Origin of the sequence: Thalassotalea sp. 273M-4 (assembly GCF_041410465.1) — a bacterium.
Lineage (GTDB): Bacteria > Pseudomonadota > Gammaproteobacteria > Enterobacterales > Alteromonadaceae > Thalassotalea_A > Thalassotalea_A aquiviva.
This window is the reverse complement of sequence record NZ_CP166961.1, coordinates 1,903,160-2,133,845: the sequence shown is the minus strand read 5'-3', so window position 1 is coordinate 2,133,845 and position 230,686 is coordinate 1,903,160. Positions and strand designations below refer to the sequence as shown.

Genomic DNA, 230,686 nt, shown 5'->3' with positions numbered 1-230,686 from the left:
GTTAAGGCAAAATACCGCCATAAAAATTTTAATTTTGTTGCGTTTGATTTGGACCAAAAGCTCGGCCTTTTAAGTTTCTTGGGCCAAATCTTCAAACAATTCCAGTATTTTATCTTACAGAGGAAACTCCATGCTTACACGTGATATGAACATTGCTGATTTTGACCCTGAATTATGGCAAGCAATGACGGATGAAGTGGTTCGTCAAGAAGAGCATATCGAACTTATCGCTTCTGAAAACTACACCAGCCCACGCGTTTTAGAAGCGCAAGGTTCACAGTTAACCAACAAATACGCAGAAGGTTACCCTGGAAAGCGTTATTATGGTGGTTGTGAGTTTGTTGATAAAGCAGAAGCTTTAGCGATTGACCGTGCATGTGAATTATTTGGCGCAACTTATGCTAATGTTCAACCACACGCAGGCTCTCAAGCAAACTCAGCGGTATTTCAAGCATTAGTAACACCAGGGGCAAAAGTATTGGGGATGAGCTTGGCGCATGGTGGTCATTTGACTCACGGCTCACATGTAAACTTCTCTGGTAAGCTTTATGATGCGATTCAATACGGCCTAGACCCTGTAACCGGCGATATCGATTACGCTGAAGTTGAGCGTTTAGCCGTTGAACATAAACCTGAAATGATTGTGGCTGGTTTCTCAGCGTTTTCTGGTATTGTTGACTGGGCTCGTTTTCGCGAAATCGCCGATAAAGTAGGCGCCTACTTAATGGTTGATATGGCACACGTTGCTGGCCTAGTTGCCGCAGGTCTTTACCCGAACCCATTACCACACGCGCACGTTGTCACAACCACAACCCACAAAACATTGGCGGGCCCTCGTGGTGGTCTGATTCTTTCTGCTTGTGAAGATGAAACCATTGAGAAAAAATTAAACTCAGCGGTGTTTCCTGGTGGTCAAGGTGGTCCATTAATGCATGTGATCGCGGCTAAAGCGGTTGCCTTTAAAGAAGCCTTAGAACCAGAGTTTAAAGAGTACCAACAAGCGGTTCTTGATAATGCTAAGACCATGGTGTCTGTACTACAAGAACGTGGTTATAAGGTGGTATCAAACGGTACTGAAAACCACTTGTTATTACTTGATTTAATTGACAAAGATATTACAGGTAAAGATGCCGATGCCGCGCTTGGTCGCGCCCACATTACGGTAAACAAAAACTCAGTGCCAAATGACCCGCGCTCACCGTTTGTGACTTCAGGTCTACGCCTTGGTACACCTGCGATTACCCGTCGCGGTTTTGGTGCAGAAGAAACCACCTTACTGACCGGTTGGATTTGTGATATTTTAGACGATATCAACAACGAAGACGTGATCACTCGTGTACAGTCACAAGTTAAAGAGCTATGTGCTCGTTTCCCTGTGTACGCGTAATTTCGCTTTAATCGGTTTGAACACTTCGCAATGAAGTGAAAAACGTATAAAATGGTCGCACTTGCGGCCATTTTTTTTGCGATGGCTATTTAAACCCTATACCCGGACGATACACTTGGTTATCTACCATTATCTGTTGTCCTAACTGATTAACACTGCAGGAATTTTATGTTTTGTCCTTTTTGCGCAGCGACCGAAACCAAAGTTATTGACTCCAGATTAATTTCTGATGGTCATCAGGTGCGTCGCCGAAGAGAGTGTTTAGATTGTCGAGAACGATTTACCACGTTTGAAACGGCCGAGTTAGTGATGCCAAGGATCATTAAACGCGATGGCTCACGAGAGCCTTTTAATGAAGATAAGCTTCGTGCAGGCATGTTGCGCTCGTTAGAAAAACGACCTGTAGGAATTGATCAGATTGAGCTTTCTATTACTAAGTTAAAATCACAATTACGGGCTACCGGTGAGCGTGAAGTAAGCAGTGAATTCCTTGGTAACATCATCATGGAGCAACTTAAAGCGCTTGATAAAGTCGCTTATATTCGTTTTGCCTCGGTGTATCGTTCATTTGAAGATATACGCGAGTTTGGCGAAGAAATCGCTCGTTTAGGTAGCGATGATCCGTCAAAGAAGTCTTAACAGGACAGGGATTTTTACCGTGACAACACAGCACATTATCGATCAACAATTTATGCAACAAGCTATTGAGCTTGCTAAGCAAGGTGTCTTTACAACCGCAGAAAACCCCAATGTTGGTTGTGTTCTGGTCAATAATGGCAACATTATCGGCAAAGGTTGGCACCAAAAGCCTGGCCAAGGGCATGCTGAAGTTAATGCGTTGGCGAACTGTCGCAACAAAGAGCTGATAGCGGGTTGTACTGCCTATGTGACATTAGAGCCCTGTAGCCACTTTGGCAAAACGCCTCCGTGCGCACAGGCGTTAATTGATGCCAAGGTGGCTCGAGTGGTGATTGGCATGCAAGATCCCAATCCTTTAGTCAGTGGTCGTGGCATTAAGCTGTTAAACGAGGCTGGAATAAAAACCTCTGTCGGGGTTTTACAATCCGATGCGCAAGCCCTAAACCCTGGCTTTATTAAGCGAATGGTGTCGAAAAAACCCTTGGTGCGTTTAAAGATGGCCAGCTCCATCGATGGTAAAACGGCAATGGCATCAGGTGAAAGTAAGTGGATAACAGGGCCTCAAGCACGCAGTGATGTGCAAGTTTATCGCGCAAAGAGCTGTGCGATATTAACAGGGGCAGATACCGTAATCCAAGACGACGCAAGATTAAATGTTCGTTTTCAAGAGCTTAGCTTGCGACAGCCGACATTGGCAGAGTCAGAGTTACGTCAACCTAAACGAGTTATTGTTGATACTCGCAAACGACTGACCTCTGACTTAGCTTTGTTCAATATACCTTCTGACATTATACTTGTGCGTATTGATCAAAATGAAAGTCAAAATTGGCCCAATCACGTTACCCTATTGACCGTAAAAGAACGTGCGGGAAAAGCCGATCTTAATGATCTATTGCTTAAATTAGCCGAACTTGGGGTGAACGATTTATGGGTAGAAACAGGGGCACAATTGGCCGGTGCTTTACTTGAGCAACAATTGGTTGATGAACTGATTTTATACCAAGCCCCCAAAATCATGGCAAATGATGCTCGAGGGTTATTTGATATACCTCAGCTTACGACATTAAAAGATGCCATACCATTAACCATTAAAGACGTTCGAAGAGTCGGCGATGACATTAAGCTTATTGCCAGCATAAACAACAACCAAACATCCTAAAACCAGTTGGGATAGAACGGATAAAGGTAAAAATACATGTTCACAGGAATCGTTGAGGCGGTTGGCCATATAAAGGCTATGTCTCTCAACAGTAATGGGGCTCGCGTTGTCATTGACGGTGGCCAGCTCGACTTTAGTGATGTCAAACTAGGTGACTCAATTGCGACTAATGGCGTTTGTTTGACCGTGGTTGAGTTTAATCACAGCAGCTTTAGTGCCGATGTTTCTTTAGAAACGGTAAAACGAACGGCTTTTGCAACGTATCAAGTTGGCACTAAAGTTAATCTCGAAAAGGCGATGTTACCAACCACGCGCTTTGGTGGGCACATGGTCAGTGGGCATGTCGATGGTGTGAGTAAAGTGCTATCGATAAGCAAGGTGGGTAATGCGTACGAATATTGGCTTTCATTAGAGCCTGCATTAGCCCCTTATGTTGCCGAAAAAGGCTCCATTACCATTGACGGTACCAGTTTAACCGTTAATTCGGTAGAACAAGACAAATTCCGTTTAACCATAGTGCCACACACCAGTGAACAAACCATTATAAGTTCATATCAAAGTGGTCATATTGTTAATATTGAAGTCGATTTAATCGCACGTTATATCGAGCGTTTGCTATTATGCAAGGCCGATAATGTTGAAGAAAAACCATCTAATGGCGTCAGTAAAGATCTCCTAATGCAAAGCGGGTTTATAAAAGGTTAGAAAATGAAACTAAACACACCAGAAGAAATTATTAACGACATCGCTCAAGGCAAAATGGTTATTTTGATGGACGATGAAGACCGTGAAAATGAAGGTGACTTCATTATGGCAGCAGAGCTTGTTACCCCTGAGGCGATAAACTTTATGGCCACACACGGTCGTGGCTTAATTTGTTTGCCGATGTCACGCGAACGCTGTGAACGCCTTAAATTACCCTTAATGGTGGATAAAAATGATGCCCAATTTACCACTAATTTTACCGTATCGATTGAAGCTGCTCGCGGTGTGACTACGGGGATTTCAGCGGCCGATAGAGCGACCACCATTTTAGCCGCCGTTGGCAAAGACTCGGATCATCGCTCTATTGTGCAACCCGGTCATATATTTCCTTTAATTGCCAAAGATGGCGGTGTGCTAAACCGTGCTGGCCATACCGAAGCTGGGGTTGACTTAGCGCGCCTAGCTGGCTTGGAGCCTGCAGCGGTTATTGTTGAAATATTAAATGAAGATGGCACCATGGCAAGACGCCCAGATCTTGAAGTCATCGCGCAAAAGCATGGTGTAAAAATGGGCACCATTGCAGATTTAATTGAATATCGTAATGCCACGGAGACCACCATAAAAAGGGTGAGTGAATGTAAATTACCAACCCAATACGGTGATTTTGATTTAGTGGCTTATACCGATACCATTGATGGTCAGACTCATTTTGCTTTAACCAAAGGTGATATTAAAGACGACAGCGCCACGCTTGTTCGAGTGCACTTAGAAAACACCTTCCGTGATTTATTGTTCTCCACTAGAGACAGCAAAAACACTTGGCCTATTGGTAAAGCCATGGAGCGCATTGGTCGCGAGGGTGGGGTATTGGTATTACTTGGTAAACATGAGTCACCAATGGAGTTGATTAACCAAACTCAAAAGTACCAAATGCAAGATGACGGTGAAGAGGTTACCGAAGTGCAAAAGCATGTCGGTTCGCGCAATGTGGGTGTTGGTTCACAGATTTTAGCCGACTTAGGGGTGCATAAAATGCGCCTACTTACCTCGCAAACAAAATATCATTCATTGTCGGGGTTTGGCCTTGAAATCGTAGAATATATTTCAGAGTAAAAGCGCTTTAATCATTCAATATTAAGGGAGAGAGACGATATTCGTTTCTCTCCTTTTTTTATAGAACCACGGTTCCACTTTAGAACCACAATGTCTTTCTTTGTTGTTTTTTCTTAGCTATTTGAGTTTTACCTAAACGCCTTATTTATCTTCATGATCTGAAATAAGCAAGTTAGCCGCTGCAAAGGCTGCTTGTTTGCGAACTTCCATTGGCACACTTTGATCGACGGTAATGTCATTTAATGTTTTAATCGCACAATGAATGGCTTTGGGAATATAGCCTTGATCGCCACTGCCAATTAAGGCGTATTGCTCACGGACTAATTCGCTGCACTCGTAAATATTCATTTTTCACCTGATTTAATCATACTAACTCATCAAGGCTTGAGTATCGCACATCGCGCTACGCATGTATTGATATGGATAAAAGATGCGGATTATTTGTTAAAAACCTTTTTCGCAAAATGCAAACAGATCAGGGCTATGCTACCAAATATAATGCCTACACCGGCATTAAAAATGGGGGCTGACAACCAATGTATCCAACCACTGCTAAAAGAAATTTCAAAGTCGGTTAACGCATGATGTAATACTGGGATGCCATGAACCAAAATACCACCCCCGACTAAAAACATGGCTGCAGTGCCGACCACCGCTAGGGTTCTCATCAACTTAGGGGCAAAAGCCAATAACGCTTTGCCACAAAATTGTTTTAGATTAAATGATTTCGCTTTGCCCTTAGTGCGCTTTTCAACCACGCTTTTGCGCAGTAAATGCAAGCCGATGTCATCGAGTTTTACAATTAGAGCGACCAAACCATAAACCCCGACCGTGATCAGTAAGGCGATTAACGAAACCACCGCGGTTTGTTCCCAAATGCCTTTGTCTTGAACCGTACCTAGGGCAATAACGATGATTTCTGCGGACAAAATAAAATCGGTTTTAATCGCCCCTTTAATCTTGTCTTTTTCATATTCAACTAAATCAACGCTCGGATCGACGAGTGCCATCAAGTCTTGCTGATGCTCCTGTTGCTTTTGCTGTTTTGAGGTGAAAAAGCTATGACTGATTTTTTCAACCCCTTCAAAACATAAATAAATACCCCCTAGCATCAGTAAGGGGGTGATCAAAATAGGTAAAAATGCGCTCATCAGCAAAGCAGCTGGGACTAAAATAAGCTTATTAACAAAAGAACCTTTGGCGACGGCCCAGACCACGGGTAACTCTCTATCAGCACTTACCCCCTGAACTTGTTGGGCATTTAAGGCTAAGTCGTCGCCTAACACACCGGCCGTTTTTTTCGCCGCCACTTTGGTTAATACCGCAATATCATCCAATGCTACGGCGATTTTATCGATCAGAGCTAAAAGGCTGGTTCCGGCCATGATATGTCCTATTTATAGTTAATTTTTAAACAAAAAAGCCCCGACATAAGGTCAGGGCTTTTATTATTATGGTGTTGGCGTTGACATACTCTGACTGTTGCGCGAGCCGTCAACTTACCCTTTTAAAAATGCATCAATTTGTTTTTGAATGCCATTCGCATCAAGACCAAGTTCCGCATGAATTTCTTCTTGCGTACCGTGTTTAATAAATTGATCTGGTAGACCTATATTAAGTAATGATACCGAACTTTGAATACTTTGCATAAATTCATTCACCGCAGAACCGGCACCACCGGCAATGGCGTTATCTTCAATGGTGACAAAGGTTGTGTGTTGCTGCGCTAGCTCGGTGAGTAGAGCCGTATCAAGCGGTTTCACAAATCGCATGTCAACTAAAGTCGCGCCTAATTGTTCCGCGACTTTACTCGCTTCGGTTAACAAGGTACCAAAACAGAGTAGGGCAATGTCTTTGCCTGGCTTTTTAACCACACCTTTACCAATGTCAATTGTTTGATCAATACCTTGAAGCGGTGCACCGGTACCTGAACCACGCGGGTAGCGTACTGCTGCCGGACCTTGATGCTTGTGACCCGTGTTGAGCATCAATTGACATTCGGCTTCATCTGAAGGTGCCATCACCACCATATTAGGAATACAGCGTAAGAAAGATAAATCAAATGCCCCTTGATGGGTAGGACCGTCAGCACCAACAATACCAGCACGGTCAATAGCAAATAAAACCGGTAGGTTTTGAATTGCGACATCGTGAATTAATTGATCGTATGCGCGTTGCAAGAAACTTGAGTAAATCGCAACCACAGGTTGTAAACCACCAATGGCTAAACCAGCGGCTAAGGTCACTGCGTGCTGCTCTGCGATAGCAACATCATAGTATTTGTCAGGGAATCTTTGACTGAACTCAACCATCCCCGAGCCTTCTCTCATTGCGGGGGTTATCGCAACCAGTTTGTCATCTTGCTCGGCGGTATCGCATAGCCAGTTACCAAATATTTTAGAGTAGGTTGGCAACCCCGGCTTAGACTTAGGCAAACCGATAGAGCTTGGATCAAACTTTGGTACTGCGTGGTAGCCAATAGGATCTTGTTCAGCTTGTTCATAGCCTTTACCTTTGGTGGTAACAACATGCAATATTTGCGGCCCTTTCAGGTTACGCATATTACGTAAGGTATCCACCAAGGAGTTAACATCATGACCATCAATTGGGCCAATGTAGTTAAAACCAAGCTCTTCAAAGAAGGTCGATGGAACCACCATGCCTTTGATGTGTTCTTCGGCCCTGGAGGCCAAATCTTTAATCGGTGGAATAGAGCCTAAAATACGTTTAGAGCCTTCACGAAAACCGGTGTATAGGCTACCCGATAATAATTTAGCTAAATGGTTGTTGAGCGCACCTACGTTTTCAGAAATCGACATATCGTTATCGTTTAACACTATTAACATATCGTTGTGTATGTCGCCAGCATGGTTCATCGCTTCAAAAGCCATTCCTGCTGTCATCGCACCATCACCAATGACCGCAACCGTTTTACGGCCTTTGTTTTCTTTTTCGGCGGCAATAGAAAGACCTAAAGCGGCAGAAATCGACGTACTTGAGTGACCAACACTTAACACATCGTATTCACTTTCTTCGCGCCATGGGAATGGGTGCAATCCGTCTTTTTGACGAATGGTGTGTAACTGATCGCGACGACCCGTTAAAATTTTATGTGGGTATGCTTGATGACCAACATCCCAAATCAGCTGATCAAACGGGGTGTTATAGACATAATGTAATGCTACTGTAAGTTCAATCGCACCTAAGCCAGAGGCAAAATGGCCACTGCTTCGACTAACTGAGTTTAGTAAGTAACTACGTAATTCATCACTAAGCTGTTTAAGCTTATCTTGTGATAATCCTCTTAAATTCTCAGGCTTATCGATGTTCGATAGCAATGGATAGTGAGCCAGATCTATAGTCATAAATGGTAAAACTTAATGTGTACGTTCAATTAAGAACGTAGAAAAATTCGATAAATTCTGTGTATTGTATGGCAAACTGCTTAAAGCGAAAAGAGCTTGTTGAAATAACTCTTGTTCTTTTTCAAGCGCACCGTCTAAACCAAGTAGCGCAGGGTAGGTTGATTTGTTTGCTAATACATCAGAGCCGGCAGGTTTTCCAAGCATTTCTTCACTGCTGGTGATGTCAATAATGTCATCATGTACCTGGTACAATAAGCCTATATTGGCCGAGTATTGTTTTAGGGTTTCAAAGTGCTCTTGAGGTAATGCTAAATTACACATTGCTGGCATTAAAATAGCCGCACTCAATAAAGCGCCTGTTTTTAATCGATGCACTTGTTGCAATTGCTCTAGCGAAATGTGTTTATTGGTTGCTTCAATATCTAACGCTTGCCCCCCACACATACCTAAATAGCCCGCCGATTGAGCCAAAGTTTGCACTAATTTTAGTTGGGTTTTGGGCTTGATGCTGACAAATTTATGATTGGCGAGAATATCAAAGGCTAAACTTTGTAAACTATCACCAGCCAAAATCGCCGTGGCTTCGTCAAATTTAATGTGACAGGTTGGTTTGCCGCGTCTTAAATCGTCATCATCCATAGCGGGTAAGTCGTCATGCAATAGTGAATAAGCATGAATGCACTCTATCGCCGCTGCAATGGGGTCGGCATCTTCTAAGGGTAAACCCAGCATTGAGGCCGTAGAGTAAACCAGATAAGGTCTTAACCGTTTACCCCCAATAAGTAGGCCATAAGTCATCGCATCGTGTAACTTTTTATCGTTTATGGCTAACATGCTCAACTGTAAGTTGAGGTAGTTATCAATGCGTTGTTGGTATTGAGTAAGATTTTCTAACTGAATCACGATTGAGTCAGCTCCGAATCATCAATATCTTGCAGTTCTTGTTCGCCATTTTTAGCCAACAATATTTGAATTTTTTGTTCTGCTTTGTTTAGCTTTTCCTGACTCAAGCTACTTAAAGCAAGTCCGCGTTCAAACAAAGTCATCGATTGTTCTAGGCTTAAATCGCCATGTTCAAGGTCATTAACGATGTTTTCGAGTTCATTAATGGATTCTTCAAACGTTTGATTTTGGTTTTTGTTGCTAGTCATTTTGTCCTCGCATGGTTATCAAACCTAAGTGATCAACCTATTTTATCGCCGGTAAAAACTCTCGCGATTACTGCATGGCATTGCTCTAAAGTATAAATTACATTAAAAACAATACATTACACTTTAACTTGAAGGTTTTTTGATTGTTTTAGTTTTATTTTTCTTCACGTAAATTAGGTTAAGACAGACTAAGGTCGATTCTATAGGCGCAACACTACCTTAGCCAGTGCTTAGGGTCAAATGATTATACCTTTAGCAAGAGCAGGATAATACCAACGAACGACATTTCTTTACGCAATTAACGACATAGTAAGCTTGAGTAACTAAACTTTACTAAATCAACATACTCACTGTGCGGTTATTGGTGTATAATGCGCCGGTTTTTTATTTAATTGGTCTAGATAATGAAATTTATCGTAAAGTTACAATCCGAAATTACCATCAAATCACGTCCTGTTCGTCGACGTTTTACCAAAATTCTTGATTCTAACATTAAGAATGTCATTCGCCGAGTGGATGAGCAAGCACGTACCCGAGTTAACTGGGATAACATTGAGGTGACAACACCGAATGAATCACCTGAAAATCGTCAAGCCTTAATTGATACCATTAAGTGTATTCCAGGTATACCTCAGTTTTTGGAAGTACAACAATTTGAATTTACCGGTTTGCATGATATTTTCGAAAAAACTTTACAGTGTCATAGTCAAACGATTGAAAATAAATCGTTTTGTGTGCGTGCTAAACGCACCGGTATCCATGACTTTAGCTCGTTAGAGTTAGAGCAGTATGTTGGTGGTGGCTTAAATCAAAACGTTGAGTCTGCCCGTGTGCAACTTAAAAAGCCTGATGTGACCATTCGTATCGACGTCAAAGATGACAAACTTTACATCATATCAGAAACTCACAAAGGCTTAGGTGGCTTCCCTATTGCAACGCAAGAAGACGTCTTATCATTGATGTCAGGTGGCTTTGATTCGGGTGTTGCCAGCTATCAAATGATCAAAAAAGGGGCTCGTACGCATTACTGTTTCTTTAATTTAGGTGGCTCTGCGCACGAACTTGGGGTTAAACAAGTCAGTTATTACTTATGGAATAAGTATGGTGCTTCGCATAAAGTCAAATTCTTTGCCGTTGACTTTGAACCAGTTGTCGCTGAAATTTTAGAAAAAATTGAAAACGGCCAAATGGGTGTTGTGTTAAAACGCATGATGATGCGAGCCGCGGCACAAATTGCGGAGCGTATGGGTATTCAAGCGTTAATTACGGGAGAAGCCTTAGGCCAGGTTTCAAGTCAAACCTTGACCAATTTAAATGTTATTGACCGAGTCACCGAAACATTAATTTTGCGTCCTCTTGTGGCTTACGACAAACAAGATATTATCGATATCGCCCGTGTTATCGGTACTGAAGATTTTGCTAAAACTATCCCAGAATACTGCGGCGTTATTTCGCAAAAACCAACCGTAAAAGCGGTGTTGTCAAAGATTGAAGCAGAAGAAGCAAACTTTGATATGTCAATCTTAGACAAAGTAGTGGAAGAAGCGAGAGTACAAGATATTCGAGACATCGCTAAAGAAACTGAAGAAGAAGTCAAGACCGTTGACCATGTTGAAACGGTGGACAGTGCCGGTCACGACAATGTGATAGTAGATATTCGCTCGCCTGAGGAAGAGGATCTCAATCCGCTTGAAATTGACGACGTTGAAGTTATTCATATTCCATTTTACAAATTGGCCACTCAGTTTGGCGATTTAGACCAAGAGAAAAGCTATTTGCTTTACTGTGACCGTGGTGTGATGAGTAAGCTACAAGCACTTTACTTACACGATAATGGTTTTATGAACGTTAAAGTATATCGTCCATAAAACTGTCTCTTAGGTTTATCTGCCATTCCTATTAAATCAAGGTTGGTAGGAAACTTTTAAATAAATTCAAATGCTTAAGGCAATGATGTAGACCAGTATACATCATTGCCTTGTTTGTTTTTATCGTTCTATTTAACAACCAAAAGTGGCAAACGTTGGTCCAACGGCTGAGCACTTTTTAGAAGCGTTTAACAAACAATTTAAATGCTTGATGATTTTAACCCCAATGCGTGTGAAGCCCTTATACGCACAATTTACTTGAGTTTTAAATGCACACGAAACAAGCTGTTACCGTTCCGTTTTATATTTTTATGATGCTGGTGATCTTAAGCCCATTAGCTATTGATGTTTTTTTACCTGCAATTCCGGTGATGGCGCAGGCGCTACAAACCGAACTGGGTAATGTGCAAGCAACGGTGGCTATTTTTCTGGCCGCGATGGGCATAGGTCAAATTTTGGCCGGGCCCTTTGCTGATAAATACGGCCGTCGACCATTGGCGTTATTGGGTATTGGACTTTATGTTATTGGCGGTATTTTTGCCAGTGTTGCCAACAACATTGAAACTCTGTGGTTGTCAAGAGTATTACAAGGTTTAGGCGCATGTGCGGTATCTGTCACAGCGATGTCGGGCATTCGCGACTGTTATGGGCCAGAGCGCTCTTCGACTATGTACAGTTATGTTAATGGGGTGATCTGTGTGATCCCTGCACTTGCACCTATGCTTGGTGGCCTGTTAACGGAGTTTGGTGGTTGGCGTTATAACTTCTACCTGATCACCGTAATAGGGTGTTTGGTCGGCGCTTTAGTGGCCCTAAAGTTACCAGAAACCAGGCCAGAGCAAAGCGCAACACAGGCTAAATTAATTAGCTGGGAGCGATATTGTCGGGTCCTTGAACACCCTGTATTTCGTTTTCATACGGGGCTTATTATGTTGTCGATGGCCATTATTATTGGCTATGTCACGACGTCAACCGAGGTGCTAATGGTGAAAATGCTGCAATCGCCTTTTGCCTTTTCATTGTGGTTTGGCTCCAATGCGGCCATTAACATTTTGGCCGCATTTATTGCGCCTCGTTTTATTCATAAAGTTGGTAAACGTAATGCTTTAAAAGTTGCGGTATTTGCCTGTTTATTCAGTGGCATCGGCTTGGTGTTGTTTAAGCAATCGGTAAATCCATTGGCTTACATGTTACCGGTATATTGTGCCAGTGTCGGATTTTGTATTTTATTTGGCTTAAGCGGTGGCGCTGCGTTAAAGCCCTTTGGCGATAATGCAGGAACGGCTTCAGCCTTAATGGGGTTATTTCAAATGACCGGAGCCTCGGTTTTGGTTGGCCTATTGCAGTTGTTACCAATTTCTGGCAGTGAAATACTGGCCATTTTAATGGCACTGCCTTTGTTTTGGGTGGCGTTTGCCCGTTGGTGTTCACCAAACTTTGAGCAAATTCAGGCGACCTTAAAGTAAAAGAAAAAGCGAGGTTGGTTGTTGCCACTTTGATTCAATTTAGCCACAACAGTGGTATTTATTATTCCAGCTGATAAAATCATTTGATTCTGCGAATAAATAAAACAAAAAATTGGATAAAAAATGAAGAAGTTAATTGCAACCAGCCTAGTCGTTATAGTTATTTTATCTGCCCTGTTTTTACAAACGACCATGTTTAACGAGGCAAACTGTACAACCGCTAATATTCACCAAGGCGGTGATTTATCCAGTGCCCACAAAGTTTTATCACTAGAAAACGATTATATGAATCGCTCTAACTTTGAAAAAGAACTCATTTTCTTTGGTTGTAAAATTAAAGGCACCATCTAACGATTAAGCCTTTAGCCGACTGTCCTAGGAGCAATGCTAAAGTCATCGCATTGCTGTTAGGACGTTCAAACTTGCCTTTCCATCTTTCACAATTGATTTTTTAAGCTGGCTTAACCTTCCTTTCTAATGCCATAACGCTTTATCTTTGCGCGCTTTTGGCCAATTTTTTAAAACTATCTTATCTAAGTCGTGTTTTTGACTAACTATTCGTTTAATTACGTAATTAAAAAGTAACCTTTCAGTAGAGTGATAATAAAAAAGTCATTAAATACAGTTACTTATAAAAATGGCACGGTTACTGCTGTTAATTTGTTGTAAGTGGTGTATTTCGCCATGTTTATTTTATTAACAAGCACATAACAGTAGTCACTATGGATAGAAAAATAGAACGAAAAAATACCCCTTGGGGCAAAATAGGCGTTGCTGCCATTGTCATTATGGCCGTCGCATTTATCGCTAAGATTTATTCTGTACAATCGACAGGGAAATCCTTATCTCTTGCCAGTCAAAACATTACCATTTCTAAAGTTCAATTTGGCACCTTTGAAGATTTTATTCCAATTCGCAGTAAAGTAACCCCTTTGCAAACGGTCTATTTAGATGCCGTAGAAGGTGGTCGAGTAGAGCAAGTGCTCATTGAAGATGGCAGTATTGTCAGACCAGGACAAGCCATCGTTAAACTTTCAAACACCCAATTACAACTTGATGTCATGCGCAATGAAGCGGCCGTTACCGAGCAACTCAATAATATGCGTAGCATTGAATTGTCTCTTGAGCAAAATAAATTAAGTCACAAGCGCAACTTAATTGAAATCGATTACCAAATTAAACGCCTAACTCGGTTAGTTGAAAGGCAGCGAGTGATGTATGCCAATGGCAGTATTTCAGATAATGCACTTAGAGAAAATGAAGATTTACTGGAGTATTACACCAAGCGCAAACAGGTGACTCTAGAGAGCCAAAAAACCGATGCTTTAATGCAACAACAGCAATTGAGTTTCTTACAAGCCACCGGCGCACGGTTAGAAGAAAGTCTGCAGTTTGCAAGGCAAAACATGGAAAACCTGAATATGAAAGCTCCAGTGGCAGGCAAATTGTCTGGCTTTAATATTGAAGTAGGGCAATCAATTCAACGAGGTGAGCGCATTGGTCAAATTGACGATCCAGATAATTTTAAGTTAGAAGCATCGATTGATGAATTTTATCTAGAGCGCATCGACCTTGGTCAAACCGCGACAATCAACAAAAATGGCGATGACTTTGAACTGGCCGTGTCAAAAATATACCCCAACGTAAAAAATGGTCAGTTTCAAGTTGACTTAACCTTTGTTCAAAACCAACCAACGGGTATTCGTCGAGGCCAATCTTTGCAAACTAAATTAACCCTAGGCGATCCTAGTGAAGTACCACTGATCCCCAATGGGGCGTTTTTCCAAGATACCGGCGGTAACTGGCTTTTTGTGGTCAGTGCCGATGGCGAAACGGCCGTGCGCCGAAACGTGCGCTTAGGTCGTCGTAATAATCGTTTCATTGAAGTGCTAGAAGGGTTAGATGAAGGGGAGCAAGTCATTACGTCACCTTACAGCAGCTTTCTTGAAATGAGCACACTCAAATTAACCGACTCTTAATAATATAAAAATAGTAAAAGTAGACAGTAATAAAGGGATAATCTTATGTTAACACTAGAGAATTTAAGCAAACGTTTTCAAACTGAAGACATTGAAACCACGGCCTTAGACCGTATTAATTTAACCATTAACCAAGGCGAGTTTGTGGCCATTATGGGCCCAAGCGGCTGCGGTAAGTCAACCTTGTTAAATACCATTGGCATGCTAGATTCACCGTCAGAGGGTAAATACTTATTTAATGGAGAAAATATTGCAGGTTACTCTGAAAGCCATTTAGCCAAAATTCGTAAACAACATGTTGGTTTTATTTTTCAGAGCTTCAATTTGATTGATGAATTAACCGTTGAAGAAAATGTTGAACTGGCCTTGTTATATCATGATGTATCTAAACAAGAGCGCAAACAACGCGTGGCTAAGGTGCTAAAAAAGGTTGGTATCGATCACCGTGCTAAGCATATGCCAAGTCAACTATCGGGTGGTCAACAACAACGGGTCGCGGTTGCCCGTGCGGTGGTGGGCAACCAAAGTGTGATCCTAGCCGATGAGCCAACCGGTAACTTAGATAGTGAACATGGTCGTGAAGTCATGGAGATGTTGCAACAGCTGAATAACGAAGGAACGACCATTATTATGGTGACTCACTCGCCAAGCCATGCCGAGTACGCTAATCGAGTGGTCAACTTACTCGATGGGCAATTACAAGAGCCTAAGTTAAAAGTCGCGATTTAAAAGGAAGTTATCATGTTATTGTCTAATTATATTACCAGTGGCTGGCGCAACATCTTAAATAATAAGCTTTTTAGTGCCATAAATATTTTTGGTTTAGCCATTGGTTTGGCTGCTGTAGTGATGATCATGTTGTACGTAAAACATGAAACAAGTTACGACCAATTTTGGCAAAAAGCCGACCGCATTCATCGCGCTCATATTACCTTTAAAGTACCAGGGCGTGATGAGATGAACGGGGTGTCTTCTCCTGGCCCTATGATACATGCGTTGAAAAAAGATTTTGCTCAGGTTGAACATGCAACGCGCATCGGAGGATGGGGACCGACCATTACCTACAATGGAGAAAACTTTGTTGAAGACGTGCGTTTGGTCGATAGCGAATTTGTTGACGTATTTGACTTAGAGGTGGTTAAAGGTGATTTAAAAGCGGCCTTAGCTGATAATCACTCAATCGTGCTTAATGAAAGTATGGCGTACAAGTTTTTTGCCGATGAAGAACCATTAGATAAAATCTTAAGCCTCGATTTTAATCACTTTCAGCGTGACTATAAAGTCGCTGCAATCATTAAAGATTTACCTGATAACACGCAGCTCGATTTACCGATGCTGGTATTGATTGACGAGAAAGATTGGGAAACTGAGCAATATATGTTTCATGCTTGGTTTTCAATAAATTCTCAGCTTTATTTTACCACCAAAACAGCGAGTGATTTAGACACCTTAAACAGTGAATTTGACATGTTCACCAATAACAATTTCCCGAAATTACCCTTTGGTGGTGACGACGCTAAAAGTTCGGACTTTATTTCGGTTACCGCAATGAACATCAAAGATTTACATCTAGAAGCAACCGGCTTTGGTGAAATGAGACCACAAGGTAATAAAACCATGGTGGTCACCTTTTCAGCGGTTGCTGCGCTGATATTGTTGATAGCGTGTATCAATTTTATGAACTTGTCGACTGCACAAGCGAGTAAACGAGCCAAAGAAGTGTCTTTGCGTAAAGTATTAGGCGCTTCGCGAACCAATCTTATTGTGCAGTTCTTGGGTGAATCGGTTTTAATGACCTCAATGGCGTTTATTTTAGCCTTTGGTTTAGTCGAGCTGACATTACCAATGTATAACGAAGTATTAAACAAGCAATTAAGCGTCAGTTATACGGCTTCAAATTTAACCGGCTTAGCCGGATTTGCTCTGGTTGTTGGTTTAATTAGCGGATTATATCCGGCGTTTGTGTTGTCACACTTTCGTCCTGCAAAGGTATTAAAAGCCAATAAATCTGCCGAAACCAAAGCCTCTGTTAAACTACGTGCCGCGTTAGTGGTGTTTCAGTTTGCGGTATCTATTGGTTTGTTTGTCTCAACCGCGGTAGTTTATAGTCAAATTCAGTATGCTCTTAATATGGACGCTGGGTATAACAAAGATAATGTGATGGTTATTTTCCGTGTGGGGCAAGAAGAAGCGTCAAACAAACGAGAAACCATCATTGAGGAGCTACGCAAGCTGCCACAGGTGACCAATATCACTTATTCAAATGAAACGCCGGGAAGTAGTAACGAAAATAATACCATGATGCGTACCCCTGAAATGAGCACTGACGATCCGATTCTTATCGGTCAACGTGGGGTCGGCTATGACTTTTTTGAAACTTATCAAATCAACTTAGTGGCGGGGCGAACCTACGACAGAGAGCGTAATGATCAAAGTCCAACTACCGAACAACTTCGAAATGGTGAAGGTTTTGATGGGACTATTGTGATTAACGAGTCGGCACTCAAACGTCTTGGCTTAGGCACTCCACAAGAGGCCATCGGAAAAACCGTTATTACCTCTCGAGGTAACCCAACAGAGAACTTATCGCTTAACTTAACGGTAATTGGTGTGGTGGAAGATATTCACTTCTCAAGCTTACGCTCAACCATTCGTCCCGAGGTTTACCCATTAAGTCATAGCTATGGCAGAAGCATCAGTGTTCGCTTTACCGGCGATCCAGAGTTGATTAAAAACGATGCACAAGCAATATGGCGCCAACAGGTACCAAATATTCCTTTTTCACATGGCTTTGTTGAAGACTCGATTGCCGAGTTGTATCAACAAGAGCAAGGTGAAGCGACTTTATTTGCTGCATTCTCAGGGCTTGCGATCTTTGTTGCTTGTTTAGGGCTTTACGGCTTAGCCAGTTTTAGTGCATACCGTCGCACCAAAGAAATTGGTATTCGTAAAGTGATGGGCGCCAGTGTTATCAAGATTGTCACCATGTTAGTGTTGCAATTTTCGAAACCAGTATTAATCGCGTGTCTAGTGGCATGGCCTGTTGCCTTTTACTTTATGAGTGACTGGCTCCAAACTTTTGTTTACCGTATTGATAGTGTCACCATAATATTAATGTGTGCGTTATCAGGGCTATTTGCTTTAACCATTGCTTGGTTAACCGTAGCAAGTAATTCAATAAAAGTGGCGCGAGCCAACCCAATATCAGCACTGCGTTACGAGTAAATGAAAAAGAGGATAATGCCCTGCATTATCCTCTTTTACTTGCGCTGGTATATTGTCAATTTATCGCTAATTTTTTAAGTCGCTATTAATCGCCGCACGAAGTTTTAATGCCTCTTTGCTGATCTGCTGTTCCAATTGACTAAACAGACCAATCAAAAAACATAACTCTGCGACCAAAAACAAAGGCCCAATCAGTAACTGTTTTAAGTCATCAAAAAACGCCGGTTTGGCTTTTTCAAAAAAATGGCCAATAAACTGAAACAACCAACCAATAACAAACACACCAATGGCCAACAGGTAGGGGCTTTGATGCGCAACAAAGCTTTGGGCATGAAACCAAATAGGGGCGATTAATAAAATGGCAATCAAACCAAGTTTCACATCAAGCAGCAGGTAATAAGTAAAAATAACCACAGCGAGCACTTGCATAACATTAGTGTCTATACCCACTACGGTAAAACTTAAGGTCGCAAATAGCAGTGCTACCGACCATAAAATTAACGGAATACCAATAAAATGTGTGGCAATGTTTTGCTTATTTAAATGCACACTTTTATAGGTACTTAATAAGTGTTCAAGAGACTTCATGGATACGCCTTTTTAATATTTCTCGAGCTAAGATAAATATAATTTAAGCGCTATAACCTTATAATACAATGAGTTTATTGTACGAACGGCTTAGCTAGGGGGGTTGTGTTAATGCCAAGGAAGGGGGGCGACCTTGGCATCAGCTTTATTGAACAGACAACAGCGAAAAGATTTTTTTAGCTATATCGGTATTATCTTGATGACCATAAAATCGCTCTTTGCCAACACCAAGGGCAAATACCGGCACATCGATAGCTGTGTGTCCTGAGGTGGTCCAACCGGTGTTGGTATGCGTGTCAACGATTTGATTTAACGCACCGTACAAGGCTTCAGTGATGTCGGTTTTTGTTTTGTTTTTGCTGGCTTTTTTAATGTCTTGCAAGGTTTGTAACTGACTTTGACTGAGCTTAAATGGCAGCATGGCATCAACGTTTGTTAAGGTGATGTCTAGCTCACTTAATACTTTGGCTATGTTGTAGTTAGACATTGTAAAATGAGTTAAATCTTGTGGCTGCCAATGATACTTGCCATTGGCCGCGATGGTTAAACCGCCGGTGCTGTGATCGGCGGTTAACACCACTAAAGTATCTGGGTTACTGGCGCTGTAGTGTTCTAAAAGTTCCATGGTTTTGGCTAAGTCGTCCATCTCTGCCATGGCCGAGGCGATATCGTTACTGTGTCCAGCCCAGTCTACTTGGCTGGCTTCAATAAGAATAAAAAAACCTTGTGGTCCTTCAAGGTGTTTTAGCGCCACCTTGGTCATCTCACGTAAGCGATGCGGATTGCTGTCATCTAATGCTGGCGGCAGACCTTTGTCGGCAAATAAGCCAATGAGTTTATTACTTTGGGTGGTAAAGTTTAACTGTTCATAACTGTTGATGTAACGAAAACCCGACTGCTCAAATTCTTCAATTAAGTTTCTGTCATTGCGAATAAAGTACTGCCAACCACCACCAAGGTAGACATCGGCCATAATACCATCGTCAATGTAACTGTCGGCAATGTCATTGTAATTGCGACGAGACTCATTGTGAGCAAGGTAAGAGGCTGGGGTCGCGTGGTTTATTTGCGAGGTGACCACCACACCGGTTTTCATGCCTTGTTGTTTGGCCATTTTTAAAACGGAGTCTACGGGTTGTTTATTGGCATCAACACCGATGGCACCATTGTAGCTTTTTATCCCCGCGGCTAATGCCGTTGCCGAGGCAGCAGAGTCAGTGACATAACCGGAGTCGTGATGGGGAAAAGTGGAACTTGAGCCCACATAGTGACGGTCAAACACGGTTTGCTCAACTATCTCTGTATTTGGGTCATCTTTAAAATAACGATAAGCCGTGGTATAGGCCGGCCCCATACCATCAGCAACGACCATAATAATGTTCTTTGGTGTTTGCGCATTCGCCAACGCCAGTGCGGGTAGGGTAATGGCCAAGGTGGTTAAAGATGAAAATACGATGTTTTTTATTTTTGTTTTCATAGACGTTCACGTTGTTAATTAAAATAGCAATGTTTATTGGTTCAGCGTTAGATCAAGCCAAACCAGTCGGTGATCTGATGCGCTTGCTCGGTTTAATACTAAGTGATGAGCTGAGCTGTTTTTAGACGGCCAAAACACGCCACTAGCGTTCACCGTAAAATGTGGTTTTGAGGGTAACACATAATCGGCTCGCATTCTCCAATCGCTGGTATGGTTTTTCGCAAAAGGGTTGTTAGGGCTGTGCGCTTTAGCGCCTAAACTTTCGGGTTTTGAGTCGATAATTTGAGGGTGCGACAATAGCGACTGTATTGAGCCTGTTAAGCCATCGCCCTCATTCGCACAGGCATTTAAATCACCCAATATAACAAAACCATGCTCAGGGGTGATGCCCCCATAATGACCATTGTCATCGTATATATAACCGCATTTGTCTGTACTTATGTAGTCATACCAAAAACGAATTTCGTCATGATTTCGACATGCATTTCTTCTTTCTGGGCCATCAAAAACCGGTGGTGTTGGATGGCTAATCAGCAGTTGAATGGTGCTTTGTCCGATTAAAATAGGGATATCCCAGTGAGATTTGGACGATAAGCGTAATTGTGACCATACCTTGTGTTCATACCAAGGCGTTTGTGTATTGGGATGCATCGGCGCTAAGGCATTAGGCATGTCTGCCCATTTAAACCGTTGAAATGTGCGAATTTGACGCTCTTTTATTGGAAATTTAGACAACAACGCCATGCCATAATGGCCAAGAAAATAGCCAAAGCCATAACCGTCTTGTGGTAATTGGCCCTGACGCCCATTGTGGTTTAGATCAAACGGACTTACCAGACCACTATTTACCGGACCTTGATAACGATAAGGGTAGTGCACGGCTTTTTGCCCTTGCTGGCTTTGATGCAAAAATTGCTCAATAAATATCGATAAATTACCTTGGTTTTGATCAACACGATCGAATTCGTTTAACACAATAATATCTGGGTTAACGCGCTGGATGATTTCGGCGATATTTTTAATTTGAGGGTGCTCGCTTTTTAGCGCTTGGGGTAATTCTTGCCCTGTAGGGTTTGGTGACACACCTTTGTTATAAGGGAGGTAATTAAGTGCCTCCATGCTGACATTAAAAGTGGCTATTCTAAACGTTTTGATGTGGTTGCCCATGCAGTGTAAAAAAGTTATTAAATAGTAAACTTAAATGACAGCCAAGTGCAAATTAGCGCCAATAAAACCTTCAAATGATTGATATCACGCAATTGGCTAATCGCAATATTTAAGGTAATCTCTGCTATCCCGCTTGGGTCGTAGTGTGTCATAGGTAGTTAAAATGAATGTAAAACAATGTGGTCGATATTTGCTTGTTATGTTGAGCTTGGCTTTGGTGGGGTGTGGTGGTTCAAGCAGTTCCACAACGCAGGTTGAGCCTAGCCTTCCTGAAACATCTCAACCGCCAATAATACCAACACCAGATCCTTTATTATCAGATTACAGCACCAGTTTGCATTATATAGAGTATCTAAATGATCCCTTTGACATTAAAGCGGTGGTTTATGTGCCAGCATACCCAGGGTATTTACCCTGGGAGCTAGAGCAACAAAGCCAATTACCAGAGTCTTTACAGACCCGCATAGATATTGATATTGCCAATATAAAAAATATGGGCGCTAATACCATACGCTTTTGGGGGGCACCAGAATATTGCTATCAAGCTCTTAAAAAGCAAGGCGATTTACATTTTATTCAAACCATTTGGATAGACTCACATGCCGATGATTACCAAGACCCAGGTTTTAAACAACAGACCAAAGCCTATATACGAGAAGTGATTGATCGCATTTATGGTGTATACCCTGAGCAAAAACCACCACTGATTGCGTATTTGGTCGGTAATGAATTAAGTGATTTGAGCATTATAAAAACCAATAATAGTCATCCAAATATTAACAGCTATCAAGGGAAATACATTAAAACCACTGGCCAAGTGAGCGCAACCGAAGCGTTTATTGCTGAAATGGCCGATTATGTTAAAACCTACGAAGCTGAGCAATATCACAACATCTCTTTGGTATCTTATGCCAATGACATTCGAACCTTTGACTTGATTGATACACCATTTTTAGATTTTCGCAGTCACAATGCATATTCTTACGCAATACCTTACTATCGCCCCAATACGATGCCAGGGCTTGTTAGCGGTCATTTATTTCAAGGTTGGATTGAAGAAATCAAACAACAACATCCTAATATGCCATTGCTCATTACTGAAACCGGTTTAAGTGTTTCTCCCAATGCGTATCAAGCTGGTCCGCCTAATTTTGGTTATGGTGGTAACAGTGAAGAAGAACAAAGTGTTGGTTTAGTACAAAACTTAAAAGATATTTACACTGCCTCGTTACCTATTGCAGGGGTGACAATTCATGAGTACCTTGATGCGTGGTGGAAGTTTGGTTTAGAAGACTCTTACTCTCAAGACCCAAATGATATTGAAGAATGGTTTGGTTTAACCAAGCTTAAAGCCAAAGAGCAAGGCTATCGCACCGAGTTTCGACCTGCGTATCACGCCATTGCCGATGTGTGGTTAAATCAGTAACAGCTGTAAAGATTAACACAAGGGCATAAAAATCGCTGATAAAGAACAAGATAGGCTAGTATATTGTTGCTAAACTATTTAAAATCCCTGATTTTTTACAAAGGCTTCAAACATGAACGCAGAGATCTATTTTATTTATGACAGTCATTGCCCGTGGAGTTATGCCTCTACGGCGTTGTTGAATCATATTCATCATGCTTATAAAGACATGCCGATTCACTTGTTTCATGTCGTTCATTATGATGGCAGTGATGGCATTGAAGTAAAAACGGCTAAGCAAGTACAAGCGCAAAGCAGTGTGACTTTTTCAGAAAATTATTTACGTTTTATCCAAGACGATAAAGATGGCACCATCAGTGCCAACTTATTAACGTGGGTAAATAAGCGTGAGCCAGCCAAGTCTCTAGCGGTTTTAAATGCCTTGCAAAAAGCCCACTTTCAAGACGGAAATCCATTGCGCCAACAAGACGATTTTAATGACATCATCAAAGAATTTAAATTGTCACCGCCGGCGAAAGTTTTTCGTTCAGTGTTAAGTAAAGATGCAGAGTTTAACTTAGCAGGCATTGCTGAATTACAAGAGTTGATGCAAACCCAAGCTTTTCCAGCGTTATTGTTGGCAAAAGACGATAATTTAATTTTGCTAAACCACAATTTATATTTAACCAAGCCAGAAACGATTGTTGAAGCGGTAGAGCTCGAATTAAAACGATGAAACGCGTGGTTCTTTATAGCATGAGTCGCTGCCCACATTGCGATACAGCAAAACGCTACCTAGACCAACAAGGAATTAAATATCGCCTGTGTAATGTAAGTACCCCAAATGGTCGTAAAGAGTTTAATCAAACTGGCTTTCGCGCTGTACCGGTTATAAAAATTGGCGATAGGTTTTTAAACGGCTTTTCCATAAAGCAATTTAATCAGTTATATAAATAACCAAATCAGTAAATATAAAAAAATAGCCCTTGTAGTGCAGAGAAAAAATAAAGGATCTAACATGTAGATCCTTTTTTGTTTTTAATTCAATGGATTATAATTTTCTGGTGTCATTAAAAGTCATTCACAAAGTCTGGTAAAGAGCAAAGGCATCCCCCCATATTATGGGGTGGCATCTCCCTCGCTGTGAGGTTACTTTGGACGACCATTTTGTGTCTTTGTAGCCATTTTTAATGGTGTCTGAGTGGGCATTTAAAAGAATAAACCTTTAACCACATTCTAAAAAGCAACAATCAAGTCGGTAGTTAATGCCCAGCCGTTGGCGCCCACAGAAAACGGTACTGACGAATACCCCACCGGAGAGTCGTCGAGGTAAAGTCCCTGCACATTGACACGTATTTCCTTGCGCGAAAATGGAAACCAATTGACCCCAACTGACACGTCGTAGGGATTGCCGTAATCACCGTATATTTTTGAATAGCCGAGATAACCTTGTAGTTTTTCTGGCATGATCATCATCGAACCTTGGATTTGAAAGCCGTGATCCGTTATCGACGAAACAGGAATCGTTCCGATAGTTGCAAAGTCATCCATTTGGCGATAATACGCCTCGGCATCAAGTGACCAGCCACGATATTTGAAGCCACCGTTTATCGCCGCCATCTGATAGGTCGCCTTGCGAATATTCGCTCCCGTCATAAACGGATCGTTACTGAAGATTAAGGTGCCATCAGATAATCTCAGTTGTGAATTCTCAAAGCCCTCGGTATCAGATTGACCCTGTGCATCTTCGCGGCTGCGGGTAAAGTGTAGGCCGAACAATGTGGCTAAGTCATCGTGATATTCATAATCTCCTAGCCCCTGACCCGGACCGTATTCCCCTGTGGTCGGCATCCACCAAAGCGCGGCAGAAACGGTGTTTAATCCATCATCAAGCTGCACCGCATTAACCCCCAGTTGACTCAGGTTGTTGCCAAGCATCATACGATACTCAAGGCCATCGGTGATTTTACCATTAGCCCAAATACCGGTTGTGTATGAGCCTCTAAAAAACTCATCGGCAATGGTTCTATGGTCGTTTTTAAGCCAGTTTGGAAAGGTATAATTTGTTGAGCGAGTTGATGGCAGCCCTCCAATACCTGCATACAGGTTGAAGTGTTCGTTAAACTGATAACCTAAATTACCTGCTACGACTACCTGACTGAGATCCCCCTGACTGGTATTGGACGTCCAAGTGTAAAATAGATAGCGAAACTTAGGATCAAAAAGCCAACCTTTAAAGTTCAGGGTTACTTTTTGCATTTGAATATCATTGCGTTTGTCTAACTCCCGCACTCGATCAAACGTATCTGTGTAGGTATTTTCAAAGTTGCCCTGGTTCAGATATCGGGCATAAGAAAACGCCGAAAAGTCGAGTTCGCCCCATTTAGAGCGAGACAGAACAAAGCCTTTACCAGGTTCAAAAGGCTGCCAATTAGGCACTTCAGAGGGGGCCGGTACGGGCGGGGGTTGACGACTCACCGATGCGCCTGAAGCTTCCTGTGGCTCATCAACAATGACAGCCGTGTCGCTATCATCTTCTCCTACCATCTCCTCAAGCGCAGCAATACGCCGTTCAAATTCACGGGTTTGCTCAGCTAATTGGTCCCGCATGCGTTTAAGCTCACGCATTTCTTCAAGGGTTGCCTGACGACTGACTTGTTCAGGCGAAGTTTCTGCAGACGCCGTAAAACCAAGTGCCGTGGCCACACAGATTGCGAGGCTTGCTTTACCTATGTTCATAACATTTTTCCTTTAGAGTAGACCAAAGTCATAATTAATAATGATGCGAAAATCAACAAAGTCGTTACCTCCTAAAGCCTCGTCCTGGTTAACATAGGCTAGGCGAGTCCTTATCCAGAGTCGCTCAGCCCAGCCTTACTGAATTCGGTAATCAACCGTCATGTCGTACTCTGTTTCATCTGCATTGGCACTAATGCTAGCATCAGGCATATTACCTCTAAAAATGCGCGACGCTCTGTATCTTTCACATCGAGCGGTACAATCGTGCTCTGCTGGTTACGTTCATATTCATAGACTTCTTTTTCATAAACCTGTTTGTCAGAAGCTATCGCACTAGCGATAAACGCGAACTGCAACCCAGCAGGCTGGCCCAAAAGGGCAGCTGATGAATTGACATAATATGGTTCCTGCTGAAGTTAGTCCGTTGCCGAGCAAATATTAGGGGCGTTATAATCAAGATCCATCAAACGAAAATAATTTTCCCCTAATGCAATGAGTCTGAACGCGTCATCATTTAGCGCTTTCAACGCACGACTAGTCACATCAAGCTCTTTTGCGTACATAGCAAAGTTTTTAGTACCCGCAGCGACAAAGTCTGTCCCCGGCAGAATGCGGGTTGGATAATTGTTGAAGAATTGCACAAAGACAGGCCCCCAATTATGGTAGGAGTTGTAAAGCACATCCCAAGATATATCCAGCATCAGATTAGGATATTTATCCAGCAAACGTTTCATGATGGAAACATGGGTATACGGGTTCATATTTGATAACTCTTTAGACAGCCCCATATGTGCCCAGACAATTTTGTTGTCCGGATAAGAGGAAAGTATATATTCCATTAAGGGTAAGAATTCTGTTGTATTGTTGTCGTTACCCAGATCAGAATGCAATGTTATGGGGATCCCCCGTTCTTTTAAAATCGCCATAAACGGTGCCCAGCCGTCAATACTCGCTTTAGTCGAAGGCTCATGCATATTGCCAAGTAGGGCCTGTTTCATCACATTAAGCTCACCTGACCAGGAAAACATGCCAGGATATTCTTTATCGTAAAGTGCAATAAGGTCGGTAATATCTTCAGGATTTGCCAGATCCATGAAGGTCATGGATAAGGTCACATGTAGGTTTTCATGAGGATAAGCCTTCACTTCCATACCATTTACGAAGTCGTTTTTAACACTGGGTTTTGCCGCTACCCCCGGGCAGTCAAGATAATAGGTACAGCCAGAATCAAGCTCGAGGACTTGGCCTATACCAAAATAATTCACAAATCGAACGGTAGTCTTGTCAAAATATTGAAAAAGTTCAGCTGGCGAAATTGCAGATCCCCCAAAGGGACGTGGATGGAAATGCGCGTCAACCACAGCTGTGTATGGTTCCTTTTGACGATCGTAACAAGCTTGCGCAGACGCTGGCTTAGCAAAAGAACTTAACGGCCGGGCATCATTACTGACAGAAACCATGGTTGAAGATTCTTCATCTGACATGGTCGAACACGCAGATACTAGCATTACCATAGCCGCGGTCATCAGATGTTTTACCGAGGTCGAACTATCGGCAGGAAACGAAGCGTACGAATTAACTATGTGCTTGATTACATAAGAGTATTTTGCTTTAGTCATTTTTTGCGTCCTGAACATATGCCACACTTAAAATGGTGGGAAATACTTTTGAGTATGGCACATCAGTTAGAAAAACAGACAAAAACTCAACAGCCTGAGGCACCGGGTACAGACTGACAAAGAAAGCAGTTGGAATGAACCTTAAGGGTACATTAGCTAACGCAAAACCAATGAATGCAACGCTTTAGGTGCAGAAATGTCAACTAAATCTCTTTCTTAAAGCTATCACTTAAAACACTAATATAGAATTTGTGTTTGCGCAAAATTTTGCTCATAACGGCACGCTCCTAAAGAGCCTAGTGGGAAAACTGTAGCTGCCGACTAATAATTAGTCGTTGGGTTTAATAAGTATTGTTTTTTATCCATAACTAGGAGCTTTCTCCTGTATAGTTATAAAACGATCCATTGGGTCGATATTAAATTGTTAGGCAATCAATAGGTCTGTTTGAATTTTTTAGGAAAAATAGCATTGAGCAATGAATGGGACGAATATGCTGAGGGGTGGGATGTTGATGCCTCGGTACGAGAATATGCCAATAACGCATTTGACGAACTTACTAATATTACCGAGCTTGATGGGCTGTCTGTCTTTGACTTTGGTTGTGGTACTGGTACGCTTACCCAGCTTCTTAGTCCAAGAGTAAAAGACATCGTTGCTCTTGATGGTTCATCCGAAATGATAAATATCCTGAACAAGAAACATCTAAGTAATGTATCGACTATCTCTGACTTTTTGACTCAAGATTTGATTGATAACCATCCTCGCTTAACCACTCAATTTGACTTAATCGTGGCATCATCAGTGTGTGGCTTTTTATCCGATTACGAAACGAGCCTCGGCTTGTTAAAGTCTCTTTTAAAGAACGGCGGCATATTTATACAGTGGGACTGGTTGTCCAATGATGCCTCATCTGAGCCGGGATTGTCTGAAAGTAGGGTGTTACGTGCGCTCAAAGAAAATGAATTCATTGATATTGAAATCAAAAAGCCATTTAAAATGAATAGTTCAAAAGGCACTATGACAGTGTTAATGGGTGTTGGTAAAAAACCCTAGCAAGGCTGTCGTGCAAAGTGGCCTGGAAACGAGAGATTATCCCATTTAAAAGCTTACACTATCGGCGCTATTTTCTCATTTCATCTATGGCTCAAAATGACACTAAACAGCTATACAAATAAAGGGGATGAATTGATTATTCATCCCCTTTTCCTTTTATATGTGTTTCCAGATTTAGCCTTTTATATTAACGACATAGCGGCCAACTACCTGACCTGCAAAAAATTTGCTCAAGTACTCTGGCACTTGCGCTAAGCTGATTTCCTCTGAAAACTGTTCGAGGTTTGGCAACTTCATATCGGTAGCAACGCGCTGCCAAATGGCTTGTTTGTCACTTAGTGGGATCATCACCGAGTCAACACCTAATAAAGACACGCCTCTTGTGATAAATGGGAACACATTTAATTTAAAAAATGGTGAGGAAGCTAAGCCACACGCAGACACCGCGCCACCGGGCTTAATGCACTTGATCATATTGGCAAGAAAGTCACCGCCAAGGGTGTCAATACCGTGCGCCCATAAGGGTTTGCCCATGGGTTTATCGTTTACTTCATTGATGACATCGCGGTGCAATACTTGTGTTGCCCCTAACGATTTTAAGTGTTGATGTTGCGATTCTTTACCGGAAAAAGCGATCACTTCATAACCTAATTGATGCAAAATAGCGATACTGACGCTACCAACACCACCTGTTGCACCACTAACGGCAACAGGGCCATCGCTTGGCGATGCGCCAAGTTTTTCTAACTTTTGCACACATAAAGCGGCGGTAATACCGCCAGTTCCGTAAATCATCGACTCTTTCAAGGTTAATGTATCAGGGCACTTTACCGCCCAATCAGCCGGTATGCAGATGCGTTCTGCTAAGCCACCAGAGGTGTTCATGCCTAAGTCGTAACCAAATACCACGACTTTATCGCCCTGTGAAAACGTGCCTGATTTGTCACTTATCACCACGCCTGCAGCGTCTATCCCAGGGGTATGAGGGTACTCTTTGGTGATGCCGCGATTACCATTAGCAGACATTGCATCTTTAAAATTTAATGAAGAATAGTGGACATCAATGAGAAGATCATTGTCTGGCAACAAAGACATTGGCTTGGCTGTAATAGACTGAGTAAAGGTATTGTCATTTTGTTCTTCAACCCAAAGGGCTTTGAAGGTGTTTTCAACGTTCATTAAAACTCCAGAAATGTTTGTATCACAGAAGATAAAACCAATATAGGCCACATCAATTAAGGTGCTTTGATACCGTGATTTTTAAAATATAAGCAAAAAAGACAGGGGCCTAGCCTGATTGCGAGTGTTTTTAAATCATAGCAAAGGCTTGAAAAGCTCGCGAACCCGTTTGAGATATTTATGCGCTAGCGCAAACTATTGAAGAGCAACGTGCTTTTCATCCACCGAGTCACGCAGATGACGAGGTATTGTTGATTAAATAAACAAGCAAATATTGATGTTATAGCCAATGGCGTCTAATGACTATTCAAGGTTTGGTTGAGCATAGGTTGTTTACTCATCACCTTGGCTTATGGCACAGTAAGGGTGGTGTAAAATATTTGTTACCAAGGTGTTTTTGTGTCTATGGTTGGTGGTAAATGAAATAAGGTAACCTCTATGCTGAAAAATAAGAACGTGTTGGCACTGATCATTTTTACAATTGGCCTATTACTAGCGATGTTTGTTAATGCTTTTGTTGCAAAAAACTGGCTTGAACAATCTCTGGTGTACCAGGTGTATGAAAATCCTCAAGGTGTATTAAGCTATAAATACAAAGGCAAAGAGTTACCTGTTACTGATGTTATTCCTTATCAGGATTCCAAGCTCAATCAACAAAATTTAAATCGCTTAAACGGTGAACCGCCAAAAGTAGAGCAATGGGTGATAAATAAAGACAATCAATATGTGTTGCTCAAACCGGCTTTTCATTTTGGTTTGTGGTCGTTATTACCCGCCTTTATCACCATCGCGCTGTGTTTACTAACTCGAGAACCTTTAACCTCATTATTGGCAGGGATTGTTGTTGGCGCTTTGATGCTAGCACAGTATGATTTATTAAATACCGTGCTTATTCCAAACCTAGCGCAAGAAGGGACTATCGCTATATTGGTACTTTATCTCTGGCTTTTGGGCGGTTTATTAGGTATTTGGTCTAAAACTGGCGCTGCACAAGCATTTGCTACGTTTATGGCAACCCATTTTGTCAAAGGGCGACGCTCTGCCAAACTTGTTTCTTGGTTTCTCGGGGTGATGTTTTTTCAAGGGGGGACTATGAGCACAGTGCTGGTTGGTACGACAGTAAGACCACTGGCCGATAAGGCTAAAGTCAGCCATGAAGAGATGAGTTATATTGTTGACTCGACCGCATCCCCCATTGCCTCGGTATTAGCTTTTAATGCTTGGCCGGCCTACGTACAAGCCCTGATATTTGTTCCCGGGGTGACCTTTTTAGCGACAGAGGCCGATCGTTTGGCGTTTTTTTTTAGCAGCATCCCTTTTAGTTTTTATGGCATTTTAGCCGTATTAGGGACCTTATTGCTGAGTATGAATATTATGACTTTTTCGGGGCAGCGGATTCGAGCAGCCCATCACCGTACATTGACCACAGGTCAGTTAGATGCCCCCGATGCACAGCCCTTAAGTGCCAAGGAATTACACCATTGCGATCCGCCAAAAGATTATCAACCTCATGTGTTAGAGTTTTTATTGCCTCTGGTAAGCTTAATAGCCATTGCCGTGTTGACCTTTGTTTATATGGGCACCCCCATGGTTAATTGGGCCTTTGGTTTTGCATTACTGCTTTCGGCCGTGATCGCTTTGGCTAAGGGGATGACCTTATTGAATCTAATAGAAGGTTTTAGCAATGGCTTAAAAGGGGTGGTTTTTGCATCGGTGATATTAATGCTGGCGGTGATCATTGGCAGTATCAGTAAAGAAATTGGCGGGGGGCTGTTTCTGGTATCTGCGTTAGGCGAAACTCTGCCGTTTTGGCTCTTACCCATTATATTGCAGTTGATCACCATGATCATTGCGTTTTCCACCGGCACCAGTTGGGGAACCTACGCCATTGCCTTTCCGCTTGCCTTACCTTTAGCTTGGGCAGTCAGTCAAAGCCAAGCTCTCGCGAATCCAGAATTGTATATGATGGTATGTTTTGCCACGGTATTAAATGGCAGTGTATATGGCGATCAATGCTCACCTATATCAGACACCACCATTTTAAGTTCAATGACCACCGGCTGTGATTTAATGGATCATGTAAAATCGCAATTATTTCCAGCAACTTTGGCGGCTTCGCTAGCCGCGGTGTTATGGACAGTAACCGTCATACTGTTTGCCTAAAACCTTAAATATGGTTTTGGTAGTTAACCAAGTAAAAAATACAATCTTGGTTTGCAATCGCTTTAACCTTGGTTGCCATAAAAATATTTAAATTCACTTTGGCGACAATCTGATTACCGCGTAAGCTAAAAAACTGATCAATCAAGTTATTGCCATTTTTATCAACCAGTTGCAAATTATTCAAGCCAAGCTCATCAACCCAACCAATGTGTCTGTTTTGTTTTAGCATAGAAAAATTAAATTGCTCAATTTCATCAATTAGGGTGACGCCGCTTCGCCCAAGATCAGAGTCACTAAAATGTAGGTCACAGCCCGGTTTGAGCTGAAGTCGCAGAGGCTCCAAATACAATTCGACGTTGCGAATAAAATGGCATTGACTGATATCATCATAGTTCGCAAGACAATGTAGCCCCTCAAGAGCGATTAGGTGAGATTCTTTATCATTGGAACCGCCACATTCTATGGTGATGGTTTGACAATTAAAATCTTGCTCCATTAAAGCGCCTAATTTTATTTCAGATAGGATCAAAGATTCACAAAAAAGCGAGGCATAAGACAGCGCCAGTTCGGTTTTTTCGACGGCAACAGCGAAGGGGGGACCCAGACCCGATGTGTTGTGAATATCAAAAACGGCCTCGGGTTTTACGGCCTCAATTGCCGCCTTAATTAAGTTGGCGCGCTGATAATACCCTGTATTATTTGGGCTTGAAAAGCAGCGGTTTAAATCTTTACCATCAGGTAAAAAACGATGGCTAAAGTAAGGCTTGGTGAGTGCGACTTCGGGGGAGCAAACAATAAACCTTAAGTTAGTCACGGGTCGTTGAGACCTTGACATTTGGCTTAAGAATTGATGCATAGCAATGAGACCTGAAGGTTCATTGCCATGGATTAGTGTGGTAATAACTCGGGTTCTACCTTGGTCTTTTCCCGAAATATCAATCACCACAGGGCCACTGATTGACAGTAAAAACTGCAAATGATCTGACTTAAGTTCAAAACTGGTTGGATTTTGTAAATAATTAAGTTCAGAAAAATCTATTGCCATGGTTTTCTCCACTTCGAAACTGGCATTCCGGACATACTATTTGCAAGGTACAGGCTCAACATTTTTTGACAGGCACTGGCTTTATGTAAATGTTGTTCAAATTCGGTTAATGTTTTTTTCTGCCAGATAGCCCCGGTAATTCGCTGCTCTAGGCGACTTTCGATGATGCCAATATATAAATCAATCTCCAGTCGGTTTACCCCCATTTTTTCTAACCCTTGTTTCGCCAAAGGGATAAAGTGAGCGATGACGTCGACGATTGGCGTTGGCTCAGGTTTATATTTATTTAACAATGGCCACAAAATGTTGGCATCAAGACCAAATTGGGCACTGCGGTAAAAATTATATTCGGCAAAACGAAAGGGCATCATGGCCAGATAATCTTCAACATGATCGCTCATACCTTGAGCCAAACCAATGGCAAAAGCGGCATTGGCTAACATATCCACATGGGTAGGACCGGCGGGAATGGCGCGAAACTCTATTCTGACATGCCCTTTACCGTGATGGTCATAAACCGGTCGATGCCAAGGCCACAGGGTACCTATGTGCAAATTTAATGCCTCGAGTTTAGGCAAACCCGTGCCGTTATAAGGTTGACCTAAATCGGCCAAAATGGGTTTGTGAAGCGCGACTGCTTCGGCAAACAATTCCCAAACACTATGTCTTAACCAGCCAAAGCCAAAACTCACCCGAGTTGGTTGAGGTAAATTGGCGTCAAAACGATTACGTATATCTAAAGATTGCTTAAATAACGCGATACGGGTTTCATCCCACAGGCGATTACCAAGTAATATCGGCGAGTTGGCACCAATGGCCGTTACCAAAGGCAAGGTCAGTTGGGCGGCATTAAAGGTATGACAAAATTGCTCAAAAGGCGTCATCATATGGACTTGAAATGACGTATTTGCCCCTTCAGCACAGATATCATTAACCACAAAGTCGACCGGCTCTTCACCGTCGATGTTAATATGAAAACCACTTGGATTATGCTGATATAAATGATTCGCCAAAGAGTGATATCGAGGTAAATCGGTCATACAAGTTTTGCTTAAATGACGGGTATCTAAGGTTGGCAAAATACCAATAGGAATAACATTTACATTTTGCTGATCAGCGGTGTTTCGCAGTTGGGCTATTTTACGGTCCATTTCGGCTTTCAATGCTGAAAAAGGAGCACCCGTTGCTGGAACCGCCGATAAATTTAATTCCAAATTATATTGATTCAATTCGGGTTGAAATTGCGGATCATTGAGGCGCTCAAGCAAAGATTGGTTAGACAAACTCGCCTGACCTTGGTCATTGACTAAATACAACTCCAACTCAGCACCGAGTTTAAGTTCACCTTGGCCAAAAGTAGGCTGTTTTAAAATGGATTTAAACTGTTCCAGTTGAGCATAAAGCGCTTGTTCAAATTTTTTAAAGTCGTCCGCATTATATTCAACTTTACTAACATTTCGGCCCATAAGTTTACCTTAAAGGTCGCATCAAGATGCGACGATTTTTTAATAGAGTCGTTTTAATTTAAGTTGATTAATTGTCATACAGCAATACTGCACCTAAGTTGGCAATCTAGGTTTGATTTGAGTCAATGAGTTGTAAGCAATCTGTTAAGTGATGGCAGGTATGGTAAAGCTTTATTTACGCGTGGTTTACGATTGGGTAAAAAGTGGTTTAAGGGCAACGTTTGCTGGTAATTTTTAGCAACCGTTATGGGAGCCATGTCTTGCTGGTAGAGGAAAAATTCACTCGCTTAAGGTAGGAAGTAAGCACCACAACATCAAGTCGAGGTGCTTAACAATAGAACAGCCAGCAGAATTAAAAATTATATTTTATAAACCGGCAGGTCAAAGCTTTCAAGTTTTAATCCAAGCATCAGCAATTGACCTTGATAAGCACTTTCACCGTCACTGCTAAACTCAACTTGAAATTGACTGCGAAGATGTGGCCCTAATCGCGGGTTAAATCGCAATCGCGTTTTAACCCGAGCAATGGCTATAAATTGTAAATTCAATTGCTCGCAATGCTGTTGTGCTTGTTTTCTGGCATGTTCGGCAATATTACGTAAATGGTATAAATACCAAAGGCCTAAACAGACCCCGAGTAAAATATAAATATCAGATAAAATCATAATTGTTATTTATTGCCTTTTACGTGGCTAAATAATTGACCAATCATCTTGCTGAGTGCTTCTGAGCGTTGCTCATTTCGTAAACATTGCAACAGGGTTGGTCTTACTTGCGGGATGGCGATCATATCTTGAAAAATACCGGCAAAGAGCTCGAAATCATCTGTCGCTGCAATTTTTTCTAAAAATATCATCAGCATGTCGCTGTGGGTGAAAGCTGACCAGCATCGACCGCACAAGGTGATAAATAAGTTTAGGTCATTGAGTTTACTGTTAAGAACAAGGTTAATAAAATCACGGGTTTTTGGGTGATCTGCGTGGCCAGATAAGGCGCGCAAAATATTCGCTAAATAGGCAATGTCTGGCGCCGCTTTTTTGAGCTCTTGTTGGCCTAATTGCAACAGGCGTTCAATGAGAGGATAAGATAACTTATGATTTTCTAAGGCACTGGCTAATGGGGCAAAAACTTGTGGGGGCAATTTGTCTAAGGCGGCAATTAAGTGCGCTTCATTGTCTTTTTGCTCGGTTCGAGCCGCAAAGTCGCTGATCCCTTGAATTGCTACACCTTGCCATGAGTCAAAGCCAATTTTACCCGCAAAATATAATTGCGCGTGCTCATAAAACTGTGAAGCACTTTGCTTTAAATCGCGTTTGATAATGCTGTTTAATGACGCCAATTTATATTGTGATGGGGTAAAGTTATACGGGTTACTTTTTAGCAACTCTTCTTGTTTGGCACTAGGGTCTTGGCTTAAATCGTTGCCTAAAGCTTCCAAAATAATGGCAATAAAATGGTTACGGGCGGCTTGATTTAATAGACCGCGCTCGTCTAAAGGCATTTTTACAAACCAAATATAAGGAGCCAGTGATTGCTTTTGCCAAAACACTACGGCTAACATAGCATGCCCTTGAATGGGAAAGGGGTAGGGCTGCATGGCTTGTTCAATAAGTTTGAACTGCTCTTTAGGTATTTTGCTGACCGTACGGCCCAAATCAAAAATGCGATAAGAAGAATCGGAAAGTTGTAAAAGTTCAGAAATGGTAGCTATAGAATTCATAATCGCCAGTAATTGCCAAGGGGTTGTTGCGAAAGCCTAAGAGACAAAGTCAGCTCAGGACTAAACTTATATGGCGCATTATACTTAATTGAGTAAAATATGCGACTGGGTTTTGGTGCCCAAAACGTGCTAATTCGTTGAGTATGTCATCATTAAATGCTAAGTTTCTTCGCTTTTACATTGTGGCCTAATATTATCGCCATTGAATAGTTACTTTTTTGAATACGATTTAGAGAGTTTTATGCAAAAACCGCAAACGATAATGACCCTATTAAATGCGCTCGAACAAGAGTTGAAAAACTTAGGGTTATGGCAGCAAGAGGGGATCGACGAGGATTTATTACAATCAACGCAACCGTTTTGTATTGATACCTTATCGTTTGAACAGTGGTTGCAATTTGTCTTTTTAACAAAAATGCATCAAATGATTGAGGCAAACCAAGCGCTGCCCAATAATATAGCCATTTGTCCAATGGCTGAAGAAAGCTTTAAGTCATTAGGCCAAAACGCAAGTGATTTAATCAATATCATTGGCGATATTGACCAATGTTTAAGTGGAAAACGAGAGCAGACTCTTTATGTCAGACCAGCAAAATAGCGATTCAGTTAAAGCGCCAGCAGAAGCCGTCGATGATCTTTCTATTGACGAAGCGCAAGAAGGCTATGGGCCGTTAACCATATTGTATCAAGATGAGTACTTAGTCGCGGTTAATAAACCCAGTGGTTTATTTGTCCATCGCTCGTTTATGGATAAACACGAAACTCAGTTTGCTTTGCAAATGGTGCGTGATCAAGTAGGGCAATATGTCTATCCATTGCACCGGCTTGACCGTCCAACGTCTGGGGTCTTATTGTTTGCCCTTGATGCGGATACAGCTCGCCTGATGGGACAAGCGTTTACCGACAAGTTCATCAAAAAAACCTACTTGGCCATTTGCCGGGGACACCTTAGTGGACAAGGCGAAATCGATCATCCATTAAAAGAAAAGCTGGATAAATTGGGCGACAAATACGTTGACCCAAATAAAGAGCCACAACATGCAATCACCGATTATCAGGCGTTGGCTCACGTTACCTTACCATACGCCGTCGGAAAATACCCAAGTGTGCGTTACTCTTTGGTAAAACTGTTTCCTCATACGGGTCGTCGACACCAAATTAGACGTCACTTAGCTCACCTTCGTCACCCGATTATTGGTGATGTGAATTATGGCGATAATAAACAAAACCCATTTTTTGCCGAACATTTTGGTTATCGAAGACTGATGTTGCACGCTTATCAGGTAGGTTTTACTCACCCTCATACCAACCAATTATTATCTATCACTGCGCCATTAGATAATCAATGGCAGGATTTATTTAGCCAGTTTCATTGGTCATTACGGCCTAGTGTTGGTAATTTAATCAGTTAAATAATGCTTGAAAAAACCAATGTATTTATAGGTTTACAAAGGGCTGTATGAAAACTGTACATTTTTTTATTTAAATGCTTGCTATGTGAAAGCAAAAGATATACCCTGACGACAGCTTTACATGCAATACCTTTATATCGATTTTTTTACGTTCCGAAAAACGCACCTACATCTCGACATAATAAGTAAAACATTGAATAAGCTAAGAACCCCAAAAGATCTGGGGGAGCCCACTTTAATTTGTAACAAAATATTTAGGAAAAATTATGTCTGATACACGTAGCGGTCAAGTAAAATGGTTTAACGATGAGAAAGGTTTCGGTTTTATCGAGCAATCTGAAGGTCCTGATGTATTCGTTCACTACCGTGCAATCCAAGGCACAGGTCGTCGTACTTTAACTGACGGTCAACAAGTTGAGTTTGAAGTAGTTCAAGGTCAAAAAGGTCCTCAAGCAGAGAACGTAAAACCGTTATAATTTAACAGTTTTAATAAAAGAGCCGGCTTATAGCCGGCTTTTTTTATGCCAATTTTTAGCGACGTTGAATGTATTCTATCGCTTTCATCTTGTGGTAAGTCACTTGGTGATATGGGATTTGGACAGGATTGGGATCTACAATTTCGATATCTATTTGGTTGTTAACGGCCGTCCTTAAAGCCATTTGTGTGATGTTGACGCTAAATGAGGTGCCCATAAAGATCATTCTATCCGCTTTCATCATCCGTTCCTGAGCTTCACTAATACGGTATAGGTCAGTGTAATACTCATCAAATAACAATACATAAGGTTTATAAGAATGATTGAGCTTAGGTTGATGATTTGCGATTTTGAACATGCTCAATAAAGAATCAGACAGGTTGCCTTCATCGACCTGATCCCAGGGTGTTTGCATCGTGCTAACGGGATCACCTTGATGATGAAATAAGGTCATTTGATCAAGCCGGCCATGAATAGCGATGTAGCTTCGATTTCCCGCTTTACCATCAAGACCATCAATGTTTTGGGTGATCAGGTTTTTGTCAGCAAGCCAGTAGTGCACATCGTTTGGGCCATGATTACGATAGGTGGCAAAACGATGATAATACCAACGCAGGAACTGCTCTGGATTGTTCTCATACATAGAACGAGTAGCCATCTCCATCGGGGTGTAATTTTTTGAACCAATAGTCCAATAACCATCCTCACCGCGAAAAGTTGGGATCCCACTTTCGCTGCTTACTCCTGCACCGGTAATATAAAGCGTATTTTCCATTTAACATCTCAATTTTAAAATCGTTAAGCCCACTATAACCGCGTGAGAAAAGGGTGTAAAATGCCGCCATTGATTAATGACACCCAAAATTTTATGTTTGAATTAAAATATCACACCCCTATTGAATGGGCTCATACTGCTGTTGAAGACTTTGATGCGTTTTTACAAGATCATGCCGCAGCAGAAAAAAAAGCATCAGGAATGGCTATGTCGATGCTTTCACATTACCCAGATCGTAAATCGCTGGTACGCGCAATGACCGACTTGGCCATTGAAGAGTTAATTCACTTTAAGCAAGTATTAAAGTTACTCACAAAGCGTAATGTGACTTTAGGTAATGATCAAAAAGATGAATATATTCAACAGATCAGACAAATGTTTCGTCGAGGCTCGGATGTCTTTTTTCTTGACCGTTTGCTCGTCGCCGGTGTGATAGAAGCACGCGGACATGAACGTTTTAGCTTGATTGCTCAAGTACTGCCAGCAGGCAAAGAAAAAGACTTTTATGTCGCCATTGCAAAATCTGAAGAAAAACACAAAAACCTCTTTGTCGAGTTGGCTCTTGAGTATTTTGACCAACAAACGGTATACAGTCGCCTGGAAGAAATTTTAGATGAAGAAGCGAAGATTTGTGCCGCACTGCCGTTTCGCGCAGCATTACACTAAATCTTTTGGTGCTAGTATTTGCGACTAAGCTTATTTACATAGGCAAGGTAAGATTTAAGCCAACTCGGTGACCTTAGGATAACAAGAAACATGTCAAAGCATTTGGAAAAATACCTGCACACGTATGCCGAAGCAGAAGTGAATGGTCTAAGTGGTTTAACCTTTGCTAAGCGCTATCAACGGGTGTTGGTGATCCCTGCGTTCGATGAAAGCCCAGACTTTTTGCAGCGCTTGTTGTTTTCCAATTTTGAGCATTTGTCGGTGCTGCTTATTTTAGTAAATAATCAGCCCGATGATCACGTAGATTGCAGTAAGCAAAAACAGCTTTATCAATTTTTACTCAATAACAAAAGTAAACATCAGCATCACAAAAATTTGACCCTGTTGTCCTTCCCATTTTGTCAACATGACATATTGCACGTAAATCGATATAACACCCCTATTGAAAAAGAGAAAGGGGTGGGCTTGGCTCGAAAAATTGGTGCAGATTTAGCGTTATCGCTTATTTGCCAATCAATCATTGCTGATCGCTGGATTTATTCCAGTGACGCTGATGCAACGTTACCGGCTAATTATTTCTCAGCTTTGCCACATTTGCCTAATACAGCCGTCGCCGCGTGCTTTGACTTTTATCATCACAGCCCACAACAAGACATTCACCAAGCGAATGCGATATATGAAAAGGCACTGCGCTATTATGTTAAAGGTCTTGAATATGCGGGTAGCCACTATGCCTTTTTTACCATTGGTAGTACCTTAGCCTTTGATCATCAATCTTATGCGATGGCCAGAGGTTTTCCGACTCGCTCGGCTGGTGAAGATTTTTATTTATTAAATAAAGTTGCCAAACTTGGGCAGGTGCATTTTATTGACAGCGTGCAAATTAAAATCGATGCACGTACATCAAATCGAGTACCATTTGGCACCGGTCCGGCGGTAAAAGAGATCATGGACTTACATGCCAATGGCGAGGAATATTGCTATTACCATCCGCAATTATTTGAGCAACTAAAACTGGTGCTTGACCAAAGCGCAACGTTAGCCCATTGTCGCGACGATATAACCGCTTGGCTTACAAGCTTACCTGAAAGTAGCGCCCAGGCATTAACAGATATTGGCTTTATAAAATTCATTGAAAAAAATCGAACATCGAAGCCGACGCAATTTGACAAACAATGGGCGGTTTGGTTTGACGCCTTTAAAACCTTACGCTTTTTGCATCAATTACGTCAATATGAATTTCCTAATGTGCCATTAGCACAAGGCATTAGTATGGCGAGCTTTAACATTTAACCCGGTCTTTTGGGTCAAATCCCTTTAGCTTTGACCCTATTTTCTTTACACTGACAACACATTTGGTTGATGAGTTTATTTATGTCTGCAGTTGCAAAGGCGTTCGCTAATAATGGGGTTTTAGCACAACATATTACTGGGTTTAAACCTCGACAAGCCCAATTAGAGATGGCGCTGGAGGTTGAACAAACCATTGCCAAGCAGCAGCAACTTATTGTTGAAGCCGGTACCGGTACCGGTAAAACATTTGCCTATTTGATCCCCGCGTTACAAAGTGGCAAGAAAGTCATAGTGTCTACCGGAACTAAAAACCTGCAAGAGCAACTGTTCCATAAAGATTTACCCTTGGTCAAAAAAGCCTTAAAAAGTGGCTATACCCTAGCTTTGCTTAAAGGCCGTTCCAATTATTTATGTACCTTTAGGTTAAATGAGAATTTTAATAGCTCGCAGGACAGACGTCATAAAGTTGGGGCGACTTTAGACGCCAATACCTTACAAGATTTAGTGAAGGTCAGGCAATGGGCAAGTAGCACTCAAAGTGGTGATATTGGTGAACTGACCAATGTCGCGGAAGAGTCGCCCATTTTTGCCAAAATAACGTCAACCAGTGATAACTGTTTAGGTCGTAGTTGCCCTGATTACAAGGATTGCTACTTAGTCAAAGCTCGAGAGCGAGCGGTAGAGGCCGATTTAGTGGTGGTTAACCATCATTTGTTTTTTGCTGATATGGCGCTTAAAGATACGGGTTTTGCCGAACTGATTCCCAATGCTGAAGTGGTGATTTTTGATGAAGCCCATCAAATCAGTAACGTTGCCAGTGAATATTTTGGCGATTCTTTTTCCACTCGCCAAATTCTGGATTTAGCCAGTGATGCATTGCAGCAATACCGCCTAACCTTAACCGATGTGAAACAACTTGGGGTGGCAGCCGAAAAATTACAAACCAGTGCTGCCGATTTTAGAATGCTATTTCCTTATGATCCCGAGCGTGGCAATTGGCGACAAAAGCTTGTTAGCGATCATGTACGTTCTGCTTTTGCCCAATTACATGCCAATTTAAAGTTTTTATACGATGTCTTAAAACTGTGTATTTCGCGCAACGAGGTCATTGATAATTGCTTCGAGCGAGCATCGCAATTACTGACCAAATATCAAGTAATGACTAATGTCGAACAACTTGGGGTGAGTTTATGGTATGAAACCACTCGTCGTCATGTGGTGTTGCATCAGACTCCGATTTCTATTGCCGATAAATTTAGCCAACACATCAGTCACAGCGATGCAGCCTGGATTTTTACCTCGGCAACATTAGCGGTCAATGAAAGTTTTGAGCATTATTGTCAAGACTTGGGGTTGCACGATGCCAGCCAATTATTATTGGCAAGTCCATTTGATTATCTCAAACAGTCTAAATTATTGGTGCCTCGCTACTTACCTCAAGCCAATGATTTTAATCGAGCTAAGGCGTTGGTCAATATTGCGATCCCTTTGATTAAAGCAAGTGGTGGTAGTTGTTTTTTATTGTTTACTTCTTATCGGGTGATGAACCAAGTGGCGGAGTTATTAGCCAATGAGGTGGACAATACCTTATTGGTACAGGGGCAAATGGCCAAAAGTGTGTTACTTGATACCTTTGTCAATGAACCCGAGTCGATTCTGCTCGCTACCGCCAGTTTTTGGGAAGGGGTCGATGTTCGTGGCGATAAGCTGACCTGTGTATTGATTGATAAATTGCCGTTTAGCTCGCCAGATGATCCGCTTTTACAAGCGAAAAGCGAAGATATAAAACGCCAAGGAGGCGATCCATTTAGCCAAATTCAATTACCCGATGCGGTTATCGCATTAAAACAAGGGGTCGGACGATTAATTCGAGATGTCAGCGACAAAGGCGTGTTGGCCATTTGTGATTCGCGTTTGGTTAACCGTCCCTACGGACAAGTGTTTTTAACCAGTTTACCTGATATGCAACGCACCCGAGACATAAACAAAGCGGTGAATTTCTTAACCGCCATTAAGCAATCTAACCTCTAAGCTAGGCATTGTTTTAACAGCCAACGACTCGATTAAAAAGCGTTAATCCTGATTTTTCTTTGACGCCAGTACGGCAATTAAAAGAACGATAAATACTACGCCCACACCAGCAATGGTTGCCCAAGTCATGACTTCCCCTTTGTTTGTCTTTTCGCTCATTCTTTGTTAAAAAAAACTGCTATTGTTTTATCTTATTAACTCTGTGTTTTATTGAACTTTTTAATTTTTAAATTATTATTACCAAAGAGCGTCAACAGCTTAGGGTGGGCTATTGACGCTTTGCTTTGATTAAATTTTGATTAGTTGTTCTTTCTCTTCATGAGATAATGAATCAATGGTCGCAATGGTTAAAGTATCAGCAGATTGTTGAGCAATATTTTGATCAAGAGATATATCTACTCTTTCAGGTAAGCTATACATAGCTCCTGTTGCTGGATCTACGATTAGCATACCGATAAGTCCACCGACTAAAATATTACCAAAATACCAGCCATCTACAGTACTTGTTAGAGTATAATTTTTATCAGAATAACCATCTTTTTTAACAATAACGGTATAAGTTTCACCTTTAAAAAAGCCGGCCGAAGATTTTAGTGTTACTGTCGAAGGTGTCACGCCACTTTCTACTTTTTGACCTGAACGGTTAGTAATTACAAAAGCAGACCCCTCAGGGACACTGTTAATTGCAACTGCGTATTCAGATTTACTAACGATACTAGAACATCCAGATAAAATGGTCATTGATAAAGTTAATGCTAAAAGTTTCTTTTTCATTATTTTTTCCTTAAATTTAGATTTAGTCCCATATTGAACTTTCACACACAGAGCTAACTTATTTAGATAAAGTATTTCATAATGCCTAGCATCACTGGTATTGGAAAGTATACTGACTACTCACATCCCATTGCATGCACATAATTAAAGATTCACTTCTTTAAAAACACGTTTGACTTACTTTACTTGTGATCATTATTAATGATCACTAAAGTTGTTATATGCATACTTAAAATATCATAAGTTGATATTTTTCAATAGCTTATTTTTTTAATGATTTTATTTTTCTCTTTCTATGAATTTTCCAACTGCAGCCACCACCATTATTGATCCCTCATGTCAGTTTAAAATTTAAGGTGTGTAAATATTTACGTGTGTCATCGTAAATGTTCCTTGATATAATGTTTTCATAGCGTCAGAAAGTAACCAAGAGGTTGCTTTTGATAATGTTTTAAATAAAGAGAGAATTATTTTGAATTTATTGGCCATAGATGCTTCTACCGAAGCTTGCTCTGTTGCATTGGAATTTAAGGGTAAAACATACACTCGATACGAGTTTAGTCCGCAATCGCACAGTATTTTATTACTTCCTATGGTCGATGAAGTACTCGCCGAAGCTGGGGTTACACTGAATCAATTAGACGGTTTAGTTTACGGTCGTGGCCCAGGTAGTTTTACGGGGGTACGCATTGGTATTGGTGTTGCTCAAGGCCTAGCTTACTCTGCTAATTTACCCGTGGTTGGGGTATCTACATTGCAAGCAATGGCGCAACAAGCTTTAGAGCTACATGGTCATGCGAGTGTGGTGTCGGCTATCGATGCTAGAATGGCTGAAATATACTGTGGCGTGTTTATGGCAGATGCAAACAAAGTGATGCAACCTTTTAAAGCGGAGGCGGTGATAGCGCCAACTAATTTAGATCAATACCTAGCGGCTGATATTACAGATTTGTCGCTATTGCACGGTGTTGGCAGTGCTTGGAAAGCCTATTCCACTGAGCTTGCTAAAGTGTCTAAGATTGATGTTCTAGAAGATATTGAATTTCCGGTGGCAAAAGCGATGTTAAAAATTGCCAAAGCAGAATTTGACCAAGGCAAAGCCGTGTCGGCAGAAAAAGCAGAACCGGTTTATTTACGAGATACCGTGACCTGGAAAAAGTTGCCTGGACGTTAGGCAACATCTGCCGATATTGAGCCATTGCGAGGATAATTTTCACCATCCTTATTTGCCTATGCGCAAGCGGCAAAAAGAGACAATAATAAAAACCACACACAAGGCAAAAGCATGTTAAAACAGGCATTACAAAAGCCAAGGGTACAATTTTTGCTGCTCCTATTTTGTGCATTTTTACTAAAACAAGTGCCATATATAGGTGTTGGTTTGCAATGGCTTGAAACTTTTTTTCATGAAATAAGCCATGGTCTGGCCGCTATTTTTACCGGTGGACGTATTCTCCAAATAGAGCTCTATCCTAACGGTGGTGGCTTATGCACCACCCTCGGTGGCTCAGCGATGATTACCGCTTTTAGCGGCTATGCTGGCGCCGTCGGCTGGGGTTGCTTATTGTTTTTGCTTGCAACAGGCATTGAAAAGTACAGTCATTGGCTAAGTTACGCTTTGCTTTTGCTGTTAGCCATGACATCCATTTTGTGGGTAAGAGATATTTTTACGTTAATGATCTGTTTAGTACTAATGGGGTTGTTTTACAGCACAACATGGCTATCCAGTTCACAGTTTTTACCTGTGGTGTTTAAAATATTTGCCTTAACCGTGTTGTTAAATGCACTTGAAAGCCCCTTAGTTTTGTTTGATGGTCAAGCTATTGGTGATGGCGCCGCATTATCGAGTCTTACTTTTATTCCAGAATTTGTTTGGATTATCATTTGGACGTTATTGGCTTTATTTACCCTGTTTTGGTTATCTGGACTGGGTAAACGTAACAAGGGTGTGGTGAGTAAACACAAAGGCAAGTAGATGCGAGAACTTACTTATCATTTGGGCAGCACAACCATATGTGGTTTAGCCATTGGCGATGAGCGTAAACCCGTCGTGTTATGCTTACACGGCTGGTTAGATAATGCAGCAAGCTTTATCCCATTATTTGAGCAGATAAAAGCGACAACATCCTTGTTAGAGCAATATCAGTTTATTGCCATCGACTGGCCAGGGCATGGTTTGTCGTCGCACCGCAGTGTTGATGCACATTATCATTTTGTCGATTGGTGCTGGGATCTGTTGCAATTACTTGAATCCCAACATTGGCAGCAAGTCTCCTTGATTGGCCACTCAATGGGGGGCATGGTGGCAAGTTTATTTACCTCAGCGTTTAACGACAGAGTGAATAAACTGGTTTTAATCGAGTCCATAGGCTTAATCACCTTAACCGAATCACCAAGTGAGTTGTTGCGTCAAGGGCTACAAAGTCGATTAAAGAGTGGGCAAAAACAGCTCAGAGTGCATACCAGTGTTGAGTCGGCGGTTAGAGCGCGGATGAATGTGTCAGACCTGCCAAATCATTGTGCTCAGTTAATTGTTGAGCGTGGACTGCAAAGCGTTAAACAGGGCTATTGTTGGCGCTCAGATCCAAGATTAAAAGAACTATCGCCTCAGCGTTATCCATTAAAGCAAGCCGTTCAAGTTATGACGAATATCCACCGTCCAGTACACTTAATTTTTGGTGATAACGGCTTTGATATGGTACAGGCTGGTATTAAGCTCTTTTCCCCACTTATCAGTGACTTCCAGCAAACTCGAGTCACTGGCGGCCATCACCCGCAAATGGAAAACCCCGTTGCTTGTACCGACATTATTGCGCGCTTTTTGCTCACTTAGTTTGGCTTACCCGTTTAAAATCTTGCAATTGAGCAAATTTATGAAAAGATAGAGGCAATTTGATTTACATCAATATTGCTTTTAGGTGCTATCGTCTTAATGCTTTTTTAACAAAGAAGGGCGCTAATAGAAAGTGTTTAGACTATCATGCGATGCTTTAAATAGGGTGCAGATACGTTCATTATCCTTGGTAAGTAGTCTCACTATGGTTGTGAGAGCGAATATATTCGCTAAACTCTTTGTTAATCACTTTAAGATTTCCGTCAGCCCCAGATGTTTGTTTGCATTAAATAAACGTTAAAGGGTCACAGCTTTGTCGTACTGTTAAATCAATAACAAGACCTATATCACAGGCAGTTTTAGTGGCCTCTAGCCAAACATCGTAATGCTGCCGACATAACAATAATAATTAATCAACAAGACATCAGTAGAGCACTGACAGCTAAATTGTGGTTGCAGATCAGTAAGCTTACTGTTTTAGGAGACTATCGTGGAAAAAGTGTGGCTTGAAAAAAGTTATCCTCCTGGGGTGCCATTTGAAATCGATCCAAATAAATACTCATCATTAGCTCAGGTATTTGATCGTTATACCCAAAAATACGCCAATAACACCGCCTTTATAAATATGGATGTTAAGCTGTCCTATAAAGAGTTAGAGCAACAGGCGAAAGCGTTTGCCGCCTATTTACAACAGGAATTGGGGTTAAAAAAAGGCGACAAAATCGCCATTATGGTACCCAATTCTCTGCAATACCCTATTGCGTTATTTGCCGGGCTTATCGCTGGTTTAACCGTGGTTAATGTTAATCCGTTATATACTGCGCGTGAGTTAAAACATCAATTGAATGACTCGGGTGCGAGCACCATTGTGATCATCGAAAATTTTGCCAACACCCTTGAGCAAGTGATTAACGACACCCCGATTAAGAATGTGATTCTAACCAAACTAGGTGACAGGTTTGGCGCTATTAAAGGCTTTGTGGTAAATATGGTGGTTCGCCATATTAAAAAGTTGGTTCCTGCTTATAGCCTAAAAGATACGATTGATTTTAATCAGGTGATCTCACAAGGTATGAAACTCACCTTTAATCCGGTAGATATTGATGGTGACGATTTGGCGTTTTTACAATACACCGGAGGCACCACTGGAACGTCGAAAGGGGCCATGCTGAGTCATCGCAATATGGTCGCCAACTTAGAACAGGCCAAAGGCGCATTAAGGCCATTGCTGGTCGAAGGTAATGAGTTGGTTGTTACGGCTTTGCCGCTCTATCATATCTTTGCTTTAACCGCTAATTGCCTGACTTTTTTCACCTTAGGTGGAACGAATCTGTTGATCACCAACCCTCGAGATATGCCTGGGTTTATTAAAGAGTTAAAAAAATACCCGTTTACTACTTTAACAGGGGTTAATACCTTGTTTAACGGTTTATTAAATACCCCAGGCTTTAAAGATGTCGACTTTAGTCATTTAAAAATATCTTTGGGTGGGGGTATGGCGGTGCAACAACCGGTGGCAGAAAAATGGCAACAAGTGACGAAAACTCGAATGCTTGAAGGTTATGGTCTAACCGAATGTGCTCCTTTAGTGACCATGAGCCCATACAACCTTGACGGCTTTGATGGCACCATTGGAGTGCCGGCGCCATCGACGGATATTCGCATTATTGACGAGCACGGAAATGAGTGTGAGGTGAATCAACCGGGCGAAATGTATGTCAAAGGGCCACAAGTGATGGTTGGTTATTATCAACGTGAACAAGAAACCGCTGAGGTCCTTAAAGACGGATGGCTTGCGACCGGCGATATTGCGACGATGAACGAGAATGGCTTCTTTAGCATTGTCGATCGTAAAAAAGATATGATCATAGTCTCTGGTTTTAATGTGTATCCCAATGAAATTGAAGAAGTGCTGGCGACGCATCCTGACATTATCGAATCCGCTGTGGTTGGGGTTGCACATGAGGTGAGTGGTGAAATGGTAAAAGCGTTTGTGGTAACCAATAACGATAAACTCACCGAAAAAGAAGTGATCGCCCATTGCAAAGCCAATTTAACCAACTACAAAGTGCCTAAACGCGTCGAGTTCAAAGACGAATTACCAAAGAGTAATGTCGGTAAGATACTTCGTCGTCAGTTAAAATAAGCGTATACGTTCAGCTTTTATCCAAGACCCGACAAAGGGCGATTAATTTTGCCTTTTGTCGCGGTTAAGCTTGACTGCTATGTCGTAACAGTACAAACTTCGAATCAAAGTGTGCCAACATTTCCCGTTGTTTTTCCTGCTAGAAACCATCAGTTCGTTTGCATGCGCCAATACCATTAACCGCTGGTATGAGATTACTATAGAGAGATATTGTGCAGCATATTTACATTCAAGACTCCAAAACTCTGCTCGAATACTGCCAACAGGCTGCCAAAGCCGAAGTTCTAGCCATTGATACCGAATTTGTTAGAACCCGAACATTGATCCCAAAACTGGGTTTAATCCAAGCTTACGACGGTCATACCTTGGCTTTAATCGATCCGGTGTTAACCGATGACTTAAGCTCTTTTTGGCAATTACTCGCCGATCCGACGTTGTTGAAAATCATCCATTCGTGTTCTGAAGACTTAGAAGTGTTTTTGCACAGTGGTCAATGCAGACCAGCTAATATGCTAGACTCACAAATTGCCATGGCATTTTTAGGCCATGGTTTATCGATGGGCTATGCGGCTATGGTTAAGCACTTTTTAGACATTGATTTAGACAAAAGTGAGTCAAGAACCGATTGGATGAAACGACCTCTTAGTGCCAAACAATTAGAGTATGCAGCGGCAGATGTTTATTACTTGCATCAAATTAGCACGACAGTCATTGAGCTGGTTAAAACAGCGGGTTGGTATGACGCTGTAATGTCAGATACGGACGCCATGGTAGATAAAAAGTTTAGTAAAACCGATCCTATGGCGCTATATCTTGATTTTAAAGGGGCTTGGCGCTTAAAGCCTAGACAACTGTTGCGATTACAATACTTGTTGCAATGGCGCTATGAATTGGCGCAAAAGAAAGACTTACCTTACAGTTTTATTGCCAAAGACCATACGTTACTTATTGTTGCCGAAAACAATCCAAAAAGCGTCGGTGCAATGGCCAGTTATGAAGGCGTTGAAATTCTCGATGTGCGTCACAAAGGCAAAGCCATGTTAAGTGTGTTAAATCAAGTTAACCAAGTGCCTGAGTCCGAAGAACCAAGCGCTATTAAGCGATTAGATAACCATCCCGGGTACAAACAAATCTTTAAAAGATTAAAGAGTTTTGTCCAACAACTGGCCAAAGAACAAGACCTTGATATTCAAGTGGTCGCCGGTAAAAAGCAACTAAACCAATTTTTAGCTTGGTATTGGAAAATCAATCAAGCAGGTAATCAAGATCAAGTCGAACTTTTATCCGGCTGGCGACAGGTTTTATTTGCCGACAAATTAATGGCATTTGCCCATAACGACTTTCAGTTGAAGTCATAACCAATCCAAATTTATTGAAGAACGTGAGTACGATTTCCCATGTTATGTGTTGTTTATAAAAGCCCTAAAAAAGCGCAAACTTATTTGTATGTATTAAAACGAGATGATTTCTCTGCAGTACCAGAGGCATTAATGAAAACGTTTGGTACACCGGAGCTGGTTACTGTGATTAACTTAGCAAAACGGGTGAATATGGGCCAAGCCGATGTGATTAAATTAAAACAGTCATTAACAGAGCAGGGCTTCTACCTACAATTACCACCCCCTGTGGAAGATATGCTAAAAGAGCATAAAAATAAAATGGGCTCTGCCAATAGCTAAGCTTGAGGAAGTAGAGAATGAAAAAGAGATTAACCTTCGCATCTTTTGCCTTGTTTGTGAGCGCTGGGGCAATGGCTTTTGAGCAAAGCAAAATCAGTTTCGCTCAATACGTTGAAAACATAAAGCAAGAAGCGTTAGATAAAGGCTTTTCAAAAGAGCTGGTAGAACAGACTTTTGCTGATGTTAAGTTTCACCAACGAGCGGTTAAAGCCGATAAAAATCAGCCAGAAAAGGTTGAAACCTTAGAAACTTATTTGCCTAAGCGGGTTTCTGATTGGAAGGTTAAAAAAGCTCGCCAAATGATGCAAGAGCATCAGCAAGAATTAACCAAAGTGAGTAAACACTATGGGGTACAGCCCAGATTTATTGTTGCTCTGTGGGGGTTAGAATCAAATTTTGGCAGTTATACTGGTAACTATAATGTGGTAAGTGCGCTTACTACCTTAGCCTATGAAGGTCGCCGCGAAGCGTTTTTTAAACGTGAGTTGTTTAACGCCTTAACGATTTTAAAACAGGGGCATATTAGCAATGCGCAAATGAAGGGCTCTTGGGCTGGCGCAATGGGGCATAGTCAATTTATGCCAAGCTCGTTTTTATCTTATGCTGCCGATGGTGACGGTGATGGGGTCAAAGATATTTGGAATAATCCCGCGGATGTATTCGCCTCTATTGCCAACTATTTAAGCAAAGTCGGTTGGAATGATCAATTGACTTGGGGGCGACAAGTGTCACTCCCCAAAGATTTTGATTACGCTTTGGCGATCCCACAACGCACTGGTGGGCGCACCAATTGGTTAAAGGCTTGGCAACAAACCGAGCGGTCATTGAGTCAATGGCAGGCGGCCGGCGTGCGAAAATACGATGGTAGCGATTTGCCCATCGTTGATGTGAAAGCCGCTTTGGTTTTTCCAGATGGCGAACAAGGTCGCGCCTACCTTGCTTATGACAACTATAAAACCCTAATGCATTGGAATTTGTCTTATTACTTTGTTACCAGTGTCGGCCACTTAGCCGATCGAATTAAATTCGACTAGTATTTATATATTTCCCCTTTTATAAAGTTCAAACCTAAACAGCCTTTATAAAAGGGCTTGAGGTCTACGTGAAAAAGAAACCCAGTAAAACAATCGATAAGTTTTGGGAAACCAAAACGTTATCACAAATGAGCGAATCCGAATGGGAATCGTTATGCGATGGTTGTGGCAAATGTTGTTTGCACAAAATCATCGAAGAAGAGCATGACGATGACGTCGAGTTAGTTGATGAAGGTCTGCAGTTACCCACCGATTATATCGGCGAAGGTGAAGAGATGCTCTACACCAATGTGGTTTGTCACCTACTCAATGATAAAACCTGCAGTTGTACCAAATACGCTCAACGAACGAAATTAGTCCCTGACTGTGTTAAATTAACCCAGGCAAACTTAGACGATATATTCTTTATGCCAAACAGCTGTACCTACCGTCGTTTACATGAAGGACGAGGGATCCCGTCTTGGCATCCTTTATTGCACAAAGGCAAAAAATCTGAAATGCACAAAGCTGGGATGTCGGTTCGTGGCAAAGTGGTCAAAGACGATGACGTTGATATGCAAGACTATGAAGAGCATATCGTTACTTGGCCCCTTGCTGATATCGACTAACCTATGTTGTCGCTTTGAGACTCTAATTTATGCATGCAGTTCATCAATTATACCTTTATCGAAAAAGTTTAAGCACCCGTGAGTTTAAAGGTCGCGGCTGGAAAGTTAAACGCTGTGATACCTGTCGTGTGGCAAGGGATTATTGTATTTGTGACATGGTCCGTCAAAGCCCGTGCAATAGCGCGTTTTTGCTTTTGATGTATGATAACGAAGTTCTAAAGCCAAGTAATACTGGGCGTTTGATTGCTGATGTTATCCCCGACACGCATGCATGTATATGGCAACGCACGGATATGGAGCCAACCTTAAAGGCTTTGCTTGAAAGTGAAAAGTATCAGCCGTATCTGGTGTTTCCTAAAGACTATGCGGGTGAACATCAAACGGTTATTGAACAAAAACCTGAGCCTGTCGATGGTAAAAAGCCCTTGTTTATTTTAATTGATTCAACGTGGCGCCAAGCTAAGAAAATACTGCGAAAAAGTCCGTATTTATTGGATTTGCCTATGTTGTCGATTCCATCATCTGTACTTGCCAACGACTCTGTTGCCGTCGATTGTGATGTTCAGCAACAGTTAAAACATCAAAACTTTGATTCAAAATATCAGGTTCGAAAAGCGCCTAAAGAAGGGCAGTTTGCGACGGCGGAAGTTGCCGCCAAAGTGTTAGCTCTTTGTGAAGAAAAAACCGCAGCCCAACATCTTGATTTGTGGTTTGAAGTATTTGCCTATCGTTACCAAGAAGGGGTTATGCAGGTCAATAAAGGCAACCCAGATGCAATCAATAACTATCTTAACTTTCTAAAGAAAAATAATTTATAATAAAATCAAATAGCTAGATAACCCTGTAAGGAATGTTAAAGTTTCAGAGTTGGTTAAAATACCTTGCATTATTTTCACTGATCAGAGACAGTTGGTGGTTAATAAAAAAAGTAATAAATAGGTGTGTTGATGTTGCAAGTAACTTCTTTTTTTTCTTCTTTAGCGGGTCACTTTACTTTAAGGCGCCGTGTCATTTGGTCACCAAATTTTAATCATTGGGGCCGGCGAGCGCGATTATTGGCGTTAACGACTTGGGTCTATTTGGCAGCTAGTGTGTCGATACAAGCTGAAGATGAAGTATTCTTGGTAACCTTAAAAAGTGACCAAGTGATCGATGTCAGCAACATCAGTCAACGTTTAGGTTATGACAATCAACCACACTTTAGCCCAGATTCAAAATCGTTATTATTTACCTCTATGTTCACCGAGCAAAGTGTTGATGGCAAACAGACCAGTCAGACCGACAGTATGCGTTTAGACCTAGCAACCGGCTCTTTAGTTAACTTATCGCAATCGACAGCCAGTGAATATTCACCAACAGTGACACCAGATAAGAATCATTTCTCAGTTATTCGAGTTGGTGATGATGGGCGTCAATTATTATGGCAATACCCGTTAGAGCAGGTCAGCGCAGCAAAAGCGTTAAACCGCAAAGTGTCATTACTACCAGAGGTTTATGACGTTGGTTATCATGTTTGGCTAAATCAAGCCGAATTACTGTTGTTCATATTAGGCCAACCTATGACCTTAGAGCGCGTAGATATTAAAGACGGTACGCGACAAATCGTTGATACGAATATTGGTCGAACCCTACGCAAGTTGCCAAATCAACCACTATTTAGTTACACCAAAGCGATAGGTGAAAACTGGCAGGTAAACATTTACCACCCCGAAAACCAAGAGAGTATTTCTTCCGTTACTTTACCAAATAACAACATGTATTACGCTTGGCATAATGACGGCGATGTATTATCTGCTAAGCAAGCTAAAATCATGAAGGCTGAGCCAAAGTCGACGGCAAATTGGACCCTATGGCATGACTTTTCTGCCCACTGTTTAGGGGACATCACTCGTTTGGTTATGTCTAACAATAGCCAATATCTCGCTTTCGTCTGTAACACAGCTGACAAAGGCTAGGTAAAAGAGCGTCACAGCATGGTCTGAAACCTTTTAAAACAAAATTCAAAGCCAAGCCATTTTACTATCTCAAGGCTTGGCTTTTTTATTGTGGTTTCAGCTATACCTCTTGGCTACGCTAATGTCAGTATGATCAGCTTCCTTTCGTCGGTGTTGCTCGGTGCCAAGATGGGTTTATAAATTTCTCTAGTTACTTGATAAACCTAATTTTTCACTGCTATATTGAAACTAGGTTGACAATAATAGGAATAACAAATGAACCCCACTTACCATGAAATATTGGAGCGCCGTAAGCATTTTCGCATCGATATGGAAAATGAAACCGTCGAAATGTTTTGGCGAGACAGCGAAGGCCAAGCGCATCAGCTTGAATGTCAATGCATTGATTTTTCGCGCAAAGGCTTAAAAATTGAACACGACTTTGCGATTGAAGTCGACACGCCAGTATCGATAAGATTCCAAACCAATCACCCAAATAGTAAAGACATTAACGCAAAAGTAGTGCGATGTTTGGAAAACGTGGATGGCAAATTTTCAATTGGTTTTGAAATACTTTAGTTATCTTTACCAGAGCCAAGAGCAAAATAAGGACATACAATGATTATTTTAGTTGGTGGTGAAAAAGGGGGGAGCGGAAAAAGTTGTCTTGCTCAAAATCTGGCTGTATTTTTTACTGTGGAACAACAATCGAGCGTGTTATTAGCGGATTGCGATCCGCAACGTACGACATCTGATTGGATCCATGCTCGAAATACTAACACCAAGTTAACCAGTATTAACTGCATTCAGCTCTATGGTAAAATTCGCAATGATCTTCTGAGCTTAAGTCAGCATTATGACTATGTGATTGTCGATTGTGGTGGTCAAGATAATTTGGCCTTGCGTTCAGCGATGTCCGTTGCCGATCATGTTTTGGTGCCATTGCGTCCTAAACGTCGTGACTTTAAGACGGCACCACATATGGAAGATATGCTCAGCACCTGCAAAATGGTTAATCCTAAAATGGCAGCCTCGTTTGTTATCACTCAATGTCCCTCATTACCCAATCAAGCCCCTCGGATTCTTGAAGCGAAAGACGTATGTGCGTCTTATGGGATCAATGTTCTTGACTCGATCACCTATTCACGCAATATCTATGATGACAGTGAAGAGCGTGGTTCATCTGTTTTAGAGGAGGAACCAGATGGTAAGGCTGCAGATGAAATTCGAGCGATTGCCAATGAAATGATGGCGATAGAGCAGGTGGTTAGCTATGAGTTTAGCTGATTTAAAAAGACAGTATAAAGACGCGGAGCAGAGGCCTTTTACGGTCGACGATTTTATTTTAGATGCGCTTAATTACGCCAAGGGTGAAGGCAAATTATTACGTAAGAAAAACGAGAAAGCTTTGCCGCCTTTATTTCATCAGCTTGCCTTAGACATTGAACATATCGATGTTAAACCAATGAAGGAGCCAAACTTTCGTCATTGCACTTTCACCCTCACGGAAGAAATCATCGCTCATTTGAATGAGTTATCTGAACAAACCAATATAGCCAAATCTCGGCTCATCAGAATTCTCATCACGTCCTGCAAAGGCCAAGATAACCTGACCATGCTACAACGTTCTATGGTTGAATAAAGCTGCTGCGCTTGCACTAAATGCGGTTCCCTTAAACAGCCCGCCCGTGGTAAAATCTAAGCCCATTTTCCATTGTTGTTATTCCATCTATGCGTTTAGATAAATACCTATGTCGTTGCACCGAGTATTCTCGCAGTGACGCTAAAAAAGCGTTAAAACAAGGCCGTGTTACCGTTAATGGTGAAGTGGTTAAAGATCCTGGCCACCAAGTTTACCAAGAAACACTGGTGGAACTTGATCAACAGCCACTGTCTTTTCAGGCTGCGCGCTATATTATGTTGCACAAACCTGTGGATTTCATCTGCTCAAATGCGGATGAATTATATCCTTCGGCGCTGCATCTTTTGGATGTTGACCGAGCGTTTGATTTACACATTGCAGGTCGATTAGATGTCGATACAACCGGTTTGGTTTTGGTAACTGATGATGGCCAATGGTCACACAATATAACCTCGCCGAAAAAGGCTTGCCAAAAGCGTTATCGGGTCGAATTATCAAAGCCTATTCGAGACGATGCCGGTGCTTTATTTGCGCACGGTGTGCAGTTACAAAATGAAGATAAGTTGACTCGTCCAGCAAAACTTGAGGTTTTAGCCGAACACGAAGTGCTGTTGACCATCAGCGAAGGTAAATATCATCAAGTTAAACGCATGTTTGCCGCCATTGGCAATAAAGTGGTGGCTTTGCATCGAGAAAAAATAGGCAACATTGAACTAGACCCTGAACTTGCTCCAGGTCAATGGCGCTACTTAACAGATGAAGAAGTAAATAGTATCTAATCGCGGTGCCGGTTAATGACTGCTAAGCCTTATGGTGTTGTTAGAAACACTGCAAGTTGCTGCACAGGAGTTTGGCGCACAGGAATTAAAACCTTAACGTTAGTGCTCAAAAGCCGAACAAAATCCATTTGACAAGCTTATTAGCCTAGATGGGAGTTTAACTTGACAGGTTGTAGGCAGCCCGACATAAATAAGGGCTGCCAATGAGGTAGACATATGTGGTCTGTGGTTTTCAACCGTAAAACCGGTTTGTGAATGAATAAAACCGTGAATTATTTTTTTTCAAGGCCATTAAATTTAGCTAATTGTTCGTCAGTTGCTGGTAGTTGATGCTCATCTTTCCATTGCTGATAAGGCATTTTATAAATATGCTCACGACTTGCATCAAGATCGACCTTAACCCCAAGTTTCTCGCCTTCTTCTACCATCCACTTTGAAAAACAATTTCGGCAAAAGCCCGCTAAAATCATTAAATCAATATTTTGCACATCTTTTCGATTATCAAGATGATTTAACAGTCGACGAAATACCGCCGCTTCAATCTCAGTTTGTTTTTCAATATTCATCGTGTTTCCTTGCTTATGTTGTTGTATTAATCGGGTCGTTGATGACGTCTAATTTGTACAATTAAGCCCACATAAGGGTGATCAAAGTAATGAATTTCGTTACTGATCACACGCCTGTTTTGATTAAATGGGATGAGCAGACCACTTGGCTCACCAGGGGTGGCATTAGGGTTTGGTAAGTGAAAATTTAATTCGCTGTCAATAAATAGGTAGTGATTTAAATGTACTTTAAATAAGCCCTCTACCATCCATGTTTGCAAATCATTTTGTTGTTCACTATTACGTTCTTGAAAGTGGCTTTTAACGGGCGTTAACTTATTGTCTTTTAACTCATTAACCAGTTTTTCTGGGGTGAATTTTTGTGCTTGCACTTGTTCAATAATTTGATTTATATGCAGCTCAAGTTCGTTTGTTTGTGGTTGCTTCGTTGCTGTTGTGAGATCACTCGCATTGTTTTGCGCAAGGCTTGACTCTATTGTGCTGATGTTAGATACCTTAGGTCCTGCCATCAGCTTAACGGGTTTGGCCCATCTCTGGCTGTATACGGGTTGACGCCAAGCCATGTGTAGCAAGGGTCTAAATTCGGCCGAGCGCTTAAGAGAATTAAAAATATGTCTTAGTTGAAAGCTACTACGACTTAGTAAATAAGGCTGTTGAGCGTGTAAATCTTCGCTGCCCGAGATCGTCGTTGGGATCTCTGAATATACCTCATCTAGAGGCATTAACACCTCTTCTAGATCGTTTTTATAGCAATCAAGGCCCAACGGAAGTGACTCCGCTTGGCTTTCTTGGCCGAGTAAGTTGTCGGGTACTAAAGATGGCAGTACAGACAGTGCAGGTTGTTGTAACACAGCCCCCTGTGGTTGAACGTCTATCAGATGGTTGTCACTCTCAACCTCATAACTCACATTCATAATGTTTTGGCTGGAATAAGCAAAAGCTTGCGCATCATCAGTACTAAAGTGTAAGTCTTGTTGTTGATTTACGGGTTGATTTGACGGTGTTGTTGCCGTCTCATCGACATTATCTACCGGCAACATTTTAATGATTTGTTGCCAATGTAATGGTTTATCTAGCTTAATGGTTAACGGGTCATCATCTTTCATACATGCGCCCAACAAATAACGAGAATCACGCGTTTTCTGCATTTGCCCATGAATAAGATTGACGGCCTGGGTATCTTTCATTTTTAGCGCTTGCTCAATGGCAAAATGCTCATCAGAGCGGGATTGATCGCCAAGTTGTTGGATTAAAATGACTTCAATCTCAAACCAACGAGCATCGTCGCTGTTGGCTGCGAGTGCTTGCGCTGATAATAGACTGCTGCTGAGCAATACGCTAGCAGAAGCTAAGCTAACAAATTTTTTGGCAAAGGTTTGAGTCATTGCAGTTTTTCGCTCACAAGTTGGGTTGTTGGCAAGGTTAAAAAAGGCGCAGTTCGACATTTAACTCAGATCCTCAATCATCTTGGTTATTAAATTAAGTCTTTCTTGACTGGAATCTGTTGGGATAGCAAATTTCAGTTTATTGGCTCCATCTAATTTATATACTGATGGCTGTGCTTGAATCAAGCCTATTATCAGCACAGGGTTGATTTTTGTTTCTTGTCTAAATTCAAAAGAACCGCCTTTAGCATTTGCATCGACTCTGGCAATTCCGAGTTTGTCAGCCTTTAGTTTTAATTTGGCTAAATGAAACATATTTTTGGTTGCATCGGGTAATAAACCAAAACGGTTAATTAGCTCTACCTGAAGCTCGTCCAGTTGATTATTCGATTGGCAACTGGCGATGCGTTTATAAAAGGATAAGCGAATACTAACGTCAAATATATAATCTTGTGGTAATAAAGCGGGAATTTGCAGTTCGATTTCAGTTTGCTTGCGGTTTAAATCCTCTAGCGATGGCTGTTTGCCTTCTTTTAACGCGGATACCGCCTGATCCAGCATTTCCATATACAAACTAAAACCGACACTGGCCATTTGCCCCGATTGATCTTCTCCTAAGAGCTCACCAGCCCCTCGAATTTCTAAGTCATGGGTGGCAAGCGCAAAGCCTGCGCCTAAATCTTCTAATTGAGAAATAGCATCAAGTCGTTTGATTGCATCTTTAGTCATCCGTTTTGGATGGGGGGTTAATAAATACGCATACGCCTGATGATGCGAGCGTCCAACTCGGCCCCTAAGCTGGTGTAGCTGAGCCAAGCCAAGGTGATCGGCTCTGTCCATAATAATGGTATTGGCCGTTGGCACATCAATACCGGTTTCAATAATGGTGGTGCACAGTAAAACGTTAAAACGTTGATGGTAAAAGTCGCTCATAATACGTTCTAAATCCCGCTCAGGCATTTGCCCGTGCGCAATAACAATTTTAGCTTCAGGAACCAATTCTTGCAGCTCTATTGCTGTTTTTTCAATGGTTTGAACATTATTATGTAAGAAGTAGACCTGACCACCACGTAAAATTTCACGTAAAATGCTTTCTCGAATTAAACCGTTTTCGCGCTCTCTAACAAAGGTTTTTACCGCCAGTCTTTTCGCTGGCGGGGTTGCAATTATGGATAAGTCACGCATCCCACCCATGGCCATATTAAGGGTCCTTGGGATTGGGGTTGCGGTTAGGGTTAAAATATCAACATTGGCTCTTAAGCGTTTGATTTTCTCTTTTTGTTTTACCCCAAATCGATGCTCTTCATCCACAATCAACAAACCTAAATCATGGTATTTAATGTTGTCATTTAGCAACCTATGAGTACCAATAAGAATATCAATATCACCGCGACCGACTTTCTCAATGATGTCTTTTTGTTGTTTTGGGGTTTTAAATCGAGAAAGGACTTCAATATTTACAGGCCAATTGGCAAAGCGGTCTCTAAAAGTTTCATAGTGTTGTTGAGCCAACAAGGTTGTAGGGACTAGGATCACCACTTGTTTGCTATCATGGGCGGCGATAAATGCGGCGCGCATCGCCACTTCCGTTTTACCAAAGCCAACATCACCACAAACCAAACGATCCATCGAACTGCTGTCGAGCATATCCGCAATCACTTGGGTAATGGCATTTTTTTGGTCATCCGTTTCTTCAAAACCAAAGCTTTGCGCAAAACGTTGATATTCATCTTTATCTCGTTTGAAAGCATAGCCTTTTGAGTTTTGGCGTTTGGCATAGATATCAAGCAGTTGTGCAGCCACATCTTTTACTTTTTCGGCTGCTTTTTGCTTCGCTTTAGCCCAAGCATCGTTGCCCAAGCGGTGCAGTGGGGTCGATTCGCTGTCGCTACCAGAGTAACGTGAAATTAAGTGTAATGAGGTGACCGGTACATATAATTTAGCATCATTGGCATAACTAAGAGTCAAAAACTCGGTGCTGATGCCACCATTTTCTAGCGTTTGTAACCCTTGATAACGACCGATACCATGCTCAATATGAACCACAGGTTGTCCGATACTGAGTTCGGATAGGTTTTTAAAAATCGCTTCGGTGTTGGTTTCGTCATTTTTCTGACGACGGCGACGTTGCTTCACCTGGTCGGTAAATAAATCGTCTTCGCAAACAAAGGCTAATTGTTCAGCGCTAAAACCGTTTTGCTCACCTAAAATAAATCCATGACTCAGCGCATTGACCGTAATGGTAATCGGCATTGAGGAATTTAAAAATTCACTTAAATGACTTACCACCACAGGGGCTATTTGTTCCTTGGCCAATAATTCTAATAACGCTTCACGTCGGCCTTCGCTTTCGGTGATAAACACAATTTTGCCATTAAACTCGTTAATAAAATGGCAAATCTTACTCAGGGGTTTTTTGAGTTGATGGTTTACACTAACATCGGGCAAGGCCTTGGTGTCAAAGCTTAGGTCGGTATTTTTTGTTGCTAAGCTGTTAGGAGTAATGTTTACGCGATCAAGCGTTTTTAAATGACTGTATACGTTTTCTATCGATAAAAAGAGTCTGTCAGGCTCTAAAAGTGGACGCAGTGGATCGTAACGTCGATCTTCATAACGGTACTGAATGTCTTGCCAAAATTGTTTTAATGGTTGTTCAATATCATCGACAATAAAGGTTTGAGTTTGCGCCGGTAAATAATCAAATAAAGTTTCGGTTTGCGCAAAAAACAAAGGTAAATAATATTCAATACCCGCTGGCATTACACCTTGAGATACCTGATAGTAAACCGAAGATTTATCGTTACTGGCTTTTAATAGCTCACGATATTGAGCACGAAACAAACTGATAGCATCTTGATCGGTTGGAAATTCATGCGCCGGCAATAATTCAATTTTATCAACGATTTCTTCGGTTAACTGAGTGTCGACATCGAAGGTGCGGATACTTTCGATTTCATCATCAAAAAAGTCGACACGAAACGGTACTTTTGAGCCCATTGGAAACAAGTCTAATAAAGAACCCCTGGCACAAAATTCACCGTGCTCCATGACTTGTGATACCGCTCGATAGCCACTGGCTTCCAATTCTTGGCGAACTTGATGGATTTCTTTACGATCCGTGTTTTTAAGCAGCAAACTGTTGCTATCAAGATATTGTTTAGGTGCGAGCCGATGAGCCAACGTATGGGCAGGGACAATAACGATGCCCTTATCCATTTTTGACAGCTTATACAAGGTGGTTAAACGCTCAGAAATGATGTCTTGATGTGGAGAGAAGCTGTCGTAAGGCAAGGTCTCCCAGTCAGGAAACAGCAAAATAGCTAAGTTCTGATCATTTATTGAAAGCAATTCGTCATTTAAATGCAACGCACTTGCGGTATCTTTAGCAATAAGCAAGGTTAGGCCACTCGCATTAAGAGCACCATGATATATTGCCAATGAGGTACTGCTACCGGCTAAATTACACCATTGCTTTTTATCTTTATGCTTTGCGTCTAAACTACTTTTGGCAAGTGTCGGGGAAAATATCTGACTGAATTGATTCATCTAAATTGACTTGTTCCTGAAATGCTACTTAATCTTAATTTGTTATGATTGCCGATTTTAGGGCACTAAAAGATTTATTTTAAGGCATTTAAAGTAAAAAAAGGTAACTTTAGATGAAAAAAGCATAATTTCTTTGTTTTTCCTCGCTGTAAACGCCATGAACGCGTCAAGGAAGTGCTATTTTATTGAGCAGTAGGCTGCGTGATTACGTGTTTATTCATTCGTTTTTAACCATCAACTATGTATATTTATCCTTGTATCTGAACGGGCAAGCTTTTATCATGGATTGAATTTTTATAATAAATATTACACTCAATGTTTCAACCGGTTAGCCTGTTTATAGGCCTTCGTTACAGTCGTAGTCAAAATCGAGCAGGTTTTGTTTCTTTTATCACCTTTTTTTCTATTGCAGGTATCTTGCTTGGGGTCGCTTCTCTGATCACCGTTGTTTCGGTGATGAATGGCTTTGAAGGACAATTAAAACAACGCATTTTAGGTCTAGTGCCGCACGTTGTGGTTGAGTCAAAAGATCAACAATTAACGTCCTGGCAACAGCTTAGTCAACAACTAAGCGAGCAAGAACATGTTATTGCCGCGACGCCTTACATTGAAAGTGAATCTTTATTGCAATCAGCCTCGCAATTACGAGGGGTGTTGTTACAAGGTATATTTCCCGAATTTGAACCGGATATATCTTCGATAGCCAATAATATGCAAGTAGGTAGCCTAAACGAATTAAAAGCGGGCGAGTATCAGATCATAATGGGCGTTGGTTTAGCCCATGATCTTGGCCTTCGAATTGGCGATAAAGTGCGTATTGTGCTTCCAACCAAAACGATTTTTACCCCAATGGGGCGGGTGCCTGTACAACGTACCTTTACTTTAATTGGCGCCTTTCAAGTGGGATCGCAAGTAGACGAGCAAATGGTGCTTGTGCATGGTCAAGATGCCGCCAAATTGTTGCGCTTAAAAGGAGATGGGGTTGATAAAATACGGCTGTATCTTGATGATGCTTTTATGGCCTCTAAAACCGTGGCAAATTTAGCGCAAAAAACCGAGTTTGCAGATTTAACCTACAGTACTTGGAGTAAGTCTCAAGGGCAGTTATTTCAAGCCGTGCAAATAGAAAAAAACATGATGTGGTTAATGCTAAGTTTAATTGTTGCGGTCGCGGCCTTTAATATTGTGTCATCACTGGTGATGGTGGTGATCGACAAACAAGGTGAGATTGGTATATTGCAAACCCTTGGCATGAAACCCAAACAAATCCTACAAATTTTTATCACTCAAGGTATGGTGAACGGTCTTTGGGGCACCCTTATTGGCGCGGTTGTTGGCGTTGTCTTTGCCTTAAATATCAACGCTGTGCTGTCGCTCTTTGGGATGAATGTTATGGGCAATGGCTTTGCCATGCAAACCTTGCCCATCGAATTACGTTATCAACAAGTGTTAGTGATTGTCGCATTGGCTTTATTAATGAGTTTTATTGCCACCCTTTATCCCGCCTATCGCGCCTATAAAACACAACCGGCTGAGGTTTTACGCCATGAATAAAGTTTTAGTTTGCCAACAATTGGTGAAAGAATATCAACAAGGACCACAAAAAACTCAGGTTTTAAAGGGGTTAGATTTAACCGTTAATGCTGGCGAATTGGTGGCTGTGGTGGGGAGTTCCGGCTCAGGTAAAAGTACTTTTTTACATTTAGCTGGGGCATTAGATAATCCAACCAGTGGCCAAGTCTTTATTGATGATGTGAATATTTACCAACTTAGCGATGCGCAAAGAGCGAGCTTTAGAAATAAACACCTAGGGTTTATTTATCAGTTTCATCATTTGATGATGGAGTTTAGTGCAGAGGAAAATGTTGCGATGCCGCTTCTTATCCGTAATGAAAAGCCTAAAGTGGCATTGGCCCAAGCCCGTGAAATTTTGACAAAAGTGGGCTTAGGTCATCGTATGCATCATCGCCCGAGTGAGCTTTCTGGTGGCGAGCGTCAACGAGTGGCGATAGCAAGAGCATTAGTCACCAAACCGTCGTTAATCCTAGCCGATGAGCCAACAGGAAACTTGGATGCGGACACAGCTGAACAAATTTTTCAGTTGATTAAAGATTTGAACCGCTCTTCAGGCACGTCTTTTGTGGTGGTAACCCATGACTTGGTATTAGCGGAGCGTATGGATCGACAGTTAAAACTTGATCATGGAAAGCTGGTAAATGTTTAGACCTTTAAGTGTATTTTTGGGCCTAAGGTATGTTCGTTCAAGGCATGGTAAAGGCTTCTCTTCTTTTATTTCTGCCTCATCAACCGTAGGTATTGCGCTCGGGGTGATGGTGCTTATTTTGGTCTTGTCAGCGATGAACGGCTTTGAACGAGAATTAGCCAAACGCTTGTTATCGATTGTCCCCCACGGTGAATTTATTGCGGTATCTGAACCGATAGAACAATGGCAAAAAAAGCTTCCTAGCATAGAACAACACCCAAACGTGTTGGCTTCTGCCCCAGTGATAAAAATAAATGGTTTTTTACAAAAAGGGAATGACATTAAAGGCTTGGAAGTGCGCGCCGTGGATGTTGAACTTGAGGCGAAAGTCTCCGATATCGAGGCGTTTATTGAACATGGACAGTGGCAACAATTATCTGGCTATAGCCTTGTTATTGGCTCAGGAGTGGCGAGGAAGTTAAACCTTAAGTTAGGGGATAAAGTGCAATTGCTTTACCCGCGGGCCAATGCCGAAAATCAAGGTCGGTTTGCCGCCCCTTTAAAGAAAAACATGACCATTGTTGGGATTTTTAACTTTGGCGGTGCCATTGATGAAAGCTTGGCGTATATGCCGTTGAATATTGGCGCTGAGATGTTGCAACTTGGTAATGCTGTCCATGGTATTCGAATCAAAGTGGATGACGAATTTAAAGCCCCTGTTATTGTGCGAGAAATAGGTCAAAGGCTGTCAGATTATGTCTTTATGAATGATTGGACTCGAAGCCAAGGTCACGTTTTTAATGACATTCAATTGGTTCGTACAGTGATGTTTGTGGTTATGCTATTGGTCATAGCTGTCGCCAGTTTTAATATCGTGTCGAGCTTGTTTATGGCGGTGAATGACAAAAAAAGTGATATTGCGATACTAAAAACCATGGGGGCGTCGCCAACAACTCTGATGCTAACATTTGTTTATCAGGGCACCGTAAACGGACTACTTGGTTGCTTCTTTGGTGGCGTTTTTGGGGTGTACTTGTCTTTAAATTTAACCGGTATCGCCTTAGCCATTGAATCGACTCTGGGGATAACGTTTTTATCATCTGATATTTATTTTATTGATTTTTTACCGACTCAATTACAATGGCCCGATGTGATTGTGACCATCGTTGCCGCATTGATATTAAGTTTACTCGCCACTTTATATCCAGCTTGGCGTGCCAGTAAGATAGACCCTGCTAAGGTTTTAGGACAAGGCTAATTTCTCGATTTCGTTTTACCGACTTATTCACTTGGGTTTGCACAAGTAGCTATACTCAGCTGGATTTTTTAGTGCGGACTTACTTGGGTATATTTAAGTCCTTGCTCAAATAAAACATCGAAAGGAATCAGTTAATTAGCCCGTTGATAGCCCTGACAGCAGGGGCTGATAAATGGGGGCATAGCAAAGCATTAATAAAGCGAACGCAAGCTTCGCTTTTTTTAGGTTTAGCCGTCTTTAGGTTTCGTCCTCTTTAGGTTCTATGTAAACACTTTGGCGCCATAGCCCATTTAGCGAACGCAAGCAGTTTGGCCTATCGACAGCCAGGCCGATGTTGAGCTTCGATCTTGAGCTTGTTCTAAGTCTCGGGTGAATATTCATTCACAGCAACACCACGTTGATTAAGGGCAACGGGCTAATTTTTGTTAATAAGAGGTGAGGTTAAGACGACTTAAAACGACGCTTTTTGCGACTTTTCCAGTCGCTTCCGACCTTATATCGCCATAGATAATTGATGCTTACATAGCCAAGCGCCGAGAAAAACATCCCCGCGACCAAACTGCCAAGTAAAAATGGCGCACCGACCGAGGATAAGGTGCTCATTAATCCTTGCCATGAAAGCTCGAAGGCAAACGCTTGCTCGGGCACATTTAACAAAACTGTGCCAAGCTTATAGCAACCGTAAAACAATGGTGGAATGGTAATAGGGTTACTAACCCAAACCAAAGCGATTGATAGCGGTAAGTTAGCGCTAAACCAAATGGCCAACGCAGCAGCGATTATCATTTGAAACGGTACCGGTAAAAACGCGGTGAATAGACCAATCGCAAATGCTTTAGCAGCAGAACGTCGGTTTAAATGCCACAGATTCGGATTATGCAAAACATCACCAAAAATTTGTAGGTTCTTATTGTTTTTAATACTGTGGTGGTCAGGTAACCAACGTTTGATGAGCTTCTTGGGCATAGCGTGATCTAATTACTCTAAACTTTTTTCATACCGAACGGTGATATCGGTAACGTTAAAAAATACCTTTTTGAAATGGAACCAAACACTATGGAACGGTGGTTTGTCGGATTTCTGCTTGGGGCATTTTTGTCTCTGTTCTTACCAACAATACCGACATTTATATATATCGCTATTATGTTGATGTCCTCTGTGTGGCTACACATATTTACTAGGCGTTATACAACAGGGGGCTTTATTCTAGGGGCTTGTTGGGTGTTAATCAATGGGCAGAATGATATTAACTGGGCCCAGATCAATGAAATTTCTGTTTTAGAGCTTCAACAACAGCCAATATGGTTACAAGGAACCATTACCTCGTTGATCCCTGCAACGCCTTGCCAAATCCCTTGTGAGCATACTGCGCGTTTTAACTTTAAGGTTACTCAACTGCAACAGCAGACGCTAGTTAAGCCATTTCACCTGCGTTTAAGCTGGAAGAACCCACCGAACAACTTAAAACAAGGCAGTGTATTAACGCTACAAACAAAGTTAAAAATAGCGCATGGCTTTGCCAACCCAGGTGGATTTGCTTATAAAAACTGGTTGCTTGCTAAGGAATTGGTGGCAACAGGGTATGTAAAAAACTGGCGACCAGAGCTATCAGACCTAAATAATCCAAGTGTTAGGCAACAATTTTATGATCATATTTATGAGCAAATAAAGAGTGAGCACAAGGGGTTAATCCTGGCCTTGGCCTTGGGAGAGAAATCGTCAATCAGCTCGCAGCAATGGCAAGCGTTAAGGCAAACCGGTACGGTGCACCTGATGGCGATTTCAGGCTTGCATCTTGCCATTATTGCCAGTCTCTTTTTGGTTACGACTAAATTATTGATTAAAATATTGCCAACATCGGCGATATTCAATCGCTATCTTTACTATTTGCCTATAGTCCTATCTTTGTTATCTGCTACTGCGTACAGCCAAATGGCTGGTTTTTCTACCCCCACCCTCAGAGCCTTAGTGATGCTGTTATGTTATTGGGCTATACGATTGGCTCAAGGGAAAGTAACGCTTTCACTCTGGGTGCTGTTGGTACTCTTTGTTCTGGTGTTAATTAACCCGCTGATGTTACTTGATACCGGACTCTATTGGTCATTAGGTGCGGTGCTAACCATTTTTTTTATAGTCTGGCGTTTTCGAATCACCCTACAGACCGGCTCAAGGTGGGGGCGTTACTGTCGCTCACTGTTGTTGATTCAAGCCGGGCTCAGCTGTTTTCTTTTACCATTTACCGTGATTTGGCATCAACACTTAGTCTTAGGTAGCTTTTTGGTAAATATTATTGTGGTGCCTTTGATGAGCGTAACGGTGATCCCATTAACGCTAGTGGCAACGTTATTAAGCATCAATATGGGGGCATTAAGTTCGCTACTCTTTTTGTTGGTGGATTTTTGTTTACAGATAAACTGGCAAATAATTGAATTTGTCAGTGACATTGAACCACTTTATCTTGAGTATAATCGCACTATTTTATTGCTTACTGTGACTATCCCATTTGGGTTGTTGCTGTATATGAGTCGACTGCTCACGATAATTCAGCTCATTGGGTTGCAAGTGGGTCTAGTCGTTATCAGTTTTGCCACCTTGTTGGCGTTTCAATTTTGGCAACACCAGAATAACACTTGGTATGTGTATGTGCTCGATGTCGGTCACGGTCTTGCTGTGGTGATTGAAAAAAACGGCCAAGCTTTGTTGTACGATACCGGTTTAGCGTTTCCTTCTGGCTTTAATATAGCCGAAAGTGTGTTGCATCCATTTATCAAAAGTCGTTTTATGAACCAATTTGAACACACCATTATCAGTCATCAAGATAACGATCATGCAGGGGGGCTGGGTTATTTAGTAAAACAGCAATTAACCCGCTCATTGCGTTTTAATTTCATCTCTGAGATTGTAAAAGGTCAGCCTTGTTTGCGTGGTCATAACTTTCATTGGCAAGGTTTGAAGGTTGAAGTGTTATCACCCGTGGTGTACCTAGGCCGACGCAACGACGACTCATGTACGGTAAGAATCAGTGATGGTTTATACTCCGTGTTGTTGCCTGGTGATATTTCGTTGAAAATTGAACAACAACTGGTGTATGCAAAATTACCTAGAGCAAACATATTGATAGCACCGCATCATGGTTCAAAATCGTCATCATCAGAGTCATTTATTAACACCGTGAATCCACAATATGTGGTGTTTAGCAGTGGCTTTATGAACCGTTGGCATATGCCTGTCGCACAGGTACGGCAACGCTATCAACAGCATGGCAGTATGCTTTATAACACGGCGCATGATGGGGCAGTGCGTTTTGTGATTAATCAAACAGGTATTCAAGCTTCAAGTTATCGGCACCAGCATTGGCCATTTTGGCCATGGAACTATGTTGTCGGGCAATAAACCTAGCTAAAGTTATGGGCTGTTATTTGGTAAAAAACATTATATTTGGTATATCAGGCAATTAACGTTAAAATGATGAAATTGTTTGGCAAACAAAGGGCATTTGTTTGTTTTTCACCCTAGAGAGTTCTATGCAACAACAACCTCAAGCCACAACATGGCAAAATTTCAAACGCCTTTACACCTACGCTGATGGTCTTAAGTTATCATTAGTCGCCTCGATAATCGGTATGTTAGGTTATGCGGGTATCGACACTTTGTTTTTCTCTCAATTGCAACCGCTAATTGATGAGGGATTAACTCAAGCCAACCCCAAAATTTTACAATATGCTCCGATATTCGTTCTCGTTGCCTTTGCCTTGCGAGGTGTTTTCCATTTTGTTGCGACTTATTGTTTGGCTTGGATGGGAAATCACGTTGTTATGCGTCTTCGCCAAGAGTTGTTTGAACATATTGTTGCCATGCCCGTGTCCTACCATGATACCGAGTCAACGGGTAATTTGATTTCTAAAATCACCTACGATACGGAACAACTGCTCAAAGCCGTTTCTACTGCGATTATTACCCTGATTCGTGAAGGGGCTTTTGTTATTGGTTTATTAGGCTTGATGTTTTATAACAGCTGGCAACTGTCGCTTATTTTTATCCTGATTATTCCTATTGTGGCCGTCATAGTGGTGGTGGTGTCAAAACGTTTTCGCGCGGTCAGTAAGCACATTCAAAAAATGATGGGCGTCGTTACCAGCGCCACCGAACAAACGTTTAATGGTCATAAAGTGGTGATAACTTTTGGTGGTCAAGAGCGTGAATTTGAACGCTTTGCCAAAATAAATAACCAAAACCGTCAACAACGAATGAAGCTTGTTGCCGCCAAAGCCATTTCAGTACCTGTGATTCAAATTATTGCTTCATTTGCCCTCGCTTTTGTACTCTATGTCGCAAGCTCTGAAGAAATGGCAAGCCAATTAACCCCAGGTATCTTTACCACGGTCGTAACGTCGATGATCATGATGTTAAGACCGTTAAAATTACTGACCACAGTCAACAGTGAGTTTCAACGAGGTATGGCCGCAGCTGCGAGCGCATTTGAAGTGCTTGACCAGCCCATAGAACAAGACACAGGTCACTTACCATTAACCAAAGCTAAGGGCAGTTTAGCATTTGAAGATGTTGATTTTCATTATCAAAATAGCGAACGTCCAGCCTTAACTAAGGTTTCCTTTGACTTAAGCCCTGGCAAAACCCTAGCCCTTGTTGGCCGCTCTGGTAGTGGTAAGTCGACGATAAGTTCGTTATTGCTCCGATTCTATCGGGCCAGTTCAGGTCGTGTATTAATTGATGGCAAAAACATTAATGACTACAAATTAAAAGATTTACGAAAACAATTTGCTTACGTGTCTCAACAGGTCGTATTGTTTAACGATACGCTCGCCAATAATATTGCCTATGGGCGTCCCGATGCCAGCAAAGAGCAAATCATTGAAGCTGCAAAGGCGGCCCATGTTCTTGAGTTTGCAGATAATTTACCTAAAGGTCTTGATACCAATATTGGTGAAAACGGCGCCAGCTTAAGTGGGGGTCAGCGCCAACGCGTAGCGATTGCTCGCGCTTTATTATGCGATGCGCCGTTTTTGATTTTAGATGAGGCGACCAGTGCCCTTGATACAGAGTCTGAACGACATATCCAAGATGCGCTGCAAGTGCTACAACAAAACCGAACCTGTATTGTGATTGCCCATCGTTTATCCACAATTGAAAACGCAGACGCTATTATCGTGATGGATCAAGGTAAATTAATCGAGCAGGGCAATCATCAGCAATTGCTGGAAAAAAATGGCGCTTACGCACAGTTGCATGCGTTTCAGTTTGGCGAATAACTGATGCGATTAATTGAACGAGCTTGGTATCAAAATCATCCGATAAAGTGGTTGTTATTGCTCTTAACACCGATATTTTGGGCCCTTTCTGCATTACGCAGAATGGCGTACCGATGTCATTTATTGAAACAACCCAAATTACCCGTACCCGTCGTGATAGTCGGTAATATTGGGGTTGGCGGTAATGGCAAAACGCCCGTGGTAGTGTATTTGGTTGAGCAGCTAAAAGCCAAAGGCTTTAAGGTTGGGGTTATTAGCCGAGGGTATGGTGGTAGTGTTACCGATACCCCGTTTGTGGTTAGTGCCAACGTCAGTGCCAAAGAAGCAGGCGATGAGCCAGTATTAATATATCAGCGTACTGAGGTGCCGGTTGTTATTGGCTCCGATCGTGTTAAAAGTGTTGAACAGCTTATTTCTCTTGGCTGTAATGTGGTGATAAGCGACGATGGTTTGCAACATTATCGATTAAAACGAGACGTGGAATTGGTTATCATTGACGGGAAGCGTCGATATGGCAATGGTTGGTTATTACCTGCAGGTCCACTTCGAGAAGGCATTTGGCGATTAAATACCGTCGATAGAGTGATTGTCAATGGCGGTTTGGCCGATGTAGATGAACTCGCGATGTCATTATCGGCAAACAAAGTCATTAACATTAATTCTGGGCAACAGCTTAGCCTTGAACAATTTAACGCCTTAATAAAGCCCATAGGGAAAGTGAATGCGATTGCCGGTATTGGTAATCCACAGCGATTTTTTAATACCTTATTGAGGCTAAAACTGCCATTAGCGCAATCACTGGGGTTTGTCGATCATCATCAATTTCAGTCCTCAGATTTTGACCAACTAGATGCTAACATACCTTTACTTATGACCGAAAAAGATGCGGTAAAATGCCAAGGACTGGTCAGTGATAATGCCTGGTATTTGCCTGTAGATGCTCGCTTTGACCAAAAGCAAGGCGAGCAATTAATCGAACTAATAATAACGAGATGTAATAATTATGGCCTTTGATATTAAATTAATTGAAATCCTTGCTTGCCCTGTGTGCAAAGGGAAGCTTGATTTAAATAAAACCACCAACGAATTGATTTGTAAGTTTGATCGTTTAGCCTATCCTATTGAAAAAGATATCCCAGTGTTACTGGAAGTCGAAGCAAGACGTTTAACCGAAGCAGAGCAAAACTAATGAATTTTACCGTTGTTATTCCAGCCCGCTATCAATCGACCCGTTTACCCGGTAAGGTTCTTGCTGATATAGCAGGAAAACCTATGATCCAATGGGTGAGTGAAAAAGCATTAGCATCAGGTGCAAAAAGAGTCATTATTGCGACCGACAACGATCTCGTTGCGAAAACGGTCGAACAATTTGGTGGCGAAGTCTGTCGTACTCGTTCTGATCATCAATCTGGTACTGAGCGCTTAGCCGAAGTGGTTGAGCAGTATCAGTTTGATGATGACGAAATCATTGTGAATGTGCAAGGCGATGAACCTTTTATACCCAGTGAGAATATCGCCCAGGTTGCCACTAATTTGGCCAATGCAACCCAAGCAAGGATGGCAACGTTAGCAGTCAAAATAGACAGTGTAGAAGAAGCCTTTAATCCTAATGCAGTAAAAGTATTGTGCGATAAAAATGGCTACGCATTGTATTTCTCACGAGCCACCATCCCATATCATCGCGATGGTTTTTTAAACCAAAAACCGATCACTCAGATCGGTGACTTTTATTTGCGCCATATTGGTATCTATGCCTACCGCGCTGGTTTTATTAAAGAATATGTGCAGTGGCCAGCCAGTGCGTTAGAGCACATTGAAGCCCTAGAGCAATTAAGGGTACTTTGGCAGGGTGAAAAAATTCATGTTGAAGTTGCGCAAACTCGGTTACCCGTTGAGGGCGTGGATACGCCAGAAGATCTTGAAAAAGCTAGGCAGTTCGCCAATACTTTATAACCTCCTTAAAAGGCCTACTCAGGCCTTTTAAATAGTTTTTTACCGCTCTTGTTACATTTCCTGCCATGAAAATTTAACAATCTCGTAATATTTTTAAATCTGAATTGTGCAATAAATAGCCTGTTGTTAGCTTTTTTGATCCCAAATAGCTTAAAAACCTTTGTTAACTTATTAAATTGTATCCATTTGTATACTCTTTGAACGATCTGCTCGGCTTAAAAATAACCTTTTAATTCAATTGCTTACTGTTTATTAATGTTTTTTTTAGAATATATACTTCACTTTTTACTTACCTGTTTGTAACAAAGCTTGATCTAAACATTTAAATATGTAATTTTATTATTAGCTTTTTGTTAAAAGCTCAAATTATAAAAATATACAATAACAATACTAATCTAATAGGGTAGAAAATGTATAAAAATAGTGAAGGTTTTACTACGACCTTTAAACGTTCGGCCGCTGCTGCTGCAGTTGCTTTATCGTTAGGCGCATCAATGCCTGCAGTTGCGAATAATACAACCGGTTACATTACTGGTAGCTCAATCACTCAAGAGGGTGAAGTATTATCTGCTGTTAGCATTAAAGTGAAAAACGTTGAAACAGGCCTAGAGCGTACCGTAGTGTCAAGTGGCAGTGGTGCTTTCCGTTTCCCACTTCTTCCTCCAGGAAAATACGACATCATTGCTGAAAAAGCTGGTTTCCAAGCTTCAGAATTTAAAAGCGTTGTTGTTGGTCTTGCAGGTAAAGTTAACTTAAACATTGCCATGGTTGCCGATAACGTTGAACGTATTGAAGTTCGTGGTAGCGCCATCTCTATGGTTGATATCACCAGCTCTTCAACGGGTATCGTTGTTGACTCATTAACCCTTGATAAAGTACCTGTATCTCGTGACTTTACCGGTGTTGCTCTACTTGCTCCAGGTACGGCAAAAGGTGATACAGCATTTGGTAACAACCCGACTATCGGTGGTGCATCAGTTGCTGAAAATGCATACTACATCAACGGTCTAAACATCACTAACTTCCGTACCGGTGTTGGCTCATCTCGCCCTCCATTTGAAATGTACGACACATTTGAAGTGAAAACGGGTGGTTACTCAGCAGAGTTCGGTCGTGTAACAGGTGGTGTTATTAACGCCAAAACCAAATCTGGTACCAACGAATTTAAAGCGGGTGTAAACGTATACTGGGAACCAGATGCACTTCGTGCTAACAAGCCTTCAGTAAAACGTGAAGATGGTACTTACTATGTTGATAACACTGCTGATACCAATGATTTCCAAGAAGTTAACGTTTGGGCATCAGGTGCGTTAATCAAAGATACTTTATTCTTTTACGGTCTTTATAGCCCACGCTCAGATGAGTTCGATTATAACGGCGGCGAATCTACACTTGGTGATGGTTCTATCTTCCAACGTGAATACACTCAAGAAATGGATGACGATTTCTGGGCTGCTAAAATCGATTGGTACATCAATGAAAACAACATCATTGAGTTAACTGGTTTCTCTGATAAGCGTACTGTTACAACCACTACATTTGATGCTTATGACGGTGTTAGAGAAGGTGAAGGTAGAGTTGGTTTTGATAAACTAGGTGGTGATAACTACATCGTAAAATACACCTCTGTTTTAACGGATGACTTCTCTGTATCTGCTCAATACGGTATCAACAAATACGACCGTACTTCTGTATCTGCATTGGATTCAAACCCTGCAGTATACAGCTACTACTCGTCAACAGGTTCTTGGGTTCCTGGTGGTGATTGGGCTAACTTTAGCTTTGGTCAAGGTGACGATAAGCGTGAAGCGTACCGTATCGATGCAGACTGGTACCTAGGCGATCACGAAATTCGTTTCGGTGTTGACTTTGAACAGTTAACTGCAAGTGATATTACCCTGAACTCTGGTGGTGCATACTACCTATACGTTTACGAAGAAGACAACGAAACTGTTCGCTACGTTCGTCACCGTACGTACCAAGCAGGTGGTGAGTTTGACTCAGAAAACTTCGCATTTTACGTACAAGATCAATGGCAAGTTACCGATAACTTAGTATTAAACCTAGGTTTACGTAATGATTCATTTGAAAACTTTAACGGTGCTGGTGAGTCATTTGTTAAGTTAGAAAACCAATGGGCACCTCGCTTAGGTATGGTTTGGGATGTGAACGGTGACGGTGAGTCTAAAGTATGGGCTAGTTACGGTCGTTACTTCTTACCAGTTGCTGCAAATACGAACGTACGTCTAGCAGGTGCAGAAACTTACATTCAAGAGTACTACAACTACAATGGTATGAGCTCTGACGGTCTAATGATCCCTAACCTAGATGGTGGTGTTTATCCTGGTCGTCCAACTGATGTTTACTCAGATGGTGATGTGCCAGAAACTGATGCAATCGTTGATTCATCAATCGACCCTATGTACTCAGATGAGTTCATCTTAGGTTACCAATTCCAACTTAACGATTCATGGAGCATGGCAGTTCAAAGTACTTACCGTGAACTTTCAACTACCATCGAAGACGTTGCAATCGACTACGGTTTCAATGAGTACTTAGAAGATGAGTTTGGTGCAAGCTGTACTGAGTGTTCAGGTTTCCACTACTACGTGTTGACCAACCCGAATACTGACTTAACAGTGACCACTGACCCAGATGGCGATGGTCCTTTAGCGAAACAAGCTTACACTATTCCAGCTGATTACCTAGGTTACCCAGATGCGGTTCGTAAGTATGCGTCTGTTGACTTTACGTTCAACCGTGCATGGGATCAACAATGGATGATGAGCGCAAGCTACACTTGGTCACACAGCTGGGGTAACAACGAAGGTTACGTACGTTCAGACAACGGTCAGGACGATGCGGGTCTAACCACTAACTTTGACCAACCAGGTCTATTAGATGGTGGTTACGGTAACTTACCAAATGACCGTCGTCATGCTGTTAAAGTATTTGGTGCTTACCAAATCAATGATGACTTTAATGTAGGCCTAAACTTCCGCTGGCAGTCAGGTAAACCAAGAAGTGCCTTTGGTATTCACCCAACAGATGCTTTTGCTGCTTTATATGATGCAGAGTCATTCTACAAAGGTGGTGAGCTAGCACCTCGTGGTTCTGAAGGTGTTACACCAAGTAACTGGAATGTTGATTTAACGGCATCATACGATTTAGCTATCAGTGATTACACTGTACAGCTTCGTGCCGATGTATTTAACGTATTCAATAACGACACAGCGACTGAGTTCAATGAAATCTATGATGATGAGAACTTAAGTAACGCGTCAGAAGGCGTTTTTGTTAAGAGCCCTACATACGGTAACGCTCAAAACTGGCAAACACCACGCTACGTACGCTTTAGTGCATCTGTACGTTTCTAATAAAATCAATTAGATTTTATTGTTAAAAAACCGGCGATTACGCCGGTTTTTTTATGGCAAAATAACCTCAATATGTTACAGTATTTTAAACCCTCTTTTACCTTTTCTTTTCTCTTTAGGTCTTAGCAGTACAAGGATCCCATTTTGAAAGACATCGCCTTAGCCAATTCAATTTTGCAAGATTTACAGCAAAAAAAACGCGCAACAGCCGTTGCTAAAATAAAACAACTGATTGAAACCAATGCTGAGCTAAAACAGCATTGGGGTGGTATTGCCCGTATCGCCGCAAGTATCAATGAAGCCATGCTCGCTGAAGCTGCGGCTTACATGTATTTAGGTGAAAATCCTGAGCACCCAGGCATTGTATTACAAACCGCAGGCATCATTGCTGAATGTGGAAAAATCGAGCAAGCCATAGAGTTAGTCTTAACCTTAAACGCAATTGACGGTTCATTTTCCCATCAACATTTTTTAGCGACTGCCTATAGCCAAATTGGTCAAAGTGACAAAGCGGTTAATCACGCTAAAAAAGCAATTGAACTGAGTCCACAATCGGCCAGTACTTGGTTACTTATTGCCAGCTTAACAAACGCCCAAGACCATCCTGAATTGGTCAACAAAATGACGTCATTAACCGATTCATTTATCGGTAAAGATGCTCAACATGACATTCCTTTTTGGTATGCGCTGGGCAAATACAATTTGGACTTAAATCAAGTTGAACAAGGCGTTGAAATGTTTGAAAAGGGCGCTACGCTGATGCAAAAGCTACGCCGATACGATAGCCAACGAGATGTGGCGATTAGTAATGATTTGATTAACCATTTTAGTCCAGAGTACTTTAATGACGTTGAGCCACTTCGTAATTTATCAGACAAAGCCCCGATATTCTTGATTGGTTTACCACGCTCGGGCACCACGCTTACCCAACACATTTTATCGGCTCATTCCGCTGTTGCAGGGGGCGGTGAGCTAAATGCATTAACCATGGCCGTGTCATCGGTAGGTTTTGATAAAGTCAAAGCGCTAGCCAACGTGCAAGAAGCCGAACAGCAGCATATTATGGCGAATATTCGTCAACAGTATATGCAGTTGGTCTCTTCTCGCTTTGGCGCCAACGCTCTTGTCGTTGACAAAACGTTGAATTTAAATCGCTATTTAGGGGTTATTGCCAAAGTATTTCCCGATGCGAAAATTGTCCATATTGACCGTGATTTACAAGATACGGCTTGGTCGTGTTTTCGCACTTACTTTAACCAGGGCTTGGAATGGAGTAACGATTTCAGTGACATTGGCCGCTTTTTTAAAGTCGAAACCAATTTAAATCGCTACTGGCAACCCTTTATTAAACCACAAAGTCAACGAATTCAGTATGAGGCTCTAACCCAACAACCAGAAGCCGTTATTCGTTCGTTACTGGCTTACCTTGAACTTGAATTTGAACCGGCCTGTTTACATTCACATCAATCGAAGCAAGTGGTAACCACTGCCAGTGTGCAACAGGTAAGGCAACCAATTAATCAAAACTCTGTGCAATCGTCGCAACCAGTACGAGATAAAATGACTGACTTTACTTTACACCTAGTCTAGTCACCTTGCCATCGAGTTTGTTTCACTTGTTTCAGTTTGTAGTAAAAAAACAGGGAGCCTAACGCTCCCTGTTTTTATCTGTTAACGACTATGCGTGGTAAAAGTCATTATTCACTATCAATAGAGCGAAGCAGTTCATTGATGCCTGTTTTAGCTAATGTTTTCGCATCGACTTTCTTGACAATGATCGCCGCATACAAGCTACAGGTACCACATTTTGATGGTAAGTTGCCTGGTACTACGACGGATCCCGCAGGCACTCGTCCGTAGTGTACTTCGCCGGTTTCACGGTCGAATATCTTCGTTGATTTACCTATGTATACACCCATAGATATTACCGAGTCTTGTTCAACCACAACGCCTTCAACAATCTCAGAACGAGCACCGATAAAACAATTGTCCTCAATGATGGTTGGACCGGCTTGCAGGGGCTCTAATACCCCACCAATACCTACACCACCGGATAAGTGCACGTTCTTACCAATTTGCGCACAAGAGCCGACAGTCGCCCAGGTATCCACCATTGTACCTTCGCCAACATAGGCGCCAATATTGACAAACGAAGGCATCACCACAACATTTTTACCAATAAAGCTACCGGTACGTACCGAAGCCCCAGGAACAATACGAACACCATCCGCTTCAAAATCGGCTTGGCCATAGCCATCGTATTTTAATGGCACTTTATCGAAGAAGGTGCTTTCTGCGCCATGAATAACTTGGTTGTCGTAAATTCTAAAAGAAAGCAATACGGCTTTTTTTAACCATTGGTTGACCACCCATTGTCCATCTACTTTTTCGGCAACACGTGCTTCGCCTTTATTAAGTAGAGCAAGTGCTTGTAGTACGGCGTTTTTAATTTCAGGGCTGACATTGGAAGGGGTGATGCTAGCACGACTTTCAAAGGCTGATTCAATAATGTTTTGTAATTCTGTGGTCATGAATATTCCTGTTAATGAGTGTTATTGCATATTACAAAGTAATGATTCTAATTGATCTTGTTCAACTTGCGAAAGAGCAAGTTGCTGCGAGTTTGAAACAATAAAGACATCTTCGGCTTTCTCACCAAAGGTGGTGATTTTAGCGGTATGAACATTAATTTTTACTTGGTGAAATACTTCGCCAATCTGAGCCAATAGGCCAGGTCTATCTAATGCCACAATTTCTAATGATGTTACCCTAGAGTTTTTGTGCTGATGAAACCTTACCTGTGTTGGGATGTTAAATTGTCGATACTTAAGAGGCAGAGGTAGCGGGTTGACTTTGACATATTCGGTCCTTTCTAACTGCTTAGTCAGTGCGTACTTTACTTCATCAGCAACATATGGGTCTTTGATTGGCACCGATTTATTGTCTAAAACAACAAACGTATTTAGGGTAAAACCATCTTTTGACGTTAAGATTTTGGCGTCGTGAATGGACAACCTTTTGGCCCCTAAACAGGCAACGATAGTGGCGAAAATATTTTGCCTGTCTTTGGTGAAAACAAAAACTTCGGTGCCTCCTCGAAACGGCTTTTCACTGATTAACACCAATGGTTTTCGTTTGTCATGGGTGAGAATATGGCGAGTATGCCAACTGATTTGTTCTGGTGTGTAACGTAAAAAGTAATCCGCTTTAAACTGTTTCCAAAGCTCTAAAATAGCGCTTTCTTGTATGCCTTTTTCAACCATAATGTGCAGTGCTTGGCTGCGGTTCTCACGAATTTGTGAGCGCACTTCAACCGGTTTTTCTAGGCCTCTTCTAAGCGCCGCTCGAGTATTGTAATAAAGCTCTTCTAGTAGGTTGGCTTTCCAACTGTTCCATAAGCTTTCATTCGTTGCTCGCATATCCGCAACCGTTAAACAATAAAGATTATCAAGGTGTGATTCATCTCGCACTATGTTAGCAAATTCATTGATCACATCGGGATCAGAAATATCTTTACGCTGTGCTGTTACTGACATTAAAAGGTGTTGTTCTACCAACCAAGAAATCATGTTGGTATCGTGTTTGTTCAATCCATGCATATGACCAAAGGCTAAAGCATCAATTGCCCCAAGTTCGCTGTGATTACCCCCACGCCCTTTCGCGATATCATGAAAAATACCCGCAAGGTAAAGTACTTCCGGTTTGCGTAAATCTTGCATGATTTTACTGCACAGTGGAAACTCATGATTGTGCTCAACCAAAGAAAAGCGATAAAGGTTTTTGATTAAACGGTAACTGTGTTCATCGACCGAATATGCGTGAAATAGGTCAAATTGCATTTGGCCAACAATATTTCGCCATTCTGGTAAGTAAGCGGATAAGATTTCGTGCTTATACATTAGGTTGAAACTGCGACCTAAACCTCTAGGGTGTCTGATCAGTTCCATAAATAAACGACGACACTCAGCGTAATCATTTAAACTGGCAATTAAACGACGACGGGCGTTACGCAATAAACGAATGGTATTTGAATGTATGCCTTTGATTCGTTGATCTTGTGCAATCATCAAAAACAGTTTAATAATAAGGTGAGGACGAGAAAATGCACCCTTACGTTTTACCTGAATTAGGTTACCAACCAAGCAAAAATCATCGTCTAAGTCTTGTTCTTTTTGCGCACTTAAATCGTTTAAAATTGCTTGTTGAAAATGTTGCAGTAGCATTTCATTGAGTTCACCAACATAGTTAATGACCCGAAAGAATCGCTTCATCATGCGCTCAATGGCCGCTTTGCCATCGTCACCAAAGCCCATCATTTCGGCGACCGGTCCTTGATAATCAAATAACAATCGGTTTTCACTGCGACCGGCAACAATGTGCAGGGCAAAACGCATCCGCCATAAGTAGTCTTGACACTCGCGTAGTTCTAGATATTCATTTTGGGTTAGGTAGTTATGTTCCACTAAACCTTTTAAATCATCGGCTTCAAAATGCCTCAAGGCAACCCAACTAATGTTTTGAATATCTCTTAAAGCGCCTGGATTGGCTTTAAGATTTGGTTCTAAGGTGTAAGCGGCGCCTTTAAATTGCTGATGTCTTTTTACTTGTTCGTCGCGCTTGGCTTTAAAAAAGTCAGCAGAGGGCCAAAAGCCGCGCTTTTGCATATGCGGGAGTAATTGTTCTGGTAATAACTCAAGACCACAAATGCGACGAGACTCTAAAAGGTTCGTCGCCACGGTTACGTCTTTTTTCGCCTGCTTAATGCACTCTTTCACGCTGCGAACACTGTGACCAATTTCAAGACGAATATCCCAAAGTTGAGTAATAAAACTGCCGATATGATCTTCGAGCTCTTTCGATACTTTCTCTTGGGTTAATAGCAAAATATCTACATCCGAGAAAGGGTGTAATTCGCCACGTCCATAGCCACCCACGGCCATCAATGAAATTTGATGCTCATCCAAATGATGTTGAGCCCAAATCTTCTGCAGTACAAGGTCGATATATTCTGCTCTGGCATGAACCAAATCGGTCACATCTATGGTGTACCAAGCTTGCTTTAACCAGAGCGAAAACTCTTCGCCTAAAGCAACAAAGTCTTGGGTGGTTAACGGGGTGGCAGCGATAATAAGCTTTTGTTGAAATACTGCTGGAATAATCGATTTTGTTTGCACTGTGTTCTCTATTCGTTATTGTTGATTTGGCTTTAAAGAATCAATAAAGCCTGCAAGGTGCAGGCTTAAACAAGCGAGTGCGAAGAATTAATTGACCATAATTCTTGGCAGATCCTTTTCTTCTGCTCGGTGGGTTAAAATTTCACAACCGTTTTTGGTTACCGCAATAGTATGCTCAAATTGCGCTGAGTTTTTACCATCGACGGTGTACGCCGTCCAGCCATCATTAGGGTCAAGTTTGGTGCCACCTTTACCCATATTGATCATAGGTTCTATGGTGAACACCATGCCTTCTTTCATGACCCTATGGTCGGCATTTTTGTAGTGTAAAATTTGCGGCTCTTCATGGAACACCCAGCCAATCCCGTGACCACAAAAATCTTTCACGATGCCGTAACGACCGGCTTTTTTAACGTGCTTTTGGATAGCGGCGCCAATATCGGAAAAACGAGCACCAGGTTTTACTTTGCTCAAAGCAACATACAAGCTTTCTTGAGTAATGCGACACAAGCGACGATTTTCTGGTGACACATTGCCTACCAAGAACATCTTAGAGGTGTCACCATGATAGTAACGTCGCTCACTTTCTGGGGTATCTTCAGAATCAAGGAAGATTTTACAGGTAATATCAATATTGATGATATCACCGTCTTGCAATGTTTGATCAGACGGAATGCCGTGACACACTACGTGATTCACCGAGGTACAAATAGACTTAGGAAAACCACCTTCGCCATCATCATCCGCACCATAATTTAATGGCGCCGATAAAGCATGGTGTTTGGCCGTGTACTCGGCACAAATACGGTCGAGCTCCGCTGTGGTGACACCGACTTTTACGTGCGGTTCAATCATTTCTAAAACGCTGGCAGCAAGTTTGCCGGCAATGCGCATTTTTGCAATTTCATCCTGAGTTTTGATAGCAATACTCATTGTGTTCCTCAAATATAGGCAGCTGAGTCGAATCAACTGCAGGGGATAAAAGTTTATCTAAAATTTTTGAAAGGCAAATCATAACGTAGATTGAGTATAGTTGCTATTCGAGAGTACTTGAAAAACCATTAAAATGGCGAATTATTTACGAATACTTAAGGGTATAATAAATAAGTAAAGGTTAAAAATTACTTTTAATTTTGCTCGAAAAGTGGTATAAATCGCCGCCTGCTGGAAATCTAAATTGATTTTCGGCTTATTTAGTTGGATTTTTAGATAAAAGCCAACGTATTTTTTATTTATAAACTCACATACATTCGGCAAACATATTCCGGGGTGCCTTGACCATGAGTCAATATAGGTCGGTAATATGGAATGTATGAACGCATAACCCCAAGAGGATATATACAATGCCAAACGTTTCAATGCGCGACATGCTTAAGGCCGGTGTTCACTTCGGTCACAAAACCCGTTACTGGAACCCAAAAATGAAATCTTACATTTTTGGTGCACGTGACAAGGTTCATATCATCAACCTTGAGCAAACTGTTCCTATGTTCAACAACGCTTTAAGCTTCTTAGAATCAGTTTCTGCTAAGAAAGGTAAAGTTTTATTTGTTGGTACTAAACGTGCAGCAAGCGACGCTGTTAAAGAAGCAGCTGTTAAATGTGATCAATTCTACGTAAACCACCGCTGGTTAGGTGGTATGTTGACTAACTGGAAAACAGTTCGTCAATCTATCAAGCGTTTAAAAGATCTTGAAAACCAAAGCCAAGACGGTACTTTTGATGCTTTAACTAAAAAAGAAGCATTAATGCGTACTCGTGAAATGGAAAAGCTAGAGAAGAGCCTAGGTGGTATCAAAAACATGGGCGGTCTTCCAGATGCATTATTTGTTATCGATGCTGACCATGAGCACATTGCCATTAAAGAAGCTAACAACTTAGGTATTCCAGTAATTTCTGTAGTTGATACTAACTCTAACCCAGACGGTGTTGATTACATCATCCCTGGTAACGACGATGCAATCCGTGCTGTAAGCTTATACCTAGAGTCAGCTGCACAAGCAGTTGTTGAAGGTCGTGAAGCAAACATTGCTGTTGCAGCAGAAAAAGACGGTTTTATCGAAGCTGAATAATTAAACGCTAACGAAAGTTCGTTTTAATTTTTAAAGCTCAAGAGGTAAGTAATTTACTTACCTCTTTTTTAAATGAATCAAACAAATTAAGGAATTGACTCATGGCAATTACTGCTAAACAAGTTAAAGAACTTCGTGACCGCACTGGCGCGGGCATGATGGACTGTAAAAAAGCATTACAAGAAACTGATGGTGACATCGAACTAGCGATTGAAAACATGCGTAAATCTGGCCAAGCGAAAGCGGCTAAGAAAGCTGGTAACATCGCTGCTGAAGGTGCTATCATCATCAAGCAAGCTGAAGGTGTAGCTGCTCTTGTTGAAGTTAACTGTCAAACTGACTTCGTAGCAAAAGACTCTAACTTCTTAACTTTCGCAAACGAAGTTGCTGATTACGCCATTGCTAACAAAACTTCAATTGAAGAGTTACAAGCTCACTTTGAAGAAACTCGTGTTGCTCTAGTAGCTAAAATTGGCGAAAACATCAACATTCGTCGCATCCAGTTTATCGAAGGCACTGCATTAGCATCTTACATCCACGGTGGCACTATCGGTGTTGTTGTTGCTGGTGAAGGTGATGCCGAGTCATTAAAGCACGTTGCTATGCACGTTGCTGCTTCTAAGCCTGAGTACGTTAACCCATCTGACGTTCCAGCTGACGTAGTTGAGAAAGAAAAAGCTATCCAAATCGAAATCGCGATGAACGAAGGTAAACCTGCTGAAATCGCTGAGAAAATGGTTTCTGGCCGTATGAAGAAATTCACTGGCGAGATCTCTCTAACTGGTCAAGCTTTCATCATGGAACCAAAGCGTACTGTTGGTGACATTCTTAAAGAAAAAGGCGTATCAGTAAGCAACTTTATCCGTTTAGAAGTGGGTGAAGGTATCGAGAAGAAAACTGAAGATTTCGCTGCTGAAGTAGAAGCACAAATCGCGGCAGCTAAAGGCGAGTAATCGCTTTTAAATGTACAAACACAAGCAATGAAGTTGAATAGCTTCATTACTCAGTGATAAAAAGCTTAATGCCTCAGGCGTTAAGCTTTTTTTTTGCCTAAATCTTAAGCAATGTTCAACCAAACATTGTTATTTTAGATTGATGTTGTCAACGTGAACGGTGTAAATTAGTTGGCTTTTTGTCGATTTTAGCCGATCGATAGGGCGATTTCTGCCATTAATGTCGGTCAGTCAGTAGATAAAAAATCTAATTGGTATTAAAATAGCTCGATTCAAAAAATAGGTTTGAATTACGGTTGTTTTTTACCTGCTTAAATAATTTTTAACAGGCCAACCGAACGAAACAATTTTTAGTTTTAATGGCAATTAAAACCTTTTATAACAGTTATCACAGGAATGTTTAGAATATGGCCTCCAATCCAAAACCGGTATATCGTAGAATCTTACTGAAACTAAGTGGTGAAGCCTTAATGGGCAGTGAGGGCTTTGGTATCGATCCTGCGGTTCTTGACCGTATGGCACAAGAAATTAAAGAACTTATTGAGATGGGTGTGCAAGTTGGTCTTGTTATCGGCGGTGGTAACCTATTTCGTGGCGCGGGCCTAGCAGAAGCTGGAATGAACCGAGTTGTTGGTGATCAAATGGGCATGTTGGCAACCGTAATGAACGGCTTGGCCATGCGTGATGCATTACATCGCGCTTTTGTAAATGCTCGCTTGATGTCTGCTATTGACTTGACCGGTGTTTGTGACAGTTACAACTGGGCAGAAGCTATCAGTCTACTAAAATCTGGCCGTGTCGTTATTTTCAGCGCTGGTACTGGTAACCCATTCTTTACGACCGACTCTGCAGCGTGTTTACGTGGTATCGAAATTGAAGCTGATGCCGTATTTAAAGGTACCAAAGTCGATGGCATTTACTCCGATGATCCGGTTAAAAACCCAGAAGCAGAACTTTATTCTAAGCTGTCTTTTGACTCCGTACTAGAAAAAGAATTAAAAGTAATGGACCTTGCAGCATTTACCTTAGCTCGTGACCATTCAATGCCAATTCGTGTTTTCAACATGAATAAAGAAGGCGCATTAAAATCAATTATTTTAGGTAGTGAAGAGGGGACTCTGATCGACCATGAAGCAAAACTTTAAATAAGATAAAAGGAATCTCATTTTGATTAACGAAATTAAACAAGATGCTCAAACCCGCATGGGTAAAAGTATTGAAGCGTTAAAAGGTCAATTAAATAAAATTCGTACTGGTCGTGCGCACGCTTCTTTGTTGGATAACATCACTGTTGAATACTATGGTGTAGATTCACCTTTATCTCAAGTTGGTAATATCTCAACGCCAGACGCGCGCACAATTGCAATTACCGTATTTGATAAAACCATGATCGGTGCGGTAGAAAAAGCGATTATGAAGTCTGACTTAGGTTTAAACCCTTCTTCACAAGGCACCTTAATTCGTATTCCATTACCTCCGTTAACGGAAGAACGTCGTCGTGATTTAGTGAAAGTTGTTGGTGGTGAAATCGAATCAGGTAAAATTGCTATTCGTAATATTCGTCGTGATGCCAACTCTGATATTAAATCTCTAAACAAAGAGAAAGAAATCAGTGATGATGAAGCACGTCAAGCGGAAGATGAAATTCAAAAAATTACCAATGATTTCATTAAGAAAGCAGATGAACTTGCCGCTGCAAAAGAAAAAGAGTTAATGGAAATTTAAGCTGACTTAATTTTCATTATTGTGCCGTAGACAGTTGTAAATTTACAATTGTTTACGGCTCAGTATTAACTGACATACGAAGTGATTTTATATGAATACTAGTGAGCCAATGAGCGTACCACAGCATGTGGCGATTATCATGGATGGCAACGGCCGTTGGGCACAGTCACAAGGGAAAGGGCGAGTTGCAGGTCATCGAGCTGGTGTAAAGTCGGTACGTAATTGCGTTACTCGTGCTCGTGAACTTGGTATCAAAGCCTTGACACTTTTTGCTTTTAGCAGTGAAAACTGGAAAAGGCCAGAAGAAGAAGTTACCGTATTGATGGAACTGTTTATGTTTGTGTTAACACGTGAAGTGAAACGCTTGCATAAAAACGGTATCCGATTTGAGTTAATTGGCGATAAGAGTCGTTTCTCAGATAAGTTAAAACAAAAAATAACAGACGCAGAGCAACTAACAAAAAATAATGATGCTATGGTGCTGTCAATTGCTGCCAATTATGGCGGTCGTTGGGATATTAGCCAAGCAACCAAAAAAATAGCTCAACTTGCCAAAGACGGCGAGCTAGACGTCGAACATATTAATGAGCAAACGCTCAACAACCATATGAGTTTATCTCATCTACCCGATTTGGATTTAATGATCCGAACCGGTGGTGATTATCGCATCAGCAACTTCTTGCTTTGGCAGGCGGCTTATGCTGAATTGTACTTTACCGAACAGCTTTGGCCTGATTTTCAAACAGAATCGTTTGACCAAGCTATCGCGTCGTTTTCGAACCGTGAACGTCGATTCGGCAAAACCGGTGATCAAATCCGAGAATCTCATAAATAAAAGGAATACCTTTTGTTAAAGCAACGTATTTTAACGGCTTTAGTGCTGGCACCTCTTGCCATAGCCGCCATATTTTACCTTTCACCGCAATATTTAGCGGCCATTTTATTAATCGTTTTGGCGATTGGCGGTTGGGAGTGGGGGCCTTTAATGGGCTTTGATACCACCAAACGTCGAATCAGCTTTGTTACTGGGCTGGTTTTCTCGATCATCGCATTGTGGGTGATAGTGCCACCGGAGCAATTATGGTTAACCGATGGCTCGTTAAATCCATACGCTCAAGCCGTGTTAGCGGTATCGGCACTTTGGTGGGCGTTTTGTATATTTATGATTTTTAAATATCCTCGTTATTCCAATTTCTGGTGTAATAAACGCCGTATTCGCGGTTTATTTGGCTTTTTAACGCTTGCCCCAACGTGGTTAGCCTTTTTAACCTTGCGCACCAGTGATGATGGTGTTTACCTGATTTTACTTTTATTTGCTTTTGTCTGGAGTGCTGATATTGGCGCTTACTTTGCGGGTAAAGGGTTTGGTAAAAATAAATTAATGCCAAATGTCAGTCCGGGGAAAACGCGAGAAGGCTTTTTTGGTGGTAATGTGGCGGCTGCCGTTGTTGCCCTCATTGTTGGTGTAAGTAATCAATGGGATGGCCAACAAATATTGCTGACCATTGCTTTAGCCCTGCTCATTAGTACCGTATCTGTTGTTGGTGACTTAACCGAAAGCATGCTAAAACGTCAAGCTGGTATCAAAGACAGTGGTTCAATTTTACCAGGCCATGGTGGTGTCTTAGATCGTATTGATAGCTTAACCGCAACCGCACCTATTTTTGCTCTTTGTTACATGTTGTTTGGTTGGTAAGAGGTTTGAACCCTATGTTGCAAACCGTCTGTGTTTTAGGTGCTACCGGATCGATAGGTGACAGCACGTTAGATGTTATTGCCCGTCATCCAGATAAATATCAAGTTGTCAGTTTGAGCGCCAATAGATCAGTGGAAAAAATGTGTCAGCTTTGTGTTCAATTTAAGCCAAAGCAGGTCGTGATGGCCGATAACGAAGCGGCTCTTATGCTAAAACAAGCGCTTAGTGCGCATCAACTCGAAAATATTGAGGTATTGTCGGGCGAGCAAGCTTTGGTAGATATTGCCAGTGCCCAAGGTACCGACATTGTGATGGCCGCAATAGTCGGTGCATCGGGGTTGTTACCGACCTTGGCGGCGGTTAAAGCGAATAAGAAAGTGTTGCTTGCCAATAAAGAAGCCTTAGTGACCTCGGGGCAAATTTTTATTGATGCGCTGAAGCAATCAACGGCTCAATTGTTACCGATTGATAGCGAACACAACGCCATTTTCCAATGTTTACCGCCCCTGCAACAGCAAAATATTGGTGTTGCTAACATTAATCAGTCAGGGATCAGCAAAATCTTGCTAACCGGCTCTGGTGGGCCTTTTAGAACCTTGCCGTTGTCTGAGTTTGATAAGATTACACCAGAACAGGCCTGTGCTCATCCTAATTGGGATATGGGTAAAAAAATATCGGTTGATTCAGCAACTATGATGAACAAAGGACTGGAGTTTATCGAAGCTAAGTGGCTGTTTAATTTATCGGTAGACGATATTCAAGTGGTATTACATCCGCAAAGTACCATTCATTCTATGGTGCAATATAAGGATGGCTCGGTTATTGCGCAAATGGGCAACCCAGATATGCGAACTCCAATTGCCCATGCGATGGCTTATCCTGAGCGAATTGATGCTGGCGTGGAACCTTTTGATTTCTTTACGTGTCAAAACTTTGAGTTCTCTGCCCCTGATTTTGACCGTTATCCAAATTTAAAATTAGCCATTGATGCATGTGCAGCAGGTCAAGGCGCATGTACCGCGTTAAATGCCGCTAATGAAATGAGTGTACAAGCGTTTTTAGAGCGACGTATTCGTTTTACCGACATCAGTAAAGTGAACGCTAAGGTGATGCAATATTATATAGCGCATAAAATCAACGACTTAGACACCGTTATGACCATTGACGCAAGTGCTCGAACACTTGCCCTAGATTACATAAATCAACTTGAAACAGTGAGCTAACCATGTTTGAAATAATCTGGAATACCCTGTCTTTTATTGTGGCTCTTGGGCTGTTAGTTACAGTTCATGAATATGGCCATTTTTGGGTTGCCAGAAAATGCAATGTCAAGGTTGAACGATTTTCCGTAGGTTTTGGTAAAACGTTGTTTAAGACCTATGACAAACATGGTACTGAGTTTGTTATTGCTTTAATTCCTTTAGGGGGATATGTCAAAATGCTGGATGAGCGGGTGGCCGATGTTGACCCCGCTGATAAGCCTTTTGCTTTTAATAATAAAACCGTATATCAACGGATGGCGATTGTTGCCGCCGGTCCAATAGCGAATTTCTTGTTCGCTATTTTTGCATTTTATCTGATGTTTTTAATTGGCATTGATGGGGTAAAGCCGATCATTGGGAAGATTGAAGACAACTCTATTGCAGCCCAAGCGCAAATGCAACCAGGGGCTCAAATTGTCGCTGTTAACGAGCACAAAACAGCAGATTGGCAAGCGGTTAATATGGCCTTAGTTAGCGTTATCGGCGACGACGCAATTACAATTTCAGCCAAAGCAAACGACTCTACTTATATCAAACAATATCAATTAAATAGCCAAAACTGGTCGTTCGAACCAAGCCAAGAAACGTCAATGCAAAGCCTAGGGATTGTCCCCTATATGCCTAAAATTCTGCCGACAATTGGTGCCTTAATCGATGGTGAGGCAGGGGCGAAAGGTGGCCTGCAAATTGGCGATGAAATTATCTCAGTAAATGGCAAGAAATTAGATGGCAATTGGCAGGGCTTTGTTGATATGATTCAACAAAACCCAAATCAACTTGTGTCTTTGCAACTGCTTAGAAACGAGAAAGTTGAGAAAATTAACCTTGTCGTGGGAACTCGAGGAACAAGCGATGGTCTCAAGTCTGGGTATCTTGGTGTGTCACCAACGATCGAACCCTGGCCAGAAGATTACAAAGTCACCATTAGCTATGGTCCAATCGAGGCTATAGGCAAAGCATTTGAAAGCACGTGGCGCTTAATCACTTTAAGCTTTAACATGATAGGTAAGTTATTTACCGGTGTGGTTGGGGTTGAAAATTTAAGCGGACCAATCTCTATCGCCCAAGGGGCAGGGAGCAGTGCGGGTGTTGGGGTTGCTTATTTTTTAAGCTTTCTGGCGTTAATAAGTGTAAATTTGGGCATAATTAATCTATTACCGTTACCAATCCTTGATGGCGGGCATTTATTTTATTATGTTATTGAGCTAATTCGTGGCCGACCCGTACCTGAAAAAGTTCAGGAAGTAGGTTTTAAATTTGGAGCCATAATTTTACTTTCGTTGATGAGTATTGCGCTGTTTAACGATATTTCCAGGCTCTAATTACTGAACGGATGTTCGGTAATGATAAGTATTAAAAAAGTTGACTAATTTATGATAATAAGAAAACTCGCCTTAGCAGTATTATTAGGCAGCATCGGTTGTAATGCACACGCAGCCGATGAGTTCGAAGTACAAGATATTCAAATCAAAGGATTGCAACGTGTCGGTTTAGGTGTAGCCCTTACTCATATCCCTATTAGTGTTGGCGATACCCTTACGGATTTTCGCATTTCACAAACCATCAAGTCGTTATACAAATCTGGTCACTTTCATGACATTAAAGTATACCGAGATGGGAATAACCTTATTTTCCGTGTTAAAGAGCGCGAAACCATCAGTGACATTATCTTTGAAGGCAACGAAGACATTAAAGATGAACAATTACAAGAAAGTCTTGATGGTAGTGGTATTCGAGTTGGTGAAACACTCGACCGTTCTGTGCTTACGGGGATTGAATCAGGACTAGAAGACTTTTATCATAGTGTGGGTAAGTACAATGCCAATGTGAGTACTGAAATTACCCGCCTGCCTCGCAATCGTATTAACCTGACTTTTAATTTCGAAGAGGGTGATGCCGCTGCGATTCAACAAATTAATATCGTAGGTAACGACGTTTTTTCTGATGCGACCTTATTGGAAAATGTTGAATTGACCTACGACTCTCCTTGGTGGGACTTTATGGCCCAAGATCGCTACCAAAAGCAAACCTTGCAAGGCGATATGGAAACCATCGAGAGCTACTACCTAGACCGTGGCTATTTACGCTTTAATATTGATTCAACTCAAGTGTCTATGACGCCCGATAAAGAGGGTGTGTATATTACCCTTAATGTCACCGAAGGTGAGCAATATACGGTTAGTGATGTAGAATTTATAGGCGATTTGGCTGGCTATGATAACGCCATCAAGGCCATAGCACCATTGCGCTCTGGGTTGCTTTATAATGGTGCCAGTGTGACCTATTCTGAAGAAGCAATCAGTAAGTTTTTAGGTCGCTTTGGTTATGCCTACCCTGAAGTTCGTACTATTCCAGAAATTAATGACGAAGATAAGACCGTTAAGTTAGTTGTTTCAGTCGACCCGGGTAAACGTGTTTACGTTAACCGCATTAACTTTACCGGTAACGATGTGACTTCTGAGTCGGTATTACGTCGCGAATTACGTCAAATGGAAGGTTCATGGTTGTCAAATAGCTGGGTTGAAGCGTCAAAGATGCGTATTCAACGCTTACCGTATTTTGAAAGCGTTGAGTTTGAAACCAAACCGGTGGCAGGTGAAGAAGACTTAGTTGATATCGACTTTACCGTAAAAGAGCAACCATCAGGCTCATTTACAGCTGGTATTGGTTACGGTTCTTACTCAGGTTTAAGCTTAAATGCCGGTATTCAACAAAATAACTTCTTGGGTACAGGTAATCGCTTAGGGTTCTCGATTAACACCATGAAATATTCTCAAAGTGCGAATATTTCTTATACCGATCCTTACTTTACAATTGATGGGGTGTCATTAGGTGGTAACATCTTCTACAGCGAATTTGATGCCGGTGAAGCCAACTTAGTTAACTATAACAACACCTCTTACGGTGCAGGTGCAACGCTTGGCTTCCCTATTAATGAATACGTTCGTTTTAGTATGGGCTTAGGTTATAAGAGTTCCGACATTTCTAATTTGCAAACGTATGAGCAAATTAAGCGATTTTATGAAATCTTCCAAGATCCAAACGATCCTGATGCCAAATTAACCTTTGAAACATTCGATTTAAACATGAGTTTATCTCGAGTAACACTAAACCGCGGAACCTTCCCAACCGATGGTTCATCGCAAGTGTTTTCAACGAAGGTAACAGCGCCAAATTCGGACGCTCAGTATTTTAAAATCAATTACGATTCAAAGTACTATTTCCCATTAAGCCGCGATCATCGTTGGTCATTATTAGCCAAGTTTGAACTTGGTTACGGCAATGGGTATGGTGAGATCGACGGTAATGATCAGTTATTACCGTTTTGGGAAAACTTTAGAGCAGGTGGTGCCGGTACCTTACGCGGTTTTGAAAACAATACCGTTGGTCCGCGTGCCATTTATCGCTTCCCAACCCAAGCGCCAGGCTTCCCTGGTAGTGGTAATGAAGTACTGCCACCAGATCAAGACGCGATTTCAATATCAAGACGTTCAGTCGGTGGTAATGCGTTAATGATTGGTGGAGTTGAGTTAATCGTACCAACGCCGTTTCTTGATGAGGGCTATGCCAACAGTGTCCGTACCAGTGTCTTTATTGATGCCGGTAACGTTTGGGATACTGAATTTGATTTAGATGATTATCGTAGTCTAAATCCAAAAGAATATGAAAAAATTGAAGATTATTCAGATCCAACAAGATTCCGTGCATCGGCTGGTTTATCGGTGCAATGGTTATCTCCTATGGGGCCGATGATCTTTAACTTTGCCAAAACCATTAACTCAGAAAATGGTGATGATACCGAGTTTTTCAGCTTTAACATAGGTCAGACATTCTAACCTGTTGTTGAGCATATCATCTGCGCCCAAGGTCTTGGTATGGGCGCAAAAATTTTAATAAAGTAGCTGGCCAAGATCAGCACAAATAATAGTAAAATTTAGGAGAATCCTTTGAACAAATTTATTAAGTCGATCGCGTTCACAGCTGCCGCTGCAAGCATGCTATTTTCTGGCGCATCATTAGCTGCCGATCAAAAAATTGGCATCATCAATGTCCAGTCTGTATTTGCCCAAATGCCACAGGCTGCTGAAATTCAAAAAACCATCGTGGCTGAATTTAAAGATCAAGCCGCTGAATTGCAAAAGATGGAAGGCGACATTAATTACAACATGGAAAAGCGTAAGCGTGATGAAGCGATTCTAAGCAAAAAAGAATTAGAAACGCTAACCAAAGAAATCATCGCGCAACGCCAAGACTATGAAACAAAAGGTCGTGCACTACAGCAAAGCCTTAAACGTCGTGAAGCTGAAGAGCAACAAAAGTTGTTAAACGAAATCATGACGGCAGTACAAGAAGTAGCGAAAGCAGAAGGCTATGATCTTGTTTTAGCCCAACAATCGGTTGCGTTTTTTAAGCCAGATGCCGATATTTCAGCTAAAGTTCTAGAACAAGTTAACAAAGTAAAATAAGACGGCTTATGGTTACACTAGGCGAATTAGCTCAAAAGTTAAATGGCAAGGTAATTGGTGATGAAACATGCACCATTAACTCACTTTCAACTTTATCCGCAGCGACTGCCGGACAAATCGCCTTTTTGGCGAACCCTAAGTATCGGGCTCAGCTAGACAGTACCCAAGCATCGGCGGTGATCATTAATGAAGCCGCCATAGCCTATTGTAAAACTAATGCTTTAGTCCTAGATAATCCGTATCTAGGATTTGCTTTGGTTGCACAAATTCTCGACACCACCCCAAATCCTGCATCTGACATTGCCACTTCTGCGGTTATTGCAGCGGATGCCAGTATTGCTGAGGGTGTTTGTATTGGTGCTAATAGTGTGATCGAGTCAGGTGCGGTTATTGAGCAAGGCGCCTGCATTGGCGCTAATTGTTTTATCGGTAAAGAAGCTCGGATCGGGGCAAGAACCAAACTTTGGTCTAATGTCAGCATTTATCATCGAGTTGAACTTGGCAAAGATTGTTTAGTTCAAGCTAACACAACCATTGGCAGTGACGGATTTGGTTACGCTAATGATCAAGGTCGTTGGGTAAAAATACCTCAATTGGGCTCTGTTGTGATTGGTAATAATGTTGAAATTGGCGCATGTACTACAATTGACAGGGGTGCTTTAGATAACACCGTTATTGAAGATAACTGTATTATTGATAACCAAGTTCAAATTGCGCACAATGTCCAATTAGGTGAAAGTACTGCGATTGCAGGGTGCAGTGTTATTGCCGGCAGTACAAAAATAGGTAAACGCTGTACCATTGCCGGTTTAGTCGGTATTTCCGGGCACCTTGACGTTGCAGATAATAGCGTTTTTACTGGCATGACCATGGTCACCAAAAATATCAAAGAAGCGGGTGTCTATTCTTCTGGTATGCCAGCATTACCAAATCAAGAGTGGCGTAAAAATGCTGCTCGCTATAAACATCTTGATGCTATGTACAAACGCATAGCAGAATTGGAAAAAACGGTTTCTACATTGCAATCGAAGTCATCGACAGCAAGCGAGTAAACGCAATTTTCTTTGCAGGTCTTTTAAGACCATTTTCAATATTAGGAATTCATTTTGCAATCGAATAATGTCATCAACATTGAAGAAATAAAAACACTTATCCCACATCGTTATCCATTTTTATTGGTTGACAAGGTGCTCGATTACACGCCGGGTAAGTCGATTCATGCAATTAAAAATGTCAGTGCAAATGAGCCGATGTTTCAAGGCCATTTTCCCTCGTACAATATTTTCCCAGGTGTCCTGATTTGTGAAGCTATGGCGCAAGCCAGTGGCATTTTAGGCTTTAAATCAGTAGAAGGTGAAGACACTAACGAAATGTTTCTTTTTGCTTCATTAGACAATGCAAAATTTAAACAGCCGGTACATCCAGGTGATACCATGCATTTGCACATTGAGTTTGTTAAAGAGCGTCGTGGAATGTGGAAATTCTATGGCGAGGCAAGAGTCGACGGTAAGGTCGTTTGTAGTGCCGATTTAATGTGTGCTAGAAAAAGGGTTTAAAACGTGATTCATCCGCAAGCGATAATTGAGCCAGGCGCTAAAATTGGTAACAATGTTAAAATTGGTCCTTGGAGTTACATCGGGGCTGATGTTGAAATTGGTGACGACTGTGTGATTCATTCGCATGTCGTGATCAAAGGTCCAAGTAAAATTGGTCAAGGTAATGTGTTTTTTCAGTTTTGCTCTATCGGTGAAGAGTGTCAGGATAAAAAATACGCTGGTGAACCAACTCGTTTAGAAGTGGGTGATCGCAATGTATTTCGTGAATCTTGTACGGTTCATCGTGGTACTATTCAAGATAACTCATTAACCAAAATTGGTTCTGATAACTTGTTTATGGCCTATGCTCACGTAGCCCATGACTGTATGATTGGCAATCATGGTATTTTTGCCAACTGTGCGACCCTAGCCGGTCATGTTCATGTCGGTGATTGGGCCATTATGGGCGGTATGTCTGCGGCCCATCAATTTGTTCATATCGGTGCGCATTCGTTTGTTGCCGGTGGTACATTAGCGTTAAAGGATGTGCCTCCGTATGTGATGGCGTCAGGCTCAACGGCTGCCCCATTTGGACTTAATGTTGAAGGCTTGAAACGTCGAGGATTTTCACAAGACAGTGTGTTGCAACTGCGTCGTGCTTATAAAGAGTTATACCGCAAAGGTAACACCCTTGATGAAGCCAAAGCTATTTTGAGCGAAATGGCACAAGAATCTGAAGAAGTAGCGACCTTTTTAACCTTCATTGAAAATACTGGTCGCGGCATAATACGATAGGGGTTATCTTGGCAAATAAAGCAGTTACTATTGCCATTGTTGTTGGCGAGCACTCAGGTGATACCCTGGGTGCTGGCTTAGTTAATGAGCTCAAAAAACGCCATCCAGATGCTAATTTTGTTGGTATTGGTGGCCCAAAAATGCAAGCCTTAGGCTTTCAAAGCCTGTTTGCGATGGAAGAATTGGCGGTAATGGGCATTGTCGAAGTGGTCGGCCGTTTAAAGCGCTTGCTGCATATTCGTAAATCCTTATGTCAATATTTTCGTGACAACCCTCCTGATGTCTTTGTCGGCATTGATGCTCCTGACTTTAACCTAACCCTCGAACAAAAGTTAAAAAACCAAGGCATTAAAACCGTCCATTATGTTAGCCCTTCGGTTTGGGCATGGCGTGAAAAACGTATTTTTAAGATTGATAAAGCCACCGATATGGTGTTATCGCTATTGCCATTTGAAAAAGATTTCTATGACAAACATCAAGTCGCCTGTACCTTTGTTGGCCATCCATTAGCTGACGACTTTCCGATGCAAAGCGACAAAAAACAAGCTCGAGCCGAACTCGATGTCGAACCAAACGGTAAATATTTGGCGATTATGCCTGGTTCTCGTTCGAGTGAATTGGCGATGTTGTTACCCGATTTTTTACGCACCGCAGAGCTACTGCTCGCTAAAGATCCAGAATTACAGTTTATTGCACCGGTGATCAATGAGGTTCGTAAAGAACAATTTGAGCAGATCCATCAACAAGTGGCGCCAAATTTAAAGATTGTATTGGTGGTGAATCAAACTCAAAAAGTGATGGCGGCTGCCGATTGTTTGTTAACCGCTTCCGGTACAGTTACGCTTGAAGGGGCATTGGTTAAAAGACCTATGGTGGTGGCATATCGCTTTAATTGGATCACCGCTATTATTGGTCGTTTAATGGTCAAGTTAAAATGGTTTTCATTACCAAACTTGTTGGCCAATAAAGGCCTAATTCCTGAGCTATTGCAAGAACAGGTTACGCCTGAAAACTTGGCTGCAAAAGTCGAAGAATTTTTATACCAGCCTCAAGATGCGTTAATGGAAGAATTTAAACACATTCATTTAACTTTAAAGCAAAATGCCAGTGTTAAAGCTGCCGATGCTGTGGATGCATTAATCGCGTCTGTTAAGCCTGAAGCAATAGCTGAACAAAAATAACAACCAACCAGTTACAGAGTGAATACTATGAGCGATGAATTTATTCGTCCACAGTTTGAATTGATTGCCGGTGTCGACGAAGTTGGTCGAGGTCCACTGGTCGGCGCGGTGGTAACTGCGGCGGTAATCTTAGACCCAAGCAATCCGATTGTCGGTCTTAATGACTCCAAAAAACTTTCCGAAAAAAAGCGCCTCTTACTCAATGATGAAATCAAAGAAAAAGCCCTGGCATGGTCTATTGGGCGCTGTGAACCTGAGGAAATTGATCAGCTTAATATCTTACAAGCCACAATGGTTGCGATGCAACGCGCTGTAGCAGGTTTACCAATAACCCCAGAGTACGTGTTAGTTGATGGTAATCGTTGCCCTGATTTTGGTATCGCGTGTGAAAGTGTGGTTAAAGGCGATGGCCGTGTCGCGGAAATTGGCGCGGCCTCGATTATTGCAAAAGTTGCTCGCGATCAGGAAATGATTGAACTTGATGCGCAACACCCAGAATATGGATTTGCCCAACATAAAGGCTATCCGACCAAAGCCCATTTGGAAGTAATTCAACGGTTAGGTGTTTTGAAGCAATACCGCAAAAGCTTTAAACCTGTCGCTAACATTTTAGCCTTGCAAGCAAAAGGATAATTGCTGATGGCCGATCCTAAATTTGTTCATCTGCGCGTTCACAGTGATTTTTCTATGTGTGATGGTTTGAATAAAGTCAAACCTATCATAGCAAAAGCCAGTGAATTAAAAATGCCCGCTATCGCCATAACCGACCAAACGAACTTATGTGGTTTGGTGAAGTTTTATGGCGCTGCCCATGGTAGTGGGATCAAGCCTATTATTGGTGCTGATTTTTGGGTCAAAAGCGACGAACTTGAAAATGAGTTAAGTCGTTTGGTGATTATCGCAAGTGATAATATCGGCTATAAAAACCTGACTGAACTGATCTCACAAGCGTACTTACGCGGTGAACTTCAAGGTAAAACGGTCATTGATAAGCAGTGGTTGGTGCAATACAAACAAGGATTGATTTTACTGTCGGGTGGTAAAGACGGTGATATTGGTAAAGCACTCCTTAAAGGCAACCAAGATATGGTTGCAAAAATGACTGCGTTTTATCAACACCATTTTCCCAATCGTTATTTTTTAGAATTACTTCGAACCGGGCGGGCCTTAGAAGAAGAGTATCTTCATATGGCGGTCGAGTTATCAGTAAAAACCGGTATTCCTGTGGTTGCCACCAATGAAGTGGTATTTATTGAACCTGCAGGGTTTGATGCGCACGAAATTCGAGTCGCTATTCACGACGGCTATACCTTAGACGATAAGCGCCGACCAAGATTATATTCTAATCAGCAGTTTTTACGAACCGAAGAGCAAATGTGTGAGCTCTTCTCGGATATTCCAGAAGCGTTGCAAAACTCAGTTGAAATAGCCAAACGTTGTAATGTCACGGTGCGCTTAGGTGAGTACTTCTTGCCAGATTTTCCTACCGGTGATTTAGACATTAAAGACTTCTTGGTGAAGGTCTCTGAAGAGGGCCTACAAGAGCGCTTAGAGTTTTTGTTTGATGCCAATAGCCCTGATTTTGCCGAAATTCGTAAACCCTACGATGAACGTCTTGCGATTGAGCTTGAAGTTATTAATAACATGGGATTCCCTGGTTACTTCCTAATCGTTATGGAATTTATCCAGTGGTCTAAAGATAACAATATCCCTGTTGGACCAGGGCGTGGTTCAGGTGCTGGTTCCTTAGTTGCTTATGCCTTAAAGATTACCGACTTAGATCCACTGGAATTTGACTTACTCTTCGAGCGATTCCTGAACCCCGAACGTATTTCCATGCCCGATTTTGATGTCGATTTTTGTATGGATAGACGCGATGAGGTTATTGATCACGTCGCCGAATTATATGGTCGAGATGCGGTATCGCAAATCATAACCTTTGGTACCATGGCCGCGAAAGCGGTTATTCGAGACGTTGGTAGGGTACTGGGTCACCCTTATGGTTTTGTTGATAGGATTTCAAAATTAATCCCTGGTGATCCAGGAATGACGCTTGCAAAAGCTTTTGAAGTAGAACCCAAGTTACCTGAAATTTATCAACAAGATAACGAAGTTAAAGATTTAATCGATATGTGTCGAATCCTAGAAGGAACGACACGTAACGCCGGTAAGCATGCCGGAGGGGTGGTTATATCGCCTACGACCATCACCGACTTTGCCCCATTATATTGTGACAGTGAAGGTAATAACCCTGTTACCCAATTTGATAAAAACGACGTCGAAGAAGCGGGTCTGGTTAAGTTTGACTTCCTTGGTTTAAGAACCCTGACCATCTTGCAATGGGCGATTGAGATGGCCGATGAAAAGCAGCGAAAAGTGGGTAAAGAGCCCATCGATATTGCCGCTATCCCCCTTGATGACCCGAAAAGCTTTGAATTGCTTCTACGCGCCGAAACCACCGCGGTATTTCAGCTAGAATCGCGTGGAATGAAAGATTTGATCAAACGTCTTAAGCCCGATTGCTTTGAAGATATGATCGCTTTGGTTGCCTTGTTTCGACCCGGACCGCTGCAATCTGGGATGGTAGATAACTTCATTGACCGTAAACTTGGTCGTGAAGAAATTTCATACCCTGATCAAACGTGGCAACACGAATGGTTACAACCCATTTTGGAACCGACCTATGGCATCATCTTGTATCAAGAGCAGGTGATGCAAATTGCTCAGGTCTTGGCAGGCTATACCTTAGGTGGCGCAGATATGCTACGCCGAGCTATGGGTAAGAAAAAACCTGAAGAGATGGCGAAGCAACGGGGGGGCTTTAAATCCGGTGCCGAAAGCTTAGGCGTTGATGGCGAGCTGGCAATGAAAATTTTCGACTTGGTTGAAAAGTTTGCCGGTTACGGTTTCAACAAATCTCACTCGGCAGCCTATGCTTTGGTTTCGTATCAAACTTTGTGGATGAAAACCCATTTTCCGGCGCCATTTATGGCAGCGGTAATGTCGGCGGATATGGATAATACTGACAAGATTGTTACCCTAGTTGATGAATGCAGCAATATGGGACTTGATTTATTACCGCCGGATGTCAACGAAGGTTTGTACAAATTTACGGTAAACGATCAGGATCAAATTGTTTATGGTATTGGCGCTGTTAAAGGCGTCGGAGAAGGGCCTATTGAGGCCATTATTGAAGCACGAGAAACGTTTGGCCCGTTTAAAGATTTATTTGATTTTTGTGCCAAAGTCGATTTAAAGAAAATCAACAAACGTGTGCTTGAGCGCTTGATAAAATCGGGGGCGATGGATAATTTAGGCCCGCACCGAGCAGCGATGTTTGACACTTTGCCTGAAGCGATCAAAGCCGCTGATCAGCATGCCAAAGCGCAGGCCATTGGTCAGAACGATTTATTTGGTTTAATTAATGAAAGTGATGAAGACGCTATTCAGTCGTTTAAAGCAACTCCGCCTTGGGAAGAAGAAGTGTGGCTTGATGGAGAACGTGAAACCCTCGGCTTATATTTAACCGGCCATCCGATTGACCGATTCTTAGATGAAATCAAGCAATATGGTGGCGCCCGTTTGGTGAACCTGCAACCCGGTGGTAAAGATAAAGTATCGACGGCGGTGGGTTTAGTACTCGGGGTTCGCGTATTGGTAAATAAACGAGGCCGCCGTTGGGCGCTGGTGACGTTAGACGATAAAAGTGCGCGCATCGATGTTCGTTTATTCCCCGATGATTACGATAAATATGAAGAAATCTTGCAAAAAGACGCAATTTTAGTCTGTAAAGGACAGGTCAGCTTTGATGATTACTCTGGAGGTATTACAATGACCGCCAGAGACATCATGACGGTTGCTGATGCGCGCGAAAGGTTTATTAAATCTTTAGATATTCATTTACAACGCGCACAAATAGGGCCCGATTTTGTGCAACGTTTTAGCCAAGTATTGTCTCCATATAAAGAGGGTAGTTGTCCGGTCAAGTTGTATTATCAACGCGATGAAGCAAAAGTGACCTTGGAATTAGGTACCCAGTGGCGAGTTTCTCCAGCTGACTCATTGATCCATCAATTAAAAATTTTAGTCGGTGAAGAGAATATTTCGCTCGAGTTTTAGTCGTAGTAGGCTTTGTCTATATTGACAAGTAGTGTGTTTTAAATCCAAATTACACCCTACAAATCAGCCTTTTACGTAGCAATTAAGCCGTGCAGGTAGCTTTCTGCACTAAAGGATATATAGTAACATGACATACGATGATAATAATTCGTCATGTTATCTGGCGAAACAACAATTAAGTTTGTCATTAAACAATTAGGTAATAGATTTATGTCCCTCAATTTTTTAGATTTTGAGCAACCCATCGCTGATCTACAAGCGAAGATAAAAGAATTAGAATTGGTCAACCAAGGTCAGGATCTTGATTTGGATCTGGAAGAAGAAATTGCCCAGTTACGGTTAAAAAGCGAAGAGAAAACTCGTAAAGTTTTCGCCAACTTAGAGCCGTGGCAAATTTGTCGTGTCGCTCGTCACCCAGGACGCCCGTACACTCAAGATTATATTGAGCGAATTTTTACTGACTTTAATGAGTTAGCCGGTGACAGAGCTTACGCAGATGATGCTGCCATCATTGGTGGTACGGCTAGATTAGATGGTCGCCCAGTTATGGTTATCGGTCATCAGAAAGGGCGTTCAACGACAGAAAAAGTACGCCGTAATTTTGCTATGCCACGTCCAGAGGGTTACCGCAAAGCCCTTCGTCTTATGCAAATGGCTGAGCGTTTTAATATGCCAATCATTACATTTATTGACACCCCAGGAGCGTATCCAGGCATTGGTGCCGAAGAGCGAGGTCAATCAGAAGCGATCGCGAGAAACCTTAAAGTTATGGCACGCTTAACGGTACCAATTATTTGTACAGTGATTGGCGAAGGTGGTTCAGGTGGGGCGCTTGCTATTGGCGTAGGCGATCGCATTAATATGTTGCAATATTCTACCTACTCGGTGATCTCTCCTGAAGGTTGTGCATCGATTTTATGGAAAACCGCTGAAAAAGCACCACTGGCTGCTGAAGCTATGGGCGTAACCGCTGATCGGATCAAAGAGCTTGATTTAATCGACAACATCATTGCAGAGCCACTTGGCGGAGCCCACAGAGACTTTGATTTAATGTCTAACAGCATTAAAGAATCGATTAAGACCGATTTGGCTGAACTTGTTGATACAAGCAATGAAGATCTTATTGAGCAACGTTATCAGCGTTTAATGACTTTTGGTTACTGTTAGAGTCCGTTAACGAAAGAGATCAAAAAAGAGAGTGTAAACTCTCTTTTTTTTTATGGTAATCTGTCCAAGAGATAAAGAATAGTTATATAGATAAAATGACGTTATCAGCAGAACAGCCTATAGAGCAGGTTTTGTATCAATTTTTACAAAGCTTAGAACTTACAGAGCGACCTATTGTTATTGCCTACAGTGGTGGTATTGACTCACAGGTACTGCTTCACAGTGCCGTGACTTTATTAAGACAAAAACGGTTAAAATCATCACTTAAAGTCATTCATGTTAATCATGGATTGAGTGCTAACGCTGACTCTTGGCAGCAATTTTGTCAGCAACAAAGCGCGCAATATCATGTGCCTTTTTCGGGTTACAAGGTCGAGATTGATGTTCATGGTAAAGAGAGTATCGAAGCACTGGCAAGAGACGCACGTTATAAAGTGTTTATGGAACAAAGTGAACCTAACGCGGTTATTTTAACGGGACATCATCAAGACGATCAGGTGGAAACGTTTTTATTGGCACTAAAACGAGGAGCCGGGGTGCAAGGTCTAGGCGCAATGCAATCACTGCGACGACTCGATAATGATAAAAATTTAACCCTAGCCCGTCCTTTATTGTCGTTGAGCCGAGAACAAATAGAATCTTATGCTAGAAGACAGCAATTAGCTTGGATTGAAGACGAATCTAATGCTGATGAACGCTTTGATCGCAATTTTATTCGCGCCCAGGTGATACCATTATTAACGCAGCGTTGGCCGGGGATCTCTCAAACCATCAGTCGCAGTGCCCGTCATTGTCAGCAAGCCCATAAGCTTATTCGTCAACAAGCATCCGATGATTTAGCTTATTGTTTAAATGAAGATTCGAGCTTGTCGATAAAAAGCCTTTGCCAGATCCCCCCTAACCGACAGCCGCAAGTGTTAAGACAATTTGTTAATGAATATGTCGGTCAGCCACCGTCAACAAAACAACTTGAAGAGCTTGTCACGGCTTGCTTTGACGCCAAAGTGGATAAAAATCCGCAAATTAAATTAGCTGGTGCAATCATCAGACGGTATCAGAGTAACTTGTATATTACTAAGGCGTTTATGGATGTTGGTGGTTGGCAATGGCAACACCAATTTGATCAAAGCTTTACCTCCCAAAGCATTGTTTTACCCGATGGTTTGGGTCGATTAACGTTAACAAAAGTGAATCGTGAAGCTGTTACCTTGGCGCCTAATCAGTGGCAGGTGTCTTTACCAAGCATTCAACAACAGATTAAGCTGGGATTTGAACACACAAACCCAAAGTGTTTACCAGCGTATCGAAACAAACGCCGGGAGCTAAAAAAGATTTTTCAAGAGTTGAATGTACCAACTTGGCAGCGTAAACGCTCTCCTATCTTATTTTTTGACGATCGTGTCGTATCAGTACTTCCCTTGTTTGTGTGTAAAGAGTATCTTATTGACCAAAATAAAGAATGCTTGCTTGTAAGCTGGGATCAAGATTAAGAGGTAACGTCGTGTCCATTAGCGCATTAAAAAAAATAAATAAAATAAGTTTGGTCAACCAAATAATCATCGCCATCATTATCGGTATTTTGGTGGCGGTAGTTGCTCCTGAAACTGCCGACTCTTTATCGTTGTTAGGGCGTTTATTCGTTGATGCCCTAAAAGCTGTAGCACCCATCTTAGTGTTTGTCTTGGTTATTTCTTCGATAGCGAATCAAAAAGCCAACAGTGATGCCAATCTAAAGCTTATCATTGCTTTGTATCTTATAGGCACATTGAGCGCAGCATTTGTGGCCGTTGCGATGAGCTTTTTATTTCCAACCAGTTTAACGTTAGATTTGGCCAGTGCCAGTGCGAATCCTCCAAAGGGGCTTACAGAAGTATTAACAACGCTTGCATTTAAAATCGTCGATAATCCGATTAATGCCATAGCAACGGGTAATTTTATCGGAATTCTTGCCTGGGGATTAGGTATTGGATTTGCCCTTAAAAAAGTGAACAGCAACACCAAAGCCATGGTCCACGATTTAGCCGATGCCATTTCGTTGATTGTCAAACTTGTGATCCGATTTGCCCCCCTTGGTATTTTTGGTCTTGTCGCGAACACGGTTGCGACCACAGGCTTTGCGGTATTAGCAGAGTACGGCAGTTTATTGGCCGTTTTGTTATCGTCTATGTTGATTATTGCGCTTATTGTGAATCCCCTTATCGTTTTTTGGATCACGCGAGAAAACCCTTATCCGTTGATTTTTACCTGCTTACGAGGTTCGGCGATTACCGCCTTTTTTACCCGAAGTTCAGCAGCCAATATTCCGGTTAATATGGCGCTGTGTAAAAAACTGGATTTACATGAAGATACCTATTCAGTGTCTATTCCTCTAGGTGCAACCATAAATATGGCTGGCGCGGCGATTACTATCACGGTGTTAACATTAGCCGCTGCCAATACCCTAAACATTGAAGTGGACTTTGCTACGGCTATTTTATTGAGTGTGATAGCTTCTGTATCTGCGTGTGGCGCTTCTGGAGTCGCTGGAGGGTCATTATTATTGATCCCGCTTGCCTGTAGTATTTTTGGGATCAGTAATGATGTTGCAATGCAAGTGGTAGCCATTGGCTTTATCATTGGCGTGGTGCAAGATTCAGCCGAGACCGGTTTGAATAGTTCTACCGATGTTGTTTTTTCAGCTGCTGCGTCGCATCACGTAACGAAATAAGTATTTTTAAAAGAAATTAAAGCGTTATCTTTTATTGAGATAGCGCTTTTTTTATGCACATTTTTTCAGGTTCTAAGCAATCTTAACTCTAAAAGTGTGGATAAATAATTTAAAATCTGTGAAAAAATCTACCGTTATTCAAGGTTAAATTGTTTTATTCACTAAAGTTGTGGATAACTATGTGCATTAGCTTTGCAAATGTAAGCTTAACCTACGCCAGATAAGACTTTTATAGTGGTGGTTAAAAAGCAACCATGCAACAAGCGCTTTAGCGCCTTTGTTGTCACATGAATTTTACAATAGGTAGGGAAATGGGGCATTTGCTGGCGAAATTGATTAAATTAACAAAAAGTAACTTAAAACTTGGCTTAAGTCGGCAATGTAAAATTACAAACATATGGTTTTATGTTACTCTAGCAAAAATTTATACCGCTCTCGATTAAAGGTTTTCAACTTGGTTTTAAAACACATTCATATGCTACTGGCATTGCTTTCGGTCAGTCTCTTTATTTTGCGATTTATTCTTCAACTAAAAGGTTCAGGAATATTACAAAAGAAGTGGATAAAAGTGACACCGCATGTGATTGACACCTTTTTATTGACCGCTGGTGTTGTGCTTATAGTGCAATACCAATTATACCCAACCAATGTGATGTGGATGGCTGAAAAACTTGTCGCAGTACTAGCCTACATTGTTTGTGGCTTTTACACCTTAAAACTTGCCCGCACCAATTTCTTACGCTGGTTTGGTTTTATAGGCGCGATGGGGTGGGTGTTATTGGTGGTCAGAATTGCCACCAGTAAAAGCAACTTTTTATTTTAAGTCCATTTGCCAACCTGTTGTTTTAGTACAGAAGAGTGAATTTAGCCGTACATGAAAGATTTATTATTTGCAGAATTAAAGTCTCAAAATTTGAACATTGTTCACAGCATCAGTCTTATTGAACAAGAATTGTTTTCGGTAAAAGCCGATAAAATTAGAGATTTAAAGCAGTTAGTCGACGCTTTAGTTATTGATAGTCAACAACAAATTGAATCCATTGACGATGCTCTGGATCGGGCTGAAAAACTGTTAGAGTTATTGTTTGTTGACAATTTACTTGTTGACTCAGAGCAAACGGTTTGGCCGTTGACTAGCCAATTACTTGAAACGTCCATTGCTTTTCGCTCGATAGCGCCACCGTTAAAATCGCTACTGTTGTTATACATTATTCGCAGTTGTGGCTTTAGTTGTGATGCGGTATTTGTCCCTGATGAGGTGATGATACGTATCGTTTGTGATGATGACTATGCCATTATATTCAACCCTATTGATGGCAAACCGATTAACTGGTTTGAACTTGAACAGCGTATTGAAAACCCCGAATCACTTGAGCAAAGTATTAGCATTGAAACCGTTTCGGATCAGGATTTAATCGCTCAACATTTAATGTCATTAAAAACGGCATTAATTCGTGAACAGCAATTTGAACTTGCGCTTAAATGTACCGACATCATATTAGGCTTGCGCCCAGAAGACCCATATCAGCGCAAAGAACGTGGGGCTTTATTGCAACAATTAGATTGTTACAAAGTGGCATTTGATGATTATCGTTACTTTGTCGAAAAATGTCCTAAAGACCCAAGCGCAAAAATTTTACAAATACAACTTGAGATGATTCAACATCTTGACCCTGTATTGCACTAAAAGCAGACTATAACTGCTTAATAATATGGAGACATTATGCAACATCAAGCATTAATCACTAACGATGCCTCGGTTCTGGGGTTATTGGCTATTTTACTTGGTTTGGTTTTTTACACTGCAAACAGTGCCAATGTAAAATGGCAGAAGTTTTATTCCATCGTGCCGGCCGTTTTACTGTGTTATTTTTTACCATCATTACTAAATACGTTTGGCATTATCAGCGGTAAAGAGTCGAATTTATACTTTGTCGCCTCGCGCTTTTTATTACCGACCTGTTTGGTGTTATTAACTTTAAGTGTTGATCTTAAAGCCATTGCTGGTTTGGGCAGTAAAGCTGTGATCATGTTTTTTACCGGAACCTTTGGTATCGTCATTGGCGGTCCTATCGCTTTAATGGTTGTCGCCAGTTTCCGTCCTGATTTATTGGGCGTTGATGATGCAGAAGCCGTTTGGCGTGGATTAACGACGGTTGCCGGAAGCTGGATTGGCGGTGGTGCAAACCAAGCTGCAATGAAAGAAATTTATGGCGCTGGGGATAAAATATTCTCAGCGATGATCACAGTTGATGTCATCGTTGCCAATATTTGGATGGCCGTGTTATTAGTTATGGCGTCTAATGCAAAAACCATTGACCAAAAATCCGGGGCCGATACCAGCGCCATTACACGCTTAAAAAACAAAGTGGAAACCTTTCAATCAGAAAATGCTCGTATTCCAGTATTAAATGATTTAATGCTTATTTTAGCGATAGGCTTTGGGGTGACGGGCTTTGCTCATATTTTTGCCGATACCATTACCCCGTTTATGCAAGCAAACTATCCAGAGCTTGAGAAACTGAGCTTTCATAGTAAGTTCTTTTGGATGATTGTCTCAGCAACCGCGGTTGGTATTGTTTTATCATTTACCCGATTACGCAATCTCGAAGGCGTTGGCGCTTCGCGTGTTGGCTCTGCCATGCTGTATATTTTAATCGCCTCTATTGGTATGAAAATGGACATCATGATGATTTTTGATGCGCCTATTTTCTTCGTTATTGGCATCATTTGGATGATGATCCATGCAAGCTTAATGCTTATCGTTGCTAAGCTTATCAAAGCACCATTGTTTTATATGGCCGTGGGTTCACAAGCAAACGTCGGTGGTGCGGCTTCGGCGCCAATTGTAGCATCTGCATTTCATCCGTCGCTAGCACCGGTTGGGGTGTTGCTTGCGGTGTTAGGTTACACTGTCGGTACTTATGCTGCTTGGTTATGTGGTCAAATTTTACAAGCCGTTTCTTAGTGTTATCATACGGTTTCTAGTTAATCGAATCGGTATTAAGTTGCTATAATTGCACAATCTAATTCAAGCAAATTCAATCAGCTTGGTGAATTTGCTCAACAAATAAGAGGATCCTATGGGATTACAAACTATCAACCTAAATAATATCGAGATTGCCAATGACAAACCGTTCGTGCTTTTTGGTGGCATGAATGTCTTGGAATCTCGTGATTTGGCCATGAAAATCGTTGAACACTATGTCGAAGTTACCCAAAAGCTTGGTATACCATATGTGTTTAAAGCCTCTTTTGATAAAGCAAATCGCTCTTCAGTGCATTCTTATCGTGGTCCTGGAATGGAACAAGGTTTAAAAATCTTCGAAGAATTAAAAGCACAATTTAATGTGCCAATCATTACCGATGTGCATGAACCTTATCAGGCCCAACCGGTGAGTGAAGTGGTTGATGTGATCCAATTACCCGCTTTCCTAGCTCGTCAAACCGATTTAGTCGTTGCGATGGCTAAGACCGATGCGATAATTAACGTGAAAAAGCCACAATTTTTAGCCGCTCATGAAATGCGCCATATCATTAAAAAGTTTTCAGAAGCTGGCAATGAAAAGGTCATCTTGTGTGAGCGAGGTTCTTGCTATGGTTACAACAACCTCGTTGTTGATATGTTAGCAATGGATGAAATGAAAGGGATGGCACCGGTTATATTTGATGCTACCCACGCCTTACAAAAGCCAGGTGGTCGTAGCGACTCTGCTGATGGTCGTCGCGCACAAGCCGCACAGCTTGCTCGAAGTGGTATGGCTCTTGGTATTGCCGGTTTATTTATTGAATCACATCCAAATCCAAATGAAGCATTGTGTGATGGCCCATGTGCTCTGCCTTTGCATGCTTTGGAAGCGTATCTTACCCAAATGAAAGCGGTTGATGATTTGGTTAAATCTTTCTCTCCATTGATCACTGACTAAACTAATAGCCTAAGGCGGATTTATATATCCGCCTTTTCTTAGGATATAAAGGTCCATGGCAAACCGGCTCCCCCCATTAAATTCATTAAAGGCGTTTGAAGTTTCTGCACGCTTGTTAAGTTTTACCAAAGCTGCTCAAGAGTTGCATGTGACTCAAGCCGCTGTATCACACCAAATCAAATCTTTGGAAAGTCATTTAGGTTTAAAGCTATTTATGCGTAAAAATCGCGCATTATTACTTACCGAAGAAGGCCAGTCATATTTTCTTGATATCAAGGATATTTTCACGTCTTTACATGAGGCGACCGATAAACTCCTAGCACGAGGTGCTAAGGGGGCGTTAACGGTTATGATTCAGCCAAGTTTGGCCATTCAATGGTTAGTCCCCAGACTCAATGCCTTTAATCAACTTAACCCTGATATAGATGTCAGAATTAAAGCCGATAACATACAACAAGATTACCTTGAAGATGATGTCGATATTGCTTTTTTCTATGGTCAGGGGGGCTGGCATGGATTGACCGCGGATAAAATAAAATCTGAGTATTTGATGGCCGTTTGCTCACCCATGTTACTTAACGGGGATAAACCTTTAGCCGACCCTAGCGATTTACAATACCATACTTTATTGCATGATACCTCAAGACAGGACTGGAAACGTTGGTTTAAAAAAGTTAAGAGTAGCGTTGGCAACGTCGAACAAGGGCCTATTTTTAGTCACTCGTCGATGGTGCTGCAAGCTGCTTTACATGGTCACGGTGTCGCTCTAGTCAGTAATGTACTCGCAACCCCAGATATTGAAAGCGGTCGCTTGGTTGCGCCTTTTACCGAAGTGTTAGATAACCAAGATGCATACTATCTTGTTTGTCGAGAAAACCAAGCGGGGATGGCACGCATTGCACCATTTCGCCAATGGGTACTCGATACCATGCGCTCAGAAGGCGAAGAAGTCATACCGGAACATTCATGAGTACATCAGCGATGGAAGTAAGTTTCACCCCAGCTCACAATGCTATTGCTACCTTTATTTTTGCCCATGGCGCTGGCGCGGATATGGACAGTGAATTTATTGCGCAAATCAGTCAAGCATTGGTTGCTTTAAGGGTCAATGTCTTACGCTTTAATTTTTCTTACATGAGTGCGCGTAAAGTCGATGGTAAACGCCGTCCGCCAAGTCGGATGCCAACCTTAATAGAAGAATATAAGCAAGTATTAGCCGGGTGCGATCCGGCTTTACCTATATTTATTGGGGGAAAGTCAATGGGCAGTCGGGTGGCTGTGCACCTTTCTGAACAAGCCGATGTAGCTGGGGTCATGTGTTTAGGTTATCCTTTTCACCCACAAAAGAAACCAGAAAACTTAAGGCTTGACTGCTTATTTAACACCAACAAGCCTGTACTTATCGTTCAAGGCACCCGCGATCCTTTGGGTAATGAGCAAGAAATTAAAGATTATCAATTACCTGCACATATTAAATTGGCGTTTTTACAAGATGGTGACCATGATCTAAAACCAAGAGTAAAATCTGGCTATACCCATCAACAACATAAACAAAGGGCGGTCGAGCAAATGTTCGCCTTTATTAAGGTTCATCTTAATGGCTAGTGTCACCTTTTTACAGCTTTTTTCTGGTTTTTGTGGTGCCATTTCGGTACTGGCTTATGCATGGTTGAGTCATGCTCAACATGGCCTTGTATCTAAGCAAATAATGTCTTTAGAAACAGCGTTATTATTTGCATTTATTCATCTGCTTGCCATCTTTATAGTGGTGCTATTGTATTTACAAACACGTGTTAAACAATACTTACTAAGCGGTTATCTATTTGCCTTTGGTATTATTGGCTTTAGTGGCGTAATTTTTCTCAAAACATTTTTAATTTCTGGCCTTGGGATCATTACTCCCATTGGGGGCATGGCATTTGCCTTCGGTTGGTTAATTTTAGGACTGGCGAGCAATAAATTTAAACAATCAACACAAGCCTAAATAGGCACTGTTGGTAATGAGGTAATAAAACATAATGAGCGCAATAATTTTATATTGTCGACCTGGATTTGAAAAAGAATGCGGTGCTGAAATTCAAGAAAAAGCCGCATGGAACGAAATATTTGGCTATTTGCAATTAAAGAAAAATCAGGGCTTAGTCTATTTTCATTTATACGATCCCGAGCAAGCGGATATCTTGTTAACTAAGTTACCTTTAACTCGGCTTATTTTTGCCAGACAATGGTTTGCCACCTTAGGTGATGTCATTGAATTGCCAAGTTATAACCGTGTCGAAGCCATAGCCGAAGCGTTAGGTGAAGAGTATCACTATCAAGAGTTAAGAGTTGAAACTTGTGACACTAATGACGGTAAAGAGTTGTCTAAGTTTATTCGTAAATTGTCTGTGCCTTTGCGTCAACAGCTAAGAAAAACTGGGGTTTTAGCAGCCAAAGATGTGGTTGAGTCTGCGCACGGCGCAACCATTTTACATGGCTTATTCTTATCGGGCCAACAGGTACAAATGGGCTATTCATTTGTTAAAAATTCATCTGAGCATGTGATGGGGATCCCAAGGCTAAAATTCCCAACCGCAGCGCCAAGTCGCTCAACGCTAAAATTAGATGAAGCCTTTTTGTATTTTATTCCAAAAGATGAATGGGATACACGATTATGCTCTGGTTTGAACGCGGTGGATTTAGGAGCTGCCCCAGGAGGGTGGACGTATCAATTGGTTCGCCGTGGGATGATGGTAAAAGCCGTTGATAATGGCCCTATGGCAGAGTCTTTAATGGAAACTGGGCAAGTAAAACATTATCAGCATGATGGTTTTAAATTTCGTCCCAGTAAAAAAAATAATTATTGGCTTGTTTGCGATATGATTGAAAACCCCACCAAGGTGGCTAAATTAATGGCGAACTGGATTGTGGAAGGTGATTGTAAAGAAGCCATCTTTAATTTGAAGCTCCCGCCAACAGCAGGGCGCTATCAGTTAGTGATGAAGAATTTGCAAACGATCAAAGATACTATGTCCGAACATGATATTTGGTACGAAATGTACGCTAAGCATTTGTACTATGACCGTGAAGAGGTTACTGTGCACTTACGCCGATTAAAGTAGCTAGATTGTGGCATAAAGTATAAAACAAACCAGAGCATAGCTCTGGTTTGTTGTTTTTGCTCTTTAAACTTTAAGCGTCTTAAAATTTAAAGGTTACGTTGGCTTGAAAGTAACGGCCGGTAATGTCATAGGCATCTGGTACCGTATTAACCCCGGTTGAGCTGTTTAAAAAGCCTTGGCCGGCAAAGGGGGGCTGTTTATCAAAGGCATTTTTAATGACAAAGCCAAACTTAACATCCTCACTGTAATAATAGTCCGCCGCTAAATCATGCATAATGTAGCTGCCGAAGGTATTTGACTCCTGCAATGGCTCAAAGTTAGAGAAGTTAAAATTATCTTCATTAACAGAATCCACGGACTTATCCCAAAAACGTGTGCGCCAAGTCACAGTAAAATCATCCCAAAGATAAGTGATGTTAAGATTAGCTCGGTTATCTGGGGTGAGTACTTCGCCAACATAATCTACCGAAGTGCCATCTTCAATACTGGTTTCAATCCACTCATCAATGTAATTCCAAACAAGTAAGGTTTTTAACGTACCCGGCCCGATGTCAGTTGAATAGCTTACTTCAATATCTAAGCCTTTGGTGTCTAAATCATTTTCATTACTGGTACCAGAGTGTACTTCCAATAACGCCCCGTTTTGATCTCGTACGGCAACTGGGGCAGGACCTTGTGGACTTTGATAGCTACCGCAATTAGGATCAAACTCACTCGTTGCAACATCAAAACATCGATTAAGGACGGTAGTACGAGAGGTTGAACGGATGGCATCTTCAATCGAAATGTCATAGTAATCGACCGTGAGCGATAAGGCATCCGTCACTTGCCATACGACACCTAAGCTGTAGGTTTGTGCGGTTTCCTCTTTTACGTTTTCATTACCACCAATAGTACCACCAGCATTTTGAGCTTCTACCTGTGATAAAGTAAATGAACCGGTACTGGCAACCCGGTCAGCAACCTCAGAAATGCTTAAACAGTTGGCTCGAATATTTGCGGCAATACCGTCACTGCCATCGCTTTCAAGCCCTGAACAAGGGTCGGAAACACTGGCAAAGGTCTCGCCGCGACCGCCGTATAAATCGGCAATATTTGGAGTTCTAACCGCGGTTGCTGCAGAAGCGCGAAACATAAGGGTCTCGGATGGTGAGTACTCAAGTCCTGCATTCCAAGTGACATCCCCGCCGGTTATTTCATGATCAGAATATCGAGCGGCCAAATCAAGTTGAAAGTTATCAGCAAACGGTAAGCCAAATTCAACAAACCAATCGTCGGTGTAAAAACTGCCTTTCGTTGGTAATGATAAATTGGTATTTGATGCGCCGGTTTGAGCTAAATCGCCAGGGCTAAACTCGCCTTTTTCAAGTCGGTGTTCATAACCAAACACCATCCCCACATTACCACCGTCTAACTCCCATGGCAGTTCACCGACCACACTGGCGCCGACTATAAATTGCTCTGCTTGCCCTTTAACTTTGGCTGGAGAGCTGACATAGGCAATAGCATCGTCAGAAATGGTGCCAGCACCAAAGAGATTTAATGGCGTACAGCCTTGTAAGCGCGCGTGTTGGCTTACACAACGAAGCTCACCTGTATCTGGGTCAACTTCCGCATCAAGGGCTAAAATGGCGCGTTCAATATTGACTTGTCCGCCATTGTCTTGATTTTGATCGGTTTTACCCCAGCTTAAGAACGTGTTCAGTTGCCAGTTGCCATCAATATCCCAGTCTAAACCTGTGGCAATGCGTATGGTGTCGCGCTCTAAGTCGGTAGAGCGAGGACCAAATTCTACCATTCGGCGAACAAAATCCAGTTCATTTATATTGGTTATACCGTCGGCCTCAAGATTTGTCCGTAGTAGTTCAGGTACCAACGGGGAATAGATGCTCATACCACCAGTGCCACCACGAGGTTGCAGCCAAACATCTTCACCAATGTCTAATGCCGAAGGCTCAATGGTTGAGTCATAGGTTGAGGCATTGTTCCAATTAACTTCGGTAAATATCTTAACGTCATCGCTAAGCTCTTGATTAAAGTTAAATGCAGCGTATTTGCGCTCTAAAGGGGTAACTAATTGACGATAACTGGCGCGGTTAAATCGATTATCATTGGAAAAGGGGGTGCCATCGCCATTATAACCAGAACTGGTGCTACCGATTCGACCTTGGGGAGGAAAGGAAGAAAAAAGCTCTCCTCGGTACTCTTTACCATTTTCATCGAGCAAAATGGCCTCATCCAATGCTGAAAAGTCACGATCGCTGGAACGTAAACCTTTGTCATCATCGTAACCAATTGACATGGTGACATTACCGCTATTCCAACTATGCCCACCGGTTAAACTGAGCGAGTACTGCTCTCGATCGCCCTCACCACTGATACCCGTTGATAGGTTAAGTTCTATACCTTCAAAGTTTTTACGCAAAATGATATTGACAACGCCAGCAACCGCATCAGAGCCGTAAATGGCAGAAGAAGCACTTTTTAAAATTTCAATGCGCTCAATCATTGAAGTGGGAATTGAATTTAAATCGACCGCATAACCACTTGATGGATCTTTACCGGATATAAATCGGCGACCATTAACAAGCACAAGGGTTCGCTCATCACCTAAGTTTCGCAGGGCAGTGGTATTTAACCCAACCGCCGAAGTGGTAAACGCGGAATTTGATGAACTTGAACCAGCGATGGCAATAGGCGATTGGTTAAGGACATCGGCAACGTTTAACGCACCCGAGGCAAGGATTTCTTCACGGCCGATAACGGTAACCGGCACCGGTGTTTCAAGGTCTGTGCGTTTTAATCGAGAGCCTGTGACTTCAATTCGTTCTATCTTTTGCTCATTTTCTTCAGCGTAGGTATAAGTGGAGGGGACATAAATAAGAGTGGTTGCCAAAGATGTATATCCTGCAACTCTTAAAGCCCTGAATAAGTATGTAACGTTCATAATTTATCCCTGCTTAGCCATTTGGCAGTATGTGGTGAATAATTACTCGTTGTAATATATAGCCTTCCATGGTGTTTTAAATTCACCTAATAAGCTTGGTAATAGCAGGCGAATTCAATGTAGAAAGCTTAGTATTAAGTTGCAGGATTGTAAAAAAACGAAAGTGACTCTAAAGCCAGTGAGAACAAGGGTTTATATCGAGTTTTAAGCTTGTTTTTTAGATGTTAAATAAAGACATTTAACCGTAAAAGATAGATATAAATAGAAAAGGTTAAAATATTTATGTAGCTAACATATTGTAAAGCTTTATATTATTTTATGCGTAGAACGATTTTTAAAATTTAATAGCAGTTTGTATAAGAACGCACATAGATACGCGAAAAGATTGTTTGAACAAAAAAAGATAAAAAAAAATTAATGGTAAGTAAATGTGTCAAAGTAGGGATAAAACAGCCGAAATTATCTCGGCTGTTTTATCTATAAGGATTGAATAGCGTTTAACTATAAACGCTCAAGTAAGGCTTCGGTAAATTCTGTTGTACCAGCATTACCACCTAAGTCACGAGTCGTTCTATCGCCAGATTCAATCACATCTTTTAAGGCGTTACGAATTTTGGTCGCTTGTTCCGTTTTACCCAAGTATTCTAACATTTGAATAGACGCAAGGATAACGGAAGAAGGGTTGGCTAAGTTTTTACCAGCAATGTCTGGCGCACTGCCATGTACCGCTTCAAAAATAGCGCAATCTTCACCAATGTTAGCCCCTGGTGCCATACCAAGGCCACCCACTAAACCGGCACATAAATCAGAGATAATATCGCCAAATAAGTTGGTGGTTACAATAACATCAAATTGCTCAGGGTTCATAACCAATTGCATACAACAGTTATCAACGATCATCTCGGCTGATTCAATATCTGGATACTCTTCACCAACTTCTCGAGCAACTTTTAGGAATAAACCGGAAGTAGACTTTAAAATGTTAGCTTTGTGGACAGCCGTCACTTTTTTACGCCCTTCTTTGCGAGCCGTTTCGTAAGCAAACTTAACAATACGGCGAGCACCTTCGCGAGTGATCAAGCTTTTAGCTTCTGCTTGTTCACCATCTTCTGAGGTAATTTGACCTAAACCTGAATACATGCCTTCGGTATTTTCACGAATCGTTAAGATATCAATATTCTCGTAACGAGCACGGGTGCCTTTAAATGAGGTTACCGGACGTAAATTGGCGTATAACTTAAATTGCTTGCGCAAAGTAACGTTAATTGAAGTAAAACCTTCACCGACTGGCGTGGTTAATGGGCCTTTTAAGGTGATTTTATTTTTTTCGATTAACTTTATGGTTTGTTCAGGAACCAGTTCACCATGTTTTTCTAGCGCAGTTAAACCTGCATCAGCGAACTCGTACTCAAAATCACATCCAGCCTTGTCTAAAACTTTTAAACATGAGTCGATAATACTTGGGCCAATGCCATCCCCTGGGATCACTGTGATGGTTTGTTTTGTCATTGAAATGCCTATAAAAATAATTGGAAAAAATTACTCAAAAGAGAATATTTTTAGATTTATTAATGAATAAAAAAAGACTAAAAAAAATCCGCCTTTCATTTGATGGCGGATTTATAACATGACTAGTGAAAATTTTCTAGTTGGATTTCATCTATTTGTCGATAAAATGCAACAAATAATGGGTAAGTTGCAGGATTTGTTTGACATAAAGCAACAAATTGTTGAATCGTAAAGGCGTTAAAGCTCTTTATAATCGATGTAGGCCGTTTCACCAATCCCTACCAACATCCCACCTTTAAACAATAATGCGGTACATTCATCTTGTGTTGTGATGCCATCAGAATGTTTATGTTGGGTGCGATAAAACATTACCTGGTAGCTTTCAGAGCCAACTATTTTAGCTTCGGTTAAATCTGGCGCGCCTAAATCTTGTAAGATTTTGTCTACATTAGTGTTTTCTAAGTTTAATTGATTAATGTATTGACGGTTGTAGCCTTCACGCTCATCCCATTCCATGTTTGCAGGCGTGTCTTTATAAAAGTACATTACTGAGGTAGCAAATACACCATATAGAGCAAAAGCAAGGAAAAGAAAGAAGGCAATTTTTTTATTCATAGGAGGAAACCCTAAACGTCAGTGTCATAAATAAACACTAATAATATAGAAGTTTGGCACTGAAAACAAAGGAAAATCTTCTCATTTTATGGAATCAAAACCGGTAATTGTAACAAAAGTTATCGCCAGTAAGAGTGATGTTAAATCTCTTGCTGGCGTTAGACTAAAAAATTTGAAATGGGGTTTAATCGAGCGTTAGTTCTTCGTGCTCTAAGCGTATATCTTTTAAATTAAAACCCAGAGGAATATCTTTTTTTAGATTCAATAATTGTTGACTTATTTGGATTTGGTCATGGCATTCAGTGAATTTTCTTTTCAGCGACTTCTTCAAGTCTTCGGCGGCTAAAATTGCATTTAATGATCCATATTGTTGCAATAAGTCGGCAGCGGTGACTGGGCCTATTCCGGTGACACCAGGTATTTTATTGGTGTTATCGCCCGTCATCGTCCAGTAGTCAATTAATTGGCTAGACTTCACCGAAAACTTATTTCGCACATACTCTTCATCCATGTAACGTTTATTAAAGTAGTCATAAACGTCAATGTTTTGCCCAAGTATAGGCAAGTAGCCCTTGTCGGTTGAAATGATGGTGGTATGTTGCCCCCTAAGAGCGACTTTTACCGCTAAGGTGGCAATTAAATCGTCGGCTTCATCGTTCTCTGATTCTAAAGAGTCGACACCAAGTTCTAAAAAACCGTCTTGTATATCAACTAAGCTTTCTTGCAAATGCGTGGGCATTTGTTTGCGCCCTTTTTTGTAATCCGCAAACAGCTGATATCGCCAACAAGGATTTTTACAGTCAAAAACGGCTAACGCATGGGTTGGTTTCAACTCATTCAGGATTTTTTGCAATGCTTTATTGGCATTGAGTTTAGTATTGTGAATGATCTGAACCTTGGTTTTGTCAGAGAGTTCGTCTAACAACAAAAAGGGGCGTTCCTGCACCGCATATATTCTGCGGATCAGGTTCATGGCATCGATTAAAATCAGGTTAACTTTCATTTTATTATTATTCTTGTACTATGTCGTAGCAGGGAGTGTATTTACTTCCAGGTAATTTCATACGCTGTTGCTTTACAAATGATGATAACAGGTTATCCATCAGAGACATAATTTCTTTGTCGCCACTGATTTGGTAACGGCCTTGTTCTCGGATCCGTTTAACCCATTCAGGTTTTACGTTACCGGCGACAATGCCAGAAAACGCTTTTCTTAAATTTGCAGCCAATTCATTGACTGGTAAATCTTTTCTTAAACATAAATTTGCCATATTTTCATGGCTAGGGTCAAACGGCCTTTGAAAGTGATCTTCTATTTCTAAGCTCCAATTATAATGATAGGCATCGCCAACCATCTTGCGATAATTAATGACCGAGTGTAAATGTTGTTGCAGATATTGCGCGACATCTTCAGAGTTATCGATAATGATGGTGTACATTTGCTGGGCTTCAGGCCCTAGTATAGAGCCAATAAAATTATCTAATTCAGCAAAGTATTGTTCACTCTCTCTTGGTCCCGTTAAGACTATAGGCAATTTTTGATATTTATTTTCAGGGTGCAATAAAATACCAAGAATAAACAATAACTCTTCCGCGGTGCCGGCCCCGCCTGGAAAAATAATCATTCCGTGACTTAAACGCACAAAAGCTTCAAGGCGTTTTTCAATATCGGGCATGATCACCAATTCGTTCACTATGGTGTTCGGGGGCTCTGCCGCGATGATGCTAGGCTCGGTTAATCCAATATAGCGTCCGCGGTAATTACGTTGTTTGGCGTGACCAAACGTTGCGCCTTTCATTGGACCTTTCATCGCCCCTGGGCCACAACCGGTACAAATGTTCATCCCTCTTAAACCGAGCTGATAGCCGACTTCTTTGGTGTATTTATACTCATTGTGATTAATCGAGTGGCCGCCCCAACAGGTAATAAGGTTGGGATCGCTTTCAAGCTTTATGCTGTTGGCATTTCGAATGATATCAAACACAATATGGGTAATGATGTTGCTTGGTTTTGGCTGCGGAATACAGAGGTAGCGGTTAGATATAAACAGAATGTCTCTTAATACAGCAGACAACTGCTCTCGAATTCCTGTGATCACTTTACCATCAACGAGAGCATGTTCAGGAGGATTGATTAGTTTAAGCTTTACGCCTCGTTCGCGTTTAAGAATTTCAATATCAAAGCTCTCATATTGTTTATAAATCGCTTCGGCATCGTCAGTGTTACTCCCAACGTTAAGTACCGCAAGGGAGCAGTTTCTGTATAGTTGGTAAAGTTCACTGTTGGCAGAGCGGTGCAGTAAATCGACTTCTAATGGAGAGAGCAGGCACATATTACCTACTGGGTTTAATTCTATCTGCATAGGCATACTCGTAAGCTAAACGTTAAGGGAGATTATAGATAACAAGTCTTGGTTGTTATAAATATTAAACTTGGCATGACCTTGTTATATTAAACGGCCATAATTTCAGTTTAGTTCAATAACTTAGCTTAGAACAAAAAATAAGCCTGCGAATAAGAAATGACGCAGGCTTAATCGATAGGATATATAACTTATTGGCGTAATGTGCGATTACGAGGTGTCGGTTGTTTGCGACTGGAACGAAATGGATTGATATCAAGACCACCACGACGGGTATAACGAGCAAATACTGACAAAGAGTCACACTGACAAAATTCCATAATATCGGTATAAATGCGCTCGACACATTGCTCGTGAAATTCGTTATGCTGGCGAAATGAAATGATATACGTTAACAGCGCAGCATGATCGATTTTAGGCCCTGTGTACTGGATGTAAACGCTACCCCAGTCGGGTTGATTGGTAATAAGGCAATTGGACTTTAACAAATGACTTACTAAATATTCGCTTACGTGCTCAGACTGAGGTTCAACACTGCCCTTTAACAAGTCGCGATCAAATTCGTAGTTATCAATAGTGATATCTACATGATCAATGTTTTTAGCTTTGATCTCGGGTATTTCTAATGCCAGGCAGTCATTAACATTAAACAAGGACACTTTAACCGGTTTACCGGCCACTTTGGCTAAATCATCACTCAAGGTTTGTTCTACTTGTTGCCAATTAGCAAAGCGAGTTTGGTTAAAACTGTTTAAATATAACTTAAATGACTTGGACTCAATAAGGTTTTCACTGTCAACGGGAAAACAAAACTCAGCAAGCGCGACAACAGGCTTGCCGCTTGGCAATAACCAAGATAATTCATAACCATACCAAATGTCTTCACCATAAAAAGGTAAAGAGTCGTTACTAAGGTTTAAATCTTGACGATTTAATGCTCTTGGAACACCTTGTAATAGTTCTGGGCTGTAGTCGCTCTTATAATCGGTTGTTTTGCCTAAAATCAGCGATTTTAATTCGTCGGCGTTTTGATATTTACTCATAGTGATTAAAATTGTGTTGGCAACAGGGTATGATACCTTCTATTAAACTTACCATTATAGGCAATACCAGAAAGAAGATGATTGGTGTTGACCATTTATTAAATTGAAAAGGGGCATTTTACCCGATGAGCGCGTCACAACCTAGTCTTAGTCAAAATCTTGACACATTTTTACAGCAATTTGTCCAACATAGTCAAAATAAAACCGGAAGTTTGCCTCTGGTTGAAGCGGATGAACAATGGCCATCGCCTTGTGAAGTTGGAGAGCCGAGTGCAAATGGGATGGTGCAGTGGCAGCCAGCCAAGTTTGATTCAGCTTTATCATTTGATAATGTTGAAAAGGCGCTTGAGCTCAGATTACACGACGATATTAAAACCTATTTTTGTCACTGTTTTGCCGAGTCCGTGCCGGCAACAGCAAAAGATGGAAATTTGGAGTTGTTATTTGCATGGAGTGCCGACGACTTTGAGCGTTTGCAAAAAAATGTTATCGGCCATGTCTTAATGAAGCAAAAATTAAAGCAGCAGGTGACGGTGTTTTTTGCTGTTACCGACGAAGAAGATATTAACTTGGTGATTAACAACGACAGTGGTGAAGTATGGACGGAAGCCGTTGGTTGTGAACCTTCTCATAAAGTCTCCGACTCGTTAGCTGAGTTTATCGCTCAGCTCTCGCCACTTTAATACCTGAGTAGCCAAAAGGTAATTAGATTTCCCTTTTGGCAAAATAAGTTTTAGTCTTTTGCTTGCAAACGCTTCAGCTCATTTTCTAATTCAATAATTTTTTGTTTTAGGGGCGCGATTGATTGGGCAATCTTTTGCTCTATTAAGCTTTCAATTTCGGTCTTTGATTTTGACTTAGCGCTGTTCTGTTTTGTTTCCTCACGCTCAGGTAACCTTGGGTTAGCTTGCCATTGCTGTAACCCCTTTATGATCAAAGCCAAAGGGGTGGAATTGGGCAAGCGAGATTTTAACAGTGCGACCGTTGGTTTTTTATTTTCTTTAGCCAAGTTCGCAGCAGCTTTTAATATTTCGTATTCTGTGCTCATTTTTAGTTCAGTTTTTGTTAAATTGCGCAAATTGTAGCGAAATTAACTAACGCTGTCAGCTGTTCTATTTGTAAAATATTATAAAACCTTTTATTTTCAATGGTTTGTGGTTTTTGGCGTGGTGTTTGCTTAAACTAATTACCTAATGTTAATTTATTAATAAATCAAAGAGAGAAAAAAAATGAAAAAGTCATTAGCTGCCTTATTAATTGCTGCCCCTTTAGCTATGGTGTTACCAGGTTGTATTGTCGTTGCCGATGGTGATGGCAGCCATGAAAACATCACCGCAAGTTTTCAAGATCGTGAATATGAAAATCGTAAGAAAATTGCTCGTTTATCTTTAGATATGGGATATCTAGAAGTGCAAGATCACCTAGGTGTGCCTGATTTTAATGAAACTTTTCAACGAAATAACGAGAACATTCAAGTCTTATTTTATCGTACTAATCGCAAACACAAAGATTCTATGACCACCAAAGATGAGTGTACGCCACTTGTATTTAAAAATGGAAAGCTGGTCAGTTGGGGTGAAAAAGCTTACAAGATGATTTAGTTCATCGGGTAATGTCTGCTTGTTTGGGTATGTTTTTTGTATTGTTATTGGCATACCCAAACGGCTTTTAATCCTTTATACCTACCTTATTGTTTTTTCTAACACGGCTTTTTTATAAGCTCTTTTTTAGTTTCTATTTTGTCACTAAATCTTGACGGATAATATTTTTACTTGCTAAGGTGTTTTTCCTGATACATTTTTTTTACAAAACCGTTTGACTCGCTAATGCCTACCTGAGCAAAGCTACTGGTTTGATGCTGTCGGTTTTTAGCCGTATGTACCTTCGTTATTTATGTGCCTTCGTTATTAAAGCCGCCGTTTAATGGAGAGGGTATTATTTAAAATCAACTTTCTAATTTGGTTTTGTTGGTAATCTCAGTAGTAACCAAAAGATTTCACTATCTAGAACAACAAGAGGTTAGTATGAACGATATAACACTTGCCACTGACGCGAACGTAAGAGCTGAGTATTTAACCGCTGCGGATTTAAAATTAGCGGCATCCTTACTGTTCCTAGCCTATCATGATGATCCGGTATTTATGGATATTTTTGGCGCCGAAAACAGTGACTATGAACAGTGTTTGCGAGCTGCCATTCGTGAAGAATTAACCACATTTTGGCAAGCTAAACAGCCTATCTTAGGTTTATATAACGGTGAAGCCCTGGTCGGCGTGGCGTGTTTACATGCACCAGATTCTGGCTTTGGCTCAGAACGTTTTTGGCACTGGCGACTAAAAATGTTACTTGGGGCAGGGTATGTTAGTACAAAACAAATGATTGAAAAAGAAGAGCTTATCTCATCAGTCGTTCCTCTAAAACGTTATCATCGTTTATCTTTTATTGCGATACACCCTTTACATCAACACCACGGATTTGGCCACTATCTCATGGCTGCGGTTAATACCGTGTTAAGTGAAGATCCTACGAGTGAGGGTGTCGCAGTGTATGTGACCACGGAAAAGTACAAAAACTTTTTTGCAGAATGCGACTATGAATTTGTCGAAGAGGTTAAAGTGGGTAATGTCGTTGGCCCACTCATGGTGCATTATAGACAAGTGTAATAATAAGAAACGCCTAATGAAAAAGACCTATAACAGCTTTAAAGAATTTTTCCCCTATTATCTTTCGCAACATCAACACCCTAAATGCCGAGCGATGCACTACATTGGTAGTGCATTGGTGATCATAGTGTTTATTTTTAGTTTACTGAGTCATCAGTTGTGGTATCTGTGGGTCTTGCCCGTTATTGGATACAGCTTTGCTTGGCTAGGTCATGCGTTGTTTGAGCACAATAAGCCGGCAACGTTTCAATATCCTTGGTTTAGTTTAATGGCTGACTGGGTGATGTTTTTTAACTTTCTAAGAGGCAAGCATCAAGATAGCTAAGTAAAATATTGCTTAGCGAAGTTATTCCTAACGTCAAAGTGCAAGCTCAAACCGCTAGCAACTTGTGGTTCTGTAGAATATCAAATAACGCGGTCATGCCGGCCTTAAAAATACGCTCGGTGCTATATCACTCATTTATAAAGTTTCTGCTAAAAAGACGCCAAAGTGAACCCAATACCTAGCGATATTCGATTATTGCTTTAATACCCCGATTGTTGTTAATGCCGTCAATGTATCCGTATCTTAATCTGGTATTAAGCATTCAGACAGCCGCTTAATGTGGTTTGGTGATTGAATAAAACCACAACCAAGGGTGATAAATATTCCAGCAAAGAATCCGACTTATCGGATCAGCAATATGTCGCATATGGTCATCATGTATCGGTTAGATAATCCTTTATATGGTATTAACGGGAAGCATAGAATTTGTCGCAATGAACTGGATAAAAATGAATATTTGGCATGTGAAAGAGGTAAAATGGTTTGGTATTCAGCCTAGGGCTATTAAAAAGCGGGTAAAATTCACGCACGCCTGACCTTTAGCCTTTATTATGAACAAATGAATCATTTGATGATGCACGTCATAACCGGTCAAAGTTTGCGCTATCGTATTCATCATGAGTCATGATTATTAGTCAATAAAAAGCCTGTACGCAAACTAACGTCATTGTCAGAAGCGCTTAACAAGAGTATTCTTGCAAAAAATTTCTTTAACAAAGAGAACAATAATGAATCAGGATAAATCGTACCCTATTGGCACCCCAGGACAAAAATGGGGTAATGACGAAAAACAATGTTGGTTATCTAAACAGCAAGTAAAACGCAGTTATCAAGATGAAGTGATTGCCAAGTTAAAGGATGCTCCAGCCTCGCTCGAAACAGTTAACTATGGCCAACTAACCTATAAAGATAAGACCTTTGAGTTATGTATTTTAAAGTCGGCTAATATTGATTTAACCAAACCTTTCATTTTAATCACTGGTGGGGTGCATGGTTACGAGACCAGTGGGGTCCAAGGTGCTATTCGTTTTGCCCAAACTCAAGTGGAACAATTTCCTCAATTTAACTTTGTGATTGCGCCGTGTATTAGCCCTTGGGGATACGAAACCATCAATCGCTGGAACCCGAATGCCATTGATCCCAACCGTTCATTTTATCAACCCAGTCCAGCGCAAGAATCGGCGCTAATAATGGCGTATGTAAACCAGTTAAAAACTGAATTGAATATTGAATTTTTAGCGCATTTTGACTTACATGAAACCACAGATACAGATAACAGTGAGTTTCGTCCCGCGCTTGCCGCTCGTGATGCCAGCGTACAAACATCTTGGAATATACCTGACGGTTTTTATTTGGTTGGTGATAGTGAGAATCCACAAAAGGCATTTCAAAAAGCGATTATTGAGGCAGTGGAGCAAGTTACTCATATTGCGCCAGCGGATCAAAATAATCAGTTAATAGGTAAAGATTTAGACCAATTTGGGGTCATTAATTACCCAACGAAAAAATTAGGCTTATGCGCAAGTCTTACTGGTGCTGCGTATTGTACGACCACAGAAGTGTATCCTGATAGCGACAAAGTCGATGATGAAAACTGCATACGAGCTCAAGTTGCCGCGATCAGTGGTGGATTAAAACATTTATTATCGCTTTAAAGTCTTTCATTAAGTAATAACGTCAAGCTATCCAAACCATTTGGCTAGCTTGACGACACAAGCTTTAAATATATAGCACTAGCATTTTTAATGCCGCTTTCCTCCTTTTTCTTGGCGTATCTTAGCCCATCATCTTAGCTCATTATCTTAGCTCATTATCTTAGCTCATTATCTTAGCCCATATTAGGTATGTTAACTTCAGTGTATTAAAGCGTATTAACTTTAGGTCATTTAAGCTTTCTTACTTTACTAGAATCGCACTTATATGCTGTTTTTACTCTGCCTTGAGGATAAAAATCACTTACCCCAAAACAACAGTCCCCAAGCTGTGTGTCAAACCTCATTGTGAAAAAACTTTTTATCCCTACCACAATTTTATTTACCTTTACTCAATAATAAAAAATCTATACTTTACAATTACTTACAAGGTGGTGTGGAAAATATATTTTCATCTTTTTGAGCTATGTGAACATTGTAATATTTCTTGGATTAGAAATACGACATTAATAAATACAAAAGCATAGATTGAAACATTCATCTCTACATTAACGACCCTTCATTTCAATCATAACAAAGCGATTTTCTCATTTAATCGCGGGGAAATTTAACACGATGCATTCTCATGATATAAAAACGGCTTGTTTAAATTCAGAAGCCGCACTCTTGGACAAAATTACAGAAGATATTCGAGCAAAAGGATATAGCATTAATCGCCATCTTGATGCTTTTCAAGGGCAAAAAAATAGAGTGTTATCTATGGTTCTCTTCCTTAATTAAAGCATGGCAAGAAGGTCATGGCGGTGAATTGGTTTTATATCAAAGTGGATCCTGTCAAAATGGGATGATAGTGAAACCAGAGTTTGGCACATTGGCGCTTTTTCTAAGCGAAGAATTCCCCCACGAAGTTTTAACGGCCAACAAAGAGCGATATTCTATTGCCGGTTGGTTTCGAAGTAATGGCTCGTTTGGATATAAAGTTGACCCGCCGCAATAATCAAAGTGAAGAGGGTGATATGATTATTTTTTATCTTATCAAGTATTTCCCGACCTATAATAATTAGTTGTTGCCTATATCTAATAATGACACCAAATATCAGGGTTAATGCATATGCGAGCATTTTTATCTCTTTATCTGACAAACTTTTTTCTTGTGGCTGGCACCGGCTTACTGACCACTTATTTAGCCGTCTATTTAACTGCTGCAGAGGTAACAACCTTTTGGATTGGGTTAATGACCTCAGCGTATTATTTGGGGTTATTATCCGGTTCAAAAATAGCGTATTACTTTATTAAAAGCGTAGGTCATATTCGCACTTTTGCAGCCAGTACGGCAACGGTACTTGCCTGTATTGCAACGCATGGGTTAACAGATAATATTTATATTTGGCTCGTTTTAAGGTTATTCGTTGGCATTGGTATGATGTGTAACTACATGGTGCTAGAAAGCTGGCTTAATGAGCAAGCTGAGCCCGAAAATCGTGGCGAAATATTTTCAATTTATATGATCACATCCTACTTTGGCATGATCGTAGGACAGTTTGTATTATCCCTGTTTCCGGCATTGGGTTTGGCCCCCTTGTTTCTTATTTGCATTGCCGTCTCGATTGGAATTGTGCCAATATCGATTACTCGGAGAATCCACCCCGCGCCTTTAAAACCCATCTCGATTAGTTTTTTTAGCTATTTTAAATCCATTCCTGAAGCCCTTACCGCGGTGTTGTTTGCAGGCATTATAAATGGCAGTTTTTACGGCTTAGCACCAGTTTATGCTCAACAAGCCGGCTTTAATGCCAGTGATATCGGCTCATTTATGGCGATTACGGTACTTGCCGGTTTGTTGGCGCAATGGCCCATGGGGGTGTTATCAGATAGGGTCAGACGCAGTGTATTAATTAGAATAAATTCGCTTGGGATAGGAGTTGTGGCCCTAGTCATGAGCTTTAATACCGCCCCAAACATACTGACCTTGGTCTCGACGTTTTGCTTTGGCCTTTTTGCTTTTACTATGTACCCACTGTCATCGGCGCTCGCTAACTCGGCGGTCAGCGATGAAGACAGAGTCGGGGTTTCATCGGCGTTATTAATCGCCTTTGGTGGCGGAGCCTGTTTGGGCTCAACAGTGATTGCCCAATTAATGTCTTTAATAGGTTTTCAAGCCTTGTATGGCTCAATCGCCATACTAACCCTAATAATGTTTGTATCCTTGTCAGTGATTAACTCGGTGCAAAAAAGAGAAACCCCAAGTGAAGATGACTATGTCGTCAGTCCATCAGATATCACCACATCACCTATGGCCGCATCATTAGACCCACGAATTGATGAGACTACGGTTCATGAACAAATGGTAGAACATAATGATGAATCTAATGAAGAAAAAGAATGAAATAAATAGCATTAATAGATACTAAATCTGTTTTTAACTTTAATTGTATTTTTCATTTGAAAAATTATGTGAAGTGCTATATTTTGGATTTAAAAATTTACTTACATAAAAACTGATAATATGAATTTTAGATTTACTGATAAAAATAAAAAAGGTTTTATATCTTCTTGTTTATTAATCATATTATTGCCATTTTTTTTGTCCCTTTTTATAGATTTAGTTTTTAAATATAAACTTTCTAATTCTTCCTTTTTCTATAACAGTTGTCATAAAGTTTGGGCACATAGGGGCTATCACAAAGAGTTCGAACAAAACTCAATAAAAGCTGTTAAAAAAGCCATAGAACTCAATGCAAAAGGCATTGAAGTGGATGTTTTTTTTGATGAGGTATTAAACGACTACATTATATCTCATGATTATCCATATAATTTAAAATATGGAAAACTTTTAACACTAAAAGAATTATTCAATAGTGTAAATAATGATGTTTATTTTTGGTTGGATTTCAAAAATTTAAAATATCTAGATGAAGCTAACATCAATTCGGCTGTAAGTAGATTTCTTCAATTAACAAAAGAGCATCACTTAAAAGATAGAGTATTAATTGAATCGCAAAGTGCAAATCATCTAAAAGCATTCTCATTAGAGGGGTTTAACACAAGCTATTGGATTACGTTCAATGAAAGAGATGGAAAATTAAATTTTTTAATTGAAATATATAAATTAAAAATTAAGTATATTCTTGAATATTTTTCAGCTGTTTCTATGGGATACCAAAACTATAGTCCTATTCTTAAGGATTCTTTGAATTCATTACCTATACTACTGTTCACGGTCAATGAAAAAAATATATTAAAAGAATTCCTGAGAAATGAATATGTAAAAGTAACACTATCCGATGAGAATTTTTACACTGCCCAATATTGTCATTAGATAATTTATTAACCCAAAAAGAACTCATAATATATTTTCAATATATTCCTAAAGATTTATTTTGTGTTGTTTTAAATTAGCATCTAAAAATTGCACTTGATCATTATTAATATTTTTTTGACAGTAATCGTTATCAGTTAAATCTGTGGATGTGATTTCTGACCAACTAGAAAAAATACATTCAAAATAGTACAAAGAAATAAAACCTTTAGTTGTACCATTTTTTAACAAATCTGTTTTAGGAAAAGTAAATAGTGGCACTTTTAACGAGTCAAGATTCGGAGGGGTTCTAACATCATGCTTTAATGGCAATACACCATTAGGATTTATTAATCCATGATCAGCAAAAAATAAGTACTTACCATTGAAATTTGAGACTACGTTTATTATTTCGTTTTGGACATGGTCTGTAAAAATGATAGAATTATCATATTCATCAAGTATTTTGTTCTTGCTGCTAAATAACGAGAATTCAGCAGGATATCGATCACTAAATTGCATATGAGAGCCATAAAAGTGTAAAACTACGAGAGTTTTATTTTCTTGATTAAGTACGATAGTCTTAAGTTTTTCAACTAAGTCAATGTCATAAACAGAGCCTGGCTTAATATCCGAGTAAAAAAAAGTATGGTCAGCTTGGTTCGCTATTGCAGATACAGAATGATCCCAAGTACTTGTTTGCGCGTGATTTGAAATCCAAAAGGTGGTATAACCAGCATCTTTCGCAAGGTTTATAATTGATTTAGCTAAATCTGGTTTGTCATGTGATTTTGTTAACGCCGTAGGTAATGAATTCCAAGTGTTTGTTCCTGCAGCATACGTATTATCAAATAAACTAATAGCGTGTAATAGCTTGGAAAGTTGAGGAGTTGTTTCTCTTTTGTAGCCATAAATACTTAAGTGATCAGCCCTTAATGATTCACCAATTCCAAGTACTAATAACTTGTTATTGTCATTCATATCGGTAACATTCTTCCATGTGCTGTTTAGTCCTTTTTGCTGAGATGAAAAAAAAGCTAAACTATCTGTAAATCCCTTAATTGATTTAAGTGCAGGTAACCTCAACGCTATTTCTTCTTCAACAACATATTCGAATAAATTAAAAATATGAGATTGACTTTTAGCAAGCCCAGTACGTTTGTAGTTATCAAATTTCTCAGAAGAGAAAAATGTATTAGCTTTATAAGTAAGAGGTAAAATCAAATATATTATTCCAGCAAAAGCGAGGTATTTTAGATATTTTTTCTCACTTGGTACTGGCGCTAAGCCAACAGTAATTATAAATGTAATGGTTACAAGTACCGAAAAGAGATTAAACTGTATAAATGCTAATGATTCACTGACAGTGCTTGAAAATAAACTCATGACCATACTGATGGATAAAGATGAGTTGTAAGACAACTCAGTAAATAATTTTATGCTCAAAAATATGGCAATCAAAAAACGAAATATTTTTGAGTTTGGGAAAAATACCAAAGCTGTCAATAAGCTGCATTGTAATAGTATGTGAAGTGTTCCATGAAAAAATGATATTTCAATTTTGGAAAGATTTAGAAAGAAACAATAAAGTAGCAATGTAAAGGGAAGAAGCAGCAATTTGTAGTTTATCTGTGTATTCATTTAGTTAAATTTCAAGTTTTAAGAGTTGTCCAGTCGAATCCATAATGAAGTATTTGACACTCAGGGAGTAGAGAAAATAGAGAAAGATAACTAGTTTTGATTGATTTTATATAACCCTTTTTCAAGGATGATTTTAATAAAAGGTACGTATTTTATGCAAAATGAAGATTGAAATTTCCTCTTCTACCTAAAAAATTAATTCACCTTGTAAACTTAGCTTTCAAAGCTTTGAGTTAATATAATGATGATAAATATTATCTCATTCTATTTTATCTAACATCTTTTCATAAGCTTACGGAAAAACTGATATTTTATCCATCCCTTATTTTGTAATAAATTTTTAAGTACTAAACAATCCCTCTTTGTTGTAAATTGCAAGTTCTTCAATGCTTAACCATACTCTTCTTTACTCAATAAAAATGTCGTGCCCTAGAAAGGGAGTTAGGAGAAGGAATTTGAATGAAGCAACACGTTTATCTCGCGGATGACTTAGGTGATTTGCAGTTGATCTGCCAACAACTTGAACAAAAAGGCTTTAGCAAACCACAGCTACACCTCATTGGTAATAGACAGGGCGTTCGTTACCTAGAATCCTTATTGCCATCAGGCAGTTACTTCATTGGCTCCATGTTTCGCCGTGAAATTAACACCATCATTGCTCTGTTGGTAACTATCGCTATTGCCAGCGCAGGCTACATTTTAAATCTTACCCTACCTATGCTTATATCATTAGTGCTCTTTTGTTTTGCCTTTATTTTTTTCATCTTAACGTCGATTAATAAATACCCACTAGCATCGAGTGAAAAAACATTAAATTGCACGAGATTAAATAAACAATTAAAACAAGGGCGCTTTATCTTGTTAATCGATCACACAGAACAACAAGAGGCTTTGATTGAAAATGTTATTACTGAGCATCCACATATAGAAAATGTTGGTGTGTATGAGTTTTAACATCGATAGCACAGATCATAAGCATCACTAGATTTAACAAATAGGATCCGAATATGAGTAAACCCATAGTTGCCGCCATATCGCCCAAAAAAGTTCACCTAGAACAAGGGAAAGAATATTATTTTTGTACCTGTGGCCGCTCTGCCAACCAACCTTTTTGTGACGGTTCTCATGCCGGAACAGATTTCAAACCAAAGCCTTTTAGAGCAAAAGAAACGGCCGATGCATATTTATGTCAGTGTAAACATACCGGTAATAGTCCATTTTGTGATGGTAGCCATAAACAATTTGACGATGACCACATTGGTAAAGCAGGTCCAGGAGTGTCAACGCAACAGGCAGATGTTCCTAAAGTGAAAAGAACAACAGAAGAGCCAACACTCGAGTTTATTCATCAGTTAGCCCGAGATGGACTGGCAAATATGGGAAGTCATGGACCAATGGTTGCGATGGGGGTGCCAAGATATAAATTACCACAATGGGATGATATTCAAATTATGGTCGCGCAAATGGCGACTAAGCCTTTAATGGAAGATGTGGCAGTAGATACTCAAGTGATTATTGGCCCAAGGGCAAAAAAGCCCTTAAAGCTTGATATTCCCTTACTGGTTTCTGATATGAGCTTTGGTGCTTTGTCTGAAGAAGCCAAAATTGCTCTGGCAACCGGGGCTGAACTTGCCGGTACCGGAATTTGCTCTGGTGAAGGGGGAATGTTGCCCGAAGAGCAACAAGCTAATTCGAAATACTTTTATGAGCTTGCTAGTGCCGGTTTTGGTTTTTCTAAAGACAAGCTGAAAAATGTACAAGCTTTTCATTTTAAAGGCGGGCAGGGCGCTAAAACGGGCACCGGCGGCCATCTGCCCGCGAATAAAAATGTTGGTAAAATAGCGCAAGTTCGAGGCCTTAAAGAAGGCACCGACGCAGTGTCACCGCCCACATTTAAAAACTTACATAACGTTGATGATTTTAAAAACTTTGCCAATAAAGTACGTGAGATCACTGGGGGGATCCCTATCGGTTTTAAGTTAAGTGCTAATCACATTGAACAAGACATTCATTTTGCTTTAGACGCTGGCGCCGATTACATTATTTTAGATGGTCGAGGGGGCGGAACAGGTGCCGCACCGCAAATGTTTCGCGATCATATTAGTGTGCCAACCATTCCCGCTCTTGCTCGTGCGCGTAAATATTTAGATGAGCAAAATGCCAGTGATGTCACATTGATAATAACGGGCGGATTACGAGTCCCCATTGATTTTGTCAAAGCACTTGCTCTTGGCGCGGATGCTGTCGCGTTATCAAACAGTGCCATGCAAGCGATTGGTTGTGTTGCTGCTAGGATATGTAATACCAATAATTGCCCAGCGGGTATCGCCACTCAAAATAAAGACCTACGACAACGGCTAAACATTGAAAAATCAGCTGTTCAGTTGAAAAATTTCTTTCAAGCATCGACTCAATTAATGTCTGTCATGGCCAGAGGATGTGGTCATGATGCCTTGTCCAAATTTAATCAAAATGATTTAGCCACATGGCACCAAGATATGGCCATGTTGTCAGGGGTGAAATTTACCGGGGTGAAAACTCGCTAAACCCACCATTTATAAAATAGGTGTCAAAGTTTGCTTAACCTGACACCTTTATAATGTCGACTTTAGCTACTGCAGTTCAATGAATAAATTTCAGACGAAAAAAAGCCCCGCTAATTGAAGTGACCCCCAATAGTTGGACATTCCAATTACTGGGGGTCTTTTTATGTCTACATACAGTAGAGAGTTCAAACTAGAAGTAGCAATGCAAGCCAACACCAAAGGTTCGCGCCAGCTTTCAAAACAATTCAATGTCAGTTCAAGACAAATTCGGTATTGGTGTTTAGTGTTTCGCCTTCATGGCGATGTTCTGCGCAACTAAATCAGGACACTTTTCTTAAAGAATTTTCATAATAAATTTCATATTCAATTGGCGACATATCTTCGTTAGCTGTATGAAGCCTTTCTACGTTGTAATACCTCATATATGCACTGACATCATTTTTCATATGTTCTCGCGTTAGCTGAGGCACTTTAAACAGCCAATCATGTTTTAAGCTACCGAAGAATCGTTCAACTACAGCATTATCCCAACACGCGCCAACATCGCCCATGCTTGCTCGAATACCATAGCTTATCAGTAATTTCCGATAGTGTTTACTCGTATATTGTGAGCCTCGGTCACTATGAAATACCAGGCCCTTAGGCGGTTGACGTAAGTTATATGCCTTTATCATTGCTTTGCTAACCAAATCGGTAGTCATGCGCTTATCGATATGCCAGCCAACAATACGGCGAGAATATAAGTCCATCACAATGGCTAGATACATCCAACCCTCACCAGTTTTTAAATAGGTGACATCACCTGCCCAAACTTTATTTGGCGCAACAGGATTGAAGTTTTGGTTTAGTAAATTATCCACGACCGCATCGCTATGCTTACGTTTAGTCGTGACTTTATACGCAATACGCTGCGTTACAACCAAATTAAGCTTAGCCATGAGCTTTTTCATACCATAGTCGCTGATATTCAAGCCCTCCTTGCATAACCGTTTTCGCAATTCTCTATAACCTAAGCTACTACGACTTTTCTTAAAGATATCCTTAGCTCGTCGATATAAATGCAATTGCTCGGCGGTTATGATTTTTGCAGGCTTATTGAGCCAGGCATAATACGCTGAGCGACTTACTTTCATTACCTTACAAAGCTTAGTAACAGGAAATGTCGAAGAAAATTGCTTAATTGTTTGAAACGTTACTTGGTTTCCTTTAGCAGGAGGGCGCTGGCTTTTTTTAGGATCTCTTTTTCCATCCTTAGCTCTTTTACTTCTTTGCGAAGCTTTAATAACTCTGCTTTTTCATCTGCATTTAAGCTACTACCAGATTGTTCTGCTTCAAACTTGGCTTTCCAGTTATAAAGCAACTTATCCGTTATTCCTAATGATTCAGCAGCCTTGGAGACGCTGTAACCATGTTCTGTTACCAATGCAACGGCTTCTTTTTTAAACTCTGCCGTATAGCTTCTAAGTTTTCTTTTTGTCATTTTACACCTCAATAATTGGATTATATTCCATTATCAAAGTGTCCTGTTTAATTAAATCAGATCAATAAACTAGAAAACTCTAATTTAGAACTGTGTCATTAATGGGGAAGTGGACATATAGTCTTTGAAAGGTAAATCATCCCAAGTGTTTTGTGCTAAATATTTCATATAATCCTTTATTTCTATTACTACTTTTATTCAAGTTTACAATAAGAGTAACGGATAGAGCTAGTGCCAAAACCCAGTTCGGATTTTTACACCAGCAGATAATTTACCTTAATTATCACAACACCACTAAAAATGAGGGGTAGGAGATACCCAATTAATTCCAAGTAACGGATTAAATCCTTTTTGACCCTTAAAAATCACCTGAAATATAAGTTTATTTTGACGAATTTACCCTAATACCCAATTCGCCTTAATGGGGTTTACTCTAATTCGGGTGGATTTTGTGCCTATCGATACAACGAAATAGATAATGAAACTGGTGTATAAACCGCGAATAGTGCAGGGTAGAAGAAATATTGGTGTAAGTGAGAATAAATTAAGAATTTAACCAAACGACAGATACAAAAAAACCCAGCTTATGCTGGGCTTATCTGATAAATGGTGCCGACTGCCGGAGTCGAACTGGCGACCTACTGATTACAAGTCAGTTGCTCTACCAACTGAGCTAAGTCGGCACACAAAACTGTGTGCAATAAACAATGTTTATTTTGGCACCGAATAAATGAACATATCATCTATTCTAAAATATGGTGCCTTGACCCGGAATCGAACCAGGGACACGAGGATTTTCAATCCTCTGCTCTACCGACTGAGCTATCAAGGCAATTTGCTATAGGGTGGGCTTGTTGGCTTCCCCTTGAAGACGGGCGCTATTAAACTGGTTTTCGTCCTCCCCGTCAACTACTTTTTTATAAAAAATCGTGTTTTTTTTTAATTAATTTAAATTATGGTCAAAGCGATTAAAAAAGCATCATGATTTTACTGAATTTTAACTAAGGCTGCTCAGGCAGCCCTTAAAAAAGTAAAAAGAGTGTTTATTTACTCTCTGGCGTGTAGCCCTCAATTTTAGGCTCTTTGCCCTCAAATAGAAAATCGACCATGTTTTTTTCTAAAAATTTACGATCGTCAGGGTTCATCATCGACAATTTGTGCTCATTAATAAGCATTGTTTGCTTTTTCTGCCAAATAGCCCAAGCTTCCTTTCCGATATTATCAAAAATGCGTTTACCAATCTCACCTGGGTAAAATTGAAAATCTAGGCCGTCGTCTTCTTTTTTTAAATGTTGACAAAAAACTTTGCGCGTCATAATTCGTTCTCTTTCTCGATTGGGTTGTTCAATAAAGTCAGCAAAGATTTACTAGGTGCTGACAGGCCAATGTTTGCCCCTTGCTCGAGATGGTACCAAAGCTGATCATTATTATCATTAATATTAGTGCCTTTGTTGGATATTTCGACCAGAATTGGGCTTATGTCTAAATGAAAATGACTAAACGTGTGACGAAACTCGGTTAAATTTTTTATCGCTTTAACCTCTAATCCTAACGAGCTAGCCAATTCATTGATTTTATCAGCCGAGTCTAGCTCATAAAAACTCCATAAACCGCCCCAAATACCTGAAGGTGGGCGTTTATACATTAATACCGAATGCTGATAATAAAACATCACCATCTGAGTTTGTTTTACAGGCTTTACTTTTTTCGGCTTTTTACCCGGGAATTCAGATTGTTTCTCATGAAAAAATGCTTGGCAACCTTGTTTTAATGGGCACTCGGTACAAGATGGTTTGGAGCGTGTACAGATCATCGCTCCCATATCCATCATCGCTTGATTAAATTCACTCACCCCTTGAGCTGGGGTTAATTGCTCTGATAATTGCCACAATTGCTTTTCAAAACTGGCCAAGCCAGGGTAACCCTCAACCATATGATAACGCGCTAATACACGTTTTACATTGCCGTCAAGAATTGGGTGATGCTGACCTAATGATAGCGACAATATTGCACCAGCGGTTGATCGCCCGATACCCGGTAAAGCAATAACGTGTTCAATGTTTTGTGGAAATTGACCTTGATACTGGTCGCGAATTTGTTTAGCCGCCTTATGTAGATTGCGCGCTCTGGCGTAATAACCTAACCCGGTCCAATGGTGTAGAACCAAATCTTCTTTGGCATTGGCTAAATCGAGTACGGTTGGAAAACTTGCCATAAAGCGTTGGTAGTATGGGATAACCGTTGCCACTTGAGTCTGTTGCAACATGATTTCAGATATCCAAACTTTATATGGGGTTTTATCTTGTTGCCATGGTAAATGGGTGCGACCTTTGTCAGCAAACCAAGCAAGAATTTGATCACTAAACTGCATAAAGATATAAATTTATTGATTCTATTTATTGGTTGGGGAGTGTATCGCCTTTAGTAATTGTGCGCCATGCTAAATGCTTTATTTGAGTTCAATTTACATAATAAAACTTGGCAATTGTCTGTTTTCGCACTATTCTTCGCGCTAAATATGACAATGAGAAGGTATGTTATGATGGAAGCAAAAAATCGTAGTCGTCGTTTACGTAAAAAATTACGTGTCGATGAATTTCAGGAGTTGGGCTTTGACGTTGCGTGGCAATTTGAAGAAGGCACCACAGACGAAGCCATAGATGAATTTATCGATAAATTTTTTGACGAAGTTATTGAACCCAATGGTTTAGGTTTTGGTGGCGAAGGCGATCTTATTTGGCATGGTCTTATTTGTACCCAAAAACTTGGTAAATGTACTGACGAACATCGTCAAGAGGTCAAAAAGTGGCTGACAGATGCCGGAGCAAAATCGGTAACCGTATCTGAACTGTACGATGTTTGGTGGGCGTAAAACGCCTATACTTAATTTACCTAACCATATTCGACATGAATTATCGGCTACCTTATCGGTATAAGACAAACCTGTGATACATATCATGTCCGTTTTAAAAGCTGGGAGTTGAGTTCTGTTGGTAAAAGCAGGATAATGCCTGGCTAAAATTTTCGATGCCAAAGAGATGTATAAATGAGTAATGAGCAAAAGCACAAAACGATTGAACAAGCCGAAGCAGAAGGCAAATATATTCGTAAAGTCAGAAGTTTTGTAAAACGTGAAGGTCGACTAACTAAAGGTCAGGCACGTGCTTTAGATACCCTTTGGGATACCATGGGATTAAACCACAGCGATGGTATGCTAGATATCGCCAATTTATTTGGTAATGACAACCCAATCACTCTTGAAATTGGTTTTGGTATGGGTAAGTCTCTGGTTGAAATGGCTAAAAATGACCCTAACCGCAATTTTATCGGTATTGAAGTTCACCGCCCAGGTGTTGGTGCTTGTTTGGCTCTGGCAGAAGCTGAAGGTGTTCATAATTTAAAAGTGTATGAGCACGATGCGATTGAAATTTTAGATGATTGCGTACCTAAAGGTTGTATTGACACGGTGCAATTATTCTTCCCTGATCCGTGGCACAAAGCCAAACACCACAAGCGCCGTATCGTAAAGCCAGAGTTTATTGAGAGTATTCGTAATATTCTTATTCCAGGTGGTGTATTCCATATGGCTACCGACTGGGAAAACTACGCTGAGTGTATGTTAGAAGACATGAGCCAAGCGCCAGGTTTTGTAAATATGTCAGAAACCAACGACTATGTACCTCGCCCTGATTCTCGTCCTTTAACTAAATTTGAAAACCGCGGCCAAAAGCTAGGTCACGGGGTGTGGGATTTACAGTTTCAAAAAGTTGACTAAACAAATTTCAACTTAATGATCCACCAAAGGGGCAGTTTAGCCCCTTTTTTGTGCCGGATTTTGCAATTTGTAACTTGCGCTAAGATCGAGCTAATAGAATAAATTAACCGCGACTAAGGTTAAGAAAATAGACAAAAAGGTAAACAAACTACCGACTTTTAAAAAGTCAGAAGTAGCGTATTTACCAGGGTAGGCGATAAGCATATTAACTTGATGGCTTGAAATGTAGAATGAGTTAGACACCGATACGGCCACTATCAGACTGTACATCAACGCTAAAGAGTCATTTCCTGCTGACATACTGACTGCAATGGGGATTAAAACAATGGCCGCACCAACATTGGATAACATCGAACCTGCGATAACCGAGACTATGGCTAGCACAATTTGGGTGACCAAAATATCAGAGCCCAAAAGGGATGATTGTAAGTAACTCGCCAAAAAGGCAACGGCACCTGAGTGCTCTAACGCATGGCCGAAGGGGATCATACCCGCGAGAAAAAAAACGTTTTTCCAACTCACCATATTATAAGCTTCTCGGCTTGAAACCAAACCCAAAGCCATAATCGCAAACGCGGTTCCAAGTAAAGTAATGGCCAATGGAATTTTGGTAAAAAACAAGCAAAATAAGGCAACTATGCAAACGCTTCGCAAACGCTTACGACCGTATTCAACGGTATTATTATCGGGGATTTGGTCAAGCACGGCAAAGTCACCGCCTTGTTGAATGGCTTTAAAGTCGGCCCATTTACCATGACAAACCAGCGTGTCACCGGGCTGAAGTTTTGAATTTCTAACGTCTTCTATCATATTGCCACCCGCTTTGATTATCGCTAGCGCATTTAAACCAAAGGTGGCTCGAAACCGTAAATCTCTCACTGTTTGCCCGTTCATACTGGAAGTTGGCCTAACCAGTATTTCTGCAATGCCCATGCGTTCTGGGTCTAGCGCCATTTTTAGGCGATAGTGGTTATTGGTTAAAATAGCAAAGTCATTTATTAAAATGTCATCGGTTTTATTCGACGTTGAAATAGCCGCAATAATATCGCCATTTTTTAAGCTAATATGCCGAGGGGGACTGGTAATAGGATCTTTTGACATATGCCCAACAACACTCAAGCCAAAGGTATCTTCAAGACAACCTATGGTCGCGTGCTCTAGGGCATCAACATTTTTAATGGTGAAAAAAAACTGAGCTTTTAAACCATAGGCCTTTTGAAAATAACTCATGTTGCGGTAATTGTTGGCAATATAGGTGCGTGTGGGTAACAGTTTGCGACCAAATTTTACGAAAAAAGCAATCCCTACTATAAGCAAAACTAAACCAATGGGGGTGATTGAGGTGATGGTGAGCGGGTTATTTTGATAATTTATTTGGTAATAGTTTTGTAAAAAAATAGTCGGACTGGCGCCGATCATGGTGAGAGACCCACCTAAAACAGCGCAAAATGCCATTGGCATCATCACATAACTGATTGGTGTGTCTGTTTGCTTACAAATTTGATTGACGATGGGGATCATTAATGCAACAGCAGCAATGTTTTGAATAAAGGCCGAAGTCAAACCCGACAGTAAGCATACATAGATGATGATCCGCGATTCGTCGTTTTTACTGCGTTGACAAATAACTTGAATTAAAGGGTTTAAATATCCAGTTTTTTCCATCGCACCACTAACAATGGTAATGCCAATAATGGCAATAACCAAAGGACTGGAAAAACCGGAAAAAATTTGACCTTGGGGTAATAAATCTAACCCACTAACGTGTTGAATGATAACAATGGTGATCAGCAGTATGATGGCCACAATATCGAGTTCTATTTTGGCGCTTAAAATCAACACCGCCAATATAGATAAGATGATTAATAACGTTATGATCTCTGGGGTCATACACCTGTCGTCAATGATTTTCGATTAGTGTGGTCGATAAGGTGGCACTTCTGTATTACCAAAGTATAGGCAGAAATAACAAGGCTTGCTCAGCACTTAGGCTGAGCATAAAGGTAAACTGAAGACATTAAGTACGAGAGTTAATGTAGTTTTGATAATCGGGTACAGATTTTTCGTACTCAGATTCAAATAAACTTGAATGAATCAGAAAATCCGCCGTTGCTTGGTTACATGCGACAGGAATGTTCCAAACAGCGGCTAAGCGCAGTAAGGCTTTCACATCGGGATCATGCGGTTGGGCTTCGAGAGGGTCCCAGAAAAAAATCATCATATCTATTTTTTGCTCAGTGATAAGCGCACCAATTTGTTGATCGCCACCTAGCGGGCCACTGATCAAAGAGGTAATGTCTAAACCCGCTTTATTTTTAAGTAAGGTGCCAGTGGTACCCGTTCCATATAAATTATGTTTGCTTAACTTTTCTTTGTGCTTAACACACCACTTTAATAAAGCGGTTTTCATGTTGTCGTGTGCAACCAGTGAAATATTCTTGGTTAAAGGCGATGTGACGGTTATGTAATCCATTTTTTTCTCACTTATGGTATCTGAAACTTCACTTAGGTTAATCTGTTCAAACGTTGGCTTTACGACCACCTTAGATTAAGGATGGTGGATTTTCTGTCGACAAGCCAGTGTTTAATGTCAGTCTAAATTGAGAAATTGTTCCATTATTCAATTAGTAGGTTTGGCAAAGCGTTTAATTGGTTTTGTTCAACCTTTCGTTTAATTTGGCTTAAAGCTCTTTTATAGTCGCTTGTTAAATGTTTTTTAAGATGAGGTTTTACCTCTTTAGGCGCAATATTTTTCATCTGACTATATAAAGCCAGAGCATAAATGGCTTCTTGCTCAGGTAAAGCCGCCTGACGATTAGCTTGTTTGTTATAACAACTACCACATCCCCCTTTAAATTGATACGCGGTATTTGCAAACATTACCCCAAAGCCCATAAAACAAGCCAATACTTCAATGGTTTGCGGTAAGGTTTTGTCGCCACCTGGTGGTAAGGTGGTGGCATGAGCCACTAAAATGGCAGCAAATTGTTGGGCAAAATGAGTGATTAAGTCTTGCGGTTGATTAATTTGTTGTGGGTGATAGCTTAATTCAATTTGGCTTTTAGACTCAGGTCGAAAATCAATGCAGTCAATTTGGCTACTTTCGCCTAATAACGAACCATTTACTGCGAATTTTGGGATCGTATTGGCTTTAAATTGCGCTAGAGGTACTAACTTAATAGGCCAGTTTTTCATCCCCGCATAAGCGAGTGTTTTGTCGAACATCAATTGGGCCATCTCTTGCACACTTGCTGCCTGACCAGGGTAAAAATTATTAGTTGGTAAAATTAATTGGCTCTTATTAGCGAAGTATTGTTCGCCAAATTCATTAATTATCCAGCAAACGGTATCCTCGAGCCATTTTGAGCTGGCCTCATCGATTAATGGCTCTGATTTGAATAAGGTGAAGAACATAAAGCACCCCAAAATTTATTTTGCTTATAGTTTTGTATAGATTAGAGCACTAGTCGCCTTTAAAGGCAATAATGCCAGCTATTTAGCTTTGAAAAACGCTGGTTTTTTGGCATTTAAAAGAGTCAAACCGGATAAATAAAGCCTTGGTTATAAATTCCCTATTGTGAATTAACACGCAATCGCTTACCTTGTTGAGCAGAGTTCATTTTTCCTGTATTTGCATGCGATTTATCCATACTTCAGATTGGCACATTGGCCGATTATTTCAAAATATATCCCTTTTAGACGATCAAATTTTTGTTCTTTCTCAAATAAAACAATATATTAGGGAACATCAGGTTAATGCATTGGTGATCAGTGGCGATGTCTTTGACCGAGCTATCCCTCCAGCCGATGCGGTAGAAGCCTTAGATAATTTTTTACATGAGATAGAACAAGAGTTTAGTCTGCCCATTATTATGATCAGTGGAAATCATGACAGCGCCAAACGACTGCGTTTTGGCGCTCGCCACATGCAACAATCGGGCTTGCATATTTTGGCCGATTTAAAACAAGCAGATAACGCCATCGTATTACAAGGTGACAACACCGAAGTGGCTTTTTACGGTATACCGTATCACGACCCCGTTGAAGTAAGAGAAGCGTTTGCCGATGATGACAACGCTCTGGTCGTTAAAACTTATGATGATGCTCATACCTACATGGCTGAAAAAATTCTAGCCTCAAAACAGCAGCAACATCCTAATACACCAGCCGTTTTATTAAGCCACTGTTTTATTGATGGTGCGAGTGAGTCCGACTCAGAGCGCCCATTGTCTATTGGCGGCGCCGATAGGGTTTCGTGGCAACCTCTGGCAGATTTTTCGTATGTTGCTCTTGGTCATTTACATTCGCCTCAGTTTAAAGGTGAACCGCATATTCGTTACAGTGGCAGTTTACTAAAGTATTCTTTTTCCGAATATAAGCAAAAAAAGTCGGTTACCTTGGTTGAAATTAATCAACAAGGCGAGGTCAGTCATCAGTCATTGCCTTTAAATGCTCGTCATGACTTAAGGGTAATAGAAGGCACCCTAGAAGAGTTAATAGCACAAGGTAAATCGGACCTTAAGAGCCAAGATTATATACTTGCCAAACTTACCGACACGCAAGTGATCCTTGACCCTATTGGGCGTTTACGCAAAGTGTACCCTAATGTGTTGCAAATTGAACGGACTAACTTTGATCTTCAATCTGGCAGTAAATTGAGCATCAGTAAAGCACTGGCGCAAGGTAATAAACGTGATGAAGAACAAGTGTTTTCGGATTTTTTTAGTCAAGTCATGGGGCAAGAACTAACCTCTGAACAAAGCGATTTACTAAAACAAACCATCGCCGAAGCACAAACTGACTTGGAGGCTAAATAATGAAATTACAGCAATTAAGTCTGCAAGCGTTTGGCCCGTTTGCTGATGAGCAAAAAATAGATTTCACTGCCCTAGGGCAAAATCCACTATTTTTAATCGATGGCCCAACAGGGGCGGGTAAGTCGTCTATTTTACATGCTATTTGTTATGCTCTGTATGGTGAAACCACCGATGATGCCCGAAAAGATGTGGGCTTGCGATGTGACCATGCTAACGAAGAAATTCTTACACAAGTATCTTTAACCTTTTCCATTCGCCATGACACTTACCAAATTACTCGCGTACCTAGCCAGATTCGAAAAGCCAAAAGAGGTGATGGTTTTACCGAACAAAAACCGACGGCGCATTTGGTCAAATTAGTACAAAATGGCGATAAAACAGAGCAACCACAAACCCTTGTAGCTAAAAGCTCGAATGAAGCAAAAAAAGAAATAGAACAGATTATCGGTCTAACCGCTGAGCAATTTCGCCAAGTTATGGTGTTACCTCAAGGTAAATTTCGTGAGTTACTATTAGCAAAATCTGATGCCCGCCAAGCGATTTTATCAACCCTATTTCAAACCGAAGTGTATAAACGCATTGAGCAAAAATTAAAAGATAAAGCCGGGAATATTGAAAGAGAGTACAAGCGCTTTGAAGAGAATATTCAATTAACCCTTGATGAGGTCGCTGTTGACAATGTTGAAGCATTAAGCACAGCCCTTGGCAATGCAGAGCAACTTTTTAATCAGCAAGAAGCACTAAAAAAACAAGCCGATTTAGCCATGCATAAAGCCAAAGCTGAGCATAAACACGCGTTGGATGTTAGTACTTTAATCGAACAACAAACCAAACTTAAAGCAGAGCAAGCAAGACATCAAGCCCGTAAAGATGAAATTGAATCAATTCAACAACTGGTTTTAAACACCAATAAGGCTTTGGCTCTTGAGCCAATTTACAAAGCATTTAAACAAGCGGACAACGATGTTGTATTACAACGTGATCAGTTGCAATCACTAACACTAAAACAAAATCAATTGCGGCAAGATTTACAGCAAGCCAAAGTCGCATTAACCCAAGCCGAAACCGATGCCAAAGGGCGCGATGCTCTGTTACAAGAGCAACAGCAACTAAAGGTCATTGGGCAAAAATTTGATCAGCTCGATACTTTGCAACAAGCTCACGCCAAAGCGCAATCCCAAGAGCAACAGTCAAAACAGCATTTGCAGTTGCTTAACGAGAAACACCAGGAATTGGTGCAACGAAGTCAAAAGGGTGATGTTTTTTTAAATAATTTAAAACAGCAATTAAGTACCGAAGGGCAACTTAGATACGATCATAATGTTGCACAGCAGCACGTCAATCAACTTGGCCAACGACAAACCTTACAACAAGAATTAAAGCAGGCTCAGCAGCAATTACAACAAGTTGAAGATGCTCATAAACAATCGTATCAAGACTACCTTTTAGCCGAACAAGAGGCGAATCGACTTGAATTGACATGGCATCAAAGTCAGGCGCTAGTTTTAGCTCAAGAGCTTAAATCAGGTCTGCCGTGTCCTGTTTGTGGCTCAAGTGAGCATCCAAACCCTGCCAAGCCACAAGGACAGCAACAGCAAATAAGTAAAGCGGATATAGACAGCGCCAGAGCGCATCAACAACATATGCGACAGCAACATCAAGGTAATGAAACCAAATGTGTGCAATGGCAAGAAACGGTCAAAGGCTGTCAAAAGCAAATCGAGACTTTAGAATTATCACTATCAGCCGAGGTTAAAGCATTAAGCACAGAGCAAGCCCAAGCCAAGCTTAATGACCTTAATCGACAGTTGACTGAAATTGCGAAATTGCAACAACAATTACCAAAAGCACAAGCATTACTTGATGATTTAGTGGGACAAATAGAGCCTCTTTTAATACAAATAGATGATATTAACCAACAATTGCCAACCTTGGCAAAAGATAGCATTACCTATGGCACTCAGTTAAGCAGCTTACGACAAGAGATTGGTCAGTCATATCAAAGCAAAGCTCAAATAGAACAATTAATGCAACAAAAAAGCGGTCAACTTAGTGAGCTTGAACAAAAACTTAAATCAGCACAAAACCGACATAGCGACGCAAACCAGGATTTGGTGGCAAACCAGGCCCAAGTAGAACAGGTAAAGCGGAACTTAGAGCAACTGCAACAGCGTTTAACTGAGCAAAAATTGACGTGGGACAAGGCCTTTGTGCAAAGTGAATTTGACCGTGTTGATGTGCTCGAGCAGTTGTTATCAAATCAACATCAGCTTGATAATTGGCAACAACAAATTGAGCAGTATAACAATCAAGGGCGAGATATCAGCTCGCAACTTGCACTTTTACAGCAACAGCTTAAACATTTATTACAAGACGATGCTATGCCAGACCTAGCCACTATAGAGCAAGCCTTAACAGTGGCAGAGCGGGCTTATCAACAAGCTGAACAAGCCTTTAGTCAAAGCCAATTACAGCTAAGCAAACTTAAAGATATTGCAAAACGCATTACTAAATTACAGCAAGAGCAAAGCGAAAATAAACGCCAATATGAAGTGGTAGGAACATTAGCAAAAGCTGCGGGCGGTAAAGGCAATGTGCGGGTGTCACTAGAGCGTTTTGTGCTAGGCGACTTACTCGACTCGGTATTGGCCATTGCCAGTAAACGCCTACATATTATGAGCCGTGGCCAATATCAGCTTGTTCGCCAAGATGAAGGCTTACAGAAAAAGAACGTTACAGCAGGTCTGGATTTAGCCATTGACGATGCGTATACCGGTAAAACCAGACCGGTATCGACCTTATCAGGTGGTGAATCATTTTTAGCCTCACTCGCCTTAGCTTTGGCGTTGAGCGATGTGGTGCAACAGCGAAGCGGTGGCATCGCACTTGATACCTTATTTATCGATGAGGGCTTTGGCAGTTTAGACCAAGAATCCTTGCAACTGGCTATTCAAACACTTATCGATTTACAAGAGGGTGGGCGAACCATCGGAATTATTTCACATGTGTCTGAACTTAAAGAACAAATGGGTCTGCGAATCAATGTAACGAATTCCCACAGTGGCAGTCACATTGAAACCCAAAACACATTAGGGCATTAAGGGAGCCGTACAAGAATATGCACATAAGATCTGATAATCGAGCCGACAGCCTTGTTGTGCTCGATTTTGAAACCACTGGATTATCACCCGATGCGGGTGATAGAGCGATTGAAATTGGTGCGGTAAAGCTGGAAAAAGGGCAAGTAACAGATACTTTTCAACAGTTAATGAACCCAGGAAGACGAGTAAATGCATTTATTGAACAATATACCGGGATCACCAATAAAATGTTGGCAAATGCAGCCCCTTGCGATGAAGTCATGGCACAATTTGCCGACTTTATTGGCGACAGTCATTTACTGGCTCACAATGCGTCATTTGACAAAAAGTTTCTCGATGCCGAATTTGCGCGCATTAATCATCACTACTCAGGTCGATTTGCCTGTACCTTGTTAATATCAAGACGACTTTACCAACAGGCACCTGATCATAAATTAGGTACCTTAGTGCGCTATAAAAACCTAAGCACAGAAGGCCAGTTTCACCGAGCTTTATTCGACTCGCAAATGACCGCCAAGCTGTGGCAACAAATGCTAAGAGATATTCACCGCGAGTATCGCATAAACCCTGTGCCATTTACCTTGGTTGAACAATTGGCAAAAGCTAAAAAGAGTTCGGTGCAAAGCTTTTTCAAAAACTTTCACTTGATTAATAGTGTGTAAGCAAAGCAATAACTGCAAAAGCCTCAATAAAAGCGTCATGATGACGGTAGTTAACAACTACACCTTTTTGATTTTTTGTACTCTAGCTTGGACTAAGAGCACTACGCCACTACAATACTTGGGGTATTTTTCTTTTAGTAATGCATCATGAAGCAATATTCTTATACTACCAGACAAGCGTATTTATTTAATGTTAAAGAGCAGCCTGATTATGTGTTTTTATTCTTTGAGTATAGCAATCAAGGCAAGCCATATTGGCGTTTAACCAGTCGGGTTAAACGCATTTGCTTTAAGTCGAGTTGTACCCTGGTGACAACCAAAAATTCACAATATACCCTTGATATATTGAGTGATACATTAAGTGTTATCTACAAAAAAATCGACTTTGATGCGTTTTTACTTTGCCGACAAGGCTATAATCCCGATGAGGCGTTATCACTTGTTTCTATCCATAAGCTTTTAAATACCCCCACAAACAAAGGCATTCATTAGGTTACTCCATGAAGCACTTCAAAGCGGTTAACTCATTACCCAAACCTCGATTTAAAAGAGATAAATGCGAATAAGGCATATACTGCAAAGACTTCTTTTGTGCGCTTTAAGTGGGAGTGTCATTCGCATTCATGTCAGTAAAGACAATTTTTTTTGCGTTAAAACACAAGGACAATAGTGCACCTAGTATAAATCCTGCCCAATGACTTGCATCTGCTGAATGTTGGTAATATACCATTGCGGATACCATTGAAATTAACGCCACAAAACCTAAATGTAACGCAATGCCCTGAGGCAATAATGTCTTATTTAATGTTCCAGCAATAAAAACGGCGCCATATAATGCAAAAATACCAGGTGATAGTCCCGCATAACTGTCGTATGGATAGTTATCAACAAAGGTCGCTAAGAGAGTTGAAAAAAGCGCACCTATTGCGCTACCTAACACTAGAATAAGAACAGCCCTGAATGAATACAAACGCCAAGACAGTGGACCAATAAGCATTAAAAATGTGGCATTAATTAGAAAGTGCGCGACCGATGAGTGCAAAAACGGCCCAACAAAAAGGCGCCAAACCTCTCCATCCAGAACACTGCTATGAACCGTTCCAATTAAGATAAACATTGCTTCTCGTCCAGACAAAAAATACATCATTAGAGCTTGAATCGTAGCAAGAGCAATGATGAAAATCAGCCAGCCCAAGATGATTCGCTTCATATATTTTGAATTTATTAGCCAATACATAAACAGAGTTCTTGTAGTTAAGTTATGTAAAGATTTAAACGATATACAATAGTCCCAAAGTACAGCACCGATTATTAACGCAAATAGAATGCTACCCTTTAAAAAAATGATATCACCAGTTACAAGCAAACATAAAATAGTAATCAAAGTAGCTGTGAAGGTCATGGCGATACAAACTTGCACTCGAGCCTTGTATCGACTCACTATTGTTGTGGCTAATTGGTGATGGCAGGTTGGAGGTAAAAATTGATCACTTTGAGGTTTTGAAACCAAGATGGGGGTAAATGGAGACCAATTTTTTAATGCTTTAAGTACACCTTCAACATTTTCAAAACTTTGGATGTTGTCTCCTTTTTGTAAGGACCATTCTTTTGTCATTATTTATCCCTAATATTAATTAAAAATCACTTCATAAAGGATTTATTAATTAGCACTCAAAAATGAAAATATGAGTGCTAATAACATTCTTTCTATTCCATCTAGGCTCCAACCAGTAAACCTATCCCAATTACTAGGCCAAATCCGGCCGCGAATGGGGCAGAAACAATAGTTGCTGTTGCATAAAGCTCTGAAAGTAAAGTATGAAACGTAAACAATAGATTTATAAAACGAGAGGCAGTTGCAAAGACTCATTTATTGATAACCATGCGTAACAATATAGACATTAGTTAGAGCATCTTGTGAGATCAAATTAAGCGTTATAACAATAAATATTTCGCCAACCTATTTGGCATATATAAAGGTATTTAGCATGAATAGGGTCGGTGACAATCTGCACTTTATTCGTATTTATCAACCAACAGTTCATCCAGTTCTGACGACTTTGGAAAAAAAACCAAGCAAATTTGCTTGGTTTTTTTTCCTTTTCAATGGTGCTAGATAGCTATATATCTACTTATGTATTTCGTGCTATTTTTTAAGCAACATAGCTATACCAGCGGTAAACGTTAGCGCAACAGGGTAGATGCTAGTCGTTACGACTGAAACCGGATTTAGCGCAAATAAAGAGCCTAATAACAAAGCTTGTGCACCCCATGGAATAAGGCCCTGTACGATACACGCGGCAATATCAACCAAACTTGCGGCTTTCGCCGCCTTAATACCATGCTTTTGTGCCATTTCGCGGTTTAAATCGCCGGTTATTAAAATCGCAACCGTGTTGTTCGCCACGCCAATATTGGTTAATGCGGTGGTCATTGAAATACCAAATTGAGCCGCAACATGACTGTTTTTGGCTTTAGCAATAAGTTTGCCAATGCTTTTTTGAATGGCAATTAAGCCACCTTCAGCGCGGGTTATTTCGCTTAATCCACCAATCAGTAGTGACAGAATAAAAATTTCCTGCATGGAAACAAAACCTTCACCAATGTTTTTCGATAAGGTTAGTAAGGAATGCTCGCCCGTGATTAAGCCACTAATACCGGCTAATAAAATGCCAGCGGTTAATACCGCAAATACGTTAACACCGCTAACGGCCAATACTAAAATCACTAAATAGGGTAATGCTAACAATGGGTTTTCTGGCATTGAATTAGTCATTTCACCGGGGTTATTAAACCACGTCAATAACACAATCGTAATAAGTGCCGCGGGCAATGAAATTTTAATGTTTTGCGCAAACTTATCTTTCATGCGACATCCTTGGGTACGGGTTGCGGCAATGGTGGTGTCTGAAATAATCGATAAATTGTCACCAAAAATAGCACCACTAAATACCGCGCCAGCCATCACCGCGCCATCAATTTGAGCTGTCTCGCCAATACCAAATGCAACAGGAGCAACAGCAGCAATGGTGCCCATTGAGGTTCCCATAGCCGTGGCAATTAACGCACTGATGATAAAAATACCCGGCAGTAAAAACCAAGATGGAATAATCGCTAAACCTAAATCGACGACCGCATTTACGCCACCCGTTGATTTTGCAATCACGCTAAAAGCACCAGCAAGTAAGTAAATCAAGCACATGGTGATGATATTACTGTGACCAGCCCCCTTAATGAATGTGCTAATGGTTTCGTTGCTTTTTTTAGACGACATCAAAACCGCCAATAAAATCGCCGGTAAAATGGCAATATGGGCTGGTAATTGGTAGAACGCAAAATCTACACCTTGCGATGTAAAGTAACTGCCGACGCCAACAAAAATAGCGATAAAAAATAATATGGGTAAAAGCGCACTCGCTTTTGCAGTTTGAGTTTCCATATAAAAAATCATGCAGGTATTGAACAATAGCTGCATGATATAGGAATTTGTTGTTTTGTCAATCTAGACGTCTAAACATCTAGTAATCTAGGTGTGAATGTTTGTTACTTTTTTATAACCAAACCATTCTGTTAAAAGCGTCGCTATAAAACCAATTTCGACAATTCTTCCATAGAATGAACAATAGCCTTTGGTTTGCATTTTGACAGCGTTTGAAAGTTTGCTGCGCCATGGGTTAGCCCTAGGCTATCCACTTTGGCATTGCGCGCCATTTCAAGGTCGTAATAACTGTCACCTATCATTAAGGCTTTACTGGCAGGCACTTTAAGCTCATCTAAAATTTGTTCAATCATTTGCGGATGCGGTTTTGAATGGGCATCGTCACACGTTCGGGTGGTGGTGAAAAAGTGTTTGGTGTTCGACTCAGCCATCACTTTTTCTAACCCCACTCTGGCTTTGCCAGTGGCAACGGCTAGGGTTTTACTTTGCTGTTTTAACCCGGTCAGTAATTGTCGGGTATTGGCATAAAGTGGGGTAGGCGTGTTGTTTTGATTTAGGTATTGATCTTTGTAGTGAAAAATTAATTGTTGCTTTTGCGAGTCGTTAATTTTCGGAAATAACATATGGGCGGCTTCATTAAGGCTGGCACCTATAATGCCTTTCACTTGCTCGGCGGTGGGGATAGATAATTGACTTAATGCGGCCGCGTTTTGCAAAGAGAGCACGATCTTGCCAATCGAGTCCATTAGGGTGCCGTCCCAGTCAAATATATAAAGTTGATAATGCTTCATCAATTCTCAATGTGTTGAAAAACGTGTCAACATAATAGCATTATCTTATTGTAGGCAACAATGTACGTAACCACGTGCTGTTTAGGATATTCGGGCGCAATATTTGACTTTTCGGTTAATGTATTAGCAACTGTTGCTGATAATTAACCCAATTAAACGCTTTTACAGCTCAGAGTATTTACACATTTACGGTGGACACATACTATAGCTAAAGAATTAAATAAGGATGCTATGTTTTTATGTCTGGCTTAAAGCGGATAATCTTAATCGACACACATTTACCGGGTTTAGTTGAACTTCAGGTTGATGGTCATACCAATATTTGTGGTACCAATGCGTCGGGGAAAACCACCCTACAACGATTAGTGCCGGTATTTTACGGTGAGTCGCCCAATAAAGTGGTGCCAGCAACCCGTGATAATTTTCAAACCTGGTATTTACCTCGCGAATCAAGCTTCATTATTTTTGAATATCAACGTTTGGATAACCGTTTGTGCATGACGGTGTTATCTTCATCAGCCACCGGAGTGGTATATCGATTTGTCGATAAAGGCTTTGAAAGCAGCGACTTTATTGGCAAAGACATTACAGGTACCCGCTCTATTGCGGTGGCTGAAATCTTTCGTTCATTCCGTCGTCAACAAATTGTCACCTCGAAAGCATTAAATACCAAAGAATATCGCGCAATCATCCAAAATGATCGTGCCGTTATGGCGCTAAGTAGCAATAAGCGCGAGCTGTTAAGCAGTGCACGCTTTTTTAGCTTATGTGAAAGCCATGCCCGTTTACGTCATGTTGAAAAACTCATTAAAGCGGTGCATTCCAAAGAAGGCAAAATGGAAACCATCAAAGCGATGATTGCCGCCATCTTAGAGGAGGACGGGGTAGAAACGCCAACCAATAAATTGTCGAAAAAACAACTCGATGATTGGATCAAAGAGTGTTTATTAATTAAAGAATTTCAGCAATTAATGCCGCAGTATGACAAATTAAAACAAGTCAATGCGTCATTAGTCCAAACCGAATCACGTTTGGCACAATTGGCTGAGCTTTTATCACTTGACTTGTCGCGTTTAAGCGAGTCTATTGTTAAAGCTGAATCCGACAGAGACAGCTACAAAAGCCAACTAACACGTATCAGTAAAGAATTTGAAGAGCAAAGAGATGAGCTTAATCAGCGTATTTCGGCAGCTCGTGGTGAGGCCACAACGGCTGAGAAAAAGCTTGATCAAATAGATGATGAATTTAACAACTGGCAAGACTTAGACATAGAGACCCATGCCGCCAACCTCGACAATGTTTCGGCGTGGCAATCTCAGCATCAATCATTAACAGAACAACATGCTTTGTTAACCGCAGAGCACCAAGATATTGAAGCCGCGTATCATAAACGTTTGGCTGAGCTTGAAAAGAAACACAATAAAGATCAGGTCGAATTAAATAGTAATAAAGATCAAGCGCGTAGCCAACTTCAACAAGTGATGCGAGAAGAAAGTAACGCATTACAAGAGCTTAAAGAGAAGCAAGAACAAAGGCGAAGTGAAATTAAAGACGATTTTGACCGTCAAATTAATCAAGCAAACCTAAACATTGAACGTGTTTCTACCCAAATCCAATTAAGTGGACCAACATCGTCAGAACAAGAAGACATGGCGCTACTGCAAGCCAACTTGCAAGATGCCCAACTTGATGAAGACCATGCACGCACGGAACTGCAAAACGTGCAACAGAGGTTCAATCAATTAAAAACACAGCAACTTAACGCTAATGAGCAGCTTCATAAAGCGCGTCATGGGGTTGGTGTACAGCAACAAAAAGTAGATCAAATATACGCTTGGCTTTACCCCGGTGATAAAACCTTATTAGAGTTTTTACGAAAAGAGCGCCCAGGGTGGGAAGCAGAGCTTGGTAAAATAATTAACCCTGAGCTGTTATCTCGTACCGATTTAGCGCCAATGTTGAGCCCTGACAAGGCGCATGCAAACAGTGTCTTTGGCGTTCTTCTTGATACTAACGCCATTGCTGAAACCGATATTTTGCAAACCGAAAGCCAGTTGCAAAAACAGTTGGAAATAGCCCAACAAGATTTACAAGCCGCACAAAATGGCCAAGCTGAAATTGAAGCAAACTTAGTTAAATTAAACGCCCAAGTGAAAGATCTCGAATTGCAACACACCCAATTGTTGTCGCAATGTCAATTTAAAGAGCAAGGGCGTAAACGCATTCAAGACGAAGTTGAACAGTTAAAAGCACAGCACAAACAAGCCTTGGCAGAACGCAAATTAAAGCATCAGCAACAACTTCAAGCATTAACCAAAGCGATGCAAAAGTTACAGCTTAATAAAGCCGATGCGCTTGAAAGCGATGACGAGCAAATACACGATGAAAAAATGGAGCATGAGCTTCATTGGCAGCAATTAGCAAATGATATTGAAACTAAAATAGAGCAAATTGAGCAGCAACGTCAAAACGCAGAACAACAATATAAAGAGGGCATTAAAAGCTGTAAGCAGTGGTATAAAAATGAGCTTGCCAGTCGAGAGGTGGATGTAGATCAAATCAGTTTGCTAAAACAACAATTAAGCCAATTAAAAGAGCAAATTGACATCACCAACAAGTATCGCGACAAAGTTTCTGAATACAAACGTTGGTATACCTTAGTGTTTACCGAGCAAAAAGCTGAACAGACTAAACAGTTAAGCCATCACAAAGATCAAAAGGCGAAAGCAGAGCGTTTATTGGTTGAAAAAGCGGGCGGTTTTAAATCGCAGAAAAAACAACTGCAAGAGCAAATTAGTCAGTTAGAAGAAGCACTTAGTGAGCAAAACGAACAGGTACAAAGAATAAAACAAGTAAAACCGCAGTTGGCTTTATTAGCATTACCACAGGTGACGTTTAATCCAGAGCAAAGCAGTATTGGTGCTCGCATCAGTGAAACGCAAGAGTTGATTGAAGCGCAAAGTCGCGCGAGTCACGACATAAGCGCTCACGTCAGTCACTTTGATAACTTAATAGGGCAAAAGTCTGGGATCAGTTTAACCGAAGCGTGGGAGCATGCTCGAAAAGATTGTTTTATCAGTAATGCCCAAGGTATTGAAACCCTTGATCACCGTAAAATGATCTCAGAACTCGATAGCTTATTAACGGTCATGGTGCCGCAACACCTAGAAGGCGTGCGCAATAATGGTCTTAACTTTGGTAATGATTTAACTCAGTATTACAATATTTTAGCGGATATAGATAAACGCATTGAGTCGCAATCTAGGCGCATTACAAAAGAGGTCGACAAGGAGCTGTTCTTAGATGGCGTTTCGCAATCTTCGGTAAGAATACGCTCAAAAATCAGCGAGTTTGATTTTTGGCCGAAGTTATTGCGCTTTAACAAGTTGCATCAAGCATGGTTACGCGATGACAATGCGCCTCTGCCAGATCAAGAATATACCGATACCATTCGTGAAGTGCAGGAAGTATTAGGTCGTACCACCATTAGCGGTGGCATTGGCCAGTTTTTAGACATTGAATTGCACTTAAAAGAGGGTAATTCAGACTTGTATATTCGCACCGACAGGCAATTAAATGAGTCATCCAGTCATGGTATGGCGTATTTGATTTTATGTAAGTTTTTACTGGCTTTTACCCGGTTATTACGTGGCGATTCTGAGGTTATTGTGCACTGGCCCATTGATGAGATCGGTACTCTTGCGAATAAAAACGTGAAGAAGATTTTCGATGCCTGTTTGGCCAATAACATCACGGTTATTGGTGCCTTTCCAAACCCTGAGTCAGACGTATTGCACTTTTTTACCAATCGCTATTTAATTGATAAAGATGCAAAAGAGCAGAAACTTCGTAAAGTGACACCAAAGGTAAACCCCATTAGTGAGCGATTAAAACAGCGTCAACAAGCACAGCAAATAGGAGCATCATTATGATAAGTCAATTCGGTCAGGTGATGGAAATCTTGCTCAGTGGTGGCTTTATCTGTCGCACCAGTGATGAAATGGCCTACGTGTTTTTGCAAAACAGTGAAAATTATGACGCCGTTGAAAAACAGTTAAATTTGATGAACCGAACTATTGCTAAAGCCGCTGAAGGTGAGGTCTTATTTTGCGCTTATCAAAGCATAGGTGATGACGAGCGTAAAGTGGTTTCACAACAGTTTAAAGAAGTGTGCGCGTCATTAATGCCATTGGTGGAATGGTTGGTGTTAGTGCAAGAAGCCAAAGGTGACAACGCACCATTATCACAAGGCAGTGTGGTGCGATTAGGGGAGTTACAATCGGTGATTGAAGACACCCCTGCCTTTAGTGAACAGCTGGCGAAAATTTCTAAATACCCTTTGTTCAATTCATCAAGTAATACCATTGACGGCCAATTAAAACTGGTTTTTAAACGCTTGCAAGACTTAGGGTATTTGCTGCGTCCAAACCCCGACAATCAACTTTATTTAGCCACGGGTAAGGTTGATTATTTGTTTGATGTCATTCGTTACATTGATGAAAGTGAGACTTTAAACCTAAGCGAACAAGCAGAGCAAGCGATTAGCCAAGGAGATCTTCTGTGAGTCAGGCACTGCATAGCGCTGGGATAAAACTGTTAAGAGCCTTAGCCCGACACTCTGAGGTGATTATGAACGCCTATTTGTCAGGGCGGGTTAATGAGCTTGAACATGACGCTAAGGTCTTAGACAAGCTAGTGGAACTTGGGGTGCTTTGGCGTCCTGAGCCAGGTGAAGACTTACGTTTACGAAGTTCTATTCGTACACTTTTAGAGCAAAACCTAAAAGATGAGAAAAACCGTCAACTTGATGCCAATATAGGGACCAAGCTTTCGACCATTAAAACCATTACTAACCATTACAAAGAAGCGTTGCATCATCAAAACTTTAGCGACAGCGAAGTTTTTATGGAAGATTTAACCGAGCAAGTTTACGCCTTGGTTGACAGCTTAAAGTCTAACGTGCGCAACCTTTGGCGCCGTATTCATAATGAGTTTGGTTATGTTGCTTCAATTAATGCCAAGATTCGTGAAAACGAATTAGCCCAAAGCCAGTTAACCGAAATGCGTCAACAGCTCGAAATGTTTCAGTTTGATGAGCTGGCCAAACTTGCAGGCAGTTCTCGCGAATTACGTCGATTATTGGTGGTACATTTACAGCGCAGTCACAGTGAAATTAGCCAAGAGTTGAGTATTGCTCAATCTAAACTAATCGATTTACTTGGCAAATTCCGTCAATACTTGCATCGTTCACAATTGTTAAAAGGTTTTGTTTTACATCAACAGCAAAACCCTGATTATCAAGTGAAAGATCACAGTGCAAGTCATCATATTGCGTTGGTGTTTAATCAAGCAAAAGCGATGCTTAAACCCGCGAGTGTCGATGTCAATAACATTGAACACGATGCCTTATTTAGCCAAATTGTCGCCGGTATTAAACAAGTTCGTCACAGCCGCTTGCTTGAACAAAGCGAGCGAGAAGGACAAGCATACGATGTGCAAGACATTGAAGACATTAATATTGACAGTGATATCGTTAAACAATCTGTTGAGCATTACTTTTGCCAAATTATTGACTCGGGCCAAGTGTTATCGGCCCTTGAATATCATCAACAACATCAACTAGAACTCGATCCGGAAGTTTGGGTTTATGGGGTTATCAATGGTTTTCAAAGCTTGAGCAGCGAAGAGCAGGGTTTTTTTGAAATAGAACCGCTTGGTCATCAACATCCTGAATTTAATGGTAATTACATTATTGAAGATGTCGCATTAGGGTTACGGTAATGAAAATAACCGCAGGCATGAGAGCAGCGCTGAGAAAGTTTATTTATTCTGATCAGCGCTATTGCTCACCGCGCGTCGCTCTGTTTTTAATTGAAAATGATTTTCAGGACATTGCAAAACGCGTTGGCAACCGAATGCTGTTTACTGCCCGCGATAAAATTGAACTTGAGAAAGCATTAAAACAAGAGCTTAACTCGAACATTTTTCAAGTCGATTTAAACCAAAGTCGGCTTGACGTTGCCAAGCATGTTCACAATGAGAAGTTAGCGAAAGTCAATCCCGATCAGGATTATGTTTTGCTTAGATCTTTACATGGTCCATTAGATATTTTCAATCCCCCATTTAGTCTACCTAATGGCAGCTCATTACGCATTGGTATTAAACACCTCTTACTTGATAACATTAAGCGCATCTTAGTGGTGGAGAACCTTGTTGCATTCGATCACATAGAACAAGCCAATTTCCCCGATGATTTCGAGGTTGATATTGTGCTTTATCGCGGCCATGGCATATCAAACAGTGGCACCAATAATTTACTGCAAAGTATTTCGACAAACACTGAAGTCGTGGCCTTTACAGATTATGACCCTAAGGGAGTCGACATTGCTTTTCACTTACCCAATGTCACTCGTTGGCTTTACCCACAATACTATAACGACATTAATAAATGGTCATCGTTAAGCGATTATTCCCGTCAACATAGCAACCTTAATTATCTGTTAACCCTAGCCGAGCTGGAGTCGAGCGGGCCAATAACTACGTTACTAAAACATCAGTTGTCGATCAAACAAGAACATATGCTTGCACATAATCTAAAACTTGAAGAAGCTGATGTATTTGCTCCTAACAAGAGCAATTAAATATCTGGCGAAACAATTTTATGCTACGGATTTAAAATCATAAAAACTTAGTATAAAGTAGGGTGATGGGAAAAATAAAAATAATAAAAACAACAAAATAATTAAGATTCTGAGGGGATGTATATGCACTATTTAACTGGCTTAGAAAGTTTTATAAAAAACTCACAAGCGTACCCATATAAGCCTTATTTACATCAACCTATTAACGGGCAGTGGCAGACATTAACCTTTTCAGAGGTAGAGCAACAAGCGAGATGCATAGCTTCTGGTTTGTTGGCTCAAGGTTTTGAAGTAGGCGATAAAATTGGCATATTATCGAAAAACTGTGCGCAATGGTTTATTGCGGATTTAGCGATAATGATGGCGGGTATGATCAGCGTGCCAATTTATGCCACTGCTGGTAAAAAGACTATTTCTTATGTGGTAAATCATTCACAAATGAAAGCGATTTTTGTTGGTAAGTTAGACGAACTCAATCCCGCGGAACAAGGTTTACCCAAAGATCTTTTGACAATATCATTCCCTTATCCAAGTCTTGAAACAGAGCAAAAATGGGATGAATGGTTAGAGCAATACCCGCCAGTCAGCCATCTTCATCAAGCTTCTTTGGACGATTGTATGTCGATTGTCTATACCTCAGGTACCACGGGCGAGCCTAAAGGTGCGGTGATAAGTTATAAAAATCTTGCCAGTGCGGCATATCATACAGCGCATGTTATTGCACAAAACAATCAAGATCGCGTACTTTCATATTTACCTCTGGCCCACATTACCGAGCGTTGCGTGGTTGAAGCCACTTCGTTTTGCAGTGGTGCGCAAGTGTTTTTTGTTGAATCATTAGACAGTTTTCTCGATGATTTAAAGCATGCTTCACCAACCATTTTCTTATCGGTGCCAAGGCTTTGGGCGAAGTTTCATGCTCAAATTTTACAAAGACTTCCACAAAAAAAACTCAATATTTTATTGAAAATTCCATTTTTAGGCCGGCTAATCGCAGCCGTTATCCGTAAAAATTTAGGCTTGAGTAAAACCAAAATCTTTGCCTCAGGTTCTGCGCCTATCTCTAAATCTTTATTAACCTGGTATCACAAAATTGGTATTGATATTTGCGAAGGCTGGGGAATGACCGAAACATCAGGCTTGTCGTGTGGCAATATCCCTTATCAATTAGAGCGTATGGGCACCATAGGTGAGCCAATCCCTTGCGTTAAAATGAAATTATCGGAACAACAAGAAATCTTAATTAAGGGTGATTCGGTGTTTAAGCAATATTATTTAAAACCTGGGATCACCGAAAAATCGTTTCAAGATGGGTGGTTTAAAACGGGAGATTTAGGGCGTCAACGAAGCGACGGTGCCTATGAAATCATTGGACGCGTGAAAGAGCAATTTAAAACCAGTAAAGGCAAGTACGTAAGCCCAGTCCCCATTGAAGGTAAGCTTGGGCAAAATGGGCATATCGAGCAAGTTTGTATTATGGGCTCGGGGTTAAAACAGCCTGTTGCGCTAGTCGTGCTTGGAGAAAGCGTTAACCGACAAAGCAATGATGTATTAAAGTCATTGGATAAAACCTTATCAGAGGTAAATAAGGAATTAGAACGTCACCAAAAAGTGGACTTTATTTTTGTCTGTAAAGAACCATGGTCCATTGAAAATGACATGTTAACACCAACCTTAAAGCTTAAACGCGACCAAATAGAAGCGCATTACTCAGCGTTACTGCCGTTAGAGCCAAATGAAACCGTTATTGTTGAATAACCTCCTTTTATTATCTTAAGGCCATTTCTTAGCGGCGCTGATAAGTATTATCTGCGCCAGATCCAACGTATTTATATGACTTGCAACTTGGGCGACAGAAATTGATCTAGAGCTAAGCGTCTTTAGTTTGGATGGCACATAATATACAGATGATTGTTATTGAAGTTGTTGCAAGAGGAAATCATGACGAAAACCAATTACTATTGTCCGGATTGTAAAAATCCCATTGAAAAGCTACAGGCGTGTGGAGCGGTACAGTTTTTTTGCGATCATTGTCGTGCTTTGGTCAGTAAGTCTCGGGTGTTAACCGAACAAGAGACACCAAAGATCAGCAAGACAACGATTAAATCATTCGCTTGCTTTTGCTCGTCAAGCAGGTGTTTAGGTTTCAAGTACTTACTGGGGTTGATATTAGGCTACAGCTTACTGGCCAAGGTTTGCTGTTGCATTGTGTTTTATCGCGTTTAAAAACTCGGCATGAAAAAAGCCGTTAAGTATTGCTACTTAACGGCTTTTCTTGAATATGGTGGACGTGACTGGGTTCGAACCAGCGACCTTCTCGATGTCAACGAGATGCTCTCCCAACTGAGCTACACTTCCAAATACAGTGGTTGGTATTGCTGTACCAACGAGCGCTATATTAACGAGGAGTTTTATTTGTTGCAAGTGGTTTTGTTGGCAAAATTATAAAAAATAAATCGTTTGCTTGTTTCTTAAACAAAACGCCCTCAACTTATCGCAAACTCTTTCCCTTTTGTTGCCTTGCTATAGCAATAATGACATAGTTCAGGCCTAGAGATTTCAATGAAAGCCCACCTGTTAACCAGAAAAGTTATTTATATAACCGCCAAAGCAAAGCGTTTTTGTATTACTTTTAATCGCCAATACAATAAAATGGCGGCGGTTGTTAACCCCAAAATAAAGCCTATCCAAAAGCCCGATGCACCCATTGCAGGGACTAACCAGTTGGTCATGCCCAAGACAAGCCCTAACGTTAAGCCAACTAACCAATACGCCACAAAGGTAATGTATAAAATCGATTTTGTGTCTTTATAGCCTCGAAGAGCGCCAGCAGATATCACCTGAATAAAATCAGAAAATTGAAATAATGCGGCCAAAAACATCAATTGACCCGCTAAGGCAATCACTTGTGGTTCATTGGTATAAATCATTGCGATTTGCTCTCGAAAAGCCACGCTGATAAATGCGGTAAATAAGGCAATAATAAAACCGAGCCAGAGCGAGCTTGTGCACATATCTTTGGCTTTTTGCTGTTTGCTTTCACCCACCGCAAAACCTACTTTGATGGTGACCGCCATGGCAATGGATAGGGGCACCATAAAGACTAGGCTTGAGAAGTTAAGCGCAATTTGATGGCTGGCGACCGTATCTGTGCCAAGGGGCGCTAAAATAATGGCCACAACCGAAAATAACGACACTTCAAATAATAACGAGAACGCAATCGGGGTGCCTAATTTAAATATCTTGCTTATCTCGCCCCAGTCAGGCCAGCGTAAATGTTTAAATAATTCAACCTGTGCGAGTTTTTTAGAGCTGTACACGTAAATAAGTAAGCCAATAAACATCGCCCAGTAGACAATGGCGGTTGCAATACCGCAGCCAGCACCACCATACTCAGGGATGCCAAATGCGCCATAAATAAAAATATAATTGGCAGGGATATTAATAATGAGCCCAATAATTGAAATAATCATGGTCGGTCTGGTGTAACTCATGCCTTCGGAAAAGTTTCTCAGTACCAAATACAAACAATAGCCAGGGCCACCCCAAGCAATATAAACCAGATAATCTAGCATCAACTCCTTGAGTTTAGGCTCAAGGGTTAGTTTAGGCTCCAACATAGGGACAAAATACACAATGGCAATGAGCACCAAAAGAGATAAAACCAAAGCGATCCAGCCAGATTGAATGGTCGACTTTGCCGCAGCCGCTAAATTTTTACTGCCATCGTATTGTGAGACAATGGCTGCTAGCGCCATCATTAAACCGTGTATGGTTAAAATAATAGGTAACCAAATACTGCTGGCGACGGCAACCGCTGCGAGATCCGTCGCACTTACCCGACCGGCCATGACGGTATCAGAGAAGCTCATTAAGTTTTGGACAAGCTGAGCAATAAGAATAGGGTAAGCTAACTTAATTAAACTCTTGGTATCGGATAAAAAATTTTCTAGAGTCATGCTTGAATATCTGGATAATAGCGTCATTGGTTAATAAACAGAGATAATATATATGTTTACAGGAATAGTGCAATGCACAGGCACGGTTAAATCGATTGAAACGAGAAATAACTTTAAGCATTTTTGCATTGAAATACCTAGGCGATTAATTGATGGGCTAGAGATGGGAGCCAGTATCGCCAATAATGGTGTTTGCTTGACTGTCGTTGGATTTAAATCGTGCGACAACGAGCGTGCTGAAATAGAATTTGATGTAATTGATGAGACCCTAAAGTTAACTAATTTGGCCGAGGTTTGTGTTGGCAGTCAAATAAACATAGAGCGGTCAATGAAAGTCGGTGATGAAATTGGTGGTCATATCGTAAGTGGTCACATTCATGGCACGGCGACGTTGTTACGTCGTATTGACAGTGAGGATAACTGTCAGCTTGATTTTTCCCTAGCTTCAAGTTGGGCAAAATATTTATTCCATAAAGGCTTTATTGCGATTAATGGTGCCAGTTTGACTTTAGGTAAGGTGGTGGAGCAGGCAGATCACGTTGTGTTTTCGTTGCATCTTATCCCTGAAACATTACAACGAACCAATCTTGGGGCTTTAAGTGTGGGTGAGTCTGTTAATATCGAAATTGATCAGCAGACCATCACCATAGTAGATAGCATAGAAAGGATCATGGCAAAGCGAAACTAAGCTGAGCAAAACTAAGCTGAGTTGTGCTGTGCTGAGCTAAGCTGTGCAGAGTAAAGCAGAGTGATTAAAAATATTGCTCGTCATCAGCGTCTACCATAAGTCGTATCTTTTGATGGTAATCGTCAATGCTTACGGTCATGTGAATATCGTTACAACAGGCCGGGCAGGATTCATAGTAGTTTTGATCGCCCTGACTGGTGTCTAAGGTAACATGAAGGTGATGGCCACAATGAGGACATTCGATGGTTTTTCTGCTGACAACTTGAGGCATAAGACCTCCTTACTGATATGTCTTGTTGCAATCTCTACCCCTAATTGGGGGGCAAAGCTACAACGGGTAAGGTAACAACGAATTATGGTACATCGTACTCATTAATTATGGTAACAAAGTTCAATTTAGCCAAGCTTGTGAGGAAATTAAAAAAACTCATTCAAGTTTATGTGCAGGCGAAAAGTTAAGGTTTTAAGGTAAGTGATATCCGCTCGCATGCGCTAATACATCACAAAACTTGTTCTTTTTTGTCCTTAGTCTTTATTTTTCGCTTTTGTGCTTTTGAAAATACGTTACCCCTAGCTTGAATAGAATGCGTTAGCAAACAATTTTGCTAACGGCTACTGTTGCAAGTAAGCTTTCACTGTACATCAATGAAAAGGGGGGTTAGAATGCCTCTTTTAAACTTTTTTGGTTGCGCTGTCGTGGCCAGAAAATGACTGAAATGAATCACAAAACAATATTTTATCCCATTGTTTACATCGTTAATCATGGGCTAAAACTGTTTTAAAAGTTAACTAAACAATACAAGTGATATTACGTAGGTATCACCACTGTTGAGGAACTCTTGTGCCAGTAATTACTCTCCCTGACGGCAGTCAGCGTTCATTTGAACAATCCGTTTCCGTTATGCAAGTGGCCTTAGATATTGGCCCAGGTCTTGCGAAAGCGACCATCGCTGGTCGTGTTAATGGTCAATTAGTTGATGCATGCGAATTGATCACCGAAGATGCCGATTTACAACTTATCACCAGTAAAGATGACGAAGGCCTTGAAATTATTCGTCACTCATGTGCCCATTTATTAGGTCATGCGATTAAGCAGTTGTACCCAGATGTAAAAATGGCCATCGGTCCAACCATTGATAATGGTTTTTACTATGACGTTGATTTAGACCATTCTTTAAATGACGACGATTTGGCTAAATTAGAAAAGCGGATGACCGAATTAGCCCGTACTGGCTACGAAGTTGTTAAGAAAACTGGCAGCTGGCAAACCGCTTACGACACATTTAAAGAGCGTGGCGAGCCGTACAAAATGGAAATTTTGGACGAGAATATTGACAAATCAGATACGCCAGCTTTGTACTACCATGAAGAATACATTGACATGTGTCGTGGTCCACACGTACCTAGCATGCGTCATTGTCACCACTTTAAATTAATGAAAGTGGCTGGGGCATACTGGCGTGGTAACTCTGAAAACAAAATGCTTCAGCGTATTTACGGTACGGCTTGGGCAGATAAAAAACAGCTAAAAGCTTACATTCAACGTTTAGCCGAAGCTGAAAAGCGCGATCACCGTAAAATTGGTAAAGCATTAGACTTATTTCACTGGCAAGAAGAAGCGCCAGGAATGGTGTTTTGGCACAATGACGGTTGGACGATTTACACCGAACTTGAAAAATTTGTTCGCGAAAAACTGCACGAATACGATTACGACGAAGTAAAAGGCCCATTAATGATGGACCGTGCGTTGTGGGAAAAATCGGGTCACTGGGACAAATACGCTGACAACATGTTCACTACTGAGTCAGAAAAACGCGAGTACGCGATTAAACCAATGAACTGCCCAGGTCACGTGCAAATCTTTAACCAAGGTTTAAAATCATACCGTGATTTACCACTACGTATGGCTGAGTTTGGTTGTTGTCACCGTAACGAGCCGTCAGGTGCTTTACATGGCTTAATGCGTGTACGTGGCTTTACTCAAGATGATGCCCACATTTTCTGTACTGAAAATCAAGTACAAGATGAAGTCAGTAAGTGTATTAAGATGGTATACGATGTGTATAAGTCTTTTGGCTTTGAAGACATCATTGTAAAACTGTCTACTCGCCCTGAACAACGCATCGGTAGTGATGAAGTGTGGGATAAAGCCGAAGAAGGCTTAGCGAATGCGCTTAAAGGCAATAATATTGAATTTGAATACCAACCAGGTGAAGGTGCGTTCTACGGACCAAAAATCGAATTTACCCTACAAGATTGTTTAGGTCGTCACTGGCAATGTGGTACAGTACAACTAGACTTTGCTTTACCTGCTCGTTTAGGCGCAACATATGTAGGTGAAGATAACGAGCGTTATACGCCTGTGATGATTCATCGCGCTATTTTAGGTTCACTTGAGCGCTTTATTGGTATTTTAATTGAGGAATACTCAGGTAAATTCCCAACATGGCTTTCACCTATTCAGGCCACGGTTATGAACATCACCGATAAACAGTCTGAATACTGTGAACAAATTGTAAAAAAACTAAAAGAAAATGGGTTTAGAGCAAAAGCAGACTTGCGTAATGAGAAGATAGGCTTTAAAATCCGCGAGCATACTTTAAAACGTGTACCGTATTTATTGGTTGTCGGTGACAAAGAAATGGAAGCCGACGAAATAGCCATCAGAACACGTTCAGGTGAAGATTTAGGAAAACTGTCTGTGAACGAATTCATCGCAAAATTAACTGATGAAGTGAAAACACGGGCTTAACATTAGTTCTCTAGGAGGAACAGACTATTAAAGGTGGTCAAAGAGGCGGTCAAAAAGAACCGCAACATAAGTTAAACGACTTAATTACGGCAAGTGAAGTGCGTTTAATTGGGTTGGACGGCGAAGCCATGGGTATCGTCTCAATAGATGAAGCACTGGATGCAGCGGAAAAAGCAAATGTAGATTTAGTTGAAATCAGTCCAACTGCCAAACCGCCAGTCTGTCGTGTGATGGATTATGGTAAGTTCTTATACGAGAAATCAAAAGAACTTAAAGAACAACGTAAAAAGCAAAAGCAGATCCAGGTTAAGGAAATTAAATTCCGACCTGGAACTGACGAAGGCGACTATCAGGTCAAACTACGCAACCTGAGACGCTTTCTTGAAGGTGGTGACAAGGCTAAGGTAACATTACGTTTCCGCGGTCGTGAAATGGCCCACCAGGAGCTAGGTATCGAACTTTTAAACCGTGTTAAAGCGGATTTAGAAGACTTAGCATCTTGCGAATCATTCCCACGTAAAGTGGAAGGTCGCCAGATGGTTATGGTACTAGCACCAATCAAAAGATAATTTCTGGTCTTTTAAAGTAAAAGACCTTCTGCTTAGGCATAAGGTCTTTTCACCATTGTTATCTTTATTTAACCGGTAACAGAGGCTCAACAAGTGATTTTTTAATCCGCCCCATGTTACTTATCTTTTGGCATTAACAATGCGGAGTTATCCCATGCCTAAAATGAAAAGCAATAAAGGTGCTGCAAAGCGCTTTAAGAAAACTGCTTCTGGCGGTTTTAAATGCAAACAAGCCGGTCTACGTCACATCTTAACGAAGCGTCGTACCAAAGTTAAGCGTCACTTACGTGCAAAAAGTATGGTTGCTAAATCTGACATCAAGTCAGTAGTATCCATGTTACCTTACGCTTAATTACAGGAGATTTAGACAATGGCTAGAGTAAAACGCGGTGTAGTAGCACGCCGTTCTCACAAGAAAGTTCTTAAGCAAGCTAAAGGTTACTACGGTGCTCGTAGTCGCGTTTATCGCGTTGCTTTCCAAGCTGTAACCAAAGCGGGTCAATACGCTTACCGTGACCGTCGTCAACGTAAACGTCAATTCCGTCAACTTTGGATTGCTCGTATCAACGCTGCAGCTCGTCAAAATGGTTTATCTTACAGCCGTTTCATTAATGGTCTTAAAAAGGCTTCTATTGAAATCGATCGTAAGATCCTAGCTGACATCGCAGTATACGATAAAGCAGCTTTCACTGTATTAGTAGAAAAAGCGCAAGCGGCTCTATAATCAGTTAAGACTTTTAAAAAGGACGCCACGGCGTCCTTTTTTCTTTACCATTATGTTCTGTTATTTATTATCATCAGATCACCTAAGTGTTCTTGCTTTAAATAAGAATCTTTAGCTGATCTCCCTAGAACACCTAATGTATTATACGTGTGTATCTTTGTGGTTTTTGAAACTTACCAATTCAACACAATAATAAATTTGAAATGGTTATAACTGATAAAATATTTTGGGAAAGAAATGACTGTTGCTAATAAAGTTTTAGCTGTAAATAATGATTTACCTATTCGTACTGACTTGCCTGTTCATAGCGGTAAAGTTCGTTCTGTTTACTGGTTAACTGACGCTGATAGTAAGCGCTTAATCAAAGAAAAAGGCTATGATGTCGCTGACGATGCGGCCTTAGCTATTATGGTGATCAGTGACCGTATGTCAGCGTTTGATTGTATTTGGCATGGTGAGGGTGGCTTACAAGGCGTGCCAGGTAAAGGCGCTGCTCTTAACGCGATTTCAAATCATTGGTTTAAGTTGTTTAAGCAAAATGGCTTAGCTGATAGCCATATTCTTGATATTCCGCATCCTTTTGTTTGGATTGTACAAAAAGCTAAGCCGGTAATGATTGAAGCCATTTGTCGTCAATATATTACAGGTTCAATGTGGCGTGCATACGAAAATGGCGAACGTGAGTTCTGTGGTATTGAATTACCCGAAGGTCTGACAAAAGATGGTAAATTAGATACCTTATTGCAAACGCCTTCAACTAAAGGGATTTTGACGGGCATCCCAGGTGTACCAGCCCAAGATGATGTTAATATTACCCGTAAAAACATTGAAGAAAACTTTGCCGCTTTTAATTTCAAAGCCCAAGAAGATATTGCTTTATATGAGCGTTTGTTGACCGAAGGCTTTGACTTAATTAGTGCTGAATTAGCTAAAATTGACCAAATTTTTGTCGATACTAAGTTTGAATTTGGCTATGTCAAAGACGCCAAAGGTCATGATAAACTGATATATATGGACGAAGTCGGCACCCCTGATTCTTCTCGTATTTGGGATGGTGAACAATACCGCGCTGGCAATATTGTTGAGAACTCAAAAGAAGGCTTTAGACAGTTACTGTTAAATCACTTCCCTGATCCAGACATTTTGTTAAACAAAAATCGTATGCCAGAACGCACTGCGTTAGCGCGCGATAATGCGTTACCAGAATCGGTATTTTTAGCGGTATCTGACACCTACACAGCGATTGCTGAAAAAATCACAGGTAAGAAGATTGTGATTTCAGATAATCCAAAAGCTGAGATCATTGAAGTACTGCGCAAAGAATATGATTTGATTGTCGAATAATCGACCTTATTTTATTTAAAATCCCATTTAAAAAGAGAAGCTTGCTTCTCTTTTTTTATGCCATAATTTTAAAAGGCATAATGCAAGGGAGAAAAAAATGACCATCACGTTATATGAATATACCCCCACTCGTTCAGCAAAAGTTCGCTGGTTACTCAAAGAAATGGCAATAGAGTTTACCTCGGTTAACGATAGACATCTTATTGGTTCAGATGAACTTAAAGCGATAAATCATACCGGCAAGTTACCGGCTATTGTGGTTGACGGTCACGCTATGTTTGAGTCTTCAGCAATATGTACGTATTTGGCCGACAAATACCCAGAAAAGGGGCTTATTCCTAAAGCGGGCACATGGGCGAGGGCAATGCATGAACAGTGGGTATCGTTCGCTCTCACCGAAGTTGAAGCGCATTTATGGAGTACTGCTCGAAATACGTTTATATATCCTGATGCCCTTAAAGTACCTGAGATAATTGAGCAAAACAATCGAGAGCTGGCCAGTTCTTTACCCATTATTGATGGTAATTTATCGCATCATTCGTACATGTTAGGAGAAGATTTTTCGGTCACAGATATCATTGTTGGCTTCACCACTATTTGGGCACATAAACAGGGGTTAACTCAGCACTTGCCCAAAATAGAAGAATACAACTTGCGTTTAACAGAGCGCCCACACTGCCCATTAAAGTTTGATTAAGAAAAGCCCATATTATGAAAGTTTGGGCGTTACGTTGGCGTTAATACGATAAAGGTTAGGTGATGTAGAAAATATATAAGTAACAGATTACGTGTTTTATTAGCCTGCACCTTATCCATAAAAAGAACGGCACTTTGTCGTCGTCAACTTTCTTTTTTTTGTTGCTATTATCTATCTTTCATCACTGTTATTAACCCATAACATCAGCCATTTTGCCCACGCTAGCGGTTTCTTTTTCGAACCATGGTATTTTCATGCCAGCAACTTAAAAGCGAAATAAAGGCTGTTAAGTTGCAGTTTGCGATTTCAAACGCTAAGGTGGTTGTTGATAATTTATGCACTGGTGATCTTTTGAGGGTTGTAAAATGAAACAACGGTTCCAAGACTGAGGATGCCAACATTTAATAGGATGTATCGTGACAACAAAAAAAGCGCCTTTAGGTTTATGGACTGCCACCTCTTTAGTGACCGGGAATATGGTCGGCAGTGGGATCTTTTTACTACCTGCGGCTTTGGGCGTGTTTGGTGGCATCAGCTTGTTGGGCTGGATTTTCACCACCTTGGGCGCGATGACATTGGCCTATGTTTTTGCCAATTTAGCCCGTCATATTAACGGCTCTGGTGGCCCATTTATTTATACTCAACAAGCATTTGGTGATTTTTGGGGCTTTATGGTCGCTTGGGGGTATTGGTTTTGTATTGTATCCGCTAATGCGGCTATCGCCATAGCTCTAGTTAGCTACTTAACTGTGTTTGTGCCGATTTTAGCCGAGAATAATCTTTATGCCGCCATCACTACGCTGGCAATTATTTGGTTTTTGGTATGGGTGAATCTTCGTGGGGTTAAAGAAGCTGGGCAGTTACAGTTAGTAACCACACTGGTCAAGGTGCTACCCTTGTTAGTTATTGCTATTGTTGGCTTATTTTACATAAACCCAGATCACTTTAGCCCTTTCAATTTGAGCCAAGAATCGAATCTTTCTGCCATTTCTGCCACCGCAGCAATAACTATGTGGGCATTTTTAGGGCTTGAATCCGCCAACATTCCGGCGAATGAGATTCGCGATCCGAAAAAGAATGTCCCTCGAGCAGCTATCCTCGGAACCCTGATCGCTGCGATGATATATATTCCGGTCACCATAGCTGTAATGGGGCTTATTGAACCCGCAGAACTGGCGCAATCTAATGCACCATTTGCACAAGCCGCAGCCATTTTATTTGGCTCATGGGCATACTATTTTATTGCTGCAATTGCTGTAATATCGTGCTTTGGTGCCTTAAATGGTTGGACCTTATGTTTAGGTCAAGTCTCATTGGCACCTGCAAAGCAAGGATTATTCTTACAATCTTTTGCTAAAACGTCTAAGCGCGGGGTACCTGCAAAGGCTATTGTTTATTCGACTGTGCTAGTGTCGTTGATTGTGTTAATGAATTTTCATCGTAGCTTAGTTGAGCAGTTTACTTTTGTTATTTTACTCTCCACCTTAACGTCATTATTGCCTTATTTAGTTTGTACTATCGTTAATCTCTGGCTGATTAAACACAAGCGAAACAACCTAAGCCATATCAAAGGGCATATCGCTTTATCCTGCATTGCTTGTGGTTTTTCGTTATGGATAATCATCAATACCGGCTTTGAGGCCATTGCTTGGGGGTTGGTGTTATTATTGTGTGGTATACCACTATACTTTTATCTTCAGGGCCAACTCTTAAAACGGCAAGAGGGGGATCCACTCGTCAAGAGCCTTGGCCAAACCGAGCAAGATCAAGCATAACCACAGATAGCGCTATGGAGACAAAATCACCGCATCGCTGCTCATAAATATTGAGTAGTGTTGTTATCGATCAGCGCTTGTCTACGTATGCTTTAAAATCGGCGTGTAACAGTTGATGAAAGAGTTGTTCACCTAATTCTTTTGCCGGGGATAATCGACCAACATCGTAGCCATCAGACATTAAACCCCGTTGCACACTTTCACACACATTGCGATCTTCATCTTGAATCGTATCGGCAATACGCACACTGTGTTGTTTGTACTCTTGGTCGATGCTTTGGTCAAAGTAGTATTCAAAGATCACTTCACACTTTGAAGGCCCGAGAGGTTGCACGATCATTAAACCTAAAATTCCTTGATAAGCATTCAACATTAAGTTGGGATATTGCCAATAATAACGCGCCATCCCGGTTCTTACTTTAGAGAATTCGTTGTCTCGTGCTTTGGTTGGACAAGATTGAAGACAATAACGGTCTTGAGTTTCAACTTGATAGTGTTTGCCATCTAACGCGCTATTAAGTCCTTTATGCAAAAAGGGCACGTGATACCCCCCATCAAGATAATTATCAATATAGACCTTCCAATTACAATCAAGCTGGTAACTGCTTCGATGGTAAAACTCTACCTGATCAATGTGCAGTTGTTCAATTTGATCTGCTAGAGCGCCGATAAAGGGCAAAAAATCCGCAGCGATTGGAGAGAAACAAATAAACACCCAATGTTTGTATATAGCGACTTTAATTGGCTTTAAGTGAATGTTTTCAATTGAGAAATTTTCAGCAGAGCCAAATAAAGGCGCTGATTTTAATTGTCCATTTAATTGATATGTCCAACCATGATAAGGACACGTGAGGGTTTTACTACAACCCACGCCGTTTTCTTTTATTTGCGCAGCATGGTGTTGGCATACATTGTAAAAAGCTCTTATTTCGCCGTCATTAACTAATAGCACAGGTTGATTGGCAATTGTCGTTGCTAAGTAATCACCGATGTTCTTGAGTTGGTCAACACGACCAGCAATAAGCCAGTTATATTTAAATACGCTATTTTGTTCAAGTTGATAAAACCTGCTGTCCGTATACCAACTGCTTGGTGGGGTTGATGCTAGCGTGATAGGTAGGTCTGCTTGATACTGATTTAATTGTTCTTTAATGTCCACAGTATTTCCAAATTTTAGCTTTTATATCATAAAGATAGAACAGCCAAAAAGCCTGGTCAAACCCAGCTCAAGCATTATGAATGATATTCGTTATACTGAAGTTTGTGCATACGGTTGTTTATTTGATAGCGAAGATTAAATCTATGACATTACCTTTTTTGTTATGGTTAAGCCAAGTTCACATAGTAAAACGATAGACACTGAAAAAAATCAGCAGGAGAGGGCAGATGAACTACACCTTAGAAATAGAGATTAATGCCCCCATTCATAAGGTGGTTGAGCTATTTGATGACAGAAATAATATACACCATTGGCAACCCAATTTAATTCGTTTTGAAGCAATCAGTGGAAACCCTGGTGAGTTGGGGGCTGAAACTAAGCTCATTTACAAAATGGGCAACAAAGAAGTGGAAATGATAGAAGTTATTACAGTGAATCAGTTACCCACCAAGCATTCTGGGGTATACGAAACCTCTAATGTTTGGAATTTGGTTGAGAACTCGTTTATCGAAGTAGATCCCATAACCACGCGTTGGATTTGTAAAAATCAGTTTAAATGCAGTGGTTTTGTAAAGCTTATTGCGATGCTAATGCCAACCGTCTTTAAACAACAATCGATTAAATATATGCAACAATTTAAAGTTTTTGCGGAGGCTCAAACCTTTCCCTGATGTTTATTTGTTATTGACTTTGCACTGTTCGGGCATAAAAAAACCTAACGTAAGTTACTGACGCTAGGTTTTTGTCACCTTAACTATGCATAAGCGTAGGCTTTAGCTTATGCGGCTTGGTCTTTAGAATTTAGTTGGTGATTTTTTAAATGTTTTTCTTTGTTCGCAACTAAATCGAATGGGTCGAAGTCATCAACGTTAATAACGGCTTTACGTTGAACCTCGGTGCGTTTAAGTAACTCACCTTCTTCCTCGCTGATAAGCTTATTGGCTAAGGCTTTTTCAGCAATCAAGTCCAAGTTGATAATAGGGTGGCGTTTGCCCGTTGCCGTATTGATCTTATCGATAATCTTTTCGCAGGCAAGGATATTATCTAAAGTATCCTCTAATTGACCTAATAAGTTCTCTTTGTCACGAGTTAAGTATTGACCTTGACCTAAACGCGTTCGCGCACTACAAGGTGTTTGTAGTATACGAGCCACTTTGTGATCAAGCTGGTCGCTTGGTTTTTTCATTGCAGGCCCAAACGGCATCACCAACACTTTGAATAATCCAGCAACTAAGCGATTAGGGAAGTTGTCGATTAAACCGATAATAGCTTGTTCTGCTTTGTATAAACAATCTTGAACAGCTCTATCTAATAATGGTTTGTCTTCTTGTTGACGACCTTCGTCGTTATAACGTTTTAATGTTGCGCTTGCTAGGTATAAGTAACTTAATACGTCACCTAATCGTGCTGATATACGCTCACGACGTTTTAGGTTACCACCAAGGCTGGCCATCGCTAAATCGGACATTAAAGCAAGATTAGAGCTGTAACGAGTCATTAGTTGGTAGTATCGCTTGGTAGAATCTTTCACTGGCGCAGACACTAAGCGAGATCCACCTAAAGAGAAGCAAATTGAACGCACCATATTCGAGATTGTAAAGCCGATATGGCCAAATAGCGCTTGGTCAAAATCATCGACAGCCTGCTCGAAGTTATCGTTGGCAGCAGCTTCCATTTCAGCCAATACGTAAGGATGACAGCGAATTGCCCCTTGACCATAAATGATCATATTACGAGTTAGAATGTTAGCACCTTCCACCGTGACCGCGATCGGCGAACCCTGATAAGCGCGTCCTAAGTAGTTATTAGGCCCTAAACATACGCCTTTACCACCGTGAACGTCCATTGCATCGGTAATACCACTGCGCATTTTTTCGGTGAGATGATATTTACAAATTGCGCCAATAACGGAAGGTTTTTCACCAAGGTCAATGGCACCTGTTGACATGGTTGTTACAGCGTCACAAAGGTAGGCATCACTACCAAGACGTGCCATAGCTTCTTCAACCCCTTCCATTTTGCCGATCGGAAGTTTGAATTGACGACGAATTCGACTGTAGGCGCCTGTTGCAAGCGACGTCGATTTTAATCCACCGGCAGATGTAGACGGTAAGGTGATTGAACGACCAACGGATAAACATTCAACCAACATGCGCCAACCTTGGCCAGCCATTTTGGCACCACCGATGATGTAATCTAGAGGTACAAAGATGTCTTTACCTTGGGTTGGACCGTTTTGAAATGGTACATTTAACGGGAAGTGTCTGCGACCTGTTTCTACGCCCTCAATATCGGTAGGGATCAAAGCACACGTAATACCTAAGTCTTCTTGTTCACCAAGTAAGTGGTCTGGGTCTTGTAGTTTAAACGCTAAACCTAGTATGGTTGCAACGGGGGCAAGAGTAATGTAGCGCTTATTCCATGTAAGGCGCATACCCAATACTTCTTCGCCGTTAAATTCTCCTTTACATACCACACCAAAATCAGGGATTGCACCCGCATCTGAGCCGGCTTCGGGACTGGTAAGGGCAAAACATGGGATTTCTTCACCGCTAGCAAGTCGAGGTAAGTAATAGTCTTGTTGCTCTTTTGTACCATAATGCTGAAGTAGCTCACCAGGACCTAAAGAATTTGGCACCCCGACGGTGCTCGATAACACACTGGATACGCTTGTTAACTTTTGTAAAACGCGAGATTGGGCATATGCACTAAATTCTAAACCACCGTATTGTTTTTTAATTATCATGGCAAAGAATTTATTGTCTTTAAGGTATTGCCATACCTCTGGGGTCATATCGGCGATTTCATGCGTTGTTTCCCAATCGTCACACATGCGACAGACTTCCTCACAAGGCCCATCTAAGAAGGCTTGTTCTTCGGCTGAAAGGCGAGGGCGGGGGAAATTATGGAGCTTATTCCAATCTGGATCGCCTTTAAATAGTTCTGCGTCGTACCATGTTGTACCCGCGTTTAGGGCTTCACGCTCGGTTGTCGACATCTCTGGCATTACTTTTTGAAATGCGCGCAACAGACTTTCAGAAAACAGTTGTTTACGAATACTTCTGACGTTAAATGGAATCGCAACGAGGGCGAAGATGACCCATCCAACGGTGCCAACGAAATTGAAAATAGTACCTAATAACATCAAGCCCGCATAGGCCGCAGTAAATACGCCTAATGATGCTCTGACATAAGACAAGCATGCAGTAAGTACGACTGCAGCCATTAGCCAAATAAAAAACTCCACGAAAACTCCTTTTGTAATAACTTTTTTATAATCGTGCTGACAGGTCAGACCACGTACCACTTATATTAGTTACAAATTTATACATTTTCAATGTAATTTTTTTTTTATTATTTTGTTAATTTCAGCGAATTGTCACTATATGTTGACTGAATAAAAACCAATATCACGTTGATAACAATCAACGCCACTAAGTTAGATTAAATATTTATTATTAATGATTACGTTAAATTGGTTATCATGGATCTAAGTAGAATAGTTAGAGGAATTGCTTGATGTGTGAGTTATTGGCTATGAGTGCCAATGTCCCTACCGATATATGCTTTAGTTTTGCCGGTATTATGCAACGCGGCGGCAACACCGGTCCGCACAAAGATGGCTGGGGAATAACCTTTTATGAAGGCAAAGGCTGTCGTACGTTTAAAGATCCTACCCCAAGCTTTGATTCTAAAATTGCTCAATTAGTGTCACATTACCCGATTAAAAGCGAAGCGGTGATAGGTCATATTCGCCAAGCCAATGTCGGCGGTGTATCGCTTGAAAACACCCACCCGTTTAATCGTGAGTTATGGGGACGCAACATCACTTACGCTCATAATGGACAACTTTCAGACTATCAACAAAAACTGGCGACTAAACATGTGCTACCAATAGGGACTACGGACAGTGAACAGATATTTTGTTGGTTACTGGAAAATCTTAGGCAAGCGTTTGGTGATCAGCGCCCTGACAATGATACCTTGTTTGCATTTTTAGCCAAAAAATCTGATTTTATCAAAACCATGGGAGTGTTTAATCTGTTGTTTACTGATGGTGAATTTATTTTTACCTATTGCAGTACCAACTTACATTGGATCACTCGTCGAGCCCCGTTTGGTCCGGCGCAACTTATAGATGCCGACGTGTCTATCGACTTTACAAAAGAAACTACAGACAAAGATGTGGTCACCGTGGTGGCGACTTTGCCCTTGACTAAAGATGAGCGCTGGCAAAAAATGCAAACAGGTCAATGGATTGTTTTTGAAAAAGGCGAGGTGGTTGCTACTAATATGCCCGTCAAAAAAGCGTAGGCGGGAGCAACCGATTATTTACTCTGATTTTTATATTCAGCCAATGATTGACTACCGTTAAAATCATACAACTCGGCATGGAACTGTTTCAGGCTACCATCAATTTGATGCAATTTGACCATAGCAAAATCAAGTTCGGGAGCCAGCCATACATAGGTAACTTGCTCTGAGTTAATTTTTTTACGTTGCAGCTTAACGGTGTTAATCACGCCAAACGGGAGCATAATTTCTTCTTTGCCAACGTATTCATAGTGGTAGGTTTTGATTTTTCCTGAAGTATTAATTACCTCGAAATCAAAATCATTAACACCATTGATTAAGTTCAGCCGAGTTTGAAGATGATAACTTAATTTGCTTTGTAAGCCTTCAGGCCATTTAATTAATGTTGGCTTTGACGACTTTTTCTTAAGGTTGGTAATGCTTTGCTGTTCTGCGTTGTACTGCCAATGATAAAACTTATCTTTACCAGTACCTTTGCGAGTAGATTTATAACTGTTGGGGATGACGGTGTCATTAATAATACGAACGTTAGTGAATTCTTCGCGCTGATCTTCGAAAATAAACCACTCAATTTCGGTTTGGTAACTAAAATCGATGCTACCATCGTCTAAGTGGGTTAATTGTCGTTTACCTTTACCAACAATGTCACCATCGTGAACAATATTGTAATGTGCAGTAAAATCATCAAGTTTCGATATCAGTGGATTGGCATTGACGCTATAAATAGAGGCTGCTGATAAACTGAGAAACAAAATACATTGTTGAATTTTACTGCGCATAAATACCCTCGTGCTTTAGTTTGCATTACTCGTCATTAGCATAGCCATTTGCGGGTAATACATTGTTATCTAAGATGGCATTGCCGTCTTTCATCTGAAGTCGACTTTCACAATACCACTTTATCACTAACGGGTAAATCCTGTATTCTTGCTCATGAACTCTGGCTGCTAAATCCACCGCTTTGTCGTTATCAAAGACTGGAACCTTGGCTTGCAAAATAACAGGGCCACCATCTAGTTCTTCCGTCACAAAGTGGACACTAACACCATGTTCACTGTCGCCGGCCTCTATGGCTCGTTGATGCGTATTTAAGCCTTGATATTTAGGCAATAATGACGGGTGTATATTCAATAAGCGACCTGCAAAGTGCTGCACAAACGTTGGCGTAAGAATACGCATAAATCCAGCTAACACAATCAAATCGGGTTGATAAGAGTCGATAACTTTGATCAGCTCTTGATCGTAGAGTTGACGCTCACTAAAGTCTGTATGCGCAACCACAGCATGGTCAATGTTGCTGTTTTTGGCGCGGGTCAAACCATAGGCATCGGCCTTGTTTGACACCACACCGACAACATTCGCGCAAATTCGCTGCTCATTACAGGCATCAATAATCGCCTGTAAATTACTGCCGTTGCCAGAAATCAGAACGACAATGCGTTTGCTTTGTTGCATGTTATCGCCTTATTTGATTTCAACTTGCTCTTCGTCATTACCGGCTGTTTCAATGGCACCAATGTGCCAAGCTTGTTCACCATGTTGAGTTAAAATATCTAAACTGGTGGCAACTTTATCCGCAGGTACAACGATAATCATCCCAACGCCACAGTTAAATGTACGGTACATTTCGTGAGTCGTGATGTTACCTTTTTCTTGTAGCCAGTTAAAAATCTCAGGCCATTGCCAGCTTTTACCATCGATAACTGCCTTGGTATTTTGTGGTAATACGCGAGGAATATTTTCCCAAAATCCACCACCAGTAATGTGTGATAAGGCATGGGCTTTAACGTCTTTAAGTAGAGCTAAAGTAGACTTAACGTAAATCTTTGTTGGTTCAAGTAAGTGATCGGCAATGGTTTTATCGCCTAGCATTTCGCTGGTATCGGTGTTATTTACTTCTAATACTTTGCGAATAAGTGAAAAACCGTTTGAGTGAGGACCAGAAGAGGCAAGGGCAATAAGTTGGTCACCAGCTTTCACTTTTGAGCCATCAATAATTTCTGATTTTTCAGCTACACCGGTACAAAAACCTGCAATATCATAGTCACCTTGATGGTACATACCTGGCATCTCTGCGGTTTCACCACCAACTAAGGCACAACCTGACTGCACACAACCTTCAGCAATACCACTAACAACGGCACTGGCTACCTCAACGTCAAGCTTTGCTGTCGCGTAATAGTCTAAAAAGTATAAAGGCTCTGCACCTAATACTAATAAGTCATTAACACACATAGCAACGAGGTCGATGCCAACGGTGTCGTGCTTTTTCAAATCAATGGCTAAACGCAATTTCGTGCCAACACCGTCGGTACCAGAAATTAATACTGGCTCTTTATAGCCCGCAGGTAGCTGACATACAGCACCAAAACCACCTAAACCACCCATTACTTCTGGACGAGTTGTTCTTTTTACCGCACCTTTGATGTTTTCAACCAACGCATTACCTGCATCGATATCAACACCCGCGTCTTTGTAGCTCAGAGATTGTTTTTGCTCACTCACGATAAACCCTTTATTTATTATTAAAAAATCCTAATGGCTATTGTAACCAAAGTTGGACCAAACGTTATAAAATTGCGCGTATTCTACCAGTGCTGGCCTGCGGTTAAAATCTTTGTGAGAAAAAATTTTCAATTCTTGGTTAAATTCTTAATCTTTATGATAATATTTGCCTATGAATATGATGAAAGTGTTTATATCGTTGGTTTTTTGCTCGATTGTTGGGGTGTTCGCCATAATTGGCTCGGTTTCAGCGGTTGAAGTGAGCGGATTGTACCAAGCGAAAATAAAATTAAATTCGCAATCGCCAGAAGATAAAACCAGAGCGCAGCAACTTGCTTTAGAGCAAGTATTGGTAAAGTTGTCTGGTAGTCGTCCTGTGCAACAAAATCGAGTATTAAGATCGGCTGTTAATAAGCCACAAAATTATTTAAGCCAATTTAGTTACAGCCAAGAATCTGGTCAGCTCTATTTGTTGGCAAGTTTTGAGCAAAATAAAGTGAACCGGTTATTGCAACGAGCACAAGTAAAAGTTTGGAGTAAACACCGACCATTAACCTCCATTTGGTTGGTGGAAGAAGATGGCGTTGAGCGCAATTTTATTGGCGATTTAAGCAATAATGCAGCAAAAGATATTATTATTCAGGTCGCCAGCAAACGTGGATTACCGCTTATTTTTCCATTGTGGGATTTAACCGACTCAATGACTGTATCAGAATCGGATGTTTGGGGCCGTTTTGAAGATAGCTTAGAGCAAGCATCAGCGCGTTACTTTGCCGAGTCAATGGCGGTGATCAGAGTGTCGAATAAAACCTTATTGAGTGAACCTGTTTGTGGTGCCAAATGTAATAGCGATATAGCCGCTAGCGCTGACCAAAATGACCAACAATTGATGCAAGGACAAAACGAAGCAGAGCTTAACAGTCAAGCCTATGTGGTTGATTGGCAGATGTGGGTTAATGGCAAACGCTTCGACCAATCCTATCAAGGTCAAGACAAAACTAAATTAATGGTCGAGGCGATAAATGATTTGGCGGATGCGCTTTATAATGATCAATCCTTTGTTCTTAGCACCAACAACCGTTCGTATCTTGATATTGAAATCACCAATGTTGTCAACATGAAAGCATTTGTTCGTATTAATGAATTCCTAAGCAATTTAACCTTAGTTTCTGAGGTTCAACTTCGCCAAGTTGAAGGCAGTACAATGCTATTTCGATTAAACATAGTGGCCGATGCCAGCGCCATAAAGCAAGCGCTGAAGTTGGAAAAAAGCTTGAGTTTAAACCAAGATCCATTGGCAGCAGTCGATCCCAATGCCATTCTAAGTTTTAATTGGAACGGTTAATGACGAAATTATCACAACTACCGCTGGCGGTTCACTTACCTGATGATGAAAACTTTGCCAGTTTTTATTCTACCGCGAATCAAAGCTTATTGGCCCAATTAAAAGCCTTTGTCGAAAACGAAGCCGGTAACGTCAATGGCTTTTATTTATTTGGCCAACCAGGTGTTGGTAAATCTCATTTGCTTCATGCCAGTACTGCGCTTGCTTATCAGTTAAAGTTGCATTCACTTTGTTTGTCTTTTTCTGAACTTAAAGACTTGTCGGTAGAAGTACTCAACGATTTAGAAAACATCGACATTATTTGTTTGGATGACTTGCACCTTATTGCGGGCAATCGTGAGTGGGAACAAGGCGTTTTTGACTTATATAACCGTGTTATTGAAAATAATAAACGCATTATCATTACCGGAAATAACAGCGCCAACGAATTAAATATTACCTTACCAGACTTGGTCTCTCGGATCAGTTGGGGTTATACCGAGCAAGTCAAACCGCTCACCGATAATGAAAAAATTATTGCGATTCAACAGCGTGCTACGCTTCGAGGGATAAAGCTTAGTAATGATACCGCTAAATTTTTATTAAATCGTTTATCGCGCGATATGAAGTCATTAGTGGAGTGTCTTGATATTCTCGACAAAGCGTCGATAAGAGAGCAACGTAAAATCACCATACCATTTATCAAAGAAATTTTGCTTTAATGCTATTGAACGCCAAGCTCAATCCCTAGTGTTGATGTGAACAAAAACAATGAAAGTCTGGTGTTCGCTTGCGATAAATGGCAAGGATAAAGGCGAACCTAGATTGGCACCGATTCGCCCAAAAACTCACCGCGTTTAATGATAAAACCAAATCCATTAAGTTGCATAACTCGCTATTAACCATTGCATTTAATGTTTGGGCAAGGCTTTACCGTGTTGATGAAACTCTCTTAACTGGCTATCTCGAGAGCGTACTCCTGGATTATCTTTTAATGAAAGTTGCTCAGAGGGAATGCCATTGTCGAGCTCTAAGTTATCAAACCAAGATACACCTGCTTTCATTGGTGTCGGCGCTGGCAAGCTGTCGGCTAAAGATACATCGAGCTCAGGTAACAACCGTTTGGCGATAAATTTGGCTCGGGCTAAAATGTTTGCTCGCGCAACGCGGCCACGCTCCCCCCAGCTCACAAGGTAACCATCTTGTTGGTTACTGATCACCGCAGTATCACGTTGAATACCATATCGTATTGACATCATTAACGATTCAAACAAAATACCAAGATCTTCTTTTTCATTGGTGTAATTATAAAAGCCATTAGCAAAATCAGGGTGGTAAAACTCAACCACATCTGCGGGTAAGTAGGCTTTTTGAGCAGGGGTTGCCTCAGCACCTAAAAACCTAACGGCGGCTAAATTTTTCATTTCATCACTGGTTAAAGGATAGAGTGCGATCATTTCTTCTGATATTTCATCAAAGTGCAAAGCAGCATCTAAAAAGCGAGAATCTAGGGTAAAGGTTTGCCACTCTTCTTTGGGGAAATAGTCATTGGCATGTCCGAGTTCATGATAGAGCAAATCGGCTAATTCAAATTGAATATCAGCCATGTTGCGGTTGTCGCGATCTTGAATTGGGTAATCAAAGGTCACATAGTCGTTGTTCTTAACATAGCGCCAAGGAATAATGAATTGTAAATTATTGCCAAAATTTGAACGATAATCTGGTGCTTCATTTATGGTATCGCGCTCTTGAGCAGTCATCCATAAGTTGTTTGGATCTAAGTATATCGCCCCAGTTGCGGCCCAGTAAAAGGATGGGCGAACATCGTATGAAAGCACCACCGCCGTGGCGGCGCGAAGTAAATTTTTAAAGTCATCGTGTTGATCAAAGTTTTCTAAGTATTGTTTAAATCTATCACCCATCCAGTCATGAGAGACGACAACGCGTTGCATTACTTGTTCAATAGTTGGGGTTTGTTTATTGGTATCGGCACCAAGGGGAGGTAAATCACCAAGTTCACACGATGAGGTTAACTGGTTTGAATAAACGCACCCCACAATAGTGTTCGCATAGGGGGAATTTCTATCGTATGGCCGTACTTTGGCGAGGCGTTCGCTGTCAAAGTAAGCTTGGCTTGGAATTGTTGGCGTATTTTCAACCAATATTGAGACTGAATCACGGTAAACTTGGCCAGAATCATCTTGCCCTTGCAGTTCAATGGTAACGATGGTGTCTTTGATGACTTGTGGGACATCGAAAATAAGTAAGGCTGGATCTTGGTTGTCGTTATCAAACACCAGACTTGGACCACTAATTTGTCGCCAATTAATGGTATTAAGCTTGATATCTTGGTCAAAGTAGGCACGTAACGAAACATTACCACCTTCTACAACACTGTGCCCAAGTCTGGCCACAAGTTTAGGGCGGATGTTACCTGCATCGATTTGCACTTGTTCAGAAAGCCTCTCACCGCCTGCGGTATAAGCCACTTCAAAGACATAATTACCACTTTGAGGAATGGTAAAAGACACGACTTTTGCCTGTGCAGACAAAATATTAATTGGGTCGCCACTTAGCTGGACCCAATTAATATTGCTTATTTCATCGTCGGGGCGATATAAAATCAGTTCTACACTGTCGCCAGCAGAGATTTCAAGGTCATTACTGGTGATGAAGGTATTACCTGGTTCTACTGGGGAAACATTACCCCCTTCAATGGATGAATCACCGCCAGAGCAGGCACTCAAAAACATTACAGTAAACAACACTGACAAGTACTTCATCTTAACGTCCTCATTTAGATTGGTATTTGGGGTAGTTCAAACGAACATGCTAGCCTTAGCTATTACGTTCTTTTTCTTCTTTTAGTTCGTCTTTCAGTTTTTTTATTTTTAAACCAAGCTCTTGACCACGATATTTACTGTAATAAGAACCAAAAACAAACATCATTGTTGCAAAAAATAACTCGATTGAAGCATAAATTCTTTCACCCTCGCCAACCCATAAGGTCGTTAGACTGTGTAAGAAATAAATCATTACAACAAAATTCGCCCAAGCAAAAGTGTATGGGTTACCTTGTAACAACCCTCGCATTGGAAATAATAACGGCAAGGTAAACATTACCAATGAAAGGGTAGGCGATAAGCCTTTGCTAGGGCTTAGCACTAAAAGCCATAACGGCATAAAAAATAATAGGCCAAAATAGCCAACTAACGTCAGTTTACGCAGGTTTTGAGTCGATATGTTTTTCATTAGACGCTCTATAAAAGTGCTAAAACATTTTCAGGTGGACGACCAATACAGGCTTTATCATCGACCACAACAATGGGGCGTTCGATAAGCTTAGGCGTGTTGTGCATAGCGCGAATTAAACGGGCATCGCTAACAGATTCGTCCGATAAATTTTGTTCTTTATATTCGACTTCTTTCGTGCGCATTGCTTGTCGTGGTGATAAATCCAGCATCTTTAATAGGTTTTTGATGGTTTCTTCTGACGGCGGATTTTTAAGATATTCGACAACGTTTATCTCAACATTTGCTTGTTCTAATAGTTGCAGAGTTTGACGGCTTTTTGAACATCTTGGGTTGTGGTAAATAGTATAGACAGACATGGTTTCTCTTCTGGTTATTGGATTACTAATGAACAATTGAGTGATTATAACTTTTTCAGTTCTTTTTCTTGAGCCTGAAATTGCAAAATTCTTGCTTTCAACCGTTTATACATAACACTGTGTTGTTCAGTGTGGTTTAAGCCTGTTTGTAATTCGTCAATGGCTTTAGGGTAAACCCCCATTAAAGCATAAACTTCGGCTCTAGATGAATGCATCTGGGCATCTTTTTTCTGCTTTTTGTAAACGTCGCTTAGTAAGTCATGGGCAATAAAATTATCACCTTGGACAATGATAAAGTCTTGCAACAACTGGCTGGCTAAATCGAGTTGGTCTGCTTGCAGAGCAGCATTGGCATAATTAAGGGTAACCACTTGATTATTTGGCATCAGTAAGTTTAGTTTGCTTAACATGGTTAAGGCTTGCTGATAGTGCTTTTGTTGTAAGTGGATATCGGTCATTAAATCTACGTAAAACAAGTTTTGTGGATCTTGTTCTAGTAAAGGCTCTAGGGTAAGTTCGGCTTGTTGATATTGCTTGTCTTCAAAGTAGGACATCGCTAAACCATAAACAGCTGCTTGCTCTATTTGGTAGTGTTTTTTGGCCAATTCGCTTAAAAATATTTTAACGTTGTCACTAGGGTCACCTTCATAGCGCGCACGGATGCGAGCTTTAGCTAATTCAAAGTCGAGACTCGGTGGCAACAATTTTTGCGGCAAGCTTTGCGCTCGATTTCTGGCATCGGCAATACGAGATTCAGGCAAGGGGTGTGTTAACAACATAGCAGGAGGCTTTGAAGAGTATCGATATTTACTCGCCATTTTGCGAAAAAATTCGGGAGCCCCATTGGGGTCAAATCCACTTAAAGCAAGCAACCGAATACCGACTCTATCGGCTTCTTTTTCATTGATTCGAGTGTAGTTAATACTCGCTTGTTGGCCTGCTGCGATGGAAGTATTTAAAATCGCAAATCCAGCTTCAGGGTTAACTAAAGACACCAGTACACCTGAAATCATCCCTGCCAATGACATTGGCGCGGTGCGACTTTGAGCCTCCATTTTACGCGCAAGGTGGCGTTGGGTGACGTGTGAAATCTCGTGTGCAAGGACCGAAGCCAATTCGCTCTCGTTATCAGCAAGAGTTATTAACCCTGTGTGAATACCAATATGGCCACCAAAAAAAGCAAATGCATTAATTTCTTGATTGTTTAGGATGAAAAATCGAAATTTATAATGAACATCATTGGCATTGAGGACCAAAGAGTTACCCAAATGATTAATGTATTCAATAAGGACGGGATCTTGCACGATGGGCTGACTTGCTCGTAGTGAACGCATCATCGCGTCGCCATAGCGCTCTTCTTTATCTAAGGAAAGAGTACTAACCGCAGAAGTGCCTATTTCGGGCAATTTATTTCGATTATCCTGTGCAGAAGCTGCGCTCTGACTAATAAGCACAGTCGCGATTAATGCCACCCAAAACGGTCGACGCTTATTGTAATTTATTGCTGTCATTAATATCCTGAAACTGCAACGATACCTGGGAAATGAAAATTTAGAGTCTTAAAAATTGACAAAGTTGCAATAAGTTATGAGATCTGACTCTTTTTATATATAGTGGAGTAACAGGGGTAAGTTTTCAAGTACCATAACAGTTACACTTGTTGTCTTTGTTTTATTTAAGCCCTGGCAATGGTACCATTTTGGGTGGTTGTAAATGAGGATGTAAACGCTGATGATAGCTTTGTCAGAGATAGAATACAATGCAGAAGGTGAGCGCTGCCCTTTGCCACTGGTAAAAACCAAGTTGTTGTTAAAACAGTTAGGCGCAGGGCAAAGATTAAAGCTGATTTTAACCGATCCAGGTTCGATTGCCGATATTCCCAAATGGTTAACAAGCCAAGGGATTGAGTTCTCGCAAAATCACCAGCAAGATGTAGTGGAAATTATTATTAATAAAGAGAAGTTTATTCAATGATTGAATACATTGTTGATTGGTATAAAGCAAAGTTTGCGGATCCACACGTGGTCACTTTAAGTCTGTTTATCATCGTGACCATCGCTGTGCTCTACTTTTTTAATGACTTATTAATGCCAGTTTTGGTTGCGGTGGTCTTGGCGTTTTTATTGGAGAGGCCAGTACAACAAGTGATGAAAATTGGCTTAAATCGAAATAAAGCAACCACTTTGGTGATGATTGCCTTTACCGGTATCGGTTTACTGATCTTTTTAGGATTGCTACCAGTGCTTTGGAACCAAACCTCTAATTTAATACAAGAAGTTCCAGCCATGGTTAATAAGGCAAATGTCTTTATTATGGAGTTGCCTGAAAAGTATCCGGATTTAATTCAGCCAGAGCAAATTGAAAATGTTATCCGAACAATCAAAGAGAAGATCCTTGAACTGGGCCAATTTATTTTAGAAACATCCCTTAATTCTATTTCAGATATTGTGGCCTTGATGATTTATCTTATTTTAGTGCCGATCATGGTGTTCTTTTTCTTAAAAGACAAAACGGAAATACTTTCAAACTTAGGTCGTTTTTTGCCAAAAGAGCGTCGTTTAACCAAGCAAGTTGGTAACGAAATGCACCATCAAATTCATAATTACATACGAGGTAAGGTGGTTGAAATACTTATCATTGGCGGCGCGTCAACCATTGCCTTTGCGTTGCTTGGATTAAACTATGCGGTATTGCTTGGGGCATTAGTGGGGTTGTCGGTATTGGTACCTTATGTCGGCGCAACCGTTGTTACCTTCCCCGTGCTATTAGTTGCTTTATTTCAATGGGGCGTTAGCCCTGAGTTTGGTTACGTCATGTTAGCCTATGCAATCATTCAGATTCTTGATGGTAATGTGTTGGTCCCTATATTGTTCTCAGAAGCGGTAAATTTACATCCCGTAGCCATTATCATCGCGGTGATTATTTTTGGCGGTTTATGGGGTTTTTGGGGCGTGTTTTTTGCAATTCCATTAGCGACCTTGGTCAAGGCGGTAATTAACGCATGGCCTGAAAGCGGTTTCAGCTCAGAAGAACCGTCAGTGAGTGAATAACAGACAACAAGTTGCCGGCTTAATTAGAATGAGTCCTACAGTAGGCATTAGAATCGAGACATTTTAAGCGACGAAAAAAGCCCTAAATTGAATCACAATTTAGGGCTTTTTAATGTGCTTTTTATTAGCTATTTAAAGTCTCAAGCACCACTTGGTGATGATCTTTGGTTTTAAACTTATTGAATACGTGTTCAATTTTTCCATCTAGACCAATTAAAAAACTGATGCGATGAATACCATCGTATTCTCGTCCCATAAATTTCTTTAACCCCCAAACCCCAAATAGCTCGGCAACGTGATGATCTGGATCGGATAACAAGGTAAAGTTTAATTCATCGCGCAAGCAAAATTTATGCAAGCGCTTAGGCTCATCTGGGCTGATCCCAAAGACGACCGTGTTGGCATTATCGAGCTCGGTTTTGCTGTCACGAAGGCCTTGTGCCTGAACCGTACAACCTGGGGTCATTGCTTTAGGGTAAAAGTAAACGAGTACTTTTTTCTTACCAATAAATTCGGCAAGAGAAACCGTTTCATCGTCTTGGTTTTGTAATGTAAATAGCGGGGCGTTATCGCCAGCGACTAATGTTTTCATAAATATCCCTTAAACAGTTGGGTTTGTTGTTATAAAAATTTCACCTTTCACTTGTAATTGTTGACAAAGGTTTTGAAAGTCTTGGTTTAATTGTTCGGTATTAACGTCGGTAGTGGCATCAATGGAAAGATTGATTTGGGCGCTATCATCTTTGCAACTTATCGACTTTAATGACGACAAGTCCATATTTCTTTTGGCAAAAAAGCGGGTAATGTCTTTGAGTATACCCGGAGTGTCTTTACTGGTTACTTTAACTTCTAAATACTTGGTAACAAACTTAGGCTCATGCTCACTGGTGCGTTTGCTTATGGTAAGCAATTGCAATGAATGCGCTAAAAGAGGCAGCCGAGTTTCAAACTGGTTAATGGCCGAACGTTTGCCACTTAATAGCATGATCAGGGTAAATTCATTGCCTAGAATGGCCATACGCGAGTCGACAATATTACAACCAAAATCGCTTGCCAGTTCGGTTATTTCACTGACAATACCTGTTCTGTCTGTGCCAACCGCAGTAAATACCAAAAATTGAGTCATATTTTTTATCTTATTCTTTTTAACCAGAGCTTATTGTATAAGCAAATTAACGACAATTATAGTTTCTGATTCTTTTCCCTGTAAAACTTGTTTTTATTGGGGCTTACAAGTACCATAAACCGCGATAAAAACAGATCAATATTGAAAATTTTTTGGCTGACGGAACTTTTTTTTAGTTATCAAATCCAAGTATCTGTTTGATTTATACCAAATAACAATAATTTTTTGCCGAACGTGAATGCTTAATTTTCCTCATTAATAAATGCGAAAAGTTTATGTTTAGAGCAAAGAACCTTAACTGAATGTACTAGTGTCAAACACCGGGTACAGGCTTAAATCCTCAGGAGTATCAATGGATCGCCGTATTTTTTTATTTTCTTTAATGAGTTTATCATTAGCGGCTTGTAGTAGCTATGAAACCCGCAAACAGGCAAATGGCGAATTTAACTACGTAGATTTAACTCAGGGTTCCACTTTGACTATCCCTGAAAATTTAGATAAACCCGATTTTAATGACACTTTCTATATCCCTGATGTGACCAAGCAAGACCAACCTGTTGGTCAAGCGGTGGACATCAGAGCACCGGCATTGGCATTACCAACAGCGACAGGTAGCCGTGTTGATGAGTTTGATAAAACAGCCACTATTTGGTTTGACAAAGTTGATGATAATCGCGACTTAAAACAATTAGTGGTTCAAGCGATCACAGATTACCTTGATGAACACGGTGTTGCTCTCATTAAAGCGGATGAGCAAAACAACACCTTCGAATCTGATTGGGTAAAACATGACCATGAATCAGGATCTCTATTTTGGAATAGTGTTGAAGCAAGTGAAAGCTGGCGTTTTAAATACAGTTTACTGACTAAACCACATGGCCGCAGCATTGGTTTAAATGTTGACTTAATTGACTATGTGTTAAAAAGCGACGAAGGTCTAGTCACCAACATTGACCCGATTGAGCAATCTCGAGTTGAAATGGCGATGGTAAATGACATTACGACTCAGCTTGGCTATATCTATCGGGTAAATAATCGTGAAGACAGAATCGCTCGTGCGAACATGAAGTTGGTCAAATATGGTCAATCAAAAAATGGTCAGCCGGCGTTGATCATCGATTACCCTGTCGAGCAGTATTGGAATTATATTCCGAGCTTTTTTGAAAAGTATGGCTTTAAAGTGACCGATTTAAATGAAGATAAATTTATTTATCAAGTGTATTACACCAAACCTGAAACAGGCGTTTGGGACAGTATTTTTGGTGATGAATTACCGGTTGTTGAATTGGAAGATGGTACTTATGAATTTCATCTTCAGCCTTTTGATGGCAAAACCGCGTTGGTGATAAGCGATGACCAAAATAACGTGTTAAGCGAAGAGTTATTATTGGACAACTTTGATATTTTAGAGCCGGCATTATCTTTTAAAGAGTAATTGAGGCTCGCCGATTTTAACCGTGCGATAGCATTTAAAAAGCCGATATGTGTCAACATATCGGCTTTTTTGTGCTCTAGGTATGGCTTTATTTCTCTGGTGTTTTTGAGTCTTTGTCTTTACTTAATTTGTTATTTCTTGGTAATGTCTCTTTGAGCTCATTTAAAGGGGTCTTGCGTAACGGCGTATTAGAGCGCCTTAACAAAGATAAGTTGCCTATAATAGCCGCTAGGGCTAAGCCGCAAATGATCACGATTGTCCAAAAGTCCATCGATAGTCTCTTTATGGTTCGGTAATGTTGGATATAAATTTGGGGTACAGCGTATCGACAAGGTCAATAAGTTTTGCTCTATCCGCCAAATCAGATGCTTGCAGGCAAGCTTTTAAACAATCGCTATTATGCCGTGTTTGGAACTGATTTGCTAAAGGTTGATACGATAAATGCCACGGCTCGTTTGCCACACCGCCTTGATATTTGGCATAAGGTCGGAAAAAACCAAAATCCATCATATATCTATCTAGCCATTTGGTCAGTGGCCATTGATGTCCACCGGGTAAATACTCCCAACCCTCAAGTTGTAATTTTTCATTGGTTATTAGTGAGGGGGAAAACACATCAATGTCGGTCCCCCAGTGGTGTCGACTTGCCCCAGGCAAAGCCGAAAACAACAAAATTTGCTCTACTTTATCTTCAAAGGATAACCCCTTTAAATCAACCGCTTGCTGGTTTAAATCAAATACCGGCAAACGACCGCTCAATTTCGCTTCAAAAATACTTTGCTGCTTTTTAAAAGAGCGAAAGCCACTGACAATTTGCAAATCTAAACCATCGGACTTGGCTGCTTGTTGCAAGGCCTGCCATGCGTTTATCATATCCTTATGAATGCCTAAGGTTGGATTGAGAAAGTGAATATGTTGTTCACTTTCTCCGGTTAAGCAGCGGTGATTTGGGACTGAATGATTCATTAGCTTAATAATTTGACCAAAACTTTATAGTACATTTGCACTAGGTTATTTAAATCATCGCAGTTAACGCATTCATTAACCTTATGGATAGTGGCATTGGTTGGGCCTAATTCTACAACTTGCGCTCCTGTTGGTGCAATAAAACGACCATCAGAAGTACCACCTGATGTTGAAGGTTTACAGTCAACACCATTGGTTTCTTTTATCGCCTCGATTACCGAGTCAAGTAATTTGCCGGGTTCGGTTAAAAATGGTTTGCCGTTAAAGGTCCATTTTATATCGTAGTCAAGGTCATAGGCCCCTAATACTTCATTCACTTTATCAATAATAACTTGATCGTTAATTTCGGTAGAATACCTTAGATTAAAAATGGCGTGAAGCTCTCCAGGTACAACATTGGTAGCCCCTGTGCCGGAGTTAAAATTAGATAACTGAAAACTGGTGGGAGGAAAGTAGTCGTTACCGTGATCCCAATGGTATTGGCTTAGCTGTGCAAACGCCGGTAGCGCTTGATGTATTGGGTTTTTAACCTGTTCAGGGTAGGCTACATGCCCTTGTATGCCATGCACCATCACATCGCCGGTAATTGAGCCTCGACGCCCATTTTTTACCACATCGCCAACGGTATGAGAACTTGATGGCTCTCCCACAATGCACCAATCAATTTTTTCATTTCGCGCTTCCAATGTATCAATGACGCGAGTGGTACCGTTAATAAATGGGCCTTCTTCATCACTGGTGATTAGGAACGCAATGGAGCCTTTGTGATCAGGATATTGACTTACAAATTGCTCTGTTGCAATGATCATCGCGGCCAATGAACCTTTCATATCCGCTGCCCCTCGACCATATAACCAGCCATCTTTAATGCTTGGTTCAAAAGGTGGGGTATGCCATTTTGAGTCAGGTCCAGGTGGCACCACATCGGTATGGCCGGCAAAGCAAAATACCGGTGCTTCTGCTCCACGTCTTGACCACAAATTGGTGGTGTCTTCAAAAATCATCGATTCATTGTTAAAACCTAATTTAGCCAAGCGCTCAGCCATCAGGTTTTGACAACCTTCATCTAGAGGGGTGATTGATTTTCTTGCAATAAGCTCTTTAGTGAGCTCTATAACCGGGGTCTCAATACTCATTTGTTAAACAGCTCTTGGTAAGTGTTAGCTTTAAAACCAAGGTGAAGTTGTTCATTGTTTAACAATAATGGTCGTTTTAATAACGTTGGTTGTTGTAATACCGCCTCGGCTGCAACCTCGCCATCAAGGCTGTGTTTAATCTCTTCAGGGAGGTTTCGAAAGGTCGCACTGCGTTTATTGATTAACTCAGCCCAACTGGCCTTTGTGCAAAACTGTTCGATCAGTTGTCTGGAACAGCCATCCTTGCGCAAATCATGAAAAACGTAGTCGATGCCTTCAGTTTCTAGCCATTTACGTGCTTTTTTAACGGTGTCACAATTATGGATGCCATATAAAGTTGTCATTCTAAAGTCCTGTTTCTATGGTTTACTTTATGTTAATCATCGATGACCATATAGTCATTAGATCTTAGGGCACTAATGGCCGATTTTACAGTATCTTGTTTGATCAGAATGTAGTCGGTATCAAAGGTTGAGATAGCAAAAATACTGATCTTATTTTCTGCTAAAACCCCGGATATGTTAGATAAAATTCCGGTTAGAGAAAAGCCTAAAGGGCCTAAAACTTCAAGCGCTCGCCAGTCTTTTTCGACTTCCATACTTGGCAAGTTAAAATCATCGGGTACGACCACAGAAAGCTCATCATAGGTTTTACTGATAAAAAATATCTTGGCGTTAAATACCTGTTCTGGAATTGGCGTCTCAGGGGTAAAGCTGTGAATATGAAACGTTTCGTTTAACAGTCTCAGGGTTTGATTGGCCATCACCACTCCTTGTTTTTTTAGGCTAAAAAGATGCCAAAGTACGAGTTAAGTTACTATAACAAAGCTGTTTTTTGATTGATACTGTTGCTTAGCTATAACGGACTAATTGGATAAGAAGTACAATTTAGTCATAAACCTTATTGAAGTAAGTATTTTTAATAGTTTTCAATATAAGAACCAACTTCTTAGATCATCTTAATTTTATTAACTATCCACAAAAGGTGTGGATAAAATTGTTCATAACGATTTATAAGTTTTCAATAGCATTGATTTATAAGGATAATTTACTAAAGGTGTTTTTTTAACCATTTGGTGTGAGGCATATTTTTATCCACAATAGGAGTTTTATTGGTTTCATGTGTTTATTTTTCTGTAATCGCCAAAAAATAATGTTTATTATGCTCTTTAACGGCTTTTTACTACTGTGTTTATATACATGTTGGGGCCTTGTTCTAGTCAAAAAACACTCTCTAAAGTAAAATGAGCAGGGACTAGACGCGTTTAAACGCATGTCTTAGGGATAAATTTCACCATTGTGTGTTATCTTTATATAAATGAGATGGTCTATAATCCTGCCATGCTCGTTTATATAGAGAGTTAAGTAAGAAAGTGCTTTGAAAATGAACAGAAAAATATATTGTTTTTTAAAAGATGGTGCCAAATACATCCGGTTGTGGCCCAATACACCGGAATTAGCCAATTACTTTGCTGAATATAACGCCGTAGTTGGTAGTCGATTTGTATTAAAATATTGTCCGCCTCTGGCTTTGTTGGCGATTATTTTACCCATAATGTTTCTCGGTCCAGATTTTCTGAGTCAGGCCTTGGTGTATGGTATTTTCATTGCCTCATTGCCGGTACAAGCGTTGTTCCTGATGGCTAAAAAGTCTAAAGAGCATTTACCGTTAGCCCTAGCATCTTGGTATCGTCAAGGGGTAGAAAAACTCAATCAGCACCAACAACAAAACAAATTGACGTTGGTGCAAAAGCCAACTTTTATGGACTTGGCTAAATTACTCGATTACTCGTATTCCCACCAAGCCGAGGATCTTTAGGCTTGGTGAACACTAGATTGAGCTGATTTCTTATACAACCTGATCTTAAAGTCCGCCCGACAACGAAATTCACCACACGATGACAATTCATCGATCAAGTTCTTAGATGTTTTAAACGCAAACGGCGTCATCGCTAATAAATTTAAGCTTTGCTGACTGTCGTTAAATGTCATTTCATAGTCTAAGTTCTCTTCCATAATCAAATCAAATCCCGAATATTGAACAGGCGTCACCTGATGTTTTAACGGGTTTTGATAGATCAATTGCTTGAGCTCCCATAGATGATCTGCTCCAGGGGTCACCGTAAGTAAATAACCATCAGAAGATAATAGACGATGAAATTCCTCGATTTTAATCGGCGCATAGATGGAGTACAACCAATCAAATTGCTCATCTTTAAACGGCAAACTAGCAATAGAGCCTACGCTAAAGTGACAAGATTTATATTTTTTTGCCGCTATTTTTACGGCGTTTTTTGCTATATCAACGCCATAAACATTTTGTCTACCTTGTTGATGTGCATGGGTGTAATAACCTTCGCCACAACCAGCGTCGAGTATGTTTTTTCCATTAATATAGTGTTGACACAGAGCAACAATTTTATCTCGCAGAGGTTGATAAAATCCTTGCTCTAAAAACATTCGCCTAGCATTTACCATGGCTTTGTTATCACCTGGGTCTTTAGAATGTTTGTGCTGAACGGGCAAAAGGTTTACATAGCCTTCTTTGGCAACATCAAAACAATGGTTATTTTGACAGCGAAAAATGTTGTTTTGCATAAGCAACGGATGCTGACATAGCGGGCAAATATACAGGCTGTTATTCATCTTATTCATTCTCTGAAGCGCTAAACAGCAAATGTTGACCAAATAGGAGCATGATCAGACGGTTTTTCGATACCTCTTAGCTCGTAATCAACATCGGATTCAATACACTTTTTTGATAAATTCTCGGTAGCTAAAATAACATCGATACGCAGGCCACGATTATCATCAAAGCCTCGGGAACGATAATCAAACCAAGAGTAACGTTGCTCTTTTAAAGGGTGCAGTTGACGAAAAGTGTCTTTAAACCCCCAATTCATAAGAGTTGCTAACCATTCTCTTTCTTCTGGTTGAAAGCTACATTTGCCTGTTTTTAGCCAACGTTTGCGATTCGCTTCACCGATACCAATATCTAAGTCGAGTGGTGAGATATTAATGTCGCCCATGATCACAATATTTTCATCGGGGTGATGATGTTGCTCTAAATAGTGCATTAAGTCGCTATAAAATTTGCGTTTATACGGAAATTTCACTTCATGGTTAATGTTTTCTCCCTGTGGGAAGTAGCCATTTAATACTTTAATCTTCTCACCCTTATCATTGGTGGTAGTGATCATTATCATTCGTTTTTGCGACTCTTCATTATCGCTCGGGAAGCCTTTCTCAATAATGTCGGCTTCTTTCTTCGATAAAATAGCAACCCCATAATGCGCTTTTTGGCCATGAAAATATACGTGATAACCCATTGCCTGAACGGCTTCTAAAGGAAATGCTTCATCGTGTACTTTGATTTCTTGTAAACCAATAATGTCTGGTTGGTGCTTGTCAATAAGGGCTTGAAGTTGGTGTAATCTAGCGCGTAGGCCATTGATGTTAAATGAGATGATTTTCATAGTTTTATTTCTATTTGGGTAATACTTCAACATTGAAGTTTAAAATATCTAGCCATGCTATCAGATCACAGAATTAGGGTGAATAGATTTCCCATTTTTATCTATGTGTTTGGCTTGTGCTGCAACCCTGTTTATCGCTTTCTCAAGGTCTTTGACGTTTTACGCGCGATGAATGCGCTAGCAGGTCGATAGGATGCCAACAAACTTATCTAGCCATTGTTTTTTAGCAAAATAAAAGAAAAAGTCATTTTTTTTAGGGTTAAATTAACCCTTTATAAATCAATTAACTAAAATGTAACCAAGAGCAAATTAAATATTTTAGCCACAGTGTAATTTTTAGCGACTCATCGCTTTTCGCAAGTAATTGATAACTGCGTTAATAAATGCACTGTACCGACTTATTGTGTAGCCGAGTCATTGAGATTGCTCTGACTTTACCTTGCTATTTAAAGCAGGCATTTGCTGTCGGTTTTAGTGAGACTGAATGTCTGTTAGAACACCTTAGCTACAATCGAACAATCAAATAATCAATGCATTATGTGTATTTTTTAAGATGGAGCAGAATTGAATGTCACAAAATAAAACTAGCCTTAAAAAAATCCTGTTAGTTGAAGATGATCGTCAACTTTCAGATCTTATTAAGGGCTTTCTTGTCACCGAAGGGTTTCATGTAAAGCAAGAGTTCAGGGGCGATACTGTCGCTAAAACAGTCGAGAATTTTTCACCTGATCTGATTGTATTAGATGTCATGTTACCGGGAAAAGATGGCTTTGCGGTATGTCGAGATTTGCGTCCATCATTTAGTAACCCTATTTTAATGTTAACCGCCAAAAGTACCGACTTTGACCAAGTACTTGGTTTGGAAATTGGTGCCGATGATTATGTTGCAAAACCCGTTGAACCAAGGGTATTGCTTGCCCGCATAAATGCTTTATTACGTCGTGGTCAACTCCCCAAAGGAGGACAAGACAAGTCAGAGATCACTTGCGGTAAATTGAAAGTGAATCGTAACTCTAGGCAGGTCTTACTTGATGGTGAAAATATAGAGCTCACGAGCCAAGAGTTTGACTTACTTTGGTTATTGGCAACAAGAGCGGGTGAAGTGCAAAATCGTGATTATATATACAAAGCGGTTGTCGGTCGGGAATACGATGGCATGGATAGGAGTGTAGACGTTAGGATTTCTCGCTTGCGTAAGAAGTTAATGGACTCAAATGAAACACCATTTCGGATCAAAACCATATGGGGACAGGGTTACTTATTTGTACCTGATGCGTGGGAATAATGAATGAATCTTGGGCGCTCATTTTTTAGTCTGTATTTTTTGATTATTGCTTGTTTTGGCGGATTAAACTGGATTCTAGACGAATTGTGGAGCATACAAGTTGAGCAAAAAATTGAGTCTTATACCGGCTATAAAACACTTTTAAAGGCCTTTGAGATTAACTTAGCGTCATTTCCTCAAGCGCAATGGCAAAGTCGTATTGATCTACAAAAAGAGCGCTATGAATTACCGCTCTTGTTAGTTGATGCCGACAATGTCGAAACCCTGATCCCTGATTTAAAGTTTGTAAAATCGGAAGAAACAACGGTTTATTATGATAATGACCAAATCTTTTTGTTTCGTCCAATCAGCAATCACGATTTGGTACTCGTATTGGGGCCCGTTCAGTCACCAACTCGTCCTCGCACCGAAGCTCTGATCAGGGTATTTATTGTTTTAGTTTTAGGGATTGTGATCTTCTTTTGGGTTTGGCCTATTTCAAAAGATTTAGATCAACTCAATGACACCGTTCATAAGTTTGGCCAAGGAGATTTTAACGCTAAAGTGTCTGGTGGGAATTCGGTCTTGGTGAGGCCAATGATGAACACCTTCAATATGATGGCCGCTCGAATTAATGGTTTGATAGAAGCCCATAAAGAACTTACTAATGCGGTATCCCATGAGCTAAGGACACCATTATCTCGCAGCAAATTTTCATTAGAGCTGTTACGACAGGCAAAAGATGAGAACACCCGTCAAATCTATTTAAACAAGATATCTTCCGATATAGAGGAGCTTGAATCACTGGTCAATGAGCTGTTAGTTTATGCGGCTTTTGAAAATGAACAACCCAATATACAACTCAATCCAACCAATATTTCTACTTTAGTAAAAGCACAAGTGGAGAGTTTTTCTAACTTCTCTGGTGAGATTAATTTTATCGACAATAAATCAGACATTTTTGCTAAGTGTGATGAGTATTTTATCAATCGAGCGGTCAGTAACTTAATCGCTAATGCAATAAAATATGGTCATGGTAAAGTTGTGGTCAGCGTGAGTGAACAAAACGATCAATGTCTGATTGTGGTCGAAGATAATGGCATTGGTATTTCACCAGCGTTCAAGGACGTTATTTTTGCCCCATTTTCTAGAGACGATGAGAGTCGTACCCGTGAAACCGGTGGTTTTGGTTTGGGCTTAGCCATCGTCAATAAAATCATGCAATGGCATAAGGGGCAAGTTGTTATAGAAGACAGTGAACTAGGTGGCGCCAAATTTATTCTTTCGTTACCTAAAAAGCACAATCAGCATCTAGTCTAAATACCGTTTAAAGGCGAACAAAACTGGCTTGATGAATTATTTGATACAACACCGTTTGTATTTTTTTCCACTGGCACAAGGGCAAGGTGAGTTGCGTGTTAATGTGTCTAACTGGTCTTGTCGAGTAATGTCGCCATCAATATATCGCCATTGTCCTTGTTCTTGGATAAAGCGCGATTTTTCTTGAAATTCCATCACCTGCTGATCACAAATATAGCGAGCGCAAAATTCAACGTAGTGTTGAATAGGATCACTATAGTCGGTATCAATAATGGTTAATTTTAACCAAGTTGTTTGTTGTACCCAAGCATCTATTTCTGCTAATGGGTTATGTTTTTGTTGAGCCAAGGCGTATGTATCAGCAATATATTGGCTCTGTTTTTGATGGTAAGCACTATAGCGTGACCGCATTAGTTGTTCGGCAGTCTGCGCGACATTTTCTTGATTGATAATAGGAGCACAACATTGATTATAAGTTAACTCAGAACCACAAGGACATTGCATTATTTAATAAAACCAACAGTTCAACAAACCATTATATTACCATTTGAAGTAAATCAAAGCCAAACAAGTTAGATACGATTGGTTTTTATTGTCAATTTAGATATTTAGACATACAAGGTCATATTAATGCAGCGTAAGAGAAGGGTTAATGACAATGCATTGCGTGTTGCCTTTAACCGCATAATCAGACAATTCACTTAATCGCTTTTGGTCAAATGAGCTGTTAAATAGCACCAAAGTCGCTAAGTTACCTTTTAATAATGCGCGTTTTAATTGTTCAAATTTTACTTTTTGGCCAACCGAATTGACCTTTAATATATATGGATTAGCAGTCTTTAATGCCATGTCTGCAATCATTTCGTCGCTCCCGCCAATGCATAATAACCAACGCTTATCATCAACTTTAGGTTTACAGATTGAATAGATACGCTCGCTTAAAACCGTGTTGCTAAAAGTTTCTATAAGATGAATATTACCTTGAGCTTTATTTGCGCTCTTGTTAACGGCTTTATTTTCTAAAGTTTGTTTGCTCGAAAGAGACACGGCGTGTTTGTTGGCGCTAAATGGGGTGCATAATTTTAAAACAGATCTTGAGGCTAATAAATTAGGCTGTTTTATGCCTGTTAACGTCTCTTGTTCTAAGGGGGGAGAGACCAATTTTGAAGCTTGGTTTGCATTTAACAAAGATGTCGGCATAAAAAATCTCCTAAAGCCAAAATAAATGGAACTATAAGTACTGTTTAAATATACAGTACTTATAAATTTATCCTAATGCAATAACTTTTACTGTTTTTTTATACAGTTATTGTTTTATATCTAAACAATAAATTGCCAGCCATGTTTATTTCCATAAAAAAGCCTGTTCAAACCGGCCGACATTTTAGACAAATAATATGTTTTCAAGTGGATCATTTAGTTGTCGGTAAGTTTTCGATATAGAACCCGTCCAATCATCCGCATTTTTGTTGGTAATGGCATTCTTTTGAAGTTTGTCTTAACAATGCCTCGGGTAAGTGCGCTGGCTTTAGAGTAATCAATATTGATATCTAAACTAACCGGTTTATTGGTTTTGGCGAACGTTAACGCCTGTTGCTATCGCGATTCCTTTGACTTTCGCTTGCGGTAATACGGTACACGTTTTTCTGTTATATGAGATTTGTTGGGCTTGTGAGAGTTGGGATCGCTCGCTATTGTTAAATACACAAATCACAACGCCAATATTATGTGCTACTGCTATTGCCAATTCCATACAGGACATCATAAAGGCACCGTTAGCGACTATGGCCACATCGTCTTTATCTGGGGCGGCTAACTTACACGCTATAGCAGCTGGCGTTGCATAGCCCATACAGTTAAAATCTGTTGGTGAAATAAAACTATATGGATGATAAATAGGCATTAATTTTGCGGTTGAAAAAGGTATGATTGCCATCGTCAACAACCGTAATGGTGTCGTCTTTTATGTGACGGCGTATAGCATCATAAAATAAAACCGAATTAACCCTGTTTTTACTGTCGTGTTGAGATGACTTTTGTTTGCGCTTGGTTAGAGTAAACAAAGTGAATGTTATTAGGAAAATAAAGAGAAGTGAGATGCGTATTTACCTTCTTCGCATAGGAAATCATTGTGGCCAGTTTAGTCGATAAAAATGAACTTGTGGGCTTGGGCTGTGAAAATCCCACCTTGATTGTGTTTAGCCAGCATCGCCCTGAGCTTGAACAATACCAACAGTTAACTACACTTCATAACTTACAAGACAGTGAAATTTCGTTTATAGGTCAGCAAACCGGCAATCATTGGCGAAAAATATTTAATGTCTTCGCTAAAATTGTGTTCGCTCTTGCTAAGACCCAGCATTCGTCTTGGCAGCAACTTAGGGATGACTATTTATTACAGACTGGGTCTGGCTTAGCGCTACTATTTAACCCTAAAGTAATAACAAAACTGGATAAAGGGATTATCAAACTGGTGATGGGGAAAACGTTTGCTCGCACCATATTAAATGATCAACCGCAGTTATCAGAAGGGCTGGTTTGGATAGATCATGAATTCGCTTTTAACCCTAATGAAAATCTGATTATTTGTCCTTATTTTGATTACCGACAGTTATCTGATAAAAAAATAATCAGATTATGTAATTTGATCAACAAATTATAGAAAAAAAGCCAGTTTTAGGCGTTTTTATTTGTGATAAAACAAATTATTTTCGTTGTTTTCCTATATAATGACGCCATCTAAAAGAAAGGTGATTATTTACATGTCAAAAAATGCTGTGTTAGTTATCAATTGTGGTAGCTCCTCTTTAAAATTCTCTTTAATTAAACCTGAATCTTCTGAACTTATCGTTTCAGGTATCGCAGAACGTTTATTAACCGATCAAGCATTTATTAAAATTAAATACAATGGTGAAAAAACAGAGCGTACCTTAGGTGGTAATCATGATCATGAAGCCGCGTTAGAGTCGATTGTGTCGTTCTTATTAGAACACAAGTTAGAGCAGTCGCTTATTGGTGTTGGTCATCGAATTGTTCACGGTGGTGAAACCTATTCCGCTCCTACCTTAGTAACCGATGCCGTAAAAGCATCTATTGGTGATTTAGCCAAACTTGCGCCACTGCATAACCCTGTTAATTTAATTGGTATTGAAGCGGCGGAAAAAGCATTCCCATCATTACCGCAAGTAACGGTTTTTGATACGGCATTTCATCAAACAATGCCAAAAACAGCTTACTTAACAGGTTTACCGTACAGCTTTTATGAGCAACACGGTATTCGTAATTACGGTTTCCACGGTACCAGTCATTACTTTGTGTCAAAACGTGCAGCCGAATTGGTTAACAAACCATATGAGCAAAGTAGTTTTATCAGTGCTCACCTAGGTAATGGATGCAGTGTTACTGCCATTGAAAATGGTCAAAGTGTTGATACCAGTATGGGACTGACACCACTTGCTGGTGTGGTTATGGGAACGCGCTCTGGGGATGTTGACCCTGGGGTTATTTTCCATTTAGTGGAAAAATTAAATTACAGCATAGAAGAAGTATCGCACATTCTGAACAAAGAAAGTGGTCTATTGGGTATTTCTGAAATGAGCAACGATTGTCGTACCATTGAAGATGCGATTTTAAACGATAACAATCCTCGCGCTAACTTGACCATGGATATTTTCTGTTACCGTATCGCTAAAACCATCAGCTCTTACATGGCGTCATTGAGCCATTTTGACGGGTTAATCTTTACCGGTGGTATTGGTGAAAACTCAGATCTTGTTCGTTCACGCATCGTTCGTTCATTAAGCTTGCTAAACTTAAACCTTGATGAAGCGAAAAACGTCGATGTACGTTTTGGTAAAGAAGGGTTTATTTCGGCGCAAGGCTCTCGCAATTGTATGGTTATTCCAACCAATGAAGAGCAAGTTATCGCTGAACAAACATTTGATTTAATTCAGGAGAATTAATATGGCCCATCGTATCATGTTAGTGCCGGTAGGCTTTGGTGTCGGCCTAACATCGGTATCTTTTGGTATGTACCATAAGCTACAGCAACTTGGTATTAATGTTGGCTATTTTAAGCCAATTAGCCAACCGTCACGAAACGTGATGTCAAATGACTCAACATCACCATCTGAATTTGATTCGATAGCCACGCGTTCTATTCCGCTTAGCTATGTTGAAGAAAAAGTGGGTGTTGACTTAATTGATGACATTTTAGAAGAAATTGTTGGTAATGCCGAAGCCTTTACTGAAGAAGTGGTGGTTGTTGAAGGTCTTATTCAAACCAAACGCCACCCTTATGCGGCCAGAATTAACCAATTGGTTGCACAGGCGCTAGGTGCCGATATTATTTTGGTGGCGACACCAGAAAATGATACACCAGAACAATTTCAAAGCCGAATTGAAGTCAGTGCAAAAGTATTTGGTGGCGTTAAAGATAAGCGTGTTAAAGGCTGTATCATTAATAAAATGAATGCACCAACTGAACAAGAGTTTGGTTTACTGCCTAGAGACAACGAATATTCTTCTGAGTTTGATTTACAACCTTGGTTAGATTTACCTTTGTTTAAAAAACCATACTTTGAATTGATCAGTACGGTTACTTGGGATCTAGACTTGGTCGCACCACGTCCTTTGGATGTGAAAAGATACTTACAAGCCGAAGTGATTAATGAAGGTGAAAGCGAGAGTCGACGCATTCGCAGTGTGAGCTTTTGTGCTCGCAGTGTCAGCAACTTAATGAGTCACTTAGTTGCAGGTCGGTTAATCGTAACCCCAGGTGATAGAACCGATATTATCATTGCTACTTGCTTATCGGCGCTTAATGGTACTGAAATTGGCGCTTTGTTATTAACCAATGGTTCGAAGCCTCGCGATTCGGTATTAGACTTATGTAAGCAAGCGTTTGAAGGCGGTTTGCCGGTTTATTCAGTGCCTTGGGATACATGGGAAACAGCGCGTCATCTGATGAATTTTAACCCTGAAATCCCATCTGGTGATACTCAACGTCAAGAGCTGATTAAGCAACATTTTGCTGATAGTATTGATCAAAAATGGTTAGAAAACTTTATCAGTAATAATGTTAAAGGTCAGTTATTATCGCCTCCGGCATTTCGTTACAAGTTAACGGATTTAGCTCGTCAAGCGAACAAACTTATTGTTTTACCTGAAGGTAATGATATTCGTACGATTAAAGCGGCGGCAATCTGTGCTGAACGTAAAATTGCACGTTGTCAGTTGCTTGGTAACAAAGATGAAATCTTGCGTATTGCTGAGCAGCAGGGTATTGATTTACCTCCTGGGGTTATTATCACCGATCCTAAGGTGGTTAAAAGCGATTATGTCCAGCCGTTACTTGAGCTACGTAAGCACAAAGGAATGACTGAAATAGTTGCCAAAGAGGAACTTAAAGATCCTGTTGTTGTTGGTACTATGATGCTGCAAATGGGGCACGTAGATGGTTTGGTATCTGGGGCGGTAAACACCACGGCTAATACCATTCGTCCGGCCCTACAGCTTATTAAAACGGCGCCAGGTAGTTCATTAGTGTCTTCGGTATTCTTTATGTTATTGCCCGAGCAAGTATTGGTTTATGGTGATTGTGCGATTAACCCAGAGCCTAATGCTCAGCAACTTGCAGATATCGCGATTCAATCTGCAGATTCGGCAACGGCGTTTGGTATTGAACCAAGAGTTGCGATGATCAGTTACTCTACCGGCAGTTCAGGCAGCGGTGAAGACGTAGAAAAAGTCGCGTTAGCAACCAAGCTTGCTAAAGAGAAACGTCCTGATCTGATTATTGACGGACCATTGCAGTACGACGCAGCCATTATGGAAAATGTCGCGGCGAAAAAAGCCCCTAATTCACCGGTTGCCGGTAAAGCTACGGTGTTTATTTTCCCAGATCTAAACACGGGTAACACCACTTATAAAGCGGTACAACGTTCAGCTCAGTTAGTGAGCTTAGGCCCAATGCTTCAAGGTATGAATAAGCCGGTTAATGACTTGTCTCGTGGCGCATTAGTTGACGATATTGTTTACACCATTGCTTTGACCGCGATTCAAGCGACGCAGTAAGCTTTTGTAACAAAAAAATTGAAAAGGCAGACCTTATACGGTCTGCCTTTTTTTTAGGGCCTAGGGCACACAATAGGGTCCATAACCGGATTAGTATAAGTTTGATTTTTTATTGATTAAAACTGAAACACTTAATATGGTAGTAATAAAACCTTGCAAGGATTTATTATGAGAGAATCACCATCCTCGGGCTTTAATCAATTTATTTTAAAATTAAAGTGTCCTGATCGACTAGGGGTTATGGCGCGGATCACCGCTGAGCTTTTTCAGCAGGGGGCATTTATTAATGATGCTAGGCATTATGCAGATCCACAGCAGCAAATCTTTAATATGCGCATTGAATATGATGATCGCACCGTTGGTTTTAATGACACGACTTTTCGTCAAGCTATGGCTGATTTAGCTCGAGAGTTAGAAATTACCTACCATATACGCCGTAAAACTGTTCGGCCTAAAATCGTCGTGGCGGTTAGTAAAGAAGATCATTGTTTAAGCCTATTACTGACTAAGTATAAATCGGGTGTCTTAAATGCAGACATTGTTGCCGTGATCTCAAATCACCAAAACTGTCGCGATATTGTCGAATTTCATCAAATACCATTTTATTTTTTGCCCATTAACAAAGACGGCAAAAGCGAGCAAGAACAGAAATTAATGCAAATATTTCAGCAACAAAAAGCCGATTTATTGGTGCTTGCTCGATACATGCAAATTTTATCGAATGATTTATGCGAGCAGTTACAAGAGCGGGCTATAAATATTCATCATTCATTTTTACCAGGATTTAAGGGCGCAAATCCTTATCAGCAGGCTCATGATAGGGGAGTAAAAATAATAGGGGCTACGGCGCATTTCGTTACCGCCGATTTAGATGAGGGACCTATCATTGTACAGGAAGTGAAACCTGTCGATCATGCCACTACGGTTCAAGATATGAAAGAAATTGGCCATGATATTGAAGCGACTGCATTGGCCCGAGCCGTTCGCTATTTTGTTGAAGATAGAATACTTCTTAACGGCGATAGAACCGTAATTTTATGACTTTGCATAGGCTGTTACAAAGTCATTACAAAATACAGTTAGGGCTTACCTTTACTATATTGTCATAATTCAAAATATTAATTCAATAATAAGCTTGTACTGACAAAATGAAATTACTGACCGTTATTTGCATCCTTACAGCGTTATTATCTCCTTGGGTGATCACTTACTCTAAGCTGAATTCTAGGGTCGATGACGTTAGCATATCTGTTCAACCTACCGAGCAAAACTTGAATCTTGCAGAAGACTTAATCCCATCGCCAGTAAAGTATAGTGAGCAAACTCGCTCAACAAACTTGCCAATTGAGAAAAACATAGTGGTGAAGACAAGCGCTAGCGTAAAGACAACGACACGGGTAGTAAATGCAACCAAACCTGTGCTATTGAATACATCCTTGTCGGATTAAGTTCTCGATATAGGTAAAGTCGACTATGGTAGAGTAAGTTAAAAATATTTAGGCAAAAAAAACCGGACGGGCGTCCGGTTAAAATATTAAATCTAAGGTTACTTTTCACCCTTCAAAAATGTTAGTGGATAAGAAATCGAAATTTCTTTATTAACACTCTTTAAAGATTCCAAGTACTCTATATAAAGCAGATACTGTGCCAACTTTTAACTTGTTGTTTTTTATGGTTTTTATTTTTAGGGGATATACGGGTGTAAAAATATCCGACATATTGTTTAAATGCAGCTTAAAAAAGGTCGATCCAATAAAGCTAAAAAAACCGGGATGCCCCGGTTTTTAAATCGAATCGGTAAAAGGACTTTAAACGTTAAATCTAAAGTGAATTACATCGCCATCTTTTACGAGGTAATCTTTGCCTTCAAGACGCCATTTACCGGCTTCTTTAGCACCAGCTTCACCGTTACAGCTAACAAAGTCTTCGTAGCCAATTACTTCGGCACGAATAAAGCCTTTTTCAAAGTCGGTATGAATAACCCCTGCAGCTTGTGGCGCGGTTGCATTTACGCGCACTGTCCAAGCTCGAACTTCTTTTACCCCTGCGGTAAAGTAAGTTTGCAAGTTTAACAAGCCGTAACCAGAGTTGATCACACGATTTAAGCCTGGCTCTTCAATGCCAAGATCAGCCATGAACTCGGCTCTGTCTTCTTCATCCATTTCTGACAGTTCGCCTTCAATTTCGGCACAAACCGGCACCACAACAGCACCTTCGGCAGCGGCGATTTCACGAACTTGATCTAAATAAGGGTTATCTTCAAAGCCGTCATCGTTGACATTGGCAATGTACATGGTCGGCTTAAGCGTTAAAAAGTTTAAGTAGCTTACCGCTGCTTTTTCTTCTTTACTTAGCTCTAATGAACGGATCATGTGACCTTCTTCAACGTGTGCAAGAATTTTTTCCAGTACAGGAATTTCAAACTTGGCTTCTTTGTCACCACCTTTAGCACGCTTGCTTTGACGCTGAATAGCACGCTCAGCGGTATCCATATCGGCAAGAGCTAATTCGGTATTGATCACATCGATGTCTTCTTGAGGGTTTACTTTCCCTGAAACGTGGACAATATTTTCGTTTTCAAAACAACGAACAACATGACCAATGGCGTCTGTTTCACGAATATTCGCCAAGAATTTGTTACCTAAACCTTCACCTTTTGAAGCGCCAGCAACCAAACCGGCAATATCAACAAACTCCATTGTTGTTGCCAGTACACGTTGAGGATTAACGATTTCTGCAAGTTTATCCAAACGAGGGTCTGGAACAGGTACAACACCTGTATTTGGCTCAATTGTACAAAAAGGAAAGTTGGCGGCTTCTATACCCGCTTTCGTTAGTGCGTTAAATAATGTGGATTTACCTACGTTAGGTAAACCGACGATGCCACATTTAAATCCCATGATCAGTTCCTGTGTTATCTTTTAGCCGTTAGGTTGCTTTAAACGAATGCAAACGGTTCTGTGCTTTTTTAATGCCGTCTTTTTGCCAGATCTCAAAACATCTCGAGCCTTCATCAACGCATTGATCGAGCAAACTTTGCTCCGTTGCGGGCGCTTTGCCCAATACGTAACCTGTTACTTTGTCTCTATGCCCCGGATGGCCAATGCCGATCCGTAGCCGATAAAAATCTTTGTTATTTCCCATACACGCAATAATATCACGTAAGCCATTATGGCCGCCGTGACCACCACCGAGTTTGATTTTACAAACACCCGGATCTAAATCCATTTCATCGTGGGCTACCAGAATGTTCTCAACTGGAATACGAAAAAAATTGGCGAGAGGCGCGACAGCTTTACCGCTGCGATTCATAAAGGTAGTAGGGATAAGTAAGTGTACAACAGTATTTCCAATCAGTCCTTTACCATATAAACCGTGGTATTTTTTGTCCGGACTTAGGGAAATATTGTATTGCCTAGCGAGTTCTTCAACGAACCACACACCAGCATTATGGCGAGTTTTGGTGTATTCAGGGCCTGGATTACCCAGGCCCACAACCAATTGAATATTAGTCGTCAAGGTTTGACCTCAGCGATTATTCTTCAGTGGCTTCTTCACCTTCAGCGTCAGCAGCTTCGCTTCCGCCTTTAGGAGCTTGTGCTGAAACTACAGCGATGTCGTGATCTTCACCTTTAGCTAACTCAACTGAAGTTACGCCTTTAGGAAGAACGATTTCAGATAAGTGGATAGAGTTGCCAGCAGTTAAGTCTTTAACGTCAACTTCGATAAACTCTGGTAAGTTACCTGGTAAACAAGCTACTTCGATTTCAGTTGCTGTGTGTAATAAGTTTGCACCAGTTTTTGCTACTACGTCTTCGTTGATGAAGTGTAGAGGCACTGAAGTGTGTAGTTCTTTTTTCGCGTCAACGCGTAAAAAGTCGATGTGCATTACAAGTTCTTTGAACGGGTGACGTTGCATGTCCTTGATTACAACTTCAGTCGCTTCACCACCAATGTTCAATGATAGAACGTGAGAGTAGAAAGCTTCTTCTTGTTGTGCACGCCATACTTTGTTGTGCGCTAAAGTGATAGATACTGGCTCTTGACCTGCACCGTAAACGATTGCTGGAACTTTGTTCGCGTGACGTAGGCGGCGGCTCGCACCTTTCCCCATATCTGTACGAACTTCAGCATCTAAAGTAAATAAATCCATAATGAATTCTCTATATTAAAAAATAAAAATTAAACCACTCTTCGCGACCAAAGAGTGATCACACAGGCCTTCACAGGCCGATTGCCTCTTTACTAAGAGCCTAAAAATAAAGCCAAAGTAGAAAAGGCGCAGAATGATAACATTTTTCACTGGGTTAACAAACAAAAAAGTGCGCATAAGTGCGCACTTTTTGTGATTTACTGTAAAAACCCAGCTTTACATAGTTGCTCGCTATAAGAGCAAGCAAATGCGCTCTATTGAGCCGTAAAACTTAGGCTTTAAACATTGCCGAAATAGATTCTTCGTTACTTACACGACGAATGGCTTCAGAAAGCATACCTGATAAGCTTAACTGGCGAACGTTATCTAATGCCTGAATTTCTGGCGATAATGGAATTGAGTCAGTAACAATCACTTCATCAATCACCGAGTTTTTAATGTTTTCTGGCGCATCACCAGATAAAACAGGGTGAGTAGCGTAAGCGAATACTCGACGAGCACCATGTTCTTTAAGAGCCGCAGCGGCTTTACATAAAGTACCACCGGTATCAATCATATCGTCAACAATAATACAATCACGACCATCGACATCACCAATGATGTGCATCACTTGTGATACATTGGCTTTTGGACGACGTTTATCAATAATGGCTAAGTCAGTATCGTTTAGTAGTTTGGCTACGGCACGAGCACGAACCACACCACCAATGTCAGGCGAAACAACAACAGGGCGGTCGAGGTTTTTGTTTTCCATATCTTCAAGTAAAATTGGTGTACCAAAGACGTTGTCTACTGGCACATCAAAGAACCCTTGAATTTGTTCTGCGTGTAAGTCAACGGTTAATACACGATCAACACCTACGCTAGATAAAAAGTCAGCAACCACTTTTGCTGTAATAGGAACACGGGCACTACGCACGCGTCGGTCTTGACGGGCATAGCCAAAATAAGGCATAACCGCAGTGATACGACCCGCAGAAGCTCGACGTAAGGCATCAACCATTACGATAAGTTCCATTAGGTTGTTATTGGTTGGAGCACAAGTTGATTGGATGATAAAAACATCCGCTCCACGAACGTTCTCGGTAATTTCAACGCTGATTTCACCATCGCTAAAACTGCCTACTTTTGCATCTCCCAAACCCATGTATAATCGGTCTGCAATTTTTTTAGCCAGTTCAGGGGTGGCGTTACCCGCAAAAATCTTCATGTCAGGCACTGTCAGTTCCTCAGAAACTTAGACAACATTTATCTTTATACATTAGACCAAAACAGGCCAATGCTGTGTGGGCTAACCAAGGTTAGCATTACCGCAACGCGGCAGTAAAAAACATTTGTTGGTATTATGAATGTTTTTTAAATAGCAAACACCGTGTCCAGTTCCGCTAGAGTAGGTGATTGACTTAACCCTTTAGCTACAAACGAGCGAACGCCTTGTGGTAGCTTTGATTGAACGGAAATTGCGCTTTGTTTATCTTCGAACGTTGAAAAAATACAGGCACCAGTACCGGTTAATCGGGACGGAGCGTATTCTAACAACCAAGCCATGAGCTTGGCAACCTCGGGATAGAGTTTAATAACAAGGTTTTCACAATCATTATGGCATTGGTCAATATTTAACTCACTAAGTGACAATTTTGTTGTATTTCGAGGTAAATCTGGGTGGGTGAAAACGGCAGCCGTACTGATTTCACAGTCAGGCACTGTAATTAAAAACCAAGGGGTATCTAATTCAATCGGGATCAATTTCTCGCCAATGCCCTCGGCAAATGCATTATACCCGCGCACGAATACAGGGACATCGGCGCCCAAAGTGAGACCTAATTGCGCCAATTGCTCAACCGACAAGCCCACTTGCCATAATGTATTTAACGCTAACAGGGTCGTGGCTGCGTTTGAAGAACCGCCACCTAAGCCACCCCCCATCGGTAAGCGTTTATCGAGTTTTATATTGACCCCAACAGGCTGGTGGCAATGTTGCTGTATTAGTTTGGCCGCTCGATAAATTAAATTTTGTTGCTCGCTAACCCCGGCAATTGGGTTTAATAAATTGATTTTACCTGAGTCATTGACTTGAAACTTAAGGGTGTCCCCATAATCAATAAATTGAAAAACGGTTTGTAATTCATGGTAGCCATTGTCTAATTGGCCATTAATATGTAAAAAACGGTTGATTTTGGCAACCGATGAAAAGGTGTAAAAGGTTGGTTTCACTAATTTAATTCCCAATTGTAAATGGCCATTTTAATGGTCAGTTGTGGGTGCACAACGGTTAACTTATCAGCCAGTCGATACGTTTCGACTAGGGTATAGTGCTGATAGTTGACTTGCCAAGGCTGATTGTTCTTGTTGGCATGCAACGACAGGGGAAGTTGAGTCGTTGGCGAATATAAAATACTGTCATCAGAGCTTGCTTTAAGGCCCTTAAGCCAATAGATCAAAGATGAAACAGGCAAATTTAAACCCGTTGCGTGCATTAATAGGGTGTTTAGATTGTCATCTTGCCAATGTTCACCGTTAGAATGAAGGTGGTAGGTATTACCGTCATGCGTTAACGACAGCAGGCTAACACCAAGAAACGTGGTTAATTTAAGATGGGTGATATCATCTTGCTGTTGCCAATAAAAATTAGCACTTTGTTTATCATTGGTCGTCAAAAAAGCAATTTTGCCTTTAATTGTCCAGTCATTCAATGCTTTGAGCTCTTGGCTTCGTTGGTTTTTATCTTGAAATAGCTCTTGTGTTGAGTATTGGCTCGCACAACCATTTAGCAAAATAACTAATAAAATGAACCAGTATGGTGAACTTTTGAACATATTTGCTGAGGCTTCCCATTTTTTTATTGATATATTGCAACACTTTCTCGCAATACTTTCAATCATTGCGCAAATTACGTAAAATTATCACCAATTTGCATCTAGTATTATCAGTTTTGCTCAAAATATAAGATAATCTAGCAAATGCAACTTTGTTTTCACGTTTATTAGGCTAGTAACTTTCATTTATGTCCATTTTTGCAGTCGGAATCAATCATAAGACGGCACCTGTGTCAGTCCGAGAAAAGATTGCCTTTTCTCCAGACAACCTAACGCATGCCTTGCAGGAAATGCTAGGTAATCTGCAGTGTAAAGAAGCCGCGATTTTATCGACCTGTAATCGCACTGAGTTATACTTTGTGCAAGACAAACCACTGGCCGCAGTGCAAACGGAGGTTACCGCTTGGCTCGAGCAGTATCATAAAGTACCGGCCAGCATTATTGAGCCCACCTTATATTGGCACCATGAACAACAAGCCGTCACTCATATGATGCGAGTTGCTTGTGGCTTAGATTCTCTGATTTTAGGCGAACCTCAAATTTTAGGGCAAATGAAGCAAGCCTATGGGCAAGCCAAAGCTGCTGGTTCAATGAAAGTCATTATGGAACGTTTATTTCAGCGTACCTTTGGCGTTGCTAAGCAAGTACGTACAGAAACCGAAATTGGCGCGAGTGCGGTATCAGTTGCGTTTGCCGCGGTGCATCTTGCAAAACACATATTCGATGACCTTGGTAAAAGTAAAGTATTGTTAATTGGTGCTGGTGAAACCATGGAATTGGTTGCTCGGCATTTATACGACAACAATGTCAGTAAAATTACGGTGGCCAATCGCACCGTGGCACGAGCTGAAAACATTGCCAAAGAAGTGGGCGCCGATGTTATCACCTTAGCGCAAATCCCAGAACATATCGGTGATGCCGATATTGTGATCAGCTCAACAGGCTCAACGTTACCGATTATTGGTAAAGGTATGGTTGAAGATGCGTTGAAGCATCGTAAACATCGTCCTATTTTTATGGTCGATATTGCAGTACCAAGAGATATTGAAGAGCAAGTTGGCAGTTTAGAAGATGTGTTTTTATATACCGTCGATGACTTACAAAGTATCGTCGCTCAAAATATGGAAAATCGTCGTAAAGCCGCGCAACAGGCCGAAGTTATTGTGGGCAGTCAAACAACGGATTTTATGGCCTGGTTACGAGGTTTGAATACCCAAGATGCGGTCATTACTTATCGTAATCAGTGTATGGCAAAACGTGATGAGTTATTGCAAAAGGCGATGCAGCAATTAGCACAAGAAAAACCAACGGAAGCGGTTTTAAACGAATTAGCGGTACGCTTAACCAATAATTTAATGCACGCGCCAACTCGTGCATTACAAACAGCCGCCCAAGGCGGTGAACTCGATAAAATAATTTACCTACGTGATGTGTTTGAATTAGATAATAAAGACGATTAACCCTATTCAATTTGACCAAACACACACCTTTTTAAAATGACACTTTGGTGAAAAAATTACATGAATGAATCTGTATATCAAAAACTTGAAGGCTTAGTAGAACGTTTCGAAGAAGTTCAGGCCTTATTATCTGACCCTGATACCATAGCCGATCAGGAAAAATTTAGAACATTATCAAAAGAATTTTCTCAGTTAGAGGAAATTACCAAAGTGTTTGGCGCATATAAAACGGCACAAGATGATTATGCCCTAGCGCAAGATATGCTTAAAGACGAAGATCCTGATATGCGAGAAATGGCGCAAGAAGAGTACAAAGAAGCCAAATCTGCGATTGAAGAGCTGACACAAGAGTTGCAGATTCTGTTACTGCCAAAAGATCCTAACGATGACAATAACTGTTTTGTTGAAATCCGCGCGGGTGCTGGTGGTGACGAAGCCGCCATTTTTGCTGGCGACTTATACCGTATGTACAGTCGCTACGCGGAAAAACAAGGTTGGAAAACTGAAATCATCAATATGAATGAAAGTGAGCAGGGCGGTTATAAAGAGATCATTGTAAAAATCTCTGGTGATGAAGTTTATGGCCAAATGAAGTTTGAAAGCGGTGGTCACAGGGTACAACGTGTACCTGAAACCGAATCCCAAGGCCGAGTTCATACATCGGCTTGTACGGTCGTTGTTATGCCTGAAATTCCAGAATCACAAGCGATTGAAATAAACAAAGCCGATTTGCGCATTGATACGTTCCGAGCGTCTGGTGCCGGTGGCCAGCACGTTAACAAAACCGATTCCGCTATTCGTATCACCCATATTCCAACGGGCGTCGTTGTCGAGTGTCAAGACCAACGTTCTCAACATAAAAACCGCGCGCAAGCAATGTCTGTACTGCAAGCGCGTTTACAACAAGCCGAAGATGAGAAACGTCGCAGTGAAGAAGAATCTTCGCGACGTAATCTAGTCGCCAGTGGTGATCGTTCTGAACGTATTCGTACCTACAATTACCCCCAAGGACGAATGACAGATCATCGCATTAACTTAACCTTATATCGATTAAATGAGGTTATGGAAGGCAACTTACACTTGGTGATGGAACCTATTATGCTCGAGAACCAAGCGGATCTGTTAGCCGCTCTTTCTGAACAAAATTAAGCTTGTGCTAAGCGACACATCGAAAGGGGCCGATGGATTTCCTAAAGCCCCACAAACAATTGAACAGTCTTTGGCTCGCGCCATCGACTGTTTTTTATCGTTTGAGTCAAAGCAAGATGCCAAACTCGATGCTCGAGTTTTAATGGCTCATGTTGTGGATAAACCGCTCAGTTATTTACTGGCTTGGTCCGACACAATGCTTACAACAAGTCAGTATCAACAATTTATTAAGAGTGTTGAACGGCGCAGAGCAGGCGAACCGGTTGCCTTTATCACCGGCAAGCGCGAATTTTGGTCATTGGAGCTCTTTGTTGACCCATGTACCTTAATCCCTAGGCCCGATACCGAGATATTGGTTGAGCAAGTACTTAATCAAAATCCAGAGCCTAATACACGCTTGTTAGACTTAGGCACAGGTACTGGTGCTATTGCATTGGCATTGGCGTTTGAAAACCCAACCTGGTCGGTAGAAGCCGTTGATTTTAATAAAGATGCGGTGGCCTTAGCGCAAAAAAACGCAGAACACCATGGCATTAAGAACGTACGTATTTATCAAAGTGATTGGTTTAGTTCGATACCTCAACAGCCATTATTTGATTTGATTGTTTCAAACCCTCCTTATATTGATGTTAACGACCAGCATTTATCGCATGGCGATGTGAGATTTGAGCCGAGTTCGGCTTTGGTAGCCTCTGAGCAAGGGTTTGCCGATATCATTCATATCATCAACACCAGTAAAAGGTATTTAAAATCAGGTGGGCAATTGTATCTAGAACATGGTTTTGAGCAACATCTTCATGTTCAGGCATTATTAGCACAAGCGGGTTATATTCAGATTGAAAGTTTTATCGATTATGGTAATAACCCTAGAATAACCATGGGTTATTTGCCTTAAGCCTGCTGTATTTACCTGTAATGGGGAGAGGTAAATGCATTCGCAGCCAAAGCCTCAAGCAAAAAAATGAGCAGAGAACTGCTCATTTTTTTGTTATTTATGAGCTTAGCGCATTAGCTAAGTTTCATCTTATAAGCACGGATGAAAATTCTAAAAGGCCACAATAAGCATTATTGAAGCATTGTATTGTCGACATAGGTTGGCAAGTTTAGTGTTGTTGCGCATCTAAGCGTTGACCATTGATCCCAATGCTGTCATCACTCATTAAGAATAAATAGGCTGGCATAATGTCATCTGGCTCAGGGAGCTGTGATTTGTCTTCGGCTGGAAAAGCCGTAGCGCGCATTTTAGTTTTTGTTCCACCAGGGTTAATCGCATTGGTTCGTAAGTTACTGCCTTCGTATTCATCGGCGATTACTTGCATCATGCCTTCGGTGGCAAACTTAGAAATACTGTACGGTCCCCAAAAAGCACGGCCCTTATTACCCACACCAGATGTGGTAAAGACTAAGGACGATGGTTTATCGCCTACCATGGCTGGAATTAAGGCTTGGGCAAGTTGAAGTTGTGCGGTTAAATTCACCTGCATAACATCGTCCCAGATTTGCTGATTAATTTGGGTGAAAGGGGTTAACTCCCCTAAAATTGAGGCATTGAGTAAAGCACCATCAAGGTGCTTAAACTGCTCGATGATCGTCGTGACCATGTCTTGGTAATGTTTAGCAGTGGCGCCTTTCATATCTAATGGGATAATAGCTGGCTCTGGATAGCCCTTGGCCACGATATCATCATATACCTGTTCAAGTTTGTTAACGGTACGACCCAACAATATGACTGTCGCGCCGTGCTTAGCGTAATGCATTGCCGCGCTCTTACCAATGCCATCTCCGGCACCGGTGACCAATAATACTTTGCCTTGTAAACAATTTTCTTTTGCTTGATATGGGTACATTTTCTGAATCAATTATGGAATTTGTCACTATTCTACCTTTAGCGCAGTAAGGTTTCGAGCCATAGCCGAAAAAAAATGAAATTTATCATCGATGTGAAAAAAAATGTAGCACACAAGTCTAACTTACGTTAAGTTATTGTTAACCAAATTTGCTCTGGTCGTACTTGTGAAAAACAAATACATGCAGAAGACAATAAATTGTCGATAAACTCGACAGTTAGACCAATTATTACAATAAGTTACTGTATAAAAATAATAAATTAGATACAGACATGAAGTCCTTTGGGGAGAAAAAATGAAAAAACTTTTGTTAGGCCTTGCTGTTGCAAGCGCTGTCAGCCTAACTGGCTGTGATGATGAAACGATTAATGATGTACAAAATGATACGGGTAATGTTGATACCCTGTTACCAAATTCTCGGGTTGTGTTTGACCCAAAAGCGGAAAGACTTTCTATTCCGAATGATTTAGTTTTCTCAGATACCCAAGATGGTACGCTAAATTTTGGAGTAGATGACCCGACAGATTTTGCCAATCCACGAGTAGCGCTAAATGCCCTTGATGGCTGGTCGACGAGTCAGCCGTTTGTTTTACAGTTTGATTTTGCTGAAGGGGTAAGTCTAGATCCCGCATCTCTTTTAGAATCTGGTGCTGTGGTGATGTTTGAGGCGGTGATGGGCGCAAGTTTAACCGATGCCGACTGTGCGTCAGTACCGGCAGCTATTGGTTGTAAAGCCGTTGCACCATTAATCTTTGGCCAGGACTACGTTGTACAAGCTCGCGGTAATGACTTAGTTGTGATTCCAATGCGACCTCTTAAAGCAAAAACCACCTATATTTTGGCCTTAACCAAAGCGCTAAAAGATAGTGAAGGTATGCCAATTTTAGGCTCAGAGGTTTATGAGTTGGTGCGACAAGATGTGAATACTCTACCACTAGCTGACCCTGAACAATTGCTTTTGCAAAATATTATCAACAGTTACGAGAATTTAGCCCAAGAGATTGGGGTTAATGCGGATGATATTACCTACACCATGGCAATGACCACGCAATCAATTGATAATACTTTGCAGGTGACAAAACAATTGTTGGCAGCATCATTAACCGAACAAGCATTGTTTGCAAAGCCAATGGTACAAGTACAAGATAGCGGTTTAAGTGTGGCACAAGTTCTGGCTTCACAAGGCGCGATTGACCCAATGAATCAACAATTGATGGGTTTATACGGTAGTGCCAATTACATGGTCGGTAGTGTGACCATACCAAACTATTTAGGTGTGCCGAGTGCTGAAAACCCCGTTGCGCCTACCAATGTACCGTGGAAGGCAATGTGTGATTCAGGTGTTATGTTAGCTTTTGCAACCAATTTACCAGCTGAACCTCAAAGTCAGAGCGATGCAATATGTATGAGCTTTGGACTTCGTGATTTAGGCATTGACGCCGAGCGCAATCTAACCAAATTCAATCCCATCCCAGCAATGACCAAAATGCAAACCGTTGATGTGCAAATGACCACGCCAGATTTAGCTGTGGCTAATGCCGTTCGTGCGCAATTAGGTATGCCTGAAATGACGATGCCAGAAAATGGTTGGCCGGTGGTAATGCTGCAACATGGTGTAACCTCTCGTAAAGAAGATATGCTAGCAATAACCGGTATGTTATCAATTAATGGTTTTGCTACTGCCGCCATTGACCACCCATTACATAACAGTCGTGGTTACGATTTAGATATGGACGGTAATAACGATATCGATGCAGTCACAAACCCTTTTGCTTATATCAATATTGCATCATTACTCAATACCCGTGATAACTTGCGTCAAAGTACCGCAGACTTAATGGCGTTTCGCCTTGGTCTTAACTTTACGCAAGGTGCGATGATTGATTCAGCTCAGGTACACTTTTTAGGTCACTCTTTAGGGGCAATAACGGGTGTAAACTTTCTCGCATTAACCAACGATGAAAACGAAAAATTAGGAGCAGCAAATGCTTTCTTTAAAGTTCATGCTGGTTCGTTAGCGATGCCTGGTGCAGGTATTGCCAATTTTATGATGGAATCACCTTCGTTTTCGGCCCTAATAAAACCAAACCTTGCCTACAGTTCATCGGAAGCATTTAAAGCGTTTGCCGATGCACAATTAGGTGAGTTGGCAGCAGACCCTATGCAATTGGTTGCTATTTGGCCTCAGTTTGTTGCCATGTTAGATGAAGTACAACTGGCTGAGCTAAATAGCGTATTTAGTTTATATACCTTTGCTGCGCAAACGATAACCGGTGCAGGTGATCCGCTTAATTATGTAACAACACTTCGCGGCAATGGTACACCATTGCACCTTATTGAAGTGGTTGGTGATGGGATGAATAATTTATCCGATCAGGTGGTGCCTAATACCGTATCTACGCATCCTTTATCTGGCTCTAGCCCATTAATCACATTACTGGGTACCCCTGTGGTTAGTGAGACAGTCATGTCTTCAGATGGTATGCCAATTTCTGGTGCAGTTAAGTATGTAAAAGGTCATCATGGTTCTGTTTTAGACCCTTCTACTCGACCTGAAGCACCAGATGCAGAGATGACATCTCGTGCTACCCAAGAAATGCAAGCACAAATTGCAACCTACTTTGCAACGGGCGCGACGGTTATTCCTGTCAACGATGCAGAAGTTGTATTGCAATAAAACACTAAATCATGGTGTTGTAAAAGGAGGCTGAGCCTCCTTTTTTTTATCGCATCCATGGTATATTCGTGTAAAATCACGCTATTAAGTTAACATTCAAGTTTAGGAGATATTACTTGGAATTTTTGTATGAATACGGCTTATTCTTTGCCAAAGTCATGACGTTTGTCGTTGCTATTGTGGTGATCATTGCTTCTGTTGCCGGTGCAGCCCAAAAACAAAAACATAAAAAAGGCGAGCTAGAGATTAACGACCTGTCGGAACAATATAGCGAAACGGAAGAATACATGACTGCGCATCTGCTTGACAAAGACGAGATGAAGCAGCATGAAAAAGCATTAAAGAAGAAAGAAAAAGAAGACGCAAAAGCCAAAAAGGAAGGCAGACAAGAATCGAAAAAACGCATGTTTGTTGTTGATTTTAACGGTTCTATTGACGCTAAAGAAGTAGACAGTTTACGTGAAGAAGTGAGCGCTATTTTATCGGTAGCGAACCAAAATGATGAAGTGTTGGTACGACTAGAAAGTGGTGGTGGAATGGTCCATGGCTATGGCTTAGCTTCATCACAACTGGATCGTATTCGTAAACGTGAGATCCCGTTAACCGTATCGGTCGATAAAGTTGCTGCAAGTGGCGGTTATATGATGGCGTGTGTCGCAGATAAAATTATTTCAGCACCTTTTGCGATTCTTGGCTCGATTGGGGTGTTGGCACAAATTCCAAACTTTCATAAGCTCCTTAAAAAGAGCAATATTGAATTTGAACAATTGACCGCGGGTGAATATAAGCGAACCCTTACCATGTTTGGTGAAAACACCGACAAGGCTCGTGAGAAGTTTCAACAAGAATTGGAAGAGACCCATCAACTATTTAAACAGTTTGTATCTGAACACCGAGACAGTTTGGATATAAATCAGGTCGCAACAGGTGAGCATTGGTTTGGTTTAAAAGCCAAAGAACTTGGCTTGGTTGATGAGATTTCTACCAGTGACGATTATTTACAAACGGCGGCAAAAGATTGCAAGGTATTGTCGATAAAATACAATATGAAAAAAGGTTTAGCCGAAAAGTTTTCAATGGCCGCATCGATGTCACTTGAAAATCTAGTGGGCAAACTTTGGCAGAAAAACCAAGTTTTACCCAAATAAGGATCTGTTGTTAGATGGATCATGACTTTTGGCTTAATTGCTGGCAACATTCTCGTCTTGGTTTTCACCAAGACGAGTTTCATCCGCTGTTAGCGCGATACTTCCCCACCTTATGTAAACCAACCGACACCTGTGTTTTAGTTCCTTTATCGGGAAAGTCATCAGATTTATTATTTTTTAAAAATCATTTAGACGTGGTGGCTAATGAACTCAGTGATATTGCATGTTTGGACTTCTTTAAAGAAAATCAACTTGAATACTCGGTTATACAAGAGGGGGCGTTTAAACGCTATCAGTCAGATCAGTTATCTTTGTATCAAGGTGACTTCTTTTCCTTAAACGCGCAAGATTTACCCAACGTTGACTGGATTTATGACCGAGCTGCAATTATTGCTTTGCCTGAATTAATGCGTCGACAGTATGTAGAGCATCTGAAAAGCTTTATGTTGCCCAACACTCGTGTATTTTTGTTATCACTAGAGTTTGATCAAACGCAAATGAAAGGCCCACCATTTAGTGTGGAACAAGACGAGATTAAGACTTTGTTTCAGGGCTTTACTATTGAAAAGTTGGCAGAGCGTGATTTAACGGGAAAGAAATTTGCCAGAATTCAACTCAGTGTCAGTCAATTAAAAGAAACTTTATACCTTATTAGCCGCAAATAACCACCGAACAAAATAAAAAGGGTTGCTAAATCGCAACCCTTTTTTTTAATGCTTTTGGCGGTTATTCTTTCAAATGATGAAAATCAATATCATCACCGCTATCAACTTCAAGATTGTTAAATGTGTCCTCATTAAGTTGACCTTCATATTTACCAACGATGATGGTGGTCATTGAGTCACCTGTTACATTGACCGCTGTACGTACCATATCAAGAAGACGATCAACCCCTATGATTAGGCCTATACCCTCAACAGGTAGACCAACTTGTGCCAGCACCATAGCGAGCATGATAAGCCCAACCCCAGGCACCCCTGCGGTACCAATAGACGCTAGAGTGGCGGTTAATATCACCATTAAAAAGTCGGTAAGCGTTAGGTCAACATTGAATACTTGGGCAATAAACACCGTCGCTACCCCTTGCATAATCGCCGTGCCATCCATATTAATGGTGGCACCTAAAGGTACGGTAAATGATGCAATGGAATTATCTACTCCCATTTTTCGAGTAGCGGTATTCAATGTTGAAGGTATGGTGGCATTCGAACTTGCGGTACTAAAGGCAAACAACGCCGTCGTGCGCATTTTCTTAATGAAAATAACCGGACTCAATCCGGTGAATGTTTTTAATATTATTGGGTAAGTAATAAGGGCATGCAGTAAAAGCACAGCCAATACTAAGAAGAAATATTCGAGCAAGCTGAGGATGTCATCCAATTTAAGTTGGGTAAACAAGGTGGTCATTAAACAAAATACACCATAAGGTGCTAGGTTCATTAAAATAACAACCAAACGCATGATAACTTCATTAAAGTCTTCAAACAGTTTCGCTACACGTTCCCCAGCGTCTCCAGCTAAAGCTACCGCTAAACCAAACAATAAAGAAAAAACAATCACTTGCAGCATATTGCCTTCGACAAAAGCATTAAATGGGTTGGAGGGGAACATGCCAATAATAACTTGCGTAAGCGAAGGGGCTTCTTTAGCGCCATAGGTAACATCGGCAGTCATGTTAACCCCTTCACCAGGACCTATGATCACCGCTGAAAAAATAGCTAAGGTAATAGCAATTGCTGTGGTCATCAGATAAATCCCGATAGAGCGCCCGCCAATTCGACCTAACTTTGAGGTGTCATTTAATGAACAAGTACCACACACTAGAGAAACAAAAACCAAAGGTACCACCAACATTTTTAAGCTGTTGATGAATATTTTGCCCCCGATTTCAAATAGGCCATCAATAAAAAAACCGCGGACATGAAAGTCAAATAAGTATAGTGGAATAACTAAATCGCCATCCTTAGGGAGGAAAAATTGGAAGATGAGACCAAGAAAAATCCCGGCTATCATGCCGATAACAATTCGTTGGGTTAAGCCTTTTGCATTTTCTTTATTCATAAAATGTTCTTTGTGATTTTGATTGTTTAATAATAGCAGTTCTAACAAACTGCAACATGTTTGCAGGAGGGCTTATTATAACAAGTCCCTGTAATACCCGTAATTTGACCAGTAATGTAACTAGATTTCAACAATAATATATTTTTTTAAAAGAAGGCTAACTTTTTATTTATTAATCAGTTATGATGAAATGAGAGAAAATTATAATAACAACTAGGGAGTCAGCTTCTATGAAGCGTTTACAGTACTTTTTCTATCTGATCCTTTTATTAACTCTGAGTGCTTGTGGTGGTGGTGACCCCATTAGTGATGGTGGGAATCCTGACGGAAATGGGGGCAATGGTGGTACGACACCCATAGTGCCAACAACGACCATAGAGCTCACGATTGATAATCCCCAAGTTTCAGCGATAAATCCCGCAACCTTAACCGCAACGGTAACTGAAGGTGATGACCCTGTTGCTGGTGTTGTTGTCCAGTTTACGGCGGGCCTAGGGGTTTTAGATGTAGAAACTGGAACGGCTCTCACTAACAGCGAAGGTATTGCCACCATAGGTTTGTTAGCCGGCACCGTTGAGGGGGCCGCAAAAGCAACCGCGTCAATTGAATCCGGCGAAAGTGCTGAAGTTACTTTTGAAACTAAAGGCGATGGTGCAAATCAAAATGTAATAAATCCTACCACTGTAGTGTTAACTATGACCTCCCATAACATTACCGCGGACTCTCCAGCAACGGTTACAGCCGTTGTTTCTAACTTACAAGGTCCTATAGCGGGTCAAGTTGTTACCTTTAGCTCTAACATGGGCTTTTTGTTACCTTCTTCGGGTACGGCTTTAACCGATAGTAATGGCCAAGCATCGATTCAAGTAAATGCTGGCGATGTACGTGGTGCTGGTACTATCACCGCATCAACATCAACTGGAGAGTTTGGTGAAATAAGCTTTGAAACTCTTGGCGATGGTGGCATTGTTGCCGGTAAGCAAGTAAAAATAAGTCTAAGTCGCAATGAGATTAGCAATGATAATCCAGCGACTGTATCGGTTAAAGTCACCGATGAAAACGGTGCTGTTGCAGGCGAAGTTGTTAATTTCTCAAGCACGCTAGGTTTGCTTGACCCTGTATCTGGCAGTGCTTTAACAAATGATGAGGGTATTGCAACAATCACCTTAACGGCTGGTTCTGTAAAAGGCGCAGCGCTTATTAGTGCCACACTAGCCAGCGGTGAGTTCGATGCGATAGGGTTTAAAACGGAAGGTGACGCCAACGATGTTATCGGTAAAAACGTTAGTCTTGTCATTTCAACAATTTCGATATCAGAAGCTAATTCTGCGACATTAACAGCAACGGTTACTCAAGTTGTAGGCGGAGTAAGCCAACCTGTTGTAGGTGATGTTGTAAACTTTGCATCTACCTTAGGTGCTTTATCACCTAATTCAGGTACTGCTTTAACGAATAGTGAAGGTGTCGCCATAATCAAGCTTGAGGCTGGAAATGTCCCAGGTGCGGGTGTTGCATCAGTCACTTTGGACAATAATGCGACAGCATCAGTTGGTTTTGAAACGGCAGGTGATCAAGCACCTAAAGGTAAGAAACTTATGATGAGTATGGCTCTAGAACAGCCAAACTCAGATGAATCCGGTACCATTAAAGATGGTAACGACGCTATCATCACCGTAACGGTTACCGAAACCATGGGCGATATTGAAAAGCCTGTAGAAGGTGAAGTTGTTGATTTTTCTTCAAGTCTTGGTGTATTAAATCCGTTTACCGGAACTGCATTAACCAATGACCAAGGTGTCGCTCAAATCAGACTTAAAGCGGGTATCGCGCAAGGTGCAGGTATTATTACAGCCAGATTGAGCTCAGGCGAAACCGACAGTTTAGGTTTTGAAACTCTAGGGGATGCCCCAGTAATAGATGGAAAAAAGGTAGAGCTTCGTATTGCCACACCATCGGATCCTACTATTGATGCAAATAAAATAAATGCTAAATACAGCGCTATCATTATCGCTAAGGTGACTGAAAATGACCAACCCGTTCGTAATGAAGTGGTAGAATTTTCGTCATCGCTTGGTTTACTTTACCCATCGTCGGGTACAGCCTTAACGGATGCTGCCGGTGAAGCGAGAATTACCTTAAGTGCAGGTACTATACAAGGTGCTGGCACCATTGTGGCAACGATAAGCAATTTTGCCACCGACAGTATTGGTTTTGAAACAGCCGGTGATGAAATTTTCGTTGCTGGGCCTGAGCCAACCAAAGTAGAGATGAGTTTATCTTATTCAAACCCAAATATTGACCTAAGCGACCCAATATCTTCTCTTAACCCAGTCACTGTTACAGCAACGTTAACCGACTCAGGTATACCGCGAGTTGGGGAGGTGGTCACGTTCTCTACTGACTTAGGGTTTTTAACACCAGCATCGGGTACGGTGTTAACGGATACAAGCGGCCAAGCTAGGATTGTACTAAATGCTGGAGACATCAAAGGCGCGGGTACCATTACAGCCGCTATTCCTTCGGGTGCTATTGGCCAAATCAACTTTGCATCATTAGGCGATGGTGGCACGGTTGTTGGTAAACAAGTTAATATCAGTTACACCACAAAAGATGGTACAAGCCTAATTTCAGCAGACAATCCAGCCACTGTTACTGTTAAAGTCACCGATGGTATTGAAAATGTTATTGGTGAGGTGGTTAATTTTTCCTCAACATTAGGTGTGTTAGATCCTGTATCAGGCACGGCATTGACTGATGCAAATGGTACAGCAACCATTACCTTAACGGCGGGCACCGTAAAAGGGGCCGGTCTTGTGACAGCCAGCCTTGCAAGTGGAGAATTTGACTCGATAGGTTTTGCGACCGAAGGTGATGCACGCCCTGTATTGGGTAATCGCGTCACATTAACCATTGCGACGCCAGCAGATGATACAGACCCAGATGCTGTCTTCCCGTTAGCCAAGATCACTTCTACGAATGCTGCAACGTTAACGGCCACCGTAACAGATGAAAATGGTGTTGGTGTACCAGGTGAAGTGGTTAACTTCTCAGCGACCTTAGGTTCATTAAACCCAGGCTCTGGTACCGCATTAACAAACGAAGACGGTGTGGCTGTGATCACCCTTGGCGCAGGTACAACGGAAGGTGCGGGTATTGCGAGCGTAACACTTGACAATGGTGCAACAGCATCGGTTGGTTTTGAAACGCTAGGTGATCAATTAGCTGAAGGTAAAATTCTTGAGATGAGTTTGGCTCTTGAAGAGCCTAATGCGGATGCGCCTAATACCATTTCAGATGCAAACTTTGCAACCATCACGGTTAAAGTGACGGATGAAAATGACGATGCTGTCGTAGCAGAGGTTGTTGAGTTTTCAGCAAGCCTTGGTGTTCTAGACCCATTCACTGGAACCGCATTAACGGATAAAGATGGTATTGCGACCATCACGTTAAAAGCGGGTAGTGTAAAAGGTGCGGGTATTGTTACCGCGAAATTGCGCTCAGGTGAAACCGATAACTTAGGGTTTGAAACCTTAGGTGATACTGTGCTTGTTGAAGGTAACAAAGTAGCGCTTGATATTGAGCTACCACAAGACAATCCAAGCATTACAGATGACAATAAGAACAAGATAAACGCGAATTACAGCGCTACCATCGTTGCGAAAGTGACTGATGAAAATGGCGATGGCGTTAAAGGTGAAGTGGTTGAATTTTCATCATCGCTTGGTTTGCTAAGTCCAGTCTCGGGTACGGCATTAACCGATATTTCGGGTGAAGCCAGAATTACGTTAAGTGCAGGTACCATTGAAGGTGCGGGTACGGTGGTTGCAACCTTAAGCAACTTTGCTACCGACAGTATTGGTTTTGAAACCGCAGGTGATGAAATCATTGTCACAGGACCAGAGCCAACAAAAGTGACATTAACATTAACCAAACAGTCAGATGTTGATACTTCAAAAACTACTGTAACAGAAGTAACGGGTGAAGAGTTTATTTGGGTAAATGTGAAGTTAACCGATAAGGTTGATGGTTTTGAAACTCCAAGAGTAAATGAAGTAGTGACCTTTGCCACCGACTTAGGCTTCTTGTCGCCATCATCAGGTACCGTACTCACTGGCTCCGATGGTACAGCACGTATTCAGTTACACGCAGGAGACGTTGAAGGTGCGGGTACGATTACCGCGGTTATCCCATCGGGTGCGGTAGGTCAAGTGAACTTCGCATCAAAAGGCGATGGCAATGCAGCGGTTACGGGTAAGCAAATTGAGATTGTTGGCTTAGTTAGTAAGAACACCGGTTTGTTTATCAGCACCATCAGTGCCACTGAAGAGGCGATTGTGCGCGTTAAAGTGAGCGATGAAAAAGGTGCTGGTCTTAACGATGAAGTGGTTAACTTCTCAAGCAGCTTAGGTGTGTTCGACCCAGTATCGGGTAGTGCATTAACCAAAGACGGTGGTATTGCTGAAATTACTTTAACAGCGGGTACGGTAAAAGGTGCAGCACTTCTTACCGCAGCGCTTGCCAGTGGTGAATTTGACTCGATTGGATTTGAGACTGAAGGTGATGTGGTCCCTGTTTTAGATAAGACGGTTACGCTAGAGTTGATAGATTCACAGGGGCAAGCAATTGGGACTAATGCAATTAGCAAAACCAATGTGGCTAAGTTAATCGCAACCGTTACCGATAGTGATGGCAATGCCTCTGGCGAGGTAGTGAATTTCTCATCAACCTTAGGTTCATTATTTCCAGCATCGGGTACGGCGTTAACGAACGAAGATGGTGTTGCAGTCATTAAACTTGCCCCAGGTACTACTCAGGGTGCGGGTGTTGCGACTGTTACTTTAGATAATGGTGCGACGGCATCCGTTACTTTTCAAACCCTAGGCGATCAATTAGCTGAAGGTAAAATTCTTGAGATGAGTTTGGCTCTTGAAGAGCCTAATGCGGATGCGCCTAATACCATTTCAGATGCAAACTTTGCAACCATCACGGTTAAAGTGACGGATGAAAATGACGATGCTGTCGTAGCAGAGGTTGTTGAGTTTTCAGCAAGCCTTGGTGTTCTAGACCCATTCACTGGAACCGCATTAACGGATAAAGATGGTATTGCGACCATCACGTTAAAAGCGGGTAGTGTAAAAGGTGCGGGTATTGTTACCGCGAAATTGCGCTCAGGTGAAACCGATAACTTAGGGTTTGAAACCTTAGGTGATACTGTGCTTGTTGAAGGTAACAAAGTAGCGCTTGATATTGAGCTACCACAAGACAATCCAAGCATTACAGATGACAATAAGAACAAGATAAACGCGAATTACAGCGCTACCATCGTTGCGAAAGTGACTGATGAAAATGGCGATGGCGTTAAAGGTGAAGTGGTTGAATTTTCATCATCGCTTGGTTTGCTAAGTCCAGTCTCGGGTACGGCATTAACCGATATTTCGGGTGAAGCCAGAATTACGTTAAGTGCAGGTACCATTGAAGGTGCGGGTACGGTGGTTGCAACCTTAAGCAACTTTGCTACCGACAGTATTGGTTTTGAAACCGCAGGTGATGAAATCATTGTCACAGGACCAGAGCCAACAAAAGTGACATTAACATTAACCAAACAGTCAGATGTTGATACTTCAAAAACTACTGTAACAGAAGTAACGGGTGAAGAGTTTATTTGGGTAAATGTGAAGTTAACCGATAAGGTTGATGGTTTTGAAACTCCAAGAGTAAATGAAGTAGTGACCTTTGCCACCGACTTAGGCTTCTTGTCGCCATCATCAGGTACCGTACTCACTGGCTCCGATGGTACAGCACGTATTCAGTTACACGCAGGAGACGTTGAAGGTGCGGGTACGATTACCGCGGTTATCCCATCGGGTGCGGTAGGTCAAGTGAACTTCGCATCAAAAGGCGATGGCAATGCAGCGGTTACGGGTAAGCAAATTGAGATTGTTGGCTTAGTTAGTAAGAACACCGGTTTGTTTATCAGCACCATCAGTGCCACTGAAGAGGCGATTGTGCGCGTTAAAGTGAGCGATGAAAAAGGTGCTGGTCTTAACGATGAAGTGGTTAACTTCTCAAGCAGCTTAGGTGTGTTCGACCCAGTATCGGGTAGTGCATTAACCAAAGACGGTGGTATTGCTGAAATTACTTTAACAGCGGGTACGGTAAAAGGTGCAGCACTTCTTACCGCAGCGCTTGCCAGTGGTGAATTTGACTCGATTGGATTTGAGACTGAAGGTGATGTGGTCCCTGTTTTAGATAAGACGGTTACGCTAGAGTTGATAGATTCACAGGGGCAAGCAATTGGGACTAATGCGATTAGCAAAACCAATGTTGCGACGTTAAAAGCAACGGTTACTGATAGTGATGGCAATGCCTCTGGCGAAGTAGTGAATTTTTCATCAACCCTTGGTTCATTATTCCCAACGTCGGGTACGGCGTTAACCAATGACAGTGGAGTTGCGTTTATTAAGCTTGCTCCAGGTACTACTCAGGGTGCGGGTGTTGCGAGCGTAACACTTGACAATGGTGCGACGGCATCCGTTACTTTTCAAACCCTAGGCGATCAATTAGCTGAAGGTAAAATTCTTGAGATGAGTTTGGCTCTTGAAGAGCCTAATGCGGATGCGCCTAATACCATTTCAGATGCAAACTTTGCAACCATCACGGTTAAAGTGACGGATGAAAATGACGATGCTGTCGTAGCAGAGGTTGTTGAGTTTTCAGCAAGCCTTGGTGTTCTAGACCCATTCACTGGAACCGCATTAACGGATAAAGATGGTATTGCGACCATCACGTTAAAAGCGGGTAGTGTAAAAGGTGCGGGTATTGTTACCGCGAAATTGCGCTCAGGTGAAACCGATAACTTAGGGTTTGAAACCTTAGGTGATACTGTGCTTGTTGAAGGTAACAAAGTAGCGCTTGATATTGAGCTACCACAAGACAATCCAAGCATTACAGATGACAATAAGAACAAGATAAACGCGAATTACAGCGCTACCATCGTTGCGAAAGTGACTGATGAAAATGGCGATGGCGTTAAAGGTGAAGTGGTTGAATTTTCATCATCGCTTGGTTTGCTAAGTCCAGTCTCGGGTACGGCATTAACCGATATTTCGGGTGAAGCCAGAATTACGTTAAGTGCAGGTACCATTGAAGGTGCGGGTACGGTGGTTGCAACCTTAAGCAACTTTGCTACCGACAGTATTGGTTTTGAAACCGCAGGTGATGAAATCATTGTCACAGGACCAGAGCCAACAAAAGTGACATTAACATTAACCAAACAGTCAGATGTTGATACTTCAAAAACTACTGTAACAGAAGTAACGGGTGAAGAGTTTATTTGGGTAAATGTGAAGTTAACCGATAAGGTTGATGGTTTTGAAACTCCAAGAGTAAATGAAGTAGTGACCTTTGCCACCGACTTAGGCTTCTTGTCGCCATCATCAGGTACCGTACTCACTGGCTCCGATGGTACAGCACGTATTCAGTTACACGCAGGAGACGTTGAAGGTGCGGGTACGATTACCGCGGTTATCCCATCGGGTGCGGTAGGTCAAGTGAACTTCGCATCAAAAGGCGATGGCAATGCAGCGGTTACGGGTAAGCAAATTGAGATTGTTGGCTTAGTTAGTAAGAACACCGGTTTGTTTATCAGCACCATCAGTGCCACTGAAGAGGCGATTGTGCGCGTTAAAGTGAGCGATGAAAAAGGTGCTGGTCTTAACGATGAAGTGGTTAACTTCTCAAGCAGCTTAGGTGTGTTCGACCCAGTATCGGGTAGTGCATTAACCAAAGACGGTGGTATTGCTGAAATTACTTTAACAGCGGGTACGGTAAAAGGTGCAGCACTTCTTACCGCAGCGCTTGCCAGTGGTGAATTTGACTCGATTGGATTTGAGACTGAAGGTGATGTGGTCCCTGTTTTAGATAAGACGGTTACGCTAGAGTTGATAGATTCACAGGGGCAAGCAATTGGGACTAATGCAATTAGCAAAACCAATGTGGCTAAGTTAATCGCAACCGTTACCGATAGTGATGGCAATGCCTCTGGCGAGGTAGTGAATTTCTCATCAACCTTAGGTTCATTATTTCCAGCATCGGGTACGGCGTTAACGAACGAAGATGGTGTTGCAGTCATTAAACTTGCCCCAGGTACTACTCAGGGTGCGGGTGTTGCGACTGTTACTTTAGATAATGGTGCGACGGCATCCGTTACTTTTCAAACCCTAGGCGATCAATTAGCTGAAGGTAAAATTCTTGAGATGAGTTTGGCTCTTGAAGAGCCTAATGCGGATGCGCCTAATACCATTTCAGATGCAAACTTTGCAACCATCACGGTTAAAGTGACGGATGAAAATGACGATGCTGTCGTAGCAGAGGTTGTTGAGTTTTCAGCAAGCCTTGGTGTTCTAGACCCATTCACTGGAACCGCATTAACGGATAAAGATGGTATTGCGACCATCACGTTAAAAGCGGGTAGTGTAAAAGGTGCGGGTATTGTTACCGCGAAATTGCGCTCAGGTGAAACCGATAACTTAGGGTTTGAAACCTTAGGTGATACTGTGCTTGTTGAAGGTAACAAAGTAGCGCTTGATATTGAGCTACCACAAGACAATCCAAGCATTACAGATGACAATAAGAACAAGATAAACGCGAATTACAGCGCTACCATCGTTGCGAAAGTGACTGATGAAAATGGCGATGGCGTTAAAGGTGAAGTGGTTGAATTTTCATCATCGCTTGGTTTGCTAAGTCCAGTCTCGGGTACGGCATTAACCGATATTTCGGGTGAAGCCAGAATTACGTTAAGTGCAGGTACCATTGAAGGTGCGGGTACGGTGGTTGCAACCTTAAGCAACTTTGCTACCGACAGTATTGGTTTTGAAACCGCAGGTGATGAAATCATTGTCACAGGACCAGAGCCAACAAAAGTGACATTAACATTAACCAAACAGTCAGATGTTGATACTTCAAAAACTACTGTAACAGAAGTAACGGGTGAAGAGTTTATTTGGGTAAATGTGAAGTTAACCGATAAGGTTGATGGTTTTGAAACTCCAAGAGTAAATGAAGTAGTGACCTTTGCCACCGACTTAGGCTTCTTGTCGCCATCATCAGGTACCGTACTCACTGGCTCCGATGGTACAGCACGTATTCAGTTACACGCAGGAGACGTTGAAGGTGCGGGTACGATTACCGCGGTTATCCCATCGGGTGCGGTAGGTCAAGTGAACTTCGCATCAAAAGGCGATGGCAATGCAGCGGTTACGGGTAAGCAAATTGAGATTGTTGGCTTAGTTAGTAAGAACACCGGTTTGTTTATCAGCACCATCAGTGCCACTGAAGAGGCGATTGTGCGCGTTAAAGTGAGCGATGAAAAAGGTGCTGGTCTTAACGATGAAGTGGTTAACTTCTCAAGCAGCTTAGGTGTGTTCGACCCAGTATCGGGTAGTGCATTAACCAAAGACGGTGGTATTGCTGAAATTACTTTAACAGCGGGTACGGTAAAAGGTGCAGCACTTCTTACCGCAGCGCTTGCCAGTGGTGAATTTGACTCGATTGGATTTGAGACTGAAGGTGATGTGGTCCCTGTTTTAGATAAGACGGTTACGCTAGAGTTGATAGATTCACAGGGGCAAGCAATTGGGACTAATGCGATTAGCAAAACCAATGTTGCGACGTTAAAAGCAACGGTTACTGATAGTGATGGCAATGCCTCTGGCGAAGTAGTGAATTTTTCATCAACCCTTGGTTCATTATTCCCAACGTCGGGTACGGCGTTAACCAATGACAGTGGAGTTGCGTTTATTAAGCTTGCTCCAGGTACTACTCAGGGTGCGGGTGTTGCGAGCGTAACACTTGACAATGGTGCGACGGCATCCGTTACTTTTCAAACCCTAGGCGATCAATTAGCTGAAGGTAAAATTCTTGAGATGAGTTTGGCTCTTGAAGAGCCTAATGCGGATGCGCCTAATACCATTTCAGATGCAAACTTTGCAACCATCACGGTTAAAGTGACGGATGAAAATGACGATGCTGTCGTAGCAGAGGTTGTTGAGTTTTCAGCAAGCCTTGGTGTTCTAGACCCATTCACTGGAACCGCATTAACGGATAAAGATGGTATTGCGACCATCACGTTAAAAGCGGGTAGTGTAAAAGGTGCGGGTATTGTTACCGCGAAATTGCGCTCAGGTGAAACCGATAACTTAGGGTTTGAAACCTTAGGTGATACTGTGCTTGTTGAAGGTAACAAAGTAGCGCTTGATATTGAGCTACCACAAGACAATCCAAGCATTACAGATGACAATAAGAACAAGATAAACGCGAATTACAGCGCTACCATCGTTGCGAAAGTGACTGATGAAAATGGCGATGGCGTTAAAGGTGAAGTGGTTGAATTTTCATCATCGCTTGGTTTGCTAAGTCCAGTCTCGGGTACGGCATTAACCGATATTTCGGGTGAAGCCAGAATTACGTTAAGTGCAGGTACCATTGAAGGTGCGGGTACGGTGGTTGCAACCTTAAGCAACTTTGCTACCGACAGTATTGGTTTTGAAACCGCAGGTGATGAAATCATTGTCACAGGACCAGAGCCAACAAAAGTGACATTAACATTAACCAAACAGTCAGATGTTGATACTTCAAAAACTACTGTAACAGAAGTAACGGGTGAAGAGTTTATTTGGGTAAATGTGAAGTTAACCGATAAGGTTGATGGTTTTGAAACTCCAAGAGTAAATGAAGTAGTGACCTTTGCCACCGACTTAGGCTTCTTGTCGCCATCATCAGGTACCGTACTCACTGGCTCCGATGGTACAGCACGTATTCAGTTACACGCAGGAGACGTTGAAGGTGCGGGTACGATTACCGCGGTTATCCCATCGGGTGCGGTAGGTCAAGTGAACTTCGCATCAAAAGGCGATGGCAATGCAGCGGTTACGGGTAAGCAAATTGAGATTGTTGGCTTAGTTAGTAAGAACACCGGTTTGTTTATCAGCACCATCAGTGCCACTGAAGAGGCGATTGTGCGCGTTAAAGTGAGCGATGAAAAAGGTGCTGGTCTTAACGATGAAGTGGTTAACTTCTCAAGCAGCTTAGGTGTGTTCGACCCAGTATCGGGTAGTGCATTAACCAAAGACGGTGGTATTGCTGAAATTACTTTAACAGCGGGTACGGTAAAAGGTGCAGCACTTCTTACCGCAGCGCTTGCCAGTGGTGAATTTGACTCGATTGGATTTGAGACTGAAGGTGATGTGGTCCCTGTTTTAGATAAGACGGTTACGCTAGAGTTGATAGATTCACAGGGGCAAGCAATTGGGACTAATGCAATTAGCAAAACCAATGTGGCTAAGTTAATCGCAACCGTTACCGATAGTGATGGCAATGCCTCTGGCGAGGTAGTGAATTTCTCATCAACCTTAGGTTCATTATTTCCAGCATCGGGTACGGCGTTAACGAACGAAGATGGTGTTGCAGTCATTAAACTTGCCCCAGGTACTACTCAGGGTGCGGGTGTTGCGACTGTTACTTTAGATAATGGTGCGACGGCATCCGTTACTTTTCAAACCCTAGGCGATCAATTAGCTGAAGGTAAAATTCTTGAGATGA

General features: G+C 41.1%; 200 protein-coding genes, 3 tRNA genes and 1 pseudogene (1 of these 204 only partly in view). 127 read left to right on the top strand and 77 right to left on the bottom strand.

Annotated elements, in window-relative coordinates; translation table 11 throughout:
• Window positions 1-130: 130 nt before the first annotated feature.
• The 5 genes from glyA (at window position 131) to ribBA (ending at window position 5,003) form a co-directional block, all read left to right on the top strand.
• Window positions 131-1,387 (top strand): serine hydroxymethyltransferase, encoded by a 1,257-nt coding sequence (gene glyA / locus ACAY00_RS09660; protein ID WP_371372879.1) that lies wholly within the window; start codon window positions 131-133, stop codon window positions 1,385-1,387.
• 168 nt (window positions 1,388-1,555) lie between these two features.
• On the top strand, window positions 1,556-2,026 hold the full coding sequence (nrdR, locus tag ACAY00_RS09655) for a transcriptional regulator NrdR (protein WP_371372877.1): 471 nt from the start codon (window positions 1,556-1,558) through the stop codon (window positions 2,024-2,026).
• A 52-nt stretch (window positions 2,027-2,078) separates the two neighbouring features.
• Entirely contained in the window at window positions 2,079-3,185 is a 1,107-nt protein-coding gene (gene ribD, locus ACAY00_RS09650) for a bifunctional diaminohydroxyphosphoribosylaminopyrimidine deaminase/5-amino-6-(5-phosphoribosylamino)uracil reductase RibD (protein ID WP_371379672.1), read from the top strand.
• 36 nt (window positions 3,186-3,221) lie between these two features.
• On the top strand, window positions 3,222-3,890 hold the full coding sequence (locus ACAY00_RS09645; RefSeq protein WP_371372875.1) for a riboflavin synthase: 669 nt from the start codon (window positions 3,222-3,224) through the stop codon (window positions 3,888-3,890).
• Between the two features lie 3 nt (window positions 3,891-3,893).
• Complete coding sequence (ribBA, locus tag ACAY00_RS09640) at window positions 3,894-5,003, top strand: bifunctional 3,4-dihydroxy-2-butanone-4-phosphate synthase/GTP cyclohydrolase II (RefSeq protein WP_371372873.1); 1,110 nt, start codon at window positions 3,894-3,896, stop codon at window positions 5,001-5,003.
• Window positions 5,004-5,144: 141 nt separating this feature from the next.
• Here ribBA and ACAY00_RS09635 read toward each other — a convergent pair whose 3' ends face one another.
• The 5 genes from ACAY00_RS09635 to ACAY00_RS09615 all read right to left on the bottom strand — a co-directional run bounded on the left by ACAY00_RS09635 (window position 5,145) and on the right by ACAY00_RS09615 (window position 9,519).
• Window positions 5,145-5,351, bottom strand: coding sequence for a YaeP family protein (locus tag ACAY00_RS09635; protein WP_371372871.1), 207 nt, complete (start codon window positions 5,349-5,351; stop codon window positions 5,145-5,147).
• A gap of 89 nt (window positions 5,352-5,440) precedes the next feature.
• On the bottom strand, window positions 5,441-6,388 hold the full coding sequence (locus tag ACAY00_RS09630; protein ID WP_371372869.1) for a DUF808 domain-containing protein: 948 nt from the start codon (window positions 6,386-6,388) through the stop codon (window positions 5,441-5,443).
• A gap of 114 nt (window positions 6,389-6,502) precedes the next feature.
• Window positions 6,503-8,368, bottom strand: a complete 1,866-nt coding sequence (gene dxs / locus ACAY00_RS09625; RefSeq protein ID WP_371372867.1) for a 1-deoxy-D-xylulose-5-phosphate synthase — start codon at window positions 8,366-8,368, stop codon at window positions 6,503-6,505.
• A 12-nt stretch (window positions 8,369-8,380) separates the two neighbouring features.
• Window positions 8,381-9,268, bottom strand: coding sequence for a (2E,6E)-farnesyl diphosphate synthase (ispA, locus tag ACAY00_RS09620; RefSeq protein ID WP_371379670.1), 888 nt, complete (start codon window positions 9,266-9,268; stop codon window positions 8,381-8,383).
• Window positions 9,268-9,519: an exodeoxyribonuclease VII small subunit gene (locus ACAY00_RS09615; RefSeq protein ID WP_371372865.1), complete on the bottom strand. Its 252-nt coding sequence runs from the start codon at window positions 9,517-9,519 to the stop codon at window positions 9,268-9,270. The genes ispA and ACAY00_RS09615 overlap by 1 nt, the downstream gene beginning before the upstream one ends.
• A gap of 404 nt (window positions 9,520-9,923) precedes the next feature.
• Here ACAY00_RS09615 and thiI point away from each other — a divergent pair, with 404 nt between their 5' ends.
• The 6 genes from thiI (at window position 9,924) to ACAY00_RS09585 (ending at window position 18,057) form a co-directional block, all read left to right on the top strand.
• Entirely contained in the window at window positions 9,924-11,387 is a 1,464-nt protein-coding gene (gene thiI / locus ACAY00_RS09610) for a tRNA uracil 4-sulfurtransferase ThiI (protein WP_371372863.1), read from the top strand.
• Between the two features lie 269 nt (window positions 11,388-11,656).
• Complete coding sequence (locus ACAY00_RS09605; protein ID WP_371372861.1) at window positions 11,657-12,853, top strand: multidrug effflux MFS transporter; 1,197 nt, start codon at window positions 11,657-11,659, stop codon at window positions 12,851-12,853.
• 123 nt (window positions 12,854-12,976) lie between these two features.
• On the top strand, window positions 12,977-13,204 hold the full coding sequence (locus ACAY00_RS09600; RefSeq protein ID WP_371372859.1) for a hypothetical protein: 228 nt from the start codon (window positions 12,977-12,979) through the stop codon (window positions 13,202-13,204).
• A gap of 371 nt (window positions 13,205-13,575) precedes the next feature.
• Entirely contained in the window at window positions 13,576-14,832 is a 1,257-nt protein-coding gene (locus ACAY00_RS09595) for an efflux RND transporter periplasmic adaptor subunit (RefSeq protein ID WP_371372856.1), read from the top strand.
• Window positions 14,833-14,877: 45 nt separating this feature from the next.
• On the top strand, window positions 14,878-15,561 hold the full coding sequence (locus ACAY00_RS09590) for an ABC transporter ATP-binding protein (protein ID WP_371372854.1): 684 nt from the start codon (window positions 14,878-14,880) through the stop codon (window positions 15,559-15,561).
• A gap of 12 nt (window positions 15,562-15,573) precedes the next feature.
• Window positions 15,574-18,057, top strand: a complete 2,484-nt coding sequence (locus ACAY00_RS09585) for an ABC transporter permease (protein WP_371372852.1) — start codon at window positions 15,574-15,576, stop codon at window positions 18,055-18,057.
• A 66-nt stretch (window positions 18,058-18,123) separates the two neighbouring features.
• Here the strand turns inward: ACAY00_RS09585 and ACAY00_RS09580 are convergent, their stop codons facing one another.
• From ACAY00_RS09580 to ACAY00_RS09570, 3 genes are all read right to left on the bottom strand, one after another.
• Window positions 18,124-18,645: a DUF962 domain-containing protein gene (locus ACAY00_RS09580; protein ID WP_371372850.1), complete on the bottom strand. Its 522-nt coding sequence runs from the start codon at window positions 18,643-18,645 to the stop codon at window positions 18,124-18,126.
• Between the two features lie 145 nt (window positions 18,646-18,790).
• Complete coding sequence (locus ACAY00_RS09575) at window positions 18,791-20,122, bottom strand: alkaline phosphatase (protein WP_371372848.1); 1,332 nt, start codon at window positions 20,120-20,122, stop codon at window positions 18,791-18,793.
• Between the two features lie 33 nt (window positions 20,123-20,155).
• Entirely contained in the window at window positions 20,156-21,241 is a 1,086-nt protein-coding gene (locus ACAY00_RS09570) for an endonuclease/exonuclease/phosphatase family protein (protein ID WP_371372846.1), read from the bottom strand.
• Window positions 21,242-21,452: 211 nt separating this feature from the next.
• On the opposite strand from ACAY00_RS09570, the gene ACAY00_RS09565 reads away from it, so the two are divergent.
• The 3 genes from ACAY00_RS09565 to ACAY00_RS09555 all read left to right on the top strand — a co-directional run bounded on the left by ACAY00_RS09565 (window position 21,453) and on the right by ACAY00_RS09555 (window position 23,651).
• Window positions 21,453-22,715, top strand: a complete 1,263-nt coding sequence (locus ACAY00_RS09565) for a hypothetical protein (protein WP_371372844.1) — start codon at window positions 21,453-21,455, stop codon at window positions 22,713-22,715.
• A gap of 112 nt (window positions 22,716-22,827) precedes the next feature.
• Window positions 22,828-23,430, top strand: coding sequence for a protein-disulfide isomerase (locus ACAY00_RS09560; protein WP_371372842.1), 603 nt, complete (start codon window positions 22,828-22,830; stop codon window positions 23,428-23,430).
• Window positions 23,427-23,651, top strand: coding sequence for a glutaredoxin family protein (locus ACAY00_RS09555; RefSeq protein ID WP_371372840.1), 225 nt, complete (start codon window positions 23,427-23,429; stop codon window positions 23,649-23,651). Before ACAY00_RS09560 ends, ACAY00_RS09555 begins: the two co-directional genes overlap by 4 nt.
• Before the next feature lie 279 nt (window positions 23,652-23,930).
• On the opposite strand, the gene ACAY00_RS09550 is transcribed toward ACAY00_RS09555, so the two are convergent.
• Window positions 23,931-25,433, bottom strand: a complete 1,503-nt coding sequence (locus tag ACAY00_RS09550; protein WP_371372838.1) for a hypothetical protein — start codon at window positions 25,431-25,433, stop codon at window positions 23,931-23,933.
• Between the two features lie 416 nt (window positions 25,434-25,849).
• A complete protein-coding gene (locus ACAY00_RS09545; RefSeq protein WP_371372836.1) occupies window positions 25,850-27,052 on the bottom strand; it encodes an amidohydrolase family protein in 1,203 nt (400 codons plus the stop codon).
• A gap of 469 nt (window positions 27,053-27,521) precedes the next feature.
• Here ACAY00_RS09545 and ACAY00_RS09540 point away from each other — a divergent pair, with 469 nt between their 5' ends.
• A complete protein-coding gene (locus tag ACAY00_RS09540; RefSeq protein ID WP_371372834.1) occupies window positions 27,522-28,106 on the top strand; it encodes a class I SAM-dependent methyltransferase in 585 nt (194 codons plus the stop codon).
• Window positions 28,107-28,280: 174 nt separating this feature from the next.
• On the opposite strand, the gene ACAY00_RS09535 is transcribed toward ACAY00_RS09540, so the two are convergent.
• Entirely contained in the window at window positions 28,281-29,285 is a 1,005-nt protein-coding gene (locus ACAY00_RS09535; protein ID WP_371372832.1) for a YhdH/YhfP family quinone oxidoreductase, read from the bottom strand.
• A 438-nt stretch (window positions 29,286-29,723) separates the two neighbouring features.
• Here ACAY00_RS09535 and ACAY00_RS09530 point away from each other — a divergent pair, with 438 nt between their 5' ends.
• Window positions 29,724-31,448: a Na+/H+ antiporter NhaC family protein gene (locus tag ACAY00_RS09530; RefSeq protein WP_371372830.1), complete on the top strand. Its 1,725-nt coding sequence runs from the start codon at window positions 29,724-29,726 to the stop codon at window positions 31,446-31,448.
• A gap of 4 nt (window positions 31,449-31,452) precedes the next feature.
• On the opposite strand, the gene ACAY00_RS09525 is transcribed toward ACAY00_RS09530, so the two are convergent.
• The 4 genes from ACAY00_RS09525 to ACAY00_RS09510 all read right to left on the bottom strand — a co-directional run bounded on the left by ACAY00_RS09525 (window position 31,453) and on the right by ACAY00_RS09510 (window position 35,679).
• Window positions 31,453-32,493: a succinylglutamate desuccinylase/aspartoacylase family protein gene (locus ACAY00_RS09525; protein ID WP_371372828.1), complete on the bottom strand. Its 1,041-nt coding sequence runs from the start codon at window positions 32,491-32,493 to the stop codon at window positions 31,453-31,455.
• Entirely contained in the window at window positions 32,484-33,959 is a 1,476-nt protein-coding gene (locus tag ACAY00_RS09520) for a hypothetical protein (protein ID WP_371372826.1), read from the bottom strand. Before ACAY00_RS09520 ends, ACAY00_RS09525 begins: the two co-directional genes overlap by 10 nt.
• A gap of 359 nt (window positions 33,960-34,318) precedes the next feature.
• Window positions 34,319-34,624 (bottom strand): DUF3301 domain-containing protein, encoded by a 306-nt coding sequence (locus ACAY00_RS09515; protein WP_371372824.1) that lies wholly within the window; start codon window positions 34,622-34,624, stop codon window positions 34,319-34,321.
• A 5-nt stretch (window positions 34,625-34,629) separates the two neighbouring features.
• Window positions 34,630-35,679, bottom strand: coding sequence for a DUF3549 family protein (locus ACAY00_RS09510; protein WP_371372822.1), 1,050 nt, complete (start codon window positions 35,677-35,679; stop codon window positions 34,630-34,632).
• Window positions 35,680-35,920: 241 nt separating this feature from the next.
• Here ACAY00_RS09510 and ACAY00_RS09505 point away from each other — a divergent pair, with 241 nt between their 5' ends.
• From ACAY00_RS09505 to ACAY00_RS09495, 3 genes are all read left to right on the top strand, one after another.
• Window positions 35,921-36,277: a YqcC family protein gene (locus ACAY00_RS09505; RefSeq protein ID WP_371372820.1), complete on the top strand. Its 357-nt coding sequence runs from the start codon at window positions 35,921-35,923 to the stop codon at window positions 36,275-36,277.
• Window positions 36,258-37,091, top strand: coding sequence for a tRNA pseudouridine(65) synthase TruC (gene truC / locus ACAY00_RS09500; protein ID WP_371372818.1), 834 nt, complete (start codon window positions 36,258-36,260; stop codon window positions 37,089-37,091). The genes ACAY00_RS09505 and truC overlap by 20 nt, the downstream gene beginning before the upstream one ends.
• A 266-nt stretch (window positions 37,092-37,357) precedes the next feature.
• Window positions 37,358-37,567 carry a cold-shock protein gene (locus ACAY00_RS09495; protein ID WP_371372816.1) on the top strand — a complete coding sequence of 70 codons (210 nt, stop codon included), beginning with the start codon at window positions 37,358-37,360 and terminating at the stop codon, window positions 37,565-37,567.
• 55 nt (window positions 37,568-37,622) lie between these two features.
• Here ACAY00_RS09495 and ACAY00_RS09490 read toward each other — a convergent pair whose 3' ends face one another.
• A complete protein-coding gene (locus ACAY00_RS09490) occupies window positions 37,623-38,342 on the bottom strand; it encodes an NAD-dependent deacetylase (protein ID WP_371372814.1) in 720 nt (239 codons plus the stop codon).
• 93 nt (window positions 38,343-38,435) lie between these two features.
• On the opposite strand from ACAY00_RS09490, the gene ACAY00_RS09485 reads away from it, so the two are divergent.
• The 3 genes from ACAY00_RS09485 to ACAY00_RS09475 all read left to right on the top strand — a co-directional run bounded on the left by ACAY00_RS09485 (window position 38,436) and on the right by ACAY00_RS09475 (window position 42,332).
• Window positions 38,436-39,008, top strand: a complete 573-nt coding sequence (locus ACAY00_RS09485) for a tRNA-(ms[2]io[6]A)-hydroxylase (RefSeq protein WP_371379667.1) — start codon at window positions 38,436-38,438, stop codon at window positions 39,006-39,008.
• Between the two features lie 90 nt (window positions 39,009-39,098).
• Entirely contained in the window at window positions 39,099-40,301 is a 1,203-nt protein-coding gene (locus ACAY00_RS09480) for a hypothetical protein (RefSeq protein WP_371372812.1), read from the top strand.
• Between the two features lie 81 nt (window positions 40,302-40,382).
• On the top strand, window positions 40,383-42,332 hold the full coding sequence (locus ACAY00_RS09475) for an ATP-dependent DNA helicase (protein WP_371372810.1): 1,950 nt from the start codon (window positions 40,383-40,385) through the stop codon (window positions 42,330-42,332).
• A 42-nt stretch (window positions 42,333-42,374) separates the two neighbouring features.
• Here ACAY00_RS09475 and ACAY00_RS09470 read toward each other — a convergent pair whose 3' ends face one another.
• Together ACAY00_RS09470 and ACAY00_RS09465 are read right to left on the bottom strand one after the other, a co-directional pair.
• Complete coding sequence (locus tag ACAY00_RS09470) at window positions 42,375-42,491, bottom strand: LPXTG cell wall anchor domain-containing protein (RefSeq protein WP_371372808.1); 117 nt, start codon at window positions 42,489-42,491, stop codon at window positions 42,375-42,377.
• Between the two features lie 129 nt (window positions 42,492-42,620).
• Window positions 42,621-43,106 (bottom strand): hypothetical protein, encoded by a 486-nt coding sequence (locus tag ACAY00_RS09465; protein WP_371372806.1) that lies wholly within the window; start codon window positions 43,104-43,106, stop codon window positions 42,621-42,623.
• 472 nt (window positions 43,107-43,578) lie between these two features.
• On the opposite strand from ACAY00_RS09465, the gene tsaB reads away from it, so the two are divergent.
• The 14 genes from tsaB (at window position 43,579) to rsuA (ending at window position 55,761) form a co-directional block, all read left to right on the top strand.
• The gene (gene tsaB / locus ACAY00_RS09460) at window positions 43,579-44,280 is read left to right on the top strand and encodes a tRNA (adenosine(37)-N6)-threonylcarbamoyltransferase complex dimerization subunit type 1 TsaB (RefSeq protein ID WP_371372804.1); all 702 of its coding nucleotides are present in this window, start codon (window positions 43,579-43,581) and stop codon (window positions 44,278-44,280) included.
• 111 nt (window positions 44,281-44,391) lie between these two features.
• Window positions 44,392-45,081 carry a M50 family metallopeptidase gene (locus tag ACAY00_RS09455; RefSeq protein WP_371372802.1) on the top strand — a complete coding sequence of 230 codons (690 nt, stop codon included), beginning with the start codon at window positions 44,392-44,394 and terminating at the stop codon, window positions 45,079-45,081.
• Entirely contained in the window at window positions 45,082-45,939 is an 858-nt protein-coding gene (locus ACAY00_RS09450) for an alpha/beta fold hydrolase (protein ID WP_371372800.1), read from the top strand.
• Window positions 45,940-46,429: 490 nt separating this feature from the next.
• Window positions 46,430-48,085 (top strand): AMP-binding protein, encoded by a 1,656-nt coding sequence (locus tag ACAY00_RS09445; RefSeq protein ID WP_371372798.1) that lies wholly within the window; start codon window positions 46,430-46,432, stop codon window positions 48,083-48,085.
• A gap of 212 nt (window positions 48,086-48,297) precedes the next feature.
• A complete protein-coding gene (rnd, locus tag ACAY00_RS09440) occupies window positions 48,298-49,443 on the top strand; it encodes a ribonuclease D (RefSeq protein WP_371372796.1) in 1,146 nt (381 codons plus the stop codon).
• Window positions 49,444-49,482: 39 nt separating this feature from the next.
• Window positions 49,483-49,764: a YcgL domain-containing protein gene (locus ACAY00_RS09435; RefSeq protein WP_371372794.1), complete on the top strand. Its 282-nt coding sequence runs from the start codon at window positions 49,483-49,485 to the stop codon at window positions 49,762-49,764.
• 17 nt (window positions 49,765-49,781) lie between these two features.
• Complete coding sequence (locus ACAY00_RS09430; RefSeq protein WP_371372792.1) at window positions 49,782-50,798, top strand: lytic transglycosylase domain-containing protein; 1,017 nt, start codon at window positions 49,782-49,784, stop codon at window positions 50,796-50,798.
• A gap of 128 nt (window positions 50,799-50,926) precedes the next feature.
• Window positions 50,927-51,406 carry a YcgN family cysteine cluster protein gene (locus ACAY00_RS09425; protein WP_371379664.1) on the top strand — a complete coding sequence of 160 codons (480 nt, stop codon included), beginning with the start codon at window positions 50,927-50,929 and terminating at the stop codon, window positions 51,404-51,406.
• A 29-nt stretch (window positions 51,407-51,435) separates the two neighbouring features.
• The gene (locus tag ACAY00_RS09420; RefSeq protein WP_371372790.1) at window positions 51,436-52,224 is read left to right on the top strand and encodes a tRNA-uridine aminocarboxypropyltransferase; all 789 of its coding nucleotides are present in this window, start codon (window positions 51,436-51,438) and stop codon (window positions 52,222-52,224) included.
• Between the two features lie 129 nt (window positions 52,225-52,353).
• Window positions 52,354-53,361, top strand: coding sequence for a TolB family protein (locus tag ACAY00_RS09415; protein ID WP_371372788.1), 1,008 nt, complete (start codon window positions 52,354-52,356; stop codon window positions 53,359-53,361).
• A 255-nt stretch (window positions 53,362-53,616) separates the two neighbouring features.
• Window positions 53,617-53,919, top strand: a complete 303-nt coding sequence (locus ACAY00_RS09410; RefSeq protein WP_371372786.1) for a PilZ domain-containing protein — start codon at window positions 53,617-53,619, stop codon at window positions 53,917-53,919.
• 39 nt (window positions 53,920-53,958) lie between these two features.
• Complete coding sequence (locus ACAY00_RS09405) at window positions 53,959-54,627, top strand: AAA family ATPase (RefSeq protein WP_371372784.1); 669 nt, start codon at window positions 53,959-53,961, stop codon at window positions 54,625-54,627.
• Window positions 54,614-54,982: a ribbon-helix-helix domain-containing protein gene (locus ACAY00_RS09400; RefSeq protein ID WP_371372782.1), complete on the top strand. Its 369-nt coding sequence runs from the start codon at window positions 54,614-54,616 to the stop codon at window positions 54,980-54,982. The genes ACAY00_RS09405 and ACAY00_RS09400 overlap by 14 nt, the downstream gene beginning before the upstream one ends.
• An 89-nt stretch (window positions 54,983-55,071) precedes the next feature.
• Window positions 55,072-55,761 (top strand): 16S rRNA pseudouridine(516) synthase RsuA, encoded by a 690-nt coding sequence (gene rsuA, locus ACAY00_RS09395; RefSeq protein ID WP_371372780.1) that lies wholly within the window; start codon window positions 55,072-55,074, stop codon window positions 55,759-55,761.
• Between the two features lie 272 nt (window positions 55,762-56,033).
• Here the strand turns inward: rsuA and ACAY00_RS09390 are convergent, their stop codons facing one another.
• Genes ACAY00_RS09390 through mfd form a run of 3 tightly spaced genes read right to left on the bottom strand, consistent with a single transcriptional unit; the run spans window position 56,034 to window position 61,258 of the window.
• Window positions 56,034-56,327, bottom strand: a complete 294-nt coding sequence (locus tag ACAY00_RS09390; RefSeq protein WP_371372778.1) for a DUF1244 domain-containing protein — start codon at window positions 56,325-56,327, stop codon at window positions 56,034-56,036.
• A 26-nt stretch (window positions 56,328-56,353) separates the two neighbouring features.
• Window positions 56,354-57,772, bottom strand: a complete 1,419-nt coding sequence (locus tag ACAY00_RS09385) for a CsiV family protein (RefSeq protein WP_371372776.1) — start codon at window positions 57,770-57,772, stop codon at window positions 56,354-56,356.
• Window positions 57,773-61,258, bottom strand: a complete 3,486-nt coding sequence (gene mfd, locus ACAY00_RS09380; protein WP_371372774.1) for a transcription-repair coupling factor — start codon at window positions 61,256-61,258, stop codon at window positions 57,773-57,775.
• Window positions 61,259-61,573: 315 nt separating this feature from the next.
• On the opposite strand from mfd, the gene ACAY00_RS09375 reads away from it, so the two are divergent.
• Genes ACAY00_RS09375 through lolE form a run of 3 tightly spaced genes read left to right on the top strand, consistent with a single transcriptional unit; the run spans window position 61,574 to window position 64,719 of the window.
• The gene (locus ACAY00_RS09375) at window positions 61,574-62,812 is read left to right on the top strand and encodes a lipoprotein-releasing ABC transporter permease subunit (RefSeq protein ID WP_371372772.1); all 1,239 of its coding nucleotides are present in this window, start codon (window positions 61,574-61,576) and stop codon (window positions 62,810-62,812) included.
• Window positions 62,805-63,482: a lipoprotein-releasing ABC transporter ATP-binding protein LolD gene (gene lolD / locus ACAY00_RS09370; RefSeq protein WP_371372770.1), complete on the top strand. Its 678-nt coding sequence runs from the start codon at window positions 62,805-62,807 to the stop codon at window positions 63,480-63,482. The genes ACAY00_RS09375 and lolD overlap by 8 nt, the downstream gene beginning before the upstream one ends.
• The gene (gene lolE, locus ACAY00_RS09365) at window positions 63,475-64,719 is read left to right on the top strand and encodes a lipoprotein-releasing ABC transporter permease subunit LolE (protein ID WP_371372768.1); all 1,245 of its coding nucleotides are present in this window, start codon (window positions 63,475-63,477) and stop codon (window positions 64,717-64,719) included. Before lolD ends, lolE begins: the two co-directional genes overlap by 8 nt.
• A 441-nt stretch (window positions 64,720-65,160) precedes the next feature.
• On the opposite strand, the gene ACAY00_RS09360 is transcribed toward lolE, so the two are convergent.
• Window positions 65,161-65,685 carry a DUF2062 domain-containing protein gene (locus ACAY00_RS09360; RefSeq protein ID WP_371372766.1) on the bottom strand — a complete coding sequence of 175 codons (525 nt, stop codon included), beginning with the start codon at window positions 65,683-65,685 and terminating at the stop codon, window positions 65,161-65,163.
• 75 nt (window positions 65,686-65,760) lie between these two features.
• Between ACAY00_RS09360 and ACAY00_RS09355 the strand changes: the two genes are divergently transcribed.
• The 7 genes from ACAY00_RS09355 to ACAY00_RS09325 all read left to right on the top strand — a co-directional run bounded on the left by ACAY00_RS09355 (window position 65,761) and on the right by ACAY00_RS09325 (window position 76,909).
• Window positions 65,761-68,112 carry a DNA internalization-related competence protein ComEC/Rec2 gene (locus ACAY00_RS09355; protein ID WP_371372764.1) on the top strand — a complete coding sequence of 784 codons (2,352 nt, stop codon included), beginning with the start codon at window positions 65,761-65,763 and terminating at the stop codon, window positions 68,110-68,112.
• Between the two features lie 131 nt (window positions 68,113-68,243).
• On the top strand, window positions 68,244-69,989 hold the full coding sequence (msbA, locus tag ACAY00_RS09350; RefSeq protein ID WP_371372762.1) for a lipid A export permease/ATP-binding protein MsbA: 1,746 nt from the start codon (window positions 68,244-68,246) through the stop codon (window positions 69,987-69,989).
• 3 nt (window positions 69,990-69,992) lie between these two features.
• Window positions 69,993-71,003: a tetraacyldisaccharide 4'-kinase gene (lpxK, locus tag ACAY00_RS09345; protein ID WP_371372760.1), complete on the top strand. Its 1,011-nt coding sequence runs from the start codon at window positions 69,993-69,995 to the stop codon at window positions 71,001-71,003.
• Window positions 70,993-71,178: a Trm112 family protein gene (locus ACAY00_RS09340; RefSeq protein ID WP_371372758.1), complete on the top strand. Its 186-nt coding sequence runs from the start codon at window positions 70,993-70,995 to the stop codon at window positions 71,176-71,178. Before lpxK ends, ACAY00_RS09340 begins: the two co-directional genes overlap by 11 nt.
• Window positions 71,178-71,942 (top strand): 3-deoxy-manno-octulosonate cytidylyltransferase, encoded by a 765-nt coding sequence (gene kdsB, locus ACAY00_RS09335; RefSeq protein ID WP_371372756.1) that lies wholly within the window; start codon window positions 71,178-71,180, stop codon window positions 71,940-71,942. The genes ACAY00_RS09340 and kdsB overlap by 1 nt, the downstream gene beginning before the upstream one ends.
• 410 nt (window positions 71,943-72,352) lie before the next feature.
• On the top strand, window positions 72,353-75,319 hold the full coding sequence (locus tag ACAY00_RS09330; RefSeq protein WP_371372754.1) for a TonB-dependent receptor domain-containing protein: 2,967 nt from the start codon (window positions 72,353-72,355) through the stop codon (window positions 75,317-75,319).
• Window positions 75,320-75,463: 144 nt separating this feature from the next.
• The gene (locus ACAY00_RS09325) at window positions 75,464-76,909 is read left to right on the top strand and encodes a sulfotransferase (protein WP_371372752.1); all 1,446 of its coding nucleotides are present in this window, start codon (window positions 75,464-75,466) and stop codon (window positions 76,907-76,909) included.
• Window positions 76,910-77,016: 107 nt separating this feature from the next.
• Here ACAY00_RS09325 and dapD read toward each other — a convergent pair whose 3' ends face one another.
• The 3 genes from dapD to map all read right to left on the bottom strand — a co-directional run bounded on the left by dapD (window position 77,017) and on the right by map (window position 81,426).
• Window positions 77,017-77,850, bottom strand: a complete 834-nt coding sequence (gene dapD / locus ACAY00_RS09320) for a 2,3,4,5-tetrahydropyridine-2,6-dicarboxylate N-succinyltransferase (protein WP_371372750.1) — start codon at window positions 77,848-77,850, stop codon at window positions 77,017-77,019.
• Window positions 77,851-77,871: 21 nt separating this feature from the next.
• Window positions 77,872-80,493, bottom strand: a complete 2,622-nt coding sequence (gene glnD, locus ACAY00_RS09315) for a [protein-PII] uridylyltransferase (RefSeq protein WP_371372748.1) — start codon at window positions 80,491-80,493, stop codon at window positions 77,872-77,874.
• Window positions 80,494-80,580: 87 nt separating this feature from the next.
• On the bottom strand, window positions 80,581-81,426 hold the full coding sequence (map, locus tag ACAY00_RS09310) for a type I methionyl aminopeptidase (RefSeq protein ID WP_371372746.1): 846 nt from the start codon (window positions 81,424-81,426) through the stop codon (window positions 80,581-80,583).
• Window positions 81,427-81,836: 410 nt separating this feature from the next.
• Here map and rpsB point away from each other — a divergent pair, with 410 nt between their 5' ends.
• The 27 genes from rpsB (at window position 81,837) to rlmM (ending at window position 111,198) form a co-directional block, all read left to right on the top strand.
• The gene (gene rpsB, locus ACAY00_RS09305) at window positions 81,837-82,565 is read left to right on the top strand and encodes a 30S ribosomal protein S2 (protein ID WP_371372744.1); all 729 of its coding nucleotides are present in this window, start codon (window positions 81,837-81,839) and stop codon (window positions 82,563-82,565) included.
• A 101-nt stretch (window positions 82,566-82,666) separates the two neighbouring features.
• On the top strand, window positions 82,667-83,518 hold the full coding sequence (gene tsf, locus ACAY00_RS09300) for a translation elongation factor Ts (protein WP_371372742.1): 852 nt from the start codon (window positions 82,667-82,669) through the stop codon (window positions 83,516-83,518).
• 407 nt (window positions 83,519-83,925) lie between these two features.
• Window positions 83,926-84,663: a UMP kinase gene (gene pyrH, locus ACAY00_RS09295; RefSeq protein ID WP_371372740.1), complete on the top strand. Its 738-nt coding sequence runs from the start codon at window positions 83,926-83,928 to the stop codon at window positions 84,661-84,663.
• A gap of 22 nt (window positions 84,664-84,685) precedes the next feature.
• Complete coding sequence (gene frr / locus ACAY00_RS09290) at window positions 84,686-85,243, top strand: ribosome recycling factor (RefSeq protein WP_371372738.1); 558 nt, start codon at window positions 84,686-84,688, stop codon at window positions 85,241-85,243.
• A gap of 91 nt (window positions 85,244-85,334) precedes the next feature.
• Entirely contained in the window at window positions 85,335-86,078 is a 744-nt protein-coding gene (uppS, locus tag ACAY00_RS09285; protein ID WP_371372736.1) for a polyprenyl diphosphate synthase, read from the top strand.
• Window positions 86,079-86,090: 12 nt separating this feature from the next.
• Window positions 86,091-86,939, top strand: a complete 849-nt coding sequence (locus ACAY00_RS09280; RefSeq protein WP_371372734.1) for a phosphatidate cytidylyltransferase — start codon at window positions 86,091-86,093, stop codon at window positions 86,937-86,939.
• Between the two features lie 17 nt (window positions 86,940-86,956).
• Complete coding sequence (ispC, locus tag ACAY00_RS09275) at window positions 86,957-88,162, top strand: 1-deoxy-D-xylulose-5-phosphate reductoisomerase (RefSeq protein WP_371379661.1); 1,206 nt, start codon at window positions 86,957-86,959, stop codon at window positions 88,160-88,162.
• A gap of 2 nt (window positions 88,163-88,164) precedes the next feature.
• A complete protein-coding gene (rseP, locus tag ACAY00_RS09270; RefSeq protein WP_371372732.1) occupies window positions 88,165-89,523 on the top strand; it encodes a sigma E protease regulator RseP in 1,359 nt (452 codons plus the stop codon).
• Between the two features lie 51 nt (window positions 89,524-89,574).
• The gene (gene bamA / locus ACAY00_RS09265) at window positions 89,575-92,037 is read left to right on the top strand and encodes an outer membrane protein assembly factor BamA (RefSeq protein ID WP_371372730.1); all 2,463 of its coding nucleotides are present in this window, start codon (window positions 89,575-89,577) and stop codon (window positions 92,035-92,037) included.
• A gap of 111 nt (window positions 92,038-92,148) precedes the next feature.
• Complete coding sequence (locus tag ACAY00_RS09260) at window positions 92,149-92,667, top strand: OmpH family outer membrane protein (RefSeq protein WP_371372728.1); 519 nt, start codon at window positions 92,149-92,151, stop codon at window positions 92,665-92,667.
• Between the two features lie 8 nt (window positions 92,668-92,675).
• Window positions 92,676-93,719 carry a UDP-3-O-(3-hydroxymyristoyl)glucosamine N-acyltransferase gene (gene lpxD / locus ACAY00_RS09255; protein WP_371372726.1) on the top strand — a complete coding sequence of 348 codons (1,044 nt, stop codon included), beginning with the start codon at window positions 92,676-92,678 and terminating at the stop codon, window positions 93,717-93,719.
• A 51-nt stretch (window positions 93,720-93,770) separates the two neighbouring features.
• Complete coding sequence (gene fabZ, locus ACAY00_RS09250; RefSeq protein ID WP_371379658.1) at window positions 93,771-94,223, top strand: 3-hydroxyacyl-ACP dehydratase FabZ; 453 nt, start codon at window positions 93,771-93,773, stop codon at window positions 94,221-94,223.
• 3 nt (window positions 94,224-94,226) lie between these two features.
• Window positions 94,227-94,997: an acyl-ACP--UDP-N-acetylglucosamine O-acyltransferase gene (gene lpxA, locus ACAY00_RS09245; RefSeq protein WP_371372724.1), complete on the top strand. Its 771-nt coding sequence runs from the start codon at window positions 94,227-94,229 to the stop codon at window positions 94,995-94,997.
• Window positions 94,998-95,005: 8 nt separating this feature from the next.
• Window positions 95,006-96,178, top strand: a complete 1,173-nt coding sequence (lpxB, locus tag ACAY00_RS09240) for a lipid-A-disaccharide synthase (protein ID WP_371372722.1) — start codon at window positions 95,006-95,008, stop codon at window positions 96,176-96,178.
• A 27-nt stretch (window positions 96,179-96,205) separates the two neighbouring features.
• Complete coding sequence (gene rnhB / locus ACAY00_RS09235) at window positions 96,206-96,811, top strand: ribonuclease HII (protein WP_371372720.1); 606 nt, start codon at window positions 96,206-96,208, stop codon at window positions 96,809-96,811.
• A gap of 6 nt (window positions 96,812-96,817) precedes the next feature.
• Complete coding sequence (gene dnaE, locus ACAY00_RS09230) at window positions 96,818-100,297, top strand: DNA polymerase III subunit alpha (protein WP_371372718.1); 3,480 nt, start codon at window positions 96,818-96,820, stop codon at window positions 100,295-100,297.
• Between the two features lie 210 nt (window positions 100,298-100,507).
• A complete protein-coding gene (accA, locus tag ACAY00_RS09225; protein WP_371372716.1) occupies window positions 100,508-101,464 on the top strand; it encodes an acetyl-CoA carboxylase carboxyl transferase subunit alpha in 957 nt (318 codons plus the stop codon).
• A gap of 95 nt (window positions 101,465-101,559) precedes the next feature.
• Window positions 101,560-102,954, top strand: coding sequence for a tRNA lysidine(34) synthetase TilS (gene tilS / locus ACAY00_RS09220; RefSeq protein WP_371372714.1), 1,395 nt, complete (start codon window positions 101,560-101,562; stop codon window positions 102,952-102,954).
• Window positions 102,939-104,171, top strand: a complete 1,233-nt coding sequence (sstT, locus tag ACAY00_RS09215; protein WP_371379655.1) for a serine/threonine transporter SstT — start codon at window positions 102,939-102,941, stop codon at window positions 104,169-104,171. Before tilS ends, sstT begins: the two co-directional genes overlap by 16 nt.
• 454 nt (window positions 104,172-104,625) lie before the next feature.
• On the top strand, window positions 104,626-104,994 hold the full coding sequence (locus ACAY00_RS09210; protein ID WP_371372712.1) for a SirB2 family protein: 369 nt from the start codon (window positions 104,626-104,628) through the stop codon (window positions 104,992-104,994).
• Window positions 104,995-105,045: 51 nt separating this feature from the next.
• On the top strand, window positions 105,046-105,858 hold the full coding sequence (locus ACAY00_RS09205) for a tetratricopeptide repeat protein (RefSeq protein ID WP_371372710.1): 813 nt from the start codon (window positions 105,046-105,048) through the stop codon (window positions 105,856-105,858).
• Window positions 105,859-105,894: 36 nt separating this feature from the next.
• Complete coding sequence (locus tag ACAY00_RS09200; RefSeq protein ID WP_371372708.1) at window positions 105,895-107,139, top strand: DUF819 domain-containing protein; 1,245 nt, start codon at window positions 105,895-105,897, stop codon at window positions 107,137-107,139.
• 115 nt (window positions 107,140-107,254) lie between these two features.
• Window positions 107,255-108,097 carry a 3-deoxy-8-phosphooctulonate synthase gene (gene kdsA, locus ACAY00_RS09195; protein ID WP_371372706.1) on the top strand — a complete coding sequence of 281 codons (843 nt, stop codon included), beginning with the start codon at window positions 107,255-107,257 and terminating at the stop codon, window positions 108,095-108,097.
• 55 nt (window positions 108,098-108,152) lie between these two features.
• Window positions 108,153-109,067: a transcriptional regulator GcvA gene (locus tag ACAY00_RS09190; protein ID WP_371372704.1), complete on the top strand. Its 915-nt coding sequence runs from the start codon at window positions 108,153-108,155 to the stop codon at window positions 109,065-109,067.
• On the top strand, window positions 109,064-109,702 hold the full coding sequence (locus tag ACAY00_RS09185) for an alpha/beta family hydrolase (protein ID WP_371372702.1): 639 nt from the start codon (window positions 109,064-109,066) through the stop codon (window positions 109,700-109,702). Before ACAY00_RS09190 ends, ACAY00_RS09185 begins: the two co-directional genes overlap by 4 nt.
• The gene (locus ACAY00_RS09180) at window positions 109,695-110,081 is read left to right on the top strand and encodes a DUF423 domain-containing protein (RefSeq protein ID WP_371372700.1); all 387 of its coding nucleotides are present in this window, start codon (window positions 109,695-109,697) and stop codon (window positions 110,079-110,081) included. The genes ACAY00_RS09185 and ACAY00_RS09180 overlap by 8 nt, the downstream gene beginning before the upstream one ends.
• Window positions 110,082-110,115: 34 nt before the next feature.
• Window positions 110,116-111,198, top strand: a complete 1,083-nt coding sequence (gene rlmM / locus ACAY00_RS09175) for a 23S rRNA (cytidine(2498)-2'-O)-methyltransferase RlmM (RefSeq protein ID WP_371372698.1) — start codon at window positions 110,116-110,118, stop codon at window positions 111,196-111,198.
• A gap of 79 nt (window positions 111,199-111,277) precedes the next feature.
• Here the strand turns inward: rlmM and ACAY00_RS09170 are convergent, their stop codons facing one another.
• From ACAY00_RS09170 to queF, 6 genes are all read right to left on the bottom strand, one after another.
• Window positions 111,278-114,145: a TonB-dependent receptor plug domain-containing protein gene (locus tag ACAY00_RS09170; RefSeq protein ID WP_371372696.1), complete on the bottom strand. Its 2,868-nt coding sequence runs from the start codon at window positions 114,143-114,145 to the stop codon at window positions 111,278-111,280.
• A 501-nt stretch (window positions 114,146-114,646) separates the two neighbouring features.
• Complete coding sequence (locus ACAY00_RS09165) at window positions 114,647-115,654, bottom strand: isocitrate dehydrogenase (protein WP_371372693.1); 1,008 nt, start codon at window positions 115,652-115,654, stop codon at window positions 114,647-114,649.
• 237 nt (window positions 115,655-115,891) lie between these two features.
• Entirely contained in the window at window positions 115,892-116,269 is a 378-nt protein-coding gene (locus ACAY00_RS09160) for a DUF3192 domain-containing protein (protein ID WP_371372691.1), read from the bottom strand.
• Between the two features lie 184 nt (window positions 116,270-116,453).
• Entirely contained in the window at window positions 116,454-117,272 is an 819-nt protein-coding gene (xni, locus tag ACAY00_RS09155; protein ID WP_371372689.1) for a flap endonuclease Xni, read from the bottom strand.
• 7 nt (window positions 117,273-117,279) lie between these two features.
• A complete protein-coding gene (gene ppnN / locus ACAY00_RS09150; protein WP_371372687.1) occupies window positions 117,280-118,632 on the bottom strand; it encodes a nucleotide 5'-monophosphate nucleosidase PpnN in 1,353 nt (450 codons plus the stop codon).
• Between the two features lie 191 nt (window positions 118,633-118,823).
• A complete protein-coding gene (queF, locus tag ACAY00_RS09145) occupies window positions 118,824-119,675 on the bottom strand; it encodes an NADPH-dependent 7-cyano-7-deazaguanine reductase QueF (RefSeq protein WP_371372685.1) in 852 nt (283 codons plus the stop codon).
• 125 nt (window positions 119,676-119,800) lie between these two features.
• On the opposite strand from queF, the gene syd reads away from it, so the two are divergent.
• Window positions 119,801-120,358: a SecY-interacting protein gene (gene syd, locus ACAY00_RS09140; protein WP_371372683.1), complete on the top strand. Its 558-nt coding sequence runs from the start codon at window positions 119,801-119,803 to the stop codon at window positions 120,356-120,358.
• Between the two features lie 50 nt (window positions 120,359-120,408).
• On the opposite strand, the gene ACAY00_RS09135 is transcribed toward syd, so the two are convergent.
• A complete protein-coding gene (locus ACAY00_RS09135) occupies window positions 120,409-120,723 on the bottom strand; it encodes a hypothetical protein (RefSeq protein ID WP_371372681.1) in 315 nt (104 codons plus the stop codon).
• A 181-nt stretch (window positions 120,724-120,904) separates the two neighbouring features.
• Here ACAY00_RS09135 and ACAY00_RS09130 point away from each other — a divergent pair, with 181 nt between their 5' ends.
• The 8 genes from ACAY00_RS09130 to ACAY00_RS09095 all read left to right on the top strand — a co-directional run bounded on the left by ACAY00_RS09130 (window position 120,905) and on the right by ACAY00_RS09095 (window position 127,634).
• Window positions 120,905-121,276 (top strand): DUF3192 domain-containing protein, encoded by a 372-nt coding sequence (locus ACAY00_RS09130; RefSeq protein WP_371372679.1) that lies wholly within the window; start codon window positions 120,905-120,907, stop codon window positions 121,274-121,276.
• Between the two features lie 423 nt (window positions 121,277-121,699).
• On the top strand, window positions 121,700-122,338 hold the full coding sequence (locus tag ACAY00_RS09125; RefSeq protein ID WP_371372677.1) for a GNAT family N-acetyltransferase: 639 nt from the start codon (window positions 121,700-121,702) through the stop codon (window positions 122,336-122,338).
• 16 nt (window positions 122,339-122,354) lie between these two features.
• Complete coding sequence (locus ACAY00_RS09120; protein WP_371372675.1) at window positions 122,355-122,663, top strand: Mpo1-like protein; 309 nt, start codon at window positions 122,355-122,357, stop codon at window positions 122,661-122,663.
• A gap of 728 nt (window positions 122,664-123,391) precedes the next feature.
• Window positions 123,392-124,318, top strand: coding sequence for a M14 family metallocarboxypeptidase (locus tag ACAY00_RS09115; RefSeq protein ID WP_371372673.1), 927 nt, complete (start codon window positions 123,392-123,394; stop codon window positions 124,316-124,318).
• Window positions 124,319-124,930: 612 nt separating this feature from the next.
• On the top strand, window positions 124,931-125,095 hold the full coding sequence (locus ACAY00_RS09110; protein ID WP_371379766.1) for a hypothetical protein: 165 nt from the start codon (window positions 124,931-124,933) through the stop codon (window positions 125,093-125,095).
• Complete coding sequence (locus tag ACAY00_RS09105) at window positions 125,040-125,312, top strand: 2OG-Fe(II) oxygenase (protein WP_371379652.1); 273 nt, start codon at window positions 125,040-125,042, stop codon at window positions 125,310-125,312. The genes ACAY00_RS09110 and ACAY00_RS09105 overlap by 56 nt, the downstream gene beginning before the upstream one ends.
• Before the next feature lie 114 nt (window positions 125,313-125,426).
• Entirely contained in the window at window positions 125,427-126,701 is a 1,275-nt protein-coding gene (locus tag ACAY00_RS09100; RefSeq protein ID WP_371372671.1) for an MFS transporter, read from the top strand.
• A 120-nt stretch (window positions 126,702-126,821) separates the two neighbouring features.
• Window positions 126,822-127,634, top strand: coding sequence for a glycerophosphodiester phosphodiesterase (locus ACAY00_RS09095; RefSeq protein WP_371372669.1), 813 nt, complete (start codon window positions 126,822-126,824; stop codon window positions 127,632-127,634).
• A 48-nt stretch (window positions 127,635-127,682) separates the two neighbouring features.
• Here the strand turns inward: ACAY00_RS09095 and ACAY00_RS09090 are convergent, their stop codons facing one another.
• Window positions 127,683-129,254: a sulfatase-like hydrolase/transferase gene (locus ACAY00_RS09090; RefSeq protein ID WP_371372667.1), complete on the bottom strand. Its 1,572-nt coding sequence runs from the start codon at window positions 129,252-129,254 to the stop codon at window positions 127,683-127,685.
• A 459-nt stretch (window positions 129,255-129,713) separates the two neighbouring features.
• On the opposite strand from ACAY00_RS09090, the gene ACAY00_RS09085 reads away from it, so the two are divergent.
• From ACAY00_RS09085 to ACAY00_RS09075, 3 genes are all read left to right on the top strand, one after another.
• Window positions 129,714-130,208 carry a hypothetical protein gene (locus tag ACAY00_RS09085; protein WP_371372665.1) on the top strand — a complete coding sequence of 165 codons (495 nt, stop codon included), beginning with the start codon at window positions 129,714-129,716 and terminating at the stop codon, window positions 130,206-130,208.
• 53 nt (window positions 130,209-130,261) lie between these two features.
• Window positions 130,262-131,800: a glutamate synthase-related protein gene (locus ACAY00_RS09080; RefSeq protein WP_371372663.1), complete on the top strand. Its 1,539-nt coding sequence runs from the start codon at window positions 130,262-130,264 to the stop codon at window positions 131,798-131,800.
• Between the two features lie 163 nt (window positions 131,801-131,963).
• Entirely contained in the window at window positions 131,964-132,119 is a 156-nt protein-coding gene (locus ACAY00_RS09075) for a hypothetical protein (protein WP_371372661.1), read from the top strand.
• A gap of 1 nt (window position 132,120) precedes the next feature.
• Here the strand turns inward: ACAY00_RS09075 and ACAY00_RS09070 are convergent.
• The 5 genes from ACAY00_RS09070 to mutY all read right to left on the bottom strand — a co-directional run bounded on the left by ACAY00_RS09070 (window position 132,121) and on the right by mutY (window position 135,651).
• Window positions 132,121-133,280 (bottom strand): IS3 family transposase gene (locus ACAY00_RS09070; protein WP_371372659.1). Its coding sequence is split into 2 segments (ribosomal slippage): window positions 132,121-133,004 and window positions 133,004-133,280, totalling 1,161 coding nucleotides; the frame shifts between segments, so codons are not numbered across the junction.
• A 607-nt stretch (window positions 133,281-133,887) separates the two neighbouring features.
• Window positions 133,888-133,963, bottom strand: a tRNA-Thr gene (locus ACAY00_RS09065).
• Between the two features lie 73 nt (window positions 133,964-134,036).
• Window positions 134,037-134,112, bottom strand: a tRNA-Phe gene (locus ACAY00_RS09060).
• A gap of 211 nt (window positions 134,113-134,323) precedes the next feature.
• Window positions 134,324-134,596, bottom strand: coding sequence for an oxidative damage protection protein (locus ACAY00_RS09055; protein WP_371372657.1), 273 nt, complete (start codon window positions 134,594-134,596; stop codon window positions 134,324-134,326).
• A complete protein-coding gene (mutY, locus tag ACAY00_RS09050; RefSeq protein ID WP_371372655.1) occupies window positions 134,593-135,651 on the bottom strand; it encodes an A/G-specific adenine glycosylase in 1,059 nt (352 codons plus the stop codon). Before mutY ends, ACAY00_RS09055 begins: the two co-directional genes overlap by 4 nt.
• A gap of 168 nt (window positions 135,652-135,819) precedes the next feature.
• Between mutY and ACAY00_RS09045 the strand changes: the two genes are divergently transcribed.
• Together ACAY00_RS09045 and trmB are read left to right on the top strand one after the other, a co-directional pair.
• Window positions 135,820-136,152 carry a YggL family protein gene (locus ACAY00_RS09045; protein ID WP_371372653.1) on the top strand — a complete coding sequence of 111 codons (333 nt, stop codon included), beginning with the start codon at window positions 135,820-135,822 and terminating at the stop codon, window positions 136,150-136,152.
• Between the two features lie 174 nt (window positions 136,153-136,326).
• Window positions 136,327-137,055, top strand: a complete 729-nt coding sequence (trmB, locus tag ACAY00_RS09040; RefSeq protein ID WP_371372651.1) for a tRNA (guanosine(46)-N7)-methyltransferase TrmB — start codon at window positions 136,327-136,329, stop codon at window positions 137,053-137,055.
• A gap of 90 nt (window positions 137,056-137,145) precedes the next feature.
• On the opposite strand, the gene ACAY00_RS09035 is transcribed toward trmB, so the two are convergent.
• The 3 genes from ACAY00_RS09035 to ACAY00_RS09025 all read right to left on the bottom strand — a co-directional run bounded on the left by ACAY00_RS09035 (window position 137,146) and on the right by ACAY00_RS09025 (window position 140,469).
• Window positions 137,146-138,945, bottom strand: coding sequence for an SLC13 family permease (locus tag ACAY00_RS09035; protein WP_371372649.1), 1,800 nt, complete (start codon window positions 138,943-138,945; stop codon window positions 137,146-137,148).
• A gap of 127 nt (window positions 138,946-139,072) precedes the next feature.
• Window positions 139,073-139,528, bottom strand: coding sequence for a methylglyoxal synthase (locus ACAY00_RS09030; protein WP_371372647.1), 456 nt, complete (start codon window positions 139,526-139,528; stop codon window positions 139,073-139,075).
• A 143-nt stretch (window positions 139,529-139,671) separates the two neighbouring features.
• Window positions 139,672-140,469, bottom strand: a complete 798-nt coding sequence (locus ACAY00_RS09025) for a hypothetical protein (protein ID WP_371372645.1) — start codon at window positions 140,467-140,469, stop codon at window positions 139,672-139,674.
• A gap of 221 nt (window positions 140,470-140,690) precedes the next feature.
• Here ACAY00_RS09025 and ACAY00_RS09020 point away from each other — a divergent pair, with 221 nt between their 5' ends.
• The 4 genes from ACAY00_RS09020 to ACAY00_RS09005 all read left to right on the top strand — a co-directional run bounded on the left by ACAY00_RS09020 (window position 140,691) and on the right by ACAY00_RS09005 (window position 146,127).
• Window positions 140,691-141,872 carry an exonuclease SbcCD subunit D gene (locus ACAY00_RS09020; RefSeq protein ID WP_371372643.1) on the top strand — a complete coding sequence of 394 codons (1,182 nt, stop codon included), beginning with the start codon at window positions 140,691-140,693 and terminating at the stop codon, window positions 141,870-141,872.
• On the top strand, window positions 141,872-144,973 hold the full coding sequence (locus tag ACAY00_RS09015) for an AAA family ATPase (RefSeq protein ID WP_371372641.1): 3,102 nt from the start codon (window positions 141,872-141,874) through the stop codon (window positions 144,971-144,973). The genes ACAY00_RS09020 and ACAY00_RS09015 overlap by 1 nt, the downstream gene beginning before the upstream one ends.
• 17 nt (window positions 144,974-144,990) lie before the next feature.
• A complete protein-coding gene (locus ACAY00_RS09010; RefSeq protein WP_371372639.1) occupies window positions 144,991-145,635 on the top strand; it encodes a PolC-type DNA polymerase III in 645 nt (214 codons plus the stop codon).
• Between the two features lie 147 nt (window positions 145,636-145,782).
• The gene (locus tag ACAY00_RS09005; RefSeq protein WP_371372637.1) at window positions 145,783-146,127 is read left to right on the top strand and encodes a hypothetical protein; all 345 of its coding nucleotides are present in this window, start codon (window positions 145,783-145,785) and stop codon (window positions 146,125-146,127) included.
• A gap of 106 nt (window positions 146,128-146,233) precedes the next feature.
• Here ACAY00_RS09005 and ACAY00_RS09000 read toward each other — a convergent pair whose 3' ends face one another.
• The 3 genes from ACAY00_RS09000 to ACAY00_RS08990 all read right to left on the bottom strand — a co-directional run bounded on the left by ACAY00_RS09000 (window position 146,234) and on the right by ACAY00_RS08990 (window position 149,865).
• On the bottom strand, window positions 146,234-147,250 hold the full coding sequence (locus ACAY00_RS09000) for a rhomboid family intramembrane serine protease (RefSeq protein WP_371372635.1): 1,017 nt from the start codon (window positions 147,248-147,250) through the stop codon (window positions 146,234-146,236).
• Between the two features lie 531 nt (window positions 147,251-147,781).
• The gene (locus tag ACAY00_RS08995; protein ID WP_371372633.1) at window positions 147,782-149,074 is read right to left on the bottom strand and encodes a Na+/H+ antiporter NhaC family protein; all 1,293 of its coding nucleotides are present in this window, start codon (window positions 149,072-149,074) and stop codon (window positions 147,782-147,784) included.
• Between the two features lie 143 nt (window positions 149,075-149,217).
• The gene (locus ACAY00_RS08990; RefSeq protein ID WP_371372631.1) at window positions 149,218-149,865 is read right to left on the bottom strand and encodes an HAD family hydrolase; all 648 of its coding nucleotides are present in this window, start codon (window positions 149,863-149,865) and stop codon (window positions 149,218-149,220) included.
• Window positions 149,866-150,104: 239 nt separating this feature from the next.
• Here ACAY00_RS08990 and ACAY00_RS08985 point away from each other — a divergent pair, with 239 nt between their 5' ends.
• The 6 genes and pseudogenes from ACAY00_RS08985 to ACAY00_RS08960 form a co-directional block, all read left to right on the top strand.
• Window positions 150,105-153,797: an ATP-binding protein gene (locus ACAY00_RS08985; RefSeq protein WP_371372629.1), complete on the top strand. Its 3,693-nt coding sequence runs from the start codon at window positions 150,105-150,107 to the stop codon at window positions 153,795-153,797.
• Window positions 153,794-154,429, top strand: a complete 636-nt coding sequence (locus ACAY00_RS08980) for a hypothetical protein (RefSeq protein ID WP_371372627.1) — start codon at window positions 153,794-153,796, stop codon at window positions 154,427-154,429. The genes ACAY00_RS08985 and ACAY00_RS08980 overlap by 4 nt, the downstream gene beginning before the upstream one ends.
• Window positions 154,426-155,646, top strand: a complete 1,221-nt coding sequence (locus tag ACAY00_RS08975) for a phosphoenolpyruvate carboxylase (protein ID WP_371372625.1) — start codon at window positions 154,426-154,428, stop codon at window positions 155,644-155,646. The genes ACAY00_RS08980 and ACAY00_RS08975 overlap by 4 nt, the downstream gene beginning before the upstream one ends.
• Window positions 155,646-156,506 (top strand): hypothetical protein, encoded by an 861-nt coding sequence (locus tag ACAY00_RS08970; RefSeq protein WP_371372623.1) that lies wholly within the window; start codon window positions 155,646-155,648, stop codon window positions 156,504-156,506. Before ACAY00_RS08975 ends, ACAY00_RS08970 begins: the two co-directional genes overlap by 1 nt.
• A 123-nt stretch (window positions 156,507-156,629) precedes the next feature.
• Window positions 156,630-158,264, top strand: a complete 1,635-nt coding sequence (locus ACAY00_RS08965; protein WP_371372621.1) for an AMP-binding protein — start codon at window positions 156,630-156,632, stop codon at window positions 158,262-158,264.
• Window positions 158,265-158,447: 183 nt separating this feature from the next.
• A pseudogene (locus ACAY00_RS08960) lies at window positions 158,448-158,516 on the top strand (zinc-ribbon domain-containing protein); the annotation flags it as partial.
• Window positions 158,517-158,533: 17 nt separating this feature from the next.
• On the opposite strand, the gene ACAY00_RS08955 reads toward ACAY00_RS08960, so the two are convergent.
• The 3 genes from ACAY00_RS08955 to ACAY00_RS08945 all read right to left on the bottom strand — a co-directional run bounded on the left by ACAY00_RS08955 (window position 158,534) and on the right by ACAY00_RS08945 (window position 160,465).
• Window positions 158,534-158,656 (bottom strand): hypothetical protein, encoded by a 123-nt coding sequence (locus ACAY00_RS08955; RefSeq protein WP_371379763.1) that lies wholly within the window; start codon window positions 158,654-158,656, stop codon window positions 158,534-158,536.
• A gap of 132 nt (window positions 158,657-158,788) precedes the next feature.
• A tRNA-Val gene (locus ACAY00_RS08950) sits at window positions 158,789-158,864 on the bottom strand.
• Between the two features lie 236 nt (window positions 158,865-159,100).
• The gene (locus tag ACAY00_RS08945) at window positions 159,101-160,465 is read right to left on the bottom strand and encodes an MATE family efflux transporter (RefSeq protein ID WP_371372619.1); all 1,365 of its coding nucleotides are present in this window, start codon (window positions 160,463-160,465) and stop codon (window positions 159,101-159,103) included.
• A 52-nt stretch (window positions 160,466-160,517) separates the two neighbouring features.
• Between ACAY00_RS08945 and ACAY00_RS08940 the strand changes: the two genes are divergently transcribed.
• A complete protein-coding gene (locus ACAY00_RS08940; protein ID WP_371372617.1) occupies window positions 160,518-161,153 on the top strand; it encodes a riboflavin synthase subunit alpha in 636 nt (211 codons plus the stop codon).
• A gap of 64 nt (window positions 161,154-161,217) precedes the next feature.
• Here ACAY00_RS08940 and ACAY00_RS08935 read toward each other — a convergent pair whose 3' ends face one another.
• The gene (locus ACAY00_RS08935; RefSeq protein WP_371372615.1) at window positions 161,218-161,424 is read right to left on the bottom strand and encodes a CPXCG motif-containing cysteine-rich protein; all 207 of its coding nucleotides are present in this window, start codon (window positions 161,422-161,424) and stop codon (window positions 161,218-161,220) included.
• 570 nt (window positions 161,425-161,994) lie between these two features.
• Between ACAY00_RS08935 and thrS the strand changes: the two genes are divergently transcribed.
• The 7 genes from thrS (at window position 161,995) to ACAY00_RS08900 (ending at window position 169,014) form a co-directional block, all read left to right on the top strand.
• Complete coding sequence (thrS, locus tag ACAY00_RS08930; protein WP_371372613.1) at window positions 161,995-163,905, top strand: threonine--tRNA ligase; 1,911 nt, start codon at window positions 161,995-161,997, stop codon at window positions 163,903-163,905.
• A 26-nt stretch (window positions 163,906-163,931) separates the two neighbouring features.
• Window positions 163,932-164,474, top strand: coding sequence for a translation initiation factor IF-3 (gene infC / locus ACAY00_RS08925; RefSeq protein WP_371379649.1), 543 nt, complete (start codon window positions 163,932-163,934; stop codon window positions 164,472-164,474).
• 154 nt (window positions 164,475-164,628) lie between these two features.
• A complete protein-coding gene (gene rpmI, locus ACAY00_RS08920; protein WP_143580891.1) occupies window positions 164,629-164,826 on the top strand; it encodes a 50S ribosomal protein L35 in 198 nt (65 codons plus the stop codon).
• 18 nt (window positions 164,827-164,844) lie between these two features.
• Window positions 164,845-165,198: a 50S ribosomal protein L20 gene (gene rplT / locus ACAY00_RS08915; protein WP_371372611.1), complete on the top strand. Its 354-nt coding sequence runs from the start codon at window positions 164,845-164,847 to the stop codon at window positions 165,196-165,198.
• A gap of 237 nt (window positions 165,199-165,435) precedes the next feature.
• A complete protein-coding gene (locus tag ACAY00_RS08910) occupies window positions 165,436-166,542 on the top strand; it encodes a phosphoribosylaminoimidazolesuccinocarboxamide synthase (protein WP_371372609.1) in 1,107 nt (368 codons plus the stop codon).
• A 97-nt stretch (window positions 166,543-166,639) separates the two neighbouring features.
• Window positions 166,640-167,239, top strand: a complete 600-nt coding sequence (locus tag ACAY00_RS08905) for a glutathione S-transferase family protein (RefSeq protein WP_371372607.1) — start codon at window positions 166,640-166,642, stop codon at window positions 167,237-167,239.
• A gap of 416 nt (window positions 167,240-167,655) precedes the next feature.
• Window positions 167,656-169,014 carry an amino acid permease gene (locus ACAY00_RS08900; RefSeq protein ID WP_371372605.1) on the top strand — a complete coding sequence of 453 codons (1,359 nt, stop codon included), beginning with the start codon at window positions 167,656-167,658 and terminating at the stop codon, window positions 169,012-169,014.
• A 70-nt stretch (window positions 169,015-169,084) separates the two neighbouring features.
• On the opposite strand, the gene ACAY00_RS08895 is transcribed toward ACAY00_RS08900, so the two are convergent.
• Window positions 169,085-170,173, bottom strand: a complete 1,089-nt coding sequence (locus ACAY00_RS08895; protein ID WP_371372603.1) for an aromatic ring-hydroxylating dioxygenase subunit alpha — start codon at window positions 170,171-170,173, stop codon at window positions 169,085-169,087.
• 227 nt (window positions 170,174-170,400) lie between these two features.
• On the opposite strand from ACAY00_RS08895, the gene ACAY00_RS08890 reads away from it, so the two are divergent.
• Window positions 170,401-170,844 carry an SRPBCC family protein gene (locus ACAY00_RS08890; protein WP_371372601.1) on the top strand — a complete coding sequence of 148 codons (444 nt, stop codon included), beginning with the start codon at window positions 170,401-170,403 and terminating at the stop codon, window positions 170,842-170,844.
• Between the two features lie 107 nt (window positions 170,845-170,951).
• Here the strand turns inward: ACAY00_RS08890 and fadE are convergent, their stop codons facing one another.
• Window positions 170,952-173,420 carry an acyl-CoA dehydrogenase FadE gene (gene fadE / locus ACAY00_RS08885; protein ID WP_371372599.1) on the bottom strand — a complete coding sequence of 823 codons (2,469 nt, stop codon included), beginning with the start codon at window positions 173,418-173,420 and terminating at the stop codon, window positions 170,952-170,954.
• Window positions 173,421-173,692: 272 nt separating this feature from the next.
• Between fadE and ACAY00_RS08880 the strand changes: the two genes are divergently transcribed.
• Window positions 173,693-174,487, top strand: coding sequence for a class II glutamine amidotransferase (locus tag ACAY00_RS08880; RefSeq protein ID WP_371372597.1), 795 nt, complete (start codon window positions 173,693-173,695; stop codon window positions 174,485-174,487).
• A 14-nt stretch (window positions 174,488-174,501) separates the two neighbouring features.
• On the opposite strand, the gene ACAY00_RS08875 is transcribed toward ACAY00_RS08880, so the two are convergent.
• From ACAY00_RS08875 to purM, 3 genes are read right to left on the bottom strand one after another with little or no spacing between them, the layout of a single operon-like run.
• Window positions 174,502-175,266, bottom strand: coding sequence for a DUF3108 domain-containing protein (locus tag ACAY00_RS08875; RefSeq protein WP_371372595.1), 765 nt, complete (start codon window positions 175,264-175,266; stop codon window positions 174,502-174,504).
• 25 nt (window positions 175,267-175,291) lie between these two features.
• A complete protein-coding gene (gene purN / locus ACAY00_RS08870) occupies window positions 175,292-175,942 on the bottom strand; it encodes a phosphoribosylglycinamide formyltransferase (protein WP_371372593.1) in 651 nt (216 codons plus the stop codon).
• Window positions 175,943-175,951: 9 nt separating this feature from the next.
• Window positions 175,952-176,992: a phosphoribosylformylglycinamidine cyclo-ligase gene (purM, locus tag ACAY00_RS08865; RefSeq protein WP_371372591.1), complete on the bottom strand. Its 1,041-nt coding sequence runs from the start codon at window positions 176,990-176,992 to the stop codon at window positions 175,952-175,954.
• Window positions 176,993-177,164: 172 nt separating this feature from the next.
• Here purM and ACAY00_RS08860 point away from each other — a divergent pair, with 172 nt between their 5' ends.
• Entirely contained in the window at window positions 177,165-178,337 is a 1,173-nt protein-coding gene (locus ACAY00_RS08860; RefSeq protein ID WP_371372589.1) for a DUF2066 domain-containing protein, read from the top strand.
• The gene (gene hda, locus ACAY00_RS08855; protein ID WP_371372587.1) at window positions 178,337-179,038 is read left to right on the top strand and encodes a DnaA regulatory inactivator Hda; all 702 of its coding nucleotides are present in this window, start codon (window positions 178,337-178,339) and stop codon (window positions 179,036-179,038) included. The genes ACAY00_RS08860 and hda overlap by 1 nt, the downstream gene beginning before the upstream one ends.
• 189 nt (window positions 179,039-179,227) lie before the next feature.
• Here hda and ACAY00_RS08850 read toward each other — a convergent pair whose 3' ends face one another.
• Genes ACAY00_RS08850 through ACAY00_RS08835 form a run of 4 tightly spaced genes read right to left on the bottom strand, consistent with a single transcriptional unit; the run spans window position 179,228 to window position 183,438 of the window.
• The gene (locus ACAY00_RS08850) at window positions 179,228-181,099 is read right to left on the bottom strand and encodes a hypothetical protein (protein ID WP_371372585.1); all 1,872 of its coding nucleotides are present in this window, start codon (window positions 181,097-181,099) and stop codon (window positions 179,228-179,230) included.
• 55 nt (window positions 181,100-181,154) lie between these two features.
• Complete coding sequence (locus ACAY00_RS08845; RefSeq protein WP_371372583.1) at window positions 181,155-181,568, bottom strand: DUF2069 domain-containing protein; 414 nt, start codon at window positions 181,566-181,568, stop codon at window positions 181,155-181,157.
• Between the two features lie 8 nt (window positions 181,569-181,576).
• Window positions 181,577-181,927, bottom strand: a complete 351-nt coding sequence (gene arsC, locus ACAY00_RS08840; protein ID WP_371372581.1) for an arsenate reductase (glutaredoxin) — start codon at window positions 181,925-181,927, stop codon at window positions 181,577-181,579.
• A gap of 44 nt (window positions 181,928-181,971) precedes the next feature.
• Window positions 181,972-183,438, bottom strand: a complete 1,467-nt coding sequence (locus ACAY00_RS08835) for a M48 family metalloprotease (protein ID WP_371372579.1) — start codon at window positions 183,436-183,438, stop codon at window positions 181,972-181,974.
• A gap of 220 nt (window positions 183,439-183,658) precedes the next feature.
• Here ACAY00_RS08835 and ACAY00_RS08830 point away from each other — a divergent pair, with 220 nt between their 5' ends.
• Together ACAY00_RS08830 and ACAY00_RS08825 are read left to right on the top strand one after the other, a co-directional pair.
• Window positions 183,659-183,901: a sulfurtransferase TusA family protein gene (locus tag ACAY00_RS08830; protein ID WP_371372577.1), complete on the top strand. Its 243-nt coding sequence runs from the start codon at window positions 183,659-183,661 to the stop codon at window positions 183,899-183,901.
• On the top strand, window positions 183,898-184,977 hold the full coding sequence (locus ACAY00_RS08825; protein WP_371372575.1) for an AI-2E family transporter: 1,080 nt from the start codon (window positions 183,898-183,900) through the stop codon (window positions 184,975-184,977). Before ACAY00_RS08830 ends, ACAY00_RS08825 begins: the two co-directional genes overlap by 4 nt.
• Window positions 184,978-185,101: 124 nt before the next feature.
• On the opposite strand, the gene bcp is transcribed toward ACAY00_RS08825, so the two are convergent.
• Both bcp and ACAY00_RS08815 read right to left on the bottom strand, forming a co-directional pair.
• Window positions 185,102-185,569 (bottom strand): thioredoxin-dependent thiol peroxidase, encoded by a 468-nt coding sequence (bcp, locus tag ACAY00_RS08820; RefSeq protein ID WP_371372573.1) that lies wholly within the window; start codon window positions 185,567-185,569, stop codon window positions 185,102-185,104.
• A 9-nt stretch (window positions 185,570-185,578) separates the two neighbouring features.
• Window positions 185,579-186,103: a glycine cleavage system protein R gene (locus ACAY00_RS08815; protein ID WP_371372571.1), complete on the bottom strand. Its 525-nt coding sequence runs from the start codon at window positions 186,101-186,103 to the stop codon at window positions 185,579-185,581.
• Window positions 186,104-186,455: 352 nt separating this feature from the next.
• Between ACAY00_RS08815 and bamC the strand changes: the two genes are divergently transcribed.
• Window positions 186,456-187,538, top strand: a complete 1,083-nt coding sequence (gene bamC, locus ACAY00_RS08810; RefSeq protein WP_371372569.1) for an outer membrane protein assembly factor BamC — start codon at window positions 186,456-186,458, stop codon at window positions 187,536-187,538.
• Window positions 187,539-187,626: 88 nt separating this feature from the next.
• Here the strand turns inward: bamC and ACAY00_RS08805 are convergent, their stop codons facing one another.
• From ACAY00_RS08805 to ACAY00_RS08785, 5 genes are read right to left on the bottom strand one after another with little or no spacing between them, the layout of a single operon-like run.
• Window positions 187,627-187,809 (bottom strand): hypothetical protein, encoded by a 183-nt coding sequence (locus ACAY00_RS08805; protein WP_371372567.1) that lies wholly within the window; start codon window positions 187,807-187,809, stop codon window positions 187,627-187,629.
• An 11-nt stretch (window positions 187,810-187,820) separates the two neighbouring features.
• Window positions 187,821-188,504 carry a M15 family metallopeptidase gene (locus ACAY00_RS08800; RefSeq protein ID WP_371372565.1) on the bottom strand — a complete coding sequence of 228 codons (684 nt, stop codon included), beginning with the start codon at window positions 188,502-188,504 and terminating at the stop codon, window positions 187,821-187,823.
• The gene (dapE, locus tag ACAY00_RS08795) at window positions 188,504-189,640 is read right to left on the bottom strand and encodes a succinyl-diaminopimelate desuccinylase (protein WP_371372563.1); all 1,137 of its coding nucleotides are present in this window, start codon (window positions 189,638-189,640) and stop codon (window positions 188,504-188,506) included. The genes ACAY00_RS08800 and dapE overlap by 1 nt, the downstream gene beginning before the upstream one ends.
• Window positions 189,637-189,984 (bottom strand): ArsC family reductase, encoded by a 348-nt coding sequence (locus ACAY00_RS08790; protein WP_371372561.1) that lies wholly within the window; start codon window positions 189,982-189,984, stop codon window positions 189,637-189,639. Before ACAY00_RS08790 ends, dapE begins: the two co-directional genes overlap by 4 nt.
• A 32-nt stretch (window positions 189,985-190,016) precedes the next feature.
• Window positions 190,017-190,403 carry an ACT domain-containing protein gene (locus ACAY00_RS08785; protein ID WP_371372559.1) on the bottom strand — a complete coding sequence of 129 codons (387 nt, stop codon included), beginning with the start codon at window positions 190,401-190,403 and terminating at the stop codon, window positions 190,017-190,019.
• Between the two features lie 620 nt (window positions 190,404-191,023).
• Between ACAY00_RS08785 and yfbV the strand changes: the two genes are divergently transcribed.
• On the top strand, window positions 191,024-191,458 hold the full coding sequence (gene yfbV, locus ACAY00_RS08780; RefSeq protein WP_371372556.1) for a terminus macrodomain insulation protein YfbV: 435 nt from the start codon (window positions 191,024-191,026) through the stop codon (window positions 191,456-191,458).
• Here yfbV and rlmA read toward each other — a convergent pair.
• Both rlmA and xthA read right to left on the bottom strand, forming a co-directional pair.
• On the bottom strand, window positions 191,455-192,285 hold the full coding sequence (rlmA, locus tag ACAY00_RS08775; RefSeq protein ID WP_371372554.1) for a 23S rRNA (guanine(745)-N(1))-methyltransferase: 831 nt from the start codon (window positions 192,283-192,285) through the stop codon (window positions 191,455-191,457). The two genes, yfbV and rlmA, sit on opposite strands and share 4 nt — an antisense overlap.
• A 20-nt stretch (window positions 192,286-192,305) precedes the next feature.
• Window positions 192,306-193,115, bottom strand: coding sequence for an exodeoxyribonuclease III (gene xthA / locus ACAY00_RS08770; protein WP_371372552.1), 810 nt, complete (start codon window positions 193,113-193,115; stop codon window positions 192,306-192,308).
• A 568-nt stretch (window positions 193,116-193,683) separates the two neighbouring features.
• On the opposite strand from xthA, the gene ACAY00_RS08765 reads away from it, so the two are divergent.
• Window positions 193,684-194,400, top strand: a complete 717-nt coding sequence (locus ACAY00_RS08765; RefSeq protein ID WP_371372550.1) for a winged helix-turn-helix domain-containing protein — start codon at window positions 193,684-193,686, stop codon at window positions 194,398-194,400.
• 3 nt (window positions 194,401-194,403) lie between these two features.
• Window positions 194,404-195,699: an ATP-binding protein gene (locus ACAY00_RS08760; protein WP_371372548.1), complete on the top strand. Its 1,296-nt coding sequence runs from the start codon at window positions 194,404-194,406 to the stop codon at window positions 195,697-195,699.
• A 36-nt stretch (window positions 195,700-195,735) separates the two neighbouring features.
• On the opposite strand, the gene ACAY00_RS08755 is transcribed toward ACAY00_RS08760, so the two are convergent.
• The 3 genes from ACAY00_RS08755 to ACAY00_RS08745 form a co-directional block, all read right to left on the bottom strand.
• Window positions 195,736-196,203 carry a YchJ family protein gene (locus ACAY00_RS08755; RefSeq protein WP_371372546.1) on the bottom strand — a complete coding sequence of 156 codons (468 nt, stop codon included), beginning with the start codon at window positions 196,201-196,203 and terminating at the stop codon, window positions 195,736-195,738.
• A gap of 123 nt (window positions 196,204-196,326) precedes the next feature.
• Window positions 196,327-196,899 carry a hypothetical protein gene (locus tag ACAY00_RS08750; protein WP_371372544.1) on the bottom strand — a complete coding sequence of 191 codons (573 nt, stop codon included), beginning with the start codon at window positions 196,897-196,899 and terminating at the stop codon, window positions 196,327-196,329.
• 364 nt (window positions 196,900-197,263) lie between these two features.
• A complete protein-coding gene (locus tag ACAY00_RS08745; RefSeq protein WP_371372542.1) occupies window positions 197,264-197,635 on the bottom strand; it encodes a thiamine pyrophosphate-dependent enzyme in 372 nt (123 codons plus the stop codon).
• A 195-nt stretch (window positions 197,636-197,830) separates the two neighbouring features.
• On the opposite strand from ACAY00_RS08745, the gene ACAY00_RS08740 reads away from it, so the two are divergent.
• The 5 genes from ACAY00_RS08740 to ACAY00_RS08720 all read left to right on the top strand — a co-directional run bounded on the left by ACAY00_RS08740 (window position 197,831) and on the right by ACAY00_RS08720 (window position 203,222).
• On the top strand, window positions 197,831-198,361 hold the full coding sequence (locus tag ACAY00_RS08740; protein ID WP_371372540.1) for a DUF6942 family protein: 531 nt from the start codon (window positions 197,831-197,833) through the stop codon (window positions 198,359-198,361).
• 100 nt (window positions 198,362-198,461) lie between these two features.
• A complete protein-coding gene (locus tag ACAY00_RS08735) occupies window positions 198,462-199,661 on the top strand; it encodes an acetate kinase (protein WP_371372538.1) in 1,200 nt (399 codons plus the stop codon).
• A gap of 1 nt (window position 199,662) precedes the next feature.
• Window positions 199,663-201,774, top strand: a complete 2,112-nt coding sequence (pta, locus tag ACAY00_RS08730; RefSeq protein ID WP_371372536.1) for a phosphate acetyltransferase — start codon at window positions 199,663-199,665, stop codon at window positions 201,772-201,774.
• A 168-nt stretch (window positions 201,775-201,942) separates the two neighbouring features.
• Window positions 201,943-202,815, top strand: coding sequence for a formyltetrahydrofolate deformylase (gene purU / locus ACAY00_RS08725; protein WP_371372533.1), 873 nt, complete (start codon window positions 201,943-201,945; stop codon window positions 202,813-202,815).
• A gap of 107 nt (window positions 202,816-202,922) precedes the next feature.
• Window positions 202,923-203,222: a hypothetical protein gene (locus ACAY00_RS08720; protein WP_371372531.1), complete on the top strand. Its 300-nt coding sequence runs from the start codon at window positions 202,923-202,925 to the stop codon at window positions 203,220-203,222.
• A gap of 360 nt (window positions 203,223-203,582) precedes the next feature.
• Here the strand turns inward: ACAY00_RS08720 and ychF are convergent, their stop codons facing one another.
• The 6 genes from ychF to lolB form a co-directional block, all read right to left on the bottom strand.
• Window positions 203,583-204,674, bottom strand: a complete 1,092-nt coding sequence (gene ychF, locus ACAY00_RS08715) for a redox-regulated ATPase YchF (protein WP_371372529.1) — start codon at window positions 204,672-204,674, stop codon at window positions 203,583-203,585.
• 28 nt (window positions 204,675-204,702) lie between these two features.
• Window positions 204,703-205,293, bottom strand: coding sequence for an aminoacyl-tRNA hydrolase (gene pth / locus ACAY00_RS08710; RefSeq protein WP_371372527.1), 591 nt, complete (start codon window positions 205,291-205,293; stop codon window positions 204,703-204,705).
• Window positions 205,294-205,309: 16 nt separating this feature from the next.
• Entirely contained in the window at window positions 205,310-205,927 is a 618-nt protein-coding gene (locus ACAY00_RS08705; protein ID WP_371372524.1) for a 50S ribosomal protein L25/general stress protein Ctc, read from the bottom strand.
• Window positions 205,928-206,198: 271 nt separating this feature from the next.
• Window positions 206,199-207,146 (bottom strand): ribose-phosphate pyrophosphokinase, encoded by a 948-nt coding sequence (locus tag ACAY00_RS08700; protein WP_371372522.1) that lies wholly within the window; start codon window positions 207,144-207,146, stop codon window positions 206,199-206,201.
• Between the two features lie 137 nt (window positions 207,147-207,283).
• Window positions 207,284-208,141, bottom strand: coding sequence for a 4-(cytidine 5'-diphospho)-2-C-methyl-D-erythritol kinase (gene ispE, locus ACAY00_RS08695; protein ID WP_371372520.1), 858 nt, complete (start codon window positions 208,139-208,141; stop codon window positions 207,284-207,286).
• Window positions 208,141-208,743, bottom strand: coding sequence for a lipoprotein insertase outer membrane protein LolB (gene lolB, locus ACAY00_RS08690; protein ID WP_371372518.1), 603 nt, complete (start codon window positions 208,741-208,743; stop codon window positions 208,141-208,143). Before lolB ends, ispE begins: the two co-directional genes overlap by 1 nt.
• A 188-nt stretch (window positions 208,744-208,931) precedes the next feature.
• On the opposite strand from lolB, the gene hemA reads away from it, so the two are divergent.
• The 3 genes from hemA to prmC are packed head-to-tail and all read left to right on the top strand — an operon-like array spanning window position 208,932 to window position 212,247.
• Window positions 208,932-210,203: a glutamyl-tRNA reductase gene (gene hemA / locus ACAY00_RS08685; RefSeq protein ID WP_371372516.1), complete on the top strand. Its 1,272-nt coding sequence runs from the start codon at window positions 208,932-208,934 to the stop codon at window positions 210,201-210,203.
• A gap of 60 nt (window positions 210,204-210,263) precedes the next feature.
• Window positions 210,264-211,352: a peptide chain release factor 1 gene (gene prfA / locus ACAY00_RS08680; RefSeq protein WP_371372514.1), complete on the top strand. Its 1,089-nt coding sequence runs from the start codon at window positions 210,264-210,266 to the stop codon at window positions 211,350-211,352.
• Window positions 211,353-211,356: 4 nt separating this feature from the next.
• Complete coding sequence (prmC, locus tag ACAY00_RS08675) at window positions 211,357-212,247, top strand: peptide chain release factor N(5)-glutamine methyltransferase (RefSeq protein ID WP_371372511.1); 891 nt, start codon at window positions 211,357-211,359, stop codon at window positions 212,245-212,247.
• Window positions 212,248-212,455: 208 nt separating this feature from the next.
• Here the strand turns inward: prmC and ACAY00_RS08670 are convergent, their stop codons facing one another.
• A complete protein-coding gene (locus ACAY00_RS08670) occupies window positions 212,456-213,199 on the bottom strand; it encodes a YciK family oxidoreductase (protein WP_371372509.1) in 744 nt (247 codons plus the stop codon).
• A 295-nt stretch (window positions 213,200-213,494) separates the two neighbouring features.
• Here ACAY00_RS08670 and ACAY00_RS08665 point away from each other — a divergent pair, with 295 nt between their 5' ends.
• From ACAY00_RS08665 to ACAY00_RS08655, 3 genes are all read left to right on the top strand, one after another.
• A complete protein-coding gene (locus tag ACAY00_RS08665) occupies window positions 213,495-215,876 on the top strand; it encodes a VolA/Pla-1 family phospholipase (RefSeq protein WP_371372507.1) in 2,382 nt (793 codons plus the stop codon).
• Window positions 215,877-215,992: 116 nt separating this feature from the next.
• Window positions 215,993-217,024 (top strand): protease SohB, encoded by a 1,032-nt coding sequence (gene sohB, locus ACAY00_RS08660; RefSeq protein ID WP_371372505.1) that lies wholly within the window; start codon window positions 215,993-215,995, stop codon window positions 217,022-217,024.
• Window positions 217,025-217,038: 14 nt separating this feature from the next.
• On the top strand, window positions 217,039-217,689 hold the full coding sequence (locus tag ACAY00_RS08655) for a thiopurine S-methyltransferase (RefSeq protein ID WP_371372503.1): 651 nt from the start codon (window positions 217,039-217,041) through the stop codon (window positions 217,687-217,689).
• A gap of 61 nt (window positions 217,690-217,750) precedes the next feature.
• Here the strand turns inward: ACAY00_RS08655 and ACAY00_RS08650 are convergent, their stop codons facing one another.
• Window positions 217,751-219,085, bottom strand: a complete 1,335-nt coding sequence (locus tag ACAY00_RS08650; protein ID WP_371372501.1) for a dicarboxylate/amino acid:cation symporter — start codon at window positions 219,083-219,085, stop codon at window positions 217,751-217,753.
• Window positions 219,086-219,315: 230 nt separating this feature from the next.
• Between ACAY00_RS08650 and ACAY00_RS08645 the strand changes: the two genes are divergently transcribed.
• On the top strand, window positions 219,316-230,686 hold the 5' portion of the coding sequence (locus tag ACAY00_RS08645) for a hypothetical protein (protein ID WP_371372499.1). Its footprint extends 5,198 nt past the window's final position; only the first 11,371 of its 16,569 coding nucleotides appear in the window; the start codon lies at window positions 219,316-219,318; its stop codon lies off the right edge, out of view.

What these genes read in the sequence shown, in the direction of transcription:
- glyA (WP_371372879.1), top strand. Translation starts at nt 131, where the DNA reads ATGCTTACACGTGATATGAACATTGCTGATTTTGACCCTGAATTATGG.
- nrdR (WP_371372877.1), top strand. Translation starts at nt 1,556, where the DNA reads ATGTTTTGTCCTTTTTGCGCAGCGACCGAAACCAAAGTTATTGACTCC.
- ribD (WP_371379672.1), top strand. Translation starts at nt 2,079, where the DNA reads ATGCAACAAGCTATTGAGCTTGCTAAGCAAGGTGTCTTTACAACCGCA.
- ACAY00_RS09645 (WP_371372875.1), top strand. Translation starts at nt 3,222, where the DNA reads ATGTTCACAGGAATCGTTGAGGCGGTTGGCCATATAAAGGCTATGTCT.
- ribBA (WP_371372873.1), top strand. Translation starts at nt 3,894, where the DNA reads ATGAAACTAAACACACCAGAAGAAATTATTAACGACATCGCTCAAGGC.
- ACAY00_RS09635 (WP_371372871.1), bottom strand. Translation starts at nt 5,351, where the DNA reads ATGAATATTTACGAGTGCAGCGAATTAGTCCGTGAGCAATACGCCTTA.
- ACAY00_RS09630 (WP_371372869.1), bottom strand. Translation starts at nt 6,388, where the DNA reads ATGGCCGGAACCAGCCTTTTAGCTCTGATCGATAAAATCGCCGTAGCA.
- dxs (WP_371372867.1), bottom strand. Translation starts at nt 8,368, where the DNA reads ATGACTATAGATCTGGCTCACTATCCATTGCTATCGAACATCGATAAG.
- ACAY00_RS09615 (WP_371372865.1), bottom strand. Translation starts at nt 9,519, where the DNA reads ATGACTAGCAACAAAAACCAAAATCAAACGTTTGAAGAATCCATTAAT.
- thiI (WP_371372863.1), top strand. Translation starts at nt 9,924, where the DNA reads ATGAAATTTATCGTAAAGTTACAATCCGAAATTACCATCAAATCACGT.
- ACAY00_RS09605 (WP_371372861.1), top strand. Translation starts at nt 11,657, where the DNA reads ATGCACACGAAACAAGCTGTTACCGTTCCGTTTTATATTTTTATGATG.
- ACAY00_RS09600 (WP_371372859.1), top strand. Translation starts at nt 12,977, where the DNA reads ATGAAGAAGTTAATTGCAACCAGCCTAGTCGTTATAGTTATTTTATCT.
- ACAY00_RS09595 (WP_371372856.1), top strand. Translation starts at nt 13,576, where the DNA reads ATGGATAGAAAAATAGAACGAAAAAATACCCCTTGGGGCAAAATAGGC.
- ACAY00_RS09590 (WP_371372854.1), top strand. Translation starts at nt 14,878, where the DNA reads ATGTTAACACTAGAGAATTTAAGCAAACGTTTTCAAACTGAAGACATT.
- ACAY00_RS09585 (WP_371372852.1), top strand. Translation starts at nt 15,574, where the DNA reads ATGTTATTGTCTAATTATATTACCAGTGGCTGGCGCAACATCTTAAAT.
- ACAY00_RS09580 (WP_371372850.1), bottom strand. Translation starts at nt 18,645, where the DNA reads ATGAAGTCTCTTGAACACTTATTAAGTACCTATAAAAGTGTGCATTTA.
- ACAY00_RS09575 (WP_371372848.1), bottom strand. Translation starts at nt 20,122, where the DNA reads ATGAAAACAAAAATAAAAAACATCGTATTTTCATCTTTAACCACCTTG.
- ACAY00_RS09570 (WP_371372846.1), bottom strand. Translation starts at nt 21,241, where the DNA reads ATGGAGGCACTTAATTACCTCCCTTATAACAAAGGTGTGTCACCAAAC.
- ACAY00_RS09565 (WP_371372844.1), top strand. Translation starts at nt 21,453, where the DNA reads ATGAATGTAAAACAATGTGGTCGATATTTGCTTGTTATGTTGAGCTTG.
- ACAY00_RS09560 (WP_371372842.1), top strand. Translation starts at nt 22,828, where the DNA reads ATGAACGCAGAGATCTATTTTATTTATGACAGTCATTGCCCGTGGAGT.
- ACAY00_RS09555 (WP_371372840.1), top strand. Translation starts at nt 23,427, where the DNA reads ATGAAACGCGTGGTTCTTTATAGCATGAGTCGCTGCCCACATTGCGAT.
- ACAY00_RS09550 (WP_371372838.1), bottom strand. Translation starts at nt 25,433, where the DNA reads ATGAACATAGGTAAAGCAAGCCTCGCAATCTGTGTGGCCACGGCACTT.
- ACAY00_RS09545 (WP_371372836.1), bottom strand. Translation starts at nt 27,052, where the DNA reads ATGACTAAAGCAAAATACTCTTATGTAATCAAGCACATAGTTAATTCG.
- ACAY00_RS09535 (WP_371372832.1), bottom strand. Translation starts at nt 29,285, where the DNA reads ATGAACGTTGAAAACACCTTCAAAGCCCTTTGGGTTGAAGAACAAAAT.
- ACAY00_RS09530 (WP_371372830.1), top strand. Translation starts at nt 29,724, where the DNA reads ATGCTGAAAAATAAGAACGTGTTGGCACTGATCATTTTTACAATTGGC.
- ACAY00_RS09525 (WP_371372828.1), bottom strand. Translation starts at nt 32,493, where the DNA reads ATGGCAATAGATTTTTCTGAACTTAATTATTTACAAAATCCAACCAGT.
- ACAY00_RS09520 (WP_371372826.1), bottom strand. Translation starts at nt 33,959, where the DNA reads ATGGGCCGAAATGTTAGTAAAGTTGAATATAATGCGGACGACTTTAAA.
- ACAY00_RS09515 (WP_371372824.1), bottom strand. Translation starts at nt 34,624, where the DNA reads ATGATTTTATCTGATATTTATATTTTACTCGGGGTCTGTTTAGGCCTT.
- ACAY00_RS09510 (WP_371372822.1), bottom strand. Translation starts at nt 35,679, where the DNA reads ATGAATTCTATAGCTACCATTTCTGAACTTTTACAACTTTCCGATTCT.
- ACAY00_RS09505 (WP_371372820.1), top strand. Translation starts at nt 35,921, where the DNA reads ATGCAAAAACCGCAAACGATAATGACCCTATTAAATGCGCTCGAACAA.
- truC (WP_371372818.1), top strand. Translation starts at nt 36,258, where the DNA reads ATGTCAGACCAGCAAAATAGCGATTCAGTTAAAGCGCCAGCAGAAGCC.
- ACAY00_RS09495 (WP_371372816.1), top strand. Translation starts at nt 37,358, where the DNA reads ATGTCTGATACACGTAGCGGTCAAGTAAAATGGTTTAACGATGAGAAA.
- ACAY00_RS09490 (WP_371372814.1), bottom strand. Translation starts at nt 38,342, where the DNA reads ATGGAAAATACGCTTTATATTACCGGTGCAGGAGTAAGCAGCGAAAGT.
- ACAY00_RS09485 (WP_371379667.1), top strand. Translation starts at nt 38,436, where the DNA reads ATGTTTGAATTAAAATATCACACCCCTATTGAATGGGCTCATACTGCT.
- ACAY00_RS09480 (WP_371372812.1), top strand. Translation starts at nt 39,099, where the DNA reads ATGTCAAAGCATTTGGAAAAATACCTGCACACGTATGCCGAAGCAGAA.
- ACAY00_RS09475 (WP_371372810.1), top strand. Translation starts at nt 40,383, where the DNA reads ATGTCTGCAGTTGCAAAGGCGTTCGCTAATAATGGGGTTTTAGCACAA.
- ACAY00_RS09470 (WP_371372808.1), bottom strand. Translation starts at nt 42,491, where the DNA reads ATGAGCGAAAAGACAAACAAAGGGGAAGTCATGACTTGGGCAACCATT.
- ACAY00_RS09465 (WP_371372806.1), bottom strand. Translation starts at nt 43,106, where the DNA reads ATGAAAAAGAAACTTTTAGCATTAACTTTATCAATGACCATTTTATCT.
- ACAY00_RS09455 (WP_371372802.1), top strand. Translation starts at nt 44,392, where the DNA reads ATGTTAAAACAGGCATTACAAAAGCCAAGGGTACAATTTTTGCTGCTC.
- ACAY00_RS09450 (WP_371372800.1), top strand. Translation starts at nt 45,082, where the DNA reads ATGCGAGAACTTACTTATCATTTGGGCAGCACAACCATATGTGGTTTA.
- ACAY00_RS09435 (WP_371372794.1), top strand. Translation starts at nt 49,483, where the DNA reads ATGTTATGTGTTGTTTATAAAAGCCCTAAAAAAGCGCAAACTTATTTG.
- ACAY00_RS09430 (WP_371372792.1), top strand. Translation starts at nt 49,782, where the DNA reads ATGAAAAAGAGATTAACCTTCGCATCTTTTGCCTTGTTTGTGAGCGCT.
- ACAY00_RS09425 (WP_371379664.1), top strand. Translation starts at nt 50,927, where the DNA reads ATGAGCGAATCCGAATGGGAATCGTTATGCGATGGTTGTGGCAAATGT.
- ACAY00_RS09420 (WP_371372790.1), top strand. Translation starts at nt 51,436, where the DNA reads ATGCATGCAGTTCATCAATTATACCTTTATCGAAAAAGTTTAAGCACC.
- ACAY00_RS09415 (WP_371372788.1), top strand. Translation starts at nt 52,354, where the DNA reads ATGTTGCAAGTAACTTCTTTTTTTTCTTCTTTAGCGGGTCACTTTACT.
- ACAY00_RS09410 (WP_371372786.1), top strand. Translation starts at nt 53,617, where the DNA reads ATGAACCCCACTTACCATGAAATATTGGAGCGCCGTAAGCATTTTCGC.
- ACAY00_RS09405 (WP_371372784.1), top strand. Translation starts at nt 53,959, where the DNA reads ATGATTATTTTAGTTGGTGGTGAAAAAGGGGGGAGCGGAAAAAGTTGT.
- ACAY00_RS09400 (WP_371372782.1), top strand. Translation starts at nt 54,614, where the DNA reads ATGAGTTTAGCTGATTTAAAAAGACAGTATAAAGACGCGGAGCAGAGG.
- rsuA (WP_371372780.1), top strand. Translation starts at nt 55,072, where the DNA reads ATGCGTTTAGATAAATACCTATGTCGTTGCACCGAGTATTCTCGCAGT.
- ACAY00_RS09390 (WP_371372778.1), bottom strand. Translation starts at nt 56,327, where the DNA reads ATGAATATTGAAAAACAAACTGAGATTGAAGCGGCGGTATTTCGTCGA.
- ACAY00_RS09385 (WP_371372776.1), bottom strand. Translation starts at nt 57,772, where the DNA reads ATGTCGAACTGCGCCTTTTTTAACCTTGCCAACAACCCAACTTGTGAG.
- mfd (WP_371372774.1), bottom strand. Translation starts at nt 61,258, where the DNA reads ATGAATCAATTCAGTCAGATATTTTCCCCGACACTTGCCAAAAGTAGT.
- ACAY00_RS09375 (WP_371372772.1), top strand. Translation starts at nt 61,574, where the DNA reads ATGTTTCAACCGGTTAGCCTGTTTATAGGCCTTCGTTACAGTCGTAGT.
- lolD (WP_371372770.1), top strand. Translation starts at nt 62,805, where the DNA reads ATGAATAAAGTTTTAGTTTGCCAACAATTGGTGAAAGAATATCAACAA.
- lolE (WP_371372768.1), top strand. Translation starts at nt 63,475, where the DNA reads ATGTTTAGACCTTTAAGTGTATTTTTGGGCCTAAGGTATGTTCGTTCA.
- ACAY00_RS09360 (WP_371372766.1), bottom strand. Translation starts at nt 65,685, where the DNA reads ATGCCCAAGAAGCTCATCAAACGTTGGTTACCTGACCACCACAGTATT.
- ACAY00_RS09355 (WP_371372764.1), top strand. Translation starts at nt 65,761, where the DNA reads ATGGAACCAAACACTATGGAACGGTGGTTTGTCGGATTTCTGCTTGGG.
- msbA (WP_371372762.1), top strand. Translation starts at nt 68,244, where the DNA reads ATGCAACAACAACCTCAAGCCACAACATGGCAAAATTTCAAACGCCTT.
- lpxK (WP_371372760.1), top strand. Translation starts at nt 69,993, where the DNA reads ATGCGATTAATTGAACGAGCTTGGTATCAAAATCATCCGATAAAGTGG.
- ACAY00_RS09340 (WP_371372758.1), top strand. Translation starts at nt 70,993, where the DNA reads ATGGCCTTTGATATTAAATTAATTGAAATCCTTGCTTGCCCTGTGTGC.
- kdsB (WP_371372756.1), top strand. Translation starts at nt 71,178, where the DNA reads ATGAATTTTACCGTTGTTATTCCAGCCCGCTATCAATCGACCCGTTTA.
- ACAY00_RS09330 (WP_371372754.1), top strand. Translation starts at nt 72,353, where the DNA reads ATGTATAAAAATAGTGAAGGTTTTACTACGACCTTTAAACGTTCGGCC.
- dapD (WP_371372750.1), bottom strand. Translation starts at nt 77,850, where the DNA reads ATGACCACAGAATTACAAAACATTATTGAATCAGCCTTTGAAAGTCGT.
- map (WP_371372746.1), bottom strand. Translation starts at nt 81,426, where the DNA reads ATGAGTATTGCTATCAAAACTCAGGATGAAATTGCAAAAATGCGCATT.
- rpsB (WP_371372744.1), top strand. Translation starts at nt 81,837, where the DNA reads ATGCCAAACGTTTCAATGCGCGACATGCTTAAGGCCGGTGTTCACTTC.
- tsf (WP_371372742.1), top strand. Translation starts at nt 82,667, where the DNA reads ATGGCAATTACTGCTAAACAAGTTAAAGAACTTCGTGACCGCACTGGC.
- pyrH (WP_371372740.1), top strand. Translation starts at nt 83,926, where the DNA reads ATGGCCTCCAATCCAAAACCGGTATATCGTAGAATCTTACTGAAACTA.
- uppS (WP_371372736.1), top strand. Translation starts at nt 85,335, where the DNA reads ATGAATACTAGTGAGCCAATGAGCGTACCACAGCATGTGGCGATTATC.
- rseP (WP_371372732.1), top strand. Translation starts at nt 88,165, where the DNA reads ATGTTTGAAATAATCTGGAATACCCTGTCTTTTATTGTGGCTCTTGGG.
- bamA (WP_371372730.1), top strand. Translation starts at nt 89,575, where the DNA reads ATGATAATAAGAAAACTCGCCTTAGCAGTATTATTAGGCAGCATCGGT.
- lpxD (WP_371372726.1), top strand. Translation starts at nt 92,676, where the DNA reads ATGGTTACACTAGGCGAATTAGCTCAAAAGTTAAATGGCAAGGTAATT.
- rnhB (WP_371372720.1), top strand. Translation starts at nt 96,206, where the DNA reads ATGAGCGATGAATTTATTCGTCCACAGTTTGAATTGATTGCCGGTGTC.
- dnaE (WP_371372718.1), top strand. Translation starts at nt 96,818, where the DNA reads ATGGCCGATCCTAAATTTGTTCATCTGCGCGTTCACAGTGATTTTTCT.
- accA (WP_371372716.1), top strand. Translation starts at nt 100,508, where the DNA reads ATGTCCCTCAATTTTTTAGATTTTGAGCAACCCATCGCTGATCTACAA.
- tilS (WP_371372714.1), top strand. Translation starts at nt 101,560, where the DNA reads ATGACGTTATCAGCAGAACAGCCTATAGAGCAGGTTTTGTATCAATTT.
- ACAY00_RS09205 (WP_371372710.1), top strand. Translation starts at nt 105,046, where the DNA reads ATGAAAGATTTATTATTTGCAGAATTAAAGTCTCAAAATTTGAACATT.
- ACAY00_RS09200 (WP_371372708.1), top strand. Translation starts at nt 105,895, where the DNA reads ATGCAACATCAAGCATTAATCACTAACGATGCCTCGGTTCTGGGGTTA.
- kdsA (WP_371372706.1), top strand. Translation starts at nt 107,255, where the DNA reads ATGGGATTACAAACTATCAACCTAAATAATATCGAGATTGCCAATGAC.
- ACAY00_RS09190 (WP_371372704.1), top strand. Translation starts at nt 108,153, where the DNA reads ATGGCAAACCGGCTCCCCCCATTAAATTCATTAAAGGCGTTTGAAGTT.
- ACAY00_RS09185 (WP_371372702.1), top strand. Translation starts at nt 109,064, where the DNA reads ATGAGTACATCAGCGATGGAAGTAAGTTTCACCCCAGCTCACAATGCT.
- ACAY00_RS09180 (WP_371372700.1), top strand. Translation starts at nt 109,695, where the DNA reads ATGGCTAGTGTCACCTTTTTACAGCTTTTTTCTGGTTTTTGTGGTGCC.
- rlmM (WP_371372698.1), top strand. Translation starts at nt 110,116, where the DNA reads ATGAGCGCAATAATTTTATATTGTCGACCTGGATTTGAAAAAGAATGC.
- ACAY00_RS09170 (WP_371372696.1), bottom strand. Translation starts at nt 114,145, where the DNA reads ATGAACGTTACATACTTATTCAGGGCTTTAAGAGTTGCAGGATATACA.
- ACAY00_RS09165 (WP_371372693.1), bottom strand. Translation starts at nt 115,654, where the DNA reads ATGACAAAACAAACCATCACAGTGATCCCAGGGGATGGCATTGGCCCA.
- ACAY00_RS09160 (WP_371372691.1), bottom strand. Translation starts at nt 116,269, where the DNA reads ATGAATAAAAAAATTGCCTTCTTTCTTTTCCTTGCTTTTGCTCTATAT.
- xni (WP_371372689.1), bottom strand. Translation starts at nt 117,272, where the DNA reads ATGAAAGTTAACCTGATTTTAATCGATGCCATGAACCTGATCCGCAGA.
- ppnN (WP_371372687.1), bottom strand. Translation starts at nt 118,632, where the DNA reads ATGCAGATAGAATTAAACCCAGTAGGTAATATGTGCCTGCTCTCTCCA.
- queF (WP_371372685.1), bottom strand. Translation starts at nt 119,675, where the DNA reads ATGAGTAAATATCAAAACGCCGACGAATTAAAATCGCTGATTTTAGGC.
- syd (WP_371372683.1), top strand. Translation starts at nt 119,801, where the DNA reads ATGAGCGCGTCACAACCTAGTCTTAGTCAAAATCTTGACACATTTTTA.
- ACAY00_RS09135 (WP_371372681.1), bottom strand. Translation starts at nt 120,723, where the DNA reads ATGAGCACAGAATACGAAATATTAAAAGCTGCTGCGAACTTGGCTAAA.
- ACAY00_RS09130 (WP_371372679.1), top strand. Translation starts at nt 120,905, where the DNA reads ATGAAAAAGTCATTAGCTGCCTTATTAATTGCTGCCCCTTTAGCTATG.
- ACAY00_RS09125 (WP_371372677.1), top strand. Translation starts at nt 121,700, where the DNA reads ATGAACGATATAACACTTGCCACTGACGCGAACGTAAGAGCTGAGTAT.
- ACAY00_RS09120 (WP_371372675.1), top strand. Translation starts at nt 122,355, where the DNA reads ATGAAAAAGACCTATAACAGCTTTAAAGAATTTTTCCCCTATTATCTT.
- ACAY00_RS09115 (WP_371372673.1), top strand. Translation starts at nt 123,392, where the DNA reads ATGAATCAGGATAAATCGTACCCTATTGGCACCCCAGGACAAAAATGG.
- ACAY00_RS09110 (WP_371379766.1), top strand. Translation starts at nt 124,931, where the DNA reads ATGCATTCTCATGATATAAAAACGGCTTGTTTAAATTCAGAAGCCGCA.
- ACAY00_RS09105 (WP_371379652.1), top strand. Translation starts at nt 125,040, where the DNA reads ATGCTTTTCAAGGGCAAAAAAATAGAGTGTTATCTATGGTTCTCTTCC.
- ACAY00_RS09100 (WP_371372671.1), top strand. Translation starts at nt 125,427, where the DNA reads ATGCGAGCATTTTTATCTCTTTATCTGACAAACTTTTTTCTTGTGGCT.
- ACAY00_RS09095 (WP_371372669.1), top strand. Translation starts at nt 126,822, where the DNA reads ATGAATTTTAGATTTACTGATAAAAATAAAAAAGGTTTTATATCTTCT.
- ACAY00_RS09090 (WP_371372667.1), bottom strand. Translation starts at nt 129,254, where the DNA reads ATGAATACACAGATAAACTACAAATTGCTGCTTCTTCCCTTTACATTG.
- ACAY00_RS09085 (WP_371372665.1), top strand. Translation starts at nt 129,714, where the DNA reads ATGAAGCAACACGTTTATCTCGCGGATGACTTAGGTGATTTGCAGTTG.
- ACAY00_RS09080 (WP_371372663.1), top strand. Translation starts at nt 130,262, where the DNA reads ATGAGTAAACCCATAGTTGCCGCCATATCGCCCAAAAAAGTTCACCTA.
- ACAY00_RS09075 (WP_371372661.1), top strand. Translation starts at nt 131,964, where the DNA reads ATGTCTACATACAGTAGAGAGTTCAAACTAGAAGTAGCAATGCAAGCC.
- ACAY00_RS09055 (WP_371372657.1), bottom strand. Translation starts at nt 134,596, where the DNA reads ATGACGCGCAAAGTTTTTTGTCAACATTTAAAAAAAGAAGACGACGGC.
- mutY (WP_371372655.1), bottom strand. Translation starts at nt 135,651, where the DNA reads ATGCAGTTTAGTGATCAAATTCTTGCTTGGTTTGCTGACAAAGGTCGC.
- ACAY00_RS09045 (WP_371372653.1), top strand. Translation starts at nt 135,820, where the DNA reads ATGATGGAAGCAAAAAATCGTAGTCGTCGTTTACGTAAAAAATTACGT.
- trmB (WP_371372651.1), top strand. Translation starts at nt 136,327, where the DNA reads ATGAGTAATGAGCAAAAGCACAAAACGATTGAACAAGCCGAAGCAGAA.
- ACAY00_RS09035 (WP_371372649.1), bottom strand. Translation starts at nt 138,945, where the DNA reads ATGACCCCAGAGATCATAACGTTATTAATCATCTTATCTATATTGGCG.
- ACAY00_RS09030 (WP_371372647.1), bottom strand. Translation starts at nt 139,528, where the DNA reads ATGGATTACATAACCGTCACATCGCCTTTAACCAAGAATATTTCACTG.
- ACAY00_RS09025 (WP_371372645.1), bottom strand. Translation starts at nt 140,469, where the DNA reads ATGTTCTTCACCTTATTCAAATCAGAGCCATTAATCGATGAGGCCAGC.
- ACAY00_RS09020 (WP_371372643.1), top strand. Translation starts at nt 140,691, where the DNA reads ATGCGATTTATCCATACTTCAGATTGGCACATTGGCCGATTATTTCAA.
- ACAY00_RS09015 (WP_371372641.1), top strand. Translation starts at nt 141,872, where the DNA reads ATGAAATTACAGCAATTAAGTCTGCAAGCGTTTGGCCCGTTTGCTGAT.
- ACAY00_RS09010 (WP_371372639.1), top strand. Translation starts at nt 144,991, where the DNA reads ATGCACATAAGATCTGATAATCGAGCCGACAGCCTTGTTGTGCTCGAT.
- ACAY00_RS09005 (WP_371372637.1), top strand. Translation starts at nt 145,783, where the DNA reads ATGAAGCAATATTCTTATACTACCAGACAAGCGTATTTATTTAATGTT.
- ACAY00_RS09000 (WP_371372635.1), bottom strand. Translation starts at nt 147,250, where the DNA reads ATGACAAAAGAATGGTCCTTACAAAAAGGAGACAACATCCAAAGTTTT.
- ACAY00_RS08995 (WP_371372633.1), bottom strand. Translation starts at nt 149,074, where the DNA reads ATGGAAACTCAAACTGCAAAAGCGAGTGCGCTTTTACCCATATTATTT.
- ACAY00_RS08990 (WP_371372631.1), bottom strand. Translation starts at nt 149,865, where the DNA reads ATGAAGCATTATCAACTTTATATATTTGACTGGGACGGCACCCTAATG.
- ACAY00_RS08985 (WP_371372629.1), top strand. Translation starts at nt 150,105, where the DNA reads ATGTCTGGCTTAAAGCGGATAATCTTAATCGACACACATTTACCGGGT.
- ACAY00_RS08980 (WP_371372627.1), top strand. Translation starts at nt 153,794, where the DNA reads ATGATAAGTCAATTCGGTCAGGTGATGGAAATCTTGCTCAGTGGTGGC.
- ACAY00_RS08970 (WP_371372623.1), top strand. Translation starts at nt 155,646, where the DNA reads ATGAAAATAACCGCAGGCATGAGAGCAGCGCTGAGAAAGTTTATTTAT.
- ACAY00_RS08965 (WP_371372621.1), top strand. Translation starts at nt 156,630, where the DNA reads ATGCACTATTTAACTGGCTTAGAAAGTTTTATAAAAAACTCACAAGCG.
- ACAY00_RS08945 (WP_371372619.1), bottom strand. Translation starts at nt 160,465, where the DNA reads ATGACTCTAGAAAATTTTTTATCCGATACCAAGAGTTTAATTAAGTTA.
- ACAY00_RS08940 (WP_371372617.1), top strand. Translation starts at nt 160,518, where the DNA reads ATGTTTACAGGAATAGTGCAATGCACAGGCACGGTTAAATCGATTGAA.
- ACAY00_RS08935 (WP_371372615.1), bottom strand. Translation starts at nt 161,424, where the DNA reads ATGCCTCAAGTTGTCAGCAGAAAAACCATCGAATGTCCTCATTGTGGC.
- rpmI (WP_143580891.1), top strand. Translation starts at nt 164,629, where the DNA reads ATGCCTAAAATGAAAAGCAATAAAGGTGCTGCAAAGCGCTTTAAGAAA.
- rplT (WP_371372611.1), top strand. Translation starts at nt 164,845, where the DNA reads ATGGCTAGAGTAAAACGCGGTGTAGTAGCACGCCGTTCTCACAAGAAA.
- ACAY00_RS08910 (WP_371372609.1), top strand. Translation starts at nt 165,436, where the DNA reads ATGACTGTTGCTAATAAAGTTTTAGCTGTAAATAATGATTTACCTATT.
- ACAY00_RS08905 (WP_371372607.1), top strand. Translation starts at nt 166,640, where the DNA reads ATGACCATCACGTTATATGAATATACCCCCACTCGTTCAGCAAAAGTT.
- ACAY00_RS08890 (WP_371372601.1), top strand. Translation starts at nt 170,401, where the DNA reads ATGAACTACACCTTAGAAATAGAGATTAATGCCCCCATTCATAAGGTG.
- ACAY00_RS08880 (WP_371372597.1), top strand. Translation starts at nt 173,693, where the DNA reads ATGTGTGAGTTATTGGCTATGAGTGCCAATGTCCCTACCGATATATGC.
- ACAY00_RS08875 (WP_371372595.1), bottom strand. Translation starts at nt 175,266, where the DNA reads ATGCGCAGTAAAATTCAACAATGTATTTTGTTTCTCAGTTTATCAGCA.
- purN (WP_371372593.1), bottom strand. Translation starts at nt 175,942, where the DNA reads ATGCAACAAAGCAAACGCATTGTCGTTCTGATTTCTGGCAACGGCAGT.
- ACAY00_RS08860 (WP_371372589.1), top strand. Translation starts at nt 177,165, where the DNA reads ATGAATATGATGAAAGTGTTTATATCGTTGGTTTTTTGCTCGATTGTT.
- hda (WP_371372587.1), top strand. Translation starts at nt 178,337, where the DNA reads ATGACGAAATTATCACAACTACCGCTGGCGGTTCACTTACCTGATGAT.
- ACAY00_RS08850 (WP_371372585.1), bottom strand. Translation starts at nt 181,099, where the DNA reads ATGAAGTACTTGTCAGTGTTGTTTACTGTAATGTTTTTGAGTGCCTGC.
- ACAY00_RS08845 (WP_371372583.1), bottom strand. Translation starts at nt 181,568, where the DNA reads ATGAAAAACATATCGACTCAAAACCTGCGTAAACTGACGTTAGTTGGC.
- arsC (WP_371372581.1), bottom strand. Translation starts at nt 181,927, where the DNA reads ATGTCTGTCTATACTATTTACCACAACCCAAGATGTTCAAAAAGCCGT.
- ACAY00_RS08835 (WP_371372579.1), bottom strand. Translation starts at nt 183,438, where the DNA reads ATGACAGCAATAAATTACAATAAGCGTCGACCGTTTTGGGTGGCATTA.
- ACAY00_RS08830 (WP_371372577.1), top strand. Translation starts at nt 183,659, where the DNA reads ATGATAGCTTTGTCAGAGATAGAATACAATGCAGAAGGTGAGCGCTGC.
- ACAY00_RS08825 (WP_371372575.1), top strand. Translation starts at nt 183,898, where the DNA reads ATGATTGAATACATTGTTGATTGGTATAAAGCAAAGTTTGCGGATCCA.
- bcp (WP_371372573.1), bottom strand. Translation starts at nt 185,569, where the DNA reads ATGAAAACATTAGTCGCTGGCGATAACGCCCCGCTATTTACATTACAA.
- ACAY00_RS08815 (WP_371372571.1), bottom strand. Translation starts at nt 186,103, where the DNA reads ATGACTCAATTTTTGGTATTTACTGCGGTTGGCACAGACAGAACAGGT.
- bamC (WP_371372569.1), top strand. Translation starts at nt 186,456, where the DNA reads ATGGATCGCCGTATTTTTTTATTTTCTTTAATGAGTTTATCATTAGCG.
- ACAY00_RS08805 (WP_371372567.1), bottom strand. Translation starts at nt 187,809, where the DNA reads ATGGACTTTTGGACAATCGTGATCATTTGCGGCTTAGCCCTAGCGGCT.
- ACAY00_RS08800 (WP_371372565.1), bottom strand. Translation starts at nt 188,504, where the DNA reads ATGAATCATTCAGTCCCAAATCACCGCTGCTTAACCGGAGAAAGTGAA.
- dapE (WP_371372563.1), bottom strand. Translation starts at nt 189,640, where the DNA reads ATGAGTATTGAGACCCCGGTTATAGAGCTCACTAAAGAGCTTATTGCA.
- ACAY00_RS08790 (WP_371372561.1), bottom strand. Translation starts at nt 189,984, where the DNA reads ATGACAACTTTATATGGCATCCATAATTGTGACACCGTTAAAAAAGCA.
- ACAY00_RS08785 (WP_371372559.1), bottom strand. Translation starts at nt 190,403, where the DNA reads ATGGCCAATCAAACCCTGAGACTGTTAAACGAAACGTTTCATATTCAC.
- yfbV (WP_371372556.1), top strand. Translation starts at nt 191,024, where the DNA reads ATGAACAGAAAAATATATTGTTTTTTAAAAGATGGTGCCAAATACATC.
- rlmA (WP_371372554.1), bottom strand. Translation starts at nt 192,285, where the DNA reads ATGAATAACAGCCTGTATATTTGCCCGCTATGTCAGCATCCGTTGCTT.
- xthA (WP_371372552.1), bottom strand. Translation starts at nt 193,115, where the DNA reads ATGAAAATCATCTCATTTAACATCAATGGCCTACGCGCTAGATTACAC.
- ACAY00_RS08765 (WP_371372550.1), top strand. Translation starts at nt 193,684, where the DNA reads ATGTCACAAAATAAAACTAGCCTTAAAAAAATCCTGTTAGTTGAAGAT.
- ACAY00_RS08760 (WP_371372548.1), top strand. Translation starts at nt 194,404, where the DNA reads ATGAATCTTGGGCGCTCATTTTTTAGTCTGTATTTTTTGATTATTGCT.
- ACAY00_RS08755 (WP_371372546.1), bottom strand. Translation starts at nt 196,203, where the DNA reads ATGCAATGTCCTTGTGGTTCTGAGTTAACTTATAATCAATGTTGTGCT.
- ACAY00_RS08750 (WP_371372544.1), bottom strand. Translation starts at nt 196,899, where the DNA reads ATGCCGACATCTTTGTTAAATGCAAACCAAGCTTCAAAATTGGTCTCT.
- ACAY00_RS08745 (WP_371372542.1), bottom strand. Translation starts at nt 197,635, where the DNA reads ATGGCAATCATACCTTTTTCAACCGCAAAATTAATGCCTATTTATCAT.
- ACAY00_RS08735 (WP_371372538.1), top strand. Translation starts at nt 198,462, where the DNA reads ATGTCAAAAAATGCTGTGTTAGTTATCAATTGTGGTAGCTCCTCTTTA.
- pta (WP_371372536.1), top strand. Translation starts at nt 199,663, where the DNA reads ATGGCCCATCGTATCATGTTAGTGCCGGTAGGCTTTGGTGTCGGCCTA.
- purU (WP_371372533.1), top strand. Translation starts at nt 201,943, where the DNA reads ATGAGAGAATCACCATCCTCGGGCTTTAATCAATTTATTTTAAAATTA.
- ACAY00_RS08720 (WP_371372531.1), top strand. Translation starts at nt 202,923, where the DNA reads ATGAAATTACTGACCGTTATTTGCATCCTTACAGCGTTATTATCTCCT.
- ychF (WP_371372529.1), bottom strand. Translation starts at nt 204,674, where the DNA reads ATGGGATTTAAATGTGGCATCGTCGGTTTACCTAACGTAGGTAAATCC.
- ACAY00_RS08705 (WP_371372524.1), bottom strand. Translation starts at nt 205,927, where the DNA reads ATGGATTTATTTACTTTAGATGCTGAAGTTCGTACAGATATGGGGAAA.
- lolB (WP_371372518.1), bottom strand. Translation starts at nt 208,743, where the DNA reads ATGTTCAAAAGTTCACCATACTGGTTCATTTTATTAGTTATTTTGCTA.
- hemA (WP_371372516.1), top strand. Translation starts at nt 208,932, where the DNA reads ATGTCCATTTTTGCAGTCGGAATCAATCATAAGACGGCACCTGTGTCA.
- prfA (WP_371372514.1), top strand. Translation starts at nt 210,264, where the DNA reads ATGAATGAATCTGTATATCAAAAACTTGAAGGCTTAGTAGAACGTTTC.
- ACAY00_RS08670 (WP_371372509.1), bottom strand. Translation starts at nt 213,199, where the DNA reads ATGTACCCATATCAAGCAAAAGAAAATTGTTTACAAGGCAAAGTATTA.
- ACAY00_RS08665 (WP_371372507.1), top strand. Translation starts at nt 213,495, where the DNA reads ATGAAAAAACTTTTGTTAGGCCTTGCTGTTGCAAGCGCTGTCAGCCTA.
- ACAY00_RS08655 (WP_371372503.1), top strand. Translation starts at nt 217,039, where the DNA reads ATGGATCATGACTTTTGGCTTAATTGCTGGCAACATTCTCGTCTTGGT.
- ACAY00_RS08650 (WP_371372501.1), bottom strand. Translation starts at nt 219,085, where the DNA reads ATGAATAAAGAAAATGCAAAAGGCTTAACCCAACGAATTGTTATCGGC.